At 69.9% G+C, this 227,228-nt stretch carries 190 protein-coding genes, 1 tRNA gene and 14 pseudogenes (1 of these 205 cut by a window edge); 89 read left to right on the top strand and 116 right to left on the bottom strand.

Annotated elements, in window-relative coordinates:
• The 5 genes and pseudogenes from xth to M2437_RS12630 all read right to left on the bottom strand — a co-directional run.
• Positions 1–624, bottom strand: the 5' portion of a protein-coding gene (xth, locus tag M2437_RS12650; protein ID WP_253387608.1) for an exodeoxyribonuclease III. Its footprint begins 186 nt before the window's first position; only the first 624 of its 810 coding nucleotides appear in the window; the start codon lies at positions 622–624; the stop codon falls past the left edge of the window.
• Positions 625–692: 68 nt separating this feature from the next.
• Positions 693–1,139, bottom strand: a complete 447-nt coding sequence (locus M2437_RS12645; RefSeq protein WP_003597563.1) for a BLUF domain-containing protein — start codon at positions 1,137–1,139, stop codon at positions 693–695.
• 16 nt (positions 1,140–1,155) lie between these two features.
• Positions 1,156–2,861, bottom strand: a pseudogene (locus M2437_RS12640) (putative bifunctional diguanylate cyclase/phosphodiesterase).
• Between the two features lie 218 nt (positions 2,862–3,079).
• Positions 3,080–4,027, bottom strand: coding sequence for a LolA family protein (locus M2437_RS12635; RefSeq protein WP_253387606.1), 948 nt, complete (start codon positions 4,025–4,027; stop codon positions 3,080–3,082).
• 199 nt (positions 4,028–4,226) lie between these two features.
• On the bottom strand, positions 4,227–7,520 hold the full coding sequence (locus M2437_RS12630; RefSeq protein ID WP_253387605.1) for a DNA translocase FtsK: 3,294 nt from the start codon (positions 7,518–7,520) through the stop codon (positions 4,227–4,229).
• Positions 7,521–7,955: 435 nt separating this feature from the next.
• Between M2437_RS12630 and M2437_RS12625 the strand changes: the two genes are divergently transcribed.
• Positions 7,956–10,028 carry an NAD(+) synthase gene (locus M2437_RS12625; RefSeq protein WP_253387604.1) on the top strand — a complete coding sequence of 691 codons (2,073 nt, stop codon included), beginning with the start codon at positions 7,956–7,958 and terminating at the stop codon, positions 10,026–10,028.
• 24 nt (positions 10,029–10,052) lie between these two features.
• Here the strand turns inward: M2437_RS12625 and M2437_RS12620 are convergent.
• Both M2437_RS12620 and M2437_RS12615 read right to left on the bottom strand, forming a co-directional pair.
• Positions 10,053–10,518: pseudogene (locus M2437_RS12620) on the bottom strand (response regulator).
• Between the two features lie 133 nt (positions 10,519–10,651).
• Positions 10,652–11,752, bottom strand: coding sequence for a histidine kinase dimerization/phosphoacceptor domain -containing protein (locus M2437_RS12615; protein WP_003599658.1), 1,101 nt, complete (start codon positions 11,750–11,752; stop codon positions 10,652–10,654).
• Positions 11,753–12,143: 391 nt separating this feature from the next.
• Here M2437_RS12615 and M2437_RS12610 point away from each other — a divergent pair, with 391 nt between their 5' ends.
• Positions 12,144–13,592 carry an AmpG family muropeptide MFS transporter gene (locus tag M2437_RS12610; protein WP_253387603.1) on the top strand — a complete coding sequence of 483 codons (1,449 nt, stop codon included), beginning with the start codon at positions 12,144–12,146 and terminating at the stop codon, positions 13,590–13,592.
• Positions 13,589–14,516 (top strand): annotated as a pseudogene (locus M2437_RS12605) (EcsC family protein). The gene M2437_RS12610 and the pseudogene M2437_RS12605 overlap by 4 nt, the downstream one beginning before the upstream one ends.
• Before the next feature lie 9 nt (positions 14,517–14,525).
• On the opposite strand, the gene M2437_RS12600 reads toward M2437_RS12605, so the two are convergent.
• A complete protein-coding gene (locus M2437_RS12600) occupies positions 14,526–15,710 on the bottom strand; it encodes a hypothetical protein (RefSeq protein WP_253387602.1) in 1,185 nt (394 codons plus the stop codon).
• 80 nt (positions 15,711–15,790) lie between these two features.
• Here M2437_RS12600 and M2437_RS12595 point away from each other — a divergent pair, with 80 nt between their 5' ends.
• The 4 genes and pseudogenes from M2437_RS12595 (at position 15,791) to M2437_RS12580 (ending at position 19,895) form a co-directional block, all read left to right on the top strand.
• Positions 15,791–16,396, top strand: coding sequence for an NnrU family protein (locus M2437_RS12595; RefSeq protein ID WP_253387601.1), 606 nt, complete (start codon positions 15,791–15,793; stop codon positions 16,394–16,396).
• Positions 16,397–16,684: 288 nt separating this feature from the next.
• Positions 16,685–17,395 (top strand): tetratricopeptide repeat protein, encoded by a 711-nt coding sequence (locus M2437_RS12590; protein ID WP_253387600.1) that lies wholly within the window; start codon positions 16,685–16,687, stop codon positions 17,393–17,395.
• A gap of 86 nt (positions 17,396–17,481) precedes the next feature.
• A pseudogene (gene der / locus M2437_RS12585) lies at positions 17,482–18,824 on the top strand (ribosome biogenesis GTPase Der).
• Between the two features lie 168 nt (positions 18,825–18,992).
• A complete protein-coding gene (locus M2437_RS12580) occupies positions 18,993–19,895 on the top strand; it encodes a sulfite exporter TauE/SafE family protein (protein WP_003599646.1) in 903 nt (300 codons plus the stop codon).
• Between the two features lie 3 nt (positions 19,896–19,898).
• On the opposite strand, the gene M2437_RS12575 is transcribed toward M2437_RS12580, so the two are convergent.
• Entirely contained in the window at positions 19,899–21,023 is a 1,125-nt protein-coding gene (locus tag M2437_RS12575; RefSeq protein WP_003599641.1) for a carboxylate-amine ligase, read from the bottom strand.
• Positions 21,024–21,263: 240 nt separating this feature from the next.
• Here M2437_RS12575 and mutM point away from each other — a divergent pair, with 240 nt between their 5' ends.
• The 5 genes and pseudogenes from mutM (at position 21,264) to M2437_RS12550 (ending at position 25,961) form a co-directional block, all read left to right on the top strand.
• Positions 21,264–22,163: a bifunctional DNA-formamidopyrimidine glycosylase/DNA-(apurinic or apyrimidinic site) lyase gene (gene mutM, locus M2437_RS12570; RefSeq protein WP_253387599.1), complete on the top strand. Its 900-nt coding sequence runs from the start codon at positions 21,264–21,266 to the stop codon at positions 22,161–22,163.
• Positions 22,164–22,383: 220 nt separating this feature from the next.
• Positions 22,384–22,587 (top strand): hypothetical protein, encoded by a 204-nt coding sequence (locus M2437_RS12565; RefSeq protein ID WP_003599639.1) that lies wholly within the window; start codon positions 22,384–22,386, stop codon positions 22,585–22,587.
• Positions 22,588–22,750: 163 nt separating this feature from the next.
• Positions 22,751–23,215 carry an Rrf2 family transcriptional regulator gene (locus M2437_RS12560; RefSeq protein ID WP_012255197.1) on the top strand — a complete coding sequence of 155 codons (465 nt, stop codon included), beginning with the start codon at positions 22,751–22,753 and terminating at the stop codon, positions 23,213–23,215.
• Positions 23,205–24,113 (top strand): NAD(P)/FAD-dependent oxidoreductase, encoded by a 909-nt coding sequence (locus tag M2437_RS12555; protein ID WP_253387598.1) that lies wholly within the window; start codon positions 23,205–23,207, stop codon positions 24,111–24,113. Before M2437_RS12560 ends, M2437_RS12555 begins: the two co-directional genes overlap by 11 nt.
• Before the next feature lie 288 nt (positions 24,114–24,401).
• Positions 24,402–25,961, top strand: a pseudogene (locus tag M2437_RS12550) (serine hydrolase).
• Positions 25,962–26,052: 91 nt separating this feature from the next.
• Here the strand turns inward: M2437_RS12550 and M2437_RS12545 are convergent.
• The 5 genes from M2437_RS12545 to uvrB all read right to left on the bottom strand — a co-directional run bounded on the left by M2437_RS12545 (position 26,053) and on the right by uvrB (position 33,205).
• Positions 26,053–28,404, bottom strand: a complete 2,352-nt coding sequence (locus M2437_RS12545; protein ID WP_012255200.1) for a hybrid sensor histidine kinase/response regulator — start codon at positions 28,402–28,404, stop codon at positions 26,053–26,055.
• 105 nt (positions 28,405–28,509) lie between these two features.
• Positions 28,510–29,238: a glutathione S-transferase gene (locus M2437_RS12540; protein WP_253387597.1), complete on the bottom strand. Its 729-nt coding sequence runs from the start codon at positions 29,236–29,238 to the stop codon at positions 28,510–28,512.
• A gap of 20 nt (positions 29,239–29,258) precedes the next feature.
• Positions 29,259–29,936 carry a YidB family protein gene (locus tag M2437_RS12535; protein ID WP_012255202.1) on the bottom strand — a complete coding sequence of 226 codons (678 nt, stop codon included), beginning with the start codon at positions 29,934–29,936 and terminating at the stop codon, positions 29,259–29,261.
• A gap of 89 nt (positions 29,937–30,025) precedes the next feature.
• Complete coding sequence (locus M2437_RS12530; RefSeq protein WP_012255203.1) at positions 30,026–30,337, bottom strand: hypothetical protein; 312 nt, start codon at positions 30,335–30,337, stop codon at positions 30,026–30,028.
• Positions 30,338–30,454: 117 nt separating this feature from the next.
• Positions 30,455–33,205: an excinuclease ABC subunit UvrB gene (gene uvrB / locus M2437_RS12525; protein ID WP_015952271.1), complete on the bottom strand. Its 2,751-nt coding sequence runs from the start codon at positions 33,203–33,205 to the stop codon at positions 30,455–30,457.
• A 122-nt stretch (positions 33,206–33,327) separates the two neighbouring features.
• On the opposite strand from uvrB, the gene M2437_RS12520 reads away from it, so the two are divergent.
• Positions 33,328–33,576, top strand: coding sequence for a type II toxin-antitoxin system Phd/YefM family antitoxin (locus M2437_RS12520; RefSeq protein WP_253387596.1), 249 nt, complete (start codon positions 33,328–33,330; stop codon positions 33,574–33,576).
• 101 nt (positions 33,577–33,677) lie between these two features.
• Here M2437_RS12520 and M2437_RS12515 read toward each other — a convergent pair whose 3' ends face one another.
• On the bottom strand, positions 33,678–34,589 hold the full coding sequence (locus tag M2437_RS12515; protein ID WP_253387595.1) for a LysR family transcriptional regulator: 912 nt from the start codon (positions 34,587–34,589) through the stop codon (positions 33,678–33,680).
• Positions 34,590–34,713: 124 nt separating this feature from the next.
• On the opposite strand from M2437_RS12515, the gene M2437_RS12510 reads away from it, so the two are divergent.
• The 10 genes and pseudogenes from M2437_RS12510 (at position 34,714) to M2437_RS12465 (ending at position 44,475) form a co-directional block, all read left to right on the top strand.
• Complete coding sequence (locus M2437_RS12510; protein ID WP_253387594.1) at positions 34,714–35,109, top strand: DoxX family protein; 396 nt, start codon at positions 34,714–34,716, stop codon at positions 35,107–35,109.
• A 40-nt stretch (positions 35,110–35,149) separates the two neighbouring features.
• Positions 35,150–35,632: a VOC family protein gene (locus tag M2437_RS12505; protein ID WP_003599618.1), complete on the top strand. Its 483-nt coding sequence runs from the start codon at positions 35,150–35,152 to the stop codon at positions 35,630–35,632.
• Positions 35,633–35,710: 78 nt separating this feature from the next.
• Positions 35,711–36,388 (top strand): hypothetical protein, encoded by a 678-nt coding sequence (locus tag M2437_RS12500; protein WP_253387593.1) that lies wholly within the window; start codon positions 35,711–35,713, stop codon positions 36,386–36,388.
• Positions 36,375–36,818: a transcriptional regulator gene (locus tag M2437_RS12495; RefSeq protein WP_003599614.1), complete on the top strand. Its 444-nt coding sequence runs from the start codon at positions 36,375–36,377 to the stop codon at positions 36,816–36,818. The genes M2437_RS12500 and M2437_RS12495 overlap by 14 nt, the downstream gene beginning before the upstream one ends.
• Before the next feature lie 70 nt (positions 36,819–36,888).
• Positions 36,889–37,599: a di-trans,poly-cis-decaprenylcistransferase gene (locus M2437_RS12490; RefSeq protein WP_003599612.1), complete on the top strand. Its 711-nt coding sequence runs from the start codon at positions 36,889–36,891 to the stop codon at positions 37,597–37,599.
• A 91-nt stretch (positions 37,600–37,690) separates the two neighbouring features.
• Positions 37,691–39,218: pseudogene (bchE, locus tag M2437_RS12485) on the top strand (magnesium-protoporphyrin IX monomethyl ester anaerobic oxidative cyclase).
• Positions 39,219–39,288: 70 nt separating this feature from the next.
• Positions 39,289–39,828 (top strand): ankyrin repeat domain-containing protein, encoded by a 540-nt coding sequence (locus tag M2437_RS12480; RefSeq protein ID WP_015857375.1) that lies wholly within the window; start codon positions 39,289–39,291, stop codon positions 39,826–39,828.
• An 87-nt stretch (positions 39,829–39,915) separates the two neighbouring features.
• Entirely contained in the window at positions 39,916–41,421 is a 1,506-nt protein-coding gene (glpK, locus tag M2437_RS12475; protein ID WP_253387591.1) for a glycerol kinase GlpK, read from the top strand.
• Positions 41,421–42,584 (top strand): alpha/beta fold hydrolase, encoded by a 1,164-nt coding sequence (locus tag M2437_RS12470; protein WP_043766516.1) that lies wholly within the window; start codon positions 41,421–41,423, stop codon positions 42,582–42,584. The genes glpK and M2437_RS12470 overlap by 1 nt, the downstream gene beginning before the upstream one ends.
• 205 nt (positions 42,585–42,789) lie before the next feature.
• Positions 42,790–44,475, top strand: a complete 1,686-nt coding sequence (locus M2437_RS12465) for a methyl-accepting chemotaxis protein (RefSeq protein ID WP_253387590.1) — start codon at positions 42,790–42,792, stop codon at positions 44,473–44,475.
• Positions 44,476–44,540: 65 nt separating this feature from the next.
• On the opposite strand, the gene M2437_RS12460 is transcribed toward M2437_RS12465, so the two are convergent.
• From M2437_RS12460 to M2437_RS12445, 4 genes are all read right to left on the bottom strand, one after another.
• Entirely contained in the window at positions 44,541–45,302 is a 762-nt protein-coding gene (locus tag M2437_RS12460) for a glycerophosphodiester phosphodiesterase family protein (RefSeq protein ID WP_253387589.1), read from the bottom strand.
• Positions 45,299–45,772 carry a RidA family protein gene (locus M2437_RS12455; RefSeq protein WP_003601986.1) on the bottom strand — a complete coding sequence of 158 codons (474 nt, stop codon included), beginning with the start codon at positions 45,770–45,772 and terminating at the stop codon, positions 45,299–45,301. The genes M2437_RS12460 and M2437_RS12455 overlap by 4 nt, the downstream gene beginning before the upstream one ends.
• A gap of 79 nt (positions 45,773–45,851) precedes the next feature.
• Positions 45,852–48,023 carry a peptidase domain-containing ABC transporter gene (locus M2437_RS12450; RefSeq protein WP_253387588.1) on the bottom strand — a complete coding sequence of 724 codons (2,172 nt, stop codon included), beginning with the start codon at positions 48,021–48,023 and terminating at the stop codon, positions 45,852–45,854.
• Positions 48,020–49,309 carry an HlyD family secretion protein gene (locus M2437_RS12445; RefSeq protein WP_253387587.1) on the bottom strand — a complete coding sequence of 430 codons (1,290 nt, stop codon included), beginning with the start codon at positions 49,307–49,309 and terminating at the stop codon, positions 48,020–48,022. The genes M2437_RS12450 and M2437_RS12445 overlap by 4 nt, the downstream gene beginning before the upstream one ends.
• A 476-nt stretch (positions 49,310–49,785) precedes the next feature.
• Between M2437_RS12445 and M2437_RS12440 the strand changes: the two genes are divergently transcribed.
• The 4 genes from M2437_RS12440 to argF all read left to right on the top strand — a co-directional run bounded on the left by M2437_RS12440 (position 49,786) and on the right by argF (position 53,629).
• Complete coding sequence (locus M2437_RS12440) at positions 49,786–49,998, top strand: hypothetical protein (RefSeq protein WP_004447062.1); 213 nt, start codon at positions 49,786–49,788, stop codon at positions 49,996–49,998.
• Between the two features lie 345 nt (positions 49,999–50,343).
• On the top strand, positions 50,344–51,246 hold the full coding sequence (locus M2437_RS12435) for an AraC family transcriptional regulator (RefSeq protein WP_253387586.1): 903 nt from the start codon (positions 50,344–50,346) through the stop codon (positions 51,244–51,246).
• Positions 51,247–51,459: 213 nt separating this feature from the next.
• Positions 51,460–52,650 carry an aspartate aminotransferase family protein gene (locus M2437_RS12430; protein WP_015824209.1) on the top strand — a complete coding sequence of 397 codons (1,191 nt, stop codon included), beginning with the start codon at positions 51,460–51,462 and terminating at the stop codon, positions 52,648–52,650.
• Between the two features lie 28 nt (positions 52,651–52,678).
• Positions 52,679–53,629, top strand: coding sequence for an ornithine carbamoyltransferase (gene argF, locus M2437_RS12425; protein ID WP_015952284.1), 951 nt, complete (start codon positions 52,679–52,681; stop codon positions 53,627–53,629).
• Between the two features lie 58 nt (positions 53,630–53,687).
• On the opposite strand, the gene M2437_RS12420 is transcribed toward argF, so the two are convergent.
• From M2437_RS12420 to M2437_RS12410, 3 genes are all read right to left on the bottom strand, one after another.
• Positions 53,688–53,927 carry a hypothetical protein gene (locus tag M2437_RS12420; protein WP_277570298.1) on the bottom strand — a complete coding sequence of 80 codons (240 nt, stop codon included), beginning with the start codon at positions 53,925–53,927 and terminating at the stop codon, positions 53,688–53,690.
• A gap of 146 nt (positions 53,928–54,073) precedes the next feature.
• On the bottom strand, positions 54,074–54,541 hold the full coding sequence (locus M2437_RS12415) for an SRPBCC family protein (protein ID WP_253387584.1): 468 nt from the start codon (positions 54,539–54,541) through the stop codon (positions 54,074–54,076).
• 19 nt (positions 54,542–54,560) lie between these two features.
• Complete coding sequence (locus M2437_RS12410) at positions 54,561–54,983, bottom strand: VOC family protein (protein ID WP_253387583.1); 423 nt, start codon at positions 54,981–54,983, stop codon at positions 54,561–54,563.
• A gap of 285 nt (positions 54,984–55,268) precedes the next feature.
• Between M2437_RS12410 and M2437_RS12405 the strand changes: the two genes are divergently transcribed.
• The 4 genes from M2437_RS12405 to M2437_RS12390 all read left to right on the top strand — a co-directional run bounded on the left by M2437_RS12405 (position 55,269) and on the right by M2437_RS12390 (position 60,877).
• A complete protein-coding gene (locus M2437_RS12405) occupies positions 55,269–56,075 on the top strand; it encodes an SDR family NAD(P)-dependent oxidoreductase (RefSeq protein WP_253387582.1) in 807 nt (268 codons plus the stop codon).
• Between the two features lie 3 nt (positions 56,076–56,078).
• Positions 56,079–57,461, top strand: coding sequence for a dihydrolipoyl dehydrogenase (locus M2437_RS12400; protein WP_253387581.1), 1,383 nt, complete (start codon positions 56,079–56,081; stop codon positions 57,459–57,461).
• Between the two features lie 223 nt (positions 57,462–57,684).
• The gene (locus tag M2437_RS12395) at positions 57,685–60,312 is read left to right on the top strand and encodes a histidine kinase dimerization/phosphoacceptor domain -containing protein (RefSeq protein WP_253387580.1); all 2,628 of its coding nucleotides are present in this window, start codon (positions 57,685–57,687) and stop codon (positions 60,310–60,312) included.
• A 7-nt stretch (positions 60,313–60,319) separates the two neighbouring features.
• The gene (locus M2437_RS12390) at positions 60,320–60,877 is read left to right on the top strand and encodes a biliverdin-producing heme oxygenase (RefSeq protein WP_253387579.1); all 558 of its coding nucleotides are present in this window, start codon (positions 60,320–60,322) and stop codon (positions 60,875–60,877) included.
• A gap of 66 nt (positions 60,878–60,943) precedes the next feature.
• Here M2437_RS12390 and M2437_RS12385 read toward each other — a convergent pair whose 3' ends face one another.
• Together M2437_RS12385 and M2437_RS12380 are read right to left on the bottom strand one after the other, a co-directional pair.
• On the bottom strand, positions 60,944–62,104 hold the full coding sequence (locus M2437_RS12385) for a lysylphosphatidylglycerol synthase domain-containing protein (protein WP_253387578.1): 1,161 nt from the start codon (positions 62,102–62,104) through the stop codon (positions 60,944–60,946).
• Positions 62,097–62,567, bottom strand: a complete 471-nt coding sequence (locus M2437_RS12380) for a hypothetical protein (RefSeq protein WP_309247831.1) — start codon at positions 62,565–62,567, stop codon at positions 62,097–62,099. Before M2437_RS12380 ends, M2437_RS12385 begins: the two co-directional genes overlap by 8 nt.
• A 255-nt stretch (positions 62,568–62,822) precedes the next feature.
• Here M2437_RS12380 and M2437_RS12375 point away from each other — a divergent pair, with 255 nt between their 5' ends.
• From M2437_RS12375 to M2437_RS12365, 3 genes are all read left to right on the top strand, one after another.
• Positions 62,823–64,169 (top strand): KpsE/RkpR family capsule polysaccharide export protein, encoded by a 1,347-nt coding sequence (locus M2437_RS12375; RefSeq protein WP_003605985.1) that lies wholly within the window; start codon positions 62,823–62,825, stop codon positions 64,167–64,169.
• A gap of 154 nt (positions 64,170–64,323) precedes the next feature.
• Positions 64,324–64,608: a hypothetical protein gene (locus M2437_RS12370; RefSeq protein ID WP_012255232.1), complete on the top strand. Its 285-nt coding sequence runs from the start codon at positions 64,324–64,326 to the stop codon at positions 64,606–64,608.
• A 191-nt stretch (positions 64,609–64,799) separates the two neighbouring features.
• A complete protein-coding gene (locus M2437_RS12365; RefSeq protein WP_253387576.1) occupies positions 64,800–65,780 on the top strand; it encodes a phosphatase PAP2 family protein in 981 nt (326 codons plus the stop codon).
• Between the two features lie 32 nt (positions 65,781–65,812).
• Here the strand turns inward: M2437_RS12365 and flbD are convergent.
• From flbD to M2437_RS12325, 8 genes and pseudogenes are all read right to left on the bottom strand, one after another.
• Positions 65,813–67,187 (bottom strand): annotated as a pseudogene (gene flbD, locus M2437_RS12360) (sigma-54-dependent transcriptional regulator FlbD).
• 153 nt (positions 67,188–67,340) lie between these two features.
• Positions 67,341–67,688, bottom strand: a complete 348-nt coding sequence (gene fliN, locus M2437_RS12355; protein ID WP_003605979.1) for a flagellar motor switch protein FliN — start codon at positions 67,686–67,688, stop codon at positions 67,341–67,343.
• Between the two features lie 5 nt (positions 67,689–67,693).
• A complete protein-coding gene (locus M2437_RS12350; RefSeq protein ID WP_012255235.1) occupies positions 67,694–68,320 on the bottom strand; it encodes a FliH/SctL family protein in 627 nt (208 codons plus the stop codon).
• Positions 68,317–69,343 (bottom strand): annotated as a pseudogene (gene fliG, locus M2437_RS12345) (flagellar motor switch protein FliG). Before fliG ends, M2437_RS12350 begins: the two are co-directional and overlap by 4 nt.
• A gap of 73 nt (positions 69,344–69,416) precedes the next feature.
• A complete protein-coding gene (gene fliF, locus M2437_RS12340; protein ID WP_015952294.1) occupies positions 69,417–71,039 on the bottom strand; it encodes a flagellar basal-body MS-ring/collar protein FliF in 1,623 nt (540 codons plus the stop codon).
• 260 nt (positions 71,040–71,299) lie between these two features.
• The gene (sciP, locus tag M2437_RS12335) at positions 71,300–71,575 is read right to left on the bottom strand and encodes a CtrA inhibitor SciP (RefSeq protein ID WP_003607245.1); all 276 of its coding nucleotides are present in this window, start codon (positions 71,573–71,575) and stop codon (positions 71,300–71,302) included.
• Positions 71,576–71,716: 141 nt separating this feature from the next.
• Positions 71,717–72,397, bottom strand: a complete 681-nt coding sequence (locus tag M2437_RS12330) for a flagellar hook assembly protein FlgD (protein WP_012255238.1) — start codon at positions 72,395–72,397, stop codon at positions 71,717–71,719.
• Between the two features lie 9 nt (positions 72,398–72,406).
• Positions 72,407–73,819, bottom strand: coding sequence for a flagellar hook-length control protein FliK (locus tag M2437_RS12325; RefSeq protein ID WP_253387575.1), 1,413 nt, complete (start codon positions 73,817–73,819; stop codon positions 72,407–72,409).
• Between the two features lie 333 nt (positions 73,820–74,152).
• On the opposite strand from M2437_RS12325, the gene mnmA reads away from it, so the two are divergent.
• The 4 genes from mnmA to M2437_RS12305 all read left to right on the top strand — a co-directional run bounded on the left by mnmA (position 74,153) and on the right by M2437_RS12305 (position 78,768).
• Positions 74,153–75,310: a tRNA 2-thiouridine(34) synthase MnmA gene (mnmA, locus tag M2437_RS12320; RefSeq protein WP_253389621.1), complete on the top strand. Its 1,158-nt coding sequence runs from the start codon at positions 74,153–74,155 to the stop codon at positions 75,308–75,310.
• A 256-nt stretch (positions 75,311–75,566) separates the two neighbouring features.
• On the top strand, positions 75,567–76,223 hold the full coding sequence (locus M2437_RS12315; RefSeq protein WP_003606502.1) for a class I SAM-dependent methyltransferase: 657 nt from the start codon (positions 75,567–75,569) through the stop codon (positions 76,221–76,223).
• A gap of 38 nt (positions 76,224–76,261) precedes the next feature.
• Positions 76,262–77,110 carry a TVP38/TMEM64 family protein gene (locus M2437_RS12310; RefSeq protein ID WP_076642165.1) on the top strand — a complete coding sequence of 283 codons (849 nt, stop codon included), beginning with the start codon at positions 76,262–76,264 and terminating at the stop codon, positions 77,108–77,110.
• 173 nt (positions 77,111–77,283) lie between these two features.
• Entirely contained in the window at positions 77,284–78,768 is a 1,485-nt protein-coding gene (locus M2437_RS12305; protein ID WP_253387574.1) for a sensor histidine kinase, read from the top strand.
• 64 nt (positions 78,769–78,832) lie between these two features.
• On the opposite strand, the gene M2437_RS12300 is transcribed toward M2437_RS12305, so the two are convergent.
• The 3 genes from M2437_RS12300 to M2437_RS12290 form a co-directional block, all read right to left on the bottom strand.
• Entirely contained in the window at positions 78,833–79,573 is a 741-nt protein-coding gene (locus tag M2437_RS12300) for a carbonic anhydrase (RefSeq protein ID WP_309247830.1), read from the bottom strand.
• A gap of 308 nt (positions 79,574–79,881) precedes the next feature.
• On the bottom strand, positions 79,882–81,459 hold the full coding sequence (locus tag M2437_RS12295; RefSeq protein ID WP_253387572.1) for a DHA2 family efflux MFS transporter permease subunit: 1,578 nt from the start codon (positions 81,457–81,459) through the stop codon (positions 79,882–79,884).
• A gap of 211 nt (positions 81,460–81,670) precedes the next feature.
• On the bottom strand, positions 81,671–82,876 hold the full coding sequence (locus tag M2437_RS12290) for an HlyD family secretion protein (RefSeq protein ID WP_056464507.1): 1,206 nt from the start codon (positions 82,874–82,876) through the stop codon (positions 81,671–81,673).
• 140 nt (positions 82,877–83,016) lie between these two features.
• Here M2437_RS12290 and M2437_RS12285 point away from each other — a divergent pair, with 140 nt between their 5' ends.
• Positions 83,017–83,679, top strand: coding sequence for a TetR/AcrR family transcriptional regulator (locus M2437_RS12285; RefSeq protein WP_253387571.1), 663 nt, complete (start codon positions 83,017–83,019; stop codon positions 83,677–83,679).
• 6 nt (positions 83,680–83,685) lie between these two features.
• Here M2437_RS12285 and M2437_RS12280 read toward each other — a convergent pair whose 3' ends face one another.
• Entirely contained in the window at positions 83,686–85,449 is a 1,764-nt protein-coding gene (locus M2437_RS12280) for an acyl-CoA dehydrogenase (RefSeq protein ID WP_253387570.1), read from the bottom strand.
• Positions 85,450–85,558: 109 nt separating this feature from the next.
• Between M2437_RS12280 and M2437_RS12275 the strand changes: the two genes are divergently transcribed.
• Complete coding sequence (locus tag M2437_RS12275; protein WP_253389620.1) at positions 85,559–86,548, top strand: L-threonylcarbamoyladenylate synthase; 990 nt, start codon at positions 85,559–85,561, stop codon at positions 86,546–86,548.
• A gap of 43 nt (positions 86,549–86,591) precedes the next feature.
• Here M2437_RS12275 and M2437_RS12270 read toward each other — a convergent pair whose 3' ends face one another.
• The 6 genes from M2437_RS12270 to M2437_RS12245 form a co-directional block, all read right to left on the bottom strand.
• Positions 86,592–87,188 (bottom strand): hypothetical protein, encoded by a 597-nt coding sequence (locus tag M2437_RS12270; protein ID WP_253387569.1) that lies wholly within the window; start codon positions 87,186–87,188, stop codon positions 86,592–86,594.
• A 266-nt stretch (positions 87,189–87,454) separates the two neighbouring features.
• A complete protein-coding gene (locus M2437_RS12265) occupies positions 87,455–89,218 on the bottom strand; it encodes an ATP-binding protein (protein WP_253387568.1) in 1,764 nt (587 codons plus the stop codon).
• Positions 89,208–89,543 (bottom strand): circadian clock KaiB family protein, encoded by a 336-nt coding sequence (locus M2437_RS12260; RefSeq protein ID WP_253387567.1) that lies wholly within the window; start codon positions 89,541–89,543, stop codon positions 89,208–89,210. Before M2437_RS12260 ends, M2437_RS12265 begins: the two co-directional genes overlap by 11 nt.
• A complete protein-coding gene (locus M2437_RS12255) occupies positions 89,540–89,947 on the bottom strand; it encodes a circadian clock KaiB family protein (protein ID WP_015824232.1) in 408 nt (135 codons plus the stop codon). The genes M2437_RS12260 and M2437_RS12255 overlap by 4 nt, the downstream gene beginning before the upstream one ends.
• Positions 89,944–91,671, bottom strand: a complete 1,728-nt coding sequence (kaiC, locus tag M2437_RS12250; protein WP_015824233.1) for a circadian clock protein KaiC — start codon at positions 91,669–91,671, stop codon at positions 89,944–89,946. Before kaiC ends, M2437_RS12255 begins: the two co-directional genes overlap by 4 nt.
• Positions 91,661–91,891 (bottom strand): hypothetical protein, encoded by a 231-nt coding sequence (locus tag M2437_RS12245; RefSeq protein ID WP_277570294.1) that lies wholly within the window; start codon positions 91,889–91,891, stop codon positions 91,661–91,663. Before M2437_RS12245 ends, kaiC begins: the two co-directional genes overlap by 11 nt.
• Before the next feature lie 196 nt (positions 91,892–92,087).
• Here M2437_RS12245 and M2437_RS12240 point away from each other — a divergent pair, with 196 nt between their 5' ends.
• Complete coding sequence (locus tag M2437_RS12240) at positions 92,088–92,474, top strand: response regulator (RefSeq protein ID WP_012255255.1); 387 nt, start codon at positions 92,088–92,090, stop codon at positions 92,472–92,474.
• 26 nt (positions 92,475–92,500) lie between these two features.
• Here the strand turns inward: M2437_RS12240 and M2437_RS12235 are convergent, their stop codons facing one another.
• From M2437_RS12235 to M2437_RS12225, 3 genes are read right to left on the bottom strand one after another with little or no spacing between them, the layout of a single operon-like run.
• Positions 92,501–93,847: an ATP-binding protein gene (locus tag M2437_RS12235; protein ID WP_253387565.1), complete on the bottom strand. Its 1,347-nt coding sequence runs from the start codon at positions 93,845–93,847 to the stop codon at positions 92,501–92,503.
• Complete coding sequence (locus M2437_RS12230; protein ID WP_253387564.1) at positions 93,844–94,509, bottom strand: response regulator transcription factor; 666 nt, start codon at positions 94,507–94,509, stop codon at positions 93,844–93,846. Before M2437_RS12230 ends, M2437_RS12235 begins: the two co-directional genes overlap by 4 nt.
• 24 nt (positions 94,510–94,533) lie before the next feature.
• Complete coding sequence (locus M2437_RS12225; RefSeq protein WP_253387563.1) at positions 94,534–94,866, bottom strand: PepSY domain-containing protein; 333 nt, start codon at positions 94,864–94,866, stop codon at positions 94,534–94,536.
• A gap of 166 nt (positions 94,867–95,032) precedes the next feature.
• Here M2437_RS12225 and M2437_RS12220 point away from each other — a divergent pair, with 166 nt between their 5' ends.
• A complete protein-coding gene (locus M2437_RS12220; protein ID WP_253387562.1) occupies positions 95,033–95,668 on the top strand; it encodes a thermonuclease family protein in 636 nt (211 codons plus the stop codon).
• Between the two features lie 15 nt (positions 95,669–95,683).
• On the opposite strand, the gene M2437_RS12215 is transcribed toward M2437_RS12220, so the two are convergent.
• From M2437_RS12215 to M2437_RS12190, 6 genes are all read right to left on the bottom strand, one after another.
• Positions 95,684–95,977 carry a hypothetical protein gene (locus M2437_RS12215; protein WP_253387561.1) on the bottom strand — a complete coding sequence of 98 codons (294 nt, stop codon included), beginning with the start codon at positions 95,975–95,977 and terminating at the stop codon, positions 95,684–95,686.
• On the bottom strand, positions 95,977–96,327 hold the full coding sequence (locus M2437_RS12210; protein ID WP_253387560.1) for a DUF3325 domain-containing protein: 351 nt from the start codon (positions 96,325–96,327) through the stop codon (positions 95,977–95,979). The genes M2437_RS12215 and M2437_RS12210 overlap by 1 nt, the downstream gene beginning before the upstream one ends.
• Entirely contained in the window at positions 96,324–97,916 is a 1,593-nt protein-coding gene (locus M2437_RS12205; protein WP_253387559.1) for a PepSY-associated TM helix domain-containing protein, read from the bottom strand. The genes M2437_RS12210 and M2437_RS12205 overlap by 4 nt, the downstream gene beginning before the upstream one ends.
• Positions 97,913–98,227, bottom strand: coding sequence for an iron transporter (locus M2437_RS12200; RefSeq protein ID WP_253387558.1), 315 nt, complete (start codon positions 98,225–98,227; stop codon positions 97,913–97,915). The genes M2437_RS12205 and M2437_RS12200 overlap by 4 nt, the downstream gene beginning before the upstream one ends.
• A gap of 9 nt (positions 98,228–98,236) precedes the next feature.
• Complete coding sequence (locus M2437_RS12195; protein WP_253387557.1) at positions 98,237–100,594, bottom strand: TonB-dependent siderophore receptor; 2,358 nt, start codon at positions 100,592–100,594, stop codon at positions 98,237–98,239.
• 241 nt (positions 100,595–100,835) lie between these two features.
• Complete coding sequence (locus M2437_RS12190) at positions 100,836–101,114, bottom strand: hypothetical protein (protein WP_003602343.1); 279 nt, start codon at positions 101,112–101,114, stop codon at positions 100,836–100,838.
• Positions 101,115–101,760: 646 nt separating this feature from the next.
• Between M2437_RS12190 and M2437_RS12185 the strand changes: the two genes are divergently transcribed.
• The 5 genes from M2437_RS12185 (at position 101,761) to M2437_RS12165 (ending at position 113,323) form a co-directional block, all read left to right on the top strand.
• Positions 101,761–101,952, top strand: coding sequence for a hypothetical protein (locus tag M2437_RS12185; protein ID WP_003602341.1), 192 nt, complete (start codon positions 101,761–101,763; stop codon positions 101,950–101,952).
• 513 nt (positions 101,953–102,465) lie between these two features.
• Positions 102,466–108,027, top strand: coding sequence for a malectin domain-containing carbohydrate-binding protein (locus tag M2437_RS12180; RefSeq protein WP_253387556.1), 5,562 nt, complete (start codon positions 102,466–102,468; stop codon positions 108,025–108,027).
• A gap of 77 nt (positions 108,028–108,104) precedes the next feature.
• Positions 108,105–109,628 carry a phosphomannomutase/phosphoglucomutase gene (locus M2437_RS12175; protein ID WP_253387555.1) on the top strand — a complete coding sequence of 508 codons (1,524 nt, stop codon included), beginning with the start codon at positions 108,105–108,107 and terminating at the stop codon, positions 109,626–109,628.
• Between the two features lie 410 nt (positions 109,629–110,038).
• Positions 110,039–111,520, top strand: a complete 1,482-nt coding sequence (locus M2437_RS12170) for a calcium-binding protein (RefSeq protein ID WP_253387554.1) — start codon at positions 110,039–110,041, stop codon at positions 111,518–111,520.
• Between the two features lie 375 nt (positions 111,521–111,895).
• Positions 111,896–113,323, top strand: coding sequence for a calcium-binding protein (locus tag M2437_RS12165; RefSeq protein ID WP_253387553.1), 1,428 nt, complete (start codon positions 111,896–111,898; stop codon positions 113,321–113,323).
• A 153-nt stretch (positions 113,324–113,476) separates the two neighbouring features.
• Here the strand turns inward: M2437_RS12165 and M2437_RS12160 are convergent, their stop codons facing one another.
• From M2437_RS12160 to M2437_RS12135, 6 genes are all read right to left on the bottom strand, one after another.
• Positions 113,477–113,734, bottom strand: a complete 258-nt coding sequence (locus M2437_RS12160) for a hypothetical protein (protein ID WP_253387552.1) — start codon at positions 113,732–113,734, stop codon at positions 113,477–113,479.
• Entirely contained in the window at positions 113,734–115,938 is a 2,205-nt protein-coding gene (locus M2437_RS12155) for a GumC family protein (RefSeq protein ID WP_253387551.1), read from the bottom strand. The genes M2437_RS12160 and M2437_RS12155 overlap by 1 nt, the downstream gene beginning before the upstream one ends.
• A gap of 70 nt (positions 115,939–116,008) precedes the next feature.
• Complete coding sequence (locus M2437_RS12150; RefSeq protein ID WP_253387550.1) at positions 116,009–117,532, bottom strand: exopolysaccharide biosynthesis polyprenyl glycosylphosphotransferase; 1,524 nt, start codon at positions 117,530–117,532, stop codon at positions 116,009–116,011.
• A gap of 60 nt (positions 117,533–117,592) precedes the next feature.
• Positions 117,593–118,594 carry an NAD-dependent epimerase/dehydratase family protein gene (locus tag M2437_RS12145; RefSeq protein WP_003605918.1) on the bottom strand — a complete coding sequence of 334 codons (1,002 nt, stop codon included), beginning with the start codon at positions 118,592–118,594 and terminating at the stop codon, positions 117,593–117,595.
• 376 nt (positions 118,595–118,970) lie between these two features.
• Entirely contained in the window at positions 118,971–119,750 is a 780-nt protein-coding gene (locus M2437_RS12140) for a WecB/TagA/CpsF family glycosyltransferase (RefSeq protein ID WP_253387549.1), read from the bottom strand.
• Positions 119,747–120,748: a UDP-glucuronic acid decarboxylase family protein gene (locus M2437_RS12135; protein ID WP_003605920.1), complete on the bottom strand. Its 1,002-nt coding sequence runs from the start codon at positions 120,746–120,748 to the stop codon at positions 119,747–119,749. Before M2437_RS12135 ends, M2437_RS12140 begins: the two co-directional genes overlap by 4 nt.
• A gap of 455 nt (positions 120,749–121,203) precedes the next feature.
• Here M2437_RS12135 and M2437_RS12130 point away from each other — a divergent pair.
• The 4 genes and pseudogenes from M2437_RS12130 to M2437_RS12115 all read left to right on the top strand — a co-directional run.
• Positions 121,204–122,133: pseudogene (locus M2437_RS12130) on the top strand (polysaccharide biosynthesis/export family protein); the annotation flags it as partial.
• A gap of 91 nt (positions 122,134–122,224) precedes the next feature.
• Positions 122,225–122,572, top strand: a complete 348-nt coding sequence (locus tag M2437_RS12125) for a hypothetical protein (protein WP_499007197.1) — start codon at positions 122,225–122,227, stop codon at positions 122,570–122,572.
• Positions 122,573–122,624: 52 nt separating this feature from the next.
• The gene (locus tag M2437_RS12120) at positions 122,625–124,034 is read left to right on the top strand and encodes a mannose-1-phosphate guanylyltransferase/mannose-6-phosphate isomerase (RefSeq protein ID WP_003605922.1); all 1,410 of its coding nucleotides are present in this window, start codon (positions 122,625–122,627) and stop codon (positions 124,032–124,034) included.
• Between the two features lie 9 nt (positions 124,035–124,043).
• Positions 124,044–124,433, top strand: coding sequence for a hypothetical protein (locus tag M2437_RS12115; RefSeq protein ID WP_253387548.1), 390 nt, complete (start codon positions 124,044–124,046; stop codon positions 124,431–124,433).
• A 191-nt stretch (positions 124,434–124,624) separates the two neighbouring features.
• On the opposite strand, the gene M2437_RS12110 is transcribed toward M2437_RS12115, so the two are convergent.
• The 14 genes from M2437_RS12110 to M2437_RS12045 all read right to left on the bottom strand — a co-directional run bounded on the left by M2437_RS12110 (position 124,625) and on the right by M2437_RS12045 (position 137,238).
• Positions 124,625–125,302: a response regulator transcription factor gene (locus M2437_RS12110; RefSeq protein ID WP_253387547.1), complete on the bottom strand. Its 678-nt coding sequence runs from the start codon at positions 125,300–125,302 to the stop codon at positions 124,625–124,627.
• Positions 125,299–125,886, bottom strand: a complete 588-nt coding sequence (locus M2437_RS12105; protein ID WP_253387546.1) for an MxaH protein — start codon at positions 125,884–125,886, stop codon at positions 125,299–125,301. Before M2437_RS12105 ends, M2437_RS12110 begins: the two co-directional genes overlap by 4 nt.
• A complete protein-coding gene (locus M2437_RS12100; RefSeq protein WP_253387545.1) occupies positions 125,883–126,827 on the bottom strand; it encodes a YncE family protein in 945 nt (314 codons plus the stop codon). Before M2437_RS12100 ends, M2437_RS12105 begins: the two co-directional genes overlap by 4 nt.
• A 24-nt stretch (positions 126,828–126,851) precedes the next feature.
• Positions 126,852–127,382 (bottom strand): SRPBCC family protein, encoded by a 531-nt coding sequence (locus M2437_RS12095; RefSeq protein ID WP_003607917.1) that lies wholly within the window; start codon positions 127,380–127,382, stop codon positions 126,852–126,854.
• On the bottom strand, positions 127,382–128,392 hold the full coding sequence (locus M2437_RS12090) for a vWA domain-containing protein (RefSeq protein ID WP_373691117.1): 1,011 nt from the start codon (positions 128,390–128,392) through the stop codon (positions 127,382–127,384). Before M2437_RS12090 ends, M2437_RS12095 begins: the two co-directional genes overlap by 1 nt.
• Positions 128,389–129,015: an MxaK protein gene (locus M2437_RS12085; protein WP_253387543.1), complete on the bottom strand. Its 627-nt coding sequence runs from the start codon at positions 129,013–129,015 to the stop codon at positions 128,389–128,391. Before M2437_RS12085 ends, M2437_RS12090 begins: the two co-directional genes overlap by 4 nt.
• The gene (locus M2437_RS12080) at positions 129,015–130,082 is read right to left on the bottom strand and encodes a vWA domain-containing protein (RefSeq protein WP_253387542.1); all 1,068 of its coding nucleotides are present in this window, start codon (positions 130,080–130,082) and stop codon (positions 129,015–129,017) included. The genes M2437_RS12085 and M2437_RS12080 overlap by 1 nt, the downstream gene beginning before the upstream one ends.
• A gap of 4 nt (positions 130,083–130,086) precedes the next feature.
• Positions 130,087–131,010 (bottom strand): nonribosomal peptide synthetase MxaA, encoded by a 924-nt coding sequence (locus M2437_RS12075; protein ID WP_253387541.1) that lies wholly within the window; start codon positions 131,008–131,010, stop codon positions 130,087–130,089.
• A 5-nt stretch (positions 131,011–131,015) separates the two neighbouring features.
• Complete coding sequence (locus tag M2437_RS12070; RefSeq protein ID WP_253387540.1) at positions 131,016–131,885, bottom strand: DUF58 domain-containing protein; 870 nt, start codon at positions 131,883–131,885, stop codon at positions 131,016–131,018.
• Positions 131,882–132,913, bottom strand: a complete 1,032-nt coding sequence (locus tag M2437_RS12065; RefSeq protein WP_253387539.1) for an AAA family ATPase — start codon at positions 132,911–132,913, stop codon at positions 131,882–131,884. The genes M2437_RS12070 and M2437_RS12065 overlap by 4 nt, the downstream gene beginning before the upstream one ends.
• Positions 132,914–133,061: 148 nt before the next feature.
• Entirely contained in the window at positions 133,062–133,352 is a 291-nt protein-coding gene (locus tag M2437_RS12060; protein WP_015824264.1) for a methanol dehydrogenase [cytochrome c] subunit, read from the bottom strand.
• Between the two features lie 105 nt (positions 133,353–133,457).
• On the bottom strand, positions 133,458–134,051 hold the full coding sequence (gene moxG, locus M2437_RS12055; protein ID WP_015824265.1) for a cytochrome c(L), periplasmic: 594 nt from the start codon (positions 134,049–134,051) through the stop codon (positions 133,458–133,460).
• A gap of 142 nt (positions 134,052–134,193) precedes the next feature.
• Positions 134,194–135,096: a methanol oxidation system protein MoxJ gene (moxJ, locus tag M2437_RS12050; protein ID WP_238507210.1), complete on the bottom strand. Its 903-nt coding sequence runs from the start codon at positions 135,094–135,096 to the stop codon at positions 134,194–134,196.
• Positions 135,097–135,357: 261 nt separating this feature from the next.
• The gene (locus tag M2437_RS12045) at positions 135,358–137,238 is read right to left on the bottom strand and encodes a methanol/ethanol family PQQ-dependent dehydrogenase (protein WP_003599114.1); all 1,881 of its coding nucleotides are present in this window, start codon (positions 137,236–137,238) and stop codon (positions 135,358–135,360) included.
• Positions 137,239–137,608: 370 nt separating this feature from the next.
• On the opposite strand from M2437_RS12045, the gene M2437_RS12040 reads away from it, so the two are divergent.
• Both M2437_RS12040 and M2437_RS12035 read left to right on the top strand, forming a co-directional pair.
• A complete protein-coding gene (locus M2437_RS12040) occupies positions 137,609–138,502 on the top strand; it encodes a S1 family peptidase (RefSeq protein ID WP_253387538.1) in 894 nt (297 codons plus the stop codon).
• A gap of 149 nt (positions 138,503–138,651) precedes the next feature.
• The gene (locus M2437_RS12035; protein WP_003599109.1) at positions 138,652–138,849 is read left to right on the top strand and encodes a hypothetical protein; all 198 of its coding nucleotides are present in this window, start codon (positions 138,652–138,654) and stop codon (positions 138,847–138,849) included.
• Between the two features lie 48 nt (positions 138,850–138,897).
• On the opposite strand, the gene M2437_RS12030 is transcribed toward M2437_RS12035, so the two are convergent.
• Positions 138,898–139,710 (bottom strand): IS5 family transposase, encoded by an 813-nt coding sequence (locus tag M2437_RS12030; RefSeq protein ID WP_060768287.1) that lies wholly within the window; start codon positions 139,708–139,710, stop codon positions 138,898–138,900.
• 87 nt (positions 139,711–139,797) lie between these two features.
• A complete protein-coding gene (locus M2437_RS12025; RefSeq protein ID WP_003599108.1) occupies positions 139,798–140,532 on the bottom strand; it encodes a DUF4336 domain-containing protein in 735 nt (244 codons plus the stop codon).
• Between the two features lie 344 nt (positions 140,533–140,876).
• Between M2437_RS12025 and M2437_RS12020 the strand changes: the two genes are divergently transcribed.
• From M2437_RS12020 to glmS, 5 genes and pseudogenes are all read left to right on the top strand, one after another.
• Entirely contained in the window at positions 140,877–141,776 is a 900-nt protein-coding gene (locus tag M2437_RS12020) for an MBL fold metallo-hydrolase (RefSeq protein ID WP_253387537.1), read from the top strand.
• 11 nt (positions 141,777–141,787) lie between these two features.
• Positions 141,788–142,315, top strand: a complete 528-nt coding sequence (locus tag M2437_RS12015) for a DUF2243 domain-containing protein (protein WP_253387536.1) — start codon at positions 141,788–141,790, stop codon at positions 142,313–142,315.
• A complete protein-coding gene (locus M2437_RS12010; protein WP_056464571.1) occupies positions 142,312–142,491 on the top strand; it encodes a hypothetical protein in 180 nt (59 codons plus the stop codon). Before M2437_RS12015 ends, M2437_RS12010 begins: the two co-directional genes overlap by 4 nt.
• A gap of 218 nt (positions 142,492–142,709) precedes the next feature.
• Positions 142,710–144,095 carry a bifunctional UDP-N-acetylglucosamine diphosphorylase/glucosamine-1-phosphate N-acetyltransferase GlmU gene (glmU, locus tag M2437_RS12005; protein ID WP_253387535.1) on the top strand — a complete coding sequence of 462 codons (1,386 nt, stop codon included), beginning with the start codon at positions 142,710–142,712 and terminating at the stop codon, positions 144,093–144,095.
• 183 nt (positions 144,096–144,278) lie between these two features.
• Positions 144,279–146,106, top strand: a pseudogene (gene glmS / locus M2437_RS12000) (glutamine--fructose-6-phosphate transaminase (isomerizing)).
• Between the two features lie 61 nt (positions 146,107–146,167).
• Here glmS and M2437_RS11995 read toward each other — a convergent pair.
• Positions 146,168–146,602 (bottom strand): GlcG/HbpS family heme-binding protein, encoded by a 435-nt coding sequence (locus M2437_RS11995; protein WP_003599098.1) that lies wholly within the window; start codon positions 146,600–146,602, stop codon positions 146,168–146,170.
• Positions 146,603–146,783: 181 nt separating this feature from the next.
• Here M2437_RS11995 and M2437_RS11990 point away from each other — a divergent pair, with 181 nt between their 5' ends.
• On the top strand, positions 146,784–147,629 hold the full coding sequence (locus tag M2437_RS11990; protein ID WP_003599096.1) for a DUF502 domain-containing protein: 846 nt from the start codon (positions 146,784–146,786) through the stop codon (positions 147,627–147,629).
• A gap of 22 nt (positions 147,630–147,651) precedes the next feature.
• Here M2437_RS11990 and M2437_RS11985 read toward each other — a convergent pair whose 3' ends face one another.
• The 3 genes from M2437_RS11985 to recG form a co-directional block, all read right to left on the bottom strand.
• Complete coding sequence (locus M2437_RS11985; protein WP_003599094.1) at positions 147,652–147,978, bottom strand: hypothetical protein; 327 nt, start codon at positions 147,976–147,978, stop codon at positions 147,652–147,654.
• Between the two features lie 49 nt (positions 147,979–148,027).
• A complete protein-coding gene (locus M2437_RS11980; RefSeq protein WP_158020982.1) occupies positions 148,028–148,264 on the bottom strand; it encodes a hypothetical protein in 237 nt (78 codons plus the stop codon).
• Positions 148,265–148,333: 69 nt separating this feature from the next.
• A complete protein-coding gene (gene recG / locus M2437_RS11975; protein WP_253387533.1) occupies positions 148,334–150,523 on the bottom strand; it encodes an ATP-dependent DNA helicase RecG in 2,190 nt (729 codons plus the stop codon).
• A gap of 191 nt (positions 150,524–150,714) precedes the next feature.
• Between recG and M2437_RS11970 the strand changes: the two genes are divergently transcribed.
• From M2437_RS11970 to M2437_RS11950, 5 genes are all read left to right on the top strand, one after another.
• Complete coding sequence (locus M2437_RS11970; protein WP_012255294.1) at positions 150,715–151,011, top strand: FAD assembly factor SdhE; 297 nt, start codon at positions 150,715–150,717, stop codon at positions 151,009–151,011.
• A gap of 213 nt (positions 151,012–151,224) precedes the next feature.
• Positions 151,225–154,815 (top strand): transcription-repair coupling factor, encoded by a 3,591-nt coding sequence (gene mfd / locus M2437_RS11965; RefSeq protein ID WP_253387532.1) that lies wholly within the window; start codon positions 151,225–151,227, stop codon positions 154,813–154,815.
• Between the two features lie 376 nt (positions 154,816–155,191).
• Positions 155,192–155,401, top strand: coding sequence for a cold-shock protein (locus M2437_RS11960; protein ID WP_003599086.1), 210 nt, complete (start codon positions 155,192–155,194; stop codon positions 155,399–155,401).
• A 102-nt stretch (positions 155,402–155,503) separates the two neighbouring features.
• Positions 155,504–155,872 (top strand): DUF6481 family protein, encoded by a 369-nt coding sequence (locus M2437_RS11955; protein ID WP_003599084.1) that lies wholly within the window; start codon positions 155,504–155,506, stop codon positions 155,870–155,872.
• 177 nt (positions 155,873–156,049) lie between these two features.
• Positions 156,050–156,247 carry a hypothetical protein gene (locus tag M2437_RS11950; RefSeq protein WP_012255296.1) on the top strand — a complete coding sequence of 66 codons (198 nt, stop codon included), beginning with the start codon at positions 156,050–156,052 and terminating at the stop codon, positions 156,245–156,247.
• 66 nt (positions 156,248–156,313) lie between these two features.
• On the opposite strand, the gene M2437_RS11945 is transcribed toward M2437_RS11950, so the two are convergent.
• Together M2437_RS11945 and M2437_RS11940 are read right to left on the bottom strand one after the other, a co-directional pair.
• On the bottom strand, positions 156,314–156,655 hold the full coding sequence (locus tag M2437_RS11945) for a hypothetical protein (RefSeq protein WP_003599081.1): 342 nt from the start codon (positions 156,653–156,655) through the stop codon (positions 156,314–156,316).
• Positions 156,656–156,913: 258 nt separating this feature from the next.
• Positions 156,914–158,314, bottom strand: a complete 1,401-nt coding sequence (locus M2437_RS11940) for an AMP-binding protein (RefSeq protein WP_309247829.1) — start codon at positions 158,312–158,314, stop codon at positions 156,914–156,916.
• Between the two features lie 297 nt (positions 158,315–158,611).
• On the opposite strand from M2437_RS11940, the gene M2437_RS11935 reads away from it, so the two are divergent.
• Together M2437_RS11935 and M2437_RS11930 are read left to right on the top strand one after the other, a co-directional pair.
• Complete coding sequence (locus tag M2437_RS11935; RefSeq protein ID WP_253387530.1) at positions 158,612–159,865, top strand: ATP-binding protein; 1,254 nt, start codon at positions 158,612–158,614, stop codon at positions 159,863–159,865.
• A 201-nt stretch (positions 159,866–160,066) separates the two neighbouring features.
• A complete protein-coding gene (locus M2437_RS11930; protein ID WP_012255300.1) occupies positions 160,067–160,429 on the top strand; it encodes a response regulator in 363 nt (120 codons plus the stop codon).
• Positions 160,430–160,484: 55 nt separating this feature from the next.
• Here M2437_RS11930 and M2437_RS11925 read toward each other — a convergent pair whose 3' ends face one another.
• A complete protein-coding gene (locus M2437_RS11925) occupies positions 160,485–162,116 on the bottom strand; it encodes an acyl-CoA synthetase (protein ID WP_253387529.1) in 1,632 nt (543 codons plus the stop codon).
• Positions 162,117–162,254: 138 nt separating this feature from the next.
• The gene (locus M2437_RS11920; protein WP_003599068.1) at positions 162,255–162,449 is read right to left on the bottom strand and encodes a hypothetical protein; all 195 of its coding nucleotides are present in this window, start codon (positions 162,447–162,449) and stop codon (positions 162,255–162,257) included.
• Positions 162,450–162,698: 249 nt separating this feature from the next.
• On the opposite strand from M2437_RS11920, the gene M2437_RS11915 reads away from it, so the two are divergent.
• The 4 genes from M2437_RS11915 to M2437_RS11900 are packed head-to-tail and all read left to right on the top strand — an operon-like array spanning position 162,699 to position 166,082.
• Positions 162,699–164,495 (top strand): ArnT family glycosyltransferase, encoded by a 1,797-nt coding sequence (locus M2437_RS11915; protein WP_253387528.1) that lies wholly within the window; start codon positions 162,699–162,701, stop codon positions 164,493–164,495.
• Positions 164,492–165,265: a glycosyltransferase family 2 protein gene (locus M2437_RS11910; protein WP_253387527.1), complete on the top strand. Its 774-nt coding sequence runs from the start codon at positions 164,492–164,494 to the stop codon at positions 165,263–165,265. Before M2437_RS11915 ends, M2437_RS11910 begins: the two co-directional genes overlap by 4 nt.
• Before the next feature lie 4 nt (positions 165,266–165,269).
• Entirely contained in the window at positions 165,270–165,599 is a 330-nt protein-coding gene (locus M2437_RS11905; protein ID WP_003599063.1) for a lipid-A-disaccharide synthase N-terminal domain-containing protein, read from the top strand.
• A 15-nt stretch (positions 165,600–165,614) separates the two neighbouring features.
• A complete protein-coding gene (locus tag M2437_RS11900; protein WP_253387526.1) occupies positions 165,615–166,082 on the top strand; it encodes a DUF2721 domain-containing protein in 468 nt (155 codons plus the stop codon).
• Here M2437_RS11900 and M2437_RS11895 read toward each other — a convergent pair whose 3' ends face one another.
• From M2437_RS11895 to M2437_RS11880, 4 genes are read right to left on the bottom strand one after another with little or no spacing between them, the layout of a single operon-like run.
• The gene (locus M2437_RS11895; protein WP_253387525.1) at positions 166,083–167,594 is read right to left on the bottom strand and encodes a flavin-containing monooxygenase; all 1,512 of its coding nucleotides are present in this window, start codon (positions 167,592–167,594) and stop codon (positions 166,083–166,085) included. It abuts the gene before it with no gap.
• Positions 167,591–168,526 carry an alpha/beta hydrolase gene (locus M2437_RS11890; RefSeq protein WP_253387524.1) on the bottom strand — a complete coding sequence of 312 codons (936 nt, stop codon included), beginning with the start codon at positions 168,524–168,526 and terminating at the stop codon, positions 167,591–167,593. The genes M2437_RS11895 and M2437_RS11890 overlap by 4 nt, the downstream gene beginning before the upstream one ends.
• 2 nt (positions 168,527–168,528) lie before the next feature.
• Complete coding sequence (locus tag M2437_RS11885) at positions 168,529–169,353, bottom strand: SDR family NAD(P)-dependent oxidoreductase (protein ID WP_253387523.1); 825 nt, start codon at positions 169,351–169,353, stop codon at positions 168,529–168,531.
• Positions 169,354–169,360: 7 nt separating this feature from the next.
• A complete protein-coding gene (locus M2437_RS11880) occupies positions 169,361–170,857 on the bottom strand; it encodes a protein adenylyltransferase SelO (protein ID WP_253387522.1) in 1,497 nt (498 codons plus the stop codon).
• Between the two features lie 137 nt (positions 170,858–170,994).
• Here M2437_RS11880 and M2437_RS11875 point away from each other — a divergent pair, with 137 nt between their 5' ends.
• The 4 genes and pseudogenes from M2437_RS11875 (at position 170,995) to M2437_RS11860 (ending at position 174,902) form a co-directional block, all read left to right on the top strand.
• Positions 170,995–171,927 carry a DMT family transporter gene (locus tag M2437_RS11875; protein ID WP_253387521.1) on the top strand — a complete coding sequence of 311 codons (933 nt, stop codon included), beginning with the start codon at positions 170,995–170,997 and terminating at the stop codon, positions 171,925–171,927.
• A gap of 320 nt (positions 171,928–172,247) precedes the next feature.
• Entirely contained in the window at positions 172,248–173,264 is a 1,017-nt protein-coding gene (locus tag M2437_RS11870) for a sensor histidine kinase (RefSeq protein WP_253387520.1), read from the top strand.
• A 373-nt stretch (positions 173,265–173,637) separates the two neighbouring features.
• A pseudogene (locus M2437_RS11865) lies at positions 173,638–174,442 on the top strand (SGNH/GDSL hydrolase family protein).
• A gap of 67 nt (positions 174,443–174,509) precedes the next feature.
• Complete coding sequence (locus tag M2437_RS11860; RefSeq protein WP_253387519.1) at positions 174,510–174,902, top strand: group III truncated hemoglobin; 393 nt, start codon at positions 174,510–174,512, stop codon at positions 174,900–174,902.
• Positions 174,903–175,009: 107 nt separating this feature from the next.
• Here M2437_RS11860 and M2437_RS11855 read toward each other — a convergent pair whose 3' ends face one another.
• The 4 genes from M2437_RS11855 to M2437_RS11840 form a co-directional block, all read right to left on the bottom strand.
• The gene (locus tag M2437_RS11855; RefSeq protein WP_253387518.1) at positions 175,010–175,828 is read right to left on the bottom strand and encodes an MBL fold metallo-hydrolase; all 819 of its coding nucleotides are present in this window, start codon (positions 175,826–175,828) and stop codon (positions 175,010–175,012) included.
• 16 nt (positions 175,829–175,844) lie between these two features.
• A complete protein-coding gene (locus M2437_RS11850) occupies positions 175,845–176,642 on the bottom strand; it encodes a TatD family hydrolase (RefSeq protein WP_253387517.1) in 798 nt (265 codons plus the stop codon).
• Positions 176,643–176,694: 52 nt separating this feature from the next.
• The gene (gene metG, locus M2437_RS11845) at positions 176,695–178,263 is read right to left on the bottom strand and encodes a methionine--tRNA ligase (RefSeq protein WP_056464609.1); all 1,569 of its coding nucleotides are present in this window, start codon (positions 178,261–178,263) and stop codon (positions 176,695–176,697) included.
• Positions 178,264–178,488: 225 nt separating this feature from the next.
• Positions 178,489–178,704, bottom strand: a complete 216-nt coding sequence (locus M2437_RS11840) for a hypothetical protein (protein WP_253387516.1) — start codon at positions 178,702–178,704, stop codon at positions 178,489–178,491.
• A 298-nt stretch (positions 178,705–179,002) separates the two neighbouring features.
• On the opposite strand from M2437_RS11840, the gene M2437_RS11835 reads away from it, so the two are divergent.
• On the top strand, positions 179,003–179,203 hold the full coding sequence (locus M2437_RS11835; protein ID WP_003602060.1) for a hypothetical protein: 201 nt from the start codon (positions 179,003–179,005) through the stop codon (positions 179,201–179,203).
• Positions 179,204–179,292: 89 nt separating this feature from the next.
• On the opposite strand, the gene M2437_RS11830 is transcribed toward M2437_RS11835, so the two are convergent.
• The 6 genes from M2437_RS11830 to M2437_RS11805 all read right to left on the bottom strand — a co-directional run bounded on the left by M2437_RS11830 (position 179,293) and on the right by M2437_RS11805 (position 184,792).
• Complete coding sequence (locus M2437_RS11830) at positions 179,293–180,384, bottom strand: DNA polymerase III subunit delta' (protein ID WP_253387515.1); 1,092 nt, start codon at positions 180,382–180,384, stop codon at positions 179,293–179,295.
• Positions 180,374–181,093 carry a dTMP kinase gene (gene tmk, locus M2437_RS11825; RefSeq protein ID WP_253387514.1) on the bottom strand — a complete coding sequence of 240 codons (720 nt, stop codon included), beginning with the start codon at positions 181,091–181,093 and terminating at the stop codon, positions 180,374–180,376. The genes M2437_RS11830 and tmk overlap by 11 nt, the downstream gene beginning before the upstream one ends.
• A 53-nt stretch (positions 181,094–181,146) precedes the next feature.
• Positions 181,147–181,926, bottom strand: coding sequence for an ABC transporter permease (locus tag M2437_RS11820; protein ID WP_253387513.1), 780 nt, complete (start codon positions 181,924–181,926; stop codon positions 181,147–181,149).
• Entirely contained in the window at positions 181,923–182,918 is a 996-nt protein-coding gene (locus M2437_RS11815) for an ABC transporter permease (RefSeq protein WP_253387512.1), read from the bottom strand. The genes M2437_RS11820 and M2437_RS11815 overlap by 4 nt, the downstream gene beginning before the upstream one ends.
• Positions 182,915–184,000, bottom strand: a complete 1,086-nt coding sequence (locus M2437_RS11810; protein WP_253387511.1) for an ABC transporter ATP-binding protein — start codon at positions 183,998–184,000, stop codon at positions 182,915–182,917. The genes M2437_RS11815 and M2437_RS11810 overlap by 4 nt, the downstream gene beginning before the upstream one ends.
• 87 nt (positions 184,001–184,087) lie before the next feature.
• Positions 184,088–184,792, bottom strand: coding sequence for a Crp/Fnr family transcriptional regulator (locus M2437_RS11805; RefSeq protein WP_015952371.1), 705 nt, complete (start codon positions 184,790–184,792; stop codon positions 184,088–184,090).
• Positions 184,793–185,168: 376 nt separating this feature from the next.
• On the opposite strand from M2437_RS11805, the gene M2437_RS11800 reads away from it, so the two are divergent.
• From M2437_RS11800 to M2437_RS11790, 3 genes are all read left to right on the top strand, one after another.
• The gene (locus M2437_RS11800) at positions 185,169–185,420 is read left to right on the top strand and encodes a hypothetical protein (protein ID WP_012255321.1); all 252 of its coding nucleotides are present in this window, start codon (positions 185,169–185,171) and stop codon (positions 185,418–185,420) included.
• Between the two features lie 170 nt (positions 185,421–185,590).
• A complete protein-coding gene (locus tag M2437_RS11795) occupies positions 185,591–188,293 on the top strand; it encodes a DUF2339 domain-containing protein (protein ID WP_253387510.1) in 2,703 nt (900 codons plus the stop codon).
• A 401-nt stretch (positions 188,294–188,694) separates the two neighbouring features.
• Positions 188,695–189,084: a hypothetical protein gene (locus M2437_RS11790; RefSeq protein ID WP_253387509.1), complete on the top strand. Its 390-nt coding sequence runs from the start codon at positions 188,695–188,697 to the stop codon at positions 189,082–189,084.
• Between the two features lie 39 nt (positions 189,085–189,123).
• On the opposite strand, the gene M2437_RS11785 is transcribed toward M2437_RS11790, so the two are convergent.
• Together M2437_RS11785 and M2437_RS11780 are read right to left on the bottom strand one after the other, a co-directional pair.
• A complete protein-coding gene (locus tag M2437_RS11785; RefSeq protein ID WP_253387508.1) occupies positions 189,124–190,425 on the bottom strand; it encodes an MFS transporter in 1,302 nt (433 codons plus the stop codon).
• An 89-nt stretch (positions 190,426–190,514) separates the two neighbouring features.
• Positions 190,515–191,692 (bottom strand): annotated as a pseudogene (locus M2437_RS11780) (pyridoxal-phosphate-dependent aminotransferase family protein).
• 163 nt (positions 191,693–191,855) lie between these two features.
• Between M2437_RS11780 and M2437_RS11775 the strand changes: the two are divergent.
• Complete coding sequence (locus M2437_RS11775) at positions 191,856–192,635, top strand: GntR family transcriptional regulator (RefSeq protein ID WP_253387506.1); 780 nt, start codon at positions 191,856–191,858, stop codon at positions 192,633–192,635.
• Positions 192,636–192,690: 55 nt separating this feature from the next.
• Positions 192,691–193,467, top strand: coding sequence for a hydroxypyruvate isomerase (gene hyi / locus M2437_RS11770; RefSeq protein ID WP_253387505.1), 777 nt, complete (start codon positions 192,691–192,693; stop codon positions 193,465–193,467).
• A gap of 115 nt (positions 193,468–193,582) precedes the next feature.
• Here hyi and M2437_RS11765 read toward each other — a convergent pair whose 3' ends face one another.
• The 5 genes and pseudogenes from M2437_RS11765 to M2437_RS11745 all read right to left on the bottom strand — a co-directional run bounded on the left by M2437_RS11765 (position 193,583) and on the right by M2437_RS11745 (position 201,260).
• Positions 193,583–194,455 carry an SDR family oxidoreductase gene (locus tag M2437_RS11765; RefSeq protein ID WP_015952377.1) on the bottom strand — a complete coding sequence of 291 codons (873 nt, stop codon included), beginning with the start codon at positions 194,453–194,455 and terminating at the stop codon, positions 193,583–193,585.
• 76 nt (positions 194,456–194,531) lie between these two features.
• Positions 194,532–197,505 (bottom strand): annotated as a pseudogene (locus M2437_RS11760) (FAD-binding and (Fe-S)-binding domain-containing protein).
• Between the two features lie 182 nt (positions 197,506–197,687).
• The gene (locus tag M2437_RS11755; protein ID WP_253387503.1) at positions 197,688–199,052 is read right to left on the bottom strand and encodes a polyhydroxyalkanoate depolymerase; all 1,365 of its coding nucleotides are present in this window, start codon (positions 199,050–199,052) and stop codon (positions 197,688–197,690) included.
• A 300-nt stretch (positions 199,053–199,352) separates the two neighbouring features.
• Positions 199,353–200,786, bottom strand: coding sequence for an NAD-dependent succinate-semialdehyde dehydrogenase (locus M2437_RS11750; RefSeq protein ID WP_253387502.1), 1,434 nt, complete (start codon positions 200,784–200,786; stop codon positions 199,353–199,355).
• Positions 200,787–200,951: 165 nt separating this feature from the next.
• On the bottom strand, positions 200,952–201,260 hold the full coding sequence (locus tag M2437_RS11745) for a hypothetical protein (protein WP_253387501.1): 309 nt from the start codon (positions 201,258–201,260) through the stop codon (positions 200,952–200,954).
• Between the two features lie 336 nt (positions 201,261–201,596).
• On the opposite strand from M2437_RS11745, the gene M2437_RS11740 reads away from it, so the two are divergent.
• Positions 201,597–203,072, top strand: a complete 1,476-nt coding sequence (locus M2437_RS11740) for a GumC family protein (protein WP_253387500.1) — start codon at positions 201,597–201,599, stop codon at positions 203,070–203,072.
• 82 nt (positions 203,073–203,154) lie between these two features.
• The gene (locus M2437_RS11735; RefSeq protein WP_253387499.1) at positions 203,155–204,501 is read left to right on the top strand and encodes an O-antigen ligase family protein; all 1,347 of its coding nucleotides are present in this window, start codon (positions 203,155–203,157) and stop codon (positions 204,499–204,501) included.
• Between the two features lie 356 nt (positions 204,502–204,857).
• Here M2437_RS11735 and M2437_RS11730 read toward each other — a convergent pair.
• Positions 204,858–204,942, bottom strand: a tRNA-Leu gene (locus M2437_RS11730).
• Between the two features lie 123 nt (positions 204,943–205,065).
• A complete protein-coding gene (locus M2437_RS11725) occupies positions 205,066–205,371 on the bottom strand; it encodes a FliM/FliN family flagellar motor switch protein (protein ID WP_003601400.1) in 306 nt (101 codons plus the stop codon).
• 100 nt (positions 205,372–205,471) lie between these two features.
• Here M2437_RS11725 and lipB point away from each other — a divergent pair, with 100 nt between their 5' ends.
• Positions 205,472–206,164, top strand: a complete 693-nt coding sequence (gene lipB, locus M2437_RS11720) for a lipoyl(octanoyl) transferase LipB (protein WP_253389619.1) — start codon at positions 205,472–205,474, stop codon at positions 206,162–206,164.
• 125 nt (positions 206,165–206,289) lie between these two features.
• Here lipB and M2437_RS11715 read toward each other — a convergent pair.
• A pseudogene (locus tag M2437_RS11715) lies at positions 206,290–207,451 on the bottom strand (glycosyltransferase family 2 protein).
• Positions 207,452–207,696: 245 nt separating this feature from the next.
• Between M2437_RS11715 and M2437_RS11710 the strand changes: the two are divergent.
• On the top strand, positions 207,697–208,143 hold the full coding sequence (locus M2437_RS11710; RefSeq protein WP_253387497.1) for a DMT family transporter: 447 nt from the start codon (positions 207,697–207,699) through the stop codon (positions 208,141–208,143).
• A gap of 21 nt (positions 208,144–208,164) precedes the next feature.
• Here M2437_RS11710 and M2437_RS11705 read toward each other — a convergent pair whose 3' ends face one another.
• Together M2437_RS11705 and M2437_RS11700 are read right to left on the bottom strand one after the other, a co-directional pair.
• Positions 208,165–210,123: an AI-2E family transporter gene (locus tag M2437_RS11705; protein WP_015952386.1), complete on the bottom strand. Its 1,959-nt coding sequence runs from the start codon at positions 210,121–210,123 to the stop codon at positions 208,165–208,167.
• 228 nt (positions 210,124–210,351) lie between these two features.
• Entirely contained in the window at positions 210,352–210,726 is a 375-nt protein-coding gene (locus tag M2437_RS11700; RefSeq protein WP_003601316.1) for a response regulator, read from the bottom strand.
• 172 nt (positions 210,727–210,898) lie between these two features.
• On the opposite strand from M2437_RS11700, the gene M2437_RS11695 reads away from it, so the two are divergent.
• Positions 210,899–212,260 carry a pentapeptide repeat-containing protein gene (locus M2437_RS11695; protein WP_253387496.1) on the top strand — a complete coding sequence of 454 codons (1,362 nt, stop codon included), beginning with the start codon at positions 210,899–210,901 and terminating at the stop codon, positions 212,258–212,260.
• Positions 212,261–212,343: 83 nt separating this feature from the next.
• Positions 212,344–214,755: a hybrid sensor histidine kinase/response regulator gene (locus M2437_RS11690; RefSeq protein WP_499006737.1), complete on the top strand. Its 2,412-nt coding sequence runs from the start codon at positions 212,344–212,346 to the stop codon at positions 214,753–214,755.
• 115 nt (positions 214,756–214,870) lie between these two features.
• On the opposite strand, the gene M2437_RS11685 is transcribed toward M2437_RS11690, so the two are convergent.
• The gene (locus tag M2437_RS11685; RefSeq protein ID WP_253387494.1) at positions 214,871–216,286 is read right to left on the bottom strand and encodes an aminotransferase-like domain-containing protein; all 1,416 of its coding nucleotides are present in this window, start codon (positions 216,284–216,286) and stop codon (positions 214,871–214,873) included.
• Positions 216,287–216,407: 121 nt separating this feature from the next.
• Between M2437_RS11685 and M2437_RS11680 the strand changes: the two genes are divergently transcribed.
• Positions 216,408–217,295, top strand: coding sequence for a DMT family transporter (locus M2437_RS11680; protein ID WP_253387493.1), 888 nt, complete (start codon positions 216,408–216,410; stop codon positions 217,293–217,295).
• A gap of 12 nt (positions 217,296–217,307) precedes the next feature.
• Here the strand turns inward: M2437_RS11680 and M2437_RS11675 are convergent, their stop codons facing one another.
• Together M2437_RS11675 and M2437_RS11670 are read right to left on the bottom strand one after the other, a co-directional pair.
• Entirely contained in the window at positions 217,308–218,042 is a 735-nt protein-coding gene (locus M2437_RS11675; RefSeq protein WP_012255340.1) for a response regulator, read from the bottom strand.
• Positions 218,043–218,164: 122 nt separating this feature from the next.
• A complete protein-coding gene (locus M2437_RS11670; RefSeq protein ID WP_253387492.1) occupies positions 218,165–218,695 on the bottom strand; it encodes a GNAT family N-acetyltransferase in 531 nt (176 codons plus the stop codon).
• A gap of 174 nt (positions 218,696–218,869) precedes the next feature.
• Between M2437_RS11670 and M2437_RS11665 the strand changes: the two genes are divergently transcribed.
• Positions 218,870–219,337: a DUF983 domain-containing protein gene (locus M2437_RS11665; protein WP_253387491.1), complete on the top strand. Its 468-nt coding sequence runs from the start codon at positions 218,870–218,872 to the stop codon at positions 219,335–219,337.
• Between the two features lie 71 nt (positions 219,338–219,408).
• Here the strand turns inward: M2437_RS11665 and M2437_RS11660 are convergent, their stop codons facing one another.
• Entirely contained in the window at positions 219,409–221,148 is a 1,740-nt protein-coding gene (locus M2437_RS11660; RefSeq protein ID WP_003601303.1) for an L-lactate permease, read from the bottom strand.
• Positions 221,149–221,520: 372 nt separating this feature from the next.
• Between M2437_RS11660 and M2437_RS11655 the strand changes: the two genes are divergently transcribed.
• On the top strand, positions 221,521–222,444 hold the full coding sequence (locus M2437_RS11655; RefSeq protein WP_003601302.1) for a manganese catalase family protein: 924 nt from the start codon (positions 221,521–221,523) through the stop codon (positions 222,442–222,444).
• A gap of 66 nt (positions 222,445–222,510) precedes the next feature.
• Here M2437_RS11655 and M2437_RS11650 read toward each other — a convergent pair whose 3' ends face one another.
• The 5 genes from M2437_RS11650 to yajC form a co-directional block, all read right to left on the bottom strand.
• Positions 222,511–223,407, bottom strand: a complete 897-nt coding sequence (locus M2437_RS11650) for a phytoene/squalene synthase family protein (protein WP_003601301.1) — start codon at positions 223,405–223,407, stop codon at positions 222,511–222,513.
• Between the two features lie 133 nt (positions 223,408–223,540).
• Entirely contained in the window at positions 223,541–223,936 is a 396-nt protein-coding gene (locus M2437_RS11645) for an Mth938-like domain-containing protein (RefSeq protein ID WP_012255345.1), read from the bottom strand.
• A gap of 124 nt (positions 223,937–224,060) precedes the next feature.
• Positions 224,061–225,005 (bottom strand): protein translocase subunit SecF, encoded by a 945-nt coding sequence (gene secF / locus M2437_RS11640; protein ID WP_015952392.1) that lies wholly within the window; start codon positions 225,003–225,005, stop codon positions 224,061–224,063.
• A 98-nt stretch (positions 225,006–225,103) separates the two neighbouring features.
• Complete coding sequence (gene secD, locus M2437_RS11635) at positions 225,104–226,702, bottom strand: protein translocase subunit SecD (RefSeq protein WP_012255346.1); 1,599 nt, start codon at positions 226,700–226,702, stop codon at positions 225,104–225,106.
• A gap of 67 nt (positions 226,703–226,769) precedes the next feature.
• Complete coding sequence (gene yajC, locus M2437_RS11630) at positions 226,770–227,102, bottom strand: preprotein translocase subunit YajC (RefSeq protein ID WP_253387490.1); 333 nt, start codon at positions 227,100–227,102, stop codon at positions 226,770–226,772.
• Positions 227,103–227,228: the final 126 nt, after the last annotated feature.

Genomic DNA, 227,228 nt, shown 5'->3' with positions numbered 1-227,228 from the left:
CTTCTCCGGCTCCGGAGTGAGGAGCCGCGCCGCGTCGATCCAGCCGGCCTCGCCCCGCAGCGTCTCGAGCGCTTCGGTCTCGACGGGGGTGTGGCTCACCACATCGAGGAGTTGCTTGTGCGACCAGACGTCGTGCTCCAGCGGCGCAACGTTGAGGTCGCCCACCAGGATCGCCGGCCCGGAAACCCGCCGCCCGCCCCAGACCCGCAATTCGGACAGGAAGTCGAGCTTGTGCGCGAATTTCGGGTTGAGGTCGCGATGGGGCATGTCGCCGCCCGCCGGCACGTAGAAATCGTGCAGCACGATCCCCGCCGCCGGTCCCGCCTCGGGCCCAAGCACTGCCGAGATGTGGCGCGCATCGGGCCGCTCGCAGAAGCTCATCACGTCGCGGGTCAGCAGCGGAAAGCGCGAGATGATCGCGACGCCGTTATAGCCCTTCTGCCCGGCGAAGACGATGTTCTCGTAGCCCGATCCCTTGAACGCCTTGAGCGGGAACTGGTCGTCGGGGCACTTGGTCTCCTGCAGGCACAGCACGTCCGGCTGCGCCTCGCGGAGGAAGCGCAGCACGGACTCGATGCGCAGGCGCACCGAGTTGATGTTCCAGGTCGTGACGGTGAGGCGCACGGGGATTGCCTGAGAAGCGTGGCGTGAAGAGCCGCTCCGATAGCGGAACCTGCGCGCCTCGCAAACCGTCAGGCCTCGGCCGCCTCCTCCTCCAGGGCGAGCCCGTGCAGCATGGCGCAGAGCCGGTCTCCGGTCATCCGCGAGAGGTCGAAGCCGCTCTCGCCGGCCACGTCGCCGTAGCGGGCCGCGTCGTCCGGCGAGGCCCCGACATAGGCCATCGACCAATCGGTGAAGAGGCGCGTCTCCACCGCCTCGAACGCGAGCAGCGAGACCTCGCCGTGGCGCTCGTCCTGCTGGATGCGCTCGAAGGTGGCCTCGACCGCGTCTTCCGGCCCCTCCAGCACCTGCGCGAAGCAGCCGGCGTTGAACATCAGCGCCCCGGTGACGTCGATGCGGGCGTTGTTGGTGCGGCTCGCGGCCAGGATGCCGCGGATCGTCTCGTCCATTGCCGCGGGGGCACCGGCGACCCGGTTGCGGCTGTAGTAGACGAGGCGGCGCAGGTCTTTCGGCTTCATTCGGCGGGCTCCTGGATCAGGCGGGTAAGGTCGAGGGCGAGGGAGCGGGCGAGGCGGACAACAGGGCGGCGGCCTGGGCGGCCGGCATCGGGCGTCCGGTCAGGTAGCCCTGGACCTCGGTGCAGCCCTCGGCGCGGATGGCGTCGAGCTGCGTCGCCGTCTCGACCCCTTCGGCGGTGGTGCGCATGCCGAGGCTGGCGCCGAGCCGGGCGATGGCCCGCACGATCGCTCCGCACTCGGCATTGTCCTCCATGCCGCGGACGAAGGACTGGTCGATCTTGATCTTGTCGAAGGGGAATTTCTGCAGGTAGCTCAGGGACGAGTAGCCGGTGCCGAAATCGTCCATCGAGATCTTCACGCCGAGCGCGCGCAGGCCGTTCAGCACGTCGAGCACGCTGTCGGTGTTCTCGAGGAGCGCGCCTTCGGTGATCTCCAGTTCCAGCCGGGCCGGGTCGAGGCCGGTCTGGGCCAGCACGTTCGTCACCGTCTCGACCAGCCGGCCGCCGCGGAACTGCACGGGCGAGAGGTTCACGGCGATCGATGCGGGGTGCGGCCAGCGCGCCGCCTCGCGGCAGGCGGTGCGCAACACCCACTCGCCGATGCCGACGATGACGCCGATCTCCTCGGCCAACGGAATGAACAGGGCCGGAGAGACCGGTCCGCGCTCGGGGTGGTTCCAGCGCAGCAGCGCCTCGAAGCCTGTGACGTCCCCGCTCTCCAGCTGGATCTGCGGCTGGAAGGCGAGGTCGAACTGCTTGAGGGCCATTGCCCGGCGCAGGTCGATCTCCAGACCGCGGCGCGCCTGCATCTGCGCGTTCATCGCCGGCTCGAAGAAGCGGTAGGTGCCCCGGCCCGCGGCCTTGGCCCGGTAGAGTGCGAGGTCGGCGTGTTTCAGCAGATCGTCGGCGTTCTGGCCGTCGGCGGGGGCGATGGCGACGCCGACGCTGACGCCGACATTGAGCATGTGGCCATCGACGACGTAGGTGCGCCCGACGAGATCGACGAGGCGGCGTGCCAGCGCCTCGGCCGCGTGCGGCTGCTCGACGCCGGCATGGGTACCAACTTGGGGGCCGACTTGGGGATCGACTTGGAGGATGGCGAACTCGTCGCCGCCGAGCCGCGCGACCAGATCCCCGCTGCGGGTGGCCCGGCGCAGGCGCTCGGCGACCTTGCGCAGGAGCGCATCGCCGACCGGATGCCCGAGGGTGTCGTTGACCGTCTTGAACCGATCGAGGTCGAGCATCAGCACCGCGAGTGGTGCCCCCGTCCGGGCCGCCTCGATCAGCGCCGCGTCGAGGCGGTCGTGCAGGCCGACGCGGTTGCACAGGCCGGTGAGTGGCTCCTGCCGGGCCAGGGCCGCGCCGCGGAGTTGCTCGGTCACGTCCTCGAAGGTGAGGGCGAAGCCGCCGGTCGAGAGCGGCGCCAGCGCCGCCTCGACGCGGCGGTCGTCGCCGAGGGTGAGCCGCGCCCGGACAGGGCGGGCGGCGCGCACAGCTTCCAGGATGGGCTCAGCCTCCGGCTCCGCGGCGCCGAAGGGCACCAGCAGGGCGGGGAGGGGGGAAGGCCGACCGGTTCGGTGCAGGCGAGCAAGGCCGCCGCGTGGGCATTGGCGAAGACGACGCTGCCGCCCGCATCGAGCAGGAGCAGGGGCGCGGCCATCTCGGCCAGCGCCGCCTCGAACGGCAGGGCGATCGACAGCGACGGAGCGGCGAGGGCGGACATGCGGCCGGACAGCGTCCCATGGAGGCCGCCCCACCTGGACGGCCCACCTATAGGCCTGCTTTCCTCTCAACGGATGCTTAAAGCCGGGATGCGCCTGAGCGTATCCGGGGAATTATTCAAAGAATTTGAGAGCACTCAACACGAGGTGGGACAACACATTTCGGTGATGCGGAGGGGGAAAGCAATCCATGTTGTTGCCGTCCCTCATCGCGCTCAGCTCAGGGGTTTCGTCCCTCGATCTGCTGCTGCATCGCCTTGTCCTCGGACCGGCCGTAATTGATGAAGAACAGCGACCCATCGACCGTCTTGCCCTTCTGCAGGTTCGAGAGCTGCACGGTGGTGAGGTAGCCCTGCGGGTCGGTGATCCGCCATTGCGACAGGGTCTTCATCTCGGCGTCGAAGAAGAGCTGGATCTTCGAGGTGCCGCCCAGCGTCGAGCGGTCCTCCAGCCCGATGCGTACGCCGCCCGGATCGTTGGTCACCTCGCTCACCGTCAGGTCGCGGGCGAGGTCGATCTTCTCCCGCAGCAGGAATTTCAGCGGCGTCTGCGAGATGAAGTAGAGATCCTGGGTGCCAAGCTTGCGGTCACGCACCGCGACCGAGGTGCCGTCGGCCACCACTTCGAGCGGGGAGGGCTGGTCGTACTCGAAGCGCAGGCGTCCGGGCTTGGCGAGCGTGAGCTTGCCGCCGATGCGCCGCCCGTCGGCGCCGATCTGGATGAAGCCGCCGGTCAGGGTCTGGAAGCCGTTGAAATAGCTGTTGGCCGCCGCCACGACGGTGGCCGGGTCGGCGTCCTGCAGCGAGGCGCCGAGGGACGGCGCTCCGACCGCCGCGACCCGCGTGCTGGGGCTCGCTGCCGGCGTCGCCGAAGCGGGTGCGCCGGGCTTGGCCGCGGCCTTGATGCTGCCGGTCTTCTCAGCGGGTTTCTCCGCAGACTTCTCGGCCGCCTTGTCCGGTCCTTTGCCGGGCTTGGCTGCCGCCTTCTTGGCCGGGGCCGGGGCGGCCTCCGGCTCGGGCGCGCGGGCCGGAGGGGCCGGCGGCTCCTCCTTGCGGCCGAACAGGCCGTCGAGGAAGGAGGAGACCTGGGCCTCCACGGGCTGCGGCTGGAGCGCCAGCGCGGCGACGAGCAGCGGACCGGCAGCGAGGGAGAGGCGTCGGCCAGTCATCGTGTAGGCATCTCCGAAAGCTTGCGGGTGCGCGGGGCACTTGCCGTCCCGGTGGGGCACTTGCCGTCCCGGTGGGGCACTTACCGTCCCGGTGCGGACGCGCGCGATGGCGGCGCGTCCGGATGTCGTGTTCGCGGGTAGACCCGGCCCCTGTGGCGAATATGCGACGGGGGCCGGATCTGCGCGGTCGTGAGAGGTCTCAGTCGTCGTCGTAGCCGCTGGACGGTGCGCTCGCGAGGCCCTCGACCAGGATCTCGCGCTTGCCCGCATGATTGGCCGGCCCGACGATCCCCTCGATCTCCATCCGCTCCATGATCGAGGCGGCGCGGTTGTAGCCGATCTGGAGACGGCGCTGGATGTAGCTCGTCGAGGCCTTGCGGTCGCGCAGCACCACGGCGATGGCCTGCTCGTAGAGCTCACCACCCTCGGCGCCCGCGGTGGCCGCGAAGGCGCCGATGTCGAACACCGGAGCGTCGGACTCTTCGGTTTCGGCAAAATCGTCCTTCTCGGCCTTGGCCGCGGCTCGCCCGCCCTTGGCCGGCTTCTCCGTCTGCTCCGAGGAGCCGTCGTCCGCCGTGACGGCTTCGAGGTAGGACGGCCGGCCCTGGCGCTTGAGGTGGGCGACCACGGTCTCGACTTCCGAGTCCGAGCAGAACGGCCCGTGCACGCGCGTCGTGCGCCCGCCGCCGGCCATGAACAGCATGTCGCCCTGGCCCAGCAACTGCTCGGCGCCCATCTCGCCCAGGATCGTGCGCGAGTCGATCTTGCTCGTCACCTGGAAGGAGATGCGGGTCGGGAAGTTCGCCTTGATCGTGCCGGTGATGACATCGACCGAGGGGCGCTGCGTCGCCATGATCAGGTGGATGCCGGCCGCACGCGCCATCTGCGCGAGCCGCTGGATCGCGCCCTCGATGTCCTTGCCCGCCACCATCATCAGGTCGGCCATCTCGTCGACGACGATCACGATGTAGGGCAGGGCCGAGAGGTCCATCTCCTGCTCTTCGAACACCGCCTCGCCGGTGGTGCGGTCGAAGCCGGTCTGGATCGTGCGGGTGATGATCTCGCCCCGCTCGCGCGCCTCCTTCATCCGGGCATTGTACCCGTCGATGTTGCGCACGCTGATCTTCGACATCTTCTTGTAGCGTTCCTCCATCTCGCGCACGGCCCATTTGAGGGCGATGACCGCCTTCTTCGGGTCGATGACGACGGGGGAGAGCAGGTGCGGGATGCCGTCATAGACCGACAGTTCCAGCATCTTGGGATCGACCATGATGAGGCGGCACTCTTCCGGCTTGAGCCGGTAGAGCAGCGACAGGATCATGGTGTTGATGGCCACCGACTTGCCCGAGCCGGTGGTGCCGGCGACCAGCAGGTGCGGCATGCGGGCGAGGTCGGCGATGATCGGCTCGCCGCCGATGTTCTTGCCGAGGCACAAGGCGAGCTTGTGCTTGGTCTCGACGAAATCGACCGAGGCCAGCAGCTCGCGCAGGTACACGGTCTCGCGCACCGGGTTCGGCAGTTCGATGCCGATCACGTTGCGGCCGGGGACGACGGCGACACGGGCGGAGATGGCGGACATCGAGCGGGCGATGTCGTCCGACAGGCCGATGACGCGGCTCGACTTGGTGCCGGGCGCCGGCTCCAGCTCGTAGAGGGTGACGACGGGGCCGGGGCGCACGGCGAGGATGTCACCGCGCACGCCAAAATCCTGCACGGTCTGCTGGAGGTTGAGCGCGTTCTGCTCCAGCTCGTCCGCATCGACCTCCTCGCCGTCGTTCAGCGGCGGCTCGGCGAGCAGTTCTAGGTCGGGCAGTTCGTAGTCGGCATTGCCGACGAACGACGCCTCCAGGTGGCGGCCGGCGGGGATCAGCATCGGACGCTCGGGCAGGATCGCCCGCGGACGGTTTTCGGGTTCGGGTTCGATGGCCGCCACGGGCTCGGCGGCTTCCGCCTCGAACGCGTCCACGGTGTCGAGGGCAGCCGGCTCTTCCGCGAAGTCCTGGGCAAGATCCTCGGCCAGATCTTCGCTCGGCTCGACCTCGGCACCGGGCTTGGTGCGCAGCAGGACCGGCCGGGCCGGGATGGTCAGCGGCGCCGTCGTCATCCCCTGGGGGGCAGGGGAGGGGGCCTGCGGGGCAGGCTGGACCGGGGCGGGGGCCGGAGCCGGATAAGCCGTGAAAGGCCGCGCGGCGACGGGCGCCGCCGCCACGGCGGAGACCGGGGCCGGGGCGGGCGCTACGGCTTGCGGTGCGACGGCTTGCGGTGCGGCCTCAAAAGCGGGCTGCGGCGCGGCCTCGGCGAAAGCCGAACGGACCGGACGGATCGCAGCGCGGGCGGCCATGGCGTTCAGCACCGGGCGGGGCGCGGCGGGCGCGACCGGCTCGGCGACCTCGACCACCGACTCGGCCGGGCCGAACCAGCCGTGCAGGGCCGACCAGTCCGGCACATCCGACCAGTCGGACGGCTCGGCCGGGACCGGCGGGATGAAGGGCGCGTAGAATGCCGCGAAGAGGGCGGCCTCCGGCGCCTCCGCCGAGGCGGGGAGCGGCGCGACCGGCAGGGACTCGGCGGCGACGGCCTCGAAGCGCATCGCGTCGAACCGGATCTCCTCGATCGCCAGCGCGGGCTGCGATGCGATCTCGGCCTGCGGCAAGACCTCAGCCTGCGGCACGACCTCCGCCTGTTGCGCAGTCTCAGCCTGCGGCGCTTGGACGACGGACTTCTGCCGGCGGTCGGGGGTGCGGAAGAAGCTCACGCCGGGCGGCGGCACGAACGGGCGGCGCCAGCTCGGCACCTCGGAAGCGGCCTGCTCGGCGCGCAGCCGGGCGGCCTCGTCGCTCTCGGCACTGCGCTGCGCCGCGCGCTCGGCCGCTTCGCGCTCCGCTGCCTCGCGGGCCCGCTGCGCCTCCAGCGCCGCGGCCTCGGCGGCGGCCTGGGCGTCGAGCAGGGCCTGGGCCCGAAGCTGCGCCTCGCGCTCGGCCTCCAGGGCTTGGCGACGGCGCTCCATCAGAACGGTGTCGGGGGTGCGGGTGAAGCGCACTGCCTCGGGCAGCGCAGCCTGCGGCACGCCGTAAGACCCATCCTGTGAGGCGGGCAGGGCGTGGGCCGCCGGGATCACGCCGGCCTCGGGCGCGATCGCCGCCGGGCGGCGCGGCGTGCGCACCAGGACGCCGGGACCGGAAGCGCGGGGATCGATGCGGCTCTCGAACGGCATCTCCGGCTGAGCGCCGTAGGGCAGGGCGGGCGTGGGCATCTCGAACAGCCCCTCCTCCGGTTCGGGCGACCAAGCTTCCGAACCCCAGTCCTCCGGCGCGGCCGGCGCGCGGCCGAGCATCGCCCCCGGCGGCACCAGCCAGCTCGGCACGTTGCCGGCGTCGAACCCGTCCGCGCCCGGCTGCGGCAGCGCCGGATGTGGCAACGCGTGCGGGATCGCCCGCGGCGGGGCCGGCGGCGCCCCGGCGATGCGCCGGGCGAGGTTGGAACGCAGGCTCATCAGCCGATGGGCGATACCGCCGATCGACCGGTCCAGGCGGTCGCCGCCGCGGCTCGGCCGCGATGGATCACGATGGGAATGGGGAGGCCGTCCCGATGCGCGCATGATCTGTGAGATGACTCGAAACAAGGTCCGGCTCCTGCGGAGCGGTTCGAGCCCCAAGGTAGGCGGATCGTCGTTAACGAACGCTTGCCTCGACCTTCGCCCCGCTCGTCCCGCAGGCGCCCTCCCCTCTTCCGGGCTGGCCCGACCCGCCGGTGCAAGCGTGACGCGAACCGGATATCATCGAGCGCAGTTGGCTCTTGGCGGTGATGTTTCGAGGCCCGGTGACAGAGGGCGGCCCGGTCGCGGGCATCCCCTGAATCAGGCTTTAAATCGTGCTCTGAGAGGCGCTTGGCAGGGTTTCCTGCCGTATCAGGTGAGCTGCGAGATCCGGTGACGAATCCGAGCCAAGAGACCTTGAGTCCGAAAAACTTCCGCTCCCTCTACCGGCACGGCTTTGCCCGCGTCGCCGCCTGCACCGGCCGCAGCCATCCGGGCGACCCGGCGGCCAATGTCGCCGACATCTCAGGCCTCGCGCGGCAGGCGCATGGGGCCGGGGCGGCGCTCGCGGTCTTTCCCGAGCTCTGCGTCTCCTCCTACGCCATCGAGGACCTGCTGTTGCAGGCGACCCTCCTCGACGCGGTCGAGACGGGCGTGGCGCGGCTGGTCGAAGAGAGCGCCGGGCTCACGCCGCTGCTCGTCGTCGGCGCGCCCCTGCGCTGGCGCAACCGGCTCTACAATTGCGCCGTGGCGATCCGGGGCGGGCGGCTGCTCGGCGTGGTGCCGAAGAGCTACCTGCCGAACTACCGGGAGTTCTACGAGAAGCGCCACTTCGCCTCCGGCGCCGGCATCACGGGCGAGACGATCCGCCTCGGCGGGCTCGAGGCGCCGTTCGGCACCGACCTGATCTTCGCCGCCGACGACCTGCCGGGTTTCCGCCTCGCGATCGAGGTCTGCGAGGATCTCTGGGTGCCGCAGACGCCGGGCATGGACGCGGTGCTCGCCGGTGCCACCGTGATCGCCAACCCCTCGGGCAGCCCGATCACTGTCGGCCGGGCCGATTCCCGCGCCCTGCTGACCCGCGCCGCCTCGATGCGCGGCCTGTGCGCCTACGTCTACGCGGCGGCCGGGACGGGGGAATCCACCACCGACCTGTCCTGGGACGGGCAGACCAGCATCGACGAGAACGGCGTGCGGCTGGCCGAAGGGCAGCGCTTCCCTCAAGCGCCGGTCGTGACGCTGGCCGATATCGACCTCGACCTCATCGCTCAGGAGCGGCTTCAGGCCGGCAGCTTCGACGACAACGCCCGACGGCACGGCACCCCGCCCTGGCGGACGATTCCCTTCCGGCTCGATCCGCCGGAGAGCGATCTCGGGCTCGAGCGCCGGGTCGAGCGCTTCCCCTTCGTGCCGGCCGACCCCGCACGCCTCGCGCAGGATTGCTACGAGGCCTACAACATTCAGGTCGCCGGCCTCGCCCAGCGGCTGGCCGCAACCGGCACGAAGCGGGCGGTGATCGGCGTCTCCGGCGGCCTTGACTCGACGCACGCGCTGATCGTCGTCGCGAAGGCCTTCGATCGGCTCGGGCTGCCGCGAAAGGACATCCTGGCCTACACCCTGCCGGGCTTTGCCACCTCCGACGAGACCAAGACCAACGCCCACGCCCTGATGCGGGCGCTCGGCACCACCTCGGAGGAGATCGACATCCGCCCGGCCGCCCGGCAGATGCTAGCCGATATGGGCCACCCGTTCGGGCGCGGGGAGGCGGTCTACGACGTCACCTTCGAGAACGTGCAGGCGGGCCTGCGCACCGATTACCTGTTCCGGCTGGCCAACCAGCACGGCGGCATCGTGATCGGCACCGGGGATCTCTCGGAGTTGGCGCTCGGCTGGAGCACCTACGGCGTCGGCGACCAGATGAGCCATTACGGCGTCAATGCCGGCGTGCCCAAGACCCTGATCCAGCACCTGATCCGCTGGGTGATCGCGTCCGGGCAGTTCGGCGAGGCGGAGAACCGCACCCTCCGGGCGGTGCTCGACACCGAGATTTCGCCCGAACTGGTGCCGGCCTCGGAAGGCGAGGGGCCGCAGAGCACGGAGGCCAAGATCGGCCCCTACGCCCTGCAGGACTTCAATCTCTGGTTCATTCTGCGCCACGGCTTCCGGCCGTCGAAGATCGCCTTCCTCGCGCTCCATGCCTGGGGCGACGCGGCGGCCGGCGACTGGCCGCCGGATTTCCCGCAAGCCAAGCGCGTCGCCTACGATCTGCCGGAGATCCGGCGCTGGCTCGGCGTCTTCCTCGATCGCTTTTTCCGCTTCAGCCAGTTCAAGCGCTCGGCGCTCCCCAACGGCCCGAAGGTCTCGGCCGGCGGTTCGCTCTCGCCCCGCGGCGACTGGCGCGCGCCGTCGGATGCCAGCGCCCGGGCGTGGCTCGACGAGCTGGAGCGGAACGTGCCGAAGGGGTGAGGGGGGCGGCGCGGCGCCCGTCTCTTACGGCACTCCGCCGGTCCAATCCCCGCCGCCCGCGGCCGGAGCGAGGTGGAAGCCGTCGAGGGTCTCGGCGGAGGGCGGGTGGCCGGCACGGCGCTGAGCGACGTAGTCGAGGGCGCCCGCCACGGCGCGCTCGGAATAGGGCTTTGGCGATCACCCCGAGCGCGCCCGCGAAATCCGGCGGGATGCGCTTGGCGTTGGCGGTCATGAACACCACGGTGACCCGCGGGTCGCGGCTCAACTGGCGCGCCACCTCCACTCCGGTCGGCCCGTCGATGAGGTGGATGTCCACCAGCGCCACGTCCGGCAGGGCGGTGCGGCCCAGCGCGATGGCGTCCGCCGAGGAGCCCGCGACGCCGACGCTGACATGACCGAGGTCTTCCAGCAGGCATTCCAGTTCGAGGGCGATCAGCACCTCGTCCTCGACAACGAGAATGCGCAGGGGCCCCTCCCTCACCTCGGGCATCGCGGTTCTCCCGGCGTCGTTTGTCCCCCGGCCCCGAATCGATCCGCCGGATTGGCGGCGAAGGGAGCGGGCCCGGCCCGCCGCGGGACCGGTTTCCGGTGGAAACGGCCCGGAGTGAAGAAACGCATGTCCGTCACAATGCGTCGGTCCCGACCAGCGGGATCGTGATCGTGATCCGTGTGCCGGGCCCGGCATCCGACCATTCGAGGGTGCCGCGCAACTGGCGCACCACCATCTCGACCAGGGTGCGGCCGAAGCCCGCGGGATTGGACGGCACCGCGGCCATGCCGATGCCGTCGTCCTGAATGACGAGGCGCATCCCCGCCTCGAAACGGTGTGCCTCGATCGCGACCCGGCCGCGGCGCGCCTCCGGGAAGGCGTGGTGCAGGGCGTTCGTCGTCAATTCGTGGATCAGCAGCGCCAGCGGGGCGGCCATGGCGGCGGAGAGCGCCAGCGCCTCGATCTCCGTCTCGATCCGGGTGCGGTCTCCGTCGAGGCCGGCGGCGAGGTCGGCGATAAGGTCGGCGGTGAACTCCCGGAAGTCGAAGCGGGTGACGTCGCCCTCCGAGTACAGCATCCGGTGGGCCGTGGAGAGGGCGCCGATCCGGTCGGCCATGGCCTGGAGCGCGTTGCGGGCGTCGCCCTCCGGCGTGCGGCGGGCCTTCAGCAGCATCAGCGAGGAGATGACCTGGAGGTTGTTCTTGACCCGGTGATCGACCTCGTGGAGCAGCGCGGTCTTCTGTTCCAGGGCCGAGCGCAGGTCGGCGGTGCGCTCGCTCACCTCCCGCTCCAGCGCGTCGTTGGCGTCGCGCATCGCCAGTTCCAGGCGGTGCTTGTCGGTCATGTCGGCCTGGGCCGAGAAGAAGAACAGGACCTTGCCCGCCTCGTCGCAGACCGGGTTGATCGTCATTCCGTTCCAGAACGACGTGCCGTCCTTGCGGTAATTGAGCAGCTCGCCCTCGAACGGCCGGCCCGTGGCGAGCGCCGACCGCATCGTCTGAAGCACCGCCGCATCGGTGAGGGGACCTTGCAGCATGCGGCAATTCTGGCCGTAGAGTTCCTCGCGGGCATAGCCCGTAAGCCCGAGAAAGGCGCCGTTGGCCCAGACGACCGGGTTGTCGCCCCGCCGCGGATCGGTGACCACCATCGGCGTCGGGCTGGCCTCGAAGGCTGCCGCGAAGACCTCCACCGTGACGCCCGAGGGCAGGCTCGCTCCTTTGGGAAAACCCGTCATCTCTACGCCAACACAGGCATGCCGCTCTCGAGCGCGGCACGCGAACCGGAGTCACCCGACGCATTCCGTAGCGTCCGGCCCCGCGACTCCAACGAGCCGGCCCCTCCCCCGTTCCGTGCGGTGAAGCACGGAGCACCCTGCGGACCTGTCATCGTGCCGGAGCCTGCAATTACGGTTCTATCAACCATGTTGGCTCTATACGGAGCCCAGGATTCCGACTTTGCGCGGGACTCGCAAGGGATGTGACGGGGGCTGCGGGCCGCAAGTCCGTCATGTTTTCTGCGGAGATCGGGATCAAAGATGCGCGAGTGTCCGGGCGCCCGGCTCCGCGCGGCGTCCCAGATCCATGCAACCCTGCCCGACGGGCGGGGGCTCCAGGGAGTTTTACGCGATGGCGGATGCGGCGAACTCCAAGACGCTTCCTAACGACACGGCCCTGAAAGCGCAGCCGCGCAAGCTGCGCCTGCGCGACATCACCGAGGACAAGCGCGTCGCGCAGATGCTGGCGCTCGGCTTCTCCTCCGGCCTGCCGCTCCTGCTCGTGCTCGGCACCTTCACCCTGCGGCTCGCCGATTCCGGCATCGACATCAAGACGATCGGCCTGTTCAGCTACGTCGCGCTGCCCTACTCGCTGAAGTTCCTCTGGGCGCCCTCGATCGACCGGGTCGATGTGCCGTTCCTGGCCCCGCGCCTCGGCCGCAAGCGCGCCTGGATGATCGTGACGCAGATCGCCACCGCCCTGGCGCTGGTCCTGATGGCCTTCGCCGACCCGAAGGACCATCTCGCGCTCATCGGCCTCGGCGCCTTCCTCGTCGCCTTCTGCGCCGCCACCCAGGACGTGGTGATCGACGGCTGGCGCATCGAGGCGGCGGGCACCGATCTGCAGGGCATCATGGCCGCCACCTCGAACCTCGGCTACCGGTTCGGGCTGATCCTGGCGGGGGCCGGCGCGCTCTACGTCGCGGCCTATGGCGGCTGGACGCTCGCCTATCTCTGCATGGCCGCGCTGATGGGCGTCGGCCTGATCGCGGCCCTGCTCGCCACGCCCTATGACCGGCCGCGCGAGGCGGCGACGGGCAAGCGCGACCTGCCCGCCGCCGTGCGCCGCGCCGTGCTGGAGCCGCTGACGGAACTCTACGCCCGGATGGGCAAGGCCCTGTTCGCGGTGCTGGCGCTCGTCGCGCTCTACCGGATGCCGGACTTCGTCTCCGGCGTGATGGCCAACCCGCTCTACATCACGCTCGGCTACGGCAAGGCGGAGATCGCCACCATCGTCAAGCTGTTCGGCATCTGGGTCGGGATCGCCGGGGGCTTTGCGGGCGGCTGGTCGATCGCCCGGCTCGGCATGTTCCCGACCCTGGTGATCGGCGCCTTCATCGCCGCCGCCTCGCACCTGTCGCTGGCGTGGCTGGCGCTGGGCGAGCCGGAGCAATGGCGGCTCGCCATCGCGGTCTCGATTGAGAGCCTGTGCGGCTCCTTCGCCGGCATCGCGCTGATCGCCTACATGTCGAGCCTGACCACGCCGGGCTTTGCGGCCACGCAATACGCCCTGTTCTCCTCGCTCTACGCCCTGCCGGGCAAGCTGGTCGCCGGCACCTCCGGCTTCGTGGTGGCGGCTTACGGCTTCCCGGCCTTCTTCGCGATGACCGCGGCGGTCGGCATCCCCGTCGTCGCCCTGTGCTTTGCCGTGGGACGCATCCCGCAGCGCACGGCGCCCGCGGAAAGCCCGGCCGAGGCCACGCCCGAGGCCGTGCAGGGGAACCCAACCGGCCCCGTCGGTCTTGCCTCAGCCGAAGCGGGCCCCAAGATCCCGTCCAAAGTCGCGAGGGCGCAGACGTGAACGACCTTGCCGTTGTCGGAGAAACCCTGCCGGTTCCGATCGACCCGCCGGCCGGAAAGCCCCTGTCGGAGGAGGACCGCGCCGTCCTGCGGCGCGCGGTGACCGTAATTGGAGAAGCCGGGGCTCGCCTCCCGCCTCTCGGCGGCCGCGGGCGCACCCCTCGACATGATCGGCCGCGCACTGCCGGCGCCCATCACCGAGACGGTGGCCAGCGCCACGGAAGGCGCGATGCGCACGGCCCTTCGGGTCGCGCTCGCGACCCTGCCGGACAAGGACGTGAAGCCCGCCGGCACGGCGCTGGAGCGCATCGAAACCGAGGCCGGCGGGCGCCTGAGCCGCCTGCTCGGGTCGAGCGAAACCCGCCACAAGGCGCTCGCCGCGGTGACCGGCGCGGTCGGCGGCGTGCTCGGCCTCGCGACGCTGGCGGTCGAGCTGCCGGTCTCCACGACGCTCATGCTGCGCTCCATCGCCGAGATCGCCCGGGAAGAGGGCGAGGATCTGAGCGATCCCGAGAGCGCGCTCGCCTGCGTGCAGGTCTTCGCGCTCGGCGGACGGGCTGGCGCCGAGACGACGGTCGCCGATAGCGGCTACTTTGCGGTGCGCGCCGCACTCGCCAAGACCATGTCGGAGGCTGCCCGTTATGCCGCCCACCGCTCGCTGCTCGATGCCGGCGCGCCGCCGCTGGTGCGACTCACCGCGCAGATCGCCGCCCGGTTCGGCCTCGTCGTCTCGCAGAAGGTTGCGGCCCAGGCCGTGCCGGTGATCGGGGCACTCGGGGGCGCTGCCGTCAACGCCGCCTTCATGGACCACTTCCAGTCCATGGCCCGCGCCCACTTCACCGTGCGCCGGCTGGAGCGGGCCTACGGCAAGGACGCGGTGCACGCGGCCTATCTCGAGGAGAAGGCGGCGCTCGGCCTCGGGTGAGGGGGGCGCTCACGGCCAGACCTTGATCGATACCGGCCGGCGCACGAGGTCGCGGTCGGAGGTGATGGTGCAGCCCTCAAGGCGCAGGGTCGCGAAGGTGAGGAGCGCACCCTCGCCGACATCGTCGAAGTTGCGGCCCTTGGCACCCGGATCGAGCAGGGACGGGTAGGCGATCAGCCTACCCTTGGCCCCGCACGGATCGTCATAGAGCGTGGCTCCGGCCAGCAGCAGCCGCGGCACGTCCCAGGTCAGCAGGTCGCGCGACGTGCTCCAGTAGAAGCCCGATTCTGGAAATGCGCCGCCCTTGGCCGCCATGAACACCGCGATCCAGGCCCCCGTGCCGCGGTGGCGCACCACCGCGCCGACGGGGGCGGGAAACGGCCCGACCGGCCGGCAGGTGTCGGCGATCTTGGCCGTCTTGCGGTAGGGGTCGGGGAAGGCGGCAGTGAAACCGGTGCCGGTCCAGGCACGCCAGCTTGTGGGATCCTCCGGCCGCTCCGTGCGAAACAGGCAGACGCCCGCCGCCTGATCGCTGCCGGGCCGGTCCCAGCCCGTGGTCGAGGCGAGGAAGTAGCGGGTTCGCCCCTCGCCGAAGATGTTGGACGGGTTGAAGAAGCCCCGGTGCCGGCCCTGGCCCTCCTCCTGCCGGAACGGCGCGCCCGCCACCACCGCGGGCGGCGCCGTGCGGGTGAAGCTCAAGCCCCCGTCGCGGGAGAAGGCCGCGGTGACCGTGTTGTACCAGCACTCCATGTACACCTTGGAGCGGCAGCGGCCCTCATGCTCGTTGGCCTGGTACTCGTGGTGGAGGAGGGCGGCGACGTTCGTGCCGTCCTCGGTCCAGGTGGCGGTGATCCACGAGCGGTCGTCGTAGAGCGCCGGGTCGGGCTTCTCGCCGGAATCGAGCACCACGCGACAATCGATTGTGAGGCGCTCGAAGTCGGGGCCGCGCAGGGCACGGTTGCGGTAGTGCAGGCCGAAGACCGCGATCTGACCCGACGCGTCGCGAAAGGCGCGGGCGGGCGCATCGGGTACGTCGGCGCCGTCGCAGGCGTCGCGGGTGGCGGAGAACAGCGTCCGCTCCGGCCCCGTCAGGGTCAGCGCCGAGAGCGGCGGCTCCGCGGCGGCGCGGGCCGGCGGCACGGCGCCGCAGGAGAGCGCGAGCGCTGCGACGAGGAGGCGAGTCAGTCTGGACATCGCCAAAAGATTGCGTTTTGAACCGTTACAGGGAGCTTGTCCGCATCCGCCGGAGCGAGCGCCGTCCACAGGCTGCCCCCATGCTGGTTATGATCCTCGGCCTCGTGCTGTTTCTCGGCACGCACGCCTTCTCCATGGCTCGGGCCAAGCGCGGGGTGGTGATCGGCCGGATCGGCGAGGGCCGGTTCAAGCTCGGTTACACCCTGCTCTCGGTGCTCGGCCTGATCCTGACCGTCTATGGCTACGGCCTCTACCGGCAGGAGGGCATGATCCCGGTCTGGTCGCCGCCGCTCTGGACCCGGCATCTCGCGGTGCTGTTGACCCTGTTCGCCTTCATCAGCCTCGCCGCGACCTACCTGCCCGGCCATCTCCGCGCCCGGCTCAAGCACCCGATGCTGCTGGCCGTGAAGATCTGGGCGACCGCCCACCTCCTGGCCAACGGCGATCTCGGCTCGATCCTGCTGTTCGGCTCCTTCCTCGCCTGGGCGGTGGTCGCCCGCATCAGCGCCAAGCGCCGCGCGCTCACGGCGGGCCAAGTGGCGCAGCAGCATGGCGGGCAGGCCGCGCCGGCCGGCTGGCGCAACGACGCCATCGCCGTGGTCGTCGGCGTCGTGGCGTGGTTCGTGTTCGGCAAGTACCTGCACCCGCTGCTCATCGGCGTCGCCGCCTGGCCGGGGCAGGCTTGATAGGGCGATCGCTCGAAGCGATCACCCTGGTTTGACTCCGGCCTCAAGCGCCGGCGGTCGCCTCCGCGACCTCAGGCTTTCGCTCCGCTCGATGCATTCCGAGGCTAAAAGTCCGAAAAGCCCGCTCCGCGCGGCGCTCTTCGCGCCGCGCAACCGCTCAAGCGGCTTCGCGCGATGGCCCTGACAGACTTGAGCCCCTATTCGCCAAAGCGGGGGCGCTGTGCTAGGCGCCCTCGATACGACGACGAGCGAGGCGAGCGCGCTCCGCGAGGAGCGCCCGGATTTGTCATGGCCGAGAACAACGAGTTCATCCGCGAGGTCGACGAGGATTACCGCCGCGACCAGATCGCCAACATCTGGAAGCGCTACAACGCGCTGATCATCACCCTGGCGGTCCTCCTCGTGGCCGGCGTCGGCGGCTACAATTACTGGCGCCATGCCGAGCGCACCCGCGCCGAGGCGGCCTCCGTGCGTTTCGACAAGGCCAACCGCCTCGCCAAGGACGGCAAGGCGGAGGAGGCGGACCGCGACTTCGCCGCGATCCAGGCCGACGGGCCGGGGGGCTATGCCCTGCTCGCCCGCTTCCGCCTCGCCGCCGAGGCGACCAAGCGCGACGCCGCTGCCGGAGCGGACGCCTACGACAAGCTCGCCGCCGATACCGGCATCGGCGATGCCCTGCGCGACCTCGCCCGCCTGCGCGCGGCGCTGCTGCGCCTCGACGGCACCGATCCGAATGCGGCGCTGACCAGCCTCCAGGGGCTTGCCGCCCCGACCAACGCCTTCCGCCACACCGCCCGCGAGATGCTCGGCCTGACGGCGCTCAAGCGCGGCGACATCGAGGGCGCCGGCCGCTGGTTCGACCAGATCAGCGCCGACGGCGAGACGCCCCAGGGCCTGCGTCAGCGGGTCGAGATCTACCAAGCGCTTGTGGCCGGTGGCGCCGTGAGCGTGACGGAAGCCAAGTCCGAGAATGCCGCGCCGCCGCCGATCACCCGCTGACGGCGCGGCCGGAACCGCCTATCTTCGAACTGGATGTTGCGCGTCGGGCTCCCTTGCCCGCGCGCCTGACGAGACTGTTATTTCCCATGGATCTGCCGACCGTCGCGATCGTCGGACGCCCGAATGTCGGCAAGTCGACCCTGTTCAACCGGCTGGTCGGGCGCAAGCTCGCCCTGGTGGATGACCGCCCCGGCGTGACCCGCGACCGCCGCGAGGGCGAGGGCTTCATCGGCGACGTCGCCTTCCGCGTCATCGACACCGCGGGCCTCGAAGAGGCGGACGCCGACTCGCTGCTCGGCCGCATGCGCGCCCAGACCGAGGCCGCCATTCTCGAAGCCGACGCGGTGCTGTTCGTCATCGACGCCCGCGCCGGCGTCCTGCCGTCCGACCGGCCCTTCGCCGAACTGGTGCGCCGCTCCGGTTGCCCCGTCATCCTCATCGCCAACAAGGCCGAGGGCGGCGCCGGCATGGCCGGCGCCTACGACGCGTTCTCGCTGGGGCTCGGCGATCCGATCCCGTTCTCGGCCGAGCACGGCGAGGGCCTGGGCTCGCTGCAGGATGCCCTGCGCGAGGTTCTGCCCGAACCCGACGAGGAGGACGAGGACGGGGAGGGCGGCAAGGGCCTGCGCGTCGCCATCGTCGGGCGCCCGAATGCCGGCAAGTCCACCCTGATCAACCGGATGATCGGCGAGGATCGCCTGCTGGTCGGCCCCGAGGCCGGCATCACCCGCGATTCGATCTCCCTCGACTGGGAGTGGCGCGGGCGCCGGATCAAGCTGCACGATACCGCCGGCATGCGCCGCGCCGGGCGCGCATCGACGACAAGCTCGAAAAGCTCGCGGTCTCGGACGGCCTGCGCGCCGTGCGCTTCGCCGAGGTCGTGGTCGTGCTCCTCGATGCGACGATCCCGTTCGAGAAGCAGGATCTCACCATCGTCGATCTCGTCGAGAGCGAGGGCCGCGCGGTGGTGATCGGCCTCAACAAGTGGGATCTCGTCGCCGACCAGCCGGGCCTGCTCAAGACCCTCCGGGAAGACTGCACCCGCCTGCTGCCGCAGGTGCGCGGCGTCTCGGTGGTGTCGCTCTCGGGGCTCGCCGGCGACGGCATCGACAAGCTGATGCAGGCCGTGGTCGATGCCTCCGAGGTGTGGAGCCGGCGCGTCTCGACGGCGCGGATCAATGCGTGGCTCACCGACGCGCTCCAGCGCAACCCGCCGCCCGCGGTCTCCGGCCGGCGCATCAAGATCCGCTACGCGACCCAGGTGAAGAGCCGCCCGCCGCACTTCGCCCTGTTCGGCAATCAGCTCGACGCTCTGCCGAAATCCTACACTCGCTACCTCGTCAACGGCCTGCGCGAAGCCTTCGACCTGCCCGGAACGCCGATCCGGCTGTCCCTGCGCACCACGAAGAACCCGTTCGAGAAGGGCTAAAAGGCGGGTCCTCCGGGACCGCGCGATCCTGCGGGAAGGACATTCCCCCGCAGGGGAGCGAGGGAGAGCTTCGGCCTTGGCGCGCGTTGAACTTGGGAACTCCGCTCCCTTGCTCGCGCCGCCCGGGTCCTTAGCCTGTCGGCTCCCTCTCGCATGGATCGTTTCCCGATGGCCGGATCGTCCTCCGCCGCCGCGCGGCCGACGAAGCGCGTCGAGCCGCGCACGCTGGCCCTGATCGGGCTCGCGGGCCTCGCTGTCGCCGCCGCAGCGGCCCTGTTCGCGACATTGGCCGATGCCGGCACCGTCCAGGCGGTCCGGGAGGGCCTCAGCAGTCGCGGTTTCTGGACCGCGGCGGCGGTCGGGCTCGCGGCGCAGACCGTCGATGGCGCGCTCGGCATGGCCTACGGCATCACCTCGACCACGTTCCTGCTGTCCACCGGGGTGCCGCCGGCGGCGGCCTCGGCCTCCGTGCATGTGGCCGAGATCTTCACCACCGCCTTCTCCGGCCTCTCGCATTGGCGCCTCGGCAATGTCGACGGGCCGCTGTTCCGGCGCTTGCTGATCCCCGGCGTGATCGGCGCAGTGGCGGGGGCGACCCTTCTCACCTCGGTCGATGGCGAGACCATCAAGCCGTTCGTCTCGGTCTACCTGCTCGGGATGGGGCTCTACGTCCTGTCGAAGGCGTTCCGCACCCTGAAGGCCAACCGCGCGCCGCCCCGTGCCGTGGTGCCGCTGGCGCTCGGCGGCGGCTTCGTCGATGCGGTCGGTGGCGGCGGGTGGGGGCCGGTGGTGACGGCCACGCTGGTCGGCGGCGGTCAGGATCCGCGCACCTCGATCGGCTCGGTCAACGCGGCGGAGTTCTTCGTCGCGGTGGCGAGCGGGTTGTCCTTCACCCTGCTCGGCGGGCTGACCCACTGGACCACCATCGCCGGCCTCGTCGTCGGCGGGCTGTTCGCGGCCCCGATCGCCGCCCTGCTGGTGCGGGTGATCCCGGCACGGGTGCTGATGGTCGTGGTGGGCCTCCTGATCGCGAGCCTCAGCCTCGTGAGCCTCGCGGAGCTGTTCGGTTAGCCGTCACCCGTCCCGCGTGGTCTCGGCGAGCCAGTCCACCACCGCGTCGAGGGCCTGGCGGTTGCTGGTGTCGCCGCCGCGGGTGCCCTCGAACGCGGCGATCTGCCGGTCGGCGCTGGTGCCCTCGCGCAGGATGCGGCGGGCGTCGGCCACTTCTTCGGTGCAGCCCAGAGCCTCGGCATCCTCCGCGATCAGCGAGAGCAGCGTGTCGAGGGCAGCGTCGAAGGGGAAGGCCTGCTCGGACGCCTCGTCGATCAGCTCGGCCTCGATCCCGCTGCGCTGGGCCCGCCACAGGTTCTCCGCCGCGATCGCCCGCGAGACGCCGGTGAGCCCCGCATTGATGTCGGGCCGGCGCTCGATCAGCCGCACGAGGCAGCGGAACAGGGCCGCGACCACGATGGCGTCGGCGAGCCGGGTGCAGGAATCGGCGATGCGCAGTTCGAGCGTCGGGAACTTGATCGAGGGGCGCAGGGACCACCACAGGAAGCTCGCATCCTGGATCGAGCCGGCATTGGTCATGATGCGCACGTAGCGCTCGTAGGCTGCCGCGTCGCCCATCAGGTCGGGCAGGCCGGTGCGCGGCAGCTCGCCGAAGGCGCTGAGGCGGTAGGCGGCGAGCCCCGTCGGCTTGCCCTGCCAGAACGGCGAGGAGACGGAGAGGGCCAACAGCAGCGGCTGGAACGGCAGCAGCCGGTCCATCAGCGCGACGCGCCGGTCGGGGTCGGCGACCTCGACATGGACGTGCATGCCGCAGATCAGGCTGCGCCGCCCGGCGAGGCCGACATCGCGCAGGATGCCGCGGTAGCGGTCGCCCTTGGTCGGCAATTGCCGCGCCCAGTCGGCGATGGGGTGGGTGCCGGCGGCAAAGACCAGAAGCCCGTGCTCGCGGCCCAGCTCCGCCAGCGCCTGCCGCTGCTCCCGCAGCGCGGCATGGGCGGCCGGGAACGCCGTGGAGGGCGGGGTGCAGACCTCGACCTGGCATTGCAGCAGCTCGCGCCCGATCTCGGGCAGCCGCTCCCCGGCCGCCTGATGGAACGGCTTGACCGAGCGGCGCGGCGTGCCGCGGGTCTCGGCATCGGCAAGGAAATACTCTTCCTCGATCCCGAACCGGTAGGGGTGGGCGCTCATGCCGTGCTGACTCCGACGACCGGCTGACGCGCTCTCACCGGAGGGGAGGCCGCTCCAGCCAGAGAGGCGCACCGAAAAGACCTTGGCCGGGAGCAAGCCGTGAGCCCCGATATCGGTTCCCGGGGAGGCCCGGCGGCAAGCGCGACACCGTGGCCGCCCGGTACGGGCCGGCGGGGCTCGCGCCGGGGCCGGGGAGGGCGCTACAGCTCTCTTTCCCGCCGCCGCTTCTCTCCCACGACCATGCCCGAACTGCCCGAAGTCGAGACCGTGCGCCGGGGGCTCGCCCCTGCGATGGTCGGGGCGCGCGTCGCCCGCGTCACCCTGCGTAGGCCAAACCTGCGCTTCCCCTTCCCCGAGCGCTTCGCCGAGCGGCTGGAGGGCACCACGGTGCTGGAACTGGCGCGCCGGGCCAAATACCTCACGGCGCATCTCGATTCCGGCGAGAGCCTGATCCTGCATCTCGGCATGAGCGGGCGCTTCGACGTGCGGCTGCCCGACGGCTCGAACCTCTCGCCGGGCGACTTCTACCTCGAAGGGGCGCTCGGCACGCCCAAGCACGACCACGTGGTGATGGCCTTCGCCAACGGCGCCACCGTCACCTACAACGATGCCCGCCGCTTCGGCTTCATGGACCTCGTGGCCACGCACGATCTCGAGACCTGCCGCCACTTCGCCAGCATGGGCGTCGAGCCGCTCTCCGACGCCCTCGACGCGCCCCTGCTCGCGCGCCTGTTCGCCCGGAAGATCACGCCGTTGAAGGCGGCGCTGCTCGACCAGCGCCTGATCGCGGGCCTGGGCAACATCTATGTCTGCGAGGCGCTGCACCGCTCGGGCCTCCACCCGGCCCTGCCGGCCGGCGCGCTCGCCAAGCCCGACGGTTCGCCGGCACCCAAGGCGAAGACACTCGTCAAGGAGATCAAGGCGGTGCTGGCCGAGGCGGTGGCGGCCGGCGGCTCCACCTTGCGCGACTACGCCCGGCCGGACGGGAAGCGCGGCGCCTTCCAGCACGGCTTCCGCGTCTACGACCGGGTGGGCCATGCCTGCCCGACCAAGGGCTGTACCGGCCAAATCGGCCGGATCGTGCAGGGTGGACGCTCGACCTTCTTCTGCGAAACCTGCCAGGTCTTGCCGGTCCGGTAAGGTCTGAACGGCGGGGCCGCCGGTTTCATCCCGCTTATGTCTCCCTGAAATTCGGCGCTCATCCCCCGTTCTTCGGCTCACCGCCCACGCGAATGTTGAACGGTTCAGGGCCGCAACGCGTTCTCAGCTTTGCCACAGCACGGCAAAGACCGTTTCCGCTCTTCCGATGCGCCGGCCGTCCGCGGCAGCGCTTCAAGAGCTCAACGACACGGAGGAACACATGCGCGCCATCAAGCTGATCCCGGTTCTCGGCCTGCTCGCCCTCGGCCTCGCAGCCTGCAAGGACGAGAAGAAGGACACCACGGGCACGACCACGCCTCCGGCCAACACTACGACCACCGCCCCCGCGACGCCGCCGGCCGCCGGCCAGACCACGGCGCCGACCACCCCGCCCGCGACCAACAAGCCCGCCGGGCAGCCGTAGTTTTCAGGGGATTTATGACGTCGCCCGGTCGGTGGCCGGGCGGCATGAAAAGGAGGAAGGCTCGCCGGGAGGCGGGCCTTCTTGCGTTCGGGGGCGTGCCACTCGACGAGCCTGCCGCCCGACGCGCTTGACAGCCACTGTCTCATGAAACATGTAAAGTTACATGAGACGAGACAGCAAGCTTTCGGGCGTCCTCCACGTGCTCCTGCACATGGCCGAGATCGAGGGGCCGGTGACTTCCGAGTTCCTGGCCGGCGTGATGCAGACCAATCCCGTCGTGGTCCGTCGCATCATGGCGGGCCTGCGCGACCGGGGTTACGTCCGCTCGGAGAAAGGACATGGCGGCGGCTGGCGGATCGCCTGCGATTTCGGGGCCGTCACCCTGCGCGACATCTACGACGCGCTCGGCGCGCCCGAAATCTTCGCCATGGGCAACCGCAGCGAGGCGCCCGGCTGCCTCGTCGAACAGGCGGTCAATGCCGCGATGGACGAGAGCTTCCGCGAGGCGGAGGCGCTTCTGATGGCGCAACTCGGCCGGATCACCCTCGCCGCGCTCAGCGCCGACTTCCATGCCCGCCTCGCGGCGCGCGGCGGCGACTTCAACCTGGAGACGGCCCATGCGGTATGATGCGATCATCGTCGGCGGCAGCTTCGCCGGCCTCTCCGCAGCGCTCTACATCGCCCGAGGGCGCCGGAAGGTTTGCGTCGTCGATGCCGGCGCGCCCCGCAACCGGTTTGCCGCCGCCTCGCACGGTTTCTTCGCGCAGGACGGCGAGAATCCCCTGGCGATGATCGCGACGGCCCGCGCGCAGCTCGCGGGCTACCCGAACGCCACCTTTGTCACGGGGGAGGTGGTGTCGGCGCGAGCCGCAGGCGACGGCTTTGCCGTCTCGCTGGCCGGAGGGCAACGCCTCGCGGCGTCCAAGCTCGTCCTCGCCTTCGGCATCAGCGATATCCTGCCCGATCTTCCCGGGCTGGCGGAGCGCTGGGGCGCGAGCGTGCTGCACTGCCCCTACTGCCACGGCTTCGAGTTTTCCGGGCGCGTCCTCGGCGTGCTGTCGGCCGGCGCCCTATCGGTCCATCAGGCCGAACTGGTCGCGGAATGGGGCCCGACCACGCTCTTCCTGAACGGACACCCGGCGCCCGACGCGGAGGCCTGCGCCCGGCTCGCCGCCCGCAACATCGGAATCGAATCCGGCCCGATCCGGGCGCTTGCGGGCGAGGGGCGGGCCCTCTCGGCACTCGTTATGGCGGACGGTCGGACGCTCCCGCTGGAGGCCCTCTTCGTCGGCCCCCGCTACCGCCTGAACAGCCCGCTCGCCGAACAACTCGGCTGCGCCGTGGATGAGGGCATGCTCGGGCCGGTGATCCGCACCGACGCGATGAAGGAGACGACGGTTCCCGGTGTCTACGCGGCCGGGGACGCGGCGCGGTCTCCGCACAGCGTGGCCTGGGCTTCGGCCGACGGCGTGACCGCCGGCGTGGCCCTGCATCGGACGCTGGTGTTTCCGCGCATGGCGGCGTGAGGGGAGCCGATCGGACGAGCGTCGGGACCGGCGGCTACGGTGTCCCTCCCGACCCTCGTCAGGGGTATGCGGCAAGCCGTTGTTGTTTTTCTCCGAGGCGGCCCGGTCTCGACGCGGCCTCGCCGTGCAGGCCGGCACCGAAAACGAGACGGCCCAAATCCAGTTCGATCCCCCTTCGATCAGAGCGACTGATATCGGCTTGTCAGCGCTAGTCGCGACGATCAGTTTGGGGGCGGCCTTGGCGCGATTCTCTATGCCCGAGCCGTCCTTGATGGGATCGACGATCAGATGCAGCGGCTTCGATCCCATCCGCGCGTCGCGCAGTTCTGTCTCACGCTCGGCGTCATCTCGGGCTGTTCCGGCAGCGCGTTCGGCCAAGCCGTCACCCGTGCGTAGGTCGAGGCGCGTTTGCCGGCCCTCGAAGCGCTGGCGCAGCAGGCCATCGATGCGGGCGACGTGCCGGGTCTCGCGATCGCGGTCGTCTACGGCGACGAGACGCTCTTCCTGAAAGGCTTTGGCCGCAGGGCGATCGGAAAGCCCGACTTGGTCGGGCCGGAGACGGTGTTTCAGGTCGCCTCCCTGTCCAAGCCCGTCACCTCGACCGTGGTGGCCGCCCTCGTGGGCGAGGGGGTCGTCGGCTGGGATTCGCGCGTCGCCGATCTCGACCCCGGCTTCCGGCTTCACGAACCCTATCCGGCCTCGCAGGTCACAGTGCGCGATTTTCTCAATCACCGCAGCGGGTTGCCGGGCAGTGCCGGGGACGACCTCGAAGGGATCGGATACGGCCGCGACGACATCCTCCGCAGGTTGCGCCTCGTGCCGCCGTCCTCCAGCTTCCGTGCGGGCTACGCCTACAGCAATTTCGGGTTCACCGAGGGAGCCGTGGCCGCCGCGAGGCCGACCGGCAAGCCGTGGGATGTGGTGGCTCAAGAAAAGCTCTTCGGCCCGCTGGGGATGACCTCCACGAGCATGCGGCATGACGACTTCCTGACGCGGGCCGACCGGGCCGCACTCCATGTCAGGCGCGACGGCGTCTGGACGGCCGGGACCGAACGCGATCCCGACGCGCAGGCGCCGGCCGGCGGCGTCAGCTCGAATGTCCGCGACCTCGCCCGCTGGGTGCGGCTCGAAATCGGAAACGGCCTGTTCGAGGGCACGCAACGGGTTGCCGGCGCGGCCCTCGCTCAGACGCGTGGGCCGCTCACCGCACGCGGCACCAATCCCGTGACCGGAGGCGCCTCCTTCTACGGCCTGGGCTGGAACATCGAGTACGGCCGCCACGGCCTCGTCTGGGGCCATGCCGGCGCCTTCAGCGTCGGCGCGCAGACCCTCGTCTCGATCCATCCGGAGGCGAAGCTCGGCATCGTCCTGCTGACGAACGCCTTCCCGTCCGGCGTTCCGGAGGGATTGGCCGACAGCTTCGCGGATCTCGTCTTCGACGGCCGGATCCGCAAGGATTGGCTGAAGGATTGGGGCGAAGCCTATACGAGCCTGTTCGGGCCGGGCGCGGCGGCGAACCGCGCCGTCTACAGCCAGCCTCCGGCGAACGCCTCGGCGTCGCTTCCCCTGTCGGCCTATACGGGGCGTTACGCCAACGCGTATGTCGGCAATGCCGAGGTGGCGGAGATCGACGGTCGCCTGACCCTTACGGTCGGGCCCGGCGGGGCGCGGACCTATCCGCTGCGCCACTTCGATCGCGATCTCTTCCTCTGCTTTCCGGATGCGGAGGCGCCGGACAATCCGTCGGCCATCCGTTTCGCGATCGGAAGCGGCGGCAAGGCCGATGCGGTGACGCTCGACGCGTTGAACGCGAACGGTCTCGGCACCCTCGATCGGGCGAGCGAGTGAGCGCCGAGGCGCGAGGCTGCGCCAGCGGCCGGGCGCGGTCCGCTTCGATGGAGCTTCTCGGGATGGATGCCCGCGCGTCCGGCTTCGGCCGTCAGCGCGAGGCCGTCTCCCGCCTCCCCCGCCGCCCCGCCATCTCCCGCAGCACTCGCCCCAGCTCCTGCGCCGAATACGGCTTCCTCAACAGCTCGAACCCGTGCGCGTCGTCCTGCGCCAGGACGTGGCTGTAGCCGGAGGTGAGGACCACCGGCAGATCGGGGTAGCGTTCCCGCAGGATCCGGGCGAGCGCGATGCCGCCCATGCCGGGCATCACGACGTCGGAAAACACCGCCTCGAACGGCGTCTCGGTGCGTTCCAGCTCGACCAGAGCCGCCTCGGCGTTCTCGGCCCAGACCGGCTGGTGGCCGAGTTCCTCCAGGATCTGGGTGCAGAAGCGGCCGACTTCGAGGTTGTCCTCGACCACGAGGATCCGCAGATGCGCCTCGGCATCCGCATCCGGCCTCGGCCGGGCGGGGGCGGGGGCCTCGAGGGGGGCGGCGACCTCGGGCAGGTAGAGGGTGAAGGTGGTGCCCTCGCCCGCGCGGCTCCACACGTCCACGTCCCCGCCGGATTGCTTGGCAAAGCCGATCACCTGGGAGAGGCCGAGCCCCGTGCCCCGTCCGACCTCCTTGGTGGTGAAGAACGGCTCGAAGATGCGGCCCAAATCGGCGCTGGCGATCCCGGTGCCGGTGTCGACGACCGAGACCGCGACGAAGGGCCCGGCCGCACCGGCATGGCCGCGGATCGGCGGCATCGGCACGGCGCCGTCGAGGCGCAGGGTCAGGCGGCCCTCGCCGTCCATGGCATCGCGGGCATTGACCGCCATGTTGACCAGCGCCGTCTCGAACTGGCTCGCATCGGCGCGCACGAAGCAGGGGGCGCCGGGCAGGTCGGTCACCACGCGGATGCGCGCGCCGGTCACCGAATCGAGCATCTCCGAGATGCTGCGCAGCCGCTCGCCGACATCGAAGGTCTCGGGCTTGAGCGCCTGCCGCCGGGCGAAGGCGAGGAGTTGACCCGTCAGCTTCGCCGCCCGGTCCACCGTGTCGGAGACGGCGTCGAGGTAGCGGCGCTTGCGCTCGGGTGCGAGGTCGGGCCGGCGCAGGAACTCGACCGAGGAGCGGATAATGGTGAGCAGGTTGTTGAAGTCGTGGGCCACGCCCCCGGTGAGCTGGCCCACCGCCTCCAGCTTCTGCGACTGGCGCAGGGCCTCCTCGGCGTGGCGCTGCTCGGTGATGTCGCGGCCGAAGCCGTAGAGCAGGCCGTCGGCCGGCACGATGGTCCACAGCACGCGGCAGGTGCCGCCGTCCTTGGTCAGGCAGGTCAGTTCGAGATCGGTCGAGGCGCCGGCCGCGAGCCGTTCCAGCGCCGCTTCGGCGGTCGCGCGCTCCTCGGGCGCGAAGAAGTCGGGCACGTAGCGGCCCACCGTCTCGGCCGGCGACCAGCCCAACGTTCGGCCCCACGAGGGGTTCACCGCCTCGATCCGCCCGTCGGGGGTGGCCACGACCTTGAGGACCGGCGAGAGCGTCCAGACGCGGTCGCGGTCGCGCCGTTGCGCCACCACCTCCGCTTCCAGGTCGGCAGCCTTCGAATGGAGCAGGTGCTCCACGCGCCGCCGGGCCGTGATGTCCTGGAACAGCACCGCGACCTGCCGGCGCGACGGCGGTTCGATGCGGAAGGCGGCGAGTTCGAGGTAGCGCCCGGTGGCGACCAGCTCGCGCTGGAAGCGGATCGGCCGGCCGGTGCGTAGGACGTCGCCGTAGAGCGCGAGCCAGCCCTCGGCCTCCTCGCCGACGATCTCGCGCAGGCGCTTGCCCGCCACGTTCTCGATGCCGGCATGCTGGGCGTAGGCGCGGTTGGCGGTGACGTGGACGTAGTCGCTCAAGGGGCCGTGCGGGCCATCGATGAACTCGATGACGGAGTAGCCCTCGTCCATCTGCTCGAACAGCGTGCGGTAGTGCTGCTCACTCTCGGCCAGCGCCGTGCCCTGGGCCCGCTGCTCGGTCACGTCCCGCACCACGCCCGCCAGCCGCAGGGCCGCGCCGTCCGCATCGCGCTCGATCTCGAGGGTACGGGCAATCCAGCGCGACGCCCCGGTCCGGGAATCGCGGACGCGATAGACCGCCTCCTCGGAGGACGTACCCGAGGGGATCGCCGTATCCTCCGCCGGGAAGCGCTCGGCGAGGGCGGCGAGGGCGTATCGCTCGCGCACCTCCAGGCCGTGCAGGCGGCAGAAGGCGGGGCTCGGATGCAGCACGCCCTCGCGCAAATCGAGGGTGAAGACACCGATCCCGGCGGCATCCTGCACGCGGGCGAGCTGTTCCTGCGCCGCCCGCAACGGCTCCAGGATCCGAAAGCGCGCCGATTCGGCGTCGGATGGCACGGGAGAGGGAAGACTTTCGGGCATGTTCACAAGAGCACATGTAGCACGCCGCCAGCGGGCACAAGCGCGACGGTTTGGACAAAACGGCCTTCGTCGCTCCGCCCCGGTGCCGTGACCGGCACCGGCAGGTTAGCGGGCATCGAGTTCCGGATAATGCCGGAAGATGCCCTCCTCGTTGAAGGGGAGGCAGCGCTCGCTGGCCCGGTAGGCGGCGATGCGCGGCAGCTGCCCGATCCGCTCCGCGTGGGCGACGACATGCGGCGTCTGCGCCAGCGCCCGGGCCGTGGCCCGGGGAAAGGCGTAGCGCAGACCTTCCACGAGCTGGAACAGCGAGGTGTCGGCGTAGCTCACCGCGCCGCCCACCAGATGCTCCGGCCCCGCCGGGTTGCGGGCGAGCACGCGCTCAAACCAGTCCAGGAATTTCGGGATGCGGTTCGCGCAGAAATCCTCGGCGCGGCGGCGCGCCTCCGGCCGCTGGTCCTCGTAGTACAGGCCGACGCCGACCGGATGATGGGTGTCGTGCGCCTCCGCCACCATGTCGGCGATCGTGAGCTGGATCTGGTGCGTCCAGATTCTGTCGGCCTCGTCCGCCCCGACGAGGCCGAGGCGCGGCCCGAGATAGAGCAGGATCGCCGCGGTCTGGCCGATCACGCGATCGCCGTCCTTGAGGAAGGGCGGGGCGAAGGGCGGGCGGATCGGCTCGTCCTCCAGCCCGTCCATCATCGCCGCGATGCCGCCGCCCGCCTCCTCGGGCTGGCGGGCGACATCGACGTAATCCGCCCCGGCCTGTTCGAGGGCGAGCCGCACGAACTCGCCGCGGCCGGGGATCATCGGCCAGTAGTGCAGCTCGTAGGCCATGGCAGAAGCCTTTACTCGGACTACCAGCCGCCGCGCTCCTCGCGGCTCGGTGCCCGGCCCTGGGGCGTCAGCGCGTCGATCACGCCGGGCAGGGCCTGCGCCAGTTGCGCGAGCAGATCCTCGCGCGGCAGGCCGGTCTCGCGGCTCAAGCTGTCGAGGGTGCCCGGGCCCAGAGCGTCGGCGAGACGGTTCGGCGCGATCTCGCGGTTGGGGCCGTGGCCGATCCACGAGCCGATCACGTCGCCGAGACCGCTCCGCTCGAAGCTCTGAATCAAGCCGTCGAGCCCGTGGGAGGCCGCGCCGCTTCCGTCATCCGGCTCACGGTCGAGCCCGGCATAGGGGCCTCCGCCGGGCGAACGGCTGCCGGAGGCACCCCCGCCGGGACCGTCGAGCATGCCGGCAAGGTCGCCGAAATCGCCGCCGAGGTCGTTGCCGGCCTCACTTGCCTGAGACGGCGGCCCGCTGCGGCGGCCCTGGTTGAACCCGCCGAGATCGCCGTCGTCTTCGCCCGGGCCGGGGAAAGATCGGCCGCCGGATTCCGGTGATCCGCGGCCGAGGATGTCGCCGAGGCCGCCGCCGCCCTTGGCGAGCAGCAGCATGAGGAGCGCTTTCACCACCGGCGAGGCCAGCGCCCCGCCGCGTCCGCCCCCCAAAACCTGTCCGACGACTCCGCCGATGACCTGATCGAGCAGCCCCATGCGTTTCCTCCCGCCGGTTCACGCCGCCCTTCACGCCCCGTGTGGCGGCCGTGCCGGTGCAACGGCGAATGCAGGGGTGGGGTTGCGGATCAGTTTTCGTGGTTCGAGCGGAACGGCTTCGAGAGGTGATCGGACGGGTTGGTGCGCACGGTCTTTCCGCTCTTGCCTTCCGGCACCACCGCGGTCGAGGAGCGGATCGCGCTCGGGGGCGAGACCTCGCCGGTCGGCCGCTCGGCGGAGCGGTCGTTGCCGCGCACCGTATCGGTGCCGGAGGGCAGGGTGCCGGCGGTGGGCTGGTCGTTGGGGTTGGCCGCGCTCTGGGCCAGGGCCGGCGCGGACAGGAGCAGGCTGCCGAGGAGGGCGCCCAGGGCGGCCCGGCTGAGGGGGGAGGGGGATCGCATCGGTCGGCTCCATCACGCTTGGCGCCGCCGGCCGGGCTCACGGCGGAGCGGACCGACGGTTGCAGGATCTGAAGAGCCAATCGCAGGCGACGGCCGAGGTTCCGCCGTCGCGCGCCCTCACCCCCGCTTGCGCCCGCCGCCCCCCTTGTAGCGGGGCTTCTGACCGCCGAGTCCTTGCGTCGAGCGCGCCTTGGGCCGCTCCTGCCAGGGCACGGCGTCGGCCGGGAGTTCGCGGTCGGTGCCGGGGCCCATATTGTCGAGGGTGGGCTTCGAGATGCGGCTGCCCTTCTGTCCGTAGCGGCCGGCCTCGCGCTCGATATCGCCCTGCCGGGCCATGGGATCGTCGGAGACCATGAGTTCGGTCGCCTGCAGGCGCTTGAGCTCGTCGCGAAGCCGTGCGGCCTCCTCGAAGTCGAGATCGGCGGCGGCGGCGCGCATGCGCTTTTCGAGGTCGGCCATCACCGCCTTGAGGTTGTGGCCGACGGTGATCGCGTCCTTGGCCAGCCCCGTATCGACGCGAACGTGGTCGCGCTCGTACACGCTCTCGAGGATGTCGCTGATGCCGCGCTTGACCGATTGCGGCGTGATGCCGTGTTCCTCGTTGTAGGCGAGCTGCTTCTGGCGGCGCCGCTCGGTCTCGGCCATCGCCCGCTCCATCGAGCCGGTGATGTTGTCCGCGTAGAGGATGCAGCGGGCATCCGCGTTGCGGGCCGCGCGGCCGATGGTCTGGATCAGCGAGGTCTCGGAGCGCAGAAAGCCTTCCTTGTCGGCATCGAGAATGGCGACCAGCGCGCATTCGGGGATGTCGAGACCTTCGCGCAGGAGGTTGATGCCGATCAGCACGTCGAAGGCGCCGAGGCGCAGGTCGCGAATAATCTCGATGCGCTCCAGGGTGTCGATGTCGGAGTGCATGTAGCGCACCCGCACCGAGTTCTCGTGCAGATACTCGGTGAGATCCTCGGCCATGCGCTTGGTCAGCGTGGTCACCAGGGTGCGGTAGCCGGCCTGGGCGACTTCGCGGACTTCGCCCAGCAGGTCATCGACCTGGGAGCGGGCCGGGCGGATCTCGATCACCGGATCGACGAGGCCGGTGGGGCGGATGACCTGCTCGGCGAAGACGCCGGCCGTGCGCTCCATCTCCCACTTGGCCGGGGTCGCCGAGACGTGGACCGATTGCGGGCGCATCGCGTCCCATTCCTCGAACCGCAGCGGGCGGTTGTCGAGGCAGGAGGGCAGGCGGAAGCCGTACTCGGCCAGCGTCGCCTTGCGGCGGAAGTCGCCCTTGTACATGCCGCCGATCTGCGGAACCGTGACGTGGCTCTCGTCGGTGAAGACGAGGGCGTTGTCGGGCAGGTACTCGAATAGGGTCGGCGGCGGCTCACCGGGTTTGCGGCCGGTGAGGTAGCGCGAATAGTTCTCGATGCCGTTGCAGGCACCGGTCGCCTCGATCATCTCGATGTCGAAGGTGCAGCGCTGCTCCAGCCGCTGCGCCTCGATGAGGCGGCCCATCCGGGTCAGCTCCTCGACGCGGAGCTTGAGCTCGGTCTTGATGCCCTTGATCGCCTGCTGGAGGGTGGGGCGCGGCGTGACGTAGTGCGAGTTCGCGTAGACTTTGACGAACTTCAGCTCGTTGAGCTTCTTGCCCGTCAGCGGATCGAACTCGACGATGGATTCGATCTCGTCGCCGAACAGGCCGATGCGCCAGCCGCGATCCTCCAAGTGGGCCGGCCACAGCTCGATCACGTCGCCGCGCACCCGGAAGGTACCGCGGGCGAAGTCCGACTGGATGCGCTTGTACTGGAGCGCCACGAGGTCGGCGATGAGCTGGCGCTGCTCGATCCGCTCGCCGAGCGACACCGTGAACGACATCGCCGTGTAGGTCTCGACCGAGCCGATACCGTAGATGCACGAGACCGAGGCGACGATGATGACGTCGTCCCGCTCCAACAGGGCGCGGGTGGCCGAGTGGCGCATCCGGTCGATCTGCTCGTTGATGGAGGATTCTTTCTCGATGAAGGTATCGGACCGAGGCACGTAGGCCTCGGGCTGGTAATAGTCGTAATACGAGACGAAGTACTCGACCGCGTTGTCCGGGAAAAAGCTCTTGAACTCGCCGTAGAGCTGCGCCGCCAGCGTCTTATTGGGTGCCAGGATCAGGGCCGGGCGCTGCGTCTCCTCGATGACCTTGGCCATCGTGAAGGTCTTGCCCGAGCCGGTGACGCCGAGCAGCACCTGATCGCGCTCGGCGGTCCGGACGCCCTCGACCAGGGCGGCGATGGCGGTGGGCTGGTCGCCGGCGGGTGTGAACTCGGATTTCAGCGTGAACTTCACGCCGCCCTCCGACTTGGCCGGGCGCTCGGGCCTGTGCGGCACCCAGGCCTCGCCGTTCTTGAACAGCGGGTTGCCCTCGACGAGCAGCCGCTCCAGCGCCTCGACCGTGGCCGACACGCCCTCTGTGGCAAGCGAGGGCGTCTCGCCATCGGGCGCGGTTTCCGGTGCCGGGCCGTCGTCGGGCGGGACGAGGCCGAGCGCCTGCGCCAGCCGCGGATCGACGTCGGCCGCGTCGCCGATGGCGAAGCCCGCCTGCGGCGCCTCGGCGAAGCCGTCTTGCGCGATTTTCTTGTAGGCCTTCGCCTCGCCCTTCGGTCCGCGTCCTTTTCGGGGCGGTTCCGGCACGGGCTCGACCGCCTTCAGGCGGTTGCGGTTGAGGGCCGGGTTGAGCAGCGCGGCAAGATGCTCGTCGAGCGGCATCAGCTCGGGCCGGTCGGCCTTCGCCGTCGTCTTCGAGGTCGCCTTGGCGGGCGCTTTGGCCGTTGCTTTGGCAGGCGCTTTGGCCGGACTCACGCGCGGTGTCTTGGGTGCGGGCATGGCGGCAATATGGGCCCGTCGGGCGGTCTCCGGAAGAGTCCGAACGGCCCAAGATTGTCCCGGCTTGCGGCCGTTTTGGGCCCGGACTAGCTTTAGCGCGTTTTCATATCAGGGAGACCGTCATGAAAACGGTCAGCCTCCGAGAGGCCGAGGCGGATCTGTCGCGGCTGATCGAGGCGGCGTCGCGCGGCGAGCCGTTCGTCATCGCCGAAAACGGCCGGCCCCTGGTCCGGGTCGTGCCCGCGGAAACCGAGCTGCGGCGGACGCGACGCCTCGGTTTCCTCGCCGGGCAGATCTCGGTGCCGGACGATTTCGACACGATGTTTCAGGACGAGATCATCCGGTTGTTCGAGGGCGAAGGGGAGACGTGAGACGCCTCGTCGCTCAGGCGACCGTGGAAGGCATCACGCTCCTGACCTCCGACGCTCTCGTCGCCCGCTATCCCGGCCCGATTCGGCGTATCTGATCGCCCTCACCGCCGCAAAGCCTCCGGCAGATCCCGCTCCCAGGCCGGCTCGCCCGCGAACCGCTGCACCAGGAACTCCACGAAGGCGCGCGTCTTGGCCGGGCGCCGGCCCGGCGGCATCAGGGCGTGGATCGGTAGGACCGGGGAGGGGGTGCCGAAATCGAGGGGGACGAGCGTTCCCGCCCGCAGGGCCTGCGCCACCAGAAAGGTCGGCTGGTAGATCAGCCCGAGGCCGGCCACGGCCGCGGCCGTCAGGGCGGCGCCGTTCGGCGCCCGCAGGTTGCCCGAGACTGGGTAGGCCTGCTCGCCGAAGCGCCAGCCGCTGGAATCCGACAGGGTGTAGCCGAGGCAATTGTGGTTCTTCAGCTCCTCGGGCCGGCGCGGCGTGCCGTGCCGCTCGAAATAGGTGGGCGCGCCGCAGGCCACGAGGCGGCTGGTTGTGAGGCGCCGGGCGATCAGCCCCGAATCGGCGAGGGTCCCGATCCGCACGGCGAGATCCCACCCCTCCTCGATCAGGTCGACCCGCCGATCGTTGAGGCCGAGTTCGATCGTCAGCGCCGGGTGCGCAGCGGAGAACGCCGCGAGCGCCGGGGCGATCTCCCGCACGCCGAAGGAGAGCGGCACGTTGAGCCGCAGGGTGCCGTGGGCCTCGACCCCTTCGGCGCCGACCGCCGCCTCCGCGTCGTCGATCTCGGCGAGAATGCGCTCGCAGGCCTCAAGATAGGTCCGGCCGGTTTCGGTGAGCGTCAGGCGGCGGGTCGTCCGGTGCAGGAGCCGCGTGCCCAGCCGCGCCTCCAGGGCCGCGACATGCTTGGTCACCCCGGTCTGCGAGAGGCCGAGCGCCCGCCCGGCGGCCGAGAAGCTGCCGAGTGCGGCGACGCGGCAGAAGACCTGCATTCCCGTCACGCGGTCGAGCACGATAACCTCACTCTCTCAGAGTGAGGTGAATGGCAGCGAGGGCGAATTATCGCAATCGCCTGAGAAAGGCATGGTCCGGTCACCGTAAACGCCCGCGACCGCGGCACACCTCTTCGAGACGATCATGACCGACCCCCGCACCGCTCCCTACGCCGCCCTGCTGCTGCGGCTCACCCTCGGCGGCCTGTTCCTGGCCCATGCCGGGCTGAAGCTGTTCGTGTTCACGCCCGCGGGCACCGCCGCCTTCTTCGGCTCGCTCGGCCTTCCGCCCGCGTTCGGCTATGGGGTGATCGCCGCGGAAGCCGTCGGCGGCCTCGCCCTGATCCTCGGCCTCTACGCCCGCTTCGTCGCCCTGGCCCTGGTCCCGATCCTGATCGGCGCCATCGTCACCGTGCACGGCGCCAACGGCTTCTTCGCGCAGAATCCGGGCGGCGGCTGGGAGTTCGCCGGCTTCTGGGCGGTGATGCTGCTGGTCCAGGCCGGGCTCGGCGACGGCGCCTACGCCCTGCGGCGGGCATGAGACGGAACCCATCGGGAGAGGGACCATGGGGAGAGGGACCATGAGCGAACCGATCCATCCCGGCACCCGCATCGGCCACGTTCACCTCAAGGTGGCCGATCTCGAACGGGCCCTCGGCTTCTATTGCGGCGTGCTCGGCTTCGCCCTGATGCAGCGCTTCGGTGCCCAAGCCGCCTTCGTCTCGGCCGGCGGCTATCACCACCATATCGGCCTCAACACCTGGGAGAGCGCGGGCGGCCCTCCGCCACCGCCCGGCACGACCGGGCTCTACCACCTCGCGATCCTCTACCCGAGCCGGGCGGCCCTGGCCGACGCCCTGCGACGGGTCGAGGCGGCCGGCCTCTCCCTCGACGGGGCCAGCGACCACGGCGTGTCCGAGGCGCTCTACCTGCGCGATCCCGACGGGAACGGGGTCGAACTCTACCGCGACCGCCCGGAGGCCGAGTGGCCGCGGGACGGGAAGGGCGATCTCACCATGGTCACCCGCCGGCTCGACCTCGCGGGCCTGCGGGCGGAAGCTTGACGCTTCTCCGCTTGACGGCTCTGCACCCGCGTGTACTTTGCAATGCAAAGCACGCTTCGACGCGGGAAGCTGAACCCCATGCGTGAGACCCACGGCGACCTCGACAGGGCCCTGGCCGACATCGTCGCGATCCGGATGCAGATCGCGCGGGACACGGCGTTCCGCGGCCTCGGCTCTGCCACGCTCGCGGCCACCGGCGCTCTGGCCCTCGTCGTCGCGGGGGCCCAGGCCCTGCTGCTCGACGACCCGACGGCGCGGCCGGTCGTCTTCTTCGGCCTATGGGTCGCCGCCGCCGTCACCGCCTGCCTCCTGATCGGGTTCGAGGCGGTGCGCCGCTCGCGCCGGGTCCATTCGGGGCTGGCCGACGCGATGGTGTTCAACGCCATCGAAGGTTTCTTGCCCGCGGGCGGGGCGGGCCTCTGTCTGGGGCTCGTCTTCGCCCGCTTCGCGCCGGACCAGCTCTGGATGCTGCCGGGCCTGTGGCAGGTTCTGGTCGGGCTCGGCCTGTTCGCCTCCGCCCGCATCCTGCCCCGCTCCGTGCCGCTGGCGGGCGCGTGGTACCTGCTCGCCGGACTCACGGTGCTGGCGCTCGCCAGCGAGACGCGCCACCTCTCGCCCTGGCTGATGGGCGTGCCCTTCGCGGTGGGGCAGGGGCTCGTCGCCATCATCATCCACCGCCATTCGGGCCCAAGTGACGGATCAACTGACGGATCGACTGACGGATCTGCCGACGGAGACGCCGATGCCGACCTCTGATCGCAGCGACGCCCGCTTCTCCTACGAGGGGCTCGACCGGATCATCCACGAGCGGGCGCGGCTCTCGGTGCTGACCTCCCTGGTCTCGCATCCCCGCGGCCTCGCCTTCCCCGACCTCAAGCGCCTGTGCGGGCTCACCGACGGCAATCTCAGCCGCCACCTCGCCGTGCTGCAGGAGGCCGACCTCGTCAGCCTGGAGAAGGGCTACGACCAGAACCGGCCGCAGACCCTCTGCCGCCTGACGCCCTCCGGACGCACCCGCTTCCTCGACTATCTCGGGGTGCTGGAGCAGGTGGTGCGCGACGCCGCACAAGCCGCTGGCAGGCCACAGAATGCCGCCGGCAGGCCGCAGAACGCTGCCGGCCGGTCCCAGGCCGCCGACGACCGGCCCGCCGGCCACGATCGTTCCGGCCTCGCCAAACCGGTCTGACGACCGCACTCCGACATCCCACCGAACGCCGCATCCCCGCCTGTCCCGCACCTCGCCCGGAGACTTTACGATGCAAAGCCCTCTCGATCGCAGATCAGGCCTCCATGCGGCGATTATCATGGACGGCAACGGCCGCTGGGCGAGCGCCCGCGGCCTGCCGCGGGGGGCGGGCCACCGGGCGGGCGTCAAGACGATCCAGCGGGTGGCGGAGGCCGCCCCCGCTCTCGGCATCGGCACGCTGACGCTCTACGCCTTCTCCAGCGACAACTGGCGCCGCCCGGCCGAGGAGGTCGGCGGACTGATGCGCCTGTTGCGGGCCTATCTGCGCGGCGAGACCGATCGGCTCGCCCGCAGCGGCACCCGCCTCACGGTGATCGGCCGCCGCGACCGCCTGCCGCCCGGCATCCCGGAGGCGATCGAGCGGGCCGAGGCCGCGACCGCGTCGGGCGACCGGCTGCACCTGCGCATCGCCGTCGATTACTCCTCGCGCGACGCGATCCTCGCCGCCGCCGCCCGGCTCGGGCCGGAGGGGCTCAGCCGCGAGGGCCTGAGCGAGGCCCTGGGGGCGGACGGGGATGTCGATCTCCTGATCCGGACGGGGGGCGAGAAGCGGCTCTCCGACTTTCTCCTCTGGGAGGCGGCCTACGCGGAGCTACACTTCACCGACCGGATGTGGCCCGATTTCGGCGCCACCGACCTCGCCGCGGCGGTCGCCGATTTCACCGCCCGCGACCGGCGGTTCGGCGGCCTGAACCCACCCGCGGTGCCGCAAGCCGCCTGACACGCCCCAACCACGGCCCGGCCGTCCGGCCCCGGTCTCGACGCAGGATTCGTCCGGTTCTGCGAACCCTCGCTCATGTCCGGTGCGCACGATGAAGATCCTGCTCGTCAACGTGCCCCATCCGGCGATCGGCAGCCGGATTCCCGACGACCATCTGCCTCCGCTGGGTCTTCTCGCCATCGGCGGCCCGTTGATCGATGACGGGCATGCCGTCTCGCTCATCGACGCCGAGTTCGGACCCGTGCCGCTGCCGGACCTCGTCCGGGAGATCGTGGCGCAGGCACCCGAGGCGGTCCTGTTCGGTCATTCCGGCTCGACCTCGGGGCACCCGGTCATCGCGGAGGTGTCGTCGAGGGTGGCCGCGGCGATGCCGGGCGTGACGATCGTCTACGGTGGCGTCTTCCCAACCTATCACGGGCGCGAGATTCTCGAGGCCGAGCCCCACGTCGCCGCGATCGTGCGCGGGGAGGGTGAGGAGACCACCCGGCGGCTCATGGCGGCGCTCGCGGCGGGCCGGTCGCTCGGCACCGTGCCCGGCCTCGCCTACCGGGACGGCGACGCGATCCGCGAGACGGCGCCGGCCCCGCTGATCCGCGATCTCGGACGCCTACCGGATCGGCTGGGAGCTGATCGACCATGCCCGTTACAGCTACTGGGGCGGCCTGCGTGCGGTCGTCGTCCAGTTCTCCCGCGGCTGCCCGCATCCCTGCACCTATTGCGGCCAGCGCGGCTTCTGGACCCGCTGGCGCCACCGCGATCCCGTCCGCTTCGCCGCCGAACTCGCCCGGCTTCACCGCGAGCACGGCGTGCGGGTGATCAACTTCGCCGACGAGAATCCGACCGTCTCGAAAAAGATCTGGCGCACCTTCCTGGAAGCGCTGATTGCGGAGAACGTCGATCTCATCCTGGTCGGCTCGACGCGGGCGGACGACATCGTGCGCGATGCCGACATCCTGCCGCTCTACAAGCGGGCGGGATGGGAGCGCTTCCTGCTCGGTCTCGAGAGCACCGATACGGCCACCCTCGACCTGATCCGGAAGGGCGCCACCACGACGACCGACCGCGAGGCGATCCGCCTCCTGCGGGCGAACGGCATCCTCTCCATGGCGACCTGGGTGGTGGGCTTCGAGGAGGAGCGCGACCGCGACTACTGGCGCGGCCTGCGGCAGCTCCTCGCCTACGACCCCGACCAGATCCAGATGCTCTACGTCACGCCGCATCGCTGGACGCCCTATTTCCGGCTTGCCGAGGAGCGCCGCGTGATCCAGCTCGACCGGCAGCGGTGGGACTACAAGCATCAGGTGCTCGCCACCCGCCACATGCCGCCCTGGCGGGTGCTGCTCTGGTTCAAGCTGATCGAGGTGATCCTTCAGGCCCGCCCGAAGGCGCTGGCGCGCATCTACCTGAACCGCGATCCTCGCCTGCGCCACGCCATGCGCTGGTACACGCGGATGGGCCGGCGAGTCTGGCCCCACGAGATCCTGGCTTGGCTGCGCGATCCGCTGACACGGACGGGCCCGACGGTCGCGGCGTTCTGGGGCAGGGGGCAGGAGCGGGAGGAGGCGATGGCCGTGCGCGCCGCGGTCCGATCCCGTCCGGCTGGTCGCGAGGCCGCCTGACTGGACGAAGCCCCCGCAAACGCCACATGCACGGGACCAATCCCATCACGAAGCTTCCAAAAAGATTCCGATGCAGGCCGATCCGAACGCTGCGCCCCCCGCCCTCGACGACGAGACCCTCGCCTTCGCGGCGCGCCTCTTCCAGTACGCCCGGATGGGCCATGCGGAGGAACTGGCCGAGCTGTTCGGCCAGGGGCTGCCGGCGAACCTGCGCAACGACAAGGGCGACAGCCTGCTGATGCTCGCCGCCTATAACGGCCAGGCGGCGACGGCCCGGGTGATACTTGAAGCCGGGGGTGATCCCGAACTCGCCAACGACCGCGGCCAGACCCCGCTCGCCGGCGCCGCGTTCAAGGGCGATGCGGACATCGTCCGGCTGCTGCTGGAGCACGGCGCGCAGGTCGACGGGGCCGGCGACGGCACCCGTACGGCGCTGATGGTGGCGGCGATGTTCGACCGAACCGAGATCGTCGATCTGCTGCTCGCCCAAGGCGCAGACCCGTCCAGGCGCGACGCTTCGGGGATGAGCGCCGCCGACATGGCCCGCCAGATGGGGGCGCAGAACACGCCGGCTCAGTTGGAACGCGCCCAAGGGGACCGAGCGGGCTGACCGGTTTCGGCGCGCCCGGCCTCGTGTAGGATCGGGCGTGAGCCGGGCGAAAGAATCCCGGAGGCGAGACACGCCGGGAGGGACGCCATGCCGGATGCGGTCGGGGCGATCGACCAGGGCACCACGAGCACGCGCTTCATCGTGTTCGACCGCCGGGGCACGATCCTGGCGCAGGCCCAGCGCGAGCACGAGCAGATCTTTCCCCGTCCCGGCTGGGTCGAGCACGATCCGCGGGAGATCTGGCGTAACACCCATGCGGTGATGCGCGAGGGGCTGGCCCGCGCCGGGCTGGCACCGGGGGATCTGGCCGCCATCGGCATCACCAACCAGCGCGAGACCGCCGTGCTCTGGGACCGGCGGACCGGCGAGCCGCTGCACGATGCCATCGTCTGGCAGGACACCCGCACCGACCGGTCCGTCGCCGCGCTCGCCCGCGATGGCGGTCGCGACCGCTTCCGCGCCGTCACCGGCCTGCCGCTTGCGAGCTACTTCTCCGCCTCCAAGCTCGCTTGGCTGCTCGACCACGTGGAGGGCGCGCGGGCGAAGGCCGAGGACGGCACCGCCCTGTTCGGGACGATCGATTCCTGGCTCGTCTGGAATCTCACCGGCGGCCCCGATGGCGGGCTCCACGTCACCGACGTGACCAATGCCAGCCGCACGCAGCTCATGTCGCTCGCGACCCTCGATTGGGACGAGGCGATGCTCGGCGTGTTCCGCATCCCGCGGGCGGTGCTGCCGACGATCGTCTCCTCCAGCGCCGTGCTCGGCGAAGCCCGTGACCCGTTTCCCGGCGTGCCGCTCGGCGGCATTCTGGGCGATCAGCAGGCGGCGCTGTTCGGGCAGACCTGCTTTTCGGCGGGCGAGGCCAAGAACACCTACGGCACCGGCTGCTTCGCGCTGATGAACACCGGCCCCGCGCCCGTCGCGTCGAGCGCCGGGCTCATCACCACCGTGGCCTACCGGCTCGACGGGTGCCCGCCGGCCTACGCGCTGGAGGGCTCCATCGCCATCACCGGCGCCCTGGTGCAGTGGCTGCGCGACAATCTCGGACTGATCGGCGCCTCGAGCGAGATCGAGGGGCTGGCCCGCAGCGTCGAGGACAATGGCGGCGTCTACGTGGTGCCGGCCTTCTCCGGCCTCTACGCGCCGCATTGGCGCGACGACGCCCGCGGCCTCATCATCGGCCTGACCCGCTACGCCAATCGCGGCCACATCGCCCGCGCCTGCCTGGAGGCCACCGCCTACCAGACCCGCGAGGTGCTGGAGGCGATGGAGCGCGATTCCGGTTGTCCGATCGCCGAACTGCGCTGCGACGGCGGCATGACCGTCAACGATCTGCTGATGCAGTTCCAGGCCGACATCCTCGACCGGCCGACCCTGCGCCCGAAGGTTTCGGAGACGACGGCCCTGGGCGCAGCCTACGCCGCCGGCCTCGCCACAGGGTTTTGGAAAACGCTCGAAGATCTTCGCGACAACTGGGCCGTGGACAAGCGCTGGCATCCGCATATCCAGGCAGAAGAACGTCGGGCACTGTTCGCCGGTTGGAGCCGGGCCGTAGAACGCTCGTTCGGATGGGTCGAGGAGAACGCTTGATGGGTGCTCGGATACGCTCGCTTCGGACCGCTCTACTGGTTTCGGCCTTGGCGCTGACCCCGCTCGCCGCCGGCCTCGCTCCGATCGCGGCCATGGCCGCGCCGGCCGCCGCCTATCCCGGCCAGCAGGAGGGCGACCACGTCGTCGAGAACTTCAAATTCGCGAGCGGCGAGAGCCTGGATCGGGTCAAGCTGCACTACACCACCCTCGGCACGCCGCATCGCGGCGCGGACGGCGAGATCGACAACGCGGTGCTCGTCCTGCACGGCACCACCGGCACGGGCAAGAGCTTCCTGATCCCGACGCTCGGGCCGGAGCTGTTCGGTGAGGGCGCGCCGCTCGACGCGCGGCGCTGGTACGTGATCCTGCCCGACGGGCTCGGCCGCGGCGGCTCCTCGAAACCCTCCGACGGCCTCAAGGCGCATTTCCCCCGCTACGGCTATGGCGACGTCGTGGAGGGCCAGCACCGGGTCGTCACCGAGGCGCTCGGCGTCAAGCATCTGCGCCTCGTGCTCGGCACCTCCATGGGCGGGATGCAGGCCTGGATGTGGGGCGAGCGCTATCCCGGCGAGATGGACCTGCTGATGGCGGTGGCGAGCCAGCCGATCCCGGTGAGCGGGCGCAACGCCCTGTGGCGGCGCCTCCTGATCGAGGGCATCCGCACCGATCCCGACTGGAAGGGGGGCGAGTACACCGCGCAGCCGCGCAGCTTCGGCCGCATCCTGCCGATCTTCAACATCATGACCGAGAGCGTGCTCGGCCTTCAGAAGCAGGCCCCGACCCGCGCGGCGGCCGACACCGCCTACGACAAGATGATCGCCGGCTACGAGAACAAGGCCGACGCCAACGACTGGCTGTACTGGTTCGATTCCTCCTACGATTACGACCCCTCGCCGGACCTCGAAAAGATCACCGCGAAGGTGCTCGCGGTGAACTTCGCCGACGACGAGCTGAACCCGCCCCAGCTCGACGTGATGAACGCAGCGCTGGCGCGGGTGAAGGACGGCCGCTTCGTGCTGGTTCCGACCTCGCCCGAGACGCACGGCCATCAATCCCTGCGCTTCGCGGGCCTGTGGAAGGGCTACCTCGCCGAATTCGTGAGACAGCCCGAGGCGACGACGGAGAAGGAGAGCTCGTCGGAGCGGCCGGAGGGCAGCCGGTAGAGGGGTTGGGCCGCCGGCGGAGCGGAGGCGGCGCCGAAAGCCATCCGTCGGCGCGGGTCACAGGCCGTCGTGATACGGCGGCCAGCCTATCCGAGCCGGTGGCGCCGGCTGCCGCATGCACTTTCTTGCAGAAATCGAGAGAACCTTAAGTATTGCGTTGCAGAGTGGGGCATCTCAAGAGGCCAACCACACCCCCGGATCCATAATGCGCGTTTCCCTCAAGGCTGCCCTGGCGGGCTCGTTCAGCCTTCTGGCCGTGGTTGCTGCGGCTCAAGGCGGGATGAGCGTCATCAAGCTCTCGAACATCGATCACGAAGTCCGCGACATCGCCGACAATTGGCTGCCCTCGGTGGGATTGCTCGGCGACATCAGCACCGCGACGCGGGACGAGCGGGTGAAGACCTACCGCTACGTCGCCGCCTCGCCGACGGACCAGCTGCTCGCCGAGAACGAGAAGAGCGTGCGGGCGAGCCAGGCGGCCCTCGAAGCCCTGCGGCGCGCCTACGAGCCGCTGATCGCCTCGCCCGAGGAGCGGGCCCTGTACGAGCGCTTCGCCTCGACCTGGACGACCTATTCAGGTCGGGTCGAGGCGATCGTCGCCCTGATGCGAGAGGGGCGGCGGGCCGAGGCGCTGGCCCTGCTCACCGGGCCCGAGGCTCTGGGCCTCGCGCAATCCGCGACCAAGGCGCTTCAGGAAAATCTCGTCCTCAACAAGCGGGGCGCCAAGCAGAGCGTCGAGGGCGCCGTCGGCAGCGCGGCCTCCGCCACCGCCTCCGCCTGGATCGCCATGGCCGTGACCCTGCTCTCGGCGCTCGCCGCCGCCCTGTTCGGCTGGTTCGGGATCTCGCGGCCGATCACGCGGATGACCGGGGCGATGGGCGCGCTCGCGGCGGGCGACGCAGCGGTTGCCGTACCGGGACGGGGGCGCGGCGACGAGATCGGCGCCATGGCCGCGGCGGTGCAGGTGTTCAAGGACAACCTGCTCCGCACCCGCGCCCTGGAAGAGGAGACGCAGGCCGCCCGCGCCGGCGCCGAGGCGCAGCGGCGGGCCGCCGCGCGCGCCCTGGCCGACGACTTCCAGCGCGCCGTCGGCGGCATCATCGCGGGCGTGACCGCCGCCGCGACCGAGCTTCAGGCCACCGCCCAGCAATTGACTGCCAATGCCAGCCAGACCGCCGGGCAATCCGGCACGGTGGCCGCCTCCGCCGAGGAGGCCGCCTCCAATGTCGGCACCGTCGCCGCCGCGGCCGAGGAACTCGGCGCCTCGGTGCAGGAGATCGGCCGGCAGGTCGATGGCTCGGCCTCCCTGGCGCAGGCCGCGGTGGCCGAGGCCGGGCAGACGGCGATCCTCGTGCGCGACCTCTCCGAGGCCGCCGCGCGGATCGGCGACGTGGTGGCGATGATCTCAACCATCGCCGGGCAGACCAACCTGCTCGCGCTCAACGCCACGATCGAGGCGGCGCGGGCCGGCGAGGCGGGCCGCGGCTTTGCCGTGGTCGCGGCGGAGGTCAAGGAACTCGCCAACCAGACGGCGCGGGCCACGGACGAGATCACCGGTCAGATCGGGCGCATCCAGGGCGCGACGGGTCAGGCGGTCGCGGCCATCGACAGCATCAGCGGGCGCATCCGCGAGATCAGTGGCGTCGCCACCGGCATCGCCGCCGCGGTCGAGGAGCAGGGCGCGGCAACCCAGGAGATCGTGCGCAACGTCGCCCAGGCCGCGGGCGGCACGGAATCCGTCACCCGCACCATCGCGAGCGTGGCGGGTGCGGCCGAGGAGACCGGGGCGGCCGCCGCCCAGGTGCTGGCCTCGGCGACCGAGCTGTCGCGCCAGTCCGAGCATCTCGGTGCGGAGGTGTCCCGGTTCCTCGATACGGTTCGCGCGGCCTGAGGCGGGAACCGCGTTTCCAGGGCTCTGCTCTGGATCCGCCGAAGGGCTTGCCCTTCGGGAACCCGTTACGGGCGGAAGCCCTCGAAGATCATCTGGTCCGCGTGCTCGCGGGCCAGCGCCCGCTGGGCCTCGGTGCGCACGGTCCAGGTCATCACCGGCATGTTCCCGAGCCGGCGGCAGAGATAGGGCACCGGGCCCGGCAGGTCGCCGACGCGCCAGGACAGGAAATGCGGCCGGCTCACATGGAGGTGGAGCAGGCCCGACAGTTCGGCCCGCGCCGAGGGTGCGAGCAGAGCGTAGTGCGGATCGTCCTGGCTCGCCTCGGCGACGATGCCGCGGGGCAGGCCCGGCACGATCTCGGCCAGCGTCGCGACGATGCCCGGATCGAACGACTTCAGCGCCACCGGGGCGTCGAGCCCGGCGACGATCTCGGCGGCGCGGCGGGTGAGCCGCCGGTCGCCGTCGAAGCGCGACTTGATCTCGATGATGACGGGGACACGGCCCGCGACCCGCGCCAGGAAGTCCGGCAGTGTCGGGATGCGCTCCCCCGTGCCGGCCACGGTCAGCGTGCCGAGTTCAGCGGCCGTCCGCGATTCCACCGGCTCGGACGCTTCGGTGAGGCGCCCGAGCGCCTCGTCGTGGAACACCATCGCCTCGCCGTCGGCGCTGAGCTGCACGTCGCACTCGATGGCGTAGCCGCCCGCCACCGCCGCCTCGGCTGCGGCCAGGGTGTTCTCCGGGATGCCAGCGGCGCGGTCGTGCAGGCCGCGATGGGCGATCGGACGGGCGATGAGCCAGTCCGGCGCCCGGTCCAGGGTCGCGCTCACGCGACCTCGAACATCGCCTCGACCTCGACCGCCGCGTCGAGGGGCAGTTCGGCGACCCCCACGGTCGAGCGGGCATGGCGGCCGCGGTCGCCGAGGATCGCGACCATCAGGTCCGAGGCGCCGTTCATGATCGGGGCGAGACCGGCAAAGCTCGGCACCGCGTTGATGAAGCCGCCGAGCCGCACGCATTGCACGACGCCGTGGTCGAGGTCGCCCACCGCCGCCTGGACCTGGGCCAGCACGTTGAGCGCGCAGAGCCGGGCCGCCGCGATGCCCTGCTCGGCCGAGACCTCGGCGCCGAGCTTGCCCTTGTGCGCCGGGTCGAGGGTGCCGTCCGGCCCGAAGCAGATCTGGCCGGAGATGACGACGAGGTTGCCGGTGCGGATATAGGGCACGTAGTTCGCGACCGGGGCCGCCGCCTTCGGCAGCTTCAGGCCGAGCGCTTCCAAACGTTCCTTGACCGAGTTCATCGCCGTCTCCCGCATGATGCTGCGGGGGTCTGAGCATGGGGGAGGGGCGACTCGCAAGGGGGAAGGGCGAAGCGCCCTCTCAACCGGCGGTCTCCGTCGCCTGAGGCTCGACCCGCGGTGCCTCCGCGGAAAAATCGTAGCGCAGGTCGGCATGGGCCACGGTCGCCGGACGGTGGGCGACGATGACGCGCGTCATCTTCAGGTCGCGCAGCGCGGCGGCGATGACCGCCTCGGTCGGCTCGTCCAGCGCGCTCGTCGCCTCATCCAGAAACAGAATCTCCGGGCGCCGGTAGAGGGCGCGGGCCAGGATCACCCGCTGGCGCTGGCCGCCCGAGAGGGTCGAGCCCATGTCGCCGACCAGGGTCTCGAAGCCCATCGGGGTGCGGGCGATGTCGTCGAGGATCGCCGCGCGGGCGGCGCATTCGCGAATCCAGCCGGGATCGGGCCGCTCGTCGAAACAGGCGATGTTCTCGGCGATCGAGCCGGCGAACAACCCGTCATCCTGCATCACCCCGGCGATGCGGGCGCGGTAGGCCGCCAACCCCCCGGAGCGGATGTCGCGGCCATCGACCAGCACCGCGCCTTCGGAGGGCGGCAGCAGACCCATCAGGATCTTCATCACCGAACTCTTGCCGCAGCCCGAGGGGCCGGTGATGGCGAGGCTTTCGCCCGGCGGCACCGCCAGGCCGAGATTGCGGAACACCCAGGGCTCGTCGTCGCCGTAGCGCAGGGACAGGCCGACGGCGCGCAAGCCCGCGCCGCGCACCGGGGGGCGCTCGCCGGAGGGAAGGAGGGCGGGGGCCGCGATCGGCGCCGCCGCGGCGGGCATGGGTGCGGCGGCCTCCTCCGGCTCGGTCAAGACGATGTCCGAGAGCCGGTCGGTCTGCACGTTGAGCATCCGGAGCTGGAAGCCCGACTGGATCAGGTTGCCGATGCGGGTCGAGAACTGGTCGCGATAGGCGAGGAAGGCGACCAGCATGCCGAGCGTCATCGACTGGTCGATCACGGCCCGCGCCCCGAGCACCAGCAGGATCAGCCGGTCGGCGCCGAACAGGAACTCGTTGCCGCGCCCGAACACGAGGTCGAGCCGCTGCAGCCGCAGCCGGGCGTTCAGCGCCTGGACGAACTGGTTCATCCACGTGCCGCGGCGGCGCTCGCGCAGGTTCAGGAGCTTGACGCTCGCCATGCCGCGCATGGTCTCGATGAAGTGGCTCTGCTGGCGCGCCTCCGCGACGATCGCCTCCTCGGTGCCCTCGCGATAGGCCTTGTAGGCGGCGATCCGTAAGCCGGCGTTGAGCGCGGTGGCGGCGATGGCCACCAGGGCGAGCCAGCCGCCGTAGAGGAACAGCATGATCAGCATGCCGACCGACATCAGCCCGTCGAGCAGGGCCTGGACGAGATCGGTGGTGATGCCCTTCTGGATCGTCGCGAGCGTGCCGAAGCGCGAGATCACGTCGCCGACATGCCGCTTCTGGAAATAGTCGAGCGGCAGCCGCGAGAGGTGGTCGAACAGCGAGCCGGACCATTGGTAGTTCAGCTTCGTGCCCGTCAGCATGATCGCCCAGCTTCGGGCGACGCCGAGGCCGAGTTGCAGCACCAGCAGCAGGGCGAGGCCGAGCGCCACGACGAGCAGCAGGTCGAGATCGCCGTTCACGATCACCTCGTCGATGACGATCTGCGAGGCGATCGGCATCAGGATCGCGACGAGTTCGATCCCGAGTGACAGGGCCAGGATCTGTATCATCGCCGCGCGGATGCCGGCCATGCCCCGGAACAGGTCGGAGAGCGCGAGGCCGCGGGCCGCCCGCTCGCGCACGAAGCTCTGGTTCGGCGTCACCTCCAGGGCGACGCCGGTGAATTCGCGCGAGGCTTCGGTGAGGCTCAACGTACGGCGCCCGCGGGCGGGATCGTGGATCACGATCTCCCGGCGCCCGACCCGCGCCAGCACGACGAAATGGTTGAGCCCCCAATGCAGGATGCAGGGCAGGCGCAGGCGGCCGAGATCGGGCAGTTCCACCCGCAGCGCCCGCGTCGAAAGCCCCAGGGTGCCGGCGAGGTCCATGAGGTTTCGCAGCGTCATGCCCTTCAGCGAGAGGGCGTGGCGGGCGCGCAAGCTTCCGAGATCGACCCGGCGGCCGTGGTAGCCCAGCACCATGGCAAGGCAGGCCATGCCGCATTCGGCGGCCTCTGCCTGGAGCACGACCGGCAGGCGCCGCCGGAAACCGAATTGAAGATCCGACAGCAGGCTCAACGTGTCCCTCCTTCGGTGACGAGATCGACGCTGCGCTTGACGTGGTAGAGGGGGTCGAGGAGCCAGCGGTAGAGCGGGCGCTTCTCGAGCGCGATGTCGGCCTCGACCCGCATTCCGGCCTCCAGCCGGCGTTGCTCGCCATAGGCCGTCACGCTGTCGGCATCCGGCCGCACGATGATGCGGTAGACGCCCCCGTTCCCCGCATTTTTGGCCGTGTCCCGCGCCGCCTCGGGCCGGGCGTCGCCTTCCAAAGGCGCGCGGGTCACCTCCGTCACCGTGCCGCGGTGCAGGCCGAAGCGCTGGAACGGGAAGGCGGCGTAGCGCAGCATCACGCTGGCGCCGGGCTCGATGAAGCCGATCGCCGAGGAATCGACGAACAGGTTGGCCTGCAGCCGGCCTTCGCTCGGCAGCAGGGTGAGCAGGTTTGCCCCCGCCGCCACGGTCTGCCCGGCCTGCGCCCGGATCGAGGTGAGGATGCCGCGCTCCGGCGCGCGCACCTCGATGGCGCGGCGCGCCTCGCTCTCGGCCCGCTGCTGTTCGAGCTGCGCGGCGGTGCGGTCGAGTTCGGCGAGATCCCGGGCCAGGGTCTCGTCGAAGGTGGCGAGCTTGGCGCGCAGATCGCCGAGCTTGCCCTCGACCTGAAGCCCGCCCTGGCGGAACTGCGCGAGTTGCGAGCTGGCCTGGAGATAGAGGTAGTTCTGGCTCTGGAAGTCGGCCGCGCGGGCAAAACCGCGGGTCACGAGGTCGGCGAGTTCGTCGGCGCGGGATTTGAGCGGCGGCACCAGCTTTTCCTGGAGCGCGAGCTGCTCCTCGATCCTGGCGCGCTGCGCCTCCAGGTTGGCGACCTGCTCCCTCAAGCCCTCCTTCTCGGCGGTGGCCATGGCGGCGCGGGCGGCGCGCTGGCGCTCCACGCTCTCGCGCTGACGGCCGAGCTGGGCGATCACCCGCTCCTGGGTCGGGCCGCTCGCCGAGACCGCGTCGAGGTCGATGGTGAAGAGGAGCTGGCCGCGCTCGACCCGGTCCCCCTCCTTGGCGCCCGACGCGCTGACCCGCCCCGCCAGCGGGCTCGCCACGGTGATGAGGCCGATATCGGGCGCGAGCAGGCCGTCGGCATGGACCCGGCGGGTGTAGCTGCCGAGCCAGGCGTAGATGCCGACGAGGACGGCGAAGGCGAGGCACAGGCCGACCACGACGCGGATCGCCAGGGGCTGGATCACCTGGGCCTCGCCGAGCCAGGCGCTTCGCCGTGCCTCCACGACCTCGCGACGGAACAGGGGCGCGTTCACCGGGAAGCCTCCTCCGGGGTAGGGACCGAACGATCAGGTGCGTTGTTCTGACGCATGCAGGCCGTAATCCGCAACAGCTTCAGTTTCTTAGCGGTGATGGCGGCCCGAGCGGCCCGCTCCCCGGCCGGCACGTCAATTTTTGTCCCCCGCGCGGGCGGCGGCCCGTCCCGCCACACCCGTCCCGCGAGGGTCGATCGCGCGGGTCGGCCGAAGGGAAGGGGAGCGGCGCACGCGTAGGGCCGGGGGCGGCGCGCGGAGTCCGGATACGACCGTTGGTCGTGCTGTGAGAGAGCAAGATCTGTCCATCCGAGAGGTCCTGAGCCGATCACCCCGGACCGTATAACGCAGCCCGGGTTGCCTGCCGGAATAATATCCGTACCTTATCCAGCAGAGCGACGCACACCGGCGCTCTTATTCCACAGGAAGACAGAAATACAGAACGTTCTTCCAGTACCATTCGGACAAAGGAGAAAACCATGCAGCAGAACATTGATACGGTCCGCGAGCTGAACGCTGCGGAGCTGGATCAGGTCGGCGGCGGTCTGTCTCTCGGCCTCGATCTCGATCTCAGCAGCGAACTCGGGGCCGTGTCCGGTGTCGTCGATCAAGTCGGCGGCCTCGTCGGCGGCACGCTCGATACCGTCCTCGGCGCGGTGGGCGGCCTGCTCGGCGGCCTGCTTGGAAAGTAATCCGATTTCCTGACACGTCCTCCCACGGAAGCGGCCGCCCCCACCGCTTCCGTGGGCCTCGCGCGGACGCGACGGCCGGGGGCGCCCTCGACGGGCGCTTCCGCCGCCGGCACGATCGACCCCGCGGGCCGAGGGAACAGCAGAGGGAACGACCGCGTAGGCGGGTCGTTCTCATCCGTTCGGATCGAAGCGTCGCCGTGACGGCGTCGTCGCCTCGGCTCCGGCGCAAGGCCGTCAATTGGCGGCCAAAGGGCGGCGAAGACCGCCCAGGCAACAAGAACACGGCAACAAGAATTCGAAGCGCGCCCCGGAGGCGCGTCAGCGAGAGGGAGAACGACGCGGCCGATGAGCGTTCCGTTCGTCAACGCCTCGGTGCAGGGCGATCTCAGCGCCCCGCCGGACCGAATTTTCGGCCAGATCCCCGCCAGCGGCCTCGACGGCATCGCCTTCCTCGATTTCGCCTACGAGACGGCGGGTTTCAGCACGCACCGGGTCGGTGGCCTTCTCGTCGGCACGTGGCATGGCGGCTGGTATGGTCTGAGCCAGACCACACTCACCTTCAGCGACGGCCCGACCGGCAATGAGCCCTGCGATGAGCGCACCGGCGAGGCCTTCGTCCTGCGCGGGCCCGGCTATGCCGGCCGCACGCTCTGGAGCGGGCCATGCCGCGGGCGCTATCTCGCCTTCATGCCCGCCGCGGTGGAGCGGATGATCGAGGCGCCGCTCTCGCATCTCCGGATCGATTCGATCACCTGCGATCTCACCGAGCGGATGACCGTCTCCCATCTCCTGGCCGCCCTGGGGCAGGCGGCCAGCGGCCAAGACAGCGCCGCGGACGCGCTTCTGGTCGACAGCGTGGCGCTTGCGGTGCTGCGCGCCTCCGGCGCCCTGTCGAGCCCACCCTCCCGCAAGAGCGCGGCGCTCACCGCCCGGCAGGCGCGGCGGGTGCGCGACCTCGTCGCCGAGCGGATCGATGCGCCCCTGTCGCTCGGGGAGATGGCGGCGGTGGCAGGCCTCAGCGAGAGCTATTTCGTGCGCGCCTTCAAGGGCACCTTCGGCGTGACGCCCTATCAATATGTGTTGCGCGAACGCGTGACGCTGGCCCAGTCGCTGATCCGCTCCGGCACGGTCTCCTTGAGCGAGGCGGCCCTGCGCGCGGGCTTTCCCGATGCGCGGCGGATGGGGCGGACCTTCCGCAAGATGATCGGGCGCTCGCCGACGGAAGCGACCCGGCTGCAGCGGGCCTGAGCCTCAAAAGCGGGTGCCGGACGGCACCGCGGCGCGCCGATTTCGGGCGGATCGCAGTGGCGTGGGCCGCCCCGGCGCCGTCCTGCGATTGACAGAAGCGCCTCGTTTCTTAGTAATCGCGCCCGTGCCGCCCGTCCCCCGAGGCGGCACTTTCTTTTGGCGACTTCGGGAGCCATTGCGTTCCCTGGATCGAGCCCGAGGAGACGGACCCGCGTGACCTCCGCCCTGCTGCCGACCTATGCCCGCGCCCCGATCGCTTTCGAGCGAGGCGAGGGCGCATGGCTGGTCGCCGAGGACGGCGACCGCTACCTCGATTTCGGTGCCGGCATCGCCGTCAACGCGCTCGGCCACGCCCATCCGCACTTGGTCGAGGCGCTGACCACACAGGCGCAAAAGCTCTGGCACACCTCGAATCTGTTCCAGATCCCGGAAGGGGAGCGGCTGGGCCAAAGGCTCGTGGACGCGACCTTCGCCGACGTGGCCTTCTTCGCCAATTCCGGTGCCGAGGCCAACGAGGCCGCCATCAAGATGGCGCGTAAGTATCATGCGGCAGGCGGCCACCCCGAGCGCTACCGCATCATCACCTTCGAGGGCGCCTTCCACGGCCGCACGCTCGCGACCATCGCGGCGGGCGGCCAGCAGAAGTACATCGAGGGCTTCGGCCCGAAGGTCGAGGGCTTCGATCAGGTGCCGGTCGGCGATTTCGCCGCGCTGGAGGCCGTGATCGGCCCGGAGACCGCCGCCCTGATGATCGAGCCGATCCAGGGCGAGGGCGGCCTGCGGGTGATCCCCGGCGAGACCCTGCGGCGCCTGCGCGCGCTCTGCGAGGCGCACGGCCTGCTCCTGATCATGGACGAGGTGCAGACCGGCGTCGGCCGCACCGGCAAGTTCTTCGCGCATGAATGGTCGGGCGTCACCCCGGACATCATGAGCGCGGCCAAGGGCATCGGCGGCGGCTTCCCGCTCGGCGTCTGCCTCGCCACGGCCGAGGCCGCCCGCGGCATGACGGCCGGCACCCACGGCACCACCTTCGGCGGCAACCCGCTCGCCATGGCAGTCGGTAACGCCGTGCTCGACGTGGTGCTCGGAGACGGCTTCCTGGCCCATGTCGAGCGCATGGACCTGCTGCTGACGCAGAAGCTCGCGGGCCTGATCGACCGGCACCCCCACGTCTTCGCCGAGTTGCGCGGGCAGGGGCTGATGCGGGGCCTGAAGCTCAACCTGCCGAACACCGCGTTCACGGCGGCCGCCCGCGCGCGGCACCTGCTGGTGATCCCGGCCGGTGACAACGTGGTCCGCCTCCTGCCGCCGCTGATCGTCGGCGAGACGGAGGTGGACGAGGCCGTGGCCCGTCTGGAGGCCGCGGCGACCGATTTGGAGGCGCAGATGCGTGGGGCCGCCTGAGGGCGGCACCGCGAGCGTAGATCTTGAGATGACCACGACCCTGAACGGCAGCGGCCCGCATGTCCGCCACTTCCTCGACCTGAAGGATCTCTCCGCCGAGACCCTCCGCGGTGTCCTCGACACCTCCGCCGCGATGAAGCGCGTGCGGGTAAAGGGCCAGCGCGCGGCGGAGCGACCGCTCACCGGCAAGATGCTGGCGATGGTGTTCGACCGGCCCTCGACCCGCACCCGCGTCTCCTTCGACGTGGCGATGCGTGAACTCGGCGGCGACACCCTGATGCTGACCGGCAAGGAGATGCAGCTCGGCCGCGGCGAGACGGTGTCCGACACCGCCCGGGTGCTGTCGCGCTTCGTCGATGCGATCGTGATCCGGACCCTCGACCACGGCTTGGTGATGGAGCTGGCCGAGCATGCCGAGGTGCCGGTCATCAACGCGCTGACCAAGGCCTCGCATCCTTGCCAGATCATGGCCGACCTGCTGACCTTCGAGGAGCATCGCGGGCCGATCCAGGGCCGCACGGTCGCGTGGTCGGGCGACGCCAACAACGTGCTGGCGAGCTGGGTCCACGCCGCCGCCCGCTTCGACTTCACTCTCAACGTCGCCGCGCCGCGGGAACTGGCGATGCCGCCGGCTCTCGTCGATTGGGCCAAGCGCGAGGGCGCGCGGGTCAACGCCACCACCGACGCCTACGCGGCGGTCGAGGGGGCCGATCTCGTGGTGACCGATTGCTGGGTCTCCATGGGCGACGACGACGAGCATTTCCGCCACAACCTGCTCTCGCCCTACCGGGTGGATGCGGCGCTGATGAAGGCTGCGTCCAAGGACGCGCTGTTCATGCACTGCCTGCCCGCGCATCGCGGCGAGGAGGTCACCGCAGAGGTGATCGACGGTCCGCAATCGGTGGTGTTCGACGAGGCCGAGAACCGCCTGCACGCGCAGAAGGGCATCCTGGCGTGGTGCCTGGGCGAAGCGGCCTGAGGCGAGCCATCGATCGATCGTAAGCCGCCGCCCGGCCGTGCCGGGCGGCGGCGGTGCGTCAACGCTGATGGGTCCGCTGCGCGCGGCTGCGCTTCTTGTGCTCGCCCCGCACATGCCCATGGTCATGCACGTGCGAGTGCCCATGCCCGCGGTAGTGTCGGTGACGCTCCGGGTGATGCGCGTGGAAATGATGATCGTGGTGGCGGGTGTTCGGATGCCAATCCACGGCTCCGACCGGACTGCCGGCCAGGACACCGCCGAACACCACGCCGGCTGCTAGCATGAGGACAAAACGCATCGGTCGCTTCCCGCTGTCGCACGGAGGTCGTGCACAGGCTCAAACGCGCGCCCGGATGTCATATTCCGCGCCGATTTCGGTTCGCGGCGCGTGCCCCCTTCAACCCTGGGTTCGGGAGCGGCCGGCCATCACCGTCCGCCGGGTCCTCAGAGGTCGCGGACCAGCTCGGTTAACTGGTCGGCGCAGAGGCCCCAACCCTGCTCGAACCCCATCGCCTCGTGCGCTTGGCGGTCCTCCAGCGTCCAGTGGCGGGCGCGCGCCGTGTAGCGGGTGCCGCCGGCCTCGTCGGCGAAGGTGAGGATCACCGTCAGGAACGGCTTTTCGGACGGCACCCAGGCCGAGCGGTAGGCGTCGGTGACGACGAGGCGGGTATCCGGCACAACCTCCAGATAGACGCCCCGGTTGGGCAGATCCTGCCCGTCGGGACTGCGCATCACGATGAGATTCGACCCACCCGGCCGCAGGTCGAGTTCGACGACCGGCGTCGTGTAGGGTTTCGGGGCGAACCAGCGCTTCACCAGCTCCGGCTCGGTCCAGGCGCGCCACAGCGCCCGGCGGTGCGCCGGGATCAGGCGGGTGAGGACGAGGTCGCGGGGATCGTCGGCGTCGCTCATGCTGTGTCTCTCCGATCGCTCAGGCCGGGCGCTTGGCTTGGTTCATCGCCCAGATCACGCCGAACGGGTCGCGGAGCTGCCCGTAGACGTCGCCCCAGAACATTTCCTGGTAGGGCGTCACCACCTCGGCACCGGCCGCGACCGCCCGGTTCCACCACGCGGCGATGTCCTCGACCGGCAGGAGCAGGCTGAAGGATTGCGGCGCCTGGAGCGGGTGGCCGTATTCGGGAAAGGCATCGGAGAGCATCACCGAAGTCCCGTTGACGACGAGGTGGACGTGCATGGTCCGCCCCTTCTCGTCCGCGGGCACGGAGGCGACGATCTCGGCGCCGAAGGCGTTCCGGTAGAATTCGGCCGCCCGCAGGGCACCGTCGAGGGTGAGATAGGCGACCACGCCGCCCTTCGGGGGCACGGCCGGTGACGCCGCGTCGGTCTCGCTCATCGCTGCTCTCCCTGTGCGCGTCTCGGATGCCGGAGTGCGGAGGGTGCCGTGCGTCGCCGAGTCGCGCAAAGACTTTTTGAAGAGCCGCTTTCCAGGGCCGCCGCGTCGTCGGGTGCGGCCCCGGCCTCGTGGTCGTCCTCTCCGCGCGAGCGGTCGGATCGCCGCAGTCCGGGGCCCGGCTGGAACGATCCCCGACGCCCTCCGTTGGCCCGCGGTTTTAGCAAATGGTCACCGCGCCGAGGTCGCACGGTCGAACCGGACGCCGCCAGGGAAGAGGATCGATTCATGGATCTCGGCATCAGCGGTCGCGTCGCGGTCATCACCGGCGGCGATTCCGGTATGGGCTACGCGAGCGCGGAATATCTGCTGCGCGAAGGCGTCAAAGTCGTCCTCTCCGACCTGAAGGAGAAGGAACTGGGGGAGGCGGCTGCGCGGCTCGCGGCGCTCGGCCCGGTCAAGTTCTGCCAGGCCGACCTCTCGTCGGATGCGGGGGCACGCAAGCTGCGCGACTTCGCCGACCAGGCCTTCGGCGAGACGCCGACCATCCTCGTCAACGCCGCCGGCGTCACCGGCGCCACCGGCGACTTCCTGGAGATCGACGACGAGGGCTGGATGTCGACGATCCAGGCCGACCTAATGGCAGCGGTGCGGATGGCGCGCGCCTTCATCCCCGGGATGCGGACCCAGAAATGGGGGCGGATCGTGTTCTTCACCTCCGAGGACGCGGTGCAGCCCTATGTCGAAGAGCTGCCCTACTGCGCCGCCAAGGCCGGCCTGATGAACCTGACCAAGGGTCTCTCCAAAGCCTACGGGCCGGACGGGGTGCTGGTGAACTCGGTGGCGCCCGCCTTCGTCGCCTCGCCCATGACCGACGCGATGATGGAGAAGCGCGCCGGGGAACTCGGCGTCTCCTTCGACGAGGCGATCGAGAGCTTCCTCGAAGAGAAGCGCCCCGGCATCGTCGTCAAGCGCCGCGGCCGGGTCGAGGAGGTCGCGTCGGCGGTGGCCTTCCTGTGCTCGGAGCAGGCGAGCTTCATCACCGGCGAGAACCTGCGCGTCGATGGTGGTGCCGTCCTCACCATGGCGTCCTGAGTGATGCGGGACCTCTCCTGCGACGTCGCGGTGATCGGGGCCGGCACCGCCGGCATCGCCGCCCACCGCGCCGCCCTCGATGCGGGCGTCCGCTCCGTACTGATCGAGCAGGGCCCCGGCGGCACCACCTGCGCCCGCGTCGGCTGCATGCCCTCGAAGTTGCTGATCACCGCGGCCGAGGCGGCGCAGGAGGCCCGCGCGGCGCACCGGCTCGGCATCCGCGTCGGCGAGGTGCGGGTCGATGGCCCGGCGGTGCTGGCCCGGATGCGGCGCCTGCGCGACCGCTTCGTGGAATCCGTTTTCGAGGGGATCGATGCCTTCCCCGACGAGACGCGCCTCACGGGGCGGGCCGTGTTCGAGGGGCCGGATGCGTTGCGCATCGACGACCACACCCGCCTGCGTTTCAAGGCGGCGGTGCTGGCGACCGGGTCCAGCCCGAGCGTGCCCGAGCCGCTGAAGGGGCTGGGCGACCGGGTTCTCACCACCGACACCGTGTTCGAGATCGAGGATCTGCCGGCCTCGCTCGCCGTGCTCGGCGCCGGCCCGGTCGGGCTGGAACTCGCCCAGGCCATGGCCCGGCTCGGTGTGGCGACCAGCGTGTTCGATCCCGGCGACAGTCTCGGGGGCTTGCGCGATCCCGATCTGAAGCGGGCCGCCCGCGAGATCTTTTCGGAGGCCTTCGATCTGCATCTCGGCGCGAAGGTCGAGAGCGGTGAAACCGCGGGCGAGGGCGCGCGCCTCGGCTGGGACGGAGCCGGCGGCAAGGGAGACAAGACGTTCGATCGGGTGCTCGCCGCCGCCGGCCGTCCGCCGAACGTTTCGGCAATCGGCCTGGAGCACACCGGTGCGACCCTCAACGACAAGGGCGGCCCGGTCCACGACCCCCGCTCGCTGCTCTGCGAGGGCGCGCCGATCCTGATCGCGGGCGACGCCAATGCCGACCGCCCGGTTCTGCACGAGGCGAGCCGTCAGGGCCGCATCGCCGGGCGCAACGCCGCGCGGCTCGCCCGCGGCGAGGGGGCCGAGCGGCCGGAACGCTGGGTCGCGCTCACCATGGTGTTCAGCGATCCGCAAATCGCCGTGATCGGCGGCGGCTTCGACCCGCAAGCGGATCACCGCGTCGGCCGCGCCGATTTCTGCGACCAGGGCCGGGCTCGGGTGATGGACCGGGCGCAGGGCGGCATCCGCCTCTACGCGGAGGCCGACGGGCGCCTTGCCGCCGCCGAGCTGATCGGCCCGGAGGCGGAGCATCTCGGTCATCTCCTGGCCTATGCGGTGCAGGACGGGCTGGACGTGCGGCGTTTGCGCGACCGCCCGTTCTATCATCCGACTCTGGAAGAGGGCCTCGACACGGCGCTCTCGAATCTCGGCGATTACCTGAAGTAACCATCGCGCGCCGGGGCTGCCATCTTGCCTTCGTCGAGACGCGGGGTTGTCGCTTTGCCGCCGCTACGTCCGGCTACCCACTGTGTCGCGGAGGACTGTATGTTATCAGACAAAGCTCGGTCTTCTCAGGCACTTGGTCCGACTTTCGGGGGGACCGAATTGCGTGGCGAAGGCAGACCCGGCATTGCTTAACCGGGGCGTGGCAGGCATACCGGCTGCCGTAATGGTCGATCCGTCGCAGATGCATGCCGTGGGGCCGAACGGTGGTCCGGTCGACCTTCCGGTCGATCTCGATGCCTTGACCGCCGAGCAGCGGGATGAATTCGGCGTGGGCATTCTTGCCCTCGACGCCGCCGGAATCGTGCTCGCCTGCAATCGGGCCGCGGGCGCGCTGTGCGGCCTGCCGCCCAATACGATGATCGGGCGGAGTTTCTTCCGCGAACTCGTGCCGAGTGCCAACGTGCCGAGCTTCTACGGCCGCTTTCTCAGCGGCCAGCGCCGGAGCGTGGCCGATCAGGCCTTCGAGTTCGTGTTCGGCCGTATCCCGGCCCCCCTGCGGGCGCGAATCGGCCTGCGATCCGGGGCGAACGGGCACATCTGGCTGACGATCACCCCCCTGGAGCAGATCGCCGCCGGCCCCTCGCGCGAGGCCGTCCTCGCGGCGATCGCCCAGCGTAGCCGGGCCGAGCCGGTCGATCCGAGCCTGTGCGAGCGTGAGCCGATCCACATTCCCGGCTCGATCCAGCCGAACGCGGTGATGCTCGCCGCCGACGCCGCGAGCCTCGAGATCCTGGCCTTCAGCGCCAACGCCGCCGACGTGCTGGCGCCCGATCTCTTCCCGCCTAACGGCCTCAACCTGGAGGCGGTGCTGCCGGGCGCGATCGTCTCCGCGATCCGCGACGGGCTTGCCGCCCACACCCTGACCGACGGGCGGCTCCTGCGCCGCTCGCTCACGCTTCCGCCGCGGGGAGAGCGCTTCCACCTCGTGGCCCATGCCCATCTCGGCCGGGTGATCGTCGAGCTGGAACTGGCGCCGGAGCGCCCCGAGGACTTCCTCGCCGCGAGCCCGCTCGACGCCGAACTCGCCATGATGCGGCTGCGCGCCGCCGAGTCCCTGACCGAGGCGGCACAGATCGCTGCCCTCGAAATCCGCGCCATGACCGGTTTCGAATCGGTGTTGGTCTACCGGTTCGACACGGATTGGAACGGCGAGGCCATCGCCGAGGACATGGTGCCGGACTGGCAGCGCCCGCTGATCGGCCTGCGCTTTCCCGCCTCCGACATCCCGGCCCAGGCCCGCGCCCTCTACACCAAGGCCAAGAGCCGCTTCGTGATCGACCGCGACTGCGTGCCCGTGCCGCTGGTGGCCGACCGCGCCGCGGGCAACGCGCCGATCGACCTCACTTTCGCGCAGAACCGCACGCTCTCGCCGATCCACCTCGAATACCAGCGCAATCTCGGCGTCGACGGCTCGATGTCGATCTCGATCATGGTCGAGAACCGGCTCTGGGGCCTGATGATCGGCCATCACCGCCGGCCGCACTACGTTGCACCGGAGACCCGCGCCGCGGCCACCGTGCTCACCGACGCCTTCGCCATGCGGGTGCAGGAGATCGAGGGCAAGGCACTCTGGGGCGAGCGGCAGCGCCATCTCGACGTGCAGGGCCGGCTGGTGCGCGGGCTCACCCGTTCCGACGATTTCGTCACCTCCCTGACCCAGGGCCATCCGACCCTGCTCGACCTGTTCGGCGCCACGGGCGCCGGCATCGTCTCGGACGAGGCCGTCTGCCTCGTCGGCGTCACGCCGGAGGCGGCCAAGGTGCGGGCGCTCGCCGATTGGCTGCGAGAGAGCCTGCCGCCCGACGAGACCACCTTCGTCACCGACACGCTGGTGCTGCATCACGCGCCGGCCGCGGATTTCACGGAGATCGCCAGCGGGCTGCTCGCGGCCTTCGTCGGCACCTCGCGCCAGCATCTGCTGTTCTGGGTCAAGCCGGAGGTGCCGAGCACGGTGACCTGGGGCGGCGATCCGCGCAAGCCCGTCCTGCCCGGCAGCGGCCCGGTGGCGGTGCTGCCGCGGCGCTCGTTCGAGCGCTGGATCGAGGAGCGCCGCGGCCATTCCACCTCCTGGGCGACGTGGAAGGTGGCGCTCGCCGCGCAGCTCGCCGACGCCGTGGACGGCGTGGTGCTGCGCCAGCGCCGCAAGATCGACGAGCTGACCGGGCTGCTGGCCGACAAGGAGCGCCTGCTGGAGCAGAAGGATCTGCTCACCCGCGAGATCGACCACCGGGTGAAGAACTCGCTGCAGATCGTGACGGCCTTCCTGCACATGCAGCGCCGGCAGATCGCCGACCCGGAGGCGCGCCAAGCCTTCTCCGAGACCTCGGCCCGCGTCATGAGCGTCGCGCGGGTGCATGACAGCCTGTACCAGGGCGAGAGCATGGAGCAGGTCGATCTCGGCCAGACCATCCAGACCCTGTGCAGCGACCTCGCCGGCATGGCCGGCGACGAGCACAGCGTCGAGCTGACCGCCGAGCCCGGCCTGATGGTGCCCTATCGGCACGCGGTGGCGCTCTCGCTGATCACCACCGAACTCGTCACCAACGCGTTCAAATATGCCGGCAAGCCCGAGAAGGGCGCGCGGATCAGCGTCTCCGTGGCCGGCGGCGAAGGGGCGGCCGTCCGCCTCAGGATCTGCGATGACGGCGAGGGCATGCCGACGGGCTGGGAGAACGCCAAGGCGCGGGGCACCGGGCTCGGCATGAAGCTGATCCGCGCCATGCTCGACCAGATCGGCGCCCGCCTCGACGTCGAGAACGCCGACGGCGCCTGCTTCACCGTTCACGCCTGAGCCCCACTTGATCGACAGCCTGCACGCCCGCCTGCGGGACGCCACGCAAGCGGCGCATGAGGCGCTGGAGCGCGACCTCGATTGGGAGGCGCGCGTGGCGACGCTGCCCGGCTATCGGGCCCTGCTGGTCCGCCTGCGCGGCTTCCACGCCGCCTACGAGCCGGCGATCGCAGCTGCGCTCGCGGATGCAGTCTTCTTCGACCCGCGCCGACGGCTCCCGGCGCTCGATGCGGATCTGCACGCCCTCGATCGCGCGGCACCCGACACCGTGCCGGCGCCCGCCGCGCCCCGTCTCGATGGGGCGGGCGCGGCTTTGGGCGCGCTCTACGTTCTGGAGGGCTCGACGCTGGGTGGCGCCGTCATCGGCCGCCACGTCGCCCGCCTGCACGGGGAGGGCGTGCCGCTGGCCTATTATGCCGGCCGCGGCCGCGCGACCGGGCCGCTCTGGCGGGAATTCCGCGAGCGGCTGGACGGGCTGCCGGAGGCGGAGGCCGCCGCCGCCTTCGCCGCCGGCGTCGCGACGTTCGAGGCGATGCGTGGGTGGCTGACGGTGAGCGAGGGCTGAATCGCCCGCTTCCAGGGCTCTGCCCTGGACCTTATGACAAGGACTCGTCCTTTCGAAACCCGAAACTCAGCGTGGCGGCAGCACCTGCGCCCGCTTGGCTTCCAGGGTCTGCCAGACGATCAGCGAGGGCAGGCCCAGCGCCACGTCGGGGACGCGCTTGGCGAGCGACAGGGCGATGGCGGTGCCCGCATCGAGCCCGAACAGGGCGCCCACCACGACGAAGCCGCCCTCCTGCACGCCGAGCCCGCTCGGGACGGCGAAGGCCGCCGACTTGATCGCCTGCGAGAGCGATTCCAGCACCAACACCTCGGTCAGGCTCACCTCGACCCCGATGCAGGCGAGCACGATCCAGATCTCAGCCGCGCCGAGCCCCCAGGCCACGGCGTGCAGAGCGACCGATTGAGCGATCGACCCGCGGCGCTCGCGGGCCCAGACCACATCGAGGGCCTCCTGCACGGAGAGGATGCCTGCCGCGCTTGCCTCCGGTTTCGCCCCCTCCGGGGCCGCCGAGCGCAGGAAGCGGCGCCCGAGGGCGGCGAGGCGCCGCTCCAGCCCCCGCGCCGCGCCGAGCGTCTGCAGGGCGAAGAAGGCGGCGACCGCCGCCACCGCCACCACGGCGGCCTGCGTCGTCCACCATGCGAGCACGGCGGCGGCCTCCCCCGGCAGCCGCCAGAGCAGGCCGGCGCCGAGCCCGGTGAAGGCCACCTGCGTCGCGACCTGAATCAGCATGTCGGCCAGCAGCGAGGCGGCCGCGAGGCTGCCCGCGACGCCCCAGAAGGTCAGCAGGCGGCCGCCCACGACCTCGCCGCCCACCGAGGCGACCGGCAGGAGCACGTTCACGCCCTCGCGCACGAAGCGCAGGATCACGAAGGCGCCGGTCTCGACCGGGGGCTCGGCGGCCTTCGCGGGATGGGCGTGACGTCCCGACGGCGGGATGCCGCGCAGCACCCGCGCCCAGGCGAGCCCGCACAGCAACACGATGACGGCCCGCACCCCGACGATGGCGGCCAGCCCCGCCGGACCGATCCGCCCGAAGGCCGCACCGATCGCCGCAAGGTCGTTGGTGGCGACGAGCCAGACGCCCAGCCCCAGCCCAACCAGGGTGCCGACGAGCGGCAGCCGACGCAGCAGCCCGCGCAGGAGACGCCCCGGTCGCGCCTGTTCGGCGGGTAGGTCCGAGGAGGGATCTGCGCGCTGATCCCCACGGCGAGCGGGTGCCTCAACCATTGCCGGCTCCATCGGCTGGGGCTGCCGGGCTCGTCTCGGACGCTGTGAACACCACGACAGATGCGGTCGGCGACGGCACCACCGCGGCGAGGGTGAGGGCCGCGGGGCCGATGGCATCGAGCGCCGGATCGACGAGGATGACGCGGCGGCGCGCCAGGGATTCCGGTGTGGCCAGCGTCAGCATCCGCTTGGGGCAGGGCCCGAGACAGCCCGTCTCCAGCACCCGGACCTTGCCGGCGGCGGCGTCGCGCGCGCCCTGCCGGAACGCCCGCTTGACGGCACGGCCGAGCTGCTTGCGGTCCACGCCCTGGCGCTTGGCGCATTTGCGGCAGACCAGCACGAGGTCCGTGAAGCCCGCCTTGGCCGTCTTCACCTTCGTCGTCTCGACCTGGGCCGATTCAACCCGGTCCGATTCGACCCGGTCCTTTCGGGACGCCCCACCCGGATCCTGCCGCCGTCCCACATGTCCCCCCGTCCGGCCCTTCGATTCGGGCCGCACTCCGTTTCGGGGGCGGTATCGCAGTCCCCCGGCCCGGGGCGCAATCCCGGCGGATCGCCGCGCCTTAAAAAGGGCCGAAAAGAACGTGACCTGAACCACCAGACAGGATGCCGCCCCGAGCTTGCCGAAGCGTCTGGTCCGAGCGTATCGCGCGTGGCCGGGCGCGAGGCCCCTCGTGCGGGCGTGCTCCGGCCGCGGATCCGTGAGGACCCCCATTCGATGAGTTCCGACGACGAGGTCAAGCAGGCGACGCGGGTCCGGCCGAGCCCGAGCGTCCAATCGCTCATGGATCTTGCCCGGCGCTCCGTGCCGGACCTGCGGCGCAACGCCGAGACGATCGAGCCGGTCTCCCCGGGCAAGGGCCGCTTCCCCGGTCGGGCGCTGGTCGAGCGGGCACGACGCGGCCTCGAATGGACCCGGCTGCCCGGCCTGCGGCCGCGGCAGGCGCGTCCGCCCGAGCGGATGGCCAAGCGACTGTTCCGCAGTTACTGCCTGTTCGCGCTGGCGCCGACCGCGGTGGTCGGCCTCTACGTCTTCGCGATCGCCAGTCCGCAATACATCGTTGTGTCGCAGTTCGCCGTGCGCGGCAACGTCGAGCCGATGGCCAGCGCCGAACTCGGCCTGCACAGCGACCTCATCCAGAAGCACAACAGCCAGGACAGCTTCATCCTGCGCGACTACATCGGCAGCCGGCCGATGGTGGAGGCCGTCGATGCCAAGCTCGGCCTCGAACGGATGTTCTCGCAGGACGGGATCGATTTCTGGGCCGGCTACGGCGCGGGTCAGCCGATCGAGAAGCTGGTGCGCTACTGGCGCCGGCAGGTGATCCCGCACATCGATGCGATTTCCGGCGTGATCCACCTGAAGGTGCGCGCCTTCAAGCCCGAGGACGCGGTCGCGATCTCGGAGGAGGTGATCGCCCGCTCCGAGACCTTGATCAACAGCATCTCGCGCCGCGCCCAGAGCGACATGATCGCCAACGCGAAGAAGGAGGTCGAGCAGTCGTTCGAGCGGCTCAAGCAGGCGCGGGTCGCGATGCAGGAGTTCCGCAACCGCTGGGGCATCATCGATCCGGTGAAGTCGGCCGAGGCGGCCGTGACCACGATCGAGCTCCTGCGCAAGGACAAGATCAAGGCGGAGAACGACCTGCGCGTGCTGCGCGACTCCAAGCTCGATGAGAAGAGCCGCGGCATCCAGGTGCTCGTGGCCACCCTCGGCGCGCTGGACGGGCAGATCAAGGATCTGCAGGGCCGCCTCACCACCGACGGCATCGTCTCGAATTCCGAGCACAACCTCACCCAGGCCCTGCTCGAATACGAGGGCCTGATGGTGGAGCAGACGGTGGCGGAGAAGCTCAACGCCTCGATGCAGATGATCCTCGACCGCGCTCGGGTCGCGGCGGCCAAGCAGCAGATCTATCTGGCGACCTTCGTGCCGCCCCTGCTGCCGACCTATTCGGAATACCCGGCCCCCTTCTACGCCCTGTTCGCGGCCCTGTTCTGCTTCACCGTCCTGTGGAGTTCGGTCTCTCTTGTGACCGCAGCGGTCAACGACAACCGGCTCTAGAGCCGTATCCGACCCCATTGCATCAGGCCGGCGTCTCCAGGCCTTTGATCGAACCCGCATTCTTTCGACGGACCGGCTTCCCCTCCGTCGGAATGCACTCTAAGCGGCGCCAGACAAACGACTTTCAGCGAACGGCTTTCATCGAACGGTTTCCATGGCGGATTTCACCGATCTCATCGCGCGCGCCGTCAGTCCGTCCATGAGTCGGGAGGAGCGCGATCAGGTCTACACCGTGGTTCGCCAAGCGGTGCAGCGTCTCCAGGACCGCGAGGGCCTGGCCGGTGACGATCCTCGCATCCTGCTCCAGCGCCACCTGATCGAGGAGACGATCCGCGACGTCGAGTTCGACATCGTCCGCTTCCTCACCCTGCGCAAGATCGAGCAGGCGCGCGCGGCGCAGAACGCCGAGTACGAGGCGCAGTTCGCCGAGAAGCCGTGAGGGGGCCGGTTGCTCGCCGGCAGTCGCGTGGAAGACGGCAAGCTACGTCTCCCGCGTGTCACACACGGACACGGCCAAGCGGCCATCCCGAGGAGGGGTGGCCTTCGGAAACGCCATAAACGGTCAGGTTGTCTTCATTTGATGGAAACAGCTCATGCGGGAAGCTTCGGCCTCCTGCGAGCGAGCGTTCCATGCCTTTCCTGCGCACCTTTCCGACCAGGGCGGCGGATGCCGCCGGCCCGTCACCATCGACCTACGGCCTGCTGCTCCTGTCGGTTGCAGCTGCCATGTGCGTTCAGAGTCTGACGGACGTCTGGCTTCACACCTCCGTTGTGCAATGGCTAGCTCCGCTCTCGATGCTTGCTGGAGCTGTCTACTTCAACACCCGCCCGATCTCTCGCCGTCGCTTCGGCGCGGTACTCGCCCTGCTGGCCGTCTTGATCATACAGCTACCCACGACCAGCGCTCTCGCCTACGGCGTTCAAGCCTTCGGCCTGCCGCTGCGCGACGACTGGTTCATCGGAATTGATCGCGCCTTCGGCTTTGATTGGCTGACGTTCCAGACCTCCATGGTCGAGCGACGGGCTTTGATGGAGATCCTGAGTCGAGCCTACGAGACATTCTTCCCGCAACTCGGCCTTACGCCCGTCCTTCTCGCGGCTCTGGGCGAAGTGCGTCGCTCCGATCGTTTCGTAGCGTCCTTCATCCTCTGCGTGACGATGACGACAATCATCAGCGCCGTGTTGCCGGCAGAGGGCGCGGCAGGCCTCCTCGGGCCGGACGAGGCGCATCTGCTCTTCCAGGGCGCGACGCCGCTCGTGGATCTGCATGCGTTGCGTGACGGCACGATGCGCGCCCTGCCTCTGAACGAGGTCGGGCCGCTGATCTCCTTTCCGTCACTTCACTGCGCTGTGGCCTACCTTGTGACGGCTGCGATCTGGCCGTTGCAGCGCTTGCGCTGGGTCGTGCTCCTCTTGAACGCCGTGATGACGGTTTCGGCCGTGACACATGGTGCACACTATGCCTGCGACTGCGTCGCGGGCTTGCTCGTCGCTGCGATTTCCTTCCACCTCGCCGGGCAACTGGGGCCTTGGAGCGAGAGAATGGTCGCGCGGATGCGCTGTGTGGCGGTGCTGCCTGCCGTCACCGCTCCGACCGTGCTGACTCCGTAGAATCGGCCCGGCGTCTTTCGACGCCGCCGAGCTCAGCCATAGGCTGCCATGGCCCGGACGCCGCCGGGCTCGGCCACCTTCACGCCCGCCTCGACATACTCGTTGAGCTTGTTGCGCAGCGTCCGGATCGAGATGCCGAGGATGCGTGCCGCGTGGGTGCGGTTGCCGAGGCAATGGTCGAGGGTGTCGAGGATCAGGTCGCGCTCGACATCCGCCACGGTGCGTCCGACGAGACCGCGGGTGGCCGCTTCCGCCGCGCTCGCCGCCCGCTCGACCGGGCCGGAGGCCGCCGTCGGTGCCGCGAGCGATTCGCCCTCCGGGCTCAGGATCGCCTCCGGACCGATCTCGGCCCCCTGCGCCAGGAGCACCGCGCGGTGGATCGTGTTCTCCAACTCGCGCACGTTGCCGGGCCAGGGGTTGCGGGCGACCAGAGCCTGCGCCTCGCGGGCCAGCGGACGCAGCGGCAGCCCGTTCAGCTCCGCGTATTTGCGGGCGAAATGGGCGGTGAGTTCGAGGATGTCGGCCAGCCGCTCGCGCAAAGCGGGCAGGCGCAGATGCACGACGTTGAGGCGGTAGTACAGATCCTCGCGGAACGTGCCCTTCTTCACCTCGTCGGCGAGGTTGCGGTTGGAGGTGGCGAGCACGCGGATATCCACCTTGACGGGGGCGGCTCCGCCGACCCGGTCGATCACCCGCTCCTGCAGCGCGCGCAGCAGCTTGGATTGCAGCCGCACGTCCATCTCGGAGATTTCGTCGAGGAGCAGCGTGCCGCCATTGGCCTCCTCGAACCGGCCGATGCGCCGGGCGACCGCACCGGTGAAGGCGCCCTTCTCGTGGCCGAACAGCTCGGATTCGAGCAGGGCTTCGGGGATCGCCGCGCAGTTGACCGAGACGAACGGACGGCCCGCCCGGTTCGACGTTGGCGTGGACGTGGCGGGCCAGCACCTCCTTGCCGGTGCCGCTCTCGCCGGTGATGAGCACGGAGGCTTCCGAGCGGGCGACCTGCTCGGCGAGCCGCACCACGCGCTCCATGGACGGATCGCGCCAGATGAAACTGCGGGCGTCCGCCGCCACGGCCTCTAGGACCGCGGCGATCAATTCGGGATCGGGGGGGAGGGGGATGTACTCCTTGGCGCCCGCCTGGATCGCCGCCACCGCGGCGCGGGCGTCGGAGGCGATGCCGCAAGCCACCACCGGCGTGCGGATGCGCTCGTCGGACAGGGCCTGCACCAGCCGGCGGATGTCGAGGCCGACATCGACCATGACGAGGTCGCCGCCCTTGGCGCGCAGGGTCGCGAGCCCTTGGTCGATCCCGTCGGCGTGGGTGACCGAGGCGCCCCGGTTCATGGCGATCTTCGAGGCGGTGACGAGTTCGCTCGAGAGCCGTCCGACGATGAGCAGCCGCATGGCGTGGTGTCTCCGAAAATTCATCCGATTCGGATGGCCGTCCCGGCCCGCGATGATCTCTCACCGCGGGCCGGCCCCCGCGAAGGCGGGGCGGCGGCCGTCCGCCGGACGTGTCGATCCCGACCCGCAGGCCGGGATCGACACACCAAAGGGTCAGTGATCGTTCTTGATGATCTCGGTCATGGTGACGCCGAGGCGCTCCTCGACCAGCACGACCTCGCCGCGGGCGACGAGGCGGTTGTTGACGAAGATGTCGATGGCCTCGCCGACCTTGCGGTCGAGTTCGAGCACGGCGCCGGGGCCGAGCCGCAGGAGGTCGCCGATCGGCATGCGCGAGGAGCCCAGCACCGCCGAGACCACCACCGGCACGTCGAAGACCTGTTCGAGGTCCGCCGCATTCTTCGGGCTCGTCGGCGCGTCGCGGACGGAACCGGGGCCGCCCTCGTCGTAGGGCAGGTCGCCCTCGTTGAGCTGGGGCAGGCTGAAATCGTCGCTCGACATCGGGCTCAGGCCTCTGCGCTGGCGAAATTGGGGGAAAGGGCGGCCTCGACCGCGGCCTCGATGCGGGCGCGCTCGCGCACGACGCCGCCGTCGGCCCATTCGAGCCGGGCATCGCCCGGCGCCATGTCGGGTTCGCCCAGCACCACGAGGCGGCCCTCGAAGCCGTTCTCGCGCGACAGGCGCCGCATCAGCGTCTCCGCGTCATCGACGAGGCCTTCGTTCACCCGCAGCACGAGGTGGGGCACGCCGCGCAGGTGCCGCAGCGCCGAGCGGGCCGCCTCCTCCACCGTCGCCAGCGGGCGCGCATCGAGGGCCTCGCCCGCGATCCGCCGAGCGAGTGCGGCCGCGAAGGCCAGCGCCTGCGCCTCGCGCTCGCCGTCGCGGGCATCGGACTGGTTGAGGAGGCCGGCTGCGGCGAGCCCGACCCGGGTCAGCGCGTCGGCGAGCCGGGCCTGTTCCTGGAGCGCGGCCTCGGCCCGGCCGTCCTGCAGGCCGCGGGCATAGGCGGCCGCCTCGATGGCGGCCCGTTCGGCCTCCGCGCGGGCCGAGGCCTCCGCGTCGGCGGCGGAGGGCCCGCGCGGGCGGCCGAAATCGGTGTCGAACAGGAAGGGGCGGGAGGCGCGCGTGCTCAATAGACCAACTCCTCCTCGCCGCCGTTCTTGGCGATCATGATCTCGCCCTTCTCGGCCAGTTCCTTGGCCAGCTCCGTCATCTTGGCCTGCGCCTCATCGACCTCCTTGAGGCGGATCGGGCCCATCGAGCCCATCTCGTCGGTGAGGTTCTTGGCCGCGCGGGTCGACATCTGGCGCATGAAGAAGGCGCGCACCCGCTCGTCGGCGCCCTTGAGCGCGCGGCACAGGGTGTCGTTGTCGACCTTGCGCATCAGGGTCTGGACCGAGCCCGGATCGAGCTTCAGGAGATCCTCGAAGGTGAACATGAGCTGGCGGATCTTCTTGGCCGAGCCGCGATTGGCCTGGTCGATCGCCGCGAGGAAGCGGGTCTCGGTCTGCCGGTCGAAGGCGTTGAACACCTCGGCCATGAGTTCGTGCGCGTCGCGCCGCGTGGTCTGGGCGATGGTCGAGACGAACTCCGTGCGCAGCGTTTCCTCGATGTGGCGCAGGGCCTCCTTCTGGACGGTCTCCATGCGCAGCATCCGGTTGAGCACGTCGATGGCGAACTCCTCCGGCAGGATGGTGAGCACCTTGGCGGCGTAGTCGGCCCGCACCTTCGACAGTACGACGGCGACCGTCTGCGGGTACTCGTTGCGCAGGAAGTTCGCGAGGATCTCGGGGTCGATCTGGGTCAGGCTCGCCCAGACGCGCTTTCCGGAGGCGCCCTTGATCTCCGCCATGATCGACGAGACCTGCTCGGGCGGGAAGATCTTGAGCAGCAGCGACTCGGTGCGCTCGAAGTTCGAGGTGATGCCGCCGCCCGAGGACAGCCGCGAGACGAAATCGACGATCAGCCGCTCGACGGTGGCGGCCTCCAGCGAGCCGAGCTGCACCATGGCGCTGGCTGACGAGCTTGATCTCGTCCTCGTCGAGGCGCTGCCAGATCGGCGCACCCTCCTCCTCGCCGAGTAGCAGCAGGAGGGCGGCGGCGCGCTGCGGGCCCGGCATCTCGGCGAACGCCTTCGACGCATCGAGGCTCTCCATGGCAGCGTTGAAGTTTACGCCCGCGGACACGAATTCCCTCCTCTCTTCCGGTTCTGCCTGGTGTCAGCGTCCATCAGGAATCGTGGATCCAGTTGCGCAGCACTTCGACCGTCTCGGTCGGGCTCGCCCGCACCATGTCGACCACGCGCTCGACCGTTTCGGCCTGGATCTGGCCGTTGATCTTGGCCGACTCGAGGAACTTGTTGGTACTGTTCTCGCGGACCGCGATCTCGACCGGCGCCTCGCCGCCCGCCGCCCCGGCCAGCGCGAGCGCACCGGCCGGTCCGGCGAGCGCCATCGGCGCATCGGATTCGAGCACGCGGCGCAGGAGCGGACGCACCACCGCCATCAGCACGACCAGGGTGAGCAGGCTCAGCACCGTGAGCTCGACGAGGCGCATCACCTCCTCCTTGGTCGGGCTCAGGAAGGACTGGATCAGGCCGGGCTCGGAAAATTCCGCGGCGGTGGGGGTCTCGGCAAAGCGCAGGTTGACCACCTCGACCTGATCGCCGCGGACCTTGTCGTAGCCGACCGCGGTGCGCACCAGCGCCGTGATGCGCGCGATTTCGGCATCGGAGCGCGGCTGGTAGGCGGGCTTGCCGTCGGCGCCGGGCGCGTAGACGCCATCGACCAGCACCGCCACCGACAGACGCTTGAGACGGCCGCCCTCCAGGGTCTCGACCTTGGTGACGCGGGAGATCTCGTAGTTCGTCGTCTCCTCGTTCTTCTGCGAGGAATCCTTCTGCTGCGGCGCGGGCTGGTTCTGGTTGGCGCCCGGCAATTCGTTGCCGACGGTGACCTGCCCCTCCGCCCCGCCGGTGAGCGAGTTCTCGGAGCGCGTCTGGGTCGAGCGGACGACGCGGCTCTCCGGGTCGAAGCTCTCCGAGCGGCTCTCGACCCGGTTGAGGTCGAGTTCGGCGGTGACCTGCACCCGGGCGCGGCCCTGGCCAACGATGCCGGCCACGATCTCCTCGATCTGCGAGCGCATCCGCCGCTCGATGCCGGCCTGCCGCTCCTCCAGGGCGCCCGCCCCGTCGGCTTCCGCGCCGCGGGCGCCGTCGGCGAGCAGCCGCCCGCGCTCGTCGACGATCGAGACCCGCTCCGGCTTCAGGCCCTCGACCGCGGAGGCGGCGAGATGCCGGATCGCGCGCACCTGGCTGGCGTCGAGGTCGCCCATCAGCTTGACGACGATGGCGGCCGAGGGCGCCTCGCGGTCGCGCTCGAACAGGCGGCGCTCGGGGATGACGAGGTGGACGCGCGCCGCCTGGACCCGGCCGATGGCGCGGATCGAGCGGGCGAGTTCGCCCTCCATCGCCCGCAGGTGGTTCACGTTCTGGACGAAGCTCGTGGAGGAGAAGGCGTCGCCCTTGTCGAAGATCTCGTAGCCGATGCCCCCTTGGGACGGCAGGCCCTTGCCGGCGAAGTCCATGCGCAGCTTGGCGAGGTCGGCGCGGGGAGCGAGCACGGTCTGGCCCATCTCACCCTTGGTCTCGTAGGTGATGCCGCGCGCGTCGAGTTCGCGGATCACGGACGAGGAATCCTGCAGCGACAGGTCGGAGAACAGCACGCCCATATCGGGCCGTGAGACCCGCAGGATCACGAAGGCGAAGAAGCCGACCAGCGTCAGCGTCACGGCCGCCATCGCGGCGATGCGCGCGGGCCCGAGCTTCGTCACCAGATCGAGGATGGGTTTCACGGACGGGCACGCCTGCGCACAGCGGTGCGGCCGCGAGGGATGCGCGGTCGCCCGGCAAGAATTGCCCGGTGCGTGGTTAGCGAGGCGTTAACGCCGGAGCAGTGTCCTTTACCAATGCCGCCGCGGAGGGCGCCGAGGCGAGGGGAGCGGACGCTGCGCGGGGCCCGAAAACGACGAGAGCCGCTCCGGTGCTCCGGAGGCGGCTCCTCATGCGTTGCGCGAACAGGTCATGCGCAACGTACGGGTCGAACTGGTTGATTTCAGTGACGGTAGTGCTGGATGCGCGTGGTGCGCAGGCCGGCGAGTCCGTGCTGGTCGATGGAGTACTGCCAGCTCAAAAATTCTTCCGTGGTCAGGGTGTAGCGTTGGCAGGCCTCCTCCAGGCTGAGCAGGCCGCCGCGCACCGCGGCCACGACCTCGGCCTTTCGGCGGATGACCCAGCGACGGGTGGTGATGGGGGGAAGATCGGCGATCGTCAGGGGGCTGCCGTCGGGCCCAATCACATACTTCACGCGGGGCCGGGGTGTTTCGGTCATGATACGCTCTACACTCGACTGACCTGTCGAGAGGGAAGCTACTTGCACCCGCTTAAAAGTTCTTGAAGTCGGCCGCTCGAATGCGATTCGATTGTTGTGCGCAGATGTGGACAATTCCGGATCCATCGATGCTGCAGCGCATCAAGCGGTTGGCGCAGAAAGGGTTTTCACGCTCGAGGCCGGCACCCGGGCCTTGCCGATCGTCAGCACGGGTTCGGAGCCGCTGAGGTCGACGCCGTCCACGACGCCCGAAACCTTGGTGTCGACGGCCACCTTCGTCCCCGTCGTGTCGAGGGCATCCACGGTGATCGTGTAGCGCCCGTCCTTGGCCGAGAGGCCCGAGGTCCCGGTGCCGTCCCATTCGAAGGGTTGCGCGCCGGCCTTGAGCGTCGTGGTCTTGGTGGCCACCACGGTGCCGTCGCTGGCCTTGAGGGTGATGACGGCCCTGGCGGCGGCCCGGTCCGGGGTCAGCGTCCAGGTCGCCTTGCCGTTCGTCAGATCGGTGGTGGCGCCGTCCGCGGTGATCGTCCGGCCGATCAGGCCGGAGGCGGACGAGGCCGATGCCGCCTTGGAGTTGGTCAGGATCGTGTCGAGCGAGGAATTGGTCTTGAGCTGCTGCTCGACGCCCGCGAATTGCACGAGCTGCTGGGTGAACTGGTTGGTGTCGAGCGGATCGAGCGGATTCTGATTCTTGAGCTGCGTGGTGAGCAGCGTCAGGAACTGTGTGAAGTTGCCCGCGATCGACTTCGTGTCGGTGGTCGAGGCGGCACTCGCGCCGGTGATGCTGGTGCTGCTCGTATTGCTCGTGATGCCGGCGGCCATGGCGTCGTCCTAAATCCGGATGTCGAGATTGCCGACGGCACGGAGCTGCCGCAGGGGAATGGCGTCGAGCGGGGAGGGGCGGGCGTCCCGTCCGCCCGGCCCACCGGGCCCGCCGTCGGAGCGGTCGCGGGACGCGGATTCGCCGTCCCGGCCGCCCTGGGACCCGGTCTCGCCGCGCAGGGACAGGTCGATCCCGCCCCCGCCCGCCTCGGCGCCGACGTCGAAGCCCGCCTGCGCCAGCGCCTGCTGCAGGGAGCCCGCATCGCGCTGGAGCAGGGCCAGGGTCTCGGGACGGTCCACCACGAGATGTGCCCGCGCCTTGCCGCCCGCCTTGTCGAGATCGAGCGACACGTCGATGCGGCCGAGTTCGACCGGGTCGAGGCGGATCGCGAAGCGGTTCATGCCCGAGAGCGAGCGCAGCCCGATCGTCATCGGCACGGCGCCCAGGGGGATCGGCGGCGTCGCCGGCTGGGGCGCCGCCGCGGCGTCCGCGGCCTGGGCTGCCTGCGGGCCCTGCGCGGCGCCGACGCCGCCGGGCGGGGTGAGCGCGGTTGTAGGGCCGGCGGGAGCCGGAACGGGGGAGGCGGTCGGCGCCTGCGCCTCGGTGAGCGCTGCCTCGAAGCCGGTCATGCCCGCGGCGGCGGAGACGGAGGCATCCCCCGTGCCGGCCTTCGCGGCGTGACCGGTTGCCGTCGCCTCGCCGGGCAGGCCCGTGACGGGCTGATTCGCGTCGAGCCCGCCCTCGCCCGCGGACACACCCGCCGCATTCGTCGGCGCTGCCGCCGGAGCGGGGGGCGGGGCAAGGAGGGGGGTGGGAGCGGCGGCCTCCGGCGATGCAGGATCGATCTCGTCCCGCTCCCGTGCCTCGTCCTCGGACACCACTGCGGCACCGGCTTCTTTGGCAGCGACCTCTTCCGCAGCGGCTTCCTGGGCCGGTTCCGCGCCATCGGCGGCCGGGCGTTCCGGCCGCTGCGCGGCGGAATTCGCGGTCTTCGCGGCGCCCGGATTTCGGGCGGAGGCGGCCTCCGCGCCGTCGCGTCCCGTCCTTGCCGCGAGCGGCTTGCTGCGGGCCGAGGCAGCCTGGGCGCGGCTTTCCTGCGAAGCCCCGGACGGCCCGCTCTCGGCCTTGTTGACGTCGGTCCTGTCGCTTTTCGCCCTGTCGCTTTTGGCCGTCCCCGTTCTGGCAGCCCCGATCTTGGCTTTCTCTGTTCTCGCCGCGTCTATCCTATCCGCCCTGATGGCATCGCTGCGGGCGGAGGCGGTGTCGTCGCGGCGGGATGCGGGCCGGGCCGGTGCCGCCGGCCGCTGCTCCGCGGCTTCCAGGCTGAACCGCGCCGTGCCCTCGGCCCCCCGCGCCGCGGACGAGGCGGGCCGCAGGGTCTGCCTGAAAAACGCCTCCGCCAGATCTGCGCGCGAAACCACGATGCCGTCCCTCTCCTTCGTCGCCGAAGCCGGAGGAGACCAGAGCAAGCCGCGCACCATCTCCCGATGACGGGCAAGTTGCTGATAAAGAACAAGAAACATTTTGGCGGTGAAGGCCGCCTCGCGTCGGCCCGGCGGGATCTGCCGGCCTCTCGGCAGGATTTGCCGGCCGCTCGGGGCCACGATCCGGGCTTTGAACCGGCTCTCGTCGTCCCCATCCCTGGAAAGTCGGGGCCGGGATCGCTATAGACACCGGACATGCGCCCGGACCCCACGGTCCGGCGCGCGCCCGAAGGCTCCGCCAACGGCCGGCACCCGGCCCCATCACCGGCCATGAACTCGCTGGATCTCCCGAAGCCCCCGCACGAGACGCGCGTCGTCGTTGCCATGTCGGGCGGCGTCGATTCGTCGGTCGTGGCCGGCCTACTGAAGCGCGAGGGCTACGACGTCGTCGGCGTCACGCTCCAGCTCTACGATCACGGCGCGGCGACCCATCGCAAGGGGGCCTGCTGCGCCGGCCGCGACATCCATGATGCGCGGGCAGTGGCCGAGACGCTCGGCATTCCCCATTACGTCCTCGACTACGAGGACCGCTTCCGGGAATCGGTGATCGACCGCTTCGCCGAGAGCTACCTCTCGGGCGAGACGCCGATCCCCTGCGTCGAGTGCAACCGCTCGGTGAAGTTCCGCGACCTGCTCGGCCTCGCCCGCGAGCTCGGGGCCGAGGCTTTGGCGACGGGCCATTACGTGGCGAGCCGGGCGCGGCCGGAGGGCGGACGCGCACTCTACCGCGCCCTCGATCCGGCCCGCGACCAGAGCTACTTCCTCTACGCCACGACCCCGGAACAGCTCGCCTATCTGCGCTTTCCCCTGGGCGAGCGACCCAAGGACGAGACCCGTGCCTTGGCACGGGAACTGGGCCTCGCCGTCGCCGACAAGGCCGACAGCCAGGACATCTGCTTCGTGCCCCAGGGCGGCTATGCCGACGTGATCGCCAAGCTTCGGCCGGAGGCGACCCGCCCCGGCGAGATCGTCGATCTCGACGGCCGGCGCCTCGGCGAGCACGAGGGCATCATCCATTACACGGTGGGCCAGCGCCGCGGCCTCAAGCTCTCGGCCGGCGAACCGCTCTACGTGGTGCGGCTGGAGCCCGAGACCGCCCGCGTCGTGGTCGGCCCGCGCGCCGCGCTCGCCACCCGCCGCATTCGGCTCACCGATCTCAACTGGCTCGGCGACGGCACGCCGGAGGACATCGTGGAGCGGCCCGTGGCCGTGCGCGTGCGCTCGACCCGCGAGCCGCGGCCCGCGCGCCTGTCGTGGAACGCGGCCGAGGCCTGCGCCGAGGTCGAACTGCTCGTCCCCGAGGACGGGGTCTCACCGGGCCAGGCCTGCGTGATCTACGCCGATGACGACCCGCGCGCGCAGGTGCTCGGCGGCGGCACCATCCGGCGCATCGGCGCGTTGCAGGCAGGCGCCGCCGAGGCCGCCTGATGGGGTTGCTTCGCGCCGGGCGGATTTCGGTTTTCCCAGACCCCGCGATCGCGCTTCGAGCGGTCGCACCGCTCGACAGGCGCGAAGAGCGCCCGCGAAGCGGCCTCGGCCATGCCAAGGGGGCTCAAGCATCGTCCCGAAAGGTGGTTGCCGGCTTTCGGGAAGGGACGATGCGGAACGAAATAGCGAGAGACAAAGCCGCGCAGGCGGCTGCCCGGCGCTTGAGGCCGGACATAATGAAGAGGGTGACAGTGAGATGCTGAGCGAGCGGGCGCCCGAGGCCGGGCCCACCACCGAGCTGATGCGCAAGGCCTATGCCCGCTGGGCGCCGGTCTACGATGTCGTCTACGACAAGCTCACCGAGCCGGCCGCCCGCGCCGCCGTCGAGGCCGCCGTCGCGCACGGGCCGCGGGTGCTGGAGGCCGGCGTCGGCACCGGCCTGTCGCTCGGCTACTATCCCCGCGACAGCTTCGTCTGCGGCGTCGATCTCTCCGAGGACATGCTCAAGCGCGCCCGCGGCAAGGTCCGCCGCAAGGGGCTGACCCATGTGAAGGGCCTCCAGGTCATGGATGTGTGCCGCCTCGGCTACGCCGATGCGAGCTTCGACGCCGTGGTGGCGCAGTTCCTCATCACACTGGTGCCGAACCCGGAAGCCGCGCTCTCCGAGTTCCTGCGCGTGGTGCGCCCCGGCGGCGGCATCGTGCTCGCCAACCATTTCGGCCAGTCGAACGGGCCGGTGGCGCGGGTCGAGGAGATCGTCGCGCCGCTCTGCACCAAGATCGGCTGGTCCTCGGACTTCAAGGCGACCCGGATCGAGGCCTGGGCCCAGCGCAACGGCGTCGAGGTCGTCGGCCTCGCGCCGACCTTCCCCGGCGGCTTCTTCAAGATCCTGCGCATGCGCAAGCGCGGCTGAGGACGGACACGCGACATCCGTCCGGCGGAGGCAGGCCGATGACGCCAGGGGGCGGGGAGGGCGATCGTCCGAAGGACCGGCGCGACGACGCGGCGATCCGGCCGGATCCTGCGGCCGGGCCGCCGGGGCCGCGCAGGCCCTGGCTGCGCTGGCTCCCGCTCCTGGCGCTGGCCCTGCTCTCCGTCGGCATCCTCGCCTCGGGCGGGGCCCGCTTCCTCGATCTCGACCGGCTCTCCGAGTCGCGGGTCTGGCTTCAGGGGCTCATCGCCGAGGACCGGGTGCGGGCGATCGCGCTGGCCTGCCTCGCCTATGTCGGCTCGGTGGTGGTCTCCCTGCCGGCGACGCTGGTGCTGACCGTGCTGGCCGGGCTGCTGTTCGGCCCCGTGACGGGGGCCCTGATCGCCATCGCCTCGTCCACGACGGGGGCGGCGATCGTGTTCTCGGTCGGGCGCTACGCCGCCGGCGACCTGATCCGGCGCAAGGCCGGGCCGCGGGTCGGCCGCTTCGCCGACGGGTTTCGCCGCGACGGCTTCGGCTACATCCTGATCCTGCGGCTCCTGCCGATCTTCCCCTACTGGATCACCAACCTCGCCCCGGCGGCCTTCGGCGTGCCGCTGCGCACCTTCGCGCTCGCCACCCTGCTCGGCCTCACCCCGGGGGCCTTCATCTATGCCGGTCTCGGTGCCGGCCTCGAAGACCTGCTGGCCACCCGCGACGAAGTGAAGGCGGCCTGTCTCGCGGCCGGGGGGGCGGATTGCTCGAAGGGCATCGATCTCCGCGCGCTGGTCACGCCCGGCATGGTGGCCGCGCTGGCGGCCTTGGCTGGATTTGCTCTTTTGACAGTTTATCTCCGTCGATGGCTTGAGCGGCGGACGCTTCGCGCATAAGACTTGCGCACAAGCGAATGGCGCGTCGCCGGATCGTCGTGCAACTTGTGCGACACAGGAGAAGCCGATGGCAGAGGCGCGCCCTTCGAACCGCAATGGGACGATACAACGAAGGGTGATGCTTGAGACGGCCCCGCCTTCCGTTTCCCGGCCGGCAGCCCGAGTCGGCGGACATGGCGCAGAATGATCTGGCGGCGATCGCCGCCCTGCCATGGCACAGCGAGGCAACGGCTACGACCGCGCGGTCGCCCGGCCGGCTCGGCCTGTCCGGCCGCCTGTTCCTGCTGACGGTCGCCTTCGTCGTCCTGGCCGAGATCCTGATCTACGTCCCGGCTGTGGCGACCTACCGGATGTCGCGGCTCTCCGACCGCGTCGCGGCGGCACGGGTCGCCGCCCTCGTGCTGAACGCCGCCCCCGAAGGGCAGGTCCCCGACGAGACCGCCCGGCGCCTGCTCATGGGGGTCGGTGCCCGCGCCATCGCCGTGCGGGTCGGCGAGACGTGGCGCTACCTCACCGACGGACCGGTGCCGTCGGTGGTCGCCGAGACGGTCGATCTGCGCGAGCGACGCCTGACGGGCTCGGTCGCCGGCACCTTCCGGACGCTGTTCCTTTCCACCGAAGCGCCGATCCGGGCGATCGGACCCGGACAGGACGGCTTCGACGCCGTCGAGGTTCTGCTCGACGAGGGGCCCCTGCGGGCGGCCCTGGCCGATTTCTCGCTCCGGCTGCTCGTCGCCTGCCTCATCATCGCGGCCCTGGCCGCCGGGCTCGTGTTCTTCGTGCTCCAGCGGGCGATCGTGCGGCCGGTGGTCCGGCTCGCCCGCGACATCGCCGCCTTCGCCGACGACCCCGAGCGGACCGACCGGGTCGCCCGGCGCACGGCGCGCACCGACGAGATCGGGGAGGCGGAGAACGCGCTTGCCCGGATGCAGGTGGCGCTTGGCGGCGAGCTGCGCCAGCGGCGGCGGCTGGCCGAACTCGGCCTCTCGGTGAGCAAGATCAACCACGAATTACGCAACCTGCTGACCACCGCCCAGCTTCTCGGCGACCGTCTGGAAAGCGTCTCCGATCCCCTGGTGCAGCGCGTCGCGCCGCGCCTCGTCGAGACGCTCGACCGGGCGATCCGCTTCTGCGAGGCGACGCTCGCCTATGGCCGTGCCACGGAGCCGAACCCGCAGCGGCGGATGGTGGCGCTCGGCCCCCTGCTCGAGGAGTTGACCGACCTCGCCGACCTGATGCCGGCCGCCTGCATCCGCGTGGAGGTGCGCGCGACGCCGGATCTCGAGATCGACGTCGATCCCGAACAGCTCCTGCGGGCGCTGACCAACCTCGTGCGCAATGCGGTCCAGGCCCATGCGGCGGCTCGGACCGCGGAGGGCAGCGTGCTGATCGAGGGCGTCCGCAGCGGGGCGCCCGGCGCGGGTTCGGTCACCATCCTCGTGAGCGATAACGGCCCCGGCGTGCCCGAGCGGGCGAAGGCCAACCTGTTCGCCGCCTTTCAGGGCTCGACCCGGGCCGGCGGCACCGGGCTGGGCCTCGCCATCGCCTCGGAGCTGGTGCGCCTCAACGGCGGCACCCTCTGCCTCGACGAGACCGCGGGCGGTGCCCGCTTCCGCATCGTCATCCCGGATCGCGCTGCGCGGGTGAAGGCGGCCTAGAGACGATCGTCTTCATACCCGCGGTGCGAGCCACCGCTCCGGGATGCCGGGTGCGGACGGCGTCTCAGATATTTTCCATCCACTCGACCTGACCGTCGGAGAGGCCGTAGCGGGAACCCACGACCTTCACCTTGCCCTGCTTGAGCGCGTCCTGAATCACCAAGCTCTGCGTCGTGAGCCGTTTCGCGACGCGGCGCGCGTTGCTCCGCACGGACGCTTCGAGGAGGTCGCCGCCCTGGCTCCTGGCCTCCAGCACCGCCGGCACGATGGGCTGCACCATCTCCCCGATGACGCCGGGGAAGGTTGCGTTCTTCTCGACGACATCGACGGCGGCCGCGACGGCGCCACAGGACTGATGGCCGAGCACGACGACGAGGGGGACGCCGAGGACCCCGACGGCATACTCGATGCTGCCCAAAGCCGCCGTATCGACCGTGTTGCCGGCGTTCCGGACGATGAACAGCTCGCCGAGCCCGCGGCCGAACAGGATCTCCGGCGAGACCCTGCTGTCGGAGCAGCCCACCAGAACGCAGAAGGGGGCTTGGCCGCGGGCGAGTTCGAGCCGGCGTTCGCGCCCGTTGGCTGCTAGGGAGGGCGCCTCGTTCCTGAAGTTCTCGTTGCCTTCTTTCATCAGCCGGAGCGCGTCGGCCGGAGACAGCGACGTCTTCGCCATGGGCGCCGCAGCCCGCACGACACCATTCGGCAGAGCGGTCGCAGCGAGGAGGCCCGCTGCTCCGAACAGGAGACGTCGGCGGCCGGCATGCGGCGGACGTGTCTCGGCGCAGCAATCGCAAGTGGCGTGCATGAAGGCGGATCCCCTCGCTCCGAAAGAGTTTCGCCGTCCGCGGCCCGCTTCGACGGCGTTTCGGACGGCCAATGCACCTCATCTATTCTTCGGGCGTGGCGCGGCAATCAGCAGGCGCGAGCGATTGAGTGCGATTTTCGATGAAACAATCCGCCGGAACCTCCCTGATCGCTTCGCCGAACTCTTCTCTCATATGGCCAAAAACGCTTCAGTCCGTGGAGCGGCCACACACGAACCTTTCGACGCCATTCCGAATACCCTCCTTCGCACGGCGAACCCGTCCGGGCGCGCCGTCCCGAAGAAATCCCTCAATGCCCCGCGCCGGCCGGCGCCGCCGTGCGCGGACGCCGGATCAGGGGCGTGCCGCAGGCCATGGCCAGGAACAGCACGGTGAGGACGAGGAACACGTCCTCGAAGCTCATCACCAAGCCCTGAGTCCGCACGGTGTTGTTGAGCGCCTTCAGCGCCATGCCGTTGGCGTCGCCCCCGAACACCTCGAACTGGCGCCGCATCGCATCGAGCCGTTCCAGCGCGGCGCTGTTGACCCAGGTGAAGCGCTCGTGCAGCCGCGCGAGATGGAGGTCCCAGCGCGCGTTGAGCACCGTGTTGATGAGGGCGAGGCCGACCGCGCCGCCGAGGTTGCGCGTGAGGTTGAACAGGCCGGACGCGTTCTTCATCCGCTCCGGCGGCAGGGTGCCGAGCGCGATGTTGTTGATCGGGATCATGCACAGCATCAGGGAGCAGCCGCGCAGCACCTGCGGCCACAGCAGCTCCCAGAAGTCCCAATCCTTGGTCAGCCCGGTGACGATCCAGGTCCCGACGGCAAAGCCGGAGAAGCCCATCGCCATCATGATGCGCGGATCGAGCTTGGCGGAGAGCTTTCCCGCGATCGGCGCGGTGGCGAACATGCACAGGCCTGAGACGAACATCGTCTCGCCGATCTGCAGCGCCGAGTAGCCGCGCACGCGGGCGAGATAGACCGGGTAGAGGTAGGTCAGGCCGTAGAGGCCGATGCCCATCACGAAGCTGAAGACGCAGCCGGCCGCGAAGTTGCGGTCCGAGAAGGCGCGCAGGTCGACGATCGGCTGGCGCGCGGTGAAGACGCGGGCGAAGAAGGCCAAGCCCGACACGACGCAGACGAGTGCGCAGACGAACACCGCCTCGTCCTGGAGCCAGTCGTGGTTCGGGCCCTCTTCCAGCACGTATTCGAGGCAGCCGAGGAAGCCCGCCATGAAGGCGAGCCCGGCCCAGTCGAAGGACTTGAGCAGGTCGAAGTTCGGCCGGTCGAAATCGATCAGGAGGAAGGTCGAGATCGTGACGAAGATGCCCGGCACGATGTTGATGAGGAACAGCCAGTGCCAGGAGAACAGGTCGGTGAGGTAGCCGCCGATGGTCGGGCCGATGGTGGGGGCGAGCGTCGCCACGAGGCCGATCATCGGCGAGACGATCGAGCGCTTGGAGGGCGGGAAGATTGTGAAGGCCGCAGCGAACACGGTCGGGATCATGCCGCCACCGATGAAGCCCTGGAGCGCGCGCCAGACGATCATTTCGCCGATCGACGAGGAGGTGGCGCACATCAGGCTCATCAGCGTGAAGCCGGCCGCCGAGATCGAGAACATCCAGCGTGTCGAGAGCACCCGCGACAGGGTGCCCGAGAGCGGGATCGAGATGACCTCGGCGATGAGGTAGCTCGTCTGCACCCAGGGGATCTCGTCGCCGGAGGCGGAGAGGCCGGCCTGGATCTCGTTGAGCGAGGCCGAGACGATCTGGATGTCGAGGATCGCCATGAACATCCCGAACACCATGCACAGGAACGCCACCATGCGGCGGCGGTCGAGGGGCGGGTCGGCGGCAGGGCTTGCGGCGAGGGTCGCGCTGGCGGCCATGGGGCGCCTCGGTGACGGTTCGAGGGTGAGTTCCACCCGGCGACCTCATCCTGAGGTGCCCGCGAAGCGGGCCTCGAAGGAGGGCTCCAGGGACCGCAGCGCGATCTGAAGGGCTCCTTCGAGGCCTCCGCTTTCGCTCCGGCACCTCAGGATGAGGGCGTGGGTGGGGCGAGCGGTTGCGCCGGCCGGCTCTTGCTGACCGGCCCGAGTCTCAGGGCCGGGCGGCGAGCCGCTGCACCGGTGCGTCGGCACCCTCGCGGGTATCGACCTTCACCACCACGGACAGGCCGGGCCGCAGCAGGCCCTCGCGGGCGACATCCTCAGGCACGTGGACGCGCACGGGCAGGCGCTGCACGATCTTGGTGAAGTTGCCGGTGGCGTTGTCCGGCGGCAGCAGGCTGAAGACCGAGCCGGAGGCGGGCGAGAGCGATTCGACCGTGCCGACGATGTCGCGGTCGGGATAGGCGTCCACGTGGATGTGGACCTCCTGGCCGGGCCGGACGCGGGCGAGCTGCGTCTCCTTGAAGTTCGCATCGACCCGCACGCTCTGCAGCGGCACCAGGGCGGCGATGCGCGAGCCCGGCGAGACATAGGCCCCAGCCTCCACCGCCTTGTTGCCGACGACGCCGTCGAAGGGCGCGCGGATCACCGCGAAATCGAGGTCGCGCCGCGCGCGGTCGGCGGCGGTGCGCAGCTCCGCGGCGAGGTTCTGAGCCTCGCGTGTCTGCGCCTTCAGCACTTCGACATTGGCCCGCGCGGCGACGAGGGCGGCCTCGGCCGACTTCACCGCCGCCTCGGTGCGGTCGCGATCGGCCTTGGCCTGATCAAGCCGGGATTTCGCGACGAAATCGGCCTGCATCCCCGTGGCGCGGGCGTAGTCGGCCCCGGCCCGCACGGCGTCGGCCTTCGCCGCATCGATCTGCGCTGCGCTCTGCAGCACCTGCGCCTGCGCCGCCTCGGCCTGCCGGCCGACACGGGCGATGGTGCTCTCCTGCGTGGCGAGCTTGTCCGCGGCGGCCTTCAGGGCGAGGCGGTAATCGCCGTCGTCGAGCCGGGCGATCACGTCGCCCCGCTTCACCGCCTGCCCGTTCACCACGGGCACCGCCGCCAGATAGCCCGACACCTTGGCGGCGAGCACCGAGATATCCGCCTGCACGTAGGCGTCGTCGGTGCTGACGAAGAAGCGCCCGAGCGTCCACCAGTCCCAGCCGGCATAGGCGCCGCCGCCAAGCGCTGCGCAGAGCACGAGGCCCAGCACCGCGCGCCGCAGCGGCCGGCGCGGCTTGGCGGGGGAGGGCGGCACCGGCTCGGCGACCGGGGCGGGGCGCATGGCCGGCGCCCGGCCGGACTCGGCCCGCGCCTCCTCGGCCGTCTCAGGGGCGGCCTCCGACCGGCCGGAATCCTCACGCAGCGACATCGCTGACATCCCAGACATGCATTGACCGAACCGTTCGGTCATTCGACGGGCCGAGTTGACGCCGCCCTCATTCGAGAGCTAGCTAACACTGACTGAACGGTTCGGTCAATGCGAGCGAGTTGGGGTAAGCGGGTCAGGCCATGGCGGGTGCGGCGACACAGGAGCGGGGGCCGGCGGCCCCGCAAGCAACCCTATCGGGCGAGAGCGACAAGCGCCGGCAGATCCTGGAGGGCGCGCGTCAGGTGTTCATGGCCTCGGGCTTCGACGGGGCCAGCATGGGCGAGATCGCCAAGACCGCGAACGTCTCGAAGGGCACGCTCTACGTCTATTTCGACAGCAAGGAAGCCCTGTTCGAGGCCCTGACCACCGAGGCGAAGGCGGGTTTGGCCGAGAACCTGTTCCGGCTCGACGAGGACGACCCGGATGTCCGCGCCGTGCTGACGCGGCTCGGGACCAGCTACCTCACGATGATGGCGCGGCCGGAGCACGTCTCGATCATCCGCATGGTGATGGGCGCCTGCGAGAAATTCCCCCGGTTCGGGCAGGCCTTCTACGAGGCCGGACCGGCCTGCGGGGTCGGACGGCTGAAAGCCTATATCGACGCCCAGGTCGCCGCCGGGCGCCTGCGCGCCGACGACACCGATCTTGCCGCCAAGCACTTCCTCCAGCTCTGCCAAGCGGGAATGCTGACGCGCCTGCTGTTCAATGTCGGGCAGGCACCCGACGAAGCGGAGATCCGGCACCGGGTCGCGGAGGCGGTGCGGGTGTTTTTCTCGGGGTATGGCCCCGGCGCGGAGCGCTGAGCGGGTTCACCCCGCAAGCGCGAAGGCGGGATCGTCGGCGAAATCGCCGCCCGAGAGAATCGACTGCTCCAGGCCGCCTGCCGCCGGCAGCAGGTTCTCGGCAAAGAAGCGGGCGAGCGCGATGCGCGCGGCGTGGGCCGGATCGGTCTCGCCGGCCTTCACGGCCGCGCTCGAAGCCAACCCCGCCGTCGCGAGGCAGGCCGCGCCCTGCACGAGGCCGAACAGGCGCAGATACGGCGTCGCACCGGGCAAAGCCTCCTGCGGCCGGTTCGAGGCCAGCGCCTTGAGCAGGAAACTCGTCGCCCGGTCGAGGCTGCCGATGCCGTCCCGCAGGCGCGCCGCCGCGTGGCCAAAGCCGGGCGCGCCGTCCTTCAAGAGCCCCTCCGCCACACGCCGCATCGACGCGATCTGCGCGCCGACCGTGGCGCCGCCGTTGAGCGGCAGCTTGCGGGTGACGAGGTCGATCGCCTGGATGCCGTTGGTGCCCTCATAGATGCCGAGGATGCGGGCATCGCGCATGAGCTGAGCCGCCCCCGTCTCCTCGACGAAGCCCATGCCGCCATGGACCTGAACGCCGAGCGAGGTCACCTCGTTGGCGATGTCGGTGGAGAAGGCTTTGGCCACCGGCGTCAGCAGCGAGGCGCGGTCATGCGCCGCCTTTCCCTCGGGTCCATCAGCGGCGTCGAGGCCTTGGGCGGTGAGGTAGCAGATGCCGCGAGACGCCGCCGTGTAGGCCTTCATCGTCAGCAGCGTGCGCTGGATGTCGGCATGCGCCACGATGGCGCTGACCGGCTCGGGCGAGCCCGGCGCCCGGCCCTGGCGGCGCTCGCGGGCGTAATCGAGGGCCTTCTGATACGCGGCTTCCGCCACGCCCACGCCCTGCAGCCCGACATTGAGCCGGGCCGAGTTCATCATCGTGAACATGCAGGCCAGCCCCCGGTTCTCCTCGCCGATCAGCCAGCCAGTCGCGCCGCCAGCGTCACCAAAGGCCATGGAGCAGGTCGGCGAGGCGTGGATGCCGAGCTTGTGCTCGATACCCGAACACCGCAGGTCGTTGCGGCTCCCGTCCGGCAGCACCTTCGGCACGAGGAACAGCGAGATGCCGCGGGTGCCGGCCGGCGCGTCCTTGATGCGGGCGAGCACGAGGTGGCAGATGTTGTCGGCAAGGTCGTGCTCGCCATAGGTGATGTAGATCTTGGCGCCCGTAATCCGGTAGCTGCCGTCGCCGTTGGCCTCGGCGCGGGTGCGCAGAGCCGAAAGGTCCGAGCCCGCCTGCGGCTCGGTCAGGTTCATGGTTGCGGTCCACTCGCCCGAGACGAGCTTTTCGAGGTAGCGCCCCTTCAGCGCGTCGGAGCCGTGGGCGGCCAGCGCCTCGACGCCGCCGGCGGTCAGTAGCGGGCACAGGCCGAAGGCGAGGTTGGCCCCGTTCCACATCTCGGTGCAGGCGGCGGCGATCAGGTGCGGCAGGCCCTGCCCCCCGTAATCGGGCGCGGCGAGCACGCCGTTCCAGCCGCCCTCGACGAAGGCGCGGTAGGCTGACGCCCAGCCCGGTGCGGTGGTGACGCGGCCGTCCGAGAACGGCGTGCCGTGGCGGTCGCCGACCCGGTTGAGCGGAGCGATGACGTTTCCGGCGAGCCGGCCCGCCTCTTCGAGGATGGCGACCGCATCGTCCGGGCCGATCTCGGCCCCGCTCTGCGCCAGCACGGCGTCGAGCCCCGCGACGTGGCGGAGGGTGAAGGCCATCTCCTCGACGGGCGCGCGATAGCTCATGACCGGTACACCGCTCCTCCCGCCGCGCGTCGAGGGGGCGGCGATCCCGTTTGACGGCTTGCGGCTGAAGGGTCTACGGCCGGCCGTTCTTCCTCGCATCCACTCCGATATGGACGCCGTACCGTCAACCATCCCCACGCTGCGCCTGGCGGCCGACGCGGACGGCCTCGCGCGGGCGGCCGCCCTGCTCCGGGCGGGGCGCCTCGTCGCCCTGCCGACCGAGACGGTCTACGGGCTCGGGGCCGACGCCACCGACCCGGAGGCGGTGGCCGCGATCTATGCCGCCAAGGGCCGCCCGCGCTTCAACCCGCTGATCGCCCATGTCGCGACGCCCGAGGCTGCGTTGGCCGAGGGCGTGTTCGACGAAGCCGCCCTCCGCCTCGCGAAAACATTCTGGCCGGGGCCGCTGACCCTGGTGGTGCCGGCGGCACCCGGCGGCTCGGTCTGCGATCTCGCTCGGGCCGGGCTCGACTCCGTGGCGCTCCGCGTGCCGGCCCACGACATCGCCCGCGCGCTGCTGGAACGGGTCGGGCGACCGGTGGCGGCGCCCTCGGCCAACCGTTCCGGACGGGTGAGCCCCACCAGCGCCGACCATGTGCTGACCGATCTCGACGGGCGCATCGCGGCGGTGCTCGACGGGGGCGAATGCCCGGTCGGTGTCGAATCCACCGTGGTCGCCTGTCTCGGCGGCTCGCCCCGGCTGCTGCGCCCCGGCGGGGTGACGCGGGAGGCCCTCGCCGCCGTGCTGGGCTTTGCTCCCGAAGCGGCCGGCGATCCGGGCTCGCGGCCCGTGGGTCCCGGCCTGCTCGCCTCGCACTACGCCCCGCGGGCCGGGGTGCGGCTCGAGGCCAGGACCGTCGAGCCGCGTGAGGCGGTTCTGCTGTTCGGCGCCTTCCGCCCCGCTGGGCTGGACCATGCGGCGGCGGTCGAATCCTTAAGCGAGCGCGGCGATCCGGCGGAGGCCGCCGCCCGGCTGTTCGGGGCCCTGCGCCGGCTCGACGCCTCGGGCGCACCGACCATCGCCGTCGTCCCGGTGCCGGAAGAGGGGCTGGGCGAGGCGATCAACGACCGCCTGCGCCGGGCTGCGGCGCCGCGCTAAAGTCCGCGGCCGTTCATTACAGCAGGGCTCCGCCTTTCAGAGATCATCCGAAGTAGGTGAGAATCAAAAGCCGCAGGCGTGGGATGATCAAGATCTCGCTTTCACGTCCTGTTGTGAAAAACGCGCCCGGCTGACGAGCCGCTTCGGTGACGACATCGGTATCGAACTGGCGGGCGCTCTGTTTCAAACATCCAAGCGCCCCGGCCCATTTGCCATCGCCGATCCAAGTGCTCGGCACGGGCGTCTCCTGCCAGGGCTGATAGGTAAAGTAATGTTCCTCGGGGCTATTCTCGTAGCCGCGTCCGATGCGGGCCGATCCGAGATGCGCCAGACCTTGTGCTGCAATCTGTTCAGCCGCCGAGTCGGAGAGTCGAAAGGCGACCCCACCGCAGGCTTCGCGGGTGATGGGCAGGAACAGACTCAACAGACTCGCATCCGAACCTTCGGCAACCATGGTCGTGATGCCGATCTCCGCCGGAATCGCTCGCCGATAGTGGGACGCGGATTGCTCCGCGAACGGATCGGCAAACGGAACACGGTGCAGCAATGCCCATGCGCCCAGCAGCATCGCTCCGTTCAATGTCAGGAGAAAGCCGAGGCCGCCCAACGTCCGCAGCGTCCAGCGTGTTGCCTTGTTCATCCTGCGGCCCCGACTCGGAACGACCTGCCGCAGCCTACAACCAATCCCCTTCCAAAGGGCTTTGGGAGCCATCGTGCTTCGGCCGTTCCGAAGCGGAAAATCGGCCTCCGAACTTCCTGCATTTTTTGCGGAACCAGACGGCCTTCGGCGCATTGTCCGATCACGAAGGCCAGTTCAGCCCCCAATGGCCTTTTCCCTTCAAGGCTCGGAGCAATCCGAGCCTTTTTTCTTGCCTGCCGCGCAAGCCGCCGCGAGCGAAGGGAAAATCACCGCGCCCGCGTGGCGCGCCGCTGAATCGCCCGGCGCAGGATGCGCGAGAGATCCTCCACCGAGTAGGGCTTGTGCAGCAGCGGGAAGCCGTGGTGTCCGTCCTCGGCCAGCACGTGGCTGTAGCCGGAGGAGAGCACGATCGGCATGCCGGGCGTCCGCCCCAGGATCGTGCGGGCGAGTTCGACGCCGTTCATGCCGGGCATCACCACGTCGGTGAACACCACGTCGAAGCGCTCCGGCGTCCGGTCGAGTTCGGCCAGCGCCTGCTCCGCATCCATCGCCCAGACGGTGCCGTAGCCGAGTTCGGCCAGCGCCTGCGTCGCGAAGGCGCCGACCTCGCGGTTGTCCTCGACGAGGAGCACGCAGGTGCCGTGGCCGGGGGCCAGCGGCTCGGGCTCGTCGGCGGACTCGACCATCGTCGGGGCAACCTTGGCCCGCGGCAGGAACAGGGTGAAGGTCGTGCCCTGTCCCAGCACGCTCTCCACCGCGATGTCGCCGCCCGATTGCTTGGCGAAGCCGAACACCTGGGAGAGCCCGAGCCCGGTGCCCTGGCCGACGCCCTTCGTCGTGAAGAACGGCTCGAAGATCCGCGACAGGTCGGCGGGCGCGATGCCCGTCCCCGTGTCGGAAATCGCCACCGCCACGAAGTCGCCGGGCACGGCCGGATGGGTGCGCAGGGCCGGAATCTGCCCGGCATGGCCGACGCGGATGGTGAGCGTGCCCTCGCCGTCCATGGCGTCGCGGGCGTTGACGACCATGTTGACGAGCGCTGTGTCGAACTGGCTCGGATCGGCCTCCACGAGGCAGGCGAAGGGCTCGCCCGCGGCGTCGAAACAGGGCTCGATCAGGGTCTTCACCTGGATGCGCGCGCCGGTGAGCGTGCCGACCATGTCGGCCACCGACGCGACGCCGCGGCCGGCATCGAACACCTCGGGCTTCAAGGCTTGGCGCCGGGCGAAGGCGAGGAGCTGGCCGGTCAGCTTGGCCGCGCGTGCCACCGTGTCGGAGATGGCATCGACATAGCGGCGGCGGCGCTCCTCGGCGAGATCGGGGCGCTTGAGCAGGTCGGTGGAGGACTTGATGACGGTGAGCAGGTTGTTGAAGTCGTGCGCGACGCCGCCGGTGAGCTGGCCCACCGCCTCCATCTTCTGGCTCTGGCGCAGCGCCTCCTCGATCCGCTCGCGCTCGGCCACCTCGGCACGCAGGCGCTCGTTGGCCTCGGCGAGTTCGTGCAGGCGCAGCCGCTCCGCCGTGAGGTCGGTGATCACGCCGCAAAGGAGCAGGGTGTCGCCGTCGCCGTCGAGGCGGTTCAGCGACAGGTAGGCCGGGCGCTCGACCCCCGCCTCGTCGCACAGGGCGATCTCGCCGCGGGCCGGCATCCGCGCCGCCTGCGTGATCAGGGCGGCGAGCGCCGCGTCCTGGCCCCCGGCGGCGAAGCGCGCGAAGGGCTGGCCGATCAGGCGCTCCTGCGGGGTGCCCAGGGTCTCGGCGAGCCGGCGGTTGCAATAGAGCAGCGTCCCGTCCGGCCCGAGGGTGAAGGCCCCCTCCTGGATCTGCTCGATCAGCACCCGGTAGGGCCGATCGGCATTCTCCAGGGTGTAGACCAGCCGCTCGCCGCCCGGACCCTCGACCACGATCGCATCGAAATCGCCCCGGCGGATCGCCGCCAGGGTGTCCTCGAGCTCCTCCAGCCGCGTTTCCAGCGCGCGGATGCGCGCCTGCGCCTCGTCCAAGGCCGTGGCGTCGGGCTCAGTGCTCATCGGCGGCCCCGCCGAGTCCAAGCGCGCCGAATCCAAGCCCGTCGAGGACATGCCGCTCGTCGCTCAGATCGCCGGTGATGCGCCGGGCGGGGAGGGGGGAGAGCCGCACCAGGGTCGGCGCCGCGACCACGCCGTCGGCGCCCGCGAGCGCCGGTTGCTGGTAGATATCGACCACTTCGAGGTCGCACGCGCCCCCGAGCCGATGCTCGCACAGGCGGCGCACGCTCTCGATGCTGCGGGTCGAGCGCGGCGAGGTGCCGGCGACGTAGAGGCGCAGCCGGGTGCGCCCGGTCTCCCCGTGGCCCGTGATGTCCACGCCGCTCAAATGCCGTCCACCTTCGCTGCGGGATTCTTCTCGGCGAGGTTCTGGGGCCGGATATCGAGGCCGACCAGCACCTTCTCGGTGTTGGACAGGTCGCCGATGATGCGCTTGAGCGGCGCGGGCAGGCGGCGCACCAGGGTCGGGATCGCCAGGATCTGGTCACCGGCCGCGAGCTGCGGATTCTTCATCAGGTCGATGACCTCGATGTCGTAATGGCCGGCGAGGTGCTCCTCGCAGAAACGCTTGAGGTTGGCCATCGCCGTCAGCGACTTGGCGGTCTGCCCGGCGACGTAGAGGCGCAGGTGGTAATGGCCCTCGTCCACCGTACCCTCGTCCACCGTACCCTCGTTCACTTGGCCGGCGGCTTCGGCGTCGAGGCCGTCCTCGGTTGGTTCGGAGCCGCTCATCGCGTGCCTCCCCGGCGGGTGGAGAGGATGCGCCGCTCGCTCGTCAGCATCGCCTCGCGCATCTCGTCCTCGCTCAACAGCACCGCCTCTTCCTCTGCCGCGGCTTCCAGGGTGGCGCGCAGTTCGTCGATCTGGCGCTCCAGCGACTGGCGCCGCCGCTCCGCCTCGCGCCGCCGTCGGCGGCTCTCCTGCTCGCGGCGCAGAACGGCGGCGGCTTCCTCCGCCTCCTGCACGACGCGGGCGGTGCCCGTCAGCACGCCCGCGGGGCCGATATAGGCCTCGACGAGGGCGATGCCGTCGCCCGACATGCTGAACTCGCGCACTTGGTTCGAGTGGCGCATGCCGCGGGCCTTGATGACGTAGAGCGTGCGCGAGCGCTCGCCGTTGGCCTCGATGTTGAGGAGCTTGATCCAGGCATCCATCAGCGAGGAGACGCCGATATTGCTGTCGTGGTCGAGGCTGCCATCCTCGCGCAGGCTCGTGAACACCGCGGTGATGCCGCGGCTCTTCAGCATGTCGACCATGCGCAGCATCGTCGCCTGAAGCTCGGCCGGCGGGCCGCGCAGGGCCGAGAGCGGATCGACCACCACCACGGTGGGCGCGAAGCGGTCGATGTCCCGGTGCATGCGCGCCAAGTGCATTTCCAGGCCGTAGAGGCTCGGACGCGCCGCCTCGAAGCGCAGCAGGCCCGCCTCGACATGGCGGGCGAGGTCGAGGCCGATCGAGCGGGCGTTGCGGATGATCTGGTCGCCGCTCTCCTCGAACACGAAGGACATGCAGCGCTCGCCGCGCGCGCAGGCCGCGGCGATCATGCTCGACGTGATCATGGTCTTGCCGGTGCCGGACTCGCCCGACACGAGGATGCTGGTGCCGCGGTGGAAGCCGCCGGGTTCGAGCATCGCGTCGAGGCCGGGGATGCCGGTGGAGGCCACGCCCTCGGCGATGGTGTAGTCGAGGTCGGCCGCCGTGACCGGCAGGACGCTGATGCCCTCGGCATCGATCAGGAACGGGTACTCGTTGGTGCCGTGGGCCGAGCCGCGATACTTCACCACGCGCAGGCGCCGAGTCGTGATCTGGTCCTCGACGCGGTTGTCGAGCAGCACCACGCAGTCAGAGACGTATTCCTCCATCCCCTGGCGGGTGAGCTGGCCGTCGCCGCGCTCGCCGGTGATGATCGCGGTCAGGCCCCGGTCCTTGATCCAGCCGAACAGGCGGCGGAGTTCGGCCCGCAGCACCGTTTCGTCGGAAAAGCCCGCGAACAGGGTCTCGATCGTGTCGAGCACGATGCGCTTGGCGCCGATCGAATCCACCGCGAAGCCGAGGCGGATGAACAGGCCTTCGAGGTCGTACTCGCCGGTCTCCTCGATCTCGCTGCGCTCCACCCGGACGTGGTCGATGGCGAGCTTGCCCTGCGCCACCAGCCCGTCGAGGTCGTAGCCGAGGGAGGCGACGTTGGCGACGAGATCCTCGGCGCGCTCCTCGAAACTCATGAACACGCCGGGCTCGCCGAAGCGGGTCGCGCCGTTGACGAGGAAGGTGGTGGCGAACAGCGTCTTGCCGCAGCCGGCCGCGCCGCAGACCAGCGAGGGCCGCCCCTTCGGCAGGCCGCCGAAGGTGATGGTATCGAAGCCGTCGATGCCGGTGGCGACCTTCGCGAGCGCGGGAGCGCTCTTCGAAGCGTCCTTGGAAGTGCCTTCGGGCGGGCTCGCGGATTCAGACGCCAAGGCAGGTCTCCAGGACGATTTCTTCCCCGGCCGTCATCGGGGGCAGCCCGTCCGGTCCGCTGTCCAGGCGCAGGATCGTCATGGGGGAGCGCTGCAGCCGGGACACGAGGAAGGGGGCGGGCGCCGGCAGCGGCGCCGGTCGCAGGCGCCGACGGGAGGGGGCGGAGGCGTCGTGAGGCAAGGGCGTCGTCATGAAGGTGTCATGGCGGGCCTCGAGCACCCGATTCCCGGCTCCCGTAATGCAAAGGCCAGGGGGTGGCAATACACGGCCCGGCGAGCGCCCGGCCGACCCGCCGGGCCGTGATTTATGTTCGATATTTCTTCGAATCTTCTGCGGCTCCGCTGAAACCAATCGCCGCGCGGACACTTTGAGGAAAGCCGCTTCCCATCAACCCGCTACAGCTCGCTTGACCCCCATGTCCTGTCTGTCCGAGCCGACCGATCCGTCCTCCGCCCCCCGCATCCTCGTCGTCGAGGATGAGTGTTTCGTGCGCATGGTGGCCGTCGACATGCTGGAGGATGCCGGCCTGCCGGTGGCCGAGGCGCCGGACGCCGACGCGGCCCTGCAACTCTTGGAGGGGAAGGCCCAGGCCTTCGGCGCCCTGTTCACCGACATCGACATGCCGGGCTCGATGGACGGGCTGACGCTGGCGGCGCGGGTGCGGGCGCGCTGGCCGCATATCCGCCTCGTCGTCACCTCGGGCCGGGTCCGGCCGCGCGCCGACGACCTGCCCGATGCGGGTTTCCTGCCGAAGCCCTATGGCCGCTCCGATCTGCTCGGCGCCCTCGGCCGGGCCGCCTGACGGCATCGCTCCGGCGCCGGCCTCAGTCAGGCCGCCGGAACCGGCCAGCGCATCTCCACCCGCAGGCCACCGAGTTCGGAGCGGCTGAGGCGCATCCGCGCGCCGACAGCCTCCGCGAGGTCACGGGCGATGGCGATGCCGAAGCCGGTGCCAGGCCGGCTCTCGTCCCAGCGCCGGCCGCGGGCGATGCCGGCGATCGCCGCCTCGCTCATGCCGGGGCCGTCATCCTCCAGCACCAGACGGTGTTCGCCGCCCTCCGCGCCTCCCGAGACGCGGATGCGGCGGTGGGCCCATTTGCGGGCGTTGTCGAGGAGGTTGCCCAGGATCTCGGTGAGGTCGCCCTCGTCGCCGGGAAAGGCGAGGTTTTCCGGGACTGCAATCTCCCAGCGCAGGGCCTCCCCCTCGGGCAGGCGCTTGAGGGCGCCGACGATGCGCGCCAGTGCCGGTCCGACCGGGCAGGCGCGCCGCCGTAGGCCCCCCGAGGCCGCCCGCGCCCGGGCGAGCGTGCGCTCGACCTGCCGGCCCATGGCGTGCGCCTGCTCGGCGATCTCGGCCGCGAGCGCAGGGTCGGCGGCTTCCGTGCGGCGCGCCAGCGCGTCGAGCACCGCGAGCGGGGTCTTGAGGCCGTGGGCCATGTCCCCGGCGCCCGTGCGCGCTCGCTCCAGATCGCGCTCCTGCGCGTCGAGCAGGCGGTTGAGGTCGGCCACCAGCGGGCGCACCTCCTCGGGAAAAGTGTCGGGCAGCCGCGCCTGCGTCCCGGCATGGATCGCGGCGAGATCCGCCCGCAGGGTCCGGAAGGGCGCCAGCGCCCGGCGCACGAACAGCGACATGGCGAGCGTCAGCGCCGCGAACAGCGCGCCGAGCGAGGGCACCAGCAGGCGCAGGAAGGTCGTGCGGCTCTGGGCGAGGTCGCGGCGGTCCTCGGCCACCGTGACGGCGAGCGCCACCGTGCCGCCGTTGCCCGGGATCGAGACCCGCCGGGTCACGGCGATGAGCCGGCCGCCATCCGGCCCGGCGAGGTCGCCGACCGCCGGCTCCTCGGACGTATCGGGCAACGTGCCGAGGCTCCGGTCCCAGAGCGAGCGCGAGCGCAGGGCGGTGCCGCCGGCGCGCTCGACTTGCCAGTAAAGGCCGCCATAGGGCGTCGAGAAGCGCGAATCCGGCGGCTCGCGCGGCAGGGTCAGGGCCCCGTCCGGCGCCAGGGCGACCTGCCCGGCGATGAGCTTGGCGGTGCGGTCGAGGCCGTCGGCGGTGCGGGCGTCGAGCACCCGGTTGAAGATCAGCGTCAGCCCGATCCCTGCCAGCACGAGCGCCAGGGCGATCAGCCCGGCGGCGGCGAGCCCGAGCCGTAGGCGCAGCGAGCCGCTGTTCACGGCGGATCGGACGGCACGAGGTAGCCGTGGCCGCGGCGGGTCTCGATGATGCCGGGGCCGAGCTTGCGCCGCAGCCGGGTCAGCAGGGCCTCCAGCGCATTGGCCTCGCGGTCGCTGTCGCTGCCGTGGAGATGGTCGAGCAGCTCACCCGCCGCCACGACCTGCCCCTGGCGGTGGAGCAGGAAGGCGAGCAGGCGGTATTCGAGCGCGGTGAGGTCGGTCTCGCGGCCCGAAACCGAGACCGCGCGGGTGCGGGTGTCGAGTTCGACCGCGCCGGCCCGCAGGACGGGGGAGGCGTGGCCGGCGGTGCGGCGCAGGATGGCGCGCAGCCGCGCCACCAGCTCCTCCATCCGGAACGGCTTGACGAGGTAGTCGTCGGCGCCCGCATCGATCCCCTCGACCCGCTCGCGCCAGCCGTCGCGGGCGGTGAGGATCAGCACCGGCAGGGCGACGTCGGCCCCGCGCAGGCGGCGCAGCACGCCCAGCCCGTCGAGGCGCGGCAGGCCGAGGTCGAGCACCATGGCGTCGTAGGTCTCGGTCTCGGCCCGGAACCACGCCGCCTCGCCGTCGCCGACGATCTCGGCGACGTAGCCGGCCCGCTCCAGACCCTCGCTGATATCGGCCGCGATGCGCGGCTCGTCTTCTACGACGAGGATGCGCATGTCGTCCCTGGAAGCGCGTGGGCCTCAATCATCGTCGTCCACGTCGAGGAGCTTGAGGGAGCTGGCATCGATCTTCACGTCGCGGCGGCGCCCGTCGGTGCCGAGGATGCGCAGCTTGTAGAGCCAGCGCCCGTCGTCGCGCTTGAGGTCGAGCGCCACCACGTCCCCCGGCACGGCGGCGCGGGCGGCGGCGAGCACGGCGTCGAGGGGGCGAATCTCGCCCCGCTCCAACGCCCGCCGCGCCCGCTCGCCGTCGTCGTCGGCCCGCGCCGGCACGGCGCCGAGAGGCACGGCACTCAGAGCCGGGATCAGCGCGACGAGCGCGAGGACGAGCGGGCGAAGCGGGAAAGGGGACATCGGGACACGAACCATGGCGCGACGCGAAAGAGCCGGAGTCCGGCTGACGCGAGGCTGACAGGCGGCGTCAGGCTCGCGCGAAGGGGGGCCTGCGAGAAGGCGGCATCGACGGCGCAGCGGCTCTGAGCGGCGCGCCGACCACCCTCTTCCCGCGAGACCCCTTCCGATGTCGCTCACCGCCACCATTCTGCTGATCTACGCTGCCTGCCTCGCCGGTACCATCGCCAGCCCGGCTCGATCCCACAATGATCACCCCCACGACGATCGCGCCTCGGAAGGACCGGGCGCCCGGCGTCTGCTGGCCGCGCTCCTCGTTCCTGCGCTGGCGCTGCTCGCCGGATTGCAGGCCCCGCCGGCCCGGGCGGGCGAGGCCGCGCCCCGGATCGTGAGCGGCCCCGCCACGGTGATCGACGGCGCGACCCTCGACCTCGGCGGCCGGCGCCTGCGGCTCTACGGCATGGATGCGCCCGATCTCGACCAGACCTGTTCCGACGGGCACGAGCGCGACTATTCCTGCGGCCGCGCCGCCGCCGCGGCCCTGACGGCGCGGATCGGCGGGGGAAACGTCACCTGCGAGCTGCGCGAGGCGGATGGCAGCGCGACCGCCCTTTGCCGTCGCGACGGCGAGGACCTCGCCGCCTGGATGGTCGCCAACGGCTACGCCATCGCCGACCGCAGCGCGCCGGCCGCCTACGAGGCTCAGGATCGGCGCGCCTGGGGCCGCCGTGTCGGGTTGTGGTCGGGCGTGTTCGAGATCCCCGCCGACCGGCGCCGGATGCGCCGCGCCAGCGCCTCGCTCTGAGGCGTGATCGCGGCGTCACCCGCGCCGGGCGAGCCCGCCCGCGTAGTCGCGCAGGGCCGCCGCGACCAGGGCGGCGACCTGCGCCTCGGTCTTCGGCGCGCGGATCACGAGGCTCGCCATCACCTCCGGATGGACCCGTCGCTGCTTCGGCGTGCGGGCATGGTTCGACAGGCGCAGGCGCTCTGGCCCATCGCCGCGGGCGAGGTAGCGGCTGTCGCCGCGGTCGTTCCGGGCAGTCTCGTGGAAGCCCTGCGCTTCGAGCAGGCGGCTCGCATGGGCGAGTGCCTCGAGCGGCGGGAGCGGGCGCATCAGGCCGCGACGGCCAAGACCGCCAGCGGCAGGGCCGAAGCGGCCAGCGCTGCGAGCGCGGCGGGGGCGACGTAGCGCGGCCGGTAGGACAGGAGCAGCACCAGCGCGAGCGCCGCCCCGGTCAGTGCGCCGATCCACTGGACGGGACCGAAGGCCCAGCCCTCCCACAGCCCGGCGACGAAGAAGGAGAGGGCGATGGCCCCCCAGCCGAAGGCGCGCAGGCGCAAAACCGCCGCCCGCTCCGCCTTGCGGTCGAAGACCTCCGCATGATGCCGGTTGAGACTCAGGCAGAGCGCGGCGAGCGCGGCGAAGCTCAAGGACAGATTCACGGCGAGAACGAGAGGCGTCATGCGTGGGTCGGCTCGGGGCGCCGCGCGGGCTGGCGGGCGGGGGAGGCGGGAACCGCGGCCGGCTTCGCAGCGCGCTTGGGCGCCTCGTAGCGCAGGATCTTGCGGGCAGCGACGGCGAACAGGGCTGCAAGCAGCAGCATCGCCCCGTCGAACCAGACGAAGAGCGGGTCGCCGCCGCCCAGCCGCAGGGGATGGTCGGGGATCGTCAGGATGTCGGCTGCGACCACCGCGACGCAGAGCACCGACACGGCGGCCAGACCCTCGCACCACGCCCGGCGCTGCGGACGGACGAGCGGCACCAGGGCGGCGACGATCCAGGCGCCGAAGAAGACGCGGATCTCCCAATCCTCGCGCCCGGCGAGGCCGACGGGCAGGAGCCGGTTGGCGATGAAGAAGCAGGCGATGGCCGCCGGCAGGCCGGCGATGCTGCCGACATTCAGCGCCTGGACCAGCCGCAGGCCGAAGAAGGGCCGCTCCCCCGGCTTCGGCAGGCGGGCCAGCGACCAGAGCACGACGCCGGTCGCGACCATGGCGCAGCCCATGACCCCGCACAGGAAGAACACCAGCCGCAGCAGGGTGCCGGCGAAGTGCGCCTCGTGCAGGCCGGTCATCACCGTGAAGGTCTTGGCCGCGGGCTTGAGGCCGCCGTCGCGGACCTCGAGGATTTCGCCGCTCACCCCGTCGAAGGCGATTTGCGGGTGCTCGTGCGAGAGCCCGTGCGGCTCCTCGAACACCGCGACCACGGTGGCGTTGGCGTCGCCCGGATTGACGATCGTGAGCCGCTCCAGCGGCTCCGGCCGGGTCGCGACCGCCCGCTCCACGATCGGCCCGAGCGGGGCCAGCGCGGCGGCCTGCTTCGCGGGCGGACGCGGCGTCGTAATCCAGTTGGCTTCGGTGAAGAAGGTCTGACTGTTGCCCTTGTAGGCGGTGTTCACGCCCCAGGGCATGTAGAACGTCGCGAGGGTGACGATCCCGGTATAGGTGATCATCACGTGGAACGGCAGCGCCAGCACGCCGGTGACGTTGTGGGCGTCGAGCCAGCTGCGCCGGGGCGCCTTGTCGCGGCGGAAGGTGAAGAAGTCGGCAAAGATCCGCTTGTGGGTGACGATGCCGGAGATCAGCGCCACCAGCATGATCATCGCGCAGAGGCCGACGACCCAGCGCCCCCAGAGCGGCGGCATGTGCAGCTCGAAATGGAAGCGGTAGAGGAAGTCGCCCCCTTGCGTGTCGCGCACGGTGGACTCGGTCCCAGTTCGCGGATCGAGCAGGACGTGGCCCGGACGCTCGCCCGGCCGGGTGCGCCAGAACAGGTCGAGCACCGGCTTGTCGGGCTGCGGCAGGCCGACGAACCAGGTTCGCGCCTTGGCCGCGTGCTGGCCGAGATAGGCCACCGCATGCTCGGTCGCCGCTCCGAGGGCGGCCGCCTCCACCGGCTCGACGCGCGTGAATTCGGGGCGCATCCAGCGGGAGATGTCCGGCCGGTAGTAGCTCGCGGTGCCGGTGACGAAGATCGCGAACAGCACCCAGCCGACGATCAGGCCGGACCATGTGTGCAGCCACGCCATCGACTGGCGGAAGCTTCCCTTCATGGCGCGGATCCTCCCATCGCCAGCCAGAGGAGGGCGCCGAGCACCAGGGCCGTGCCGGCCACGGTGAGCAGCGCCCGCAGCAGCGTGCGCGTCGCGAAGACGAGCACGACGATGCCCGCCATCACGGCGAAGCTGAGCAGGGTCGCCGTCGCCACCGCCTCGGAGCGCGCCATCGGCAGGGTCAGCGACAGCAGCGCGGTGGCGAGCGCGGCGATCCCGTAGCCGCCGCCCGCCGCCAGCACGACCCGGCTGGCCACGGAGGCCCGCTCGAGCGCCGTCGTCCTGCCTTGCGCCCTGCCTTGCGAAGCCATGCCGGCCTCCTACCAGCGATAGCGCAGGGTTGCATAGACGGTCGCCGGCAGGCCGTAATAGCAACTGGTGTAGCCGTTGCAGCCGCTGACGTAGCGCTCGTCGAGGAGGTTGTTGGCGTTCAGCTGCATCGAGAAGCCCTGGAGCGTCGCGTCGAGGTACTTCAGGTCATAGTTGAGCGTGGCGTCGACGAGCACGCTGGCCGGCACCTTGAAGGTGTTGGCCGCATCGCCCCAGGACGGCCCGAGGTAGCGCACGCCGCCGCCGACTTCGAGGCCGAGGAGCGGCCCCTCGCTGAAGCGGTAGGTCGCCAGCAGCGAGGCGGTGGAATCCGGCACCAGAACCGGGCTGCGCCCCTGGAGCGGCACCGTCTGACCGGGGGTCAGGTCGTTGGCGGTTCGGCCGTCGTCGCGGACGTTGCGGATATCGAGGAGCGAGAAGCCGCCGACCAGGGTGACGCCCTCGGTCAGGTTCACCCGCGCCTCGAACTCCATGCCCTGCACCCCGACCTGTCCGGTCTGGACGACGAAGGCGCTGCCGTTCACCGGGTCCGCGGTCGTACGGTTCGACTGGCGGATATCGAAGAAGGCCGCGGTGAGCAGGATGTCGGTGCCGGGCGGCTGGTACTTGATGCCGGCCTCGTACTGGTCGCTCGATTGCGGATCGGGCACGCGCCCGACGGTGCCGAAGGCCGGATCGAACACGCGGCCCGCGACGATCGGCTCGAAGGCCTGGCTGTAGGACACGTACGGCGCCACGCCCGAATCGAACAGGTAGAGCAGGCTCGCCCGGCCGGTGAAGGCGTCGGCCGGTGCGTTCTGGAGCGTCAGGGTGCTCGGTCTGCCGGCAGCGAAGGAGCGGGTCGGCCCGGTCTGGCGCGCGACGTCGTAGCGCCCGCCCAGCGTCAGCACGAGACGGTCGAACTTAGCCTGATCCTGGAAGTACACGCCGGTCTGCTGCGCATCGACCCGCGAGACCGTGTTGAAGGCCGGGACCGCGATATTCATGTTGTAGTTCGGCGCCAGCACGTTCAGGTCCGGCGCATCCGGGAACGGGGAGCCGCTCGTCCGGGTGCTGAAGGTGCGGTGATCGACGCCGAGCAGCGCGGTGTGGGCGATGAAGCCGGTGTCGAAGTTGGCGACGAAGTTGCTGTCCATCGTGTAGGCTTCCGCCGCCACGTTGGTGCCGATGACCGCGCGCGGGATCAGCGGGCCGCTGGCGAAGGGGCCGTTGCGGGGATTGAAGGCGCTGTAGACGCTGCGGTAGTCGCCCTGCGTGCGCAGGTAGCGCCCGGCCGAGTGGAAGCGCAGGTTCTCGCTGAAGCGGTGATCGAACAGGTACTCGATCGAGGCCTGGGTCCGGTCCGAGCGCTCGATGCCGCGGTCGCCGTCGTAGAAGTTCACCGGCAGGCGGCCGATGATGCCGTTGCCGAAGTTGCGCGGGAACACCGTGCCCACTGCCGGGAAGCCGCCGTAGAAGCCCGAGAACGGATCGCGCTGGTAGTTGCCGATGATCGTGAGCTGGGTGTCGGCGGAAGGGCGCCACGACAGGCTCGGGTTGATCAGCGCGCGCTCGACCCGGGTCGTGTCCACGGGGCCGTCGCCGTTCCAGCCGAAGCCGACGATGCGGTAGGCGAACTGGTCGGCGAGCCAGGGCACGTCCGATTGGATCGGGCCGCCGACATCGACGCCGCCGCGCACCTCGCTGAATCCGCCGCCCTGGACGAAGACCTCGCCGTGGCGGACGAATTGCGGAACCTTCGACACGAGGTTGACGATGCCGCCCGGGCCCGACTGCCCGTAGAGCACCGAGGCCGGGCCCTTGATGACGTCGATGCGTTCCAGCCGGTAGGGCTCGATCGTGGCGTTGGCGTCGCGTCCGCCGATCAGCGCCATGCCGTCGAGGAAGACCGGCGCGTTGAAGCCGCGGATCAGGAACTGCTCCAGCCGGGTCGAGCCGGCGCCGCCGCGCTGCTCGGTGGTGACGCTCGGGGTGTAGCGCAGCGCTTGGTTGATGCTGAGCGCGTTCTGGTCCTCGATCTGCTTGCGGCCGATGACGGAGATCGACTGGGCCGTCTCCAGGATCGGCGTGTCGGTCTTGGTCGCGACGGTGCTGCGGCTGGCCACATAGCCCGGCACGGCGCCCTGGGCGCCGCCGGGGCCGTACAGTGCGCCGCCGAGCGTGGCGCCGCGGCCTTCGCCGGTCACGCTCAACTCGGACAGCTCGACGGCGCCGGCCGCCTCCTGTGCGAGGCCCGGCACGGCGAGGCCGAACAGGGCCGTTCCCGACAGGAAGGTCGAGGCGAGCAGGCGCGCGATTTGGCCCGCACGCGGAGCCGGCCGAGCAGAAACGGCGCGATCTTCGAACATCTTTTCCGGTACGCTTTTAACTTAGGTTATAAAAACCTAAGAGGACACAACGAGTTGTGCCTGCGTATGACAAACACCGAATGATGCATGCAAGATCTATGTTTTATAACTGTTATAAATACAAATACTTGAACGCTCGATCCTGTTTGCGCGCAACCATTTTTACTATCTGATATTTTCCTGTGCTGTTGCGGTTCTGCATCGGTCACATCGGTTCGGATAACCGTCTCGGGACGACACGCTACAGACCGGTTCGGTCCGCTTCGCCCAAGAGCTGCCGGCGATGGACCGGATCCCAGATCCCCTCGAAGACCGGAGCCGGGCCTTTCAGCGCCTCGGGGGCCGGCATCACCGCGGCCGGAGCGATCGGCTGCTCCAGAATGGGAGCAAGGGACAGCGCGGCCGCAAGGGTGCCGATCACGCACAGGGCCGTGATCGCCCAGCGCGGCGCATTCCAGCTATGAAGAAGCACGGATCCGGCCGCGAGGAGCGCGGCGGTTCCGACGAGTTTGGGAAACATCGACGGCTCATTCGATACGACTCGGCCCCCCGGTGCGAGCGGGATGCCAGCGTGCTCTGTGCCAAATCGGGACGCAGGCCGGATTTCGCGCCCTGTTCCAGCGGGAGGTCGCCGGCCCGACGAGAGCCGCATCCGACCTGATGGCATCACGCTTGCGTCTCTAAGTCATTGCTTGAGACCGCTTTTTCTCAGAACTGGAGTCCGCTGCGCCGGAAAGCGCTTGAGGGCACTCGATCACTGCCGAGACGCGATGTCGCGACGGAGCGCCGGGCATGGCCCGCAAGGCGGCCCACGATCTGGCGCAATAGTGATCGGTCTCACCGGTGTCTTGAACCATATTTCATGTTAGGGGCGCGCAACGGTTCCACGATCCCAGGTGATCGGGAGGCGAACCCATTCGGCGAGGGAGGCCGACCCTAATGACGAGCATGCTGACCGTGATGGCTCTTCTTCTTGCCCCCGTGGGGGCTCTTGCGTTCGGCGCCTGGGCGTTCGGGCGTCTTCGTTCCGCGTCCTGACGCACGGCATCGCCGCCCGCTCGAGCGGGCGGCGGCGCTCCGAGGCGACGTCCTGCCGATTTCTGACACAAAACGGCATCACCGATGGGGCATCGTGGCACGCGTGCCGGCGAAGGGAGATCCTGCGCATGACGATTCTGCTTCGGTTCGCGCGTGGCCTTGCATCCGCAGCGCGCCATGTTGCCCGCCTCTCGCCGAAGGTGATTCCGCTCGCGCTCGTCTCGGTGATCGGCCTCTCGGCCGACCGGACGGCGAAGGCCGACCGCGACGGCGATGGCGACGAGACGACCCGCTCCATCGTCTACCGCCACTACATCTGAGCCCATCCCGGCCGCCGGCCACGCGAAAAAGCGGCCCGCCCACCTTGGGTGCGAGGCTCGGCCGGCGCTCGGCGATCCCGGCTCGCGCAATCCTCTGCCGGTGACGCCTCGGTCCCCCCGACGAAAGCCGCGTCGCGTGCCACGGATCGAGCGGGCCGGAACCAAGCGGAATGCCGACAGGGACGACGCGGGCGGCCCCCCGGCAGACGCCGTGAATCCGAGGCCGTGCCCGAGAACCCGCACGCATCGTCCGGAGCCCATTCGGCGAGACGATGCCCAAATGCTCCGCGCCCGGCATGGTGCAATCGAGAACGCCTCTTACTCCTTGTTCCGAGGCCTGCTCTTTCGCTGAACTGGTATCCACTTCGGTGGAGAGCGCCCTAGCCCGGAAGAGCGCCGCGGAATACCGCTGCGCGCATGAAGCCCGGATCCGGCGCGGATACGGTCGGCCCCAAGTCTGATGTTGATTCTGATGTTGAGCCTGATCTCAAGTCTGGCGCGAGGGGGATGACCATGGCCGACGTCACGTTTTCTCAGTCAACACTTGCCGGTTACTCGGGGCTGGCCTCGGCTCTGCAATGGGGTCCGGACGGACGGCTCTACGTCGCCGAGCGGTTCGGCAGCATCAAGGCCCTGACGGTCGCGCAGCAGGACAACGGCTACGTCGTCACCAACACGGAAACGATCGACCTCATCCTCAACCTGCCCAACCACAACGACGACGGCACGCTGAATGCGAGCCTGAAGGAGCGGCAGGTCACCGGCATCCTCGTCACCGGCACCGCCGACAACCCCGTCCTCTACGTCACCTCGAGCGACCCGCGCATCGGCGCCGGCAATGGCGGCGAGGACACCAATCTCGACACCAATTCCTCGATCATCTCGCGCCTCACCTTCGATTCCGTGACCGATACGTGGAAGAAGGTCGATCTCGTGCGCGGCCTGCCCCGCTCGGAGGAGAACCACTCTGCCAATGGCATGGCGATCTCGCCCGACGGCAAGACGCTCTACGTGGCGGTGGGCGGCAACACCAATGCCGGCGCGCCCTCCAACAACTTCGCCGGCCTGCCGGAATTCGCCTACGCGGCGGCCGTGCTCAAGGTCGATCTCACAGCGCTCGACGCCATGACGCTGAAGAACCCGAACGGGCTCAACCCCTACCTCTACGACCTGCCGACCCTCGACGACCCCTACCGCCCCAATAACGGGACGGCCGGCAACGAGAACCCGGACGGCTCGGATGTCAGCGGCCCGTTCGGCGGGCGCGACGGGTTCAACATGGCCAAGATCACCGCCGACAGCCCGGTGCAGATCTACTCGCCCGGCTACCGCAACGCCTACGACGTGCTGCTGACCTCCGACGGCAAGATGTTCACCTACGACAACGGCGCCAACAATGGCTGGGGCGGGCGCCCGTCGGATGCCGCCGGCAACGTCGTGACCAACCAGAACCAGATCCCGCTCAACACGGCCGACCAGGACGGCGGCACCAAGCGGCTCAACTACGATCAGCTCCACGAGATCACGGGGGAGGGCTATTACGGCGGCCACCCCAACCTCGTGCGGGCGGTGGGCGGCCAAGCCGGCTGGCTGCTGACGCCGGGGGCGGGTGTCACGGGTGCGACCTTCCTGCCCCACGGCAGCGCCGGCCTGCCCGCCGATTTCGACTCGGTGATCCCGGCCGGCACCGCCGACCCGCGCGAGAGCGTGTTCTTCGAGGGCGGCATCAGCGATGGGGCGCTCGATACCGGCCAGGGCTCGCTCAACGGGCTGGCCGAATACACCGCCTCGACCACCTGGGCGACGGCCGACGGCGGCACCACGAGCATCAAGGGCGCGATCCTCGTCACGGATCTGGCGGGCTATCTCCACATCATCCCGCGCAACGCCTCGGGCGGGGTCGACACCGCTGTCGGCGCCGCGGGCCAGATCGTGGCGGCGGACAAGCAGGTCGTGCCGATGGGCGGCGGCGCCCCGCTCGGCATCGACGCGGTCGGCGACGGCAAGCCGTTCGCCGGCACCGTCTGGGTCACGACCCTGGCCGACGGCAACATCAAGGTGCTGACCCCGGGCCCCACCAACCCGCAGAACCTCGATCTCGACGGCGACGGGATCAACAACACGCTCGACCCCTTCGCCCTCGACCCCGACAACGGCACCGCGGGCACCGACGTGATCTCCGGCGGCGAAACGGTCGTGTTCAACTTCGAATCCGGCTCGCTTCCCGGCACCTTCGGCGGCAGCGGGCTCACCGGTGCGATGATCAACGGGCTCGACCCGTTCCTCGACGGCGGCCTCTACACCTCGGCCAACATCATCGCGGGCGGCGCGGGCGGCGTCATCCAGTTGAAGAACGTGCAGGAGGGCGACTTCACGGAAGGCAACAACACCCTCAAGGACGCGTTGCAGGCCGGCGTCACCTTCGATGACAGCGTGGCGACCGCCAACGTCACCATGACGATGGCGAACTGGATTCCGAACGCCACGAGCAACGGCGGCTTCCCCTCGGCGGGCCTGCAGATCGGCACGGGAGACCAGGACAACTTCATCAAGCTGGTGCTCGGCGGGCGCGGCGAGAGTGCGGGGGGCAAGTATACCAGCGCGATCTTCGAGACCTCGATGGAGAATCTCGGCGTTGCCCAGACCAGTGCGGTCACCAACAACGCGCTCCTGAGTGCGACGAGCGCGAGCTGGGTGCAACTGCGCCTCGCGGTCAATCTCGAGACCAACACGGTGACGCCGTACTGGCGCTTCGGCACCGGTGCGGTCTCCTCCGCCACCGATGCGAACGCCGCCTTCACCGCCGGCGCCAGCCTGAGCGTGCCGAGCGGCAGCGCGCTGCTGAAGGCGATCCAGGGCGACTACACCGTCGGCGGCAAGGCGAGCGGGATGGCGGTGGGCCTGCTCGCCACCTCCAACGACGGCGAGGCCTTCACCGCCGATTTCGATGGGGTCACCATCACCACCACCGCCAAATCGGGCACCACGAACCCGGTCGTCGCGGCGATCAACACCGGCGGCGGGGCGCTGACGCAGGACGGGATCGGCTTCTCGGCCGACCAGTACTTCACCGGCGGCGCCACCTTCATCGACAGCACCGGCGGCAACGGCCTGCAATCGGCCTTCACCAACACCGTCTACCAGACCGAGCGCTACGGCAATTTCAGCTACGCGATCCCCGTGGCCAGCACGAGCCAAGCCTACACGGTCGAGCTGCGCTTCGGCGAATTGTGGTGGAGCAATCCGGGCCAGCGCGTCTTCGACGTCACGCTCGAAGGCCAGACCATCCTCAACGACCTCGACATCCTGGCCCAGACCGGCAGCTTCAACACACCCTACACCTACGTCTCGGGCCCAATCACGGCAGGCGCCAACGGCACGCTCGACCTGCAATTCGCCAACGGCATCGACAACGCCAAGCTCAGCGGCATCGTCGTGCGGCAAGTGAGCGGGGGCGGCGGCACCGACATGACCAAGCCGACGGTCGGGCCCTTCACGGTCCAGGCGCCCGTGGCGGGGGACGCGAGTGCCAGCGTCACGGTGGTCTATAACGACGCCTCGGGCATCAACCTCGCCAGCATCACCGAGGCCGACATCGCGGTGACGGGCCCCGGCGCGACCGGGGCGATCACGCTGCAATCCAAGACGAGCACCAGCGCGACCTCGGCCACCGCCACCTACATCGTCGCCGCCCCCACCGGGGGCTGGACCAACGGCCAGTACACCGCCACCGTCAAGACCGGCGAGGTGTCCGATGCGAGCCCGGCGGCCAACACCAACCTCGCGGCCTCCCAGCTCTTCTCGGTCCAGACCAGCAGCGCGGGCGGGATCGTCGCGGCGATCAATGCCGGCGGCGCGGCGCTGATCCAGGACGGGATCAGCTTTTCGGCCGACCAGTACTTCACCGGCGGCGCCACCTTCATCGACAGCACCGGCGGCAATGGCCTGCAATCGGTCTTCACCAACACCGTCTACCAGACCGAACGCTATGGCAATTTCAGCTACGCGATCCCCGTGGCCAGCACGAGCCAGGCCTATACGGTCGAGCTGCGCTTCGGCGAACTCTGGTGGAGCAACCCGGGCCAGCGCGTCTTCGACGTCACGCTCGAAGGCCAGACCGTCCTCAACGACCTCGACATCCTGGCCCAGACCGGCAGCTTCAACACGCCCTACAGCTACGTCTCCGGCCCGATCACGGCGGGCGCCAACGGCACGCTCGACCTGCAATTTGCCAACGGCGTCGACAACGCCAAGCTCAGCGGCATCATCGTGCGGCAGGCGAACGGCGGCGGGAACGTCGACACGACGGGACCGTCGGTGGCCGGCCCCTTCGTGATCCAGGGGCCATCGACCCCGACCGCGAGTGCCAGCGTCACGGTGATCTACAACGACGCCTCGGGGATCAATCTCGACAGCATCGGGGCGAGCGACATCACGATGACGGGTGCCGGTCCGGTCGGGGCGATCACGCTTCAATCGAAGGCGGCTACGAGTGCCACCTCGGCCACCGCCACTTATCTGGTCGCCGCGCCAGCCGGCGGTTGGATTGGTGGGGAGTACATCACCACCGTGAAGGCTGGGGAAATCGCCGATGCAAGTCCCGCCGGGAACACCAACGCCGCCTCCGGCCAAGGCTCGTCGTTCCAACCGAATGTTCCGGTTGGGATCGTCGCGGCGATCAATGCGGGCGGAGGCGCGGTGAGTCAGGACGGGATCAGCTTCTCGGCGGACCAGTACTTCACCGGCGGCGCCACCTTCGCCGACGGCACGGGTGGCAATGGCCTGCAGACGGCCTTCGGCGGCACCGTTTACCAGACCGAGCGCTACGGCAATTTCAGCTACGCCATCCCCGTCGCCAGCACGACGCAGTCCTACACGGTCGAGCTGCGCTTCGCCGAACTCTGGTGGAGCAATCCCGGCCAGCGGGTGTTCGACGTCACGTTCGAAGGCCAGACCATCCTCAACGATCTCGACATCGTGGCCCAGACCGGCAACTTCAACACGCCCTATACCTTCGTCTCGGGCCCGGTCATCGCGGGCGCCAACGGCACGCTCGACCTGCAGTTCATCAACGGCCTGGACAACGCCAAGCTGAGCGGCATCGTCGTGCGGCAGGTGACCGGCGGCGCCGACGCGACGGCGCCGACCATCGGCTCCTTCGATGTCGCGGCGCCCGTCTCCGCCGCGGGCCAAGCGAGCGTGACGGTGGTCTACAACGACACCTCGGGAATCGATCTCGCCAGCATCGGGGCGAGCGATCTCGCGGTGACGGGAGCAGGCGCGGTCGGGGCGATCAGCCTGCAATCGAAGGCGACGTTGAGCGCCACCTCGGCCACCGCCACCTACCTCGTCGCCGCGCCGGCGGGCGGCTGGGCCGACGGGTCGTACACCGCCACGGTGAAAGCCGGGGAGGTCGCCGACGCGAGCCCCTCCCTCAACACCAACGCCGCCACCTCGCACGCCTTCACCATCGACGTGACGCCCGGTGCCGACACCCTCGTCATGGCCATCAATTCCGGCGGGGCAGCCCATACCCGTGCGGACGGGACGGTGTTCGAGGCCGATACGGCGGCCGCCCCCCACCGCTTCTACGTTGCCGGCCAGGACGGGAACGCGACCTATTCCGACGGCGATCCGATCGCCGGCACCACCGACGACGCGCTCTATCAGAACCAGCGCTTCGGCTGGGCCAGCGCCTCGACCACGGATGCCGACGACGGACGCTTCGGCTACGCGATCAAGAACGCGGATGGCAGCGCACTGGCCTCCGGCTCCTACGAGGTGATCCTGCACTTTGCCGAGATCTACAATCAGCCCGACGATCCGGGAGGCCTCAGCGGGGCAGGCCAGCGCCAGTTCAACCTCGGCATCGAGGGCACCACGGTCGCCAACTACGACATCTGGGCGGCGGCAACGGCGGGGGCGACCGCGACGACCCTGACGCGGACGGTCTCGGTCACCGACGGGACGCTCGACCTCGCCTTCTGGCAGGGGGCGGCCGAGAATCCGACCGTGGCGGCGATCGAGGTGTGGAAGGTCAATCCCGCCTCGGTTCAAGACAGCCTCTTGGTCTAAACTCTCAACCGATTTCCAGCTTCTCTTCCGGCGGCGTGCGGCCTCCCGTCCGCCGCCGCCCTCGCGAAAGGTCTGTCATGTCCTTCGATTCCTCCAAGGCCTTTCCCACGCCCGTTCCGAAGCTTGAGCCGAACACCTTCGCCTTCGAGCAGTTGCCGATGGTCAAGCCCACCGGCTTTCGCGAGTACGACGCCCGCTGGCTGTTCCCGCAGGAGATCAACCTGATGGGCGTCCAGGCGCTCGGCCTCGGCCTCGGCACGCTGATCCATGAGCGCGGCGTGCGCCCCGACATCGTCACCGGCCATGACTTTCGCGCCTACTCCGCCTCGATCAAGCTCGCGCTGATCGCCGGGATGCAGGCGGCGGGGCTGCGAGTGAAGGATATCGGGCTCGCGCTCTCGCCGATGGCCTATTTCGGCCAGTTCGCCCTCGATTGCCCCTGCGTGGCCATGGTCACCGCCTCGCATAACGACAACGGCTGGACCGGCGTGAAGATGGGCGCCGAGCGCCCCATGACTTTCGGCCCCGACGAGATGGGCCGCCTCAAGGAGATCGTCACCACGGGCGCGTTCCAGTACCGCGACGGCGGCGCCTACGAATTCGTCTCCGACTTCGCTCAGATCTATCTCGACGACCTCGTCGCGCGCGCCAAACCCGTCTCGCGAAAGCTGAAGGTCGTGGCCGCCTGCGGCAACGGCACGGCCGGCGCCTTCGCCCCTGCGCTCCTGGAGCGACTCGGCGTCGAGGTGATCCCGCTCGATGTCGAGCCGGATCACAGCTTCCCGCGCTACAACCCCAACCCCGAGGACATGGCGATGCTGCACGCCATCGCCGACAAGGTGCGCGAGACCGGCGCCGATGTCGGCCTCGGCTTCGACGGCGACGGCGACCGCTGCGGCGTGGTCGATGACGAGGGCGAGGAGATCTTCGCCGACAAGATCGGCGTCATGCTGGCCCGCGACCTGTCGAAGCTTCACCCGAACGCGACCTTCGTGGTCGACGTGAAATCGACCGGCCTCTACGCCGCCGATCCCGAGTTGCAGGCCCGCGGCGTGCGCACCGATTACTGGAAGACGGGCCATTCCTACATCAAGCGCCGGGTCAACGAACTCTCGGCGCTCGCCGGCTTCGAGAAGTCGGGCCACTTCTTCTTCAACGCGCCGGTCGGTCGCGGCTACGACGACGGACTTCTGACCGCGATGGCGGTGATCGAGATGCTCGACCGCAATCCGGGGCAGACCATGGCCGACCTCTACCGGGCGCTGCCGAAGACCTGGGGCTCACCGACCATGTCGCCGCATTGCGCCGACGAGGTGAAGTACGGCGTGGTCGAGGCGGTGACCGAGCGGTTCCGGGCGCTCGAGGCGGCGGGCGAGCCGGTGGGCGGCCATCCCATCACCAGTCTCGTGACGGTCAACGGCGTGCGCGTGACCACCGCCGACGGCACCTGGGGGCTGGTGCGGGCCTCCTCGAACAAGCCGGAACTCGTCGTGGTGGTCGAGAGCCCGGTCTCCGAAGCGCGGCTTCGCGAGATGTTCGCGGCGGTGGATGGGGTGCTGCGCCAGCACCCGGAAGTGGGCGCCTACAACCAGACGATTTGACCACACCTCTGACCGAAGAGGCGCGTGATAACGGTTCCGGCTGATCACCTCGTTGATGGGTGCGTGTCCCCTCGCCCCGCGTGCGGATAGGGGGGAGCGCCGGCTCGCCGAACCCATCACCCGAAGACCGTAAGAAGGCATGATTCGGGGAGGAGGACCTTTGGCAGCCGGCCTGGCGATACCCAGGCCGGCCGATCAAGCGTGGCCGTTCGGCAACAAACCGTTGTCTGTCAGAAAATTTCTGACAAAGACCCGCGAGAAAACAGCATTAAGCTGAACCGTTTTCGTCGGCCCATACCTCGTGGGGAGTAGTCCTCACGGGGTACGTTGCAGATTTACGCAATCGATCTGCTCGCTAACATTCTTTAGTCCCCCGCTCCGTTGCGATCATCGCATCTCAAGGAGCAATCATGCCTGCGGGCCAAACCTATAGCACCACCCCCATCCGCACGACGTACGACGGACAGGTTATCGAAAATCTGGATCTCTGGGTCTCCGACGGCGACGCCATCCGCGTCGATCACGACAACGTCGTCATCCGCAACGTCACCATTCACCATGCCGACGGCAACGGTATCGTCGTCGAGGACGTCAGCGGCGTCACCGTCCAGAACAGCCTCATCGTCAATTCCGATCCGCCCACGGGCAACGGGGGCGAGACCGATGCGGAGACCACCGGCATCCGGGTCGTCAACGCGTCCGGCTTCACCGCCTCGCACGTGACCCTGCAGGACAGCGGCACCGGCATCTATCTCGGCCAGTCCCCGAACGCGAAGCTCTCCTACATCGAGGGCCACAACTTCCACGGGCCGTTCCCCGGTGGTCAGCTCGTTCAGTTCTACCAGTCGCCGAACGGCAGCCTCTCGGATTTCGCTGTCACCAACGATGCGAGCCACTCGCATGTCGAGGACAACGTCTCGATCATCGACAGCCAGAACGTCTCGATCGCCAACGGCGTGATCGACGGCAACAACTCGCCGAGCGGTGCCGGCGTGATGTTCGAGGGTAATTCGCAGGGTGGCCACGTCCAGAACGTCGACGTGATCCACATGAGTAATGGCGGCTTCTCGTCTTACTCGGACGACGTGTCCTTCGTCGACACCCGCTCCTTCGACAACGATGCCGGCGACCAGGGCCGCGGCGCGTCGCTGTCGAACGGGCTGATCTGGAACGCGACCGGCCACAACGTCACGATCGAGGACTCGACCTACACGGACCCAGGGGTCGCCAACAACATCGTCTGGGGAACCTCCTCGGCCGGCGCGGACGTGTCGGCAGCGCCCTCGGCCACGCCGATGACGCCGATCCACAACGTGTTCGACGGGACGGCGACCGATAGCACGCCGGTTGCGACCCCAGTGCCGACTCCTGCCCCGACTCCTGCCCCGACGCCTGCGCCGACCCCGGCCCCGACTCCGGCGCCGTCCCCGACGGCCCCGACGGCCACGGCCCCGGCCGGCACGGGCATCGACCGGGACGGCACGGCGTCCTCCGAGACGATGACCGGCTCGCGCTTCGCCGACGACCTCGACGGGCGGGGCGGCAACGACACGCTCAACGGGCTCGCCGGCGACGACCGCCTCTACGGCGGGGCCGGCAACGACCGGCTCGACGGCGGCAGCGGCACCGACCACCTCTGGGGCGGCACCGGCGCGGACCACTTCGTGTTCAAGGCCGGCAACGGCACCGACTGGGTCGAGGACTTCCAGCTCAGCGGCACCGCGCAGGACGTCGTCGAAGTGAGCAAGGCGATGTTCGGTTCGTTCAACGCCCTGCTCTCCGCGGCCCATGATGTCGGCTCCGATGTCGCCATCACCTCGGGCGCCGACACGCTGTGGCTCGCCGACGTTCACAAGGCGCAGCTCTCGGCCGGCGACTTCCTGTTCGTCTGAGCATTTCCCGCAAAGCGTCCGGTGCACCGTCGGTCCGAAGGGACGCGGGCGGGTCGCCGGATGCTGCGCGGGGCAGGCTCTAAGCGCCTTGCCGGTCGTGGCCGCGGGATCCTCCGCGGCCCCGGCCGGCGGCGGCGCGCCACCGAATCGCGCTCTACCCGATCAAGCGTGGCCACATGGCCACATCGGTTGTGCGCTGCGAAAAATATCGGGCCGTGGTGGCTTGGCTAAAAGCTTTACGGTTAATGACTTCCCGGGCCGAATAGGCCGCATGGCCTAGCGCAGATTAATTACGTTGCAGATTTGCTAGGTCGATCCACTGATTCTATTCATATAGTTATTGATTTTGTTGTAATATTAACAAATGGAGCAAATATGCCCACGGGTTTGACCACAAGCACCACGCCCATCCGTACGACGCATGACGGACAGGTCATCGAAAATCTGGATCTCTGGGTCTCCGACGGCAACGCCATCCGCGTCGAGCACGACAATGTCGTCATCCGCAACGTCACCATTCATCACGCCGACGGCAACGGGATCGTCGTCGAGGATTCCAGCGGCGTCACCGTCGAGAACAGCCTGATCGTCCATTCCGATCCGCCCAACGGCAACCAGGGCCAGGCCGGCGAGGCCACGGGCATCCGGGTCGTCAATGCGCCTGATTTCACCGCTTCGCACGTGACCCTGCAGGACAGCGGCACCGGCATCTATCTCGGCCAGTCGCCCGGCGCGACGCTCTCCCACATCGAGGGCCACGACTTCCACGGGCTCTATCCGTCGGGCCAGTTCGTCCAGTTCTACCAGTCGCCGAACGGCAGCCTCTCGGATTTCGCTGTCACCAACGATCCGAACGGGTCGCATGTCGAGGACAACGTCTCGATCATCGACAGCCAGAACGTCTCGATTACCAACGGCGTGATCGACGGCAACAACTCGCCGAGCGGCGTCGGAGTGATGTTCGAGGGCAACTCGCAGGGTGGCCAGGTCCAGAACGTCGATGTGATCCACATGGGCAATGGCGGCTTCTCGTCCTATTCGGACGACGTGTCCTTCATCGACACCCGCTCCTTCGACAACATCGCCGCCGACCAGGGCCGGGGTGATCCCCTGTCCAACGCCGTCATCTGGAACGCGACCGGCGACGGCGTGTCGATCGTCGACTCGACCTACACGGACCCGGCGGTGGCCAACAACATCGCCTGGGGCCCGTCCTCGGCCGGCGCGGACGTGTCGGCAGCGCCCTCGGCCACGCCGATGACGCCGATCCACAACGTGTTCGATTGGGTGACGGGTACGGTCGGAACCGTCGTCGGAGTCGTCACGGGCGACAGCCCGGCACCGCCCCCGGTCGCCGCCTCACCCTCCGGCACCAGCCTCAACCGCGACGGCACCGCCGGGGCCGAGACGATGACCGGATCGAACGCCGCCGACGACCTCGACGGGATGGACGGCAACGACACGCTCAACGGGCTGGCCGGCGACGATGCGCTCTATGGCGGGGCCGGCAACGACCGGCTCGACGGCGGCAGCGGCACCGATCATCTCTGGGGCGGGGCCGGGGCCGACCGGTTCGCGTTCAAGGCCGGCAACGGCACCGATTGGGTCGAGGATTTCGAGACCGGCGGTTCCGCGCCCGACGCGATCGAGATCAGCCGGTCGATGTTCGGCTCGTTCGAGGCCGTCCTGGCCGCGGCGCAGGATGTCGGCACCGATGTCGCGATCCGCTCTGGATCGGACACGCTCTGGCTCGCCGACACCCAGAAGGCCGAGTTGAGCGCGGGCCATATCCTGTTCGTCTGACCGCGACACCCGCGCGGTGAGGCGGAAAGCCCATCCCTCCGCCTCATCCTGAGGGGGCCGCGCCGGCGGCCCTCGAAGGATCGTCCAGCCTCGAAGGATCGTCCGGGGATCGCGCGGGATCCGGAGGATCCTTCGAGGTCGCTTCGCAGCACCTCAGGGCGAGGTCGTGGGTGGGAAAGCCTCGACGCCCTGGCCGTGCCCGTGGCGGTGGGTGGCCAGGACCCGCTCGATCCCGGCCCGGAAGGCGGCGAGCGTGCCCAAAGGCCGGGCGCAGCCGCCGCAGGCGATGGCCGCCTCGGCGGTCGGGTCCGCCGGCCAGGTGACGGCGGGGGAGCCGCAGGCCGCGCAGGCGAAGGTCCATTCGCTCACGAGGATCGCCACCCCCGGGCTCGCTGCGGATTGCGCGCCCATCACGCGCTGTTCCGGTAGTAGTGCGAGAAGTCGCGGTAGAGCGTGCCGCGATCCGCGGCGCGGCCCTCGTGGCGCTTCAGATCGACCTTGTTCAGGACGAGCCCGGCGACCGTCAGCCCGAGCCGGCGCATATAGGCGAGACTCGCGGTGACGGCGGCCTTCTGCGTACCGTGCCACGCCACGACATGGACCACGGCGTCGGCGTGCTGGCGCAGGAGTGCGACGTCGCCCAGCAACAGCACCGGGGGCACCTCCACGAGGATGATGTCGTAGCGCTCGCGCGCCTCCCGCACGAGCATGCCGAAGGTCGGCTCGGCGTAGATGTCGTGCCCGTCCTTGAGGCCGGAGACGCGGCGGATGGTCGAGATGCGGCCCTCCGCCTCCTCGTCGTCGGCGGGCGTCTCGTGTCCGAGATTGCCGTGGCGGCCGTCCTCGATCGCCGCGCGGCGGGGCGAGCCGTCGAGGATCAGCACCCGGCGCCCCATCGCGGCGAGCGAGCGCGCCACCGAGCGGGCGACGACGGACTTGCCCTCACCGGGCATCGCCGAGGTGACGAGGACGACCTTGAGCGGCTCGCGCACCGCGACGAGTTCGGCCACCGCCGCCCGCACGGCCTCGCGGAAGAGGAGATCCTGTTCCAGGCGCTCGCCCGATTGCGCACCCACAGGCCGGTTCGGCAGCAGCGCGAGGCAGGGCAGGCCGGTCTCGGCCTCCATCTCGCCCTGGCTGCGATAGCCCCGGTCGCGGCGGTCGAGCCCGAGCGCCAGCACCGAGCCTGCGCCGGCCCCGGCGAACAGGCCGAGGCCGAGCACCAGGCCGAGGCCGGGCCCGGTGGGCAGGGTCGGCACCTTGGCCGGCGCCAGCATCTGCGCCATCACCGGCTTGAGTTCGCTCAGCGCATTGGCGGTCTGGTAGCCCTCGTCGAGGACGCGCAGGCGGTCGCGGGCGGCCGTCGCGTCGGCCTGGAGTGCGCGGAGCTTCGATTCGAGCGCCTTGCTCTCGATGAGCGAGCGACGCACGGTCGCGACCCGCGCCTCGGCCGAGGCTTCGAGCCCGCGGGCGGCGCCGAGATCGACCTCGACCAGTTTCAGCACCTCGGCCATGCGGAGCTGAAGCCGCTGCTGGAGCGCGGCGATCGAGGCCTTGAGCCGCAGCACACTGGGGTGGTTGTCGCCGGAGACGGCGGTGAGCTGCTCCAGTTCCTGGCGCAGCTTGCTGTCATCGGCCAGCATCTGCTGGATCACCGGCGAGATCGTCGTGTCGGAGGCGTTCGGCACGCCGCCAAAGCGCATCACGTCCCCGGCGCGCTGCAGCCGGGCCTCCTCCGCCAGCCGCTTGGCCGAGGCGCTGGAGAGTTCGGTGAGGGCGTCACGCAACTGCTGCTCGCGCAGGTCCACGCCCTCGCGCACCGACTCGACGAAGCCCGTGCGCTTGCGGAAGGCGTCGATCTCGCTGTCCAGCCGGGCGAGTTCGCCGCGCGAGACCTGGATCTGCTCGGCGTACCAGCGGCTCGCTCGCTCGGTGGCGAGCGAGGCCGCCTGCATCTTGCGGGCGAGATACTCGGTGGCGAAGGTGTTGGCGGTCTCTGCCGCCCGCTTCGGATCGCGGTCGCGGTAGCCGATGGTGATCAGATAGGCCTTGGCGTCGTTACCGACGGTGAGCCCGCGCAGGAGCCGCTGCGCCTGGGCGTCTCGCTCGGTCTCCTGCTGCGCGGTTTCTTCCGGACGGGTGCCGGGGAGGGCGGGCAGCGCGGCCTGAACCCGGTTCTCAAGGGCCTGCCGCAGGGAGCCGACCCATCCCGCGGAGGCCTCCTTGGCGGCAGGCCCCGCCTGGGCCGCCTGCTTGGCTTGCCCGGCGTCCTCGAGCCGGCCCGCCACGGATTGCGCGATGGCAAAGGAGCGGATGATGCGCGCCTCGCTCTCGACGACCGAAGCCGGTTCAAGGGCGATCTGCGGGCCGGACTTGCCCGTCCCGCGCACGTCCTGGGTCTGGCCGAAATCGAACTGGAGCAGCACCTCGGCGGTGTAGCTCGGCGGCAGGGCGAGCGTGGCCGCCCCCGCTGCCAGCGCCGACAGCGCGGCGATCGAGGCGATCATGATCCGGCGCCGCCAGAGCACCGCCAGGGCGTGCCCGGTGACCGCCTCGTAATGGGAGGTCAGCGATCGCCCGCCGCCGGGCGGGTCGGCTTCGTGGAACGGATCCATGGGTCACGCCTGCGTCGGGATCGAAAAAGGGGAGCGCGTCGAGGGGAGGAGGGGCCGCCGGGGTCCCTCCTCAGCGGGCGCCCTTGGCGGTGAGCACCGCCGGCACCGTCTCGAGGAGGATGTACAGGTCGGTCCAGATCGACCAGTTGCGGATGTAGAAGCTGTCCTGCTGCTCCTGCACCGCGAGGTCGCCGTCGCTGCGGGCCGAGATCTGCCACAGTCCGGTCAGGCCCGGCGGCACGCTCGCCCGCAGCGCCTGGAAGGCCGGGCCGAACCGCTCGGTGTGGTAGGCGGGGAAGGGGCGGGGCCCGACCACGCTCATGTCGCCGCGCAGCACGTTGAGGAGCTGGGGCAGCTCGTCGAGGCTGGTGCGGCGGATGAAGCCGCCGATGCCGGGCAGGACGCGCGGATCGTTGCGCAGCTTGCAGAACCGGTCCCATTCGCGCCGGGCGGCCTCGTCGGCGGCCAGATGCTCGGCGAGCCGCGCCTCCGCGTCGCGGAACATGCTGCGCAGCTTATACACGCGGATGGTGCGGCCATCGCGCCCGACGCGGGGCTGGACGTAGAAGGCCGGGCCCGGATCGGCGATCTTCACCGCGAGCGCCAGCACACCGATCAGCGGTCCGCAGACGAGAAGGCCCGGCACCGTCACGGCAAGGTCGAGCGCCCGCTTGAGGCGCAGGTTGTGCGGCAGGAAGATCGCCCGGCGCACCACGAGCCCGACCACGGGACCGAGGCAGCGGGTCTTGAGGCGCACGGTCTCCACCTCCGGCGCATGGTGCGCCACGAGCACCTGCCGGAACGGGTGCCGGGTGAGCCAGGCGAAGCGGGTGGGCTCGCGCTCGCCGGGCGTGCAGATGGCGACCTCGGCCGCCTCCAGCAGGCTCGCCATGCGCTCGGCCGCCCGCTCGGTGTCCTCTCCTGGCCCCGGCGACACGACGGTGCGGAAGGGTTCGACCACTTGATCGGCCGCGCGGACGATGCCGATCGGTCGGAGCCCGAGTTCCGGCCGCGCGGCGAGGCTGCGGGCCAGCTCGGTGGCACCTTCGCCGTAGACGATGGTCGCCGCCCCCCACATGCCCCGCCGGACGAGACGCGCACGCACGAACCCCTCCGCGTAGTGCCCGAGCGGGATGGAGAGAAGGGCGGCGATCCCGGTGGCGGCCCAGGACCACGGCCAGGACCAGGGCCCGCCGCCGACCAGGATGGCGGCGGCGAACGCGAGGGCGGCGGCCAGACCGCGGCGGCGGAGCCGCTCGATCGGCTCCGCCTCGATCGGTTCGTAGAGGCCGCACAGGGCCAGTGCGCAGATCTGCAGGGCGCACCAGCCGGTCAGCATGGCCGGCGCGAGGCCGGTGGCCGCTCCGGCCGCCGCCATCACGAGCAGGCTTCCCCCGCAGGCGACCAGCACCGCGACGGTGTCGCCCGCGAGCAGGGCGCCGGTGACGATCCGGCGCCGTGCCTCGGCGATCGTCTCGGCGCGCCCGGACCGGACGGGTCCGAGACGCTCCTTGAGACGCTCTCGAAGTCGTCCCTGCCAGCCGGCTCCGCCGGCCGGCAGGAGATTGGTATTTGCGACATCGACGTCCGGCATGGGCTCGCTCGTGCTGCGTGACGGGCGGGAGGGCGGGCGGAAAGCGCGGGATCGCCGCGCTTACTCGGCGGCCTGCCGGGGGGCGGCGTCCGCCTGGGCCGCCTGTGCCTGCTGGATCTGTTCGTTGATCCAGCGGTAGGTCGGCTGCAGGCCCTCGCGCAGGTGAATGAGGGGCTCCCAGCCCAGAACCTCGCGCAGGCGGGTGTTGTCGCTGTTGCGCCCGCGCACGCCCTGCGGCTTGCTCAGGTCGAACGCCTTGTGGATCGTCTTGCCGGAGACTTCGGCCACGAGATCGACGAGGCCGCTGATGCTGACGAGCTCGTCCGTGCCGAGGTTGAGCGGCCCGTGATGGTCCGACTGCATGATGCGGTAGATGCCCTCGACGCAGTCGTCGACGTACATGAACGAGCGGGTCTGCTGGCCGTCGCCCCAGATGTCGATCGTGCCGCCGTCGGGCGTGCGCGCGATCTTGCGGCAGATCGCGGCGGGCGCCTTCTCCTTGCCGCCGTCATAGGTGCCCAGCGGCCCGTAGACGTTGTGGAAGCGGACGGAGCGGGTCGGGAAGCCGTAATCCTCGGTGAAGTACTGGCAGAGCTTCTCCGTGTAGAGCTTCTCCAGGCCGTAGCCTTCCTCGGGCGCGGCCGGGAAGGCATCCTCCTCCTTCAGCGGGATCACGCTCGGCACATCCTGCAGGTGCTGCGGGTAGACGCAGGCCGAGGAGGAGAACAGGAACCGCTCGACCCGCGCGTCGAAGGCGGCCTTCAGCATCTGCGCGCTGATCATCGTGTTGTTGAACGTGATCGAGGCGTGCGCGCCGGAGATGTAGCCGATCCCGCCCATGTCGGCGGCGAGATTGTAGACTTCGTCAACGCCCTTCACCGCCTCGCGGCATTCCTCGAAGGACCGCAGGTCGGCGAGCATGAACTCGTCCGCGTCGCTGTTCCCGAAATCGGGATATTTAATATCGACGCCGCGGACGTGATAGCCGTGGCGACGCAGGTACGTCACCAGATGTCCACCAATGAAACCGCCGGCCCCGGTAACAACTGCGCTCTTCGACATGGGTGTGACGCCTTTTCTGCTTTGGCGCTTCCATTCTTATTTCGAGGGCCGACTGAGCATATCTTCTCGATGGGCGATCATACTTTCGCGCTACCGTAATCCTTTGGGGCGCTGCGCGGCCAAGAGGGGCCCGGCCCGTCGAAAGAGAGCATGACGGAGCGCGTGCCGGGTGCCCCGCAAGAGCCCCGGCCCCGCGCGATTTCGGCGTCGGGACAGCCTCTGGGCTGAACACGACGGAAGACGTGGCTCGATCGCGTCGGATCGGGCCACGTCTCCAGATCAGGGTCCAAGGCGCCGGTCGCGGGGGGCTCCCCGCCCGAGACAAGTGCCAAGCTATTGATGCGAACTGCTTTTCCGATAAGCCTGGGGATGGCCTCTAGAAGGATCGGCGCGGTCGCGACGGCGCGTTCAGGAGCTGGAACGCGGCGCGCAGCATGAATTCGGGCACGATCCGCCCGTAGCGGCGCGCCAGCCGGCGCGGCTCGGTGCCGAGGCGGAAGGCCCATTCGAGCCCACGCCGCTGCAACCAGGCCGGCGCCTGCCGCTTGGTGCCGGCGAGGAAGTCGAAGGCCGCGCCGACGCCGACCATGACCGGCACCTCGAGCCGGTCGCGGTGGCGCGCCATCCAGTATTCCTGCTTCGGGGTGCTGAGACCCACCCACAGGATGTCGGGCGCCGCCGCGTTGATGCGCGCGACGATCGCCTCGTCCTCCTCCGGCGTGGTCGGGCGGAAGGGGGGCGAGAAGGTGCCGGCGATGGGCAGGTCCGGGAACTGCTCCGTCAGCCGCGCGGCCAGCCGCTCGGGCAGGCCGGAGCCGCCTCCGAAGTAGTATTGCCGGTAGCCCTTGCGGGCGGACAGGGCCGTCAGCGCGCGCATGAGGTCGGGTCCGTAGACCCGCTGCGTGCGCGGGAAGCCGAGCCGGCGCGCCATGAAGACCAGCGGCATCCCGTCCGGCGTGACGAGGCCGGCGCGCTCGTGGATCGCGCGCAAGCTCCCATCGGTCTGGCACTCGATGACGCCGTGGGCGCCGGTGATGCAGACGTAGTGGCGCTGGCGGGCGAGGATCCAGTCCTCGACCGCCATCACCGCCTCGTCCAGCGTGATCGCGCTGACCGGCACCCCCAAGATCGGAACGCGGGGGAGGGGTGCGCTCATGAGCCGGTCTTCGCGAGTTCGGGCAGCGCCGGCTCGAACGGCGTCACGCTCGAGCCGGAGGCCGAGAGCAGCGCCTCGAAATAGGCGATCGTCCGCGTCAGCCCCTCGTCGAGCCCGACCTTCGGGGTCCAGTGCAGCATCGCCTTCGCCCGGGTGATGTCGGGGCAGCGCTGGCGCGGGTCGTCCTGCGGCAGCGGGCGGTAGACGATCTCCGAGCGCGAGCCGGTGAGCGCGATGATCCGATGGGCGATCTCGGCGATGGTCACCTCGGTCGGGTTGCCGAGATTGACCGCGCCGTCGAGCGTGCCCTCGACGTTCATCAGGCGCATCAGCCCCTCGACGAGGTCGTCGACGAAGCAGAAGGCGCGGGTCTGGCGGCCGTCGCCGTAGAGGGTGATCGGCTCGCCCCGCAGCGCCTGCACCACGAAGTTCGAGACGACCCGGCCGTCGTCGCGGTTCATCCGCGGCCCGTAGGTGTTGAAGATGCGTGCCACGCGGATCGGCACGTGGTGCCGGCGCTGATAGTCGAAGAACAGGGTCTCGGCGCAGCGCTTGCCCTCGTCGTAGCAGGCGCGCGGGCCGCTGACGCTGACGAGGCCGCGATAATCCTCCGGCTGCGGGTGCACGTCCGGATCGCCGTAGATCTCGCTGGTGGAGGCCTGGAGGATCGGGATGCCGAGCCGCTTGGCGAGCCCGAGCATGTTGATGGCCCCGATCACGCTCGTCTTCGTGGTCTGCACCGGGTCGCGCTGATAATGGATCGGGGAGGCGGGGCAGGCGAGATTGTAGATCTCGTCCACCTCGACATAGAGCGGGAAGGTCACGTCGTGGCGCATGACCTCGAAGCGCGGATTGCTCAGGTGCTGGGCGAGATTCGACCGGTCGCCCGTGTAGAAATTATCGACCGCGAGCACGTCGTGTCCCTGCGCCACCAGTCGATCGCACAGATGGCTGCCGACAAAACCGGCCCCACCCGTCACGAGGATACGCTTCTTCATCGCTCGACGTCTCCCATTGTCGGTCGATCCCAGCTTAGGAGACCTTGCTCGGGTTCGGCATTGCTGTTTCGAGGAAGACGCGACGTCCTGCGTGCGAAGGCGGTTTACCACGATCGGGAGGTGCGAGCCCTTTCTTGCCGAGGGCCAAGCGGCGCGCGCGGAATCGGTTCCCAACCGCGCCTTCGAGCCGCAACCGGCACGGTCGGACTAACCCGGTCGCGAACCCCGAGGTGACCGAATAGCCAGAGCCAACGGGGAGGGGCTCTGGCATTCAAACAGGGCGTCACGGCAGCCCGGCCGCCTCCCGGTTCTCCCCGGTGCTCCCTCGAGCACGGAGGGCTTCGGGCCGGCATCTCCGGGGTACCGGCCGAGCGGGCAGAGCTCCCGAATGGAGCAGTCTCCCGAGCGGCCGCGTCGCCGGCCGGCGCCCGGCAAGCGGCCTGAGAGGCGAAGGCATGCTCGATTTCAGGACATTTCGGTTTTGGAGCGGCGAGGGGCGCCGCGGCGCCACGCTCGGCGCGATGCTCGGCTCGGGACTTGTGCTCCTTCTCGCGAGCACCCCCCTCGCCGCCGAGGCGCAGGCTCCGGAGGCCTTGCCGGAGCCCTCGGCCGAGACCGCGCTGCTGCTGTCGAGCGGCGACAAGGTGACGATGGTCGTCTTCGGCCAGACGGACCTGACCGGCGAATACGTGGTCGATGCGGTGGGCGACCTGAACCTGCCGATGGTCGGCCGTGTCCGGGTCGCCGGGCTGTCGCCCGAGCAGGCCGAGACCCTGGTGCGCACCCGCCTCAACGACGGCTACCTGCGCTCGGCCACCGTCAGCCTGCGGCTTTCCGAGATGAAGCCGGTCTATGTTCTGGGCGAGGTGCGCTCGCCCGGCAGCTACACCTACCGCTACGGCCTCACCGTGCTCGGCGCGGTGGCGCTGGCCGGCGGCGGGCGGGTCGGCGACCGCTCGATCACCGAACTCAAGGGCGAGATGCTGACCGCGCGCGAGCGTCTGCGGAGCCTGGAACTCGCCCGGCTCGCCCAGCGCGCCCGGCAGCTCCGGCTGGAGGCCCAGCGTGACGGACGGACGAGCTTCGTCTCGGACGAACTGATCGGCCCGGAGGCGACGGCGCTGATGCGCGGCGAGCAGGAGATCTTCTCGCTCCAGCGCGAGACGGAGCGCAGCGAGGTCGGCCTGCTGCGCCAGCAGGTCGAGCGGCTGGAGACCGAGCGGACGTCACTGACCCAGCAGCGGAATCTGATCGAGGAACAGGTGAAGCTGACCGAGGCTCAGGTCCGCAACTACGCGCGGCTGACCGATAACGGCCACGGCCTGCAGACGATCATGGTGGACCGGCAGCGGGAGAACGCCCGGGTCCGGGCGGAACTCGCCCGGATCGACGCGGAACTCGCCCGCAACGGCACCGCCACCGGCGAACTGACCCTGCGCCAGCGCGGACACCGAGAACGGCCATCGCCGCCGGGTCGTGGCCGATCTCCAGGCCACCCGCCAGCAATTGCTGGAGACGGAGGCGAGCCTGCCCATCGCCCGCGACCTCTTGGAGAGCCGCGCCCGGCGGCTCGCCGCCTCCGACGGCGGCACCGAGTCCACCGGCTGGAACGTCGAGGTGACGCGGACCCAGCGCGACCGGGCGGTGACGTTCCGGGCCAGCCTGACCTCCGTGCTGCTGCCGGGCGACGTCGTGCAGGTCTCACCCGCCAAGGCCGGCACCGGCGAGGCGCCGGCCCCGGCTCCCACACGTGGCGGGGCGGCCGCCCCCGGCCCCGTCTCGCAGGCGGCACCCGCCCTGCGCAGCTCGATCGAAACCCGCTGACCTTTCTTCCAAGTTCCATCTTCCAAGTCCCAGCACAAAAGGACGCCCGTCGATGCCTGCACGGATCCAGCCCGTCATCCTTTGCGGCGGCTCGGGAACGCGGCTCTGGCCCACCTCCCGCACCTCATTGCCGAAGCAGTTCGTGCCTTTGCTCGGGCCGCACTCGACCTTCCAGCAGACCCTGCTGCGGCTCCAGGGCCCGCTCTTCGCCCGGCCGATCGTGGTCGCCAACCGCGATCACCGCTGCCTCGTCGAGAAGCAGGCCGCTGCGATCGATGCGGGCGTCACCCTCCTGCTGGAGCCGGAGCGCCGCGATTCCGGCCCGGCGATCCTGGCCGCCTGCACCCTGGTAGCGCGGGAGGATCCCGAGGCGGTGGTGCTGGTGCTGCCCTCCGACCACATCGTCACCGAACCGCGCGCCTTCCGGCGGGCCGTGGCCTCCGCCCTGCCGGCGGCACGGGCCGGGCGGCTCGTCACCTTCGGCATCGAGGCCGATCACGCCAGCACCGAATACGGCTGGATCCGGCCCGGCACCCGCGTCGAGGCGCGCTGCCACGCCGTGCACACCTTCGCCGAGAAGCCGGACGCGGCGCGGGCCGCCACCTACCTCTCGGACCGCTGGCTGTGGAACTCCGGCAACTTCCTGATGCGGGCGGACACCCTGTGCGCCGAATACGCCGCGTTCGATCCCGACACGGCCGCCGCCGCCGCCCTGGCGGTCGAGGCCGCCGCCGACGAGGGCGGGGCGCTCGCCCTCGACGCCGAGGGGTTTGCCGGCACCCACAAGACCTCCCTCGACTTCGCGGTGATGGAGAAGACGAGCCGCGCCGCGGTCGCGCGGATGCGCTGCGGCTGGTCGGATGTCGGCAACTGGAACGCGCTCTGGGCGATCAGCGAGCGGGACGACCTCGGCAATGTCAGCCGCGGCGCGGCCGAGCTGTTCGACACCGAGGGCTGCTTCGTCTCCTCGGACGGGATGGTGACCTCGCTCGTCGGCGTGCGGGATCTCGTCGTGGTGGCCGAGAAGGACGCGATCCTGGTGGCCGACCGCAGCCGCTGCGGCGACGTGCGCAAGATGGTCGAGATCCTGCGCAGCAAGGGCCGGCCCCAGGCCGAGTGGCACGCTTCCTCGCACCGCCCCTGGGGCAGCTACCGGGTGCTGGAGGCCTCCGACGGCTTCCAGGTCAAGCGGATCACCGTGGCGCCCGGCGGCCGGCTCTCACTGCAGAAGCACCGCCACCGGGCCGAGCACTGGGTCGTGGTGCGCGGCTGCGCCCGGGTCACCGTGGACGACACGGTCGCCGATTACCGCGAGAGCGAGCACATCTTCATCCCGCTCGGCGCCATCCACCGCCTCGAGAATCCCGGCAACGACGATGTCGAACTGATCGAGGTGCAACTCGGCAGCTACCTCGGCGAGGACGACATCGTCCGCCTCGAGGATGCCTACCACCGCGCCTGACCAGCCGTCATGACAGCCCCCGAGGAGCGGATAACGGAGACCGGACCGGACGCCGCGGCGTCCGAGCCGGCGGAGCACGGCGCCCTGACCCGGCACTGGGACAGCCTGGACGGGGAGGCCGCCGCGCTGCTCGGCGCGGTCGAGCGGAGTCTCGACCGCAACGCGGACCGGGATCGCGGGCCGGAGGAGGGCCGGCGTCCGGCCCCGCTCGGCGGCGAGCTGCACCGGCCCCGCCTCAACGGTCCGAGCCGCGCGGCGAGCCTGCCCGACCGGCCGAAGCGCTGGATCACCGCCGTGATCGCAGCGGCGGCGCTGACGCTGCCCTTCGCCACGCCCGCGGGCGACGCCAGCCCGCGGGCCCCGTTCGGCGGGCCTGCGCCCGAGCGGGGCGCCAAGTGACGGCCGCGTGACAATCATCCAACCCGCCCCCTCATCCTGAGGTGCCGGCGCGCAGCGTCGGCCTCGAAGGATCTTCCAGGGATCGCGCGCTTCCTGGAGGATCCTTCGAGGTCCGCTGTCGCGGGCACCTCAGGATGAGGGTGAGGATGGGATGACTCTGATCACTTGCCCGCGGACGCCTTCGAACCGGCTCACAGCAGCGCGTTGCGCCGGTTGACCGCGATCTGGACCAGCCCGGCGCGCGACTCGACGCCGAGCTTCTTGCGCATGCTGGAACTGGCATTGATGATCGTGCGGTAGCTCACCGCCATGGCGCTGGCGATGGCGTCGTAGGATTTGCCCTGGCTCAGCAGCGACAGGATCTGCAATTCGCGCGCGCTCAAGGTGGCGAGCGGGGCGGGGCGGGCGCTGCGGTTCAGCATCGCCACGTCGGTGGCAAGCGCGTGCGGCAGGTAGCCCCGCCCGGCATGGACCGCGTCCAGCGCCTCCAGGAAGGCGTCCGATCCGGCATCCTTGAGCGCGAAGCCGAGCGCGCCGCTTTCCAGGGCGCGGGAGACCAGCACCGGGTCGGCATGCATGCTGAAGACGAGGATGCGCGCGGCCGGATCGAGCGCCCGGATGCGGCGGATCAGCGACAGGCCGGACAGGCCGTCGTCGCGAAAGCTCAGATCGGCCACCACGAGGGCCGGCCGGTGCCGGTGGAACAGGCGGTAGCCCGAGACGATGTCGGCGGCCTCGTAGACTTTGGCCACGCCCGCGGCTTCCGCCAGCCGGCGCACCCCCTGCATCACGATCGGGTGGTCGTCGATGACGAGCATCGTCTCCGGCCGCTCCGGCAGGGGCCGGGCGGCGGCGCGTCCGTCGCTCACGGCTGCCCTCCCGGCTGTTTTTCCGATTCCCGGGGCGGACCGGGCGGCATCTCCGGCGCGGCGATATCCGGCCGCTCGCGGGCTTCGAGGTGGGTGAGCGCGGTGGCGTGGTCGGCGCCCTGGGCGCGGGTGTTGTAATAGTGCTGGCACATCTCGCCGTAGAGACTCTTGTTGCGCCCCCGCACCGACGCGATCCCGCCGAGGCCGTCGATCAGGCCGCGATAGGATTCCGTCTTGCCGATCTCGGACAGCATCTGTCCGAGCTGCACCGTGCGGTTGGCGATCATGCGCTTGTCTTCCACGAAGGCGCTGCGCGCCCGGTCGAGGGATTCGCGCAGTTCCCTGACCGCCGCGGCGTCGCCGGGCAAGGGGTGTCCCACCTCGCGGCCCGCGAGCCAGCGCGCCGGGTCGGTTCCATCGGTGGGCGAGAGCCAGTCGGGCAGGTGATCTTCCGAGGTCGAGGCGACGATGGCTCCGTCGTCCCCGCGGTCGGACATCGCGCTCGACGTCTCGCCGGAGGTTTCACCGCGGTCGCAGGCGGAGAGGAGCAGCAGGGCGGCGAGACCGGCCATGAGCGCCCTCATCGCAGGGCGTCCTTCGCCGGTGCGGCAATCGCGAGGCTGCGCGGGCCCTCGGCGACCGGCACTTGGGTGACCTCCCTCAGCGTGGCGAGATCGATGACGGACACGGTGTCGGAGAACCAGTTCGCCACGTAGGCCTTTCCCCCCTCGATCACGATGCCCTCCGGGTAGCGGCCGACGCCGATCGTTGCCGTGGTTGCGAGCGTGCCCGCATCGAGCACGGTGACCGTGCCGGCATGCTGGTTGGTGACGAAGACCCGCGCCCCGTCGGGGCTCACACTGACGCCGTAGGGCATGGCGCCGGCCGGCACGGTGGCGAGGGCTTTGAGCCCCTCCGTGTCGATCACGGTGAGGTCGTTGCTGCGCACGTTGCCGACATAGAGGCGGCGCTCGTCCGGGCTGAGCGCCAGGGCGAAGGGCGCGGTGCCGACGGGAATCGTCGCGAGCCGGGTCATCCGAGCCCCGTCGAACACGCTGACCTGATGGCTCTCCCGGTCGGCGACGTAGAGCCGGCCGGCGCGGTCGAGGGCGATGTGCGCCGGGTCGCGGCCGGTCTCGGCGGAGGCCTCGACCGTTCCGTCCGCGGCCGAGAGCCGGTCGATGCGGTTGCCCGACCAGTCGGCGACGAACAGGGTCCGGCCGTCCGCCGAGGCGGCGAGGCCGAAGCCCTGGCCCTTGTAGGGGAGGCGGCGCAGCACCGCGCCCGTGGCGGCGTCCGCCACGGTGATCGTGTGCCCGTCCGGATGGCTGAGGAACACGGATCCGCCGCCCGTCGCGACCGTGGCGGGCGCTCCCGCCACGGTCGCATGGCCCGCGACCGTTCCCGCCTCGAGGCGCGTCACCTGAGCCCCCTGCTGGCTCGCGACGTAGACCGTCGCGGCCCGCACCGGCAGGCCGGCGAGAGCGGGGGCAAGGAACAGTGCGACGAGGGTGGGGCGGATCATGTCGCGCGCCTCATATGCACCGGCTCATTTGCCCTTGCCGCCCTCCACGGCCGCCTTCAGGCCCTTTAGCCCTTCCGAGAAATACGTGTTCATCGCTGCCTTGCCGGCTTCGTCGCTGAGGTTCTCCGGCGGCTCATTGCCGGTATCGCCGCGATAGAAGCGGCCCATCCACTCGACCTTGGAGCCGTCGCCCTCCGGGCTCACGGTGAAGGTCGCCGAGTAGGACGAGACCGGCAGCGCCGTCAGGTTCGGCTCGCCCATCCGGTAGGAATAGGTGCGACCCTCCGGCTTGTACTCGTCGAGGCTCTCTTCGAGTTTTCCGCCGTTCTTGAAGGTCAGCGTGCGGGTGCCGCCATCCTTCGAGCCGCTGCCCTCGGCCTTCCCGATCGCCGGGTGCCACTTTCCGATGCCGGCGAAGTCGCCCGCCACCTTCCACACCGCGTCCGGGCTCGCCTTGATCGTGATCGACTGGGAGACCTTTTGCGGGGTCGGGCCGTGGGCGAGGGCAGCGGTCGCGGCGAGCGCGAGCGGAAGAACGAGAAGGGACAGACGCATTATGACATCCTGCTGGGGGTGAAGGGTGTGAGGTGGGCGCGGAGCGCGCCCGCGAGGAAGACGGCGAGCACGAGGGCCAGAGCCGCCGCGCCGAGGAAGGGGCGGGGGTCGAGCCGGCTCGGAAGCGGGCGCGGCGTGGCGGCCGCGACAAGGGGCGCGCGCAGGTCCGGCCCGTCGAGATGGGCGTAGGCGAGGCCGGTCTGGGCGGCGAGCGCCTTCAGATGCGGCTCGCGCACGGAGGAGAGATGCTCCTCGCCGCGCGCCGCCGCGCCGCCGAAGGGGGCGTTGCGCGGGTTGTAGCCCTCGCGCGATTCCGCGTCGGCCGGGGGCGGGCCGAAGCGGTTCTCCTGCTGCACGTCGGTCTCGGCGTAGAAGCCGGTCTCGCGGCCGCGATCATTGAATTTCGGGATCGGCGCGAGCGCGTAGCCTCCTGCCCCGACGATCAGGCCGCGCACCGCGCCTGCCTTGCCCTCGAAGGGCGGGATGCCGTTGGCCGGCAGCGGCGGCGTCTCCTGGCCGTCGGTGATGAACAGGAGGTCGGTGTCGAGTTCGCCGGCCATGGTGAGGGCGCGGTGGAGGCCGGACGCGATGCGGCTGTCGCCCTCCCAGGCCATGCGCCAGTCGAGCGCGGCGATCGCCCCGTCGAGCGGCGCGAAATCGGCGCAGACCTCGATCGGCGCGAACAGCAGGAACGGGCGCCGCTCGGTGAACAGGGCGAGCGCGAGGCGCGAGCCGCAGGGCAACTCGGGCAGCAGACCGCGCAGGGCCGCCTTGGCGATGTCGAGCCGGCTCGCCGGGCGCCCGTCGCTGGTATAGTCGCGCACGTTCATGCTGCCGGTGATGTCGACCACCGCCAGCACCGAAACCCCTGAGCGGGTCAGCGGCAGCGACGGCACGACGATCGCCAGACCTGCGAGCAGCAGGGCTGCGGCGAGCGCCTGGAAGCGGCGATCGCGCAGGTTTCTCGCAAAGGGAAGCGCGGCCCACACCCTCATGGCCCGCGGATTCATGGCCCGCCTCTTGGCTGGCCGGGAATGTCGGTCCAGATCTGCTTGGGCTCGGCCTTCAACTCGTCGCCGAATTTGCGGTCGAATTCCGGAAAGTCGCGGATCAGGCGCGAGGCGACGTCGAAGTTGAACTTCGCGTCCCAGAAATCGGGCCGGGCCTGGAGCGCCCGGCGGTAGTCCTGGCGCGCGAGCGTGACCTGTGGGCCAGCCTTGTCGAGTTCGCTGCGCTCGATCAGCCGGAAGGCTTCGCGGATGCGGGCATTGGCGACGATGTAGCGGGCGCGAGCCGCGGCGTCGGCGGACCGCCGATGGTCGAGGGTTTCCAGCAGCGGCTCCGCCTCGCCGAGGCGATCGCGAAAAGCCAGGAATTTCGTCCGCGCGACGAGGAGCGCGTCGGGGGCGTCCGGCGGGACGGCGATGTCGCGCCCCGCTTCCAACTCGGCGATGGCCGTGTTGGTGCGCGCGTCCCGCCAAGCCGAGAGCGCAAGGGCGGCGGCGGCCCCGAGCAGCAGGATCGGCAGCAGCACGAGCAGGGTAGGGCGGAGGCTGCGCCAGCCCTGGCCCAAGCCCGCGCCGAGCCGGGTGCGCAGGGATGGGGAGGGCGCGTGGGTGAGGGCGGAGGGCATCAGGCGGCGGCCCTTCTCGACACGGCGGCGGGCGCGGGGCCGGCCGCAGCGGCACTCCGCTCACGGACGGGCGCGCGCAGAAAGTCGGTCTCCGCCAGCTTGGCGAGGACGAGGAGGAGCAGGCCGAAGGCGGCGAGCGCGTAGGCCCAGCCGGTGAGGTCGCGGCGGGGGCGCTCCTCGGTATAGGGGATCGGATCGCGCTCCAGCGCCTCGATCTGGCGCACGGCGTTGGCCACGGCCTCGGCGCCCTCGGCCTCGAAGGCGCGGTAGGGCACGCCGAGGCTCTTGAAGAACAGGTCGAGATGGCGCTCGGGCGCCGCTTGCGGCGTGTCCTCGCCCGCGGGCTTGTCGGTGATCGAGGGTGAGCCCTTGGTGCGCAGGAACAGCCAGTAGAGGTTCGGCTGCACCTTGGTAAATTCCGCGCGCAACTGTGCCTGGATGCGCGGATCGATCACCGCCGCCCCGTCCGAGACCAGCAGCAGCGCCCGCGACACCCCCGGCGCGCCCGCCCCGAACTGCGACAGCGCCATGCTGAGGCCGCGGGCGACGTTGGTGTAATCGAGGCCCGGCCGGTCGATGGCGGCGATGGCCGCGCGCACGGCATCGTGCCGATCGGTCATCGGCACGACCAGCATCGGGGCGGTAGAGAAGGCGGTCACCGCGAACTGGTCGTGGGCGCGCTCGCCGACAAAGTCGCGCAGGATGCGCCGGGAGGCGGCGGCCTTCGACTCCTCCGCCCCCGAGGGCTGCCGGCCGGCAAAGGTCTCGTTCATGCTGCCGGAGCGGTCGATCAGCATCGAGATCTGGGCGCCGATGCCGGTGCGGGTCACCCGCTCGCCGGCGCGATACGGCCCGGCGAGCGCCAGGACGAGGCCGCCGATGGCCAGCATGCCGGCGGCCGTCAGGGCGATTCGCAGACCCGCGGAGAGCGGATCCTCGGGTGCGGCGGCGACCGAGGAGACCGCGCTGCGCCGGGTGACGGACAGCAGCAGCGGCAGAAGCGCCAGCGGCAGGAGCCAGAGCAGCCAGGGCGTGGCCAGGCCGAGGGAGGGGAGGAGCGTCGTCACCGGGTCACGCGCTCCGCTCGACCGCGCCGAGCCGGCGCAGCAGCGCCTCGGCCTCGGGCAGGGGCAGCGTCGTCCCGGCCCCGGCGGTGTCCCGGCCGAAGAAGGCCAGCCGCGAGGCGGAGAAGAATCGTTCGAGGCCGCTCGCCTGTCCCCGGAAGGCGGGATGGCGGCCGAGGAAGTCGGGCAGGTCGTCGGCGAGCACCCGGCGTCCGTCGGTGGCGTCGAGGCCGCGATGCAGGGCGAGCAGCGCCTCGCGGTACAGGGCTTCTCCCTGCGAGCGCCGCTTCGCCCGGTAAAGGGCCTTTTGAGCGAGCGCGAACGGCCGGCCACGGCGCTTCCGAAAAATCCACCACGCCCGGTCGTAGGCGAGCAGCAGCAGCGCCAGAACGGCGAGCGCGAGGAAGCCGGCCGCCGAGGCGAGCGCCGGCTGCGGATCGAGGCGCGGGGCGCGCCCGTCGGGCCGCAGGTACTCGGCCGGGTCGTCGCGCCGCTCGGGCTGCACCTCGCGTAAGGGAGAGACGCCGATCTTCCAGGCGGGCACCTGTGCCACCGCCGTGGTCGAGCCGTTCGTGCCGGCATTCTCGACAGTGACGGGAAAGCCCGGCACTTCAAGGGTCCGGGCATCCAGCGCGACGTAGAAGTCCTGATAGGTCAGGCGCAGCCGGATCACATGGGCGCCGTCCGCGCCCCGGCTCTCCTCCGTGCGCACGTCGCGCAGATCGAGCCAGTAGGTGACCGGGCCGGGCTTCGGCAGGGAGGATCGCTGCAGGGTGAAGCCGGGATCCGCGCGGATCTCGGCCTGGACCTGCACGAGGTCGCCCTGGAAATAGCCGAAGGCGCGGGGCGTGCGCAGCTCGACGCCGCGCACCTGGGCGGCGGCCGGCAGCGACACCAGCGCGAGGAGGAGGGCGAGGGGCAGCGCGCGCATCGCTCTCACGTCGTCATCAGGTGGCGGCTCAACGCCTCGGCATCGAAGCGGTCGGCGAGCCGGAAGGGCGGACGGGCGAAGGGGGCGCAGATCCGGCGCAAGGCTTCGATGCGCTCGGCCTCGCGGGCGATCCAGCGGCGGCGCAAGGATGGGCGCAGGAAGACGAGGCGGCGCCCGGCGCCCTCCAGATCGTCGAGTTCCACGAGGCCCCAGGCCGGCAGGTCTTCGGCCTCGGCGGAATCGGCGACCAGCACCGGGGTCACGTCGTGCAGCGCCAGCGCCGAGAAGACCGCCTCGATCAGCGCCTCCGGCCAGCGGAAATCGGAGACGAGGAAGATCAGCTTCGGGCGCCCGGCGAGACGGCGCGCCGCCTCCAGCAGCCCCCCGGCGCCGCGTCCGTTGCAGGCCGCCTCGCCGAGGCGCGTGGCGGCGGCCTGGGCGGCGGCCCGGTGGCGGGTCGCGGGGAGGGTGAGGTCCTCGCGTAGGGTGTCGTCGCAGGCGATCAGGCCGAAGCCGTCGCCGATCCGGGTCGCCGAGCGGGCGAGCGTGGTGCAGAACCCGGCCGCCAGTTCGCGCCGGTCGGCCCGGCCGCGGAAGCGCATCGAGGCGGAGAGATCGACCAGGGCGTAGGTCTCGACCGGGCTGCGCGCCTCGAAGCGGCGCACGAACACGCCCTCGAACGGGTCGCGCAGCGACGCGCGCACATCGATGCGCCGCGCATCCGGCAGGCGCAGGAAGCTGACCTGATCGCGAAACGTGCCGAGGCCGCCGGCATCGCGCCCGCGATGGGCGCCGACCCTGTGCCCGCCCGGCCGCCAGCGCGGGAGGTAGATGATGTCGGCCCCGTCGTTGACCCCGTCCTCCGGACCGCTCACGGGGCGGGCACCGTCTCGAACACCGCACGGATCAGGTCGGGCACGATCTGCGTGCGCCGCATCTCGTAGACCGGTTCGAGGAAGACGCGGTGGGCCATCACCTCGGGGAAGACGGCGCGGATATCCTCCGGCACCAGCCAATCCCGGCCTTCCAGCCAAGCGCGGACGCGGGCGGCGCGCACGAGGAAGGCGACGCCGCGGGGCGAGGCGCCACCCTGCACGAGGCGGTCCATGTCGATGCCGGGCAAGCGGATGCCGGCGGGGCCGGGGCGCACCAGCGCCTCCCACAGGCCGACGACGTAGGCCTCGATCGCCGGCTCGGCCGAGATCGCGTGCTGGATCGCGCTGGCGATGGTGCCAATGCGCTCGAAGTCGAGCACACCGGCCTCGACCACTTCGGTGAGCCGGTCGGTGTCGTGGAAGCGGGGATCGAATACGAGGTCGCGGCGGGCCTGCGCGTCGCGCGGCGCCTCCATGCCGATCTCCATGAGGAAGCGGTCGCGGGCGGCGGCCGGCAGCTCGAAGGTCTCGTCGCGCTCGACCCGGTTGCGGTCGGCGAAGACCTGGAGATTGGGGAAGCGGTACTCGCGATTGAAGGCGCTGACGCTGCGCTCGGCCATGATGCGCAGCAGCAGCGCGTGGACCTGGGGCCGGGCGCGGTTGATCTCGTTGAAGAAGAACACCGAGAGGTCTTCGGCGCGCCGCAGCACCGGGCCGGGCTCGACCCGCGGGCGGCCGTCCTCGCCGAGATAGGTGTGGTAGATCAGGTCGGTGGGCATCATGTCGACGGTGCCCTCGACGCGCTCGTAGGCGCCGCCGAGCCCGCGGGCGACCGCGCGCAGCAGCGTGGTCTTGCCGACGCCGACATCGCCTTCGAGCATGACGTGGCCGCGGGCGAAGATCGCGATCGTCAGCAGGCGGATCGCCCGGTCCTGACCGACCACGGCCTTGGCGATCTCGCGCTCGAAACGCGCGGCCGCGTCCCGCCAGTCGGTGAGCATGGCGTCGCCGGGGCGCAAGGTGTTCATTCGGCGGTTGGCCTTTTTCTTGTCGTTGGGAGCGCCCTCACACGGTGTCCGCCCCTCCCGCTCCGGATCGGGCCTGCCCGATCCGGCAGGTCAGGACGGATCCCGGACAGGCCCGAGATCCGAAAGGGAGAGGCGGACCCTCAGCGGATCAGTTCGCCGAGATCTTGGCGACGTCGTATTCGAACTTGCCGGTCTTCTTGAAGTTCTCGACGCGCTTCTTGTTGCGCTCTTCCATCTGCTTGATGGAATCGGCCTGCTTGTTCAGCTCCTTGGGATCGTGCTTGGGATCGTATTTGGAGCCGGCGATCTTCTCGGGGAAGCCGGGCTTCGGCTCCCAGCAATTGCCCGCGGCCTTGCACTTGGTGCCGTCATAGGCGAGCGCCGGGGCGGCGATGCCGGACAGGGCGACGATGGCGGCGGCGATGAGAGTGGTCTTCATGGTTTCCTCCACTTTATGGGACTTGCTCTTGTTGGGACTTGTCGCGAGCGGCGATCCCGCCCCCTCGATCGCGCCGGTTCAAGCCCGGCCCGAAACCCCGAAGGATCACTCGTCCAGCGGCTTGCACTGGCCCTTGGCGTCCTTCGGGATGACTTCGCCCTGCTTGTAGGGCGTGTAGGCCTTCTTCTGCTCGTCGTTGAGCCAGACGGCGTCCTGCTTCGGCCCCGTATAGAGGTGGCGAATCCAGGCGATGGTCTGAAGCATCTCGTCGGGCGTCAGATTCTCGTTGTGCGGGCCCATCATGCCGTTGGCGCCGCCGAAGATTGTGGCGAACAGGCCCACATCCGTGGTGTTGGACGGGTAGGTCCAGTAATTGTCGTTCAGACCCGGCCCGAGCTTGCCCTCGGCGAGGTGGCCGTGGCAGCCCGAGCAGGAGGTCGCGAACAGGCTCTCGCCATTCCGCAGGCAGGACTTGTCGTCAATGTAGAGGTTCTCGCCGGTCTCGAGGAACTTCTTCACGGCGGGCGTGTCGCGGCCGCCCTCCTTGCCTTGCGACACGTCGAGCGCCTCGCCGGTCACGGTGTTGCGGAACACGACGCCGGTCTGCGGCCCGGATTGCGGCTGGGCGAGCGCGGGCAGGGCAATGCCGGCGAGCGCGAAGCCGAGAAGGGCGGTTCCGATCTTTACGCGGTTCATCATCGTCTTGTTCTTGGTCCTCAGCACACGTTTAGAACGCTTTCCGACGAAGTGGACGCCGGCTCGGCGAAAGAAAGCGTGTTAAAACAAAGGTTTAGAGACGGCGGCCTGATGCCATCAGGTCGGATACGGCTCTCGGTCGGGATCAGTTGGAGACGGGCAGCACGGGCACGCCCTCCTCCTTCAGGATCGCTTCGATCTTCGGCTTGGCCTTCTCCAGGGCGGCGTCGATCTCTGCTTTCAGGGCGGTGTCGTCCTTGCGCACGCCCATCGCTTGGTCGAAGCTCTGCGGCATCTTCCGGCCGTCGCTGGCCTGCGTGTCGTCGGGCACGGGGGTCATGCGCAGCTTGGTCGAGGAATCGCGCACGTAGCGGGCGACGTCGGGCCCGAAGGCCACGCCGACCTCGGCCTTGCCGGTGGCGACCTCGCTCACCATCCGGGCCGGATCGATCTGGGTGTATTGATTCCGCGGCGCGCGAAAGTTCACCAGCGAGTAGAGGTAGGCCATGTCCTCCTCGTAGCGGCCGATATCCTTGAGCATCGCCTCGCCGGGCGTGCCGAAGCCGACCACCATGTGGCTGACGTCCTTCAGGCGCGGATCGGACCAGGACTTGATGTCGAGATCCTTGTCGGCGCGGGTGAGGAAGACGTAGCCCGAGCGGTAATAGGGCTTGCTGGTGAGCACCCGGGGATCGTCGGCATCGAGCCCGATCACCACGTCGCAGGTCTTCTTCTCCAGCCCGTCGCGCACGAGGTAGATCGCGGGCTTTCCGAGCCATACGAACTGGGCCTTGCGGCCCATGGCCTCGGCCACCGTCGTCGCGATGCGGTTCTCGAGTCCCGAGCCGTCCTTCATCGAGAGCGGCGGCTGCTCGGCGGCGCAGACGCGCAAGGTCCCGGCATCGGGTTTCGCGGCCTCGGCGGCTTTCGAGGTGGCTTTCGTGTCCTGCGCCTGGGCGGGTGCGCACAGGGCGGCGAAGGCGGTCAGGGCAGCGGTCAGAGCGACGACCGATGCGGCTGTACGGCGCCGTCCGTTCACGAGCGACATAGGTTCGTTTCCTCTGGCTTATTCTTATGAAATCTTGGCGCCGGGCTTTTGCGGCTGAGACCTGCCCTTGGCGCATCTCCCCGTGCGGACGATCGCCTGCGCAACGTCGGCGCGCGGGACGAGGGTCTGCGGAGAGGAACATGAGGTGGCGCGGACCGTCACGAGCCGTTCGTGCCCGCGCCATCTCGGCCCCGTCCCTCCCCCGGGTGAGCGGGGGAGGGACGGTTCGCATCTGCCGTCGGGCAGTTCCGGCTTCAGACCTTACTTGGCGGCCGACTTCCACTCGCCGACGTTCGGATCGTCGTAGGGACCCTTGCCGTCGAGCGAGAACACCACCACGCCGCCACCCATCTGGGTGTAGTTGGCGAGTTTCTTGAAGGCGCCCACCGCGCCGAGACCGGCGGTCGGGTCGGCGAGGTCGAACACGAGGCCGACACCCGGCCAGCCGCCGACGCCGTAGTAGATGGCGACGTACTGCGTGCCCTTGTGGGTGTAGGTCATCGGGTAGCCGATGGCGCCGGACGGGATCTTGAACTTCCAGAGAAGGTCACCCGTGTCGGAGTCGCGCGCCTTCAGGTAGCCGTCGAGCGTGCCGTAGAAGACGAGGTCGCCCGCGGTGGCCATGGTGCCGCCCCACACGGCGAAGCGCTCCATCTTCTCCCACTTATAGTCGCCGGTGATCGCGTTGTACGCCTTGATCTGGCCGAGACCTTCGTAGTTCTGACGGTCGCCCTTCGGGCCCGGATACATGTTCAACGTCGCACCGACGAAGAACTGACCCGCACGATAGGGAAGCATGAAGGGCTCCCAATCCATGCAGATGTGGTTGATGCCCATGAAGAACAGTTCACGCTTCGGATCGTACGAGTCGTGACCCTGGTTGTGGTAGCCCATCGCCGAGGGGCAGATGTCCTTGGCGAGGTGGTCCATCCGGGTGCCGTATTCGGGATCGCGCACCGGCTGGCCGGTCTTGAGATCCACCGACTTGAACACGTTGACCGTGTCGTCGAGCTTGTTCGCCGAGACGAGCGCGCCGTCGGTCCGGTCGAGCGTGTAGACGATGCCGTTGCGGTCCGGGTGGGTCAGCAGCTTGCGGGCCTTGCCGTCCTTGTCCTTCTGCTCGGAGAGCATCATGACGTTGACGCCGGCGTAGTCCCACTCGTCGTGCGGGGTCTTCTGGTAGCCGAACTTGGCTTCACCCGTATCGGCATCGCGGCCGAAGATCGTCATCGTCCACTTGTTGTCGCCCGGACGCATGGTCTCGTTCCACGGCGCCGGGTTGCCGGTGCCGAAGTAGATCAGGTTCGTGCCCGGATCGTAGGCGTACCAGCCCCAGTTGGTGCCGCCGCCGATCTTCCAGGCATCGCCCTCCCAGGTGCCGGTGCCGAGGCCCTTCTGGCCGTAATGGGGGTTCTTGATGTTGAAGTCGGAGGCCAGCAGCAGGTCCTTGTCCGGACCCGTGGCATAGGCGCGCCACACCTGCTCGCCGGTCTTCACGTCGTAGGCGGTCAGGTAGCCGCGCACGCCGAGCTCGGCGCCCGAGGACCCGATGATGACCTTGTCCTTCACGACGTAGGGGGCGATCGTGAGCGTCGAACCGACCTTGATGTCGGAGTTTTCGACCTTCCACACCGTCTCGCCGGTCTCGGCGTTGAGGGCGGCCACGTTGCCGTCGAGCTGGGTCTTGAGGATCAGCGCGGGGGTCTTGCCGTCGCCGGGCCAGTAGGCGAGGCCGCGGTTGACGAGGTCACAGCAGGCGACGGCGCGGGCGGCCGGGTTCTGCTTCGGCTTGTCCTGCCACAGGATCGTGCCCGGATCGTCGAGGCCGAGAGCGAAGGTGTTGTTCGGGAACGAGGTGTGGATGTACATCTTGCCGTCGACGACGAGCGGCGCACCCTCGTGGCCGTTCAGCAGGCCGGTCGAGAACGTCCAAGCCGGCCGAAGCTGCTTCACGTTGCCCTTGTTGATCTGCTTCAGGTCGCTGAAGTTGTTCGAGTCGTAGTTCTTGCCGGGCATCACCCAGTTGTCGTCGCTCTTCGACAGCTCGACCAGCTTATCGTTGGCGTAGGCCCCGCTCGACAGCGCGGCCGGCGCGAGCGCCAGCATCGCCAAGGCCGAGACTGATGTCACAAACCTGCTCATCCTGCGTCTCCTCGCTGAACCGCCTCGCCTTTCGGCCTCGCGGTATCTCTCAGACGTTTTTCTGAGGTTCCAGGCTCGCTCGGAAGTCATCCGAAGTGCCGCATCGTGAATCTAAGGATATTATTAGATTTGCGCGGTCTTATGAAAGACTTATTAGCGTCCCTTCGCCTATATTTTCTAGGCTTTGATTGGACGCGATGTCTTTAGCTGGTCGGACATTTCTTATCAGGACGATAAGGCAATTCTAAAAGTGCCAAGGCGTAGTGTCGCAACGTATTGGCATCGTCTTGACCGGGGCCGGGACCCATCGCACCGTTGTCGTCAACGGGCCCTCGCGAAGCGGCCCGACCAAGCGGGAGGCTTGTCGGCCATGGCGCAGGGGCAGCGCGCGCAGGGGAGGCTGGCGGTGTGCGGGCTCCTCGCCCTCGTGGTTTGGGCCGGGGGCGGCACCGCACTTGGAGACGATGCGCCGCACCCGCCGCCCGATACCGCCGCACCGACCCGAGAGCGCGTACGGGACATCACAGAAACGGCGGCGCTCTATCCCCAGGACGGGCGCCGCGACCTGACGAGTAGCGACCGCGTCCGCTATCCGGGGGCGGGCGTCCTCTGGTGCCGCCGTTCGGACGGCGTGCCGCAAAAGGCGGCCGCCGCGTGGCTGATCGGCACGCCATCGCTCGTGATGCTGAACGCGCACAACTTCCGCAACCGGCAGCTCGAAACGACGCGGCAGGTCGGCGACTGCTACTTCCAGATCGGCGGCCGCAACTACGATTTCGTCGCCGAGAGCCTGCATCTCGGCGTTGCTGCGGACGCGACGCGCCTCCACATCACCGACGATTGGGCGCTGCTCCGCCTCGCGCGACCGGCCGAGGCGCCGCGCCAGCCGGTGCCCGATGCACCCCCCGACCTTTCCACCGGCGACCTGTCGCTCGCCGTGTCCCTGGTCGCCCCCGGCGGTCACCAGAACTACCGGGGCGACAGCAGCCTGGAGACCTGCACCGTGCGCCGGATCGACCCGCCGACGGAAGGCGGCATCCGGCGAGCCCGCCACGATTGCAACGACGGCTACGGCGGCTCCGGCTCGGGCCTGTTCGACGAGGCGGGGCGGCTCGTCGCGATGCAGAGCGCCTCGCTCTCCATGAACTCCCGGCACGCCTTCGACATCGAGTTCCATTACGGCTCCGCCCTGCTCATCGAGGGCGCGTTGCTCGACGCCCTGCGCCGGGCGCAGCGGGAGGACACGACGCCGCAGGCGCCGTGAGCCGCGACCCGCACGAGCGCTCGAGAACGAAGGATTCCCGTGGCCGAGCCCGGTTTCGCTTGCGCGGGTGAGACAGGATGCGCCTGGAACACCCTCCGAGAACCCCGGTTGCCCGGACTCAAACCGAAACACCGGGAGACGACGTTCGCATGTCGAAGCATCTGAAGACGGATACGCCGAGCGATGCCGACCTGAAGGGCAATCCGGGCATCGGGCAGTCGAAGGGGCTGACCGGAACCGACCCGGAGGCGATCGAGGGAGATTCTACCTTCGAGGGTGATGTCGAGAACGAGACCACGCCGGAGGGCGGGGTCGATCCCAATCACCGCGGGCGCACGAACGCCTGAGCGATCGGCAGAGAAGCGCTCGATTCGCCTTAGAGTCCGTCCGATAAGTCATGATGCTCGCCCGAGCCTTCGGACGAGGATCATGACGGCGGCGGCGTAGAGGAAGGCCTGGGCCGAGGCGAGGGTCGCTTCCGGGTCCTTCCAGAGGCGTCGGTTGCGGCTGATCCATCCGAAGAAGCGTTCCACCACCCATCGGCGTGGATGCACGGCGAAGCCGACCTGATCCTTCGGTTTGCGCACGATGTCGATGGTGATGACGGTGGCGGTCGCGGGTCTGTCGCCGGCATAGCCTGCATCGGCGAAAGCTCTGACGATGAACGGGAAGGTCCGCCGCGACAGGCGCAGCACCGGTCCAGCCCCATCGCGATCCTGAATGTCGGCGGTCTGCGGATCGAGCACGAGGGCGCGCCCGTCCGTGTCGACCAGGGCCTGACGCTTGCGGCCCTTGACCTTCTTTCCAGCGTCGTAGCCGCGCGGGCCGCCGCTCTCGGTGGTCTTCACGCTCTGGCTGTCGAGCACGGCCGCCGTCGGCGAGGCCTCGCGACCGGCCCGCTCCCGGTCGGCCATGACCAGGGCGTGGTTGATCCGCCCGAACAATCCCTCGTCCCGCCAGCGGCTGAAGTAGCCGAACGTCGTGCTGCGCGGAGGGAGATCCTTTGGGATCAACCGCCATGCGATGCCGCCGCGCAGCACGTAGAAGATCGCGTTCAGGACCTCCCGCATCGTCCAGACAGGCGGACGACCACGCGAGGCGGGCTCTGGCATCATGGGCGCGATCACCGCCCATTCCGTATCCGTCAGGTCGGTTTCGTATCGAAGGCGCGCACGGTTATGCTGCCGGCGAGTGGTCGGGGTCCACATGGCACGTCCAGATGAGGCTTCAGCACCCTTCTGGAATCACCGCCATTCCGGCCACTCAACCCCTGCCGGACGTTATCGGACGGGCTCTTAGTCGAGCAACCAGCGGAGGGAGCGGCGCAGTTCGGCTGTGCCGTTCCGGTCGAACCAGGCGCCGTGGCTGAACACCACCCGCTCCGGCGACAGGGCGACGAGTTGCGCTGCGGCACGGGCGGCGTCGCGCTTGCGCAGGCGCACCACCAGCCTGAGATAGATCGGCGCCCGTCCATCGGGCGCGGTCGCACCGGCGATCCGCAGGAGCGGGCGCATCAGGGGCGGGAGCTTCTCCGGTTCCAGGTTCAGCACGAGGTCGGTCAGGATCAGCGTCGCCGAGGCGGCATGGAAGAAGGCGACTTCGCGAAAGCCGAAGCCGCCGGGCACCACGACTTGCGACAGGTCGTCGGCCCATTCAGGCGGAGCCGCGTCGCCGAGGTCCCGATCGAGCCGCACGCCCGCCTGACGGACCTGCCGGCGCTCGCGCAGGTTCGGGGCGGCCCAGGTCAGGGCCTGCGGACAATGCCGCTGCCATTCCTTCAGATAGGTCCAGTGCCCGACATTGGGCGCGACGAGGTGGCGGATCGGCCCAAGCGCCTCGATCTCGCGGTGCAGGCGCGCGTCGTAGCGGGTCGGCGAGTGCAGCCATACGCCGCCGTCGGCGAGCCGCACGACGGTCATGCGCACGGGCAGCGGCAGACCGGCGGCGTGGATCGGGCCGCTGTCCACGATCCAGAGACCGAAGGCCACGGGCTTGAGCCTGTCGAGGGGCGGATAGGTGGGATCACTCACGGCAGCGGGTCCGGAATCGAGGGTTTTGCGGAAGGCCGATCATGAAGCCGCCGCTCGGCAGCCGCGTGACAGAAGCATCGAGACGGGGGCACGGGACAGCAACGGCACGGTGACGGACCCTGAGATCGCAAAGGCCGGGTCGCCCTGGCGACCGATAGACTTTCAACCGGAGCGCGCGCGCTCGGTTTCCGAATGAATGCTCCGCGGTCGTCGTTTCTGTCCTGTCGCGGGGCGGGAACAAAGCTTTCGCGCCAGCCTTCCCGTGACGACTCTTCCCGTGACGCCCCGTCCCGCACAGCCGGAACGCTCGCCGGCTCCCGTCCCACCTCGCACAGGAGAAGGCCATGGCGCAGCAGATCCCGATCAGCCGCGAGGCCCGCGCCGACGATCCGCGGGCCGATGCCGAGCGCGACGACGGCACCCACGAGATCGCGCCCGATCTCGCCTACCGCCGCCTCGTTCTGGCCAATGTCGTGTTCGTCGGCTCCCCCGGCGCGGGTGACCGCAACTGGGTCCTCGTCGATGCCGGCATTCCCGGCTCGAAGGCCGCGATCCGCAGCGCTGCCGCCGCCCGCTTCGGCGAGGGTGCGCGCCCGGCGGCCATCGTGCTGACCCACGGCCATTTCGACCATGTCGGCGTGTTGGAGGATCTGGCGGAAGAGTGGGACGCCCCGGTCTACGCCCATGGGCTCGAACGCCCTTATCTCGATGGCAGCGCCGCCTACCCGACGCCGGATCCGAGCGTCGGTGGCGGCCTGATGGCGCGCATCGCGCCGCTCTACCCCACCAAGCCCGTGAACGTGTCGTCGCGCCTGCAAATGCTGCCCGCCGACGGCAGCGTGCCGCCGATGCCGGGCTGGCGCTGGCTCCATACGCCGGGCCACGCGCCGGGCCACGTTTCGTTCTGGCGCGAGGCCGACGGCAGCCTGATCGTGGGTGACGCCTTCGTCACCACCGCCCAGGAATCAGCCTATGCCGTGGCCACCCAGGAGCCGGAGGTGCACGGCCCGCCGATGTATCTGACCATCGACTGGCCGGCCGCGGGCAGCTCGGTGCGCAGCCTCGCGGCGCTCAAGCCCGAACGGGCGGTGACGGGCCACGGACGCGCCCTCCATGGGCCGGAACTGCGCCGCGGCCTCGATGCGCTGGCGCAAGACTTCGAGCGCGTCGCCGTGCCGGATCAGGGCCGCTACGTCGAGACGCCGGCGCGGGCCGAGGACGGCTCCGCCTACCGTTCGCCGTGAGGCCGGCGGTGATGCGTGATCAAGCGAGCGCTCCCGCGCCGACGGAGGGGGCCGACTTCCCGGTCGCGGCGGGCGTGCTCTTCGGGCTCGGCCTCGGCGGCTTCTTCGACGGCATCGTGCTGCATCAGGTGCTGCAATGGCACCACATGCTGAGTTCCTGGTACCCGATCACCTCGATCGAGAACCTCGAACTCAACACGCTCTGGGACGGCATTTTCCACAGCGCGACCTACGTCTTCGTCGTGGTCGGGCTGTTCATCCTGTGGCGCCGGGCGCGGGGGCGGCATCTCAGCTGGTCGAACCGGGCGCTGGCCGGCAGCCTTCTCGTCGGCTGGGGGCTGTTCAACCTCGTCGAAGGTCTGATCGACCACCAGTGGCTCGGCGTGCACCATGTCAATGAGCAGGTGGACCGGGCACACTGGCTGGCCTGGGATCTCGGCTTCCTCGCCTGGGGCCTCGCCATGCTGCTGGGTGGCCTCTGGCTGCTGCGGACGAGACGCCGGCAGGCCGGGGCGGCTCCCGCCGGGCTGCGGCGATGAGGCGGGCGGAAGAGGGCGGCCTGCGGCGGGACACGAAGACCCTACGGCGGGCTTGGCCCTGGCTCGTCCTCGCCGCAGGCCTCGGCCTCGCGACGATGCCGGCTTGGCGCGTTCTGGCGTTCGGTATCCGGGTGAGCGCCGAGGATCTGCTTCAGATCCGCTGCCTGCCGTGGTGAGGCTCTCTCAGGTCGCGGCCTCTGCCTCGCGCCGCTTGCCCCGCTGTACGGGGACCGTTCCGCACACTCTTCGCGCCCGCCGTCCGATCGGCTAAACGGGCCCTCGATTCAGTGTCTTTCACTCCGCTTCCGCTTGCCTCCTCGCGGCTGACAGGGGAGGGCGACCGGGTAACCCCGCGTTTCGTGAAGCACTCCCAGACGGCAGGAAGCAGATTTCGATGACGGCAGGCGCGAACCACGGGACGGAGAGCGGCTTCACCGCGATCGTGCTGGCAGCCGGCAAGGGCACGCGAATGCGCTCCGACCGGCCCAAGGTGCTTCACGCGCTGGCCAACCGCTCGATGCTCGGCCATGTGCTCGCCGCGGTGCAGGAGGCGGGCGCCGCCCGCCTTGCCGTAGTGGTCGAGCCGGGCCGCGAGGACGTTGTCCGCGAGATCGAACGGCTGGCGCCTGGCGCCGGCATCCATCCGCAGGCCGAGCGCCTCGGCACCGCCCACGCGGTGCTCGCCGCCCGCGCATCCCTGGAGGGCGGGCAGGACGTGCTCGTGGCCTTCGGCGACACGCCCCTCGTCACGGCCGAAACCTATGCCCGCCTGCGCGCGCCTCTGCGCGAGGGCGCGGCGGTGGCGGTGCTGGCCTTCGAGGCCGCCGACCCCACCGGCTACGGGCGCGTGCTGACGGAAGGGGGCCGTGTCCTGGCGATCCGCGAGGAGAAGGACGCCTCGCAGGACGAGCGGGCGGTGCGCCTGTCCAATGCCGGGCTGATGGCGCTGTCGGGCGCGCACGCCCTGTCGCTGCTGGAGCGGATCGGCAACGACAACGCCAACCGCGAATACTACCTCACCGACGCGGTGGCGCTCGCCGCTGGCGACGGGTTCTCCGTCGCCGTGGTGCCTGTGGACGAGGCGGAGGCGCAGGGCGTCAACGACCGTGTGCAGCTCAGCCAGGCCGAGGCGACGATCCAGGCACGCCTGCGCCGGGCGGCCCAGCTCGGCGGGGCGACGCTGATCGCGCCCGAGACGGTGTTCTTCAGCGTCGACACGATCCTTGGCCGTGACGTCGTCGTCGAGCCGCACTGCGTGTTCGGCCCCGGCGTCGTCATCGGCGACGGCTGCACCATCCGCGCCTTCTCGCACCTGCACGACGCCCGGCTCATGGAGGGCGCCGATATCGGCCCGCATGTGCGCCTGCGCGGCGGTGCGGTACTGGAGGCGGGCGTCCATCTCGGCAACTTCGTCGAGATCAAGAACGCGACCCTGCATGCAGGCGCCAAGGCCTCGCACCTGACCTATCTCGGTGACGCCGAGATCGGAGCGGGCGCCAATATCGGCGCGGGTACCATCACCTGCAATTACGACGGCGTGTCGAAGCACCGCACGCTCATCGGCGAGGGCGCCTTCATTGGCTCGAACTCGGCGCTGGTGGCGCCGGTCAGCGTTGGCGCGGGCGCGCTGGTCGGGGCCGGCTCGGTTATCACCCGCGACGTGCCGGCGGATGCGCTGGCCGTGGCGCGGGGGCGGCAGATCACCCGCGAGGGGGCGGCCAAGACCCTGCGTCAGACCCTGAAGGCTGCCAAGGCAGCCCGCGAGGCGAAGAAGAGCTGAGCGGCCGAGCCGAACGGCTTCCGACGGCGGGTGCTGGCCTTCCCGCGCTGCGATCCGTACAAGCCTTCCATCCGCGCCAAGCTCAAGGTCGGGCTCCTCTTGCACCGCAGGAAGCCTCGCCTCGGGCGGACATCCCATCACGGGATGTGACGGCGCCTCTGATCAACGGCTTCAGGATCGGCCATGTGCGGAATCGTCGGCATCGTCGGGCGTGAGTCGGTCGCGGACGCGTTGGTCGAGGCGCTGCGGCGGCTCGAGTATCGCGGCTACGATTCGGCCGGCATCGCCACCTTGGATCACGGCCGGCTCGACCGCCGCCGGGCCGAGGGCAAGCTCTCGAACCTGCAGCTCAAGCTGGCCCAGGCGCCGCTTCCGGGCGCGATCGGCATCGGCCATACCCGCTGGGCCACGCACGGACGCCCCAACGAGACCAATGCCCACCCGCACGCCACCGAGCGGCTGGCGGTGGTCCATAACGGCATCATCGAGAATTTCCGCGAGTTGAAGAGCGAACTCGAAGCAGCGGGCGCGCGCTTCGAGAGCGAGACCGACACCGAGGTCGTGGCGCAGCTCGTCAGCCACCTGATGGAGCAGGGGCTCGGGCCTGTGGCTGCCGTCGAGGCGGCGCTGCCGCGCCTGCACGGCGCCTTCGCCCTGGCCTTCCTGTTCGCGGGCGAGGACGATTTCCTGATCGGCGCCCGCCACGGCGCGCCGCTGGCCATCGGCTTCGGGCAGGGCGAGACCTATCTCGGATCGGACGCGCTCGCGCTCGCGCCCTTCACCGATCAGATCACCTATCTCGAAGAGGGTGATTGGGCGATCCTGACCCGCGACGGTGCCGAGATTCACGACATCACCGGTGCCGTGGTGCGCCGGCCGCGCCAACGAATCGCGACGCAGGCTTTCCTCGTCGACAAGGGCAACCACCGCCACTTCATGGCGAAGGAAATCCACGAGCAGCCCGAGGTCGTCGGGCGCACGCTGGCCAACTACGTCGACATGGCGCGCGGTCAGGTCGTCCTACGGGAGGAACTGCCCTTCGATTTCGCCCGGCTCTCGCGCCTCTCGATCACCGCCTGCGGCACCGCGTACTATGCCGGCCCTCGTCGCCAAATACTGGTTCGAGACCCTGGCGCGTCTGCCGGTCGAGATCGACGTCGCCTCCGAGACCCGCTACCGCGAGCCGCCGCTGGAGCGGGACGGGCTGACGCTCGTGATTTCGCAATCGGGCGAGACCGCCGACACGCTCGCCTCGCTTCGCTACGCCAAGGCACAGGGCCAGCACACGCTGGCGGTCGTCAACGTGCCGACCTCGACCATCGCCCGGGAATCCTCGGCGGTGATGCCGACCTTCGCCGGGCCCGAGATCGGGGTCGCCTCGACCAAAGCCTTCTCCTGCCAGCTTACGGTGCTGCTCTGCCTCGCGCTGGCCGCCGGGCGCGCCCGCGGCACCCTGAGCGCGGAGCGCGAGCGCGCCGTCGTCGATGCGCTCATCACCGCTCCCGGCCTGATGGCCGAGGCGGTGAAGATGGAAGCCGAGGTCGAGGGGCTCGCCCGCGAGATCGCGAAGGCCCGCGACGTGCTCTATCTCGGCCGCGGCACGAGCTACCCGATGGCGCTCGAAGGCGCGCTGAAGCTGAAGGAAATCAGCTACATCCACGCCGAGGGCTACGCGGCGGGCGAACTCAAGCACGGGCCGATCGCCCTGATCGACGAGAGTGTGCCGGTGATCGTGATCGCCCCGCACGACGCCATTTTCGAGAAGACCGTCTCGAACATGCAGGAGGTCGCCGCCCGCGGCGGCAAGATCATCCTCGTCGGCGATGCGAAGGGCGCGGCGGCCGCCGGGCTCGACACGCTGGCGACGCTGACCATGCCGGATGTGGACCCGGTGATCGCGCCGATCGTCTACGCGGTGCCGATCCAGCTCATCGCCTACCACACCGCCGTGTTCATGGGGAAAGACGTCGATCAGCCGCGCAACCTGGCCAAGTCCGTCACGGTGGAGTGAGCGGCGGGAGTACCGCTCGGCGCATCGATCCGGCCTTCGGATCGATGCGCCTGCCAACGAATCAGGTGCGCCAGGGGTGGTCGGGCAGCTCGGTGTCGCCGATCGCGCTGGCGCCTGCGAGCGCCACCGCGTCATCGTTCTCCACCGACGAGCCGCTGACGCCGATCGCGCCCGACATTTCGCCATCCGCATCGACGATCGGGATGCCGCCGGGGAAGGTGATGAGGCCCTGATTCGAGTGCTCGATGCCGTAGAGCGAGCCGCCGGGCTGCGACAGGGCACCGATTTGGCCGGTCTTCATGCCGAAGAAGACGGCGGTCTTGGCCTTCTTCTGCGCGATGTCGATCGAGCCGACCCAGGCGCCGTCCATGCGGTGGAAGGCCTTGAGGTTGCCGCCCGAATCGACAATCGCGATGCACATCTGGGTGCCGAGTTCGACCGCCTTGGCGCGGGCCGCTTGAATCGCCTTTTCCGCCTGTTCGATGGTGACGTGCATCGGGTCTTCTCCCTGAAACTTATCGCTGAACCTTGGCCACAGCGGGCTGTTCCGAGGTAAGATTTCTCGGGCCCCGATCAAGTTGCCTCGCGCACCACTCAATCCGCCCACCGGCACCGGTTGCTCTTGAGCCGCCCGTGCGCAGCCGCTACGTCTCTGCCCCGGAGAGCCGGAGGCCGGGATGGATCCGTCCGTCCGCTCGTCCGTCTCTCGAGGTGCATACGTGGCGCCGACCCTCTCGCCGATTCCGGATGCTCCGGAACCCGCCTCGTCCAAGACGCGCGTCAGCGCCCGGGGCCGGCTGCGGACCTACTTCCTCACCGGCGTGATCGTCGCGGGTCCGCTCGCGATCACGATCTACATCACGTGGTGGTTCATCGCCCTCATCGACGGATGGGTGAAGCCGCTGGTGCCGGTCAGCTATCTGCCGGACCACTACCTGCCCTTCTCGATCCCCGGAATCGGCCTCGTCATCGCCTTCGTCGCGGTGACGCTGCTGGGCTTTCTCACCGCCAACCTGGTCGGGCGCTCGGTGGTCGAGTTCGGCGAGGTGCTGCTGGCCCGCACGCCCGTCATCTCCGGGCTCTACCGCGGCCTGCGCCAGATCTTCGAGACGTTGTTCTCGGCCAACGGCACCTCGTTCCGCACCGTCGGACTCGTGGAGTTTCCGGTGAAGGGGACGTGGTCGGTGGTGTTCCTCTCCGCACCCGCGGCCAACGAGGTGCAGGGCGCGCTCCATGCGAAGGAGGGGGGCGAGTCGAAAGATTATGTCGGCGTGTTCCTGCCCTGCGCGCCGAACCCGACCACGGGGTTCTTCTTCTACCTACCGCGCTCGGACATCGTCGAAGTCGGCATCAGCGTGGACGACGCGGCCAAGCTCGTGATGTCGGCGGGCGTGATCCAGCCGGAGGATCCGCGGGCGGGCCTGCAGGCCATGGCCGCGTCCTTGCGGCAGGCGCAGATGCAGGAAGGCGAGGCCGCAGAAACGGAAAAGGCGCGCCGGGAACCGGCGCGCCAGGATCTGTAGAGCGTTCCGAGGCCTGACGGTCTCAGTGCTGGAGCGACGCCTTCTCGACCGGCAGCGTCGGCGGGGTCGCGTCGGCGACCTGATGGGTGGCCGCAGGACGGGCGACCGGCGAGGACCAATCGCTGGCGATCTGAACCGTCACCAGCAGGGCGAGGCCCGCACACAGCGCGTTGGCCGCGATCCAGAGCCGACGCGAGGATTGCCGCACGGCGTTCACCAAAGCGTCCGTCGACGTCTCGTCGCGCGTCTCGCGGTCCGAGATCGGCATGAGCCAGGGTTCGATGGAAAGCGTATCGGCTCCCCAATTCTCGGAGGAACCCGGCAGGCGTTGGAACGGTGCGATCGACATTGCGATCCTCCTTTTTTCCAGTGGCACCCCGGTCTACGAGGCCGTTTGTTCATCTCCAGTTAAGCGGCAATTGGGGCAGATACAAGGTAATTCCGCTTTTTCTGCCCTGTCCGACGCTCGTTCCGAGTGCGAGCGATGCTGTGCAAAGGATTGATTGGAAACAAAAAACGCCCTTTTGCCGCGCAGCGTTGCCGCAGCCGGGAATGTCCGGAGCGGCGGCTTCGGCTTCCTGAACGACCCGTTCAGGATCGTTCGTTTCTGAACGGATTTCTGAACGGGCGATCATATTCGGCGTCCGAGGCGCTCCCTCCGATGGCGGAAACGGGTTTTGCCCGACCGCCGCGCGAACGCTCCGTCAGCCCGCCTCGATCAGCCGGATCGCCGCTTCGCGCTCGAACAGGTAGAGCAGCACCCTGAGCGCCCGGCCGCGCTCGTTCTGGAGGCGCGGGTCGCGCTCCACGATCAGCCGGGCGTCGTCGCGGGCGGCCTCCAACAGGTCGCCGTCGGTCTCGAGCCGGGCGAGGCGGAAGGCGGCGGCGCCGGATTGGCGGGTGCCGAGCACCTCGCCCTCGCCGCGCAGGCGCAGGTCTTCCTCGGCGATGCGAAAGCCGTCCTCGCTCGAGCGCATCATCTCCAGGCGCGCCTTGGCGACCTGGCCGAGGGGCCCGCGATAGAGCAGCAGGCAGGAGGAGGCCTTCGAGCCGCGCCCGACCCGGCCGCGGAGCTGGTGAAGCTGGGCCAGCCCGAAGCGCTCGGCATGCTCGATCACCATGATGGTGGCCTCCGGCACATCGACGCCGACCTCCACGACGGTGGTCGAGACCAGCACGCGGGTGCGGCCGGCGGCGAAGGCCTCCATCGCCGCATCCTTCTCCGGCCCCGGCATCTTGCCGTGGATCAGGCCGACCGCGTCGCCGAAATGCTTCTGCAGATCCTCGAACCGCTCGGCGGCGGCGGCGAGATCGACATATTCCGATTCGGCGACCAGCGGGCAGATCCAGTAGACCCGGTCGCCCGCGGCCAGGGCCCGGTGCAGGCCGCCCACCACCTCGTCGATGCGCTCCACCGGCACGGTGATAGTCTTGATCGGCTGGCGCCCGGCCGGCTTCTCGTCGAGCACCGAGACGTCCATGTCGCCGAAGAAGGTGAGTGCCAGGGTGCGCGGGATCGGGGTGGCGGTCATCACGAGGATGTCCACCGCCTCGCCCTTGGCGCCGAGCGCGAGGCGCTGGTGCACGCCGAAGCGGTGCTGCTCGTCCACCACTGCGAGGCCGAGATCGCGGAACGCGACCGATTCCTGGAACAGGGCGTGGGTACCGACCACGATGTCGATCTCGCCCGCCGCGAGATCCGCCAGCGTCGCCCGCCGCTCGGCGGCCCGGTCGCGGCCGGTGAGCAGGCGCAGGCGCATGGCGCCGGCCAGCGGCACGAGTCGCTCGTAGTGCTGGCGCGCCAGAATCTCGGTCGGCGCCATCAGCGCCGCCTGCCGCCCGGCTTCCACTGCCGAGGCCATGGCGAGCAACGCCACCGCTGTCTTGCCGGAGCCGACATCGCCCTGGAGCAGGCGCAGCATCCGCCGCTCGGCGGCCATGTCGGCGCGGATTTCTTCGACCGCCCGCGCCTGCGCGCCGGTCAGCGCGAAGGGAAGCGCCGCCTCGACCCGCTCTTTCAGATGCCCGTCGCCGGCATTGACCCGGCCGGGCTTCCGCCGCTGTCGGGCGCGCACCAGGGCGAGTGCGAGCTGCGAGGCGAGCAACTCGTCGTAGGCGAGGCGCTTGCGCGCGGGGCTCGCGGGCGGCGCCTGCCCCTCGACCGGGGGAGGGGGCGCCTCCTCCGGCCGGTGCTCGATGCGCAGAGCCTCGGCGAAGGGGGGAAAGCGGTTGCGGGCGAGATAGGACGCATCCTGCCACTCGGGCAGGACGGGAAGCCGGTCGAGCGCGCCGTGCACGATCCGGCTGATGACCCGCGAGGTCAGCCCCTCGGTCGCGCCGTAGATCGGCTCGACGGCGGGCAGGCTGGCCAACCCCTCCTGGTCGAGGATGCGCGAGGGATGCACCATCTGCCGCGTGCCGTCCCACAGGTCGATCCTCCCTGAGACGTAGCGATGGCTGCCGAGCGGCAGCATCTTCTCGATGCGGCCCCGCGGCATGCCGAAGAAGACGAGGCTGATGTCGCCGGTCCCGTCCTCGACCAGCACCCGGAAGGCCCGCTTGCCGAGCATCGGCGGCCGATGGGCCACCACAGTGACGCCGAGCGTGACGGGCTCGCCCGTCGGCGCATCGCGGATCGAGCCGCAGAGCGGCCGGGCGACACCGCTCTGGGGCAGGTGGAACAGCAGGTCCGCGACGCGGGCCGGCCGCTCCTCGGAGCCGAGCAGCTTTTCGATGAGCGGCGCGATCTTCGGCCCGACGCCGGGCAGACCGCGGGCGGGGGCGAAGAGCGGGTCGAGGAGGCTGGGGCGAAGGCCGGGGGCGACGTCCCCGCCGGAGCGGGGAGGGGCCGCATCAGCAGGGTGCCCGAGGGTCTGGCTGGTATCCGAGGTCATGTGACCGGAGGCTTGGGCCTTTGAAACGTGGGCGATGCTCGGGCTCCGTATACCCTGCTTCCTGCCTCCGTCGCATCTGGGCATATGACATCATGCGCGTGCGTCCCGTCGGATCCTTATGCCGGACGCGCCGTTTGCCCGGAGCTGCACGCCCCTCTACATGCGGGGTCAGGATTACCAGGGGACAGCCCATGTCCGGCACCACCCGAACCAGCGCCGACCTCGACCCGCGCCGCCGCCGCACGCTGTTTCGCGCGTGGCACCGCGGCATCCGCGAGATGGACCTGATCATGGGCCGCTTCGCCGATTCCGAGATCGGCGCGCTGTCCGAGGAGGAACTGACGCAGTTCGAGGCGCTGATCGAAGTGCCCGACCGCGACCTGTTCCGCTGGCTCACGGGAGAGGACGCGACCCCGGAGAATTACGACACCGCCGTCTACCGCCGGCTCAAGGCGTTTCATCGGCACGACGCGCCGATCCATAGCTGAAACGAGGATCGGCGCTCCCTATCTTCCACTTGCCCCCTCATCCTGAGGTGCCCGCGTCAGCGGGCCTCGAACGAGGGCTCCAGAGACCGTGCGATCCCTGGAGCCCTCCTTCGAGGCTTATCTTCGCTCTGCACTTCAGGATGAGGGGAATGGTTTGGATCGCGGGTGATCCACGCCCCATCTCGATCCGTTTCCCCTGATACAGCACGCTCGATGGCCAAGCCCCAACCCAAGCCACCCGCTCCGAAGCCGCAGACCGCGCGCTTCGCCCTGCCGAAATCGGCACCGCTCACCAAGGCGCTCGATGCGATCAAGCGCGGCGACAGCCCGACGCTGGCGAGCGTCCCCGACGGCTTCGATGCGCTGGTGGCCGCCGACCTCGCCCGCGCGCTGTCCGGTTCGTTCGAAGGGCCGGCGGTGCTGGTCCACGTCGCCCGCGATTCCGGCCGCTCCAACGCCTTCCAGAACGCGCTGAAGTTCGTTGCCCCCGAGATCGAGGCGATGAGCGTTCCGGCCTGGGATTGCCAGCCCTACGACCGGGTGTCGCCGAACGGTGCTATCGCCGCCCAGCGCATGACCGCGCTGTCGCGGCTGACCCGTTCGCGCTCGTCGGAGGAGAAGCCGCGCATTCTCTGCACCACCATCAACGCTCTGGTGCAGCGGGTGCCGCCGCGGTCGCGCGTGGCCGTCGAGACCTTCTCGGCGGCGATCGGCAACGTGGTGCCGATGGACAAGGTCGTGGCCTGGGTGGAAGCGAACGGCTTCCTGCGCACGGGAACGGTGCGGGATACCGGCGAATACGCCGTGCGCGGCGGTATCCTCGACCTGTCGCCCCCCGGCCTGCCGAACCCGATCCGCCTCGACTTCTTCGGCGACACGCTCGAATCGATCCGCGCCTTCGATCCCGAGACGCAGCGCACGGTGGGGGCCTTGCGCTCCCTCGACCTCGTGCCGATGAGCGAGGTGCAACTCACCACCGAGACGATCCGGCGCTTCCGGCAGGGCTACCTGTCGAGCTTCGGCGCGGCGACCCGCGATGACCGGCTCTACGAGACGGTGAGCGAGGGCCGGCGCTATGCCGGCCTCGAGCACTGGATGCCGCTGTTCTACGACGGCCTCGACACCTTGTTCGACTATCTCGGCGAGGTGCCGATGCTGTTCGACCCGCAGGTGGAGGAGGCGGCCACCGAGCGGCTCGCCCTGATCCAGGACTATTTCCAGGCCCGCGAAGCGGCGCTGAAGAACCCGCAGAGCGGCGTCGCGCCCTACAAGCCGCTGCCGCCGCGCGCGCTCTACCTCACGCCCAACGAATGGAAGAGCAAGGTCGAGTCCGGCACGGTGGTCCGGCTCACCCCCTTCGCGACGCCGGATTCCGACGAGCGCGCGGTGATCGATTGCGGCGCCAGGGCCGGGCGAAGCTTCGCGCCTGAGCGGGCCGACGACGCGGCCAGCGTGTTCGACGCGGCGGTCGCGCATATCCGGGATCTCCAGGCGTCCGGGCATCACGTGATCCTTGGATCCTGGTCCGAAGGCTCGCGCGACCGGCTCTGCGGCGTGCTGACCGACCACGGGCTCAAGAAGCCGACGGTGATCAACACCTTCGCCGCGGTCAACGCGCTCAAGCGCGGCACCGATGTGGCGGTCGCGGTCTGGGGGCTGGAATCCGGCTTCACCCTCGATCGGCTCGCGGTGGTGGCCGAGGGCGACATCCTGGGCGACCGGCTGGTGCGCCAGAAGCGCAAGTCCAAGCGCCCGCAGGACATCATCCTGGAGGTGCAGGCGCTCCAGCCCGGCGATCTCGTGGTCCATGCCGACCACGGCATCGGCCGCTTCGTCACGCTCAAGACCGTCACCGCGGCGGGCGCGCCGCACGATTGCCTCGAACTGCAATATGCCGGCGGCCTGCTGCTGCTGCCGGTGGAGAATATTGAGCTCCTGACCCGCTACGGCTCAGAGGATTCGGAGGTCGCGCTGGACCGCCTGGGCGGTGGCGCCTGGCAGGCCCGCAAGGCCAAGATGAAGCGCCGCATCCTCGAGATGGCTGGCGACCTCATCAAGATCGCCGCTGCGCGGTTCGTGAAGTCCGCCCCCAGCCTCAAGGCGCCGGAGGGGCTCTACGAGGAATTCGCCGCCCGCTTCGCCTTCCAGGAGACCGAGGATCAGGCCAACGCCATCGACGCGGTGCTCGACGACCTCAACGCGGGGCGTCCGATGGACCGCCTCGTCTGCGGCGATGTCGGCTTCGGCAAGACCGAGGTGGCCCTGCGCGCCGCCTTCGCGGCGGCGATCTCCGGCAAGCAGGTGGCGGTGGTGGTGCCCACCACGCTTCTCGCCCGCCAGCATTTTCGCACGTTTGCCGAACGGTTTAAGGGCCTGCCGATCAACGTCGCGCAGCTCTCGCGCTTCGTCTCGGCGGGCGAGCAGCGCCAGAACCGGGCCGGGCTCGCCGACGGGACGGTCGACATCGTCGTCGGCACCCATGCCCTGCTCGCCAAGAACGTCGCGTTCAAGGATCTCGGCCTCATCATCGTCGACGAGGAGCAGCATTTCGGCGTCGCCCACAAGGAGCGGCTCAAGGCGCTCCAGGCCGACGTGCACGTGCTGACGCTCTCGGCCACCCCGATTCCGCGCACGCTGCAACTCGCCATGACGGGTGTGCGCGAACTCTCGATCATCGCCACGCCCCCGATGGACCGGCTGGCGGTGCGCACCTTCGTGACGCCGTTCGATCCGCTGCTGGTCCGCGAGGCGCTGCTGCGCGAACGCTATCGCGGCGGCCAGTCGTTCTACGTCGCCCCGCGCATCGAGGACTTGGCCGAGGTCAAACGCTTCCTCGACACCGAGATGCCCGAGACCACCGTCGCGGTCGCCCACGGCCAGATGGCGGCGGGCCAGCTCGAGGACGTGATGACGGCGTTCTACGAGGGTAAGTACGACGTGCTGCTCTCGACCACGATCGTCGAATCCGGCCTCGACATCCCGACCGCCAACACCCTGATCGTGCACCGGGCCGACATGTTCGGTCTGGCCGCGCTCTACCAGTTGCGCGGGCGTGTCGGTCGCTCGAAGGCGCGGGCCTACGCCCTGTTCACGACGCCGGCCAACCGCCAGCTCACGACCCAGGCCGAACAGCGCCTGAAGGTGCTCCAGAGCCTCGACACGCTGGGCGCCGGCTTCCAGCTCGCGAGCCACGATCTCGACATCCGCGGCGCCGGCAACCTCCTGGGCGATGCCCAGTCCGGCCACATCAAGGAAGTGGGTTACGAGCTCTACCAGCAGATGCTGGAGGATGCGGTCACCGCCCTCAAGGCCGGCATCGAGGAGCCGGTGGAGGAAGCGTGGTCGCCGACCATCGCGCTCGGCGCTCCGGTCACGATCCCCGAGGACTACGTCGAGGATCTGACCGTCCGGCTCGGCCTCTACCGGCGCCTCTCGACCCTCGAGAACGATGCCGAGATGGAGAGCTTCGGTGCCGAGCTGATCGACCGCTTCGGCCCGCTGCCGCCGGAGGTGGAACAGCTCCTGAAGATCGTGACCATCAAGATCCTGTGCCGCGACGCCAATGTCGAGAAGGTCGAGGCCGGGCCGAAGGGCGTGGTGGTCCACTTCCGCAACCGCTCCTTCGCCAACCCGCAAGGGCTTGCCGCCATGGTCGTGGAGCAGGGCTCCTTCGCCAAGGTGCGGCCCGACATGAGCGTCGTGTTCATCCGCGAACTCGACGGCATCCCGCGGCGGCTGAAGGAGACGACGCAGATCCTGCGCGGGCTCGTCACGATCGCCAAGCGGGCCAAGAAGGCTGCCTGACCGGGCCTGCGCGAGACCGCCGGCCCCTTGCCGTTGGAGCGGGAGGGCGGAGCGGGCGTGTCACGCGCGATATAAGCGAGAGATCGCGGTGTGGGAGATCCTTCTCAACTCACGCTGCGCGTTGATGAATCGCTTGAAGCGGCAGGTCATTTCGAATGACCTGCCAACAATTCTTGCATCTCGAAAAATAAAACGAGCCTTGATAAAGCTTCATTCGAGTCGCATATAGATCTTATCGATGCGAGGCCGGATTTTCTGGGCCGTGACGCCTCCGCAGGGCGGTTCTCATTTTCCTTCGTTATCGGTCGAACGACATAGCCTGGCGCTGCATGGCGCAAGGCTCTCTACCTGAATCCTGCGGAGACAAGGACATTCTATGAGCATCGGCACCGTCAAGTGGTTCAACGAGCAGAAGGGCTTCGGCTTCATCCAGCCTGAGGACGGCTCGAAGGACGTTTTCGTCCACATCTCCGCCGTCGAGCGCGCCGGCCTGCGTGGCCTCACCGAAGGCCAGAAGGTTTCCTACGAGATGGAAACCGACCGTCGCTCCGGCAAGCAGTCGGCGGGTCAGCTCCAAGTCGCGTAATTCGCGCCTGAACCCGATATGTCGAAGCCGCTCCGGACTGGAGCGGCTTTGCGCTTTTAAGGCCGTGGTTCATCCCGGACCCGGTACGATCAAGGACACTCTGTGAGCTTCACCAAACAAAACTCCTTCGACGACCGTCGCCAGGATTCGGCTTCCTCCCGGGAGGCCATGCTCGCCCGCTTCCGCGCCCGCCCCTCCAATGATGATCCGGCTGTGCAGGCCCGCCAGGCCGAGCGCCGTGCGATCGCCGTTGCGCGCGACGAGCGGGTCAAGGAGCGCGAGACGCAGCGGCGCCTCGATGCCGAGCGGCTGGCTGCCATCGCCGCCGCCGAGCGCGAGGCCGAAGTGGCGCGCAAGGCCGCCGAAATCGAGGCTGCCGCCGAGCGTGCCCGCGAGGCCCAGGCCAAGCAGAAGGAAGAGCGGGACGCCCGCTACGCCGCCCGCAAGGCCAAGATCAAGCTGCGCCGCTGAGCGCGCTATCGCTTTCCCGTGAGTCGGATCCCCGGCTCGTGGGCTTGCCCCGGCACGGAGCTGGGCCGCTTTCGGTCGGACGTGCGATCGAGACCAGCTCTGACCCGTTGTCTTGAAGGGGCTCTCCTCCGCCGAAGCGGCTTCCCGCTTCGACGGAATGCGTTCGAGGAGACATCGATGTTTCATAAGTTCAAGATCGGTCAGCGGGTTCGCCGCGCTCAATCGTCCCCCACCGACGAGCGGCTGGGCTTCGGCACGATCAGCGAAGTCGTCCGCCTGATGCCCGACGATCCGACCGGTGAGCCCTCCTACCGGATCCGCTCCGGCTCGGCCGAACGCGCCGTTCGCGAGAGCGAGATCATCGCAGCGGCGTAATCGCCCGCTCGCGCATGAAAAAGGCGGGCCCGCGGCCCGCCGTCATTGTCCCGTTACGGGAAAGACCTAAAGCTCGGGCTCAGCGAGCACGTACGGACCGATCCGGCTCTTGAGATCGACGGGTGCGCCGGGGCGGGGTCCCGCGTCGTCCATCTCGATGACCGGAATGCCGCCGGCACGCATCCGGGCGCGCAGCCGATCGGCGAGCGCAGCGAGATGCGGGTTCGTGCTGGACGAGAGCTGAAGGAGAATCGCCGCAGGACGGGCGATCACGGCGAGGACATCGTCCGCCGCTTCGATGGAAGCGGTGACGCTTGCATAACCGAGCCCGGCGAGGTCGGCGGCAAGAGAGCGATCGACGGCGCGGCGGCCATCATCGACGACAAGCACTTGTTGCAGCGCACCCATAGGCTTAAGCGTTACCCCATGTCGCGCCCTGTGTGAAGGGGCACCCCGGATAACCCGCATGGCCACGATTGGTTCGCCGGCCATGGAGCTGGGTGAACATGGAATCGCCGTGCTGAAGGCTGGATGAACTGCGCCGCACAAGTCGGGGACGTGAATCCCTGGCTGCCCCGGTTCTCGCCTAAGTCATTTCCTTCAATCGATTTTTTATCTGTCTGCTTGAGAGGACGGCACCGCGGAACGCACCGGTGGCCGGCCCCATTACGCAGGCGCAAAAATTTTTGGGGAGCCGGCGGAATCGGACGGCTCCGCGACCTCGATCGCGGTGGCGAAGCCCGCGAACAGCACCGGCGCGTAAGGCGTCTCCTGCCACACCCCGCTCGGGATCGCCTGCCGATTTCCGCGCTGCAATGGCGTGACGGTGCAGGCCTGGCCGCGGAAGGCGAGGCAATCGTCCGCGCCGCGCCTCATGGACAGCAGGGCGGCGGGAAGGGCAAGCCGCTCCGGCTTGCCGAGCACCAGCGAGAGGTCGCCCGTCGTCCCGCGCCGGCCGGAGAGGATCGCCGTCTCGTCGAAGGCGACGGTGTCGATCACCGTCTCGAGGCGCAGGCCCTGCGGCCGGTCCACGGCGCGGCTGCGGCTGCGGAAGCGGACCGGCGCCCGGTGCACCAGGGCGACGGAGCGCAGATCCGTCGGCAGGTCGCGGCCGGCGAGGTTCTTTTCGAGGAAGGCGGGGGCGACGAGATGCGTCGGACCCGGCCGGCGCAGGGCCGTCGCGAAGGCGGCTCCGTCAAACAGCGGCAGCGTCTCCAGCGTGGCCCCCGCGACGAGGGCAGCCGCGAGCCCGGTGGCAAGGCCGCGCAGGTCGTGCGGGCCGATCAGGCTGAGGATGCGCTCGGCGGGCGCGACCCGCATCGCCACGAGATGGGCCGCCGCCGCCGCCACCACCGATTCGCCGCTGCGGTAGACCGGTTGCTCGGGGTCGCCGCCGATGAAGCTGACGATGCCGGCCGCGGCGGGGGCCGGTCCGGCCGGCTCTCCGGCAGGGCCGTCGAGGACGAACCGGTCGAGATTGATCACCCCATCCGGCACGTCGGGGCCGAAGGCGGCGAGGTAGCGCAGGCCGAAATAGCGCGCGGCGACGGCGCAGAGGCGCTCGGCGGGCGCGGCGGAGCCGAGGCGGGCCTGGGTCAGCACCGCGCTCAGCGCGACGTTCTGCGCCGCGGCAAGCAGGCGATCTTCATCCCAGGAGACCGGGAGCAGGCAGGCGACGTGGCCGGCGGCCTCGACGGCGAGGATCGCCAGCGCGCTCTCGGCCGAGCCCGGCAGACACAGGCCGATGCGGCTTCCCGGCGGCAGGCGCCAGCTCCGCAGGCCGCGGGCGAGGCGCTCCACGATCTCGGCGGCCGCGGCGTAGGTCCAGGTGATGGCGGGCCGGTCGCTCCAATCCGGCTTGTCGGCGGGGTCGACCACCGCGATCCGGTCGGGGTGGCGCCGCGCCGTGGCGGACAGCAGGCTGCCGAGACTGATGCGCCGCAGGCGCGCGTCGGCCGGCGTCTCATGGGAGGCCGCGTCCGGGGTTCCCTGCGAGGCGCCTTTCAAGGCTCCCTGCACGGCCCTTTGCGAAGCCTCAACCTGCGTGATTGCCCGTTGCGCCGACACTCGCGCCCGCCCTCGAAAGCCACCCCCGGTGATGAGCGAATAGGGTTAAGTAAGACTTAATGTTTGGTCGGCGCCGGTGTCTCGCGTAGAGATTTGGGGTGAGGGCGGGCCGCATTCGCCGGCGCGCCCGATCGTTCATGTCTCGGGCCTCGTCCTGGAAATCGAACCCGGAACGATGCCGCGGATTTTTGTTCGAGCATCGTCGCGAAAGCCTGGGGCCATCTTTCGGGACGATGCTGTGGCATGGGCCTGCGCAGCCTTCGGGATCGTGCGCGGCGGAGCGGGGGACCGGGGTTGATGCTCGAACTTCTGCGGCGGCTGTGGGAGGTCGAAAATCTTTCGCCCCACGGCATCTGTCTGCTGTGGCGCCCGGAGCTGATCTGGACGCATGTCGTCTCCGACAGCTTGATCGCCTTCGCCTATTTCTCGATCCCCGTCGGTCTGGCCTATTTCGTGTCCCGCCGCCGCGACGTGGTGTTCGGCTGGATGTTCTGGTCGTTCGCGGTGTTCATCACCGCCTGCGGCGCGACGCATCTCATGGCGATCTGGACGCTCTGGGTGCCGGATTATGGGCTGGAGGCCGCGGTCAAGCTCATCACCGGCATGGCCTCCATCGGCACGGCGGTCGCGCTCTGGGTCCTGATCCCGAAGGCGCTGACCTTGCCATCTCCGACCCAGCTCCGGCAGGCCAACGAGGCGCTGCAGGCCCGTATCGCTGAGCGCGACGCGGCGCTCGCCGCTCTGGAGGCCGCCAATGCCGAGCGCGCGCGGGCCGAGGAGGCCCTGCGCCAGAGCCAGAAGATGGAGGCGATCGGGCAACTCACCGGCGGCGTGGCCCACGACTTCAACAACCTGCTCAACGTGGTGCTGCTCAACCTCGACCGGGTCGAGCGCGGCCTGCCCGAGGCGAGCCCCCTGCGCACGCGCCTGCGCGATGCGGTGAAGGGCGCTGAGCGGGCGGCGACGATGACGCACAAGCTGCTGGCCTTCGCCCGCCGCCAACCGCTCTCCCCGGTCAGCACCGACGTGAACGCGCAGATCGCCTCCTTTGCCGAGTTCCTGCGCGGCACGATCGGCCCGCGCATCCGGCTGGAGACCGATCTCGCCCCGGACCTGCCGCGGGTGAGGATCGATCCGAACCAGTTCGAGAGCGCGATCCTCAACCTCGCGGTCAATGCCCGCGATGCGATGCCGGAGGGCGGCACGCTCACCCTCGCCACCCGGCCGCTGCCCGAAGGCGATGGGTTCGCCGTCGAAGTGTCCGACACCGGAGCCGGCATGGCGCCGGAGGTCGAGGCGCGGGCCTTCGAGCCGTTCTTCACCACGAAGCCGTTGGGGCAGGGGACCGGCCTGGGCCTGAGCCAAGTGTTCGGCTTCGCGCAGCAATCGGGCGGCAGCGCCGCTTTCGTGCGCGACGGCAGGCCCGGCACGACGGTGCGCCTGTCCTTCCCAGCGCAGGCGCCCGCCATGAGCCGTCCGGCGGCGCGGCCGGCTCCGGTTGCCGAACCGGGCTTTGCGCCGCTGCTGCCGCCGGTGGCGGTCGCGGGCTAAAGCATCATCCCGAAAGCTGGCCGCCGGCTTTCGGAAAAAAGATGATGCGAGAACGAAAGCGAAGAGCATCATCCCGAAAGGTGGTCGCCGGCTTTCGGAAAAAGATGATGCGGGTGGGCCCGCACTCGAAAGGCTTTGCGGCTCTTGCGCCTTCCGGATGCGGGCCTGTCGAATAACAAGAAGACGTGGGAGGGGGGACGTATGGCCGACAAGCGGACAGTTCTCGTCGTCGAGGACGAAGAGATGCTGCTCAGCGCCGTGACCATGGAGTTCGAGGATGCCGGCTTCGCCGTGCTCAGCGCCGGCACCGCGGAAGAGGCCTACGGCCTGCTCCAGGGGGCCGGGCGCGTCGATCTCCTGTTCACCGATATCCGCCTGCCGGGCCAGCTCGACGGCTGGGACCTCGCCGAGCGCGCCCGCGTGCTGCATCCAGCCCTGCCGGTGATCTACGTGACCGGCTACAGTGCCGAGCAACCCCGGCAGGTGAGCGAGAGCGTGCTAGTGATGAAGCCCTACCGCATGACCGCGATCATGAGCGCCGCGCAGCAATTGGGCGTGGAGTGAAGCGCTCGGCCCATACCTCGTCCGGTCGATCCTTTCAGGATCGCGTATTGGGACTTCACTCCTCCCGCGCCTTCTCCCGCAACAAGAATTTCTGCACCTTGCCCGTCGAGGTTTTCGGCAGCTCGCCGAACACCACGTGGCGCGGCAGCTTGTAGGGGGCGAGCCGCTCGCGGCACCACGCGACCAGTTCCTCGGAGGTCGCCTCCCGCCCCTCCTTCAGCTCGATGAAGGCGCAGGGCGTCTCGCCCCATTTCGCATCGGGCTTGGCGACGACGGCGGCGGCCGCGACCGCCGGGTGCTTGAACAGCGCGTCCTCTACCTCGATCGAGGAGATGTTCTCGCCGCCCGAGATGATGATGTCCTTCGAGCGGTCTTTCAGTTGGATGTAGCCGTCGGGATGCTTCACCCCGAGATCGCCGGAGCGGAACCAGCCGCCCTTGAAGGCGGCCTCGGTCGAGGCCGGGTTCTTCAGGTAGCCGCGCATCACCACGTTGCCGCGGAACATCACCTCGCCGAGGCTGGTGCCGTCGGCGGGTAGGGATTCCATCGTCTCGGGGTCGCGCACGTCGAGCCCTTCCAGCACGGGGTAGCGCACGCCCTGGCGGGCCTTCTTCCTGGCCTGCTCGTCGCGGGACAGCGCGTCCCAATCCTCGTGCCATGCGTTCACGACCGCCGGGCCGTACGTCTCGGTCAGGCCGTAGAGATGGGTGACGTCGAAGCCGGCCTCGCCCATGGCGGCGAGCACCGCCTCGGGCGGCGGCGCGGCGGCGGTGAGGAAGTGGACCCTGCGGGGGAGGGGGCGCTTCTGCGCCTCGGGGGCGTTCAGCAGCGTCGACATCACGATCGGCGCGCCCGACAGGTGGGTGACGCCGTGCTCGGCCAGAGCCGCGTACATCGCGGGCGCCCGCACCTGCCGCAGGCAGACATGGGTGCCGGCGACGATCGAGAGCGTCCAGGGGAAGCACCAGCCGTTGCAGTGAAACATCGGCAGGGTCCAGAGATAGACCGCGTGCTGCGGCAGCCCGGCGGTGATGACGTTGCCGAGCGAGAGCAGGGCCGCGCCGCGGTGGTGATAGACCACGCCTTTCGGATCGCCGGTGGTGCCGGAGGTGTAGTTCAGCGAGATCGCGTCCCACTCGTCGCCCGGCATGGCCCAGTCGAAATCGGGATCGCCGGCGGCGAGGAAATCTTCGTAGTCGGTCTCGCCGACGGGGGCGCTGTCTCCGGTGAATTCAGGGTCGTCGTAATCGATGACGAGGGGCGAGACCCCGGCCTTGTCGAGTGCCTCGCGCCCGATCCGCGCAAACTCGCGATCGACGATGAAGACCTTGGCCTCGCCGTGGTCGAGGCAGAAGGCCAGAGCCGCCGCGTCGAGGCGGGTGTTGAGGGTGTTGAGCACCGCCCCCGTCATCGGCACGCCGTAGTGGCACTCGATCATCGCGGGCGTGTTGGCGAGCAGCACCGCCACCGTGTCGCCGCGGCCGATGCCGCGGGCGGCCAAAGCCGCAGCGAGGCGGCGGCAGCGGGCGTAAAGGTCGGCGTAGGAGCGGCGCAGGGGCCCGTGGATCACCGCAACCCGGTCCGGGAAGGTGCGGGCGGCGCGATCGAGATAGGTCAGCGGCGTGAGCGGCTGGAAGTTCGCGGGATTCGGGTCGAGATCGCGGTCGTAGATCGTCGTGCGCGCCATGGTCTCGCCTCCCGTTTCAGGAGGAGATTATCCGAGCCTCGCGGGCGATCAACGGCATAGAAAAGGCCCCGCGGGCGCGAGCCCGGGAGCCTTGTCAGGTCTGAGGGATTTGAGGCGTAAGTCGGTCGAAAAGGCCGATCAACGCTCCCGGCCGCTGAGGAGCTTTTCCAGGGCGGCGAGCCCGCTACGCTCTGCGGCCTCTTCCGTGGTCTGCACGCGATCCGCGCGCTGGAAGAGTTTGCCGTTCCGGCGGATGGCCCAGGTGAAGTGCCCGGCAGGGCGCTCGCAGGCTTCGATTTCGAGGGTGTAGGGATTTGCGCTGTTGTTTGCCATGAGAGGAATATAGGGTCGCCCTTCCGGTCCGGCTACCCACCCAGTGCATGGTCGCGTTGCTTTTTGCTGGTGGCCCCGCACCCGGTGGCGCTGCGGATCTCCGCATTTGACAATCCGAAGCGGATCATCGACACGGCGCCCGGCCGGGGCGCGGGCCGTCCGCCGGCCTTTTTCATCCGCGCCCGAGCCGCCGATGCCCGTTCCTCCCCGCCAGAGCCGGACCGCACCCATCGGGGGCGGGCCCCGCCGATGACGCGCCTTGGCGTCGCGCCGGCCGCGCTGTCACAGGCGGAGGGTGGCTGGCCGCTCGACGGCGCGCTGCGCCTTGGCGATCGGGTGCTGTCCTTCGGGGCCGCGAGCCATCTCCGCGCCTGCCTCCTGCTCCTGCTGATCGGTCTCGCCAGTTTCCTGCCGGGCCTTGCCTCGCTCCAGCCGATGGACCGGGACGAGCCGCGCTTTGCCCAAGCCTCCAAGCAGATGCTGGAGACGGGCGACCTCGTCGATATCCGCTTCCAGGCCGAGGCCCGCCACAAGAAGCCGGTCGGGATCTACTGGACCCAGGCCGCCGCCGTCGCGGCCGGCGAGGCGCTCGGTGTGAAGCAGGCGCGCACGCAGATCGGGCTCTACCGGATCCCCTCGCTTCTCGGCGCGCTGGCGGCGACCCTGCTGACCTACTGGGCAGGCCTCGCCCTGCTCGACCGACGCCGGGCGCTGCTGGCCGCCGCCCTATTTTCCGCCTGCATCATGCTCTCGGCGGAAGCGCGCCTTGCCAAGACCGACGCGCTGCTCACCGCCTGCTCGGTCGCCGCGTTCGGCGCGCTTGCCCGCGCCTGGCTCGGGCGCGCCCGGCTGGAACGGCGCCGCGGCCCGGCCTCGCTCGGGACGGCCTTGGTCTTCTGGCTCGGGCTCGCGCTCGGTATCCTTGTGAAGGGGCCGATGGTGCCGCTCTTTGCCGGGCTCGCCGCCTTCGTGCTGTGTCTGCGCGAGGGCTCGGCCCGCTGGCTGCTCGACCTGCGCCCGCGCCTAGGCCTCCTCATCACGCTCGCCGTCGTGGCGCCCTGGTTCCTGGCGATCGCCTGGAAGAGCGGCGGCGCCTTCTTCGGCGAGGCGGTGGGGCGCGACATGCTCGGCAAGGTCGGCACCGGCGCCGAGAAGCATTGGGGCCCGCCCGGCGCCTACGCGCTGGCCTTCTTCGCCACCTTCTGGCCGGGCGCCGCCTTCGCCGCCCTCAGCCTTCCCTTCGCCTGGGCGCGGCGGGGCGAGGAGGCGGTGGCGCTGCTGCTCGCCTGGATCGTGCCGATGTGGCTGATCTTCGAGGCGGTGCCGACCAAGCTGCCGCATTACGTCCTCCCCCTGATGCCGGCGGTGGCGATCCTCACCGTGCTGGCACTGTCGCGCGGCGCGCTTGACCCGCGACGTCCGGGCGCGCGCTGGGTGGCGGGGCTCGTGGTGCTGATTCCAGTCGGGCTGACGCTGGGCCTCAGCCTCGCCGCGTGGCGTCTCGACCATGTGCTGCCACTGGCCGCCCTGCCGCTGCTGCTCGCCACCTGCCTACTCGCCGGCCTCGCCTGGGCCGCCTTCGCCCGCGGGGCGAGGGAAGGGGCGGGGCAAGGGACACGGCAAGAGGCAGGGGAGGGCGCTCTGGTGCTCGCCGTCGCCGCTTCGGTGGTACTGTCGGGCGCCGTGTTCGGCTTGACCCAGCCGGTGCTGCAAAGCCTCAAGGTCTCGCCGCGGCTCGCTGCGATCCGCGATGCCCTGCCCTGCGAGGCGCCGCGTGTGGCAAGCCTCGGCCTTCGCGAGCCGAGCCTCGTCTTCACCGTCGGCACGGATCTGGCCATGCTGAATTCCGGCGCGGAGGCCATCGCCTTCCTAGGTGAGGGCGGCTGCCGCCTCGTGCTGGTCGAGGACCGGTTCGCCGCCGAATTCGCGACTGCCCAAGGCGGGCAACCGCTTAGCCCCGTCGGCCGGGTCACCGGCTTCAACATCAACGGCGGCAAGCCGGTCGGGGTCTCCGCCTACGCCGCGCTGCCGGGTTCCACGCCATGAGCACGACGACCCAGTCCGTAGATCCTGTCTTTCGGCCGCCGCGCCTCAGCGTGGTGGTGCCGGTGAAGAACGAGGCCGGCAACATCGAGGCCCTGGTAGCCGAGATCAGCCATGCCTGCGAGACGCTGGCACCCTTCGAGGTCATCTACGTCGATGATGGCTCGACCGACGCAACGCTGGCGACCCTCCGCGGCCTGCAGGCCAAGCAGCCGTGGCTCAGGGTGGTGCGCCATGACCGCGGCGGCGGCCAGAGCGGGGCGGTGCGCAGCGGCGTTCTGCGCGCCCACGCGCCCGTCATCGCCACGCTCGACGGCGACGGCCAGAACGATCCGTCCTTCATCCCCGTGCTCTATGCCGCCCTCGAGCAGGCCGGCCCGACGGTCGGGCTCGCGCAGGGGCAGCGGATCGGCCGGAAAGGGGCGTGGAAGCAGTTCCAGTCGCGGATCGCCAACGGCGTGCGCGGAAAGATCCTGAAGGACGCCACCCGCGATACCGGCTGCGGGCTCAAGGTGTTTCGCCGCGAGGTCTACCTCACGCTCCCCTATTTCGACGCGCTCCACCGCTTCATGCCCGCGCTCGTCACCCGCGAGGGGTTCGGCGTGGTCCACCGCGACGTGGTGGACCGGCCCCGCTTCACCGGGCACTCGAATTACGGGATGTTCGACCGGCTCTGGGTCGGCATCCTCGATCTGGCCGGGGTGTGGTGGTTGATCCGGCGGCGCCGCCCGGCCCCCCGGGCCGAGGAAATCCCGCACAGCGAGAGCCGGTGAACCCATGCTGATCCAGCTCGCCGAGGACCTGCCGGCCTATTTCTACGACGTGTTCGTCACCCGCTTCGATTTCTGGCTGGTGTTCGGCATCGGGGCGCAGCTCGTGTTCGGCTCGCGCTTCATCCTGCAATGGATCGCCAGCGAGCGCGCGGGCAAGAGCGTGATGCCGCTCTCGTTCTGGTTCCTGTCGATCATCGGCGGGCTGATGACCCTGGTCTACGGCTTCGTGCGGCGGGAGCCGGTGATCATCATCGGGCAGGGGCTGTCCACCTTCATCTACCTGCGCAACCTCGCCCTCATCTTCCGCGAGCGGCGCCGCGCCCGCCGGGCCTGAGACGAACCCGACGGCATGTTCCAGACCACGACGGGCGATCCCGAGAGCATCGCCCACATCATCCAGGTGGCGCTCGCCCCCGCCTTCCTGCTCTCGGCGCTGGCGACCCTGCTCAACGTGTTCTCGACCCGCCTCGGCCGCGTCGCCGACAAGGTCGACGCGCTCTCGGCCAGCCTGCCCGGTGCGGACGAGGCGGCGCGGGCGACGCTGGCCCGCCGCCTCGCCTACCTGCGCCGGCGCTCGCTTCTGCTCGATCTCGCCGTGGTGCTGGCGAGCCTCGGCGGCGTGATGACGGGTGCGGCCGTGCTGACCCTGTTCGTCGGCGCCCTCAGGGACGCCTCCGCGGCCTCCGTGCTGTTCGCTTGCTTCGGCCTTGCGCTCAGCTGCACCATCCTGGCGATCCTGGCCTTCCTCGCCGAAATCCTCCTGGCCGGCCGGGGAATACGCCTGGAGGTCGAACGCAAACAGGACCGGCCGAGATAATCAGGGTTTCGAAAGGACAAGTCCTTTCGTGGGTCCAGGGCAAAGCCCTGGAGGATCGGTGAGCCTGTAATCCTCCACCCGCATCCGCTCGGTGCCGCGCACGTAATCCCCCACCGTCCCGGGCCAGAGGGTGCGGTTGCGCCCCGCGCGGTCGAGATACCAGCTGCCGCAGCCGCCCTGCGTCCAGATGCTGTCCTGCATCCGCGCATCGACCTCTTCGCGGAAGCGCGCCTGAGCCTCGGGGCGCACCTCCAGCACGCCGCCGGGCTGGTCGCGCAGCCGCTTCAGCGCGCCGAGCACGTGGGCGACCTGCGCCTCGACCATCAGCAGCACCGAGTTGTGGCCGAGCCCGGTATTGGGGCCGAGCAGCAGGAAGAAGTTCGGGAAGCCCGCCACGGAGACGCCGCGGAAGGCGTCCGCTCCCTGCTTCCATGCTTGCAGCAAACTTAACCCGTCGCGCCCGATCACCTCCGTGCGCACAACGCTGCCGCCGGGGGCGAAGCCGGTGGCGAAGATCAGCATGTCGAGCGGGTGTTCGGCGCCGTCGGCCGTGACGATGCCGTGGGGCAGAACCTCACGGATCGGCGCCGTGACGAGGCTCGCGTTGGGCCGGGCCAGCGCCGGGTAATAGTCGTCGGAGAGCAGCACCCGCTTGCAGCCGAGCCGGTAGTCGGGCGTGAGCTGTCGTCTCAGAGCCGGATCGGCGATCGAAGCCGCGAGGTGCCGGCGGGACCACGCTTCGGCCAAAGCGGTCACGCGCGAGACGCGGGTGAAGCCCGCGAGTGCTGCAACCTCGCGGCGCCAGAACAGCGAGGCGCGGTGGAGACGGCGCAGGGGGGCGATCCGCATCAGCCACTGGAATCCGCGCCCGGTCGGGCGGTCGCCGCGGGGCAGGATCCAGGGGGCCGAGCGCTGGAACTGGGTGAGGTGGGCGACGCGGCCGACGATCTCCGGCACGAACTGCACCGCGCTCGCCCCCGTGCCGATCACGCCGACGCGCTTGGCCCTCAGGTCGTAGGAATGATCCCAGGCCGCCGAGTGGAAGGCTTTTCCCGAGAACCGCTCCAGGCCGGGGAGGCGGGGCAGGGCAGGGTGGTGCAGGGCGCCCATGGCACCGACGAGCACGCGGGCGGAGACGACGCCCCTGTCGGTCTCGACCCGCCACAGGCCCGCTGCCGCATCGAAGACGGCGCGCGTCACGCAGGTCTCCAGGCGCAGGAACGGCGCGAGGCCGTGCGCGGCCACGAGCCCTTCGAGATAAGCCTCGATCTCGGGCTGCGGCGCGAAGAGGCGCGACCAATCGGATTTCGGCGCAAAGGAGAGGGAGTAGAGCTGCGAGGGCACGTCGCAGGCGGCCCCCGGATAAGTGTTCTCCCGCCACGTGCCGCCGACGCCCGCGGCCTTCTCCAGCACGAGGAGGCGGTCGAACCTGGCCTGCCGCGCGCGGATCGCCATGGCGAGGCCGGAAAAGCCGGCGCCGACGATGACGAGATCGAGGGGCGCTTCGCTCACGCGGCGACCTCCGCCTCAGGATGGGGGGGCGCTTTCAGGGCGCGGTGCAGGAAGATCGCGGCCTCGTCGAGGGAGCGGCGTGCCTCGGGCAGAAAGCTCTCGGCGAGCTGCCAGGCATGCGCCACCACGGGAAACACCGTGAGTTCGACCGGCACGCCCGCGGCCTTCGCCTTCTCGGCGAGGCGCAGGGAATCGTCGCGCAGGATCTCGCGGACGCCGACATGGATCAGGAGCGGCGGAAACCCGGAAAAATCCGCCTCGATCGGCGAGGCGCGCGGGTCAGCGGGGTCGGCGCCGGCGAGGTAGGCCGGAACCAGCCGCATCAGCGCCTCGGGGCGGAACATCGCGTCGCGCCGCCCATTCGTGCGGAACGAGGCGCTGCGGCCGATCAGGTCGGTGGCCGGCGAGAACAGGGCCGCCGCCACGGGCGGGGTCAGGCCGAGGCGGCGCGCCTCGATGATCGTGGTGAGCGCCAAGCTGCCGCCCGCGGAATCCCCGGCGACGACCGCCGGGCCCGCTTCCGCGAGCGTGGCCCAGACGCCCGTGCAATCCTCGACCGCCGCGGGGAAGGGGTGCTCCGGCGCCAACCGGTAATCCGGCGTGAACACCCGGAACCCGGCTCGAGCGAAGCGGCCCGTAACCGGGCGGTACAATTGCGCCGAGCAGGCGATGAAGCCGCCGCCGTGGCAATAGAGCAGGGTGGGGTGCTCGCCATCTGCGCGAGTCCCTTCCGTCTTCGCCCCTTCGGCCTGCGCCCACTCGCCGGGCACGCCGCCGACCTCGCCGGGGGTGAAGGCGACGCCGGCCGGCGTCGGGAACCGGGCGCCCTCGAAGGCGCGGCGGATCGCGTAGACATCGTGGGTGCCGCCGAGCCGGCCCTTCACTGCGAGGCGGATGGTGAGATCGTAGAGATGGGCGCGCAGGCTGGCCATGGTTACGTGTCTCGAACGGCGCGGCGGATCAGCGACCAGTAGCGCACCGGCATCAGGCGCTGGATCAGCAGGGCGCGGCGGGCGTCGGCGCCGATCACCACGCGGGGCGCCCGCGTCTCGATTCCGCGCAGGATCGCCGCGGCGGCTTTCGCCGGGCTCATCGTCAGGAGGCGCTCGAAGGCGAGATGAGCCTCGGCCGCTTCGTGCGGATCCATGGTGCGGGGCCGGCGGGCGTTGCGGGCGATGGCGGTGGCGACCCCGCCCGGATGCACCAGCGTGACGCCGAGCCCGGTGCCCTCGACTTCATGGCGAAGGGCCTCGGTGAAGCCGCGCACCGCGAACTTGCTCGCCGCGTAGGCTGCCTGCCCCGCGGGCGCGATGATGCCGAACACGCTCGACAGGTTGACGATCTGCGCCTGTGCTTGAGCCCTCAGCAGCGGCAGGCAGGCATGGGTCAGCCGCATCACTGCGTGCAGGTTCACGTCCATCAGCCAGTCGATGTCGGCCGGGTCCGTGTCCTCGAACCGGCCGCCAAGCGCCACGCCGGCATTGTTGACGAGGAGGTGCAGCCCGCCGTGCCGGGCCCGGACCGCCTCCGGCAGTGCGAGGAGCGCCTCCCGGTCGGCGAGGTCGAGCACATGCTCGCTGACCGTGACGCCGGCAGCGCGGGTGGCGCGCGCCGTCTCGGCGAGGCCCTGCGCGTCGCGGTCGGCCAGCGCCAGGGCGCAGCCGCGCCCCGCCAGCGCGAGGCTCAGCGCCGCGCCGATGCCGCTCGCGGCCCCCGTGACGAGGGCGGTCCGCCCCTGCAGAACGAAACGCTGAGCCATCTCCGCCTCAGGCGTCCGGGGGGAGGGTTTGCGTGCCGTAGGCCTCGGCCATGGCCTCGATCTCGGCGAGCTTGGCCTGGAACGCCGACCAGTCATCGGCCTCGGCGATCGGCGCCCAAAGCGCCTCGACCTCGTCGATCAGCATCGTGCAGGGTGTTTCGCGGGCAAAGTAAGGGTGGTCGAGGTTGGTCTTGGCGGCGGGGCGCATCGCCTGGAGCGCGGTGTGGACCGGGCGGAAGGCGTCGCTGGCGTAGTGCTCGCCCGCCGGGCTCCGGGCCGCGCGGGGCTCGCTCGCCAGCCCGCCACGCCAGTCGAAGAAGACCTGCTCGAACGGCGCGCGGCTGGTTTCGAGGAAGGCCCAGAATGCGCCGACCAGCCGGTGGACCGCGCCCTCGCCCTCCCCTTGCGCGGGCGTGACCCCGAGCCGGAACAGGATCGCCTCGGCGAACGCGTCCTGAAGCGCCGGGCCGAAGGTCTTCAGCCCCGCCTCCAGCCGCTCCCTCGGCACGAGACCGAGCAGGCAATCGGCCAGTCGGCTCAGGTTCCAGAACAGGGCCTCGGGCTGGCGGCCGAAGCTGTAGAGGCCCCACTCGTCGAAATAGGCCGCGGTGAAGGCCGGATCATGGGCGGGTGCGAAGCGCCACGGGCCGTAATCGAAGCTCTCGCCGGTGACGTTGATGTTGTCGGTGTTGAGCACGCCGTGGACGAAGCCCGCGGCCATCCACTGGGCGCCCATCCGCGCCACCCGCGCCAGCATCGCCTCGAAGAACAGGGCGGCCCGCTCCGCCGGCTCGGCTTCTTGGATGGCGGGATAGTAGGTTTCGACCACGTAATCGACGAGGCGGGCGATCGCCTCGGGCTGTTCGAGGAACTGGAAGCGCTGGAAGGTGCCGATGCGCAGGTGCGCGTGCGACAGCCGCACCAGCACCGCCGATCGAGCCGGGGAGGGCTCGTCGCCCCGCTCCAGCGCCTCGCCGGTCTCGATCAGGCTGAACGACTTCGAGGTCTCGACACCGAGCGCCTCCAGCATGGCGGTGGCCAGCACCTCGCGTACGCCGCCCTTCAGGGTGAGCCGCCCGTCCGCGCCGCGCGACCAGGGTGTCGTGCCGCTGCCCTTGGTGCCGAAATCGAGCAGGCGCCCGTCGCGCAAGTCGTGGACTTGCGCAAACAGGAAGCCGCGTCCGTCGCCGAGATCCGGGTTGTAGGAGCGGAACTGATGGCCGTGATAACGCAGCGCCAGCGGCCGCTCGAACGAGCCGGGCAGGGGTGTGAAGCGCGCGAAATGCGCGATCCACGCCTCGTCCGACAGATCGTCGAGCCCGACGCGCCGCGCCCACGCTTGGTTGCGGTAGCGCAGGATCGCCGAGGGGAAGTCGGCCGGGACCACGACGTCGTAGAGGTCGGGCCCGAGATCGGCGTGGCGGCGCGAGGGTTTGAAAGCGGGCAGGGGTTCGGCTCCGTCCGGTGTGGCGGGAGGAGTCGGGCAGGCGCGGGGGAACGTCAAGCCGACGAAAGGCTGAACCCGGCGGCGGGGAGGGGCGATCCCTTCACCGAATGGCTGATGAGCCCTCCCCTGGCTATTCCGGGGCCGGCGCGGCATGGCATCGGACCGGAACGAGCCTCGCACACGGATCTTCCAGCGTGACCCAAGGCACCACCGGCACCCGCGCCTCTGCGGCGGCTTACCCGATCCTGACGCTGACCACCCTCCTCTGGGCAGGCAACACGGTGGCCGGCAAGTGGGCGGTCGGGGAGGTCTCGCCGCAGGTGCTGACGACCCTGCGCTGGGCCTTCGCCTTCGCGGTGCTGCTCGTGGTGGCGCGCCGTCAGGTTCTGGCGGACCGGGGCCGGCTGGTGCAGCGCTGGCCCTACCTGTTCCTGATGGGGGCGTGCGGCTTCACCATCTTCGCCAGCCTGTTCTACGCCGCCGGCACCTATACCAGCGCGGTCAACGTCGCCCTGATCCAGGGGGCGGTTCCCGTCTTCGTCATGGCGCTGAACCGCGCCGTGCGCCGCGTGCCGGTGAGGGCAGGGCAGGTGATCGGCGCCGCCGTGACCCTGGTGGGCGTCGCGGTGGCGACCACCCACGGCGATCTCGCGGTGCTGGCGCATCTCGGCCTCAACCGCGGCGACGGGCTGATGCTCGCCGCGAGCCTCGTCTATGCCGGCTACACCGTGGCGCTCGCCGGGCGTCCCGCCGTGTCGGGGCTCGCCTTCTTCACCGCGCTGGCGCTGGCCGCCTTCCTCACCTCGCTGCCGCCGCTCGCCGCCGAATGGGCGCTCGGCCACGCGATCTGGCCCACCACCGCGACGGCCTGGGCCATCGTCGCCTTCGTCGCGCTCGGTCCTTCGTTGCTGGCGCAGCTGTCTTTCATCCGCGGCGTCGAGCTGATCGGCCCGAACCGGGCCGGACTGTTCGTGAACCTCGTGCCGGTCTTCGGCGCGGGACTCGCCGTGCTGCTGGCGGGCGAACCCTTCGGCGGGGCCGAAATGCTGGCGCTGCTCCTCGTGCTCGGCGGCATCCTCATTGCCGAGATCGCGGGGCGGCGGGCGGCACGATCCCCAGGCCGTTGAACCGACGAAGGGAAGGACAGCGGCAAGTACAGCGGGAGGCGAGGGGGAGGGCGCTGCTCCGGTCGCAGCCCATCCCGAAATAGATCGCCCTGCGCCGAAATGGATGCCCGCCGGGCGTGCAAAAGCGCGGAAGTCGAAGAACTTAGAACCGTGTGCGATTGCAGCGTGATCGAGCCTGGCTTTGAGGGTTGTGCCTCATCTCATCCGCCCCGGCCCGAACGACGGGCGGAAAAACCTGCACCGCTGTGGGCGGGACACAGATCGGGCCTGAAAACCGGATAATGTTCTTTCGAATCACATTGCGGACCCTCCCCCTCCAGATGCCGTCCTTCCTCGCCCTTGCCGCCGGACGGCTGCCCGCGCCGCCGTGGTTCGGCGACGTCGCTGCCCTGGGCGCGACGGGGATCGCCATCGCCCTGCGCCACGCGCTCGACGACGTGCTGCCGCCGGGCTTCCCGTTCCTGACCTTCTTTCCGGCGGTGATCCTGACGACGTTCTTCTTCGGCCTGCGGCCGGGGATCGTCTGCGCCGTGCTCTCGGGGCTCGCCGCGTGGTACTTCTTCATCGGCGAGGCGAACGTCTTTCTGTTCGATGCGCAGACCGCGCTGGCACTCGGCTTCTACGCCTTCATCGTCACGGTCGACATCACGCTCATCCACCTGATGCGCGTCGCGGGGGAACGGCTGAATGCGGAGCGGGCGGTGAGCGCCCAACTCTACGAGCAGCAGCGCACCATGTTTCAGGAGCTGCAGCACCGCGTCGCCAACAACATGCAGTTCGTGGCGGCCCTCCTCGCCCTTCAGAAGCGCAAGGTCATCGACAATCCGCAGGAAGCGGCCGACGTCTTCGACGAGGCGCAGGCCCGGCTGCAGACGATCGCGCGCATCCATCGTCGCCTCTACGACCCGGCGCGGGCCGACCAGCCCGTGGGCCAGTACCTGCAGGAGCTCAGCTCCGACCTGCTCGACGCGACGGGCGCGCGCAACATCGTCTGCCTCGTCGATGCGCCGCCGGTGCGCCTCGATCTCGCCCGCCTGACCACCCTGTCGCTCCTCGTGGTCGAGGTGGTGACGAACGCCCTCAAGCACGCCTTCCACGGGACCGAGCGCGGCACCATCACCATCCGGTTCGAAACCCTCGGAGCGGGGCAGGCGTCGCTCAGCATCGCCGATAACGGGCCAGGCATCCCCGCGACCTTCGATCCGGACACGAGCCGCAGTCTCGGCTTCCGGATCGTTCAGGGGCTCGCGGGCCAGCTCGACGGCACGCTGACCTACGCCAACGAGGGCGGCACGGTGGTGCGCCTCGTCTTCGTCACCGGTCCGACGGACGCCTGACGGAGCGTCCGCGAGCCATCGCGGTCGGCCGGGGCAGGGCGCCTTCGCGTGAGGCGCAAGGCCGATGCAGGCTCATGCGTCCGACAGAGTGCCTGCGCGCCGTTTCCGGCCGTGGATCCGGCGCCCGTTCATGTCTCTCGCAGCCCATCAAAGCCGTTCGCATAAGATATATTATGGAACGTTGGGGTGGGTGCGGATGCCCTTTCAGGTATCTGTTAACCATAAATCCCCGGCGCTTTCCCGGTTTTCGTTCCTTCGAGACCGATCCGGCCTGCGGCACGCACGCATTGGAGTGGACCTCTCGCAATCGTCACAATCATCGGGCAACAGTCGGAGACATCGGGAAACAGAATCGGCTGCCAGACGTTTCGCCATGTTCCACCGCCCGCTCTCCGGTCTCATCCTCGCCACCGCCCTCGCCGGCCCGCTCGGCCTGTCCGGCGCCCGCGCGCAGCCCGATGCGCCGCCGGTCGTGGCGCCGCAGATGCCGGCATCTGTCGAGCGCCTGCCGACGAAGCTGGCACGGCTCGCCTCACAGCTCGGGCGTGACGGCGATGTGCGGATCGTCGCGTTTGGCTCCTCCTCGACGGAAGGGGCGGGCGCGTCGTCACCGGCCATGGCCTACCCTGCCCTGCTCGAGCGCGACTTGGAGGAGCGCCTCCAGATCGGCGCATCGAGCCGGCGCTCGATCACCGTGATCAACCGCGGCAAGGGCGGTGACACCGCCGAGGCGATGGCGCGGCGCTTGGAGCGCGATGTGCTGGCCGAGCGCCCGGATCTCGTGGTCTGGCAGACCGGCAGCAACGATCCGCTCGCCGGGGTGCCGCTGGAGCGTTTCGTCGAACTGACCCGCGCAGGCATCCTGGCGATCCGCGCCACCGGGGCTGACGTGGTGCTGATGGACCAGCAATGGTGCAGCAAGCTCTCGGGGCATGGAGGGCGCCGAGCGCTACGGGGAGGCTCTGCACGCGCTCGCCACCGAACTCCGCGTGCCGGTGATCCGCCGCCGCGCCCTGATGCAGTCCTGGGTCTCGCACGGTTTGATGACCCCGGCCCAGATGATCGGCCCCGACGGCCTGCACATGACCGATGCCGGCTACCGCCAGCTCGCCAAGGCGGCCGCCGCCCAGATCCTCGTCGGCGCCGGCCTGATCCAGCCCTCGATCGCCCGGAACTGACCGGGGCAGGGGCGGCTTTCGCAAGCATGAAGCCCCCTCCCCGCGCCGTTACAGCCCGCGCTGTCGCATGAAGCAGGCCGAACTCACCGAAGCGGCTCTGGCCGCCTTCCTCGACGCCTTCTACGCCCGGGTGCGCCGCGATCCGCTGATTGGGCCCGTCTTCGCGGCCAAGATTCCGGACGAGGCGTGGCCGCGCCATCTCGCCACGATCCGCGATTTCTGGTCCTCGGTGCTGCTGAAGACCGGCCGCTACAAGGGCAACCCGTTCGGTCGCCACCTCGGCATCGAGGGGATCAGCCCTGCGCATTTCACGCGCTGGCTCGGCCTGTTCGAGGAGACGGCCAGGGAAGTTTTCGTGCCCGAGATCGCGGGGATCCTCGTCGAGCGGGCACATCGGATCGGCGACAGCCTGAAATCCGGGCTGTTCTTCCGGCCGGAGATGCCGGCCGTAAGACCCTGATCTTCTTTAGAGCATCGTCCTGGATATCGGATCTAGGACGATGCTCTAACCTTTTGTTCTTGCATCATTTTTTCCGAAAGCCGGCAACCACCTTTCGGGATGATGCTCTAGAGATCGACGGTCGCCGTCAGCCCGTCATAGGCCGGCACCACGTGTCCCGGCAGCTTCTTGGCAAGCGTGGCGTAGTCGAGATCGGTGTGGAGGTTCGTCAGGATGGCGCGGCGCGGCGCGACCTCCTCGATCAGGGCGAGCGCGTCCGAGACCGAGTAATGCGACGGGTGAGGGGTCTCGCGCAGGGCATCGATGATGAGCAGGTCGAGGCCGTGCAGGCGGGCCTTGGCCGCCTCGGGCATCAGGCTCACGTCCGGCGCGTAGGCGGCGGGGCCGAAGCGGAAGCCGTGGGCGATCTCGTTGCCGTGCTCCATGCGGAAGGCGTCCGCCACGATCGAACCGCCCGCGCCCGCGATGGTCAGCGGTTCATCCGCCCGCATCTCGTGCAGATCGAGGATCGGCGGGTAGAGGCTGCCCGGCGGCGTCTCGAAGGCGTAGCCGAAGCGCTTCATGAGGAGCGCGTGGGTGAGGGGGTCGGCATGGACCGGGATGCGCCGGTGCATGTGGATGACGAGCGGGCGCACGTCGTCGATGCCGTGGGTGTGGTCGGCATGCGCGTGGGTGTAGAGCAGGGCGTCGAGGCGGGTGACGCCGGCGTCGATGAGCTGTTCGCGCAGGTCAGGCGAGGTATCGACCAGCACCGTCGTGGCGCCCCCTCCCCCGTTTCCGTCCCCTTGGCGCCGCTCCACCAGCAGCGAGCAGCGGCGGCGGCGGTTGCGCGGCTCGGCCGGGTCGCAGGCGCCCCAGCCGTAACCGACCCGCGGCACGCCGCCGGACGAGCCGCAGCCGAGGATGCGCAGGCTCAAGCTCGGCATGCGCCCTCCCCCATCCTCATGCGGCGATTCCCTCGATCGCGGCGGCCTTGGAGAACAGCCGGTAGAAGTTCGCCGTCGTGCGCGCGGAAAACTCCTCGAAGGGCAGGCCGAGCGCCTTGGCCAGCACGCGGGCGGTGTCGGCGGTGTAGGCCGGCTCGCAGCGTCGCCCCCGGTGCGGCTCGGGCGCGAGGAACGGCGCGTCGGTCTCGACCAGGATGCGGTCGAGGGGCACGCTGCGGGCGATGTCGCGCAAAGCGTCCGAGCGGCGGAAGGTGACGATGCCGGAGAACGAGACCGACAGGCCGAGTTCGACCCCGACTTCAGCGAGCCGCGCGCCCGACGAGAAGCAGTGCAGCACCGCCTTGAACGGCCGCCGCGCCATCTCGTCGGTGAGCACCGCTTCCATATGCGCGTCGGCGTCGCGGGAATGGATCACCAGCGGCAGGCCGGAGAGGCGGGCGGCCTCGATATGGGCGCGCAGCACCCGCTCCTGCACCGCCTCCGGCGCGGCGTCCTCGTAATGATAGTCGAGCCCCGCCTCGCCGATGCCGACGCAGCGCGGGGCATCGGCCAGCGCGGCGATGGTGTCGGCCGGCACGTCAGGCTCCTCGGCGGCGCCGTGCGGGTGGGTGCCGACCGTGTACCACACCGCCGCGTGCGCCTCGGCGAGCGCGCGGTAGCTGTCGGCCTTGGCGACCCGCGTCGAGATGGTGAGGAGGCGCGTCACGCCGGCCTCGGCCGCGCGGGCGATCACACCCGGAATGTCCTGCGCGAAGTCCGGGAAATCGAGGTGGCAGTGGCTGTCGACCAGCATGGTCTCTTTGGCGGATTTTCTTGGGGGGAAGGAGCGATGCGGGGAGGCGGCGTCAGGCCGTCGCCTCCGGCTTCTCGAAGCGGGGGAAGATCGGGGCCGGGGCGGGCAGCGCCGTGCCGCCCTGCAGGCGGTGCTCGGCGCCGGTAAAAGCGAAGCTGCGTGCGTTCACCGGCACGGCGAGCAGGTCGAGCAAGGCCGCGCCCGCCGTCGGCACGAAGGGCTGCACCATCAGGCCGACCCGGCGCAGGGTCTCGACCGTGACGTAGAGCACCGTGTTCATGCGCGCCGGATCGGACTTGCGCAGTTTCCACGGCTCTTCGGAGGCGAAGTAGCGATTGGCCTCGCCGACCACGGCCCAGATCTCGGCCAGGATGGCGTGCAGGGCGAGATTCTGCATCAGCCCCCGTGCCTTCTCCGGCAGGGCGGCGGCGGCGGCGAGCAGGCGTTCGTCGGCTTCGGTGAAGGCACCCGGCTCCGGCACCGTGCCCTCACAGTTCTTGGCGATCATCGAGAGCGAGCGCTGGGCGAGGTTGCCGAGGTCGTTGGCGAGGTCCGCGTTGATGCGGTTGATGATCGCCTCGTGGTCGTAATTGCCGTCGCTGCCGAACGGCGCCTCGCGCAGGAGGAAGTAGCGCACCGGATCGACGCCGTAGGTGCCGACGAGATCGAGCGGATCGACCACGTTGCCGAGCGACTTCGACATCTTCTCGCCGCGGCTGAGAAAGAAGCCGTGGCCGAACACGCGCTTGGGCAGCGGTAGCCCGGCCGACATCAGGAAGGCCGGCCAGTAGACCGCGTGGAAGCGGACGATGTCCTTGCCGATGATATGCAGGCTCGCCGGCCAGAACCGGGCGTTGGGCGCCTGCGCATCGGGAAAGCCCGTCACCGTCAGGTAGTTGGTCAGGGCATCGACCCAGACATACATGACGTGGCCCGGCCGGTCCGGCACCGGCACGCCCCAGTCGAAGGTGGTGCGGCTGATCGAGAGATCCTTGAGGCCGGAGCGCACGAAGCTCGCGACCTCGTTCATCCGCGTCTCAGGGCCGAGGAAGTCCGGCTGCTCCGCGTAGAGCTTGAGCAGGGGTTCCTGGTACTTTGATAGACGGAAGAGGTAGTTTTCCTCCTCCATCCACTCGACGGGCGTGTCCGTCTTGATCGAGCGGCGGTTGCCGTCGGGGCCGAGCGCGGTCTCGGCCTCGTCGTAATAGGCCTCGTCGCGCACCGAGTACCAGCCGGCATATTTGGCGAGGTAGATGTCGCCGTTGGCCTCCATCCGCCGCCACAGCTCCTGGGCCGCAGCGTAGTGGTCGGCTTCCGTGGTGCGGATGAAGCGGTCGTAGCTGCAGTCGAGCCGGTCGGCCACGGCCTTGAAGCGCCCGGCCATGTCATCGACGAAGGCGCGCGGCGTCACGCCGGCGCGGGACGCCGTCTGCTGGATCTTGAGGCCGTGCTCGTCGGTGCCGGTGGTGAACAGCACGTCGCGCCCGTCGAGGCGGTGGAAGCGGGCGATGGCGTCGGTGGCGATCACCTCGTAGGCGTGGCCGATATGCGGCGCGCCGTTCGGGTAAGAGATCGCCGTGGTGATGAGGAAGGGCTCGTTCGCCTTCTCGCTCGCGCTCACGTCAGAAGATGTCCCGGATGCGAAGGTCGGACTGTCATGCCTTGTGGCGCGCAACGTCCCGCGACGCAACCGGCCTGCCGGGTGCCGGAGGCCGACGCGCGAAGGAGGGCGCCGCGCCGTCCGCACCCGGCCCGAAACCGCGCTCCTTGTGCAGACGCAAAAGAGCCCTGCCGGGACCCGGCAGGGCTCTTTGAACGTGCAGCACTCGTGTAGGGTCGAGGGCGCTTAGGCGGCGCGCTGGGCGCCGACGGGCAGGACGTTCTCGTTGCCGATCTTGACGACGGCGCGCTTCGCGGAAGCAGGCGCAGCCCCGCCGACGGCCGCGAACTCGCCGGCAGCAGCGGTATCGGCCTTCGGACCGAGACGGTTGGCCACCAGGGTGACCAGAGCGATGTTGGCGACGCCGGCAGTGAGGGCGGCGAGCAGAGCCAGGGAGATCATGGTGGGCATCCCGTGCGGTTTGTTGCGTTGCAGCGTATGTGCCACCAACGGGGCCATTCTGGTATACCAAGCACCAAATGCCAGATATTCGCTGGACGCATGTATCGAGCGTTCCGAGGCCTGAGCCCCGAGCATTTTGCATTATGGTGCTATAATACCCAACATCCTGTTCTATTTTGCATGGACACGGCGGGGATCATCGGGTTAATCCTCGGCGGCGCTGCGAACGACCGGCAAGGTTCCAGTGTGCGTCAAAAGCGTTGGCCCACCCTCGCCGACGACTTCGAGGACAGTTTTCATGTCAATCGCCAAGGTTCGCCAGCCTGAAGAGCAGTGGATCGAGCTCCCGGAGCCGAATCTTGACCGTTACATGCTGCACTCCTGCAGCCGCGCTGCGAACGACAACCGCCGGCCGTCCGGCGAGATCTTTCGCGTCGTGCAAATCGGCGCCTGCGTGGTCCTGATCGGTGCAACCACCCTGATCAGTGCTTTGATCTGACAGGCGCCGTGCGGGCGCGAGGCCGGAAAAAGTCCGGCCTTGCCCACTGACGGCTCGCGCTCGATCCGTCCGGTGCTGTTCTCAGCCTATTAAGACGTTAACGGAATCCGCGTCGCCGCCGCCAATTCACGAAAGGCCGCGAGCACCAGTGGCCGGCGGTCGAGATTGTAGATCGCGGCCTCGCGGGCCGAGGATGCGATGCGCTCGGCGGCCTCCACCAGCGCCAGCAGCCGGGCCGGGCCCTCCCCTTGCCGCCGGTCGATCTCGGCGGCGACGTGGCGCTGGATCGCGTCGAGAACGGTGGCGAGCAGGGGTTCGGCGTCGCGGCCGGCAAGCGTTTCGGCCAGCTTGAGCACGCGCCGCCCGTCCGGCTCGGGCAGGCCGGCGAGAAGGGCCGAGACTTCCGCCTCGACCGCGGCGGTGGCGGGGTCGAGAAGCGCTACCGCGCGGGCGACCGAGCCCTCGCAGAGCGAGACGGCCCGCGCCAGAGCCGCCGCGTCGGGCCGGGCGAAGGGCGCCGGAAATTCTTCGATGATCGCGCGCACGTCCGTCTCCGGCAGCGCACGCAGCGTCAGGGCCCGGCAGCGCGAGCGAATCGTCGGCAGTAGGCGGCCCGGCGCGTGGGAGACGATGAGGAAGATGGCGCGGGGCGGTGGCTCCTCGATCATCTTCAGGAGCGCGTTGGCGCTGTTGGCGTTCAGATCCTCGGCGCTGTCAACGATGCAGACGCGCCAGCCGCCCTCCCCGCCCGCGGTGGCTCCGAACAGCGCAAGCGCCTCGCGGGCGGCATCGACCGAGATGCGGGTCGGCAGCGTCTTGGCGCCCGGCGCCTGGACCCGGCGCAGCGCGACCAGATTCGGGTGCGACAGGGCCGTCACCTGCCGCGCGGCCGGGTGATCCTCCGGTACGTCGAGGGAATCGGGGGAGGGGAGCGTGCGCGGGTCGGCCACGAGCCGGCGCGCGACCCGGTAGGCCAGCGTCGCCTTGCCGATGCCGGCAGGACCGCCGATCAGCCAGGCATGATGGAGCCGGCCCGCGGCCAGCGCCCCCGCGAAGGCCGCTTCCGCGTGACCATGCCCGAAAAGGCGGGTCTGTTCGCGGGGGCGCGGGACGTGGGCGAGGTCGCCCGCCTCGGCCTCGGTGCGGGCGTCGCGGGCGGTCCGGGCGGAATCAGGCCGCATGGCCGTGTCCTTCCCGCGCCTTATCCTCTTGTCCCTGCCCTTCTCCCAGGGCTGGCAGCAGATCCGGCCACCGGGCGGCGATGGCGTTGGCGATGTCGGTCTCGACCGCATCGGGGCCGAGATCTGCGTCGATGACGCGGCAGCGCTCCGGCTCGGCCTCGGCGATGCTGCGGAAGGCCGTCCGCAGCCGCTCGTGGAAACGCATGCCCTCGGCCTCGAAGCGGTCGGCGGGTTCGCCCGCCCCGCGCCGCCGCGCCCGGGCGAGGCCGGCCTCGGGCGGCAGATCGAGGATGAGGGTAAGGTCGGGGTGCAGATCCTCGAGCGTCACCCGCTCCAGGCTGTCGATCAGCGCCGGATCCAGGCCGCCCGCCGCGCCCTGATAGGCGCGGGTCGAGTCGGAGAAACGGTCGCACAGCACGATCGCGCCGCGGTCCAGGGCCGGGCGGATCAAGTTCTCGATGTGGTCGATGCGGGCGGCGGCGAACATCAGCGCCTCGGCGAAGGGCCCGTAGGGCTTGGCCACGCCCCGCAGCAGCGCCGCACGCAGGGCTTCCGCCCGTTCCGTCCCGCCGGGCTCGCGGGTGGTCACCACCTCGCGCCCGCTCACCCTGCGCAAGGTCTCGGCCAGGCGCGCGATCTGGGTGGACTTGCCCGCCCCCTCCCCGCCCTCGAAGGTGATGAAGACGCCCCGTGGCGCATCGCTCGACATGGATTGCGGGCTAGCACAGTAGGCGACGGGGCGCGACCTAATCAGCCGCGCGCCTAGTTGGCCATGGCGCCCTTGCGCCCCGTAAGCCAGGAGGCGCCCAGCACCACGAGGCCGACGGCGGCGATCAGCAGGGTCGAGGCGGCGTTGATCTCCGGGTTCACCCCGAGGCGGACCTGGCTGTAGATCCGCATCGGCAGGGTGGTGGCGCCGGGCCCCGAGACGAAGCTCGCGATCACGAGATCGTCCAGCGACAGGGTGAAGGCGAGCAGGAACCCGGCCGCGACCGAAGGCGCGATCAGCGGCAGGGTGATGCCGAAGAAGACGCGGGCCGGCCCCGCGCCGAGATCGGCGGCGGCCTCCTCCAGCGAGCGGTCGAGGCCCTTCAGGCGCGCACCCACCACCACCGCGACGAAGCCGGTGGCGAAGGTCGCGTGTGCGATGACGAGGGTCGCGATGCCCCGGTCGAGGCCGATGCCGACGAAGAGCAGCAGCAGCGACAGGCCGGTGATGACTTCCGGCATCACCATCGGCGCGTAGAGCAACCCGGTATAGGCACCGCGCCCCCAAAAACGCCCGTGCCGGTCGAGCGCCAGCGCGGCGCAGGTGCCGAGCACCCCGGCGATTGCCGCCGACAGGACGGCAACCTTCAGCGAGACGAGGGCCGAGGCGATCAGCGGCCCGTCCCGGAACAGCACCCCGTACCAGCGGGTCGAGAACCCGCCCCAGACGGTCACGAGCTTCGAATCGTTGAAGGAATAGGCGACCAGCACGAGGATCGGCGCGTAGAGGAAGGCCAGCGCGAGGGTCAGCGCCGTGCGGGCGAAGAGGCTCATCGCTGAGCCCCTTCCTGAGCCCCTTCCACCGCTTCCTCGCGGCGCAACTCGGCCTCGCGGAACAGCACCACGGGCCCGACCACGAGGATCAGCAGCAGCACCGCCACCGCCGAGGCCAGCGGCCAGTCGCGGTTGGAGAAGAACTCGCTCCACAGCACGCGCCCGAGCATCAGCGTGTCGGAGCCGCCGAGCAGATCGGGGATGATGAACTCGCCGACCATCGGGATGAAGCAGAGCAGCGCCCCGGCGGCGAGACCGGGCAGGCTGAGCGGCAGGGTGACGGTGAAGAAGGCCCGCGCCCGCGACGCGCCGAGATCGGCGGCGGCCTCGGTGAGCGCTGGATCGAGCCGGCTCATCACCGCGTAGAGCGGCAGCACCATGAAGGGCAGGTAGGCGTAGGTGAGCCCGATCAGCACGCCATAGGGGCTGTCGAGGATCGGCAGCGGCGCGGCGATCAGGCCGAGTTTCAGCAGGGCCGCGTTGAGCAGCCCCTCGGGCTTGAGGATCGCGATCCAGGCATAGACCCGGATCAAAAAACTCGTCCAGAACGGCACGATGACCAGCGCCACGAGGATCGGCTGCCAGCGCGCCGAGGCGCGGGCCATGGCGTAGGCCGTCGGCGTGCCGATCCCGACGAGGATCGCGGTGGCGAGCGCGGCATAGCCCAGCGAGGAGAGGGCGGCGTCGCGGTAGAGCGCGTCGGCCGCGATCATCTGGTAGTTCTGGAAGTCGAGCGCCTCGAAGAACTCGCGCCAGCCCTCCAGGCCGCCATCCCATTCCAGCAAGGGCAGGTAGGGCGGCTGCGCGGTGGCCGGCGAGGAGAAGCTGATCTTCAGCGTCACCGCGAAGGGCACGAGGAAGAACAGCGCCAGCCACAGCAGCGGCAGGCCGCGGACGAGACCGCGCCCCAGGCGCTGAGACAGCCGCCCCGCATGCCCGGGGGCAACCGGCGACGCGCCGTCATCGCCGGTCGGTCGCGACAGCCCGCTCATGCCGGCAGGATCCAGGCGGCTTCCGCGGGCACCTCGAGGGTGACGGTCTCGCCGGCGGCCGGGATCGGGCCGGGCGCCGGCAGGGCGGCGGAGGCGCGTAAGGTCGTGCCGTTCGCCATCTCGACCCGGTAGCGGATGCGGTCGCCGAGGAAGGTCGCCTCGGTCAGACGGCCGGACAGCCCATGGGTCCCTCCCTCCCCGCTCACGATCAGGCGCTCGGGGCGAACCGCGATCACGACCGCGTTGCCCGCCTCGCCCTCGCCGCTCGCGCGCAGGATGCCGAAAGCCGTCTCGACGCTGCGGCTGCCACCCGGCTCCGCCCGCCCGAGGCGGCCGTCGATCAGGTTCACGTCGCCGAGCAGACCCGCGACGTAGCGGCTCGCCGGCCGCTCATAGAGCGCGCGCGCCGGCCCCACCTGCACGAGGCGCCCGCTTTCCATCACCCCGATCCGGTCGGCGAGCGCCATCGCTTCCTCGGCATCGTGGGTGACGACGATAAAGCTGGTGCCGAGCCGCCGCTGGATCGCCCGCAACTCGCCTTGCGTCTCCTCGCGCAGGGCCCGGTCGAGCGCGCCGAGCGGCTCGTCGAGGAGAAGGAGGCGCGGTTCGCGGGCCAAGGCGCGCGCCAGGGCCACGCGCTGGCGCTGGCCGCCCGAAAGCTTGTCGGGGCGGCGCGCCTCGAAGCCTTCGAGCCGCACGAGCCGGAGGAGGTCCTTCACCCGCCCGGCGATCTGCGCCCGGCTCAGGCCCAGACCTTTCAGGCCGTAGGCGAGGTTGGCCGCCACGCTCATATGCGGGAACAGCGCGTAGGACTGGAACATCATGTTGACCGGCCGCCGGTGCGGCGGCAGCGCCGTCAGGTCGGTCTCGCCGAGACGGATCGTGCCGGAATCCGGCGTCTCGAACCCCGCCACCATCCGCAGCAGGGTGCTCTTGCCGCAGCCGGACGGGCCGAGCAGGCAGAAGAACTCCCCTTCCGCGAGGTCGAGGGAGACCGCATCGACGGCCGTATGCGCGGAAAAGCGCTTGGTGACCCGCTCCAGGCGGAGCCTCTGGTCCGGAAGGGGAGTGCTGGCGTGCAAGATGGATCTTCGGACCAGTGCCGCGACGGATCTTGGCGACGTAGCGTGGGAAATCGGCCCTGAGAAGCGCTGGCATCGGGAGCGTTTTTAGGCGTCCTCCCGCAGCGCCTCCTGCACCCGAGCCTCCAACAGGTCGGGACGGCGGATGACGAGGGCGCCGCGGGTGCGGTCGATCAGGCCTTCGCCCGCCATCACCGTGAACTCGCGGGTCACCTGCTCCCGGCGGCAGCCGATGCGGGCGGCCAGCACGTGGTGGTAGGGCGGCGGCGTCACCACCCGCTCGCCCACGGAATCGTTCCCCTGCCCGGCCCGCGGCACGGAGAGGCGCAGCAATTCGGCGTAGAGACGGTGGCGCAGGTCGAGCAGCGCGTGCTCCATCAGCCGGGTGTTCAGTTCGCGCACGCGCTTGGCGAGCAGGCGGAACAGCCGGTCGGCGATGACCTCGGAAGCGAACACGATCTGGCGGAAGACGGGGGCGGGTACGACACAGACCTCGCCCCGGGTCAGCGCCGTGACGTTGGCCGAGCGGCCGATGCCGTCCAGCGCTGCCAGCTCGCCGAAGAAGGCGCCCACGCGCATCTCGCCGAGGATGACCTCCTTGCCGGATTGCGACCGGTTGAGGATCCGCACCTCCCCCATGGCGAGGAAGTACACGTCGGTGGAGATGTCGTCGTAATCGACGAGCGTCTCGTTCTCGTCGAAGCGCCGCCAATGGCAGCGCGTCTCGAATGGGGAAAGATCGACACCCGGTTCCTTGAAGAACGGGATGCTCGCCAACCGGGCTGTCGCCACGCCTCTTGTACCTTAGTCTACGCGCGTAGACTGAATGGTGAGGCTCCTGCCGGGGCGGGTCAAGTCGCCGGGCGCGGCGGCCGGACGATTGACGTGGACGGCGCGGGCCTCCGGCCGGCACCGATTCCGCCGGAGGCAGGCCCGACGCCCCGAGTACGACTCAACGGTGGCGCTTCGCGAGGCCGTCAGGGCACCAAAAGATCTGAAAGAGAGGCACTTAGCCGAAGAACGAATAAGGACTCTCTCGTCGGCTTCCATGAACTTGCCCGTCGCGCAACAAGTTTTTTGTACTTCAAGTAATCATTTTCCGCGTGATTTTAGGGGTCATTAACCGTAAAGTTTGGGCACCCATCAGAAGCAATCGCGGAGTTAACCGATGTTGGCTGGTTACCGTGACTTATTTCTGCAGGACGCTTTCAAGGTAGGACTGATTTCATCTTCGGGGATCCGCAATGATATCGGATGCCTCATTTGGGACGAGACACCCGATGGTGTCGATGTCGAAGTTGGCCCAGATGTCGTCGTTCCTGATTCTGTGCGCTTGTTCATCGGCTGCATGAAGATCGATTGTCGTTGCGCCGTCGTCGAACGCGAGGGTTGCCGTCTTCATCTCGCCTTTGTCCGCTGAGGCGGCGCCGCGATGGCGTCCGCTGTGGGCACCTGAACCGCCAAGCATTTGCAAGACCGCGCGATCTGTAGGAGTCGTGACGCCACGATTTCACGAGCGTGTGAGCACCCGCACCCGTAAGGGCCGGACACGAGGCTAGCTTCGCCGCTCCCGAAGCGGACGCTCGGCCTATGGACGATAGTTTTTTCCTGAGCGCGGCACTGATCGTGCTGGCGCTTGCGCTGTCCGGTCCGGTGGGCCTGCTGCTGGCGCTGCGGCAGCGGCAGCATATCCGCGTGCTCGAGCGGCGCCTCGCTCTGGTGGAGGCGCGTCCGGTCGCCGGCTCCGGGCCGATCACGGCCCCGATGACGACCCCGATTCCTGTTCCGGAGCCGGCTCGTCCGGAACCGGCGCCTGCCGCGGTGCCGCCCGTTCCCTCCCCTGCCCTTCCGCCTGTGCCGCCGCGCGGTGCGGTTCCGGCCGTGGCACCGGAGCGGCCGATCTCGGCCCCCGCCCCGTCCATCGAGGAGCGCTTCGGCACTCGCTGGACCGTATGGGTCGGCGGCCTCGCCCTCGCCTTCGGCGCGGTGCTGCTCGTGCGCTACTCGGCCGAGCGCGGCCTGTTCGGGCCGGGCGTGCGCATCGCGGGCGCTCTTGCCCTCGCGCTCAGTCTCGTCGGGCTCGGAGAGTTCCTGCGGCGGCGCCTGCGCGGGTCGGAGCCCGTGCCTCCGATCTGGCCCGACGTGCCGGCCATGGTGACCGCGGCGGGCACGGTCGGCCTGTTCGGTGCGGTCTACGCCGCGCACGCCCTCTACGGCTTCATCGGGCCGGGCCTGGCCTTTGCCGGACTGGCGGCCACGGGCCTTGCCGCCATGGTCGCCGCCCTGCTGCACGGGCCGGCTTTGGCCGGCATCGGCCTCGTCGGTGCGCTCGCCACGCCGCTCCTCGTCGGGGGCGGGGGGACGAGCCTGTGGCCGCTCGCCCTCTACCTGCCGGTGGTGGCGGGCAGCGCCTACGCCTTCGCCTGGCTGAAGGGCTGGCGCGCGCTCGCGGTGGCGGGCGGCCTTGGCGCGGCGGCCTGGGCCCTGTTTCTCACCATCCTGCCCGGTGAGAATGTCGCCGTGCAGGTCCACCTCGTGCTGCAGCAGGTGCTGGCGATCCTCGTCTTCGCCGTCCTGCCGGGGCGCGGCGTGCCGGACACAGAGGCGCGCCTCGATCGCTTCGCCGCGCTCGCCCTCGCGGCGACAGCGGGCGTGGCGCTGGCGGTGCTCGGCCTGACGGCCCATGCCGGCAGCGGCCTGGCTTGGGCGGCCGCGGCCCTGGCGGCGATCGTCCTGCCTGCGCTCGCGGGTTTCGTCGCCGCACCCGCCGCCGCGGGTGGCGCCGTCGCGGCCCTGACGCTCGCCGGCGCCCTCGTGCTCTGGCCGGAGGCGGCCGAGCCCGCGAGCACCCCCTTCTTCCTCCTCTGGTACGGCACGGACCAGCCCGGTCTGCTGCTGGCGCTGGCGGTAGCCGGATCGCTCGCGGTCGCGGGGCTCGGCACGCTGCGGCTCCTGGGCGGCAGCCGCCTGCCCTATGCCACCGCGCTGGCCTTCGCGGCGGGCGCGGCGGTGACGCCCCTCGCGGCCCTCGCCCTGGCCTATCTGCGAATCACGGGCGGCGCCGTGGCGCCGGACTTCGCCGCCGCCGCGGGGGGGCTGGCTGCCGGATTCTGCGGTCTTGCCGTCCTGTGCCGGCGGCAGGGCGACGCCACCCCCTCCCCGGCCCTCACGCTCGGGCTCGGCGGCTTCGCCGCGGCTTCGGTGGCGACCCTGTGCCTCGGCCTCGTCTTCGCCCTCGCGGGCGGCTCGCTGACCCCGGCTTTGGCCGGGGCGGCGCTCGCGACTGGCCTGATCGCCCGGCGCCTCGACATCCCGGCCCTGCGCTGGTGCGTGGCCGGTCTGGCCGTCATCGTCGCGGCGCGGCTCGCCTGGGACCCTGCCCTGATCCGGGGCGGCCTGTCGGACCGGCTCATCCTCAACGGGCTCGTGACCGCCTACGGCCTGCCGGCCCTGTGCTTCGGCCTCGCTGCCTGGGCGATCCGCCGCCCGGACCGCTTGGCTGACATCCCGGAGCAGGTGGCCCAAGCCCTGAGCCTTCTCCTTTCGGGCCTGTTTGTCTTCCTGGAGATCCGTCACGCGCTCCACGGCGGCACTCTGGCCGATCCGGGCACGAGCGTGTTGGAACAGGGGCTGACGACGCTGACCTCCCTCGGCTTCTCCCTGGTGCTGGTGCGATTCTCCGGTCCCGCGGCCTCGCCGGTGATCCGCTTTGCTGGCCTCGCCTTCGCCTGCCTCGCCCTGTTCCAGGGCGCGCTCGGGCTCGGGCTCGCCGCCAACCCGCTCCTGACCGACGAGCCAATCACGGGCGGCCTCATCCTGAACGACGCCGTGCTCGCCTACGCCCTGCCGGCCGCGGCGGCCTTCGCCCTGGCGCGGGCGGCGCGGGGCGTGCGGCCCGTCTGGTTCGTGCGCATGGCCGGCGGTCTGGGGCTGGCCCTGAGCTTCCTCGCCCTGTGCCTCGCCGTGCGCCACGGCTTCCAGGGCGAGCGGCTCGGTCTCGACCGCGAGACGGGACAGGCGGAGTGGTATGCCTACTCGGCGGTGTGGCTCGGCCTGGGCCTCGTCGCCCTCGGCTACGGCATCCTGCGCGGGTCGGCGACCGCGCGGCTGGCCTCCGCCGTGCTGGTGGGGCTGGCGACGCTCAAGGTGTTCCTGTTCGATCTCTCGGGCCTGGAGGGGCCGCTGCGGGCGCTCTCCTTCCTCGGGCTCGGCGGCTGCCTGATCGGCATCGGTCTCGTCTACCAGCGCCTCGTCTTCGCGCCCGCTCCCCGGCCGGCCGCGCCGGATGCGTGAGCTGGTCCCGTTCCGGCACGTCGCCGGTTTACGGCATTGACCGTCGGCTAACCGGTCGCGGTCATTCTAAGGGGGAGCCACGTTGCGTATCGGCTCGGTCGTGCGAACGACACCCCCCGCCGTCCCGCGTGGACGGCGGGGACGCCCGCACCGGCTCGACGGAGCGGTTGCGACGCCGCCGAACGCCCTCTCCCCACCGACACCACCACGGCGCTGAACGGGTGAGCCGGGCCAACCCGCCGGTGACGATCCGTCAATTCGAGGGCGGCCCCGCGCGCTTCCGACCCGTCTCGGGGCTTGGCAGGTCCCGTGCCTGATCCTTTAAAAGGGGGACCGGTCCCTTGTCCCTTCGTCTCGGCAGGGCCATGGGTTCGGAACCGAGCAGACGGGACAGAGAGCGCATGGCGAAGGCGGCGGACGAAGACGAGCAGGCCATCGACCGCCTGACCCTGTACATGCTCAAGGAGACCTACTGCGCCGCCGCGGGCGCCCTGATGCGGATGAGCCCGCAGGCGGCCGGGGTCCTGTTCGAAGCCTTCGAGCGGCAGATTGCCGACGCGCTCCAGCGCATGCACGCGCACCGCTCGGAGGGGCCGGATTCGACCGCGATCGCCCTCGCGGTCGGCGACCGGATCGCTGACATCCTCGATCAGGCCCATCGCCGCCAGTTCGAGCCGGTGACCGCGCCGGGACTCGAGGACCGCAGCCTCAAGGCGGTGCGGGAGACGGGCATCTCGAACGAGGCGGTCGAGATGCTGGCGGACCTCCAGCGCCGCTTTCCCCTGCCCTGAACCGTCGCCGCGCGGAGAGCGCGGCGACGGGGGACGGTTCTACTCCGCCGGCACCACCCGCGGTGTCAGGGGCGCCGGTTCATCCTCGAACGGGCGCTCGGGGTGCATGGTGAAGGCGAGGCCCGCGCCCAGAAGCAGCAGGCCGACCGACCCGGCAAACGGCAGGATCCAGTTGCCGGTGAGATCCACGATCAGGCCGAAAGTGAGCGGCGAGACGATCGCGGCAAAGGCCGAGCCGAAATTCATCAGCCCGCTCGCGGTGCCGGCATATTGCGGGGCGATGTCCATCGGCACCGACCAGATCGGCCCGATCACCAGTTCGAGGAAGAAGAAGCCGCCGCTCAGCAGCAGCGCCACCAGGGTGAGATCCTTGGTGAAAAACACGCCGGCAAGGCAGGCGGCGGCGCCCAGCATGCCGAGGCAGATCACGTTGCGGCGCGCCTTCTGCAGGTCGCCGGTCTTCTTCAGGATGCGGTCGGAGACCACGCCGCCGAGCGTGTCGCCGACCACGCCCGCGAAGAACACGCCCGAGGCGAACAGGGCCGAGTTCTTGATGTCGAGGCCGTAGCCGTCCTTGAAGAAGGAGGGCAGCCAGTTGAGGTAGAGCCACAGCGACCAGCCGTAGCAGAAATAGGTCAGCGTCACGGGGGCCATGCGCGGGATCAGCCGGCGCCACGGCACCGGCGGTTTGGCGGCCGGCTTGGCAGTCCGGTCGCGGATCGCCAGCCGCTCCAGATCCTCGTTCGTGACGCTCTTATGCTCGCGCGGGTCGTCCCGGTAGTAGAACACCCAGATCAGCACCCAGGCGAAGCTGACGATGCCGAGCACGACGAAGGCGCCGCGCCAGCCGACATAGGCCATCATCAGCACGACCAGCGGCGGCGTGATCGCGTTGCCGAAGCGGGCGAACGAGTGGGTGATGCCCTGCGCGAAGCCGCGCTGGTCCTTGGCGACCCAGGACTGCATCGCCCGCGTGGCGGTGGGGAAGGTGGCGCCCTCGCCGAAGCCGAGAGCGAAGCGGGCCAGGAACAGCGAGACCACGCCGCCGACGAAGCCAGTCGCCACCGTCGCCGCCGCCCAGATCAGTCCGCAGATGAACAGCGTGCGCCGCGCGCCCCATTTGTCGGCCATGGCGCCGCCGATGATCTGGAACACCGCGTAGGGGTAGGCGAAGGCCGAGAAGATGAGGCCGAGTTCGGTGTTGCTGAGGCCGAGTTCACCCTTGATCGCCGGGCCGGCGGTGCCGACGTTGACCCGGTCGACATAGGTGATGAAGTACATCAGGCAGAGCAGGAACAGCACCATGCCCGGCGCCGTCACGCGGCGTGGGATCGTGATCATCGGGGCTTCCTCCAGTTTTTATGAGCAATCGCCCCGGGCTCCGCATCTGACGCGCGGCTTGGCCCGAGGCGTGGGCGTTCGGGAAAAGATCAGCCGTCGAGGCCGGAGCGCAGGCTCGCCATGGCGGCAAGCACGCCACCGGGCCGGTGCGGAACGCCGGCAGCCGCCAAGCCCATCTCGACGCCGGACAGGGCGCCCATCAGGGTCAGGTCGTTGGTCTCGCCGAGATGGCCGATGCGGAAGATCTTGTCGGCGAGCTTCGACAGCCCGGCGCCGAGCGACATGTCGAATTTCTCGAGCACCAGGGCGCGGAAGGCGTCAGCCCTCTTGCCGTCCGGCATCATCACCGCGGTGAGCACCGGCGAGTGTTCGTCCGGGTTCTGGCATAGCACTTCGAGGCCCCAGGCCTCGACCGCAGCGCGGGTCGCGGCGGCCAGCCGCTGGTGGCGGGCGAAGACGTTGTCGAGCCCTTCTTCGAGCAGGATCGCCACCGCCTCGCGCAGGCCGTAGAGCAGGTTGGTGGCCGGCGTGTAGGGGAAGTAGCCGTTGGCGTTGGGCTTCAGCATCTCCTCCCAATCCCAGTAGGAGCGGGGGAGGTTGTTGGACTTTCCGGCAGCCCGTGCCTTCTCCGAGATCGCGGTGAAGCCGAGGCCCGGCGGCAGCATCAGGCCCTTCTGCGAGCCGCTGACGGTGACGTCGACACCCCACTCGTCGTGGCGGACATCGACCGAACCGAGCGAGGAGATCGTGTCGACCAGCAGCAGCGATCCGGATGGCCGGCGGCGTCGATCGCTTTGCGGATGGCGGGGATGCGGCTCGTGACGCCGGTGGAGGTCTCGTTGTGGACCACCATCACGGCTTTGAAGGAATGGCTGCGATCCTCGGCGAGCTTCGCCTCGACCAGGGCCGGATCGACGCCGTGGCGCCAGTCGCCGGGCACGAACTCGACCTCGATGCCCCACCGCGCCGCCATCTGCCGCCACAGGGTGGCGAAGTGCCCGGTCTCGAACATCAGCACCCGGTCGCCCGACGAGAGCGTGTTGACGATCGCCGCCTCCCAGGCCCCCGTGCCGGAGCCGGGATAGATCACCACCGGTCCCTTGGTGCGGAAGATCGTGCGGCACCCCTCCAGCACCTCGCGGCCGAGCACGCCGAAGTCCGGCCCGCGATGGTCGATCACCTGCCGGTCCATGGCGCGCAGCACCCGCTCCGGCACCGGGCTCGGGCCCGGAATGTGCAGGAAGTGTCGTCCGGTGCGGTGCGTCATGGTCCCTCCCGTTGGGCCGGATGCCGGGTGCTTCACGTCGGGCCCGGTCGTTTCATCCCGTAGGTTTGCATTCATTTTTGGCCGAGACAAGAAGTATCATGCCTACATTCGTCCCATCGACGGCGGTTGAGCCCGCTGCTACCAATCGGTCATGACTTCCGCCATGACACTCGCCGAACGCGAATCGGAGGGCGCGGACGGCCCGATCCCCCTCCCCGCCCGGCTCCCGGCCGAACTGCCGGCCAAGCCGCGGGAAAACCTCGTGCATTCCCTCCACGACGAGGTGCTGGCGCGGCTGCGGGAATTCATCGTCGAGGGCAATCTCGCGCCGGGCGCCCGTGTCCCCGAACGGCTCCTGTGCGAACGCTTCGGCATCTCGCGCACGCCCCTGCGAGAGGCGCTGAAGGTGCTGGCCTCGGAGGGACTGATCGATCTGCTGCCGAACCGCGGCGCGCGGGTGCGCCGGATCGGCGAGCAGGAGATTGTCGAACTCTTCGACGTGATGGGCGGGTTGGAGGCCCTGGCTGGTCGCCTTGCCTGCGAGCGCATCACGGACGAGGCCTTTGCCGAGATCGAGCGGCTCCACCATGAGATGTACGGCCACTATCTGCGGCGCGACCTGCACGGCTACTTCGCCTGCAATCAGGCGATCCACGACCGGATCGTGGCGGCCGCCGGCAACGGGCCGTTGAGCGCCACCTATGCCGGCTTCGCCGGGCGCCTGCGGCGGGCGCGCTACTCGGCCAATCTCGACGCCAACCGCGACCGCTGGGGCGAGGCGATGCGCGAGCACGAGGAAATCCTCGACGCCCTGCGCCGCCGGGCCGGTGCGGAACTCAGCGACATCCTGTTCCGCCACCTGCGCAACAAGCGGAAAGCCGCCGCCGACCGGGAGGCCGCGCAGCCTTTTTCCAGCGAGCCGACCCCGGCCTCCATCGATTGATGTCGGTACAACCCATCATTTTTGAATGCATTTTGCGCGACCAGACGGCCCGGATATGCCCCGCTTCGCTGCCAATCTGAGCCTGCTGTTCACCGAACGGCCTCTGCTCGACCGGTTCGCCGCGGCGCGCGCCGCCGGATTCGTGGCGGTGGAGATGCAGTTTCCCTATGCCGAGACGAAAGAGGCGTTGGCGCGCCGCCTCGCGGAGACCGGCCTGCCGCTCGTGCTGCACAACCTGCCGCCCGGCGACTGGGCGGCGGGCGAGCGCGGCATCGCCATCCTGCCCGACCGGGTGTCCGAATTTCGCGAGGGCGTCGCGCGGGCGATCGACTATGCCGGGGCGCTCGGATGTCGGCAGATCAACTGTCTTGCCGGGCTCATACCGGCCGGCATCGAGCGGGCGCGCCTTCTAGCAATGCTGACCGAAAATCTCGCCTACGCCGCCGACGCGCTGGAACGCGCGGGCCTTCGCCTGCTGATCGAGCCGATCAACGACCGCGACATGCCGGGCTTCTTCCTGAATCGCCTCGCCGATGCTGCGGCTGTGATCGAGGCGGTCGGCTCCGAAAACCTCTTCATCCAGGCCGACCTCTACCACATGACTATGATGGGCGAGGATCTGGCAGGCAGTCTCACAGCCCACCACGCCCGCATCGCCCATGTCCAGATCGCCGACGCCCCTGGCCGCCACGAGCCCGGCACTGGCCGCATCGATGTCTCCGCCGCGTTCGCGACCCTCGACCGCCTCGGCTACGACGGCTTCATCGGCTGCGAATACCTGCCCGCTTCCGGCACCGAAGCCGGCCTCGGCTGGATGTCCGCCTACAGATAGTCCCGGGATCCCAAAGGGATCATCCCTTTGGCGGGGCGCCGGGGCAGAGCCCCGGCATTCTTCCAGGGCTCTGCCCTAAACCCGCGAAAGGACTCGTCCTTTCGAAACCTCGTCTTCAGAAGATCGGCATGCCGCCCGCGACGGTGATGAGGGCGCCGGAGGTGTAGCTGCTCTCTTCGGCCGCCAGCATCACGTAGGCCGAGGCGAGTTCCGCCGGCTGGCCGGGGCGGTTGAACGGCACTTGGCTGCCGAAGGTCTTCACCGCATCCTCGCTCATCCCGGCGGGAATGAACGGAGTCCAGATCGGGCCGGGCAGCACGCCGTTTACGCGGATGCCCTTTTCGGCGAGCAACTGCGCGAGGCCGAGCACCATGTTGCTGAGCGCGCCCTTGGTGGCGCTGTAGGCGAACAGGGTCGGCACCGGGTGCTTGGAATTGACCGAGGAGGTGAAGATCACCGAGGCGCCGGGCTTGAGATGCGCCAGCGCTGCCTTGGTGGCGTAGAACGGGCCGAAGATGTTGGTCTGGAAGTGTTTTTCGAATAACGCGTCGTCGATGTCGGTGACGCCCTGGTTCGGCTGCTGGAAGGCGGCGTTGTTCACCAGGATATCGAGCCGGCCGAATTCCTTGGCCGTGCGCTCGACGATCTCGCGGGCGTAGGCCGCGTCCTTGATGTCGCCGGGGAGCAGCAGGGCGCGACGGCCCGCCTTCTCGATCCAGTTGCCGACGGCCTCCGCATCCTTCTGCTCGTCGGGCAGGTAGGAGATCGCCACGTCGGCGCCCTCGCGGGCATAGGCGATGGCCACTGCCCGGCCGATGCCGCTGTCGCCGCCCGTCACCAAAGCGGCTTTTCCGGTGAGCTTGCCGGAGCCCTTGTAGCTCTCCTCGCCGTGATCCGGCTCGGGCGCCATCTTCGCCGTCTTGCCGGGGAAACTTTGGGGCGGCGTCTCGAAGGGCGGGCGCGGGTATTTGGTCAGCGGATCGGTCATCACGGCTCCTTTTGAGGGATTGCCGCGTCAACGGGGGCAACCGGCGGGTGTTCCACCCGCCGTTGCAGAGCCGCGCTCAGCGCCCCGGCGTCAGGGCCGCGTCGAGCACGCGGGCGACGTGGATCGCGTCGCGGCCGAGACCGTCGTGGATCTGGTGGCGGCAGCTCGTGCCGTCGGCGACCACGAGGTCGTCGGCGGACGCCTTCCGCAAAGCCGGGAACAGCGACAGCTCGGCCATGGCGAAGGAGACGTTGATCGTATCCTTGCCGTAGCCGAAGGCGCCGGCCATGCCGCAGCAGCTCGATTCGATGACCCGCACATCGAGCCCCGGCACCGCGCGCAGCACCGTCTCCACCGACCCCATCACTCCGAACGACTTCTGGTGGCAATGGCCGTGCAGGTGGGCGACCCGGCCGCCCTGGTCGGCGAGCGGGAGGCTGATGCGGCCGGCGGCGAGATCGGCGGCGAGCAGTTCCTCGAACAGCAGGGCGCTCTGGGCCAACTCGCTCGCCTCCGCCCGCGGCAGCAACGACAAGAATTCGTCGCGGAAGGTGAGGAGGCAGGAGGGCTCCAGGCCGACCACGCGGGCGCCGGCCCGCACGAAGGGCAGGAGCGTGTCGAGCGTGCGCCGAGCCTCCTCCCGCGCCCGGTCGGTCTGGCCGGAGGCGAGATAGGTGCGGCCGCAGCAGAGCGGGCGGCTGCCCTCATGGGCGACGACGCGGTGCAGGCGGTAGCCGGCCGCCCGCAGCACCCGCTCGGCGGCTTCCAGATTCTCGCGCTCGAAGGCGCGGTTGAAGGTGTCGCCGAACAGGACGAGGTCGCGGTGGTCACCCGCCACGTCCTCGGGATGGGCAACCTCGCCGCTCTCCCGCCAGGGCCGGCGCCATTGCGGCAGTGAGCGACGGGCGGAGAAGCCGGTCCATGCCTCACCGAACCGGGCGAGCGCCGGGTAGCGGTTGCGCAGGTTGAGCAGCGGCGCGAGGGCGGCGGCGACACCGGCGTAGCGCGGCATCTCGGCGACCAGCCGCTCCTTCAGCGGCAGGCCGTGCCGAGCGTGGTAGTGGTGCAGGAACTCGACCTTCATCTTCGCCATGTCGACGCCGGTCGGGCATTCCCGCCGGCAGGCCTTGCACGACACGCACAGATCCATCGTGCGCTTCATTTCGGGCGACAGGAACGCGTCCGGCCCGAGCTGGCCCGAGATCGCCAGGCGCAGCGAGTTGGCGCGTCCGCGGGTCAGGTGCTGCTCGTCGCGGGTGGCGCGATAGGAGGGGCACATCGCGCCGCCGGCGAGCTTCCGGCAGGTGCCGTTGTTGTTGCACATCTCGACCGCCGGGCCGAACCCGCCCCAATCCGACCAGTCCAGCGCCGTCTTCTGCGGGGCGCTCACCGCGTAGTCGGGGCCGAAGCGCATCAGCGTGCGGTCGTCCATCTTGAGCGGGCGGACGATCTTGTTCGGGTTCAGGCGGTTGTCGGGGTCGAAGCCGTCCTTCACCGTCTCGAAGGCGCGGGTAAGTTTCGCGCCGAACAGCGGCTCCACGAACTCCGAGCGCGAGATGCCGTCGCCGTGCTCGCCCGAATAGGAGCCCTTGTGGCGGCGCACCAGCTCCGCCGTCTCCTCGGCGATGGCGCGCATCTTTTTGACGTCGCCGCCCTGCTTCATGTCGAGGATCGGGCGCACATGCAGGCAGCCGACAGAGGCGTGGGCGTACCACGTGCCGCGGGTGCCGTGCCGCGTGAACACCTCGGTGACCGCGTCGGTGTAGTCGGCCAGATGCTCCAGGGGGACGGCGCAATCCTCGATGAAGGAGACGGGTTTGGCGTCCCCCTTCATCGACATCATGATGTTGAGGCAGGCCTCGCGCACCTCCCAGACCGCCTTCTGGCGGTTCGGCTCCACCACCTCGACGACCGCGTCGGGAAAGCCGTGATCGGCCATGCATTGGTCGAGACGCTTGAGGTCGCGCTTCAGGGCGGCGAGGTCGTCGCCCGCGAACTCGGCCAGCAGCAGGCAGTTCGGCTGGCCCCGCGTGATGTCGGCCAGGGTCGTGCGGAACAGCGGGATGTCGGCGCCGAGCACGAGCACGTTGTTGTCGACGAGTTCGACCGCCACGGGGTCGAGGGCGACGATCGCCTTCGTCGTCTCCATCGCCGCGCGGAACGAGGGGAAGTGACACACGCCCATGGCCCGGTGGGCCGGCAGACGGGAGAGCTTGAGCGTCACCGCGGTGGTGGCGGGCGAGCGTCCCCTCCGAGCCGACGAGGAGGTGGGCGAGGTTCGGGCGCGGTTCGATCAAGGAATCGAGATTGTAGCCGCCGACCCGCCGCTGCACCTTCGGGTATTTTTCCGCAATCTCGTCACGGTGCGCGTCGGCGAGTGCAAGCATTCGCCGCGCCAGATCCTCCGCCCGCGCGCCGCCGGTCACGGCGCTCGCCGCGTTGCCGGTGAGCCCGAAGCCGAAGGCGGCGCCGTCGTGGAACAGCGCCTCGATGCTGAGCACGTTATCGCTCATCTTGCCGTAGCGCAGCGAGCGGGCGCCGCAGGAATTGTTGCCGGCCATGCCGCCGATGGTGCAGCGGGTCGCGGTCGAGGGCTCGACAGGGAAGAACCAACCGTCGGCTTTCAGCCGTGCGTTGAGGCGCTCCAGCACGTGGCCGGGCTCGACAGTGACCGTGCCTGCTTCCGCGTCGTAGGCGAGCACGCCGTTGAAGTGGCGCGAGCAATCGACCACGAGGCCGGAGCCGATCGGCTGGCCGTTCTGCGAGGTGCCACCGCCGCGCAGGATCACGGGGACGTCGTAGTCGGCCGCGACCTTCAGCGTCGCGGCGATGTCGGTGGCACTTTTGGGGAAGACCACGCCCGCCGGCATGATCTGGTAGATCGAGGCGTCGGTCGCGTAGCGTCCGCGGGTGAAGGCGTCGAAGCGAGCCTCGCCCTGCAGCACCTCCGCAAGCTTGCGCGGCAATCCGGCCGCGTTGCGGGCTTGTGCCCGCGCGCTGGAGGCCAGTGCCTCGAACGCTGCCTCGCCCGGTTTCGCGCTCGCGCCCAAGTGGAACCTCCCTCCCCGCGCCGCAGCCTGTACGGGCGCACGGCTTTTTGAATTCATAATTCCACCGCGGGGACGGGTCAAACGCGGTGGGGTCGCAGCGTTCCTTCCACGGCAAAGCGGCCGCCGAGGGGATCGGCGGCCGCTTCGATGGGCGGATGGTGGAGAACGGTCGGGAGCGGCGGTTACAGGGCGATCCGCTGCGGGATCGCTCCCGGTCGATCGACCAGAGGCTCGGGCCACACGATGGCGCGGGCGGGCGTGGCGCGCGGAGGCTGCATGATGGGGCCGTGGCGCAGGAGGATCGGGTGCGGCTCCGGTGCCGGCACCACCGGGGCCGGGCGCGGCGCAGCCGGCCGAAGGCTGCGTTCCATGAAGCTGCAGACCAAGGGCACGATGTCCTGGCGGAAGCGCGAGCCGTTGAAGATGCCGTAATGCCCGGCGCCCGGCTGCCTGTGGTAGGTCTTGGCCGCCTCGGGCAGGTTCACCGCGAGATCGAGCGCGGCCTTGGTCTGGCCGAGGCCGGTGATGTCGTCCTTCTCGCCTTCCACCGCCATCAGGTGGCAGCGGCGGATCGCGCCGAGATCGACGCGTTCGCCGCGATGGCGCAGGGTGCCGCGGGGCAGGTCGTGACTGATGAAGACCCGCTGGATCGTCTCAAGGTAGAACTCAGCGGTCAGGTCCATGACTGCGAGGTACTCGTCGTAGAAGGCGCGATGGCGGGCGGCCGAGTCGCCATCGCCGCGCACGAGATGGTCGAACATCGCGTGGTGGGCGTCCCGGTGGCGCTCAAGGTTCATCCCCATGAAGCCGGCGAGCTGAAGGAAGCCCGGATAGACCGCGCGGCCCGCTCCCGGATATCCGCCGGGCACCCTGTGGATGCAGTGCCGCTCGAACCACGCGAAGCCCTTCTCCTCGGCCATGAGGTTGACGGCGGTCGGCGAGCGGCGGGTATCGACCGGCCCGCCCATCAGCACGGCCGAGCGCGGCACGAGCGGGTGATCCTCCGCCTCCATGCGGGCGATGGCGGCTAGCACCGGCACCGAGGGCTGACAGACCGCCGCGACGTGGAGGTCCGGCCCGAGTGCTGCGAACAGGGCGATGCAGGTATCGATGTAATCGTCGAGGCCGAAACGGCCGGCGCTCGCCGGCACCTGACGCGCGTCGGACCAATCGGTGATGAAGACCTGATGGCTGGGCAGGAACGCCTCGACCGTGCCGCGCAGCAGCGTGGCGTAGTGGCCCGACATCGGCGCGACGATCAGAAGCTTCGGCTTCGCCTCCAGTTCCGCGGAGGGCTCGCCGAAGGCGACGACGCGGCAGAAGGGGCGCTCCCAGACCACCCGCTCCGGCACGTCGAGCCCGAAGGCCGGCTTGGCGTAGACGCGGGTCGCGCGCTCGAACATCTCGCAGCCCGCAGCCATGGTGCGGCTCTGCGGGGCGTAGGCGAAGGGATTGAACGGGTTTTCGCAGGCAAGCTTGGTGGCTTCCGCCGCCAAGCGCATCGGTGCGAGCATAAGATGGCCGGCCTCGTAAAGAGGATACAGCATGCGAGCGCTTCCCTGGGAGCAGCTCGCTTGAATCAAGCTGTCCTTTTCTTGAGTTCGTGAGGGTTAAAACTCCGAACCCCAAGGAAAGTTTCGTTTGCTCTAGTTGGGTTGTGGATCAGAGCAGTCCCGCTCTCTCGAAAAGGGCGCCGCACCGGCTCGGCGGAGGCCGCGTGTCTCGTAGAACGCCCGCTGCGCTGCCTCGCCGGGAGGAAAGACAGTGGTAACCGGGCGTTCTTTGAGACACGCTTGACCGGTGACGTGGCGATCGGGGTGGCGAGCGAGGGCGCCACCCCGAGCCGGTCAGGCGTTGGCCTGCGTCACGAATTTCGTCGTCAGATAGGCCTCGATCGCCTCCGAGCCGCCCTCGCTGCCGTAGCCGGAATCCTTCACGCCGCCGAAGGGCGTTTCGGGCAGCGCGATGCCGTGGTGGTTGATCGAGATCATGCCGGCCTCGATCCCCGCCCCGATCCGGTTCGCCCGGGTGCCGGAGCGAGTATAGGCGTAGGCTGCGAGCCCGTAGGGCAGACGGTTGGCCTCGGTGAGCGCCTCCGCGTCGTCGGAAAAGCGCCGGATCGCCGCGATCGGCCCGAACGGCTCCTCGTTCATGATCCGGGCCTCCAGCGGCACGTCGGCGAAGACGGTGGGCTCGAAGAAGTGGCCGCGATTGCCGATGCGGCTGCCGCCGGTGAGGAGGCGCGCGCCCTTTGCCTCGGCATCGGCCACGAAGGCCTCCATCGCCTCGACCCGGCGGCCGTGGACGAGCGGGCCCATCTGCGTCTCGGGATCGAGCCCGTCGCCGACCTTGAGCGCCTTCGAGGCGGCCACGAACCCGTCGATGAAGCGGTCGTACACGCTCTCCTGCACGAGGAAGCGGGTCGGGGCGACGCAGACCTGTCCGGCGTTGCGGTACTTGTTGGCGGACAGCACCCGCACGGCGGTGTCGATGTCGGCATCGTCGAACACGATCGCCGGGGCATGGCCGCCGAGTTCCATCGTCGCCCGCTTCATGTGCTGGCCCGCGAGCGCCGCGAGCTGCTTTCCGACGGCCGTCGAGCCGGTGAAGGTGATCTTGCGGATCACCGGGTGCGGGATGAGATAGCCGGAAATCTCGGCCGGATCGCCGTAGACCAGAGCGAGCGCGTCGCCGGGCACGCCCGCATCGAGGAAGGCGCGCACCAGTTCGGCGCAGGAGGCCGGCGTGTCCTCGGGGCCCTTCAGTATGACGGGACAGCCGGTGCAGAGCGCCGCCGAGAGCTTGCGCACCGCCTGATTGATCGGGAAGTTCCAAGGCGTGAAGGCGGCCACCGGCCCGACCGGCTCGCGGGTGACGATCTGCAACACGCCCTCGGCGCGGGCGGGGATGACCCGGCCGTAGGCGCGCCGGCCCTCTTCGGCGAACCACTCGATGATGTCGGCCGCCACCCCGGTCTCGACCCGTGATTCGGCGAGCGGCTTGCCCTGCTCGACGGTCATGGTCCGGGCGATGTCCTCCGCGCGCTCGCGCATCAGCGCGGCGGCCCGGCGCAGCACCTTGGACCGGTCGAAGGCGGAGACCCGCCGCCACGCGGCAAAGCCCCGCTCGGCCGCCTCCAGCGCCTCGTCGAGATCGGCCCGCGTCGCCACCGCGACCCGGCCGATCGCCTCGCCCGTGGCGGGGTTGAGAACGGCCAGGGTCTCGCCGCCGCCACCGGGGCGCCAGCGGCCGGCGATGTGAAGCGAAACGTCGAGGTCCATGGGCCATCTCCGCGGAAAGGGACGGCCTTTCATATAGGCACCGCGGTGCCGGGGCACCCGCCCCGGATCGCATCCGGCCTACCCGGTGGCCGCGGGCAGGCCCAACGCCACGCGCCCCTGCCAGGGTTCGGCAGAGGCGCGCGGTCGGTGACGAGAAGGGCCGTGTTACGCGGCGTGCCACACCGGTGCGTCGGCCCAGGCGCTGTGCCCATCGAGCTCCGCGGCGAAGACGCCGTCGAGCCGCTGCCGCTCACCGTCCACGAGGGCGCCGTCCACCGCCACAGGACGGCAGCGGCCGTGCTCGCCGGCCGGCACGAAGTCCGGATCGGTCAGCATGCCGTCCTCGCCGGCGAACCAGACCCGGCTGCCCATGTCGTAGCCGGATGTTTCCGGTTGCGGCCGCGCAACGGTGCGTCGCCCCTCTGCCAGCCGCTCGAGCGCGACGTCCGTCGGTCCGATATCGCGCCATGACACCCGTCCTCCGAACACCGAGCGCGGCGGAGCCACCCTCACATCCAGAATCGGCTCCTGGGGAACACGACCCACGGACGCACACCCCAATGGCGCAACACGGTGGTTCGCAGTCCCGGTTCGGGATGGGCGCCGGCGGGCACGGTGGACGGCTTCCTGCCCTCCTGGGCCCCCTCCCCCTCGGACCGAGGCCGGATCGTCCCCGGTTGTCCCTGGACGGAGCAATGAAACCGGCGGCTGTATTGCATGACGAGGGCGGTGACCGCTGGATGTCGCGATCGAGTCGCACAGCCGGTGGTACGCTGATGCCGCTTGGGGGGCCGATGCCGGCTTGACGACATGACGACCTACACAGCCACGCGCGGAGCCATTCCGCTCGCCTCCTACGATCGGCCTGCCGCGTCCGCCGGGCAGTCCCCTTCCATCGCGCCCGCGCAACTCCTGGCGATGCTCAAGCGCCGCCGTCGGCTCATCGCCCTCTCGATGATCCTCGGCACGCTGGGCGGCGTGGTCGTCGTCGCGCGGACGGAACCGAACTACGTCGCCACCGCCCAGGTCATCATCGATCCGCGCGCTTTGCGCGTGGTCGAACGGGAGGTGACGCCGAGCATCGACAACGCCGACGCGCAGATCGCATCGGTCGAGAACGAGATGCGCGTCCTGCGGTCGAGCACGGTGCTCAACGCCCTGATCACCCGCGACCGGCTCGATGAGGATCCCGAATTCGCCGGCGAGCCGCCCGGCCTGCTGCGCCGGGCGAAGGCCGCGATCCTCGGCCTCGTTGGCCTGTCGCCGCCCCGCTCGCCCGATCCGCGCCGCGCGGCGCTCCAGACCCTGGAGCGCAAGATCGCCGTCCGCCGGGCCGAGCGCAGCTTCGTCGTCGAGGTGCATGTCGCGACCCGTGATCCCGACAAGTCGGCCCGGATCGCGAACGAACTCGTGACGCTCTACACCGAGCAGGCGAACCGGACCCGGTCCGAGCTCGCGCGCCGCTCCGGCGCCTCTCTCGACGATCGCCTCGCCGAATTGCGCGCCGCCGTGCGCGCCGCGGAGAACCGGGTTGCGACCTTCAGGAGCGAGCACGACCTCGTCAGCGCCGACGGCGCCCTCACCAGAGACCGGCGCCTGCGCGACCTCAACACGCAGCTCGCCGCCGCCCGGGCCCGGTCCACCGAGGCCCTCGTCCGGATGGAGCAGGCGAACGCTCTGCGCGGCCGGCTCGACGGCCTGTCGGAGGCCGTCCAGTCCCAGGCCATGATCCAGTTGCGCTACCAGATTACCGAGGCCCGCCGCCGCCGGGCCAACCTCGCCAACGTGCTGGGACCGCGCCACCCCGAGCTGAACTCGATCGGCCGCGAGATCGATGCCCTTCAGGATCAGCTCGGCCAGGAGCTGCAGCGGATCGGCGACGCGGCACGGAACGATTATCGCAGGGCCAAGCAGACCGAGGAGGAGCTGCGCAGGACGGTGGAGACGATGTCGACGGCCTCGCTCGCCGACGACCGCGCGCTCGCCGAGCTGCGGGCGCGGGAGGCGGAGGCAGAGGCCCAGCGCAAGCTGTTCGCCCAGTATCTCGTGCGCTCCCGCGAGCTCATCGAGCAGACGCAGGTCGATGTGAACAACATCCGCGTGATCGGCGCAGCGATCCCGCCCGAACTGCCGACGAACTTGAGCAAGGCCATCGTCCTCGTGCTCGGAACGCTGATCGGCCTGGCGCTCGGCATCCTGGCGGCGATCGCCCTCGGCGTCCTGCGCGGCGAGGCGGCATCCCTGCCGCGATACCCGGTCGGGTCGGGCGGAGCGGTGATCGCCTGACGCCCCCTGCATCCCTGCGGCCGGAGACCCTCCGCCATCGGCGGCCGCAGGGGCCCTAAACGCCTTTCCCGAGCCTCGCGCCATGACCGCAACCAGCATGACCGCAACCAGCCTGACCGAAACGAGCCTCCCGCCAAACGCCGTCCGGGCCGCGCCGTCGTCGATCGGGTTGTCCGGCGCGCGGTGGCGCGCGGCCTTCGTCGTCTTCGCGGTGCTGATGTGCGCGAACGCCTTCTACGTGCTCTTCCTCGGCAGCAACAACGAGGTCGGCAATACCAAGACGCTGATGCCGTCGAACCGGAACAACCTGCTCTATGTCGGGCTCTGGCTCTGCCTCTACGTCCTGTCCCTCGGCGTGGTGCTGCGGGACATGCGGCGCAACGGGATCGACCTCTGCCTGGTCGCCGTCCTTCCATTCGCCGGCTATATCCTGCTCTCCACCTGCTGGGCGACCGATACCTGGGCGTCGCTGGTTCCGGCGGGGATGCTCGTCCTGAACATCGCCATCGCCGCGGCGCTGGCCTGCATCGTCCATCCGGCGGTGTTCCTGAGCCTGTACGCCTGGACCAACGTCTTCCTGGTGGCGTCCTCCCTGGTGATGGTGGTGGTGATGCCCGATGCGGTGCGCACCGACATCACCCGGCCGGGCCTGCTGATGTCGGGCGAGCTGTTCGGCGCCTATGGCAGCAAGACCCTGCACGGCATGTCCGCCGCGAGCGCGATGCTGATCCTGCTGTTCCTGCCCAGTGCTAGCCCGCGGGGCCTGCGCGGACCGGCGCTCGGCATCCTCGCGCTCGGGCTGATCCTGGCCAACTCGATGTCCTCCGTGAGCGGCATTGCGGTGGCGGGCCTGACGCTCCTGGCCGCCCGGATGCTGCCCGGCTGCGGCCGGGCCATCTTCGCGACGGTGACCGGGTTCGCGATCCTGCTCTCGCTCTTCCTGCCCTTCATCGGGGTCGGCGACATCGCCGTCGCGCTCGGCCGCAGTCCCGATTTTACCGGGCGCAGCAACTTCTGGCCCTACGCCCTCGAAGTTTTTCGCGATCGACCGGTGTTCGGCTACGGCTATCTGAGTTTTTTCAACACCGATCCGTTCTCGAAGGCATGGAATGTGTGGGAGCGAGAGATGTTCTTCTTCACACCCGATTTCCACAACACCTTCCTCGACACTCTGGTCGGCTTGGGCCTCGTCGGCGGCGCGTTCTATCTCGTCCTGCTCTTGGCCTCGTCCTGCATCTTCGCGCATCCGAGCCTTGAGCGGCGCACCGCCTTCCTGCTCTCGGCCCTCCTGATCGCCTTCATCCTCAACAGCGCGACCGGCTATCTTTTCCTCGCACACAACCGGATGTCGACGATCTTCCAGTTCTACTGCTTGTTCGTTCTCTGCCGCTGGTATCGGCCGCACTTCCCGCAGCCGGCCGTCGTCTGAGCGTCACGCCGCCAGACCTGTCTCGGGTGAAGCGGCGTTCACGTGCGCAGGAAGGCGTTCCCGAAGCCGGCGTCGTCTGGACCCTGCCGCTCACGGCAATGGACGGCCGATCCGCCGGGATGATCGCTTCGATCGTGGGGGAGTTCGGCGCACCATCGGTGCCGGGCCGATGCCATGCGCTTCGAGCCAGTCGAGCGGTCACGAAACATCGCCGCCCCGGACGGACAGACCCGCGCCGGGGAAAGCTTCATCAACGCGCCGCGTCGGGAAGTCGTGTGTGAGACCGCTGTGTGAGCGCGGTCATTCTCGCTTTTTGATTTTCGCCCCAACTCCTTCCGATCACTCAGGAAAGAGTTTGGTGCGGCCAAGAGGACTCGAACCTCCACCCCTCGCGGGACTAGCACCTCAAGCTAGCGCGTCTACCAATTCCGCCATGGCCGCCCTTGCCGCCGTGCCGCTTGTGGCGGCCGGTGTCTTGTGTGGGCGGCGCAGCGGATAACAGATGCCCGGGACGTGCACAAGCGCCGGATTCGTTTCTTCGCGTTTTGCCGCCTCGAAAACCGCTCAGGGCATCGTGCCCACGTCGTCGAGGATCGGCACGGCGCCCTCGCCGATGGTCACACCGGGGGTGCGCACCACCTCGGCCTTGCGGATCAGCTCGGTCACCTCCACGGAGATGCGGTTTCCGGTCACCACGATCTGCCCGCGGGCGATCGGGTGATCGTTGGCGAGGATCTCGACCATGTCGGTCTCGGTGGCCTCCAGCTCGATCACCGCGCCGCGGCCCATGCGCAGCAGCATGTGCAGCGGCATGTGGCTGCGCCCCAGCACGACCTTGAGATCGACCTGCAATTCGTCCAGGACCGCCACGCGCGGATGCTCCGTTTGTTAAAAACCCGGAAAACCTTCCGCACGCGATGGTGAAGTCTTGGTAAACAATTCCTTCACGGCACCCGCTTCCCGGCTTTCAATCGCACCCGCGACATTCCTGCCGCGGGCGGACGCGCCGCCGGTGGTCTGGCGCGTGACCGACACCCTCGTCGATTACCAAGAGGCGGAGGCCGAGATGGAGGCGCGCACCACGGCCATCGCCCGCGGCGAGGCGGATGAACTCGTCTGGCTCTTGGAGCATCCGCCGCTCTATACGGCGGGCACTTCGGCCAAGACCGCCGACCTCGTCGAGCCGGACCGCTTCCCCGTCCACCGCACGGGCCGTGGCGGACAATACACCTATCACGGGCCGGGCCAGCGCATCGCCTACGTGATGCTGGACCTCAACCGGCGCCGGCCCGATCTGCGGGCCTACGTGGCGAGCCTGGAGGCGTGGCTGATCGCGACGCTCGGCGCCTACAACATCCGGGCCGAGCGCCGCGAGGACCGGGTCGGGGTCTGGGTGCGCCGACCGGACAAGGGGCCGACCGTCGAGGACAAGATCGCGGCGATCGGCATTCGCGTGCGGCGCTGGGTGAGCCTGCACGGGATCAGCCTCAACGTCGAGCCGGACCTCGCCCACTTCTCCGGTATCGTGCCCTGCGGCGTGCGCGAGCACGGGGTCACGAGCTTGGCCGATCTCGGCCGCATCGTCAGCCTGCCCGAGGTGGACATGGCGCTGCGCGCCGCCTTCGAGCCGATCTTCGGCCCGACGCGCGACGAGGCTCCCTGACCAAGATCAGCGGTTTCGAAAGGGCAAGCCCTTTCGCGGGTCCAGGGCGGAGCCCTGGTGGTGGGTGAGCCGGGACGCTGCCCCGGCGCCCCGCCATAGGGGTGACCCCTTTGGATTCCCAGGACTTACGCGTCGGCGGTGGCCGTTGGGGCGACCGGGCGTGCGGACGGCGTTGCCCGGCGCAGGCGGAGACCCGCGCGCAGCAGCGGCAGCACGAGGCGGGCGAGCCGGATCTGGCCGGGGAGCTGCCGCGGCATCAGCGGGCGGTAGGCGAGGCGCGGGCTGGCGCGATCGACCGCCGCGACGATCTCGCCGACCCGCGGCAGGGCGGCGATGCGGCGGGCTTCCGCCTCGGTGATGCCGAGCCGGCGCGCCCAGCCGAGATCGCGGGTGAGCCGGCCCTCGTCGTAGAGGCGGCGCAGCCGCGCCCGCCAGACGTAGCGGTAAAGCGCGCGGGGCACTGCCTCCATGCGGGCATCGCACAGGGCGTCGGGCTCCTCGCAGCGGGAGCGGATCGTGTCGGCGACGCCCGCCGGCCGCGCGGCCGGTGAGCCGGGCCGAGATCAGCACCAGCACCGCCCGGTCATGGCGCACGCGAAAGCCCCGCTGGAGCAGCGCGCCGACGAAGGCGCCGTCCTCGCCGAGCGGAATCTCCGGCATGCCGCCGACGTCGCGGTAGGCGGGAAGCCGCACGGCGAGCGAGGCACCGATGGTGGTGCGGTGGCAGGGCCAGGGATCGTGCGGATCGGGATCGATGCGCGCCTCCATCTCGGTGATGAGCGCGTCGTAGGTGTCCTCCAGCCGGCCGCGGGCGGGCAGCGAGGGCGGCAGCAGGGCCGCCTCCTCCGGGATCAGCTCGACCCGGCCGGCGACCGCGTCGGCGCCCGCCTCCAGGGCGGCGAGGTTGGCCGCGACCCAATCCGGCGGCACGATGCTGTCGGCGTCGGTCGTCAGGAGCGTCGCCGTCGCGGAGGCCGTCCCCTCCGCTTCGAGCCACGCGACCGCCGCGTCCATCGCCGCGCGGCGCGCCCAGCCCGCATGCGCCCCGGCATGAACGCGCTCGATCACCCGGACGGGAATCGAAAGCGCTGGCACGAGACGGGCGACGATCTCCGCCGTGTCGTCGGTGCAGTTGTTGAGGAACAGCACGAGCCCGAGCCGCCCCGGCGCGAGGCCGGTCTGCCGGTCGATCGCCGTCAGGCAGCGGGCGATCCGCTCGGCCTCGTTGCGCACGGGGATGGCGATGAGGGTGTCGAGGCGCGACGGCGTGGGGGAAACGGGCGGCACGGACAGGCTCCGGGAAAGCCGATGGGAGGCGCCGGAAGGCGGGCTCCACGCGGCGCGTACGCCTCCATAGGCTGCGCTTGATGAACCGCGGCTGATGGTCTCGCGCCACGGAACGGCGCGGGCGGGCCCCGGTTTCCCGCGCACCCCCGTCAGCAGGCAGCCTTCAACGGAGGCTTCGAAGAATCGTCCAGGGATCGCGCGGGATCCGGACCCCTCATCGCGGCGCGCCGCAGGAACCCGAAACGATGATCGTCCTCTACGGCATTGCCCTGCTCGCCGGCATCGCCACGGCCGTGCAGCCCGGCCAAAGCACGCAGCTCGCCAAATCCTTCGGCGAGCAGCCCTTCGCGGCCGGGCTCGTCTCGATGCTGGTCGGCACCGTCACCATGCTCGGCATCGGCCTCGCGACCGGGCGGCTGCACCTGCCGAGCCTTCAGCAAGCCGGTCAGACGCCGATCTGGGCTTGGTTCGGTGGTGCGCTCGGCGCCGGCGTCATCCTGGCCCAGCTCTTCGTCGCGCAGCGGATCGGCGCGGCGGCCTTCCTCGGCCTTCTCGTGACCGCGGGCGTCGTCACCTCGATCACGCTCGACCATTTCGGGCTCGAAGGCTTCACCGTCCATCCCGCGAGCGTCACGCGCCTTCTCGGTGGGGCGCTGATGATCGCGGGCGTCGCCCTGGTGGCCCTGTCCTGACGGGGTTCGCCCGGCTTAGCCCTACTCCGCCGCCTGCCGAAGCCGGGGCGAGGCCGGAGCGGCTGTCCCGGCCCGCGCCCGCGCCAGTGCGGCGTCGAGGGCGTCGCTCAGCGAGGTCACGAGCAGGTCGGCGGAGATCGCCCGGCGCAGGCGGCCGAGGGAGGCCGGGTCGCGCTCGCGCCAGAAGCCGACGAGGATCGTCACTCCCGGCGCGGCCTTGCGGGCGCGACGGATGGTCAGGCGGATCTGCGACAGGCTGATCGGGTCGAGATAGGAGAAGCAGATCATCGCCGGGCGCTCGCCCTCGGGCAGACCGTTCCGCAACGCGTCGCCCGGCGCCACCCGCGCTCCGAGCCCGTGGCGGGAGAGCGTCTGAGCGAGCATCAGCGTCGCGGCCTCGTCGAAGGCGCCCCCGCTCGGCACGCACAGGACCGGCGCCTCGCCGCGCCAGGCCGAAGCCAAGTCGTCCGGGCCGAGCACGATGCCGGCGGTGTGCCGGTCCGGCCCCACCGCGGCGAAGGCGGCCTCGGCCTCGGCCCCGATGGGCTTGCGCGAGCGCCGCGGCATGCCGCGCTTGCGCGCCAGCCCCAGCGCCTCGACCACCGTGCGGAAGCCGGCGCCGACCTCGCCCTGCCGCTCCCGGTCGAGCATGCCGCGCGCCGCATCTTCCTGGGCCATGCGCAGGCCCGGAAGCACGACCTCGTCGTAGTAGGTCACGAGCGCCCGCTCCTTCAGGAACAGCCGCCCCTGATCGACGGCCTCGGCCGGATCGCCCGCCAGCATGCGCTGGTAGAAGATCTCCTGGGGGCCGAGCGCCGGGCGGTCGCCGAGGATCACGTCGAGGAACCACAGCCGCTCGACATGGCGGCCGAGCACTACGAGGCAGACGGTCAGCGGGGTGGCGAGCAGGAGGCCGATCGGCCCCCACAGGAAGGTCCAGATCGTCGCCGCGAGGATCACCGCAATCGGCGAGATGCCGGTCGAGTGCCCGTAGAGCAGCGGTTCGACCACGTGGCCGGCGATCGGCTCGATCACGACGAACAGGATCGCGACTTGGATCGCCATCGACCAGCCGGGATCGACGGCCACGGCGATGGCGAGCGGCAGCGCCGCCGAGAGCACCGCGCCGACATAGGGCACGAAGCGCGAGATGCCGGCGATGACCCCGAACAGGATCGGGCTCGGCACGCCGATGAACCACAGGCCCACGCCGATCACGAGGCCGAAGGCAACGTTGAGGATGAGCTGCGCCACGAAGAACCGGCTGAGCCGGCTCGTGGCGTCGTCGATCGCCGCGGTGGTGCGGCGCAGATCGCTCGATCCCGCCAACCGGATCGCGCGGTTTCGCAGATCCTCGCGCTGGAGCAGGATGAAGATCGTGAACAGCAGGATCAGGCCGAGCGTCGCCAGCGGGTGCAGCACCCCGCCCGCCACGCTGCCAAGCGTCGTCAGCAGCCCGGTGCGGGGAGCGTGGATCTCGACCTGCATCGGCCGCTCCGCCGTGCCGAGCGGCGCGTTGGTCTCGGACTCGGTCTTGGCAGCGGGCGGCTGCAACTCCTTGCCAATCTCCTCGGCCATGTCGAAGAAGCCGGAGAAGGTGTCCGACAGGCTTCCGCGCTCGGCGGTGGCGGCGCGCAGGGCCGTGATCTTGTCGCGCAGGGTCAGCGAGTAGCGCGGCAGATCGGTCGCGAGCTGCGCCGCCTCGCGGGCGATCAGGCTGCCGATCGCGCCGAGCAGGCCGAAGGCGAGCACCACCACCAGCAGCACCGCCGCCACCCGCGGCACGCGGACGCGCCGCAGGGCCCGCACGGCGGGCACGAGGACGAAGCTCAGCAGGATGGCGAGCGCCACCGGCACGAGGATGTCGCGGCCGAAATACAGCGCGCCCGCGAGCGTCACGACCAGCAGCATCGAGGCGAGCGTCGTCACCACCGGCAGCGCCTGCCGCAGGAGCCGCGTGGTGACCGGATCGGTGGTCATGGAAGCCTCATGATGGCGGACTCGTCAGGCGTCGAGAGAAGAAAGCGGCCTGTCCCCGGCAGCCAACAGGTGGTCCCCTTCATCCCCCCTCATCCTGAGGTGCCGCGCAGCGGCCTCGAAGGATCTTCCAGCCAGCCACGCGATCTCTGGACGATCCTTCGAGGCCCGCTGCCGCGGGCACCTCAGGATGAGGATGAGGGTGGGATCAGCGATGGATAGTCCGCTCCCTCAATCCCCCGCCCCGATCGCCGTGCCGATCTGGGTGAGCAGTTTGGGGAAATCGATCGGTTTGGGGTGATAGTCGTCGCAGCCGGCCTGGATCGCCTTGTCGCGGTCGCCCGACATGGCGTGGGCGGTCAGCGCGATGATCGGGATGGCGCGGGTATCGGTCGCGGCCTTCAGGGCGCGGGCGGTCGACCAGCCGTCGAGGATCGGCAGGTTCATGTCGAGCAGGATCACGTCGGGCTGGGCGGCGCGGGCCTGCTGCACGCCCGCCTCGCCGTCATGAGCGAGCACGACCTCGTAGCCGCGGCGCTTGAGCCGGCGGGACAGGAAATCCCAGATCTCCTCGTGATCTTCCACCAGCAGGATTTTGCCCGACACGCCTGAACCCCTTCTCGCGCCGCACGCGCTGTGGCCACACAACGCACGGAAAGCCGTTGCGGTAGCATAGGATCATTTGCAAAACCGCGTCCCTCCCACGGCCCCTCGCCTTGTGTCGCTCGGGCCGGGCCGGCTATGGGGCTTGGCGGCGGGATCATGCGAGGCGTTTGCGGTGCGACAGGGCGATGCGGAGGGCGATGATCCGCGCGTCGCAGCGCTGCTCGCGCGTCTCTCGGACGACGAGGTGCCGTTCTCGATCGCCGGGCGCGACGACCTGGCCGGACTCACCCTGTCGCGCGCCGCGCTGAACGGTCACATCGATCCGACGTCGCCGCCGCGCTGGTGGATGGAGGGCGGGGGCGGGCTCGACCTCGCCGGCGCCGACCTCGCCGACGCCCGGCTGGAGATGACCGACTTTTCCGACGCCAACCTGCGTCGCGCCTCGCTCGCCGGAGCCCTCGCGCGCTCGGCCGGCTTCGCGAATGCCTGCCTGGAGGAAGCGGACTTTGCCGGCGCCGACCTCAGCGGCGCGCGCTTTACCGGAATTGCCGGCGGGCAGGCCTCCTTCCGCGAGGCGATGCTGGAGGATGCCGACTTCTCCGACGCCACCATGCGCTTTGCCCGGCTCGACAAGGCTTTGCTCGACGGCGCCCGCTTCGAGAGGGCCGACCTGTGGGGCACCGACTTCACCGGGGCGGATGCCGACGATTCCGTGTTCCGAAAAGCCCGGCTCGACGAGGCCAACCTCTCCGACTGCAATCTCACCGGCGCGGATTTCGAGGGCGCGAGCCTGAAGAAGGCGCGGCTCGTCGGCTCGCGGCTGCGCGGCGCCAACTTCTCCGGGGCCCACCTCGACGGGGCGGACCTGTCGGGGGCCGACTTCTCCCGCACCAGCCTCGTGCGGCTTGACCTCACGACGTGCAAGCTGCACCGCGCGCGCTTTGCCGGCGCGTGGCTGGAAGGCGTGCGGCTCTCCGTCGAGCAGATCGGCGGGATGGTCGGCGAGGAGGCGGCGGGCGAGTACGAGGCGGCGCAGGCGAGCTATCTCGCGCTCGAGCGCAACCTTCAGAGCATCGGCAGCCCCGAGGGCGCGAGCTGGGCCTACAAGCGCGGGCGCCGCATGGGCCGCCGCCATGCCGGCGTGCGGGCCCGCGAGGCCTTTTTCGCCCGCGATGTGCGGGGAACGCTGAGCTCCGGTTACCGCTGGATCGCCGACCGCTTCGTCGAGTGGCTGTGCGACTACGGCGAGAGCTTGTCGCGGATCGCCCGCGCCTTCCTCGTCGGGATCTTCCTGTTCGCCGGGGCCTATGGGGCGACGGGCGGGCTCTTCCACGAGGGCGAGAACGCGCCGACCTACAACCCGCTCGATCTCGTGAGCTACAGCGCGCTCAACATGATGACCGCCAACCCACCCGAGATTGGGGTGAAGCCGCTGGGCCGCGTCACCAACCTGCTGGTCGGGTTGCAGGGGGCGGCGGGGATCGTGCTGATGGGGTTGTTCGGCTTCGTCCTCGGCAACCGCCTCCGCCGCTGACTTTTGATTTCGCATCCGCGGAAAAGCCGGCCACACCGGGCGGATGCAAACCGTGACGACGCGGCTGCGACGCCGACGAAGCCATGATGCCGACGAAGCTGACGGGAGACATCACCGTGACCGTACAGGACGGGAAGGTGCCGGAAACCGGGCCGACCATGGCCGATTTCCGCAATCTCGCCGACGCCTTGCCGCAACTCGCCTGGATCGCCGAGGCCGACGGCACCCTCGTCTGGTACAATCGCCGCTGGTACGACTACACCGGCACGACGCCCGCCGAGATGGCCGACCATGGCTGGCGCAAGCTGCACCACCCGGACCATCTCGAGCGCGCCGCGGAGCGCTTCGCCAGCTGCATCGCGGCGGGCGAGTCGTGGCAGGACACCTTCCCCCTGCGCGGCAAGGACGGCCGCTACCGCTGGTTCCTGTCGATGGCCGAGCCGGTCCGCAATGCGGAGGGCACCGTCCTGCGCTGGTACGGCACCAACACCGACGTCACCGAGACGCGGCTCGCGCAGGACGCTTTGGGCCATTCCGAGCAGCGCTTCCGCGCGCTGGTGGATGCTTCGGCCGCCGTCATCTGGAGCACGACCGCGCAAGGGGAGCTGATGCCGCCTCAGCCGAGCTGGGCCGCCTATACCGGCCAGAGCGACGAGGCCTATCAGGGCTGGGGCTGGATCGACGCGATCCATCCCGACGACCGGGCGCGGGTCGCCGAGGTCTGGGCCGAATGCGTCGAACGGGTGACCGTGTTCGAGGTCGAGTACCGCCTGCGCCGCCACGACGAGGTCTGGCGCGACATGGAGGTGCGCGGCGTGCCGGTGCTCGCCGAGGACGGCTCCATCCGTGAATGGGTCGGGCTCAACATCGACATCACCGCCCGCAAGGAGGCCGAGGCCGCGATCGAGCACGCCCGCGCCGCGGCGGAGGCTGCCAACCTCGCCAAGAGCCAGTTCCTGGCCAATATGAGCCACGAGTTGCGCACGCCGCTCTCGGCGGTGATCGGCTATTCCGAGATGCTCGGCGAGGAGCTGGAGGATTTGGGCCAGGCCGAGCTGCTGCCGGACCTGCGCAAGATCGAGTCGTCGGCCCGCCACCTGCTCGGCCTCATCAACGACGTGCTCGACATCTCCAAGATCGAGGCCGGTCGCCTGACCCTGGCGGCGGAAACCTTCGATGTCGTGTCCTTGATCGAGGATGTCACGGCGGCCACGCAGAGCCTGATCACGAAGAAGCGCAACCGCTTCCGCCTCGATTTCGAGGGGGATCTGGGCGCCATGCATCAGGACCAGCTGAAGCTGCGCCAGTCGCTGATCAACCTGATCGGCAACGCGGCGAAGTTCTCGGAGGATGGCGAGATCATCCTCGGTGTGCGGCGCCTGCGGGAGGACGGGGCCGACTGGCTGAGCTTTTCCGTCTCGGATACCGGCATCGGCCTGACGCAAGAGCAGATCGGCCGGCTGTTCGAGCGCTTCTCCCAGGCGGATGAATCGACCACGCGCCAGTTCGGCGGAACCGGCCTCGGGCTCGCCATCACCCGCGCCTTCGTCGAGCGGATGGGCGGCACGATCGGCGTCGAGAGCACCTTCGGCGCGGGCGCGACCTTCACGATCCGCCTGCCGGCCGAACTCGCCGCCCACGAGGAAGAGGTCGAGGCGGAAAGCGTCGCCGCCCGCGTTCAGGAGATCACCGAGGGCGAGGCGCATCTGCACGACGTGGTTCTGCTCGTCGATGACGACCCGGCCGCCCGCGATCTGCTCCAGCGCTTCCTCGAACGCGAGGGGTTCCGCGTGCGCACCGCCAATGACGGGCGGGCCGGGCTGACATTGGCCCGGGCGCTGAAGCCGCGGGCGATCCTGCTCGACATCGAGATGCCGCGCATGGACGGCTGGGCGGTGCTGCACGCGATCCGCACCGATCCCGAGATTGCCGAGACGCCGGTCATCATCACCAGCGTGGTCAACGAGTTCAGCCTTGCCCACGTGCTCGGCGCCACCGACTACATGGTCAAGCCGATCGATTGGGGAGCGCTCAAGGATGCGATGGAGCGCTACCGCCCCGTCGACCGCGAGGGCAGCGTGCTCGTGGTCGATGACGACGCCGATGCCCGCGAGCGGGTGCGGCGCACGCTCCAGCGCGACGGCTGGCAGGTGCGCGAGGCCGAGAACGGCGCCGCCGCCCTGGAGAGCCTGGATCAAGTCCGCCCGAGCCTGATCCTGCTCGACCTGATGATGCCGGTGATGGACGGCTTCGCCTTCCTGCGGGCGCTCCGCGGCCGCCCCGACGGCGACAGCATCCCCGTGGTGGTGCTCACCGCCAAGGAGATCACGAGCGAAGAGAAGGAGAGCCTCGGCCGGCAGGCCGACCGGCTCATCGTCAAGGGCACGATGAGCCTCTCCGAGATCGGCCGGCAATTGCGCGACCTCTACAGCCACCAGGACGGCACGCCGCTGCCGGGCAAGATCCAGAGTTTGATCGACAAACTGTCGCCGTAGGTCATCCCAGCCAGCGCCGTCACCCAGAGGTGCCGGAGCCAAGCGCAGGCCTCGAAGGGGCTTCCAGGGATCACACCGGGTACTGGAAGACCGTCTGAGGCCGCTTTGCGGCAACTCAGGGTGAGGATGCGGGTGAGATCTTCGCTGCCTCCATCGCCCGCGCCAGCCCGTTATAGACCCGCGGATCGGTCATCTGCGCCACGTTGAAGCGCATGAAGCTGCCGGCCGTCTGCGAGACGCTGAAGACGTTGCCGGGGGCCAGCACCAGACCCTCCGTCAAGCCGGTGCGGGCGAGAGCCGCCGCGTCCTGCCCGTCGGGCAGGCGGCACCACAGGGTGAAGCCGCCGCGCGGCACGATGCAGGGCGTGATGCCGAGCGAACCGAGCCGGGCGGTGGCCTCCCGGCGCGCCCGCGACAGGCGGCGGCGCAGGGCTTCCAGATGCTTGCGGTAGCTGCCGTCGGCGAGCGTGCCGGCGATCAGCTCGGCGGCAACCGGGCTCGGGCCGCCGAAGCTCGTCGCCACCTGGAGATCGACCAGGGCCTCGATCCAGTCGGGGCGCGCGGCGATGAAGCCGCAGCGGATCGAGGCCGACAGCGTCTTCGAGAAGCTGCCGATACGGATGACGCGGTTCAAGCCGTCGAGGGCGGCGAGCCGGGGTGAGGGTTCGGGCTCCAGGTCGGCGAAGATGTCGTCCTCGACGATGGTGAGGTCATGCGCTGCCGCGAGCGTCAGGAGCCGGTGGGCATTCTGCGGCGAGAGCGTCGCGCCGGTCGGATTGTGGAGTGCCGAATTGGTGACGTAGAGGCGCGGGCGATGCTCGGCGAGCGCCGCGGCGAAGGCCGCGAGGTCGGGCCCCGTCGGCGTGTAGGGCACCCCGATGATCCGGACCGCGTGGACGCGCAGTAGAGCCTGGAAGTTGAAGTAGCAGGGATCGTCCACGATCACCGTGTCGCCGGGCCGCAGGAGGAAGCGGCCGATCAGGTCGATGGCCTGCGTGCCCGAGGCGGTGAGCAGCAGCTGATCCGCGCCGAATTCGATCCCCTCCCCCGCCATCCGGCGCACGAGGTGACGCCGCAGAGACAGCGCGCCGCGGGTGACGCCGTAATCCGTCAGCACCGCATCCCCGGCCTGCGCGAGGCCGCGCACGGCCCGGCGGATCGCCGCGTTCGGCATCCATTCCGCCGGAAGCCAGCCGCAGCCCGGCTTGAGCATCTCCGGTCCGGCATCGAGCGACTGGCGCGAGACCCAGAGCGGATCGATTGCCCGCTCGCGCTGCGGCTCCGCCTCGGTGAGCGCCAGCGGCGAGACCGCCCCCGAGACGAAGAAGCCGGAGCCCGGCCGCGCCCGGATCAGCCCTTCCGCCGCGAGCCGGTCATAGGCTTCGACCACGGTCGAGGGCGAGACGCCCATGGTCGTGGCGAAGCGGCGGATCGAGGGCAGCTTCTCGCCCGGGCTCAGCGCCCGGGCGGCGAGTTTGGTGCGGATCGCCGTCATCACCGCCGCCGTACGGCCCACGGTTTCATCCGTCATGTCGCGGTCGCTCAAGCATACGGGTGCAATATGCCATACAGTTCGGTTTGAACTGTAGGGTACTGTTTCTGTCGCCGCTAGGGTTCAGGCTCTAACCTCGCATCGCCCTTCGAGACGAACGATGCCTGAACATCACACGAACAATTCGGTTGGAAAGACCTGGCACGGGTGGGGCCACGGCCTCCTCGGCGTGCTCATCTTCAGCGGCTCGCTGCCGGCGACGCGGGTGGCGGTAGGCGGTTTCACGCCGCTCTTCCTCACCGCCTCGCGCGCGGTGATCGCCGCCGGGCTCGGAGGCGCGCTCCTGGCTCTGCTGCGGCAGAAGCGGCCGGCGCGGGGCGATCTCATGCCGCTCGCCGTGGTGGCCCTCGGCGTGGTGGTCGGCTTTCCCCTGCTCACGGCGCTGGTGCTCCGGCACATCACCTCGGCCCGCTCCATCGTCTTCATCGGCCTGCTGCCGCTCGCCACCGCCCTGTTCGGTTTGCTGGGGGCCGATGACAGGCCGAACCCCGCCTTCTGGCTGTTCTCGGGCGTGGGCAGCGTGCTGGTGGCGGGCTTCGCCCTGGCGCGCAGCGACGGCGCCGACCTGACGGGCGACGGGCTGATGCTGGGGGCGATCCTGCTCTGCGGTCTCGGCTATGCCGAGGGCGCCCGCCTGTCGCGCCGGCTCGGCGGCTGGCAGGTCATCGCCTGGGCGCTCGTTCTGGCCGCGCCCGCCATGGCCGTTCTGGCGCTCGCCACCCTGCCGGATTCATGGGCCGGGATCGGCCTGCCGGCCTGGGCCGGGCTCGGCTACGTCTCGGTCTTCAGCATGCTGGTCGGCTTCGTGTTCTGGTATCGCGGGCTGGCGCTCGGCGGCATCGCCGGGGTCGGGCAACTGCAACTGCTCCAGCCCTTCTTCGGGCTCGCGCTCGCCGGCCTTCTGCTGGGCGAGCCGGTCGAGGGGGCGATGGTCGCGGTCGCCGCCGGGGTGGTGCTGTGCGTCGTCGCGGCGAAACGGTTCGCCTGAAGGTGATCCCGCTCAGAACCCCCCGCCCGCCTGATCGAAATCGACATAGGCCGTCTCGATCACGATCTGCGTGCGGCTGATGACTTCGAGCTTGCGCAGGATCTCGGAGACGTGGGCCTTCACCGTCGAGTCGCCGACCTGCAGCTCGTAGGCGATCTGCTTGTTGAGTTTGCCCTGGCGGATCATGCCGAGCACCCGCATCTGCTGCGGGGTCAGGCGGGCGACCCGCTCCGCGATCGGCGCCTTATCGCCGCCCCGCGCCGGGGCCGGGGCGGCGGCGAGATCGGGCGGCATGAACAGGGCGCCGCCGAGGACCTCGGAGATCGCCCGGGTCAGGGTTGCCTTGTCGACGGCCTTCGGCACGAAGCCGGCCGCACCGTGCCGCACGGCCTCGTGCATGATGCGCGGATCGGTGACGCCGGAGACGATCAGGATCGGCACGCGGGGAAAGCGCGTGCGGATCGCGGTGAGTCCCTCGAACCCGGTCACGCCCTGCATCGAAAGGTCGAGCAGCGTCAGGTCGATGGCGGGGTTCCGGCCCAGGATCTCGCAGGCCGTGCCGATGCCGTCCGCCTCGTGCAAAACGGCCTCGGGGAAGGCGAGCGCGATGGCGCTCGCGAGCGCCTCGCGGAACAGGGGGTGATCGTCGACGATCAGGAGGCGCAGAGCCTGTCCGCCTGCCAGGGGAGCCGCCTCGTCGGAGTGGCCGCCGATATCCGATTGTGCGCTGGCCGTCATCGCGATCATGTCTTCCGGCGCGCCGGCACTGGCCGGCGAGGGCCCATTCGCGATCTTAAGCCGATTCGAGATCCGCCGCTTCCCGGTCTTTGGTCCATCCCGCCCGACGGGCCCGTGTACGGCTTGCGGGGTCAGACGCCTTCAAGGACGAGCTGGCGGCGGCCGGGGCGGTGCCCCTCTGAGCCGGTCTCGCGGAAGCCGATCTTGTGCAGCAGGCCCCAGGAGGCGACGTTGCCGGGCCGGCATTCGGCCACGATCGCCCGGCGGGGAAAGCGGCGGCGCAGCAGGCTGACGATGGCGGAGACCGCCTCCGTCCCGAAGCCGCGGCCGCGGGCGGCCCCGCCGATCCAGTAGCCGATCTCGACCGCGCCCTCCCCCCGCAGATGGGTGCCGACGACGCCGACGAGCGGGGCGGCGGGCTCGCGGCTCCAGGCGCCGAGGAAGCGGTCGCGCCCATGCCGGCCCGAGGCGATCAACGCCTCGGCGTCCGCCAGGGTGAAGGGGGTGGCGAGAAAATCGACCGCGCCGGTGATCGCCGGATCGTCCGTGAGCGCGTGCACGGCCCGCGCGTCTCCGGCACTGAGCGGCGCGATCGTCAGCCGCCCGGTCTCGAGACCGGGCAGGTCGCTCAGGCTGTCGCGGCGGATCCGGCGGAGGAACATGTTTGCGGCATGCTGTGGCGCGCGTGAGACCATTAACGTTCTGTCGCCGCCATTTAATCCAGGATCGTTGGAAAAATCTCGGCTCGAAAAAATCCATCCGGTCCCGCATGGGTGGCCTGCGGGGCGCTGGCGAACCATCGCAGCGGGCTTTGGTTGCCTCGCCAGGAGACCGTGATGACCGACACCCGTGACGCGATTCCGACCGACACCCGTGACGCGATTCCGACCGAGACCCGGTACGAGCCCCAGGCGCCGCTCTCCGTGGCGGCGCGCAGCGCCTGCCCGCGCTGCGGCCGGGGCCACCTGTTCAAGGGGTTTCTGACCATCGCCCCACGCTGTGATTCCTGCGGCCTCGACTTCTCCTTTGCCGATCCCGCGGACGGACCCGCCTTCTTCGTGATGATGACCACGGCGATCCCCGCCGTCGCCTTCGGCCTGTGGCTGGAACTGACCTACGACCCGCCGGTCTGGCTCCACTTCGCCCTGACCCTGCCCGTGGTGCTGATCGCCTGCACCCTCCCCTTGCGCTTCTTCAAGGGCTGGCTGGTGGCGAGCCAATACGTTCACCGCGCCGAGGAGGGCCGGCTCGCCCGGCCGGCGCCGGTCGAGGTCGCAAAGCCGGATACGCACAGCCCACGCTAGTTCAGACCCACGAAAAAGCCCGCCCCGATCGCTCGGGGCGGGCTTCGTTTGCGTGCCGTCGAACCGGCCGGTCAGTGCGCGGCGGGTGCCGTCGCGGCCGGGTGGATCACCATCTCGGTGAACGGGTAGACGTAGGCCTGGAGCATCACGAGGCCGCCGACGAGGCAGGCCAGCACGATCGAGTGCCAGAACACGAAGCGCAGGATCTTGCTCTCCTGGCCGAAATAGCCCGTCGCCGTCGAGGCCACGACGATCGACTGGGCGTCGATCATCTTGCCCATCACGCCGCCCGACGAGTTCGCCGAGGCCATGAGGATGCCCGACAGTCCGAGTTGCTCGGAGGTGATCCGCTGCAGGCCGCCGAACAGCACGTTCGAGGCCGTGTCCGAACCCGTGAGCGCGACACCGAGCCAGCCCAGCAGCGTGCCGAAGAACGGGTAGAGGATGCCCGTGCCGGCGAAGGCGAGGCCGAGCGTGGCGTCGACGCCGGCGTAGCGGGTGAGCACGCCGAGGGCGAGCATCGCGGCGATGGTGATGAGCGAGTAGCGCAGCACCCAGATCGTTTCGAAATACGCCGTGACGAGGCGGACCGGCGAGAACCGCATGATGATGCCGGAGATGATCGCGGCGAACAGCACGCCCGTGCCGGTGTAGGACATGTAGGTGAAGTTGAAGATCGCGGCCTCGGCCTTCGGCGCGGCCTCCACCGGGGGCACCTTCATGATCATGTTGTGCAGGCCCGGCACCTCGTACTTCCACGAGAAGATCGGGTTGACGATGCCCTTGAACCAGCCGGTGCCCCAGATCGCCACGATGATCGAGAGGATGATCCACGGCACCCAGGCCATGAAGATCTCGCTCGACGAGGCGGTGCGGCCGCCGACATGCACCTTGGGCAGATCACCGGGGACGCCCGCGCCGAGGGAGGCCGGACGCGGCTCACCGTAGCCGACCGACGGGTCGTGGCCGCGCAGGGCGGGCGAGGTCCACAGCTGGGCCGGACGCCACACCTTCAGGAAGGCGACGAGGGCGGCCATCGAGACCAGCGAGGCGCCGATATCGACGATCCAGGGGTTGATGTAGTTCGAGATCAGGAACTGCGCCGCGGCGAACGAGATGCCGCAGACGGCGATCGGCGGCCAGATCGCGATCATGCCGCGGAAGCCCGCGAACACCCAGATCAGCCAGAACGGCACGATCACGGAGAAGAACGGCAGCTGACGGCCGATCATCGCGCCGAGGATGTAGGGGTCGTAGCCCGTCACCGAGGCCAGACCCTGCACCGGCGCGCCGAGTGCGCCGTAGGCGACGGGGGCGGTGTTGGCGATGAGCGAGAGGCCGGAGGCGGCCAGCGGCGAGAAGCCGAGCCCGATCAGGATGGCGCCGGTGACGGCCACCGGGGTGCCGAAGCCGCCCGCGCCCTCGAAGAAGGCGCCGAAGGCGAAGGCGACCAGCAGGAGCTGGATGCGCCGGTCCTCGGTGATGCCGGCCACCGATTGCTGGAGGATCGCGAACCAGCCCTTCTCCACCGTCAGCCGGTAGAGGAAGATGACGTTGAGGATGATCCAGCCGATCGGGAACATGCCCGTGACGACGCCGAGGAGGGTCGCCCGGACGGCGAGGTCGGTTGGCATGCCGAAGGCCACCACCGCCACGAGGAAGGCGACGACGAGGGCGAGGATGGCGGCGATGTGCACCTTGATCTTGCCGCTCGCGATCATGCCGAGCAGGGCGATCACCGGCAGCGACGCCATGAAGGTCGAGAGCCATTGGCTCCCGAATGGATCGTAGACCTGATTCCAGGGTGTCACGGGCCTTGCTCCTCCCAGGCCCCGATCTTCCGCCGGGACCTTCTGGCACAGGGTGCTAGCAGAGCCGCTGGGCCCGCTCAACGCAAGGCATCATGTATTCAATCCCACGATCGACAGATGTTTTCTTGGTGACGCTTTTGCGCACCGCGACGCCGCGGCGCATGGCAGGTCCGGGGGCCGGAGCGGCCCGGCGTTAAACCTGCAACCGATGCGTGGGGCCGGGAACAGAGCCCTTCATCGCGCGGTTCCGACCGCACACCCAGTGCCCGACCGAACCTCCGACCATCGGGCCGATCCTGGCTGTGACGATGCTCGGGGCTTTCTGCGGCGCACGTTCCGGTGGTGACCGGCAGCAGCGAGAGGCTTCCTCCCATGTTCATGCGCGTCGACAAGCTACAAGCCGAGCTTCCCGCACCGAAACGGAAGGACCCCAACGCGGCTGCCGCGCTGCAGGAGTTGCTGGGCGGCAAATACGGCGAGATGTCCACGCTCGGGAACTACATGTTCCAGAGCTTCAATTTCCGCAGCAAGGACAAGCTCAAGCCGTTCTACAGCCTCGTCTCCAGCATCACGGCGGAGGAACTCGGCCATGTGGAACTCGTGAGCAACGGCGTGGCCATGCTCAACAACGGGCCCGACAACGACGGCGACGAGACGGACGGGGGCGACATTTCGGGCGCGCCGTTCGAGGACATGAAGGACATCCGGCTTGCCGCCGCCTTCCTGTCGAACGGGGGTGGTTCGGCGCCGATCAACAGCAACGGCGCCTCGTGGAACAACGACTTCATCACCTCGACGGGCAATGTCGTCGTCGATCTCCTGCACAACTTCCACCTCGAATGCGGCGCACGGCTGCACAAGCTGCGGGTCTACGAGACCCTGTCCGACCCGACCGGCCGTGAGGTCTGCGGCTATCTGCTGGTGCGCGGCTCGGTCCACGCCCACGCCTACGCCCTGGCGCTGAAGCAGATCACCGGCGTCGATCTCGACAAGTTCCTGCCGACCCCGAACATCAACCTCGACAAGATCCCCGAGTGCCAGAAGTACCTGCAGGAAGGGTCGCATCGCCGGCTCTACACCTGGAGCCCGAACGATTACCGCGACATCGCCGGGATCTGGAACAGCAGCGAGCATGCCCTGCCGGGTGACCCGCCGGGCGAGCTGGAGATCGTGGAGGGTATGCCCGACGGCGGCAAGATCCACCAGCTCACCGGCATCCCCTCGGCCTTCGCGCCCGATTATGCGCCCGAGGAGATGTTCGAGATCGCCCAGAAGCTGACGAAGAAGGCGCGTTGACGCCCCGCCCCATCGACCTCCTCCCCTTCGCGGGGAGGAGCCTCCATAAGCGTATGAAACGCGTCTCTATCGCCCCGTGCGCGCCGCGCGCCACAGCCGCCACAGGCGGCGCCAGCGGGGGATCTCGATCACGCTGTTGAGCGGATCGTAGCCGGCCCGCTCCATCGCCGCGAGATAGGGCTCGACCAGCGCGGTCGGCAGGAAGGCGGGACGGGCCGCCGGAGCGATGGTGCCGCGGGCCGCCTCGTAGGCGGCGAGGTGGCGCCGTGCCAGCGCCCGCAATTCGGCGCAGGTGCGCACGAGGCCCGGCCCGCCGCGGCCCGAGACGATGTCCTCGCGCGTGACCCCATTCTGGCGCAGCAGGTCGCCGGGTAGGTAGACCTGGCCCTGACGCGCGTGCCACGGCAAGGCCCGCAACAGGCCGGTGATCCCGTAGGCGACGCCCGCATGGCCGGCGGCCGCCGCGCCACCGGGCTCGGCCCCATCGGCGAGCACCAGCCCGGAAAGGCGGATCAGCGCCGAGGCGGTCTCGCCGCAATAGCCCTCCAGATCGTTCACCCGCGGCATCGGATCGTCGTAGAGGTCGAAGACGCGGGCATCAATCAGGTCGACGAAGGGTTGGCGCCCGAGGCGGCGCGTGACGATCGCATCGTCCAGGGCCGCGGCGACGGGATTGGCCCGGACGTCGCCCCGCGCCTCCCCCTGGAGCGCGTCGCGCCACCATTGCAGGCGGATCTCCCCCGCCATCGGGTTCGAGGCCGCCTCGCGGACGCGGGCGATGGTCAGGCTGAAAGCGGAGAGCGCGAAGAGGTGCGGCCGGAAGGCGGCGGGCGCGAACAGGGCCGCGAAGTAGCGGTCCGGGTCGCTCTCGCGCACCAGTTCCTCGCAATGCCGGAAGGCGAAGGCGAGTCCGCCGTTGCCGGCCTCCGGGCTCGTCTCGGTTCGGGTCTCGGGGCGCGTCATGGAGCGGGGCTCACGCGGCGTTCGGAACTTAAAGCGCTTTCCGACGAAGTGGATGCCGGTTCGTCGAAAGAAAGCGCGACAAAACAAGGAGCTAGAGCCATGCCCGGCCTGATGCAATCAGCCGGGCATGGCTCTAGACGGCGATCAGCGCGGCCGCGACCTTGCGGTTCTCGGCCATCAGGATGTTGTAGGTCCGTGCGGCCGCCCCCGTCTGCATCGTGTCCAGGCCGATGCCTGCGGCCTTGAGGCGCTGGCGCAAGGTTTCGGGCAGAAACACGATCTCGGCGCCGGTGCCGATCAGGAGCAGCTCGATCCCCTCGGCCTCGGCGAGCACCGGGCCGAGGCTCGTCCCGTCGATGCCGGCGGGCTCGTTCACCTCCCAGGCGCGAACGCCGGAGGGCAGCAGCAGGATCGAGCCCCGGTGGGACATCTGCCCGAAGCGAAAGCCGCCATTGCCATAGGCGTCGATGCCGTGGCGGCCGGGCAGGAAACCGTCGTGGATCTGCCCGGGGATTCGTCCCTCGCTCACGCCATGCCTCCGCTCGCCCGCATTCCGTACCGGAGCATGTCGGAAGCGCGGGCGCCCCTCTCAACCGCCGGGGCAGAGAAAGACGTCCCGGACCGGTCTCGCGTCTCCCGCCGCACGCCGCGCCCTACTCGGCCGCCTGCGGCAGGCCCGACTCGCGCTGCGACGCCTTCGCACCGGACAGGCGCAGGCCGATATAGATCAGCGACGGGGTCGAGACGAAGATCGCGGAGTAGGTGCAGATCACCACGCCGCAGAGCATCACCACGGCAAAGCCCTTGATCGCTTCGCCGCCGAACAGCACCAGCGCCACCAGCGACAGGGTGGTGGAGAGCGAGGTCATCACCGTGCGCGACATGGTGGAGTTGATCGAGAGGTTGAGGAGTTCCACCACCGGAATCGTCTTGTAGCGGCGCATCAGCTCGCGGGTCCGGTCGAACACCACCACGGTCTCGTTGAGCGAGTAGCCGACGATGGTGAGGATCGCCGCGATCGAGGTCATGTTGAACTCGATGCGGGTGATGATGAACACGCCGACCGTCAGCACGATGTCGTGCAGGGTGCCGACGATGGCGCCGAGCGCCAGCTCCCGCTCGAAGCGGAACCACAGGTAGAGCAGCACCGCCAGCACCGAGAGCACGACGCCGATCGTGCCGGACTGCACGAGTTCGCCCGAGACGCGCGGCCCCACGGTCTCGGTGCGGCGGAAATCGTAGCTCGCGTCGAAGGCGGCGTGTGCCTTCTGCATCACCGCGGTCTGGCCCTGCTCGCCGGCCTGGAGCGGGAAGCGCACCAGCACCTGACCCTCGCCGCCGAGTTCCTGCACCTCGGTCTCGCCGAAGCCGAAGCCGTTGGCGGTGTGGCGGATCTCGGCGACGTCCGCGGTCCGGCCGGCCTTGGCCTGAAGCTCGACCAGAGTGCCGCCCTTGAAGTCGATGCCGTAATTGAGCCCGACGGTGATGAACAGCACCAGGGTCACGACCGACATCACCGCCGAGAGCGGGAAGGTGACGCGCCGGAACCGCATGAAGTCGAAATGCGATTCGTCGGGCCAGAGGCGAAGCAGGCGCATGGTCGGTCTCGAAGCGAAGGGGGCGCTCCGAGCGCATCCCCTGAGATTTCAGCTTTCGCGCGGCCAGTGGCCGCGCCGGGAACGAGGCGGCGGCGCCCCTAGAACGGCAGGGCCTTGGGCCGGAACCAGTTGTACCACAGCGCGATCATCATGCGCGTCAGCGTCACGGCGGTGATGACGGTGGTGAGGATGCCGAGGATGAACACCACGGCGAAGCCCTTCACCGGGCCCGAGCCCATGAAGAACAGGAGCAGGGCGGCGATCGCCATGGTCGAGTTCGAGTCGATGATGGTGGCGAACGCCCGGTCGAAGCCGGCCTGAAGCGCGGAGACCAGGGAGCGTCCGCCGCGGGCTTCCTCGCGCATGCGCTCGTAGATCAGCACGTTCGAATCGACCGCCGTGCCGATGGTGAGCACGATACCGGCGATGCCCGGCAGCGTCATCGTCGCTTCCAGCACCGACATCAGGCCGAGGATCAGGCCGACGTGGACGATCAGGGCGATGTTGGCGATGAAGCCGAAGGTGCCGTAGGTCGCGAACATGAAGGCGATGACGAGGCCGCCCGCGACCAGGGTTGCCATCTTGCCGGCCTCGATCGAGTCGCGGCCGAGGCCGGGACCGACGACGCGGCGCTCGACCACGGTGAGCTTGGCCGGCAGGGCACCGGCCCGCAGCAGCACCGAGAGGTCGTTGGCGTCCTTGACGGTGAAGTTGCCGGTGATCTGGCCGGTGCCGCCGGTGATCGCCGAGCGGATCACCGGGGCCGACTGGATCACGTTGTCGAGCACGATCGCCATGCGCCGGCCGACATTCTCCGAGGTCGCCTGGCCGAAGCGCTGGGCGCCACGCAGGTTGAACTTGAAGCTCACCATCGGCTCGTGGGTCTGCGGGTCGAAGGCGGGCTGGGCGTCGGTGAGATCGCTGCCGTCGGCCATGACTCGGCGCTCGACCGGCACCTTGGCGCCGCCCTCGTCCTTCGAGGCGAGCATGTCGACGTCGCCGGAGGGCGAATCGGCCAGCATCCGGAATTCGAGCTTGGCGGTCTTGCCGAGCTGGTCCTCTAGCTCCTGCGGGTTCTGCAGGCCCGGCACCTGGACGAGGATGCGGCTGGCGCCCTGCTGCTGGATCGACGGCTCCTTGGTGCCGCCGAAATCGATGCGCTTGCGCACGACCTCGATCGCTTGGCTGACCGCACGGCGCGTGCGGTCGTTGATGCCGGCCTCGGTGAGGACGAGCTGAATCGTGCCGTTCTCGGCCTCGTTGACCGTGAGGGTCTGGCCGCCGGCGGCGAGCGGGTTGTTGATGGGGGCTGCGAGTTCGCGCAGCTTCGGCATCACCTTCGCGCGGGCCGCCGCATCGGGGATGCGCAGTTCGACGCCGCGGTTGATGACGCGGATGCCGCCGTCCGGCGAGACCGCGGCCTCGCGCAGGATGCGGCGCACGTCGTCGCGCAGGCCGGTGACCATCGAGCGGACGAGGTCGGGCTGGTCGATCTCTAAGAGGATCTGCGAGCCGCCCTGGAGGTCGAGGCCGAGCACGATCGCCCGGGTCGGCACCATCCATTGGATCGATTTCGGCAGCGCGTTGACGAAGGCCTCGCGCTGCTCCTTCGAGAAGAAGCTCGGCACTGCGAGGCTCAGACCGATCAGGATGATGGCCAGGGTCGCGAAAATCTTGGTTCTCGAGAAGCGCAACATCCGCCCGGTTCCGACTGGGTTTACCGAAAGGTGCCGGGCCTGTGCGCCGGCACCCTCATGTGACCTCTCAGGAGGCCTTGACCGGGGCGCCCTTGACGCGAACCTCGGAGATCATCGAGCGGACCACCTTCACGCGCACGTTCGGGGCGATCTCGACCTCGATCTCGGTGGCGTCGTCCGCGACCTTCGTGACGCGGCCGACGAGGCCGCCGGTGGTCACGATGGTGTCCTCGCGGCGCACGTTCTTCACCATGTTCTGGTGATCCTTGAGCCGGCGCTGCTGCGGGCGCAGGATCAGGAAATACATGATCACGAAGATCAGGATGAAGGGCACGAACTGCAACGCGACATCCGCGCCGCTTCCGGCACCGACTCCTTGCGCGAAGGCGGGGGTGATCAACGCGAGAAACTCCTGATCGAGGGCAGACGGCCCGTGAGGCCCGGCGGGACCGGTGCCTTGCGACGACGGGCTTGTCAAAACCGGCTTGCCGAAAGCGACTTGCCAAAAAGAGACTTGCCAGGACCG

This window comes from Methylorubrum pseudosasae (assembly GCF_029504475.1).
Lineage (GTDB): Bacteria > Pseudomonadota > Alphaproteobacteria > Rhizobiales > Beijerinckiaceae > Methylobacterium > Methylobacterium extorquens.
The sequence above is the reverse complement of the archived record's forward strand: the minus strand, read 5'-3'. Positions and strand labels throughout refer to the sequence as shown.

Excerpts from the sequence above, each read along its gene's own strand:
- M2437_RS12480 (WP_015857375.1), top strand. The coding sequence starts at position 39,289 with ATGCAGGCCGATCCGAACGCTGCGCCCCCCGCCCTCGACGACGAGACC.
- M2437_RS11800 (WP_012255321.1), top strand. The coding sequence starts at position 185,169 with ATGTTGGCTGGTTACCGTGACTTATTTCTGCAGGACGCTTTCAAGGTA.
- M2437_RS11890 (WP_253387524.1), bottom strand. The coding sequence starts at position 168,526 with ATGGCCAGCCTGCGCGCCCATCTCTACGATCTCACCATCCGCCTCGCA.
- M2437_RS12150 (WP_253387550.1), bottom strand. The coding sequence starts at position 117,532 with ATGCCGGACGTCGATGTCGCAAATACCAATCTCCTGCCGGCCGGCGGA.
- M2437_RS11815 (WP_253387512.1), bottom strand. The coding sequence starts at position 182,918 with ATGAGCGGGCTGTCGCGACCGACCGGCGATGACGGCGCGTCGCCGGTT.
- M2437_RS11785 (WP_253387508.1), bottom strand. The coding sequence starts at position 190,425 with ATGATCACGATCCCACGCCGCGTGACGGCGCCGGGCATGGTGCTGTTC.
- M2437_RS11900 (WP_253387526.1), top strand. The coding sequence starts at position 165,615 with ATGTTCCAGACCACGACGGGCGATCCCGAGAGCATCGCCCACATCATC.
- M2437_RS11935 (WP_253387530.1), top strand. The coding sequence starts at position 158,612 with ATGCTCGAACTTCTGCGGCGGCTGTGGGAGGTCGAAAATCTTTCGCCC.
- M2437_RS12530 (WP_012255203.1), bottom strand. The coding sequence starts at position 30,337 with ATGCGATCCCCCTCCCCCCTCAGCCGGGCCGCCCTGGGCGCCCTCCTC.
- M2437_RS11960 (WP_003599086.1), top strand. The coding sequence starts at position 155,192 with ATGAGCATCGGCACCGTCAAGTGGTTCAACGAGCAGAAGGGCTTCGGC.
- M2437_RS12540 (WP_253387597.1), bottom strand. The coding sequence starts at position 29,238 with ATGGCCTACGAGCTGCACTACTGGCCGATGATCCCCGGCCGCGGCGAG.
- moxG (WP_015824265.1), bottom strand. The coding sequence starts at position 134,051 with ATGATGAACCGCGTAAAGATCGGAACCGCCCTTCTCGGCTTCGCGCTC.
- M2437_RS12285 (WP_253387571.1), top strand. The coding sequence starts at position 83,017 with ATGGCGGGTGCGGCGACACAGGAGCGGGGGCCGGCGGCCCCGCAAGCA.
- fliN (WP_003605979.1), bottom strand. The coding sequence starts at position 67,688 with ATGTCGAGCGACGATTTCAGCCTGCCCCAGCTCAACGAGGGCGACCTG.
- M2437_RS12435 (WP_253387586.1), top strand. The coding sequence starts at position 50,344 with ATGAGCGTTCCGTTCGTCAACGCCTCGGTGCAGGGCGATCTCAGCGCC.
- M2437_RS12225 (WP_253387563.1), bottom strand. The coding sequence starts at position 94,866 with ATGTCCCCTTTCCCGCTTCGCCCGCTCGTCCTCGCGCTCGTCGCGCTG.
- M2437_RS11860 (WP_253387519.1), top strand. The coding sequence starts at position 174,510 with ATGAAGCAGGCCGAACTCACCGAAGCGGCTCTGGCCGCCTTCCTCGAC.
- M2437_RS12035 (WP_003599109.1), top strand. The coding sequence starts at position 138,652 with ATGTCGAAGCATCTGAAGACGGATACGCCGAGCGATGCCGACCTGAAG.
- M2437_RS12630 (WP_253387605.1), bottom strand. The coding sequence starts at position 7,520 with ATGAGCCTGCGTTCCAACCTCGCCCGGCGCATCGCCGGGGCGCCGCCG.
- M2437_RS11675 (WP_012255340.1), bottom strand. The coding sequence starts at position 218,042 with ATGATCGCGATGACGGCCAGCGCACAATCGGATATCGGCGGCCACTCC.
- secF (WP_015952392.1), bottom strand. The coding sequence starts at position 225,005 with ATGCGCCTGCTTCGCCTCTGGCCCGACGAATCGCATTTCGACTTCATG.
- M2437_RS11735 (WP_253387499.1), top strand. The coding sequence starts at position 203,155 with ATGACCGCAACCAGCATGACCGCAACCAGCCTGACCGAAACGAGCCTC.
- M2437_RS11930 (WP_012255300.1), top strand. The coding sequence starts at position 160,067 with ATGGCCGACAAGCGGACAGTTCTCGTCGTCGAGGACGAAGAGATGCTG.
- secD (WP_012255346.1), bottom strand. The coding sequence starts at position 226,702 with ATGTTGCGCTTCTCGAGAACCAAGATTTTCGCGACCCTGGCCATCATC.
- M2437_RS11945 (WP_003599081.1), bottom strand. The coding sequence starts at position 156,655 with ATGGGTGCGCTGCAACAAGTGCTTGTCGTCGATGATGGCCGCCGCGCC.
- M2437_RS12545 (WP_012255200.1), bottom strand. The coding sequence starts at position 28,404 with ATGCCCGAAAGTCTTCCCTCTCCCGTGCCATCCGACGCCGAATCGGCG.
- M2437_RS12575 (WP_003599641.1), bottom strand. The coding sequence starts at position 21,023 with ATGAGCGCCCACCCCTACCGGTTCGGGATCGAGGAAGAGTATTTCCTT.
- M2437_RS12520 (WP_253387596.1), top strand. The coding sequence starts at position 33,328 with ATGAAAACGGTCAGCCTCCGAGAGGCCGAGGCGGATCTGTCGCGGCTG.
- M2437_RS12095 (WP_003607917.1), bottom strand. The coding sequence starts at position 127,382 with ATGCGTCTGTCCCTTCTCGTTCTTCCGCTCGCGCTCGCCGCGACCGCT.
- M2437_RS12635 (WP_253387606.1), bottom strand. The coding sequence starts at position 4,027 with ATGACTGGCCGACGCCTCTCCCTCGCTGCCGGTCCGCTGCTCGTCGCC.
- M2437_RS12365 (WP_253387576.1), top strand. The coding sequence starts at position 64,800 with ATGCCTTTCCTGCGCACCTTTCCGACCAGGGCGGCGGATGCCGCCGGC.
- M2437_RS12185 (WP_003602341.1), top strand. The coding sequence starts at position 101,761 with ATGACGATTCTGCTTCGGTTCGCGCGTGGCCTTGCATCCGCAGCGCGC.
- M2437_RS12465 (WP_253387590.1), top strand. The coding sequence starts at position 42,790 with ATGCGCGTTTCCCTCAAGGCTGCCCTGGCGGGCTCGTTCAGCCTTCTG.
- M2437_RS12205 (WP_253387559.1), bottom strand. The coding sequence starts at position 97,916 with ATGAAGGGAAGCTTCCGCCAGTCGATGGCGTGGCTGCACACATGGTCC.
- M2437_RS12440 (WP_004447062.1), top strand. The coding sequence starts at position 49,786 with ATGCAGCAGAACATTGATACGGTCCGCGAGCTGAACGCTGCGGAGCTG.
- M2437_RS12500 (WP_253387593.1), top strand. The coding sequence starts at position 35,711 with ATGCGTGAGACCCACGGCGACCTCGACAGGGCCCTGGCCGACATCGTC.
- M2437_RS11950 (WP_012255296.1), top strand. The coding sequence starts at position 156,050 with ATGTTTCATAAGTTCAAGATCGGTCAGCGGGTTCGCCGCGCTCAATCG.
- M2437_RS12210 (WP_253387560.1), bottom strand. The coding sequence starts at position 96,327 with ATGACGCCTCTCGTTCTCGCCGTGAATCTGTCCTTGAGCTTCGCCGCG.
- M2437_RS12175 (WP_253387555.1), top strand. The coding sequence starts at position 108,105 with ATGTCCTTCGATTCCTCCAAGGCCTTTCCCACGCCCGTTCCGAAGCTT.
- M2437_RS12415 (WP_253387584.1), bottom strand. The coding sequence starts at position 54,541 with ATGAGCGACGCCGACGATCCCCGCGACCTCGTCCTCACCCGCCTGATC.
- M2437_RS12600 (WP_253387602.1), bottom strand. The coding sequence starts at position 15,710 with ATGTCCAGACTGACTCGCCTCCTCGTCGCAGCGCTCGCGCTCTCCTGC.
- M2437_RS11870 (WP_253387520.1), top strand. The coding sequence starts at position 172,248 with ATGCCGTCCTTCCTCGCCCTTGCCGCCGGACGGCTGCCCGCGCCGCCG.
- M2437_RS12075 (WP_253387541.1), bottom strand. The coding sequence starts at position 131,010 with ATGCGCGCGCTGCCCCTCGCCCTCCTCCTCGCGCTGGTGTCGCTGCCG.
- hyi (WP_253387505.1), top strand. The coding sequence starts at position 192,691 with ATGCCCCGCTTCGCTGCCAATCTGAGCCTGCTGTTCACCGAACGGCCT.
- M2437_RS12610 (WP_253387603.1), top strand. The coding sequence starts at position 12,144 with ATGGCGGATGCGGCGAACTCCAAGACGCTTCCTAACGACACGGCCCTG.
- M2437_RS12220 (WP_253387562.1), top strand. The coding sequence starts at position 95,033 with ATGTCGCTCACCGCCACCATTCTGCTGATCTACGCTGCCTGCCTCGCC.
- M2437_RS12410 (WP_253387583.1), bottom strand. The coding sequence starts at position 54,983 with ATGAGCGAGACCGACGCGGCGTCACCGGCCGTGCCCCCGAAGGGCGGC.
- M2437_RS12020 (WP_253387537.1), top strand. The coding sequence starts at position 140,877 with ATGGCGCAGCAGATCCCGATCAGCCGCGAGGCCCGCGCCGACGATCCG.
- M2437_RS11690 (WP_499006737.1), top strand. The coding sequence starts at position 212,344 with ATGATGCCGACGAAGCTGACGGGAGACATCACCGTGACCGTACAGGAC.
- M2437_RS11775 (WP_253387506.1), top strand. The coding sequence starts at position 191,856 with ATGACACTCGCCGAACGCGAATCGGAGGGCGCGGACGGCCCGATCCCC.
- mfd (WP_253387532.1), top strand. The coding sequence starts at position 151,225 with ATGGCCAAGCCCCAACCCAAGCCACCCGCTCCGAAGCCGCAGACCGCG.
- glmU (WP_253387535.1), top strand. The coding sequence starts at position 142,710 with ATGACGGCAGGCGCGAACCACGGGACGGAGAGCGGCTTCACCGCGATC.
- M2437_RS11985 (WP_003599094.1), bottom strand. The coding sequence starts at position 147,978 with ATGTCGATCGCACCGTTCCAACGCCTGCCGGGTTCCTCCGAGAATTGG.
- M2437_RS12395 (WP_253387580.1), top strand. The coding sequence starts at position 57,685 with ATGGTCGATCCGTCGCAGATGCATGCCGTGGGGCCGAACGGTGGTCCG.
- M2437_RS12280 (WP_253387570.1), bottom strand. The coding sequence starts at position 85,449 with ATGAGCTATCGCGCGCCCGTCGAGGAGATGGCCTTCACCCTCCGCCAC.
- M2437_RS12065 (WP_253387539.1), bottom strand. The coding sequence starts at position 132,913 with ATGAACACCTTGCGCCCCGGCGACGCCATGCTCACCGACTGGCGGGAC.
- M2437_RS11970 (WP_012255294.1), top strand. The coding sequence starts at position 150,715 with ATGTCCGGCACCACCCGAACCAGCGCCGACCTCGACCCGCGCCGCCGC.
- M2437_RS12265 (WP_253387568.1), bottom strand. The coding sequence starts at position 89,218 with ATGAGCACTGAGCCCGACGCCACGGCCTTGGACGAGGCGCAGGCGCGC.
- M2437_RS12645 (WP_003597563.1), bottom strand. The coding sequence starts at position 1,139 with ATGAAGCCGAAAGACCTGCGCCGCCTCGTCTACTACAGCCGCAACCGG.
- argF (WP_015952284.1), top strand. The coding sequence starts at position 52,679 with ATGACCACGACCCTGAACGGCAGCGGCCCGCATGTCCGCCACTTCCTC.
- M2437_RS12085 (WP_253387543.1), bottom strand. The coding sequence starts at position 129,015 with ATGCCCTCCGCCCTCACCCACGCGCCCTCCCCATCCCTGCGCACCCGG.
- M2437_RS12165 (WP_253387553.1), top strand. The coding sequence starts at position 111,896 with ATGCCCACGGGTTTGACCACAAGCACCACGCCCATCCGTACGACGCAT.
- M2437_RS12045 (WP_003599114.1), bottom strand. The coding sequence starts at position 137,238 with ATGAGCAGGTTTGTGACATCAGTCTCGGCCTTGGCGATGCTGGCGCTC.
- M2437_RS12270 (WP_253387569.1), bottom strand. The coding sequence starts at position 87,188 with ATGAACAAGGCAACACGCTGGACGCTGCGGACGTTGGGCGGCCTCGGC.
- M2437_RS12490 (WP_003599612.1), top strand. The coding sequence starts at position 36,889 with ATGCAAAGCCCTCTCGATCGCAGATCAGGCCTCCATGCGGCGATTATC.
- M2437_RS12255 (WP_015824232.1), bottom strand. The coding sequence starts at position 89,947 with ATGAGCGGCTCCGAACCAACCGAGGACGGCCTCGACGCCGAAGCCGCC.
- M2437_RS12200 (WP_253387558.1), bottom strand. The coding sequence starts at position 98,227 with ATGGCTTCGCAAGGCAGGGCGCAAGGCAGGACGACGGCGCTCGAGCGG.
- M2437_RS11655 (WP_003601302.1), top strand. The coding sequence starts at position 221,521 with ATGTTCATGCGCGTCGACAAGCTACAAGCCGAGCTTCCCGCACCGAAA.
- M2437_RS11755 (WP_253387503.1), bottom strand. The coding sequence starts at position 199,052 with ATGCTGTATCCTCTTTACGAGGCCGGCCATCTTATGCTCGCACCGATG.
- M2437_RS12405 (WP_253387582.1), top strand. The coding sequence starts at position 55,269 with ATGGATCTCGGCATCAGCGGTCGCGTCGCGGTCATCACCGGCGGCGAT.
- M2437_RS11920 (WP_003599068.1), bottom strand. The coding sequence starts at position 162,449 with ATGGCAAACAACAGCGCAAATCCCTACACCCTCGAAATCGAAGCCTGC.
- M2437_RS11680 (WP_253387493.1), top strand. The coding sequence starts at position 216,408 with ATGCCTGAACATCACACGAACAATTCGGTTGGAAAGACCTGGCACGGG.
- tmk (WP_253387514.1), bottom strand. The coding sequence starts at position 181,093 with ATGTCGAGCGATGCGCCACGGGGCGTCTTCATCACCTTCGAGGGCGGG.
- M2437_RS12300 (WP_309247830.1), bottom strand. The coding sequence starts at position 79,573 with ATGCACGCCACTTGCGATTGCTGCGCCGAGACACGTCCGCCGCATGCC.
- M2437_RS11925 (WP_253387529.1), bottom strand. The coding sequence starts at position 162,116 with ATGGCGCGCACGACGATCTACGACCGCGATCTCGACCCGAATCCCGCG.
- M2437_RS11765 (WP_015952377.1), bottom strand. The coding sequence starts at position 194,455 with ATGACCGATCCGCTGACCAAATACCCGCGCCCGCCCTTCGAGACGCCG.
- M2437_RS11840 (WP_253387516.1), bottom strand. The coding sequence starts at position 178,704 with ATGATCTCCCTGGCTCTGCTCGCCGCCCTCACTGCCGGCGTCGCCAAC.
- M2437_RS12180 (WP_253387556.1), top strand. The coding sequence starts at position 102,466 with ATGGCCGACGTCACGTTTTCTCAGTCAACACTTGCCGGTTACTCGGGG.
- M2437_RS12310 (WP_076642165.1), top strand. The coding sequence starts at position 76,262 with ATGACGCCAGGGGGCGGGGAGGGCGATCGTCCGAAGGACCGGCGCGAC.
- M2437_RS11905 (WP_003599063.1), top strand. The coding sequence starts at position 165,270 with ATGCTGATCCAGCTCGCCGAGGACCTGCCGGCCTATTTCTACGACGTG.
- M2437_RS11710 (WP_253387497.1), top strand. The coding sequence starts at position 207,697 with ATGATCGTCCTCTACGGCATTGCCCTGCTCGCCGGCATCGCCACGGCC.
- M2437_RS12135 (WP_003605920.1), bottom strand. The coding sequence starts at position 120,748 with ATGAAGAAGCGTATCCTCGTGACGGGTGGGGCCGGTTTTGTCGGCAGC.
- M2437_RS11795 (WP_253387510.1), top strand. The coding sequence starts at position 185,591 with ATGGACGATAGTTTTTTCCTGAGCGCGGCACTGATCGTGCTGGCGCTT.
- M2437_RS11650 (WP_003601301.1), bottom strand. The coding sequence starts at position 223,407 with ATGACGCGCCCCGAGACCCGAACCGAGACGAGCCCGGAGGCCGGCAAC.
- M2437_RS12100 (WP_253387545.1), bottom strand. The coding sequence starts at position 126,827 with ATGATCCGCCCCACCCTCGTCGCACTGTTCCTTGCCCCCGCTCTCGCC.
- M2437_RS12615 (WP_003599658.1), bottom strand. The coding sequence starts at position 11,752 with ATGACGGGTTTTCCCAAAGGAGCGAGCCTGCCCTCGGGCGTCACGGTG.
- M2437_RS12375 (WP_003605985.1), top strand. The coding sequence starts at position 62,823 with ATGAGTTCCGACGACGAGGTCAAGCAGGCGACGCGGGTCCGGCCGAGC.
- M2437_RS12495 (WP_003599614.1), top strand. The coding sequence starts at position 36,375 with ATGCCGACCTCTGATCGCAGCGACGCCCGCTTCTCCTACGAGGGGCTC.
- moxJ (WP_238507210.1), bottom strand. The coding sequence starts at position 135,096 with ATGTCGCTCGTGAACGGACGGCGCCGTACAGCCGCATCGGTCGTCGCT.
- M2437_RS12470 (WP_043766516.1), top strand. The coding sequence starts at position 41,421 with ATGGGTGCTCGGATACGCTCGCTTCGGACCGCTCTACTGGTTTCGGCC.
- mutM (WP_253387599.1), top strand. The coding sequence starts at position 21,264 with ATGCCCGAACTGCCCGAAGTCGAGACCGTGCGCCGGGGGCTCGCCCCT.
- M2437_RS11705 (WP_015952386.1), bottom strand. The coding sequence starts at position 210,123 with ATGACCACCGATCCGGTCACCACGCGGCTCCTGCGGCAGGCGCTGCCG.
- M2437_RS12040 (WP_253387538.1), top strand. The coding sequence starts at position 137,609 with ATGGCGCAGGGGCAGCGCGCGCAGGGGAGGCTGGCGGTGTGCGGGCTC.
- mnmA (WP_253389621.1), top strand. The coding sequence starts at position 74,153 with ATGAACTCGCTGGATCTCCCGAAGCCCCCGCACGAGACGCGCGTCGTC.
- M2437_RS12215 (WP_253387561.1), bottom strand. The coding sequence starts at position 95,977 with ATGCGCCCGCTCCCGCCGCTCGAGGCACTCGCCCATGCGAGCCGCCTG.
- recG (WP_253387533.1), bottom strand. The coding sequence starts at position 150,523 with ATGACCTCGGATACCAGCCAGACCCTCGGGCACCCTGCTGATGCGGCC.
- M2437_RS12105 (WP_253387546.1), bottom strand. The coding sequence starts at position 125,886 with ATGAGGGCGCTCATGGCCGGTCTCGCCGCCCTGCTGCTCCTCTCCGCC.
- M2437_RS11850 (WP_253387517.1), bottom strand. The coding sequence starts at position 176,642 with ATGCTGGTCGACAGCCACTGCCACCTCGATTTCCCGGACTTCGCGCAG.
- M2437_RS11665 (WP_253387491.1), top strand. The coding sequence starts at position 218,870 with ATGACCGACACCCGTGACGCGATTCCGACCGACACCCGTGACGCGATT.
- M2437_RS12590 (WP_253387600.1), top strand. The coding sequence starts at position 16,685 with ATGGCCGAGAACAACGAGTTCATCCGCGAGGTCGACGAGGATTACCGC.
- M2437_RS11740 (WP_253387500.1), top strand. The coding sequence starts at position 201,597 with ATGACGACCTACACAGCCACGCGCGGAGCCATTCCGCTCGCCTCCTAC.
- M2437_RS12565 (WP_003599639.1), top strand. The coding sequence starts at position 22,384 with ATGCGCGCCATCAAGCTGATCCCGGTTCTCGGCCTGCTCGCCCTCGGC.
- M2437_RS11990 (WP_003599096.1), top strand. The coding sequence starts at position 146,784 with ATGGATCCGTCCGTCCGCTCGTCCGTCTCTCGAGGTGCATACGTGGCG.
- M2437_RS12275 (WP_253389620.1), top strand. The coding sequence starts at position 85,559 with ATGGACGCCGTACCGTCAACCATCCCCACGCTGCGCCTGGCGGCCGAC.
- M2437_RS12010 (WP_056464571.1), top strand. The coding sequence starts at position 142,312 with ATGAGGCGGGCGGAAGAGGGCGGCCTGCGGCGGGACACGAAGACCCTA.
- M2437_RS12195 (WP_253387557.1), bottom strand. The coding sequence starts at position 100,594 with ATGTTCGAAGATCGCGCCGTTTCTGCTCGGCCGGCTCCGCGTGCGGGC.
- M2437_RS11670 (WP_253387492.1), bottom strand. The coding sequence starts at position 218,695 with ATGTTCCTCCGCCGGATCCGCCGCGACAGCCTGAGCGACCTGCCCGGT.
- M2437_RS12290 (WP_056464507.1), bottom strand. The coding sequence starts at position 82,876 with ATGTCGCTGCGTGAGGATTCCGGCCGGTCGGAGGCCGCCCCTGAGACG.
- M2437_RS12115 (WP_253387548.1), top strand. The coding sequence starts at position 124,044 with ATGACAGCCCCCGAGGAGCGGATAACGGAGACCGGACCGGACGCCGCG.
- M2437_RS12535 (WP_012255202.1), bottom strand. The coding sequence starts at position 29,936 with ATGGGGCTGCTCGATCAGGTCATCGGCGGAGTCGTCGGACAGGTTTTG.
- M2437_RS12560 (WP_012255197.1), top strand. The coding sequence starts at position 22,751 with ATGAGACGAGACAGCAAGCTTTCGGGCGTCCTCCACGTGCTCCTGCAC.
- M2437_RS12505 (WP_003599618.1), top strand. The coding sequence starts at position 35,150 with ATGAGCGAACCGATCCATCCCGGCACCCGCATCGGCCACGTTCACCTC.
- M2437_RS11790 (WP_253387509.1), top strand. The coding sequence starts at position 188,695 with ATGGCGAAGGCGGCGGACGAAGACGAGCAGGCCATCGACCGCCTGACC.
- M2437_RS12315 (WP_003606502.1), top strand. The coding sequence starts at position 75,567 with ATGCTGAGCGAGCGGGCGCCCGAGGCCGGGCCCACCACCGAGCTGATG.
- M2437_RS12090 (WP_373691117.1), bottom strand. The coding sequence starts at position 128,392 with ATGAATCCGCGGGCCATGAGGGTGTGGGCCGCGCTTCCCTTTGCGAGA.
- M2437_RS12160 (WP_253387552.1), bottom strand. The coding sequence starts at position 113,734 with ATGGGCGCGCAATCCGCAGCGAGCCCGGGGGTGGCGATCCTCGTGAGC.
- M2437_RS12060 (WP_015824264.1), bottom strand. The coding sequence starts at position 133,352 with ATGAAGACCACTCTCATCGCCGCCGCCATCGTCGCCCTGTCCGGCATC.
- M2437_RS11980 (WP_158020982.1), bottom strand. The coding sequence starts at position 148,264 with ATGATCGCCCGTTCAGAAATCCGTTCAGAAACGAACGATCCTGAACGG.
- M2437_RS12295 (WP_253387572.1), bottom strand. The coding sequence starts at position 81,459 with ATGGCCGCCAGCGCGACCCTCGCCGCAAGCCCTGCCGCCGACCCGCCC.
- M2437_RS12240 (WP_012255255.1), top strand. The coding sequence starts at position 92,088 with ATGTCCTGTCTGTCCGAGCCGACCGATCCGTCCTCCGCCCCCCGCATC.
- M2437_RS12455 (WP_003601986.1), bottom strand. The coding sequence starts at position 45,772 with ATGAACTCGGTCAAGGAACGTTTGGAAGCGCTCGGCCTGAAGCTGCCG.
- M2437_RS11830 (WP_253387515.1), bottom strand. The coding sequence starts at position 180,384 with ATGCGGCCTGATTCCGCCCGGACCGCCCGCGACGCCCGCACCGAGGCC.
- M2437_RS12555 (WP_253387598.1), top strand. The coding sequence starts at position 23,205 with ATGCGGTATGATGCGATCATCGTCGGCGGCAGCTTCGCCGGCCTCTCC.
- M2437_RS11750 (WP_253387502.1), bottom strand. The coding sequence starts at position 200,786 with ATGGACCTCGACGTTTCGCTTCACATCGCCGGCCGCTGGCGCCCCGGT.
- M2437_RS11885 (WP_253387523.1), bottom strand. The coding sequence starts at position 169,353 with ATGGCTCAGCGTTTCGTTCTGCAGGGGCGGACCGCCCTCGTCACGGGG.
- M2437_RS12140 (WP_253387549.1), bottom strand. The coding sequence starts at position 119,750 with ATGAGCGCACCCCTCCCCCGCGTTCCGATCTTGGGGGTGCCGGTCAGC.
- M2437_RS11685 (WP_253387494.1), bottom strand. The coding sequence starts at position 216,286 with ATGACGGATGAAACCGTGGGCCGTACGGCGGCGGTGATGACGGCGATC.
- M2437_RS12305 (WP_253387574.1), top strand. The coding sequence starts at position 77,284 with ATGGCGCAGAATGATCTGGCGGCGATCGCCGCCCTGCCATGGCACAGC.
- M2437_RS12190 (WP_003602343.1), bottom strand. The coding sequence starts at position 101,114 with ATGTTTCCCAAACTCGTCGGAACCGCCGCGCTCCTCGCGGCCGGATCC.
- M2437_RS12420 (WP_277570298.1), bottom strand. The coding sequence starts at position 53,927 with ATGCGTTTTGTCCTCATGCTAGCAGCCGGCGTGGTGTTCGGCGGTGTC.
- M2437_RS11855 (WP_253387518.1), bottom strand. The coding sequence starts at position 175,828 with ATGCCGAGCTTGAGCCTGCGCATCCTCGGCTGCGGCTCGTCCGGCGGC.
- sciP (WP_003607245.1), bottom strand. The coding sequence starts at position 71,575 with ATGACCGAAACACCCCGGCCCCGCGTGAAGTATGTGATTGGGCCCGAC.
- M2437_RS12030 (WP_060768287.1), bottom strand. The coding sequence starts at position 139,710 with ATGTGGACCCCGACCACTCGCCGGCAGCATAACCGTGCGCGCCTTCGA.
- uvrB (WP_015952271.1), bottom strand. The coding sequence starts at position 33,205 with ATGCCCGCACCCAAGACACCGCGCGTGAGTCCGGCCAAAGCGCCTGCC.
- M2437_RS12595 (WP_253387601.1), top strand. The coding sequence starts at position 15,791 with ATGCTGGTTATGATCCTCGGCCTCGTGCTGTTTCTCGGCACGCACGCC.
- M2437_RS12015 (WP_253387536.1), top strand. The coding sequence starts at position 141,788 with ATGCGTGATCAAGCGAGCGCTCCCGCGCCGACGGAGGGGGCCGACTTC.
- M2437_RS12580 (WP_003599646.1), top strand. The coding sequence starts at position 18,993 with ATGGCCGGATCGTCCTCCGCCGCCGCGCGGCCGACGAAGCGCGTCGAG.
- M2437_RS12370 (WP_012255232.1), top strand. The coding sequence starts at position 64,324 with ATGGCGGATTTCACCGATCTCATCGCGCGCGCCGTCAGTCCGTCCATG.
- M2437_RS11835 (WP_003602060.1), top strand. The coding sequence starts at position 179,003 with ATGTCAATCGCCAAGGTTCGCCAGCCTGAAGAGCAGTGGATCGAGCTC.
- M2437_RS12400 (WP_253387581.1), top strand. The coding sequence starts at position 56,079 with ATGCGGGACCTCTCCTGCGACGTCGCGGTGATCGGGGCCGGCACCGCC.
- M2437_RS12230 (WP_253387564.1), bottom strand. The coding sequence starts at position 94,509 with ATGCGCATCCTCGTCGTAGAAGACGAGCCGCGCATCGCGGCCGATATC.
- M2437_RS11910 (WP_253387527.1), top strand. The coding sequence starts at position 164,492 with ATGAGCACGACGACCCAGTCCGTAGATCCTGTCTTTCGGCCGCCGCGC.
- M2437_RS12120 (WP_003605922.1), top strand. The coding sequence starts at position 122,625 with ATGCCTGCACGGATCCAGCCCGTCATCCTTTGCGGCGGCTCGGGAACG.
- M2437_RS12330 (WP_012255238.1), bottom strand. The coding sequence starts at position 72,397 with ATGGCCGCCGGCATCACGAGCAATACGAGCAGCACCAGCATCACCGGC.
- M2437_RS11995 (WP_003599098.1), bottom strand. The coding sequence starts at position 146,602 with ATGCACGTCACCATCGAACAGGCGGAAAAGGCGATTCAAGCGGCCCGC.
- M2437_RS11820 (WP_253387513.1), bottom strand. The coding sequence starts at position 181,926 with ATGAGCCTCTTCGCCCGCACGGCGCTGACCCTCGCGCTGGCCTTCCTC.
- M2437_RS12510 (WP_253387594.1), top strand. The coding sequence starts at position 34,714 with ATGACCGACCCCCGCACCGCTCCCTACGCCGCCCTGCTGCTGCGGCTC.
- M2437_RS12145 (WP_003605918.1), bottom strand. The coding sequence starts at position 118,594 with ATGTCGAAGAGCGCAGTTGTTACCGGGGCCGGCGGTTTCATTGGTGGA.
- M2437_RS12155 (WP_253387551.1), bottom strand. The coding sequence starts at position 115,938 with ATGGATCCGTTCCACGAAGCCGACCCGCCCGGCGGCGGGCGATCGCTG.
- M2437_RS11915 (WP_253387528.1), top strand. The coding sequence starts at position 162,699 with ATGACGCGCCTTGGCGTCGCGCCGGCCGCGCTGTCACAGGCGGAGGGT.
- glpK (WP_253387591.1), top strand. The coding sequence starts at position 39,916 with ATGCCGGATGCGGTCGGGGCGATCGACCAGGGCACCACGAGCACGCGC.
- M2437_RS12170 (WP_253387554.1), top strand. The coding sequence starts at position 110,039 with ATGCCTGCGGGCCAAACCTATAGCACCACCCCCATCCGCACGACGTAC.
- M2437_RS12385 (WP_253387578.1), bottom strand. The coding sequence starts at position 62,104 with ATGGTTGAGGCACCCGCTCGCCGTGGGGATCAGCGCGCAGATCCCTCC.